At 54.1% G+C, this 230686-nt stretch carries 183 protein-coding genes, 1 other RNA gene and 1 pseudogene (2 of these 185 running past the window's edge); 91 read left to right on the top strand and 94 right to left on the bottom strand.

Features of this window, described 5'->3' with window-relative positions; all coding sequences use genetic code 11:
* On the bottom strand, positions 1-684 hold the 5' portion of the coding sequence (locus BN8_RS14420) for a helix-turn-helix domain-containing protein (RefSeq protein WP_009282639.1). The gene continues 174 nt to the left of window position 1, outside the view; only the first 684 of its 858 coding nucleotides appear in the window; it begins with the start codon at positions 682-684; the stop codon falls past the left edge of the window.
* Positions 685-848: 164 nt separating this feature from the next.
* Between BN8_RS14420 and BN8_RS14415 the strand changes: the two genes are divergently transcribed.
* Both BN8_RS14415 and BN8_RS14410 read left to right on the top strand, forming a co-directional pair.
* Entirely contained in the window at positions 849-1673 is an 825-nt protein-coding gene (locus tag BN8_RS14415) for a phytanoyl-CoA dioxygenase family protein (RefSeq protein ID WP_009282638.1), read from the top strand.
* Positions 1674-1726: 53 nt separating this feature from the next.
* Positions 1727-2614 (top strand): sugar phosphate isomerase/epimerase family protein, encoded by an 888-nt coding sequence (locus BN8_RS14410; protein WP_009282637.1) that lies wholly within the window; start codon positions 1727-1729, stop codon positions 2612-2614.
* Positions 2615-2647: 33 nt separating this feature from the next.
* On the opposite strand, the gene BN8_RS14405 is transcribed toward BN8_RS14410, so the two are convergent.
* Positions 2648-2833, bottom strand: coding sequence for a type II toxin-antitoxin system antitoxin (locus BN8_RS14405; RefSeq protein WP_009282636.1), 186 nt, complete (start codon positions 2831-2833; stop codon positions 2648-2650).
* Between the two features lie 68 nt (positions 2834-2901).
* Positions 2902-3753 carry an SPFH domain-containing protein gene (locus BN8_RS14400; RefSeq protein WP_040005816.1) on the bottom strand — a complete coding sequence of 284 codons (852 nt, stop codon included), beginning with the start codon at positions 3751-3753 and terminating at the stop codon, positions 2902-2904.
* Positions 3754-3979: 226 nt separating this feature from the next.
* On the opposite strand from BN8_RS14400, the gene BN8_RS14395 reads away from it, so the two are divergent.
* Entirely contained in the window at positions 3980-5149 is a 1170-nt protein-coding gene (locus BN8_RS14395) for an alpha/beta hydrolase family protein (RefSeq protein ID WP_009282634.1), read from the top strand.
* Here BN8_RS14395 and BN8_RS14390 read toward each other — a convergent pair.
* The 5 genes from BN8_RS14390 to BN8_RS14370 form a co-directional block, all read right to left on the bottom strand.
* Positions 5130-6374 (bottom strand): MDR family MFS transporter, encoded by a 1245-nt coding sequence (locus BN8_RS14390; protein ID WP_009282633.1) that lies wholly within the window; start codon positions 6372-6374, stop codon positions 5130-5132. The two genes, BN8_RS14395 and BN8_RS14390, sit on opposite strands and share 20 nt — an antisense overlap.
* A 99-nt stretch (positions 6375-6473) precedes the next feature.
* Positions 6474-7052: a PD-(D/E)XK nuclease family protein gene (locus tag BN8_RS14385; RefSeq protein WP_009282632.1), complete on the bottom strand. Its 579-nt coding sequence runs from the start codon at positions 7050-7052 to the stop codon at positions 6474-6476.
* A 106-nt stretch (positions 7053-7158) separates the two neighbouring features.
* A complete protein-coding gene (locus BN8_RS14380; RefSeq protein WP_009282631.1) occupies positions 7159-7602 on the bottom strand; it encodes a DMT family transporter in 444 nt (147 codons plus the stop codon).
* A 222-nt stretch (positions 7603-7824) separates the two neighbouring features.
* On the bottom strand, positions 7825-9048 hold the full coding sequence (locus tag BN8_RS14375) for a hypothetical protein (RefSeq protein ID WP_144051665.1): 1224 nt from the start codon (positions 9046-9048) through the stop codon (positions 7825-7827).
* A 207-nt stretch (positions 9049-9255) separates the two neighbouring features.
* Positions 9256-10230 (bottom strand): acyl-ACP desaturase, encoded by a 975-nt coding sequence (locus tag BN8_RS14370; protein WP_374755526.1) that lies wholly within the window; start codon positions 10228-10230, stop codon positions 9256-9258.
* Between the two features lie 233 nt (positions 10231-10463).
* On the opposite strand from BN8_RS14370, the gene BN8_RS14365 reads away from it, so the two are divergent.
* From BN8_RS14365 to BN8_RS14350, 4 genes are all read left to right on the top strand, one after another.
* Complete coding sequence (locus tag BN8_RS14365) at positions 10464-11225, top strand: lysophospholipid acyltransferase family protein (RefSeq protein ID WP_009282627.1); 762 nt, start codon at positions 10464-10466, stop codon at positions 11223-11225.
* A gap of 125 nt (positions 11226-11350) precedes the next feature.
* Entirely contained in the window at positions 11351-12247 is an 897-nt protein-coding gene (locus BN8_RS14360; RefSeq protein WP_192579050.1) for a sugar phosphate isomerase/epimerase family protein, read from the top strand.
* A gap of 4 nt (positions 12248-12251) precedes the next feature.
* A complete protein-coding gene (locus BN8_RS14355; protein ID WP_009282625.1) occupies positions 12252-14903 on the top strand; it encodes a PVC-type heme-binding CxxCH protein in 2652 nt (883 codons plus the stop codon).
* A 116-nt stretch (positions 14904-15019) separates the two neighbouring features.
* Positions 15020-15853, top strand: coding sequence for an alpha/beta hydrolase (locus BN8_RS14350; RefSeq protein ID WP_009282624.1), 834 nt, complete (start codon positions 15020-15022; stop codon positions 15851-15853).
* Between the two features lie 35 nt (positions 15854-15888).
* On the opposite strand, the gene BN8_RS14345 is transcribed toward BN8_RS14350, so the two are convergent.
* From BN8_RS14345 to BN8_RS14330, 4 genes are all read right to left on the bottom strand, one after another.
* Positions 15889-17442, bottom strand: a complete 1554-nt coding sequence (locus tag BN8_RS14345) for a tagaturonate reductase (RefSeq protein WP_009282623.1) — start codon at positions 17440-17442, stop codon at positions 15889-15891.
* Positions 17443-17475: 33 nt separating this feature from the next.
* On the bottom strand, positions 17476-18129 hold the full coding sequence (locus tag BN8_RS14340) for a bifunctional 4-hydroxy-2-oxoglutarate aldolase/2-dehydro-3-deoxy-phosphogluconate aldolase (RefSeq protein WP_009282622.1): 654 nt from the start codon (positions 18127-18129) through the stop codon (positions 17476-17478).
* A 75-nt stretch (positions 18130-18204) separates the two neighbouring features.
* Positions 18205-19197 (bottom strand): sugar kinase, encoded by a 993-nt coding sequence (locus tag BN8_RS14335; RefSeq protein ID WP_009282621.1) that lies wholly within the window; start codon positions 19195-19197, stop codon positions 18205-18207.
* Positions 19198-19293: 96 nt separating this feature from the next.
* Complete coding sequence (locus tag BN8_RS14330; protein ID WP_009282620.1) at positions 19294-20634, bottom strand: MFS transporter; 1341 nt, start codon at positions 20632-20634, stop codon at positions 19294-19296.
* A gap of 140 nt (positions 20635-20774) precedes the next feature.
* On the opposite strand from BN8_RS14330, the gene uxuA reads away from it, so the two are divergent.
* From uxuA to uxaC, 3 genes are read left to right on the top strand one after another with little or no spacing between them, the layout of a single operon-like run.
* Positions 20775-21962: a mannonate dehydratase gene (gene uxuA, locus BN8_RS14325; RefSeq protein ID WP_009282619.1), complete on the top strand. Its 1188-nt coding sequence runs from the start codon at positions 20775-20777 to the stop codon at positions 21960-21962.
* Positions 21963-22012: 50 nt separating this feature from the next.
* Positions 22013-22648 (top strand): PDDEXK family nuclease, encoded by a 636-nt coding sequence (locus BN8_RS14320; protein WP_009282618.1) that lies wholly within the window; start codon positions 22013-22015, stop codon positions 22646-22648.
* Between the two features lie 41 nt (positions 22649-22689).
* Positions 22690-24120 (top strand): glucuronate isomerase, encoded by a 1431-nt coding sequence (gene uxaC, locus BN8_RS14315; RefSeq protein ID WP_040005813.1) that lies wholly within the window; start codon positions 22690-22692, stop codon positions 24118-24120.
* A gap of 96 nt (positions 24121-24216) precedes the next feature.
* On the opposite strand, the gene BN8_RS14310 is transcribed toward uxaC, so the two are convergent.
* The 6 genes from BN8_RS14310 to BN8_RS14285 form a co-directional block, all read right to left on the bottom strand.
* On the bottom strand, positions 24217-26451 hold the full coding sequence (locus BN8_RS14310; protein WP_009282615.1) for a xanthine dehydrogenase family protein molybdopterin-binding subunit: 2235 nt from the start codon (positions 26449-26451) through the stop codon (positions 24217-24219).
* A gap of 48 nt (positions 26452-26499) precedes the next feature.
* Positions 26500-27558 carry an FAD binding domain-containing protein gene (locus tag BN8_RS14305; RefSeq protein ID WP_009282614.1) on the bottom strand — a complete coding sequence of 353 codons (1059 nt, stop codon included), beginning with the start codon at positions 27556-27558 and terminating at the stop codon, positions 26500-26502.
* A gap of 33 nt (positions 27559-27591) precedes the next feature.
* On the bottom strand, positions 27592-28110 hold the full coding sequence (locus BN8_RS14300) for a (2Fe-2S)-binding protein (protein WP_009282613.1): 519 nt from the start codon (positions 28108-28110) through the stop codon (positions 27592-27594).
* A 189-nt stretch (positions 28111-28299) separates the two neighbouring features.
* Positions 28300-29013 (bottom strand): head GIN domain-containing protein, encoded by a 714-nt coding sequence (locus BN8_RS14295; RefSeq protein WP_009282611.1) that lies wholly within the window; start codon positions 29011-29013, stop codon positions 28300-28302.
* 53 nt (positions 29014-29066) lie between these two features.
* Positions 29067-31586: a PspC domain-containing protein gene (locus tag BN8_RS14290; RefSeq protein ID WP_009282610.1), complete on the bottom strand. Its 2520-nt coding sequence runs from the start codon at positions 31584-31586 to the stop codon at positions 29067-29069.
* Between the two features lie 15 nt (positions 31587-31601).
* Positions 31602-32006, bottom strand: a complete 405-nt coding sequence (locus BN8_RS14285; protein WP_009282609.1) for a PadR family transcriptional regulator — start codon at positions 32004-32006, stop codon at positions 31602-31604.
* Between the two features lie 259 nt (positions 32007-32265).
* Here BN8_RS14285 and BN8_RS14280 point away from each other — a divergent pair, with 259 nt between their 5' ends.
* The 6 genes from BN8_RS14280 (at position 32266) to BN8_RS14255 (ending at position 41283) form a co-directional block, all read left to right on the top strand.
* Entirely contained in the window at positions 32266-33150 is an 885-nt protein-coding gene (locus BN8_RS14280) for an alpha/beta hydrolase (RefSeq protein WP_040005812.1), read from the top strand.
* 150 nt (positions 33151-33300) lie between these two features.
* The gene (locus tag BN8_RS14275; RefSeq protein WP_009282607.1) at positions 33301-34170 is read left to right on the top strand and encodes a tetratricopeptide repeat protein; all 870 of its coding nucleotides are present in this window, start codon (positions 33301-33303) and stop codon (positions 34168-34170) included.
* Positions 34171-34265: 95 nt separating this feature from the next.
* Positions 34266-35273 (top strand): bifunctional heptose 7-phosphate kinase/heptose 1-phosphate adenyltransferase, encoded by a 1008-nt coding sequence (locus BN8_RS14270; RefSeq protein WP_009282606.1) that lies wholly within the window; start codon positions 34266-34268, stop codon positions 35271-35273.
* Complete coding sequence (locus tag BN8_RS14265; protein WP_009282605.1) at positions 35270-36541, top strand: beta-1,2-mannosidase; 1272 nt, start codon at positions 35270-35272, stop codon at positions 36539-36541. The genes BN8_RS14270 and BN8_RS14265 overlap by 4 nt, the downstream gene beginning before the upstream one ends.
* An 84-nt stretch (positions 36542-36625) precedes the next feature.
* The gene (porU2, locus tag BN8_RS14260) at positions 36626-40006 is read left to right on the top strand and encodes a putative type IX secretion system sortase PorU2 (RefSeq protein ID WP_009282604.1); all 3381 of its coding nucleotides are present in this window, start codon (positions 36626-36628) and stop codon (positions 40004-40006) included.
* The gene (locus BN8_RS14255) at positions 40003-41283 is read left to right on the top strand and encodes a hypothetical protein (RefSeq protein ID WP_009282603.1); all 1281 of its coding nucleotides are present in this window, start codon (positions 40003-40005) and stop codon (positions 41281-41283) included. Before porU2 ends, BN8_RS14255 begins: the two co-directional genes overlap by 4 nt.
* Here the strand turns inward: BN8_RS14255 and BN8_RS14250 are convergent.
* Positions 41239-42408: a M50 family metallopeptidase gene (locus BN8_RS14250; protein ID WP_009282602.1), complete on the bottom strand. Its 1170-nt coding sequence runs from the start codon at positions 42406-42408 to the stop codon at positions 41239-41241. The two genes, BN8_RS14255 and BN8_RS14250, sit on opposite strands and share 45 nt — an antisense overlap.
* A 542-nt stretch (positions 42409-42950) precedes the next feature.
* On the opposite strand from BN8_RS14250, the gene BN8_RS14245 reads away from it, so the two are divergent.
* The 8 genes from BN8_RS14245 to BN8_RS14215 all read left to right on the top strand — a co-directional run bounded on the left by BN8_RS14245 (position 42951) and on the right by BN8_RS14215 (position 53295).
* A complete protein-coding gene (locus BN8_RS14245) occupies positions 42951-43799 on the top strand; it encodes a methylated-DNA--[protein]-cysteine S-methyltransferase (RefSeq protein WP_009282601.1) in 849 nt (282 codons plus the stop codon).
* A gap of 2957 nt (positions 43800-46756) precedes the next feature.
* Entirely contained in the window at positions 46757-49069 is a 2313-nt protein-coding gene (locus BN8_RS33305) for an Ig-like domain-containing protein (protein WP_192579049.1), read from the top strand.
* An 87-nt stretch (positions 49070-49156) separates the two neighbouring features.
* Positions 49157-50194: a T9SS type A sorting domain-containing protein gene (locus tag BN8_RS14235; protein ID WP_009282599.1), complete on the top strand. Its 1038-nt coding sequence runs from the start codon at positions 49157-49159 to the stop codon at positions 50192-50194.
* Between the two features lie 102 nt (positions 50195-50296).
* Complete coding sequence (locus tag BN8_RS33300) at positions 50297-50440, top strand: hypothetical protein (protein ID WP_009282598.1); 144 nt, start codon at positions 50297-50299, stop codon at positions 50438-50440.
* Positions 50441-50520: 80 nt separating this feature from the next.
* Positions 50521-50808 (top strand): PqqD family peptide modification chaperone, encoded by a 288-nt coding sequence (locus tag BN8_RS14230; RefSeq protein ID WP_009282597.1) that lies wholly within the window; start codon positions 50521-50523, stop codon positions 50806-50808.
* A complete protein-coding gene (locus BN8_RS14225; protein ID WP_051041048.1) occupies positions 50780-51217 on the top strand; it encodes a lasso peptide biosynthesis B2 protein in 438 nt (145 codons plus the stop codon). The genes BN8_RS14230 and BN8_RS14225 overlap by 29 nt, the downstream gene beginning before the upstream one ends.
* A complete protein-coding gene (locus tag BN8_RS14220) occupies positions 51208-52128 on the top strand; it encodes a phosphoenolpyruvate carboxykinase (ATP) (RefSeq protein WP_009282596.1) in 921 nt (306 codons plus the stop codon). Before BN8_RS14225 ends, BN8_RS14220 begins: the two co-directional genes overlap by 10 nt.
* Positions 52129-53295, top strand: coding sequence for a nucleotidyltransferase domain-containing protein (locus BN8_RS14215; protein WP_009282595.1), 1167 nt, complete (start codon positions 52129-52131; stop codon positions 53293-53295). It begins immediately after the preceding gene.
* A gap of 4 nt (positions 53296-53299) precedes the next feature.
* Here BN8_RS14215 and BN8_RS14210 read toward each other — a convergent pair whose 3' ends face one another.
* Entirely contained in the window at positions 53300-55258 is a 1959-nt protein-coding gene (locus BN8_RS14210; protein WP_009282594.1) for an asparagine synthase-related protein, read from the bottom strand.
* Between the two features lie 114 nt (positions 55259-55372).
* The gene (locus BN8_RS14205; protein WP_009282593.1) at positions 55373-56467 is read right to left on the bottom strand and encodes a lipase family protein; all 1095 of its coding nucleotides are present in this window, start codon (positions 56465-56467) and stop codon (positions 55373-55375) included.
* Between the two features lie 120 nt (positions 56468-56587).
* Here BN8_RS14205 and BN8_RS14200 point away from each other — a divergent pair, with 120 nt between their 5' ends.
* The 3 genes from BN8_RS14200 to BN8_RS14190 all read left to right on the top strand — a co-directional run bounded on the left by BN8_RS14200 (position 56588) and on the right by BN8_RS14190 (position 59317).
* Complete coding sequence (locus BN8_RS14200) at positions 56588-57505, top strand: helix-turn-helix domain-containing protein (RefSeq protein WP_009282592.1); 918 nt, start codon at positions 56588-56590, stop codon at positions 57503-57505.
* Between the two features lie 82 nt (positions 57506-57587).
* A complete protein-coding gene (locus tag BN8_RS14195; RefSeq protein ID WP_009282591.1) occupies positions 57588-58442 on the top strand; it encodes an oxidoreductase in 855 nt (284 codons plus the stop codon).
* A 17-nt stretch (positions 58443-58459) separates the two neighbouring features.
* Positions 58460-59317, top strand: coding sequence for an oxidoreductase (locus BN8_RS14190; RefSeq protein ID WP_009282590.1), 858 nt, complete (start codon positions 58460-58462; stop codon positions 59315-59317).
* Positions 59318-59395: 78 nt separating this feature from the next.
* Here BN8_RS14190 and topA read toward each other — a convergent pair whose 3' ends face one another.
* On the bottom strand, positions 59396-62074 hold the full coding sequence (topA, locus tag BN8_RS14185) for a type I DNA topoisomerase (protein WP_040005810.1): 2679 nt from the start codon (positions 62072-62074) through the stop codon (positions 59396-59398).
* Positions 62075-62436: 362 nt separating this feature from the next.
* Entirely contained in the window at positions 62437-62889 is a 453-nt protein-coding gene (locus BN8_RS14180; RefSeq protein WP_040005809.1) for a CHRD domain-containing protein, read from the bottom strand.
* Positions 62890-63090: 201 nt separating this feature from the next.
* Here BN8_RS14180 and BN8_RS14175 point away from each other — a divergent pair, with 201 nt between their 5' ends.
* Positions 63091-65358 carry an aconitate hydratase gene (locus BN8_RS14175; protein ID WP_009282587.1) on the top strand — a complete coding sequence of 756 codons (2268 nt, stop codon included), beginning with the start codon at positions 63091-63093 and terminating at the stop codon, positions 65356-65358.
* 121 nt (positions 65359-65479) lie between these two features.
* Here BN8_RS14175 and BN8_RS14170 read toward each other — a convergent pair whose 3' ends face one another.
* Positions 65480-65950 (bottom strand): YdeI/OmpD-associated family protein, encoded by a 471-nt coding sequence (locus BN8_RS14170; protein WP_009282586.1) that lies wholly within the window; start codon positions 65948-65950, stop codon positions 65480-65482.
* Between the two features lie 149 nt (positions 65951-66099).
* Between BN8_RS14170 and BN8_RS14165 the strand changes: the two genes are divergently transcribed.
* The 10 genes from BN8_RS14165 to BN8_RS14115 all read left to right on the top strand — a co-directional run bounded on the left by BN8_RS14165 (position 66100) and on the right by BN8_RS14115 (position 76689).
* Positions 66100-66648: a Crp/Fnr family transcriptional regulator gene (locus tag BN8_RS14165; RefSeq protein WP_202806391.1), complete on the top strand. Its 549-nt coding sequence runs from the start codon at positions 66100-66102 to the stop codon at positions 66646-66648.
* A gap of 69 nt (positions 66649-66717) precedes the next feature.
* Positions 66718-67839: an NAD-dependent epimerase/dehydratase family protein gene (locus tag BN8_RS14160; protein ID WP_009282584.1), complete on the top strand. Its 1122-nt coding sequence runs from the start codon at positions 66718-66720 to the stop codon at positions 67837-67839.
* Positions 67840-68365: 526 nt separating this feature from the next.
* Complete coding sequence (locus BN8_RS14155; protein ID WP_144051664.1) at positions 68366-68758, top strand: hypothetical protein; 393 nt, start codon at positions 68366-68368, stop codon at positions 68756-68758.
* A 140-nt stretch (positions 68759-68898) separates the two neighbouring features.
* Positions 68899-69354 (top strand): hypothetical protein, encoded by a 456-nt coding sequence (locus BN8_RS14150; protein WP_009282580.1) that lies wholly within the window; start codon positions 68899-68901, stop codon positions 69352-69354.
* 210 nt (positions 69355-69564) lie between these two features.
* The gene (locus tag BN8_RS14140) at positions 69565-70425 is read left to right on the top strand and encodes a sterol desaturase family protein (RefSeq protein ID WP_009282579.1); all 861 of its coding nucleotides are present in this window, start codon (positions 69565-69567) and stop codon (positions 70423-70425) included.
* 51 nt (positions 70426-70476) lie between these two features.
* Complete coding sequence (locus BN8_RS14135; protein WP_009282578.1) at positions 70477-72003, top strand: S41 family peptidase; 1527 nt, start codon at positions 70477-70479, stop codon at positions 72001-72003.
* A 206-nt stretch (positions 72004-72209) separates the two neighbouring features.
* On the top strand, positions 72210-73340 hold the full coding sequence (locus tag BN8_RS14130; RefSeq protein WP_009282577.1) for a sensor histidine kinase: 1131 nt from the start codon (positions 72210-72212) through the stop codon (positions 73338-73340).
* Positions 73341-73346: 6 nt separating this feature from the next.
* Positions 73347-74096 carry a LytR/AlgR family response regulator transcription factor gene (locus BN8_RS14125; RefSeq protein ID WP_009282576.1) on the top strand — a complete coding sequence of 250 codons (750 nt, stop codon included), beginning with the start codon at positions 73347-73349 and terminating at the stop codon, positions 74094-74096.
* Between the two features lie 231 nt (positions 74097-74327).
* The gene (locus tag BN8_RS14120; protein ID WP_009282575.1) at positions 74328-74729 is read left to right on the top strand and encodes a hypothetical protein; all 402 of its coding nucleotides are present in this window, start codon (positions 74328-74330) and stop codon (positions 74727-74729) included.
* Positions 74730-74829: 100 nt separating this feature from the next.
* Complete coding sequence (locus BN8_RS14115) at positions 74830-76689, top strand: outer membrane protein assembly factor BamB family protein (RefSeq protein ID WP_009282574.1); 1860 nt, start codon at positions 74830-74832, stop codon at positions 76687-76689.
* A 66-nt stretch (positions 76690-76755) separates the two neighbouring features.
* Here BN8_RS14115 and BN8_RS14110 read toward each other — a convergent pair whose 3' ends face one another.
* The 6 genes from BN8_RS14110 to BN8_RS14085 form a co-directional block, all read right to left on the bottom strand.
* Positions 76756-78951, bottom strand: coding sequence for an alpha-galactosidase (locus tag BN8_RS14110; RefSeq protein WP_009282573.1), 2196 nt, complete (start codon positions 78949-78951; stop codon positions 76756-76758).
* A gap of 114 nt (positions 78952-79065) precedes the next feature.
* Positions 79066-80496, bottom strand: a complete 1431-nt coding sequence (locus tag BN8_RS14105) for a glycoside hydrolase family 30 protein (protein WP_009282572.1) — start codon at positions 80494-80496, stop codon at positions 79066-79068.
* 112 nt (positions 80497-80608) lie between these two features.
* Positions 80609-82072 carry a RagB/SusD family nutrient uptake outer membrane protein gene (locus BN8_RS14100; protein WP_009282571.1) on the bottom strand — a complete coding sequence of 488 codons (1464 nt, stop codon included), beginning with the start codon at positions 82070-82072 and terminating at the stop codon, positions 80609-80611.
* Positions 82073-82082: 10 nt separating this feature from the next.
* On the bottom strand, positions 82083-85511 hold the full coding sequence (locus BN8_RS14095) for a TonB-dependent receptor (protein WP_009282570.1): 3429 nt from the start codon (positions 85509-85511) through the stop codon (positions 82083-82085).
* 239 nt (positions 85512-85750) lie between these two features.
* Positions 85751-86875 (bottom strand): FecR family protein, encoded by a 1125-nt coding sequence (locus BN8_RS14090; protein WP_009282569.1) that lies wholly within the window; start codon positions 86873-86875, stop codon positions 85751-85753.
* Between the two features lie 99 nt (positions 86876-86974).
* The gene (locus BN8_RS14085; RefSeq protein ID WP_009282568.1) at positions 86975-87568 is read right to left on the bottom strand and encodes an RNA polymerase sigma factor; all 594 of its coding nucleotides are present in this window, start codon (positions 87566-87568) and stop codon (positions 86975-86977) included.
* Positions 87569-87850: 282 nt separating this feature from the next.
* On the opposite strand from BN8_RS14085, the gene BN8_RS14080 reads away from it, so the two are divergent.
* The 5 genes from BN8_RS14080 to BN8_RS14060 all read left to right on the top strand — a co-directional run bounded on the left by BN8_RS14080 (position 87851) and on the right by BN8_RS14060 (position 93952).
* Complete coding sequence (locus tag BN8_RS14080; protein WP_009282567.1) at positions 87851-88237, top strand: hypothetical protein; 387 nt, start codon at positions 87851-87853, stop codon at positions 88235-88237.
* A gap of 519 nt (positions 88238-88756) precedes the next feature.
* Positions 88757-89809, top strand: coding sequence for a prolipoprotein diacylglyceryl transferase (lgt, locus tag BN8_RS14075; protein ID WP_009282566.1), 1053 nt, complete (start codon positions 88757-88759; stop codon positions 89807-89809).
* A gap of 139 nt (positions 89810-89948) precedes the next feature.
* Positions 89949-90560: a DUF6624 domain-containing protein gene (locus tag BN8_RS14070; protein WP_009282565.1), complete on the top strand. Its 612-nt coding sequence runs from the start codon at positions 89949-89951 to the stop codon at positions 90558-90560.
* A 114-nt stretch (positions 90561-90674) separates the two neighbouring features.
* Positions 90675-91556 carry a sugar phosphate isomerase/epimerase family protein gene (locus BN8_RS14065; RefSeq protein WP_009282564.1) on the top strand — a complete coding sequence of 294 codons (882 nt, stop codon included), beginning with the start codon at positions 90675-90677 and terminating at the stop codon, positions 91554-91556.
* A 230-nt stretch (positions 91557-91786) separates the two neighbouring features.
* Positions 91787-93952: a polysaccharide lyase family 8 super-sandwich domain-containing protein gene (locus BN8_RS14060; RefSeq protein ID WP_009282563.1), complete on the top strand. Its 2166-nt coding sequence runs from the start codon at positions 91787-91789 to the stop codon at positions 93950-93952.
* Between the two features lie 139 nt (positions 93953-94091).
* Here BN8_RS14060 and BN8_RS14055 read toward each other — a convergent pair whose 3' ends face one another.
* Entirely contained in the window at positions 94092-95522 is a 1431-nt protein-coding gene (locus tag BN8_RS14055) for an aldehyde dehydrogenase family protein (protein WP_009282562.1), read from the bottom strand.
* Between the two features lie 135 nt (positions 95523-95657).
* On the opposite strand from BN8_RS14055, the gene BN8_RS14050 reads away from it, so the two are divergent.
* Complete coding sequence (locus tag BN8_RS14050; RefSeq protein WP_009282561.1) at positions 95658-96875, top strand: helix-turn-helix domain-containing protein; 1218 nt, start codon at positions 95658-95660, stop codon at positions 96873-96875.
* Positions 96876-97168: 293 nt separating this feature from the next.
* Positions 97169-97678 carry a pyridoxamine 5'-phosphate oxidase family protein gene (locus tag BN8_RS14045; RefSeq protein WP_009282560.1) on the top strand — a complete coding sequence of 170 codons (510 nt, stop codon included), beginning with the start codon at positions 97169-97171 and terminating at the stop codon, positions 97676-97678.
* 177 nt (positions 97679-97855) lie between these two features.
* On the opposite strand, the gene BN8_RS14040 is transcribed toward BN8_RS14045, so the two are convergent.
* From BN8_RS14040 to BN8_RS14025, 4 genes are all read right to left on the bottom strand, one after another.
* Positions 97856-100633 carry a COR domain-containing protein gene (locus BN8_RS14040; protein WP_009282559.1) on the bottom strand — a complete coding sequence of 926 codons (2778 nt, stop codon included), beginning with the start codon at positions 100631-100633 and terminating at the stop codon, positions 97856-97858.
* A gap of 123 nt (positions 100634-100756) precedes the next feature.
* Positions 100757-102361, bottom strand: a complete 1605-nt coding sequence (locus BN8_RS14035; protein ID WP_009282558.1) for an aldehyde dehydrogenase (NADP(+)) — start codon at positions 102359-102361, stop codon at positions 100757-100759.
* 41 nt (positions 102362-102402) lie between these two features.
* Complete coding sequence (locus BN8_RS14030; protein ID WP_009282557.1) at positions 102403-103338, bottom strand: sugar phosphate isomerase/epimerase family protein; 936 nt, start codon at positions 103336-103338, stop codon at positions 102403-102405.
* A 193-nt stretch (positions 103339-103531) separates the two neighbouring features.
* Positions 103532-103897, bottom strand: a complete 366-nt coding sequence (locus BN8_RS14025; RefSeq protein WP_009282556.1) for a DUF1801 domain-containing protein — start codon at positions 103895-103897, stop codon at positions 103532-103534.
* A 73-nt stretch (positions 103898-103970) separates the two neighbouring features.
* Here BN8_RS14025 and BN8_RS14020 point away from each other — a divergent pair, with 73 nt between their 5' ends.
* Both BN8_RS14020 and BN8_RS14015 read left to right on the top strand, forming a co-directional pair.
* Positions 103971-105152: an efflux RND transporter periplasmic adaptor subunit gene (locus BN8_RS14020; protein WP_051041046.1), complete on the top strand. Its 1182-nt coding sequence runs from the start codon at positions 103971-103973 to the stop codon at positions 105150-105152.
* A 98-nt stretch (positions 105153-105250) separates the two neighbouring features.
* Complete coding sequence (locus tag BN8_RS14015; RefSeq protein WP_009282554.1) at positions 105251-108385, top strand: efflux RND transporter permease subunit; 3135 nt, start codon at positions 105251-105253, stop codon at positions 108383-108385.
* A 190-nt stretch (positions 108386-108575) separates the two neighbouring features.
* On the opposite strand, the gene BN8_RS14010 is transcribed toward BN8_RS14015, so the two are convergent.
* The 9 genes from BN8_RS14010 to BN8_RS13970 form a co-directional block, all read right to left on the bottom strand.
* Positions 108576-108989 (bottom strand): DUF3471 domain-containing protein, encoded by a 414-nt coding sequence (locus BN8_RS14010; RefSeq protein ID WP_009282553.1) that lies wholly within the window; start codon positions 108987-108989, stop codon positions 108576-108578.
* Positions 108990-109041: 52 nt separating this feature from the next.
* Positions 109042-110334 carry a sensor histidine kinase gene (locus BN8_RS14005; RefSeq protein ID WP_009282552.1) on the bottom strand — a complete coding sequence of 431 codons (1293 nt, stop codon included), beginning with the start codon at positions 110332-110334 and terminating at the stop codon, positions 109042-109044.
* A gap of 71 nt (positions 110335-110405) precedes the next feature.
* Entirely contained in the window at positions 110406-111776 is a 1371-nt protein-coding gene (locus BN8_RS14000) for a sigma-54-dependent transcriptional regulator (protein WP_009282551.1), read from the bottom strand.
* Positions 111777-111808: 32 nt separating this feature from the next.
* The gene (locus BN8_RS13995; RefSeq protein WP_009282550.1) at positions 111809-112177 is read right to left on the bottom strand and encodes a four helix bundle protein; all 369 of its coding nucleotides are present in this window, start codon (positions 112175-112177) and stop codon (positions 111809-111811) included.
* Between the two features lie 97 nt (positions 112178-112274).
* Positions 112275-113468 carry an ABC transporter permease gene (locus BN8_RS13990; protein WP_040005804.1) on the bottom strand — a complete coding sequence of 398 codons (1194 nt, stop codon included), beginning with the start codon at positions 113466-113468 and terminating at the stop codon, positions 112275-112277.
* Between the two features lie 105 nt (positions 113469-113573).
* Positions 113574-114815 carry an ABC transporter permease gene (locus BN8_RS13985; RefSeq protein WP_009282548.1) on the bottom strand — a complete coding sequence of 414 codons (1242 nt, stop codon included), beginning with the start codon at positions 114813-114815 and terminating at the stop codon, positions 113574-113576.
* 19 nt (positions 114816-114834) lie between these two features.
* Positions 114835-115599, bottom strand: a complete 765-nt coding sequence (locus tag BN8_RS13980) for an ABC transporter ATP-binding protein (protein ID WP_009282547.1) — start codon at positions 115597-115599, stop codon at positions 114835-114837.
* Positions 115600-115675: 76 nt separating this feature from the next.
* Positions 115676-117181, bottom strand: coding sequence for a TolC family protein (locus BN8_RS13975; protein ID WP_009282546.1), 1506 nt, complete (start codon positions 117179-117181; stop codon positions 115676-115678).
* Positions 117178-118434: an efflux RND transporter periplasmic adaptor subunit gene (locus BN8_RS13970; protein WP_040005803.1), complete on the bottom strand. Its 1257-nt coding sequence runs from the start codon at positions 118432-118434 to the stop codon at positions 117178-117180. Before BN8_RS13970 ends, BN8_RS13975 begins: the two co-directional genes overlap by 4 nt.
* A gap of 665 nt (positions 118435-119099) precedes the next feature.
* On the opposite strand from BN8_RS13970, the gene BN8_RS13965 reads away from it, so the two are divergent.
* The 5 genes from BN8_RS13965 to BN8_RS13945 all read left to right on the top strand — a co-directional run bounded on the left by BN8_RS13965 (position 119100) and on the right by BN8_RS13945 (position 125882).
* The gene (locus BN8_RS13965) at positions 119100-122543 is read left to right on the top strand and encodes a response regulator (protein WP_009282544.1); all 3444 of its coding nucleotides are present in this window, start codon (positions 119100-119102) and stop codon (positions 122541-122543) included.
* A 3-nt stretch (positions 122544-122546) separates the two neighbouring features.
* Positions 122547-123374 carry a CheR family methyltransferase gene (locus tag BN8_RS13960; protein WP_009282543.1) on the top strand — a complete coding sequence of 276 codons (828 nt, stop codon included), beginning with the start codon at positions 122547-122549 and terminating at the stop codon, positions 123372-123374.
* An 8-nt stretch (positions 123375-123382) separates the two neighbouring features.
* Entirely contained in the window at positions 123383-123949 is a 567-nt protein-coding gene (locus tag BN8_RS13955; RefSeq protein ID WP_009282542.1) for a chemotaxis protein CheB, read from the top strand.
* Between the two features lie 6 nt (positions 123950-123955).
* Positions 123956-125071: a sensor histidine kinase gene (locus tag BN8_RS13950; RefSeq protein WP_009282541.1), complete on the top strand. Its 1116-nt coding sequence runs from the start codon at positions 123956-123958 to the stop codon at positions 125069-125071.
* Between the two features lie 136 nt (positions 125072-125207).
* Positions 125208-125882: a GAF domain-containing protein gene (locus BN8_RS13945; RefSeq protein ID WP_009282540.1), complete on the top strand. Its 675-nt coding sequence runs from the start codon at positions 125208-125210 to the stop codon at positions 125880-125882.
* A 49-nt stretch (positions 125883-125931) separates the two neighbouring features.
* Here the strand turns inward: BN8_RS13945 and BN8_RS13940 are convergent, their stop codons facing one another.
* The gene (locus BN8_RS13940; protein WP_009282539.1) at positions 125932-127401 is read right to left on the bottom strand and encodes a Gfo/Idh/MocA family protein; all 1470 of its coding nucleotides are present in this window, start codon (positions 127399-127401) and stop codon (positions 125932-125934) included.
* Positions 127402-127595: 194 nt separating this feature from the next.
* On the opposite strand from BN8_RS13940, the gene BN8_RS13935 reads away from it, so the two are divergent.
* Positions 127596-128045 carry a response regulator gene (locus BN8_RS13935; RefSeq protein WP_009282538.1) on the top strand — a complete coding sequence of 150 codons (450 nt, stop codon included), beginning with the start codon at positions 127596-127598 and terminating at the stop codon, positions 128043-128045.
* Positions 128046-128266: 221 nt separating this feature from the next.
* Here BN8_RS13935 and BN8_RS13930 read toward each other — a convergent pair whose 3' ends face one another.
* Positions 128267-128515 carry a hypothetical protein gene (locus BN8_RS13930; RefSeq protein ID WP_009282537.1) on the bottom strand — a complete coding sequence of 83 codons (249 nt, stop codon included), beginning with the start codon at positions 128513-128515 and terminating at the stop codon, positions 128267-128269.
* Between the two features lie 218 nt (positions 128516-128733).
* Between BN8_RS13930 and BN8_RS13925 the strand changes: the two genes are divergently transcribed.
* Positions 128734-130515, top strand: a complete 1782-nt coding sequence (locus tag BN8_RS13925; RefSeq protein ID WP_009282536.1) for a thiamine pyrophosphate-requiring protein — start codon at positions 128734-128736, stop codon at positions 130513-130515.
* 105 nt (positions 130516-130620) lie between these two features.
* On the top strand, positions 130621-131265 hold the full coding sequence (locus tag BN8_RS13920) for a phosphoribosyltransferase (RefSeq protein WP_202806390.1): 645 nt from the start codon (positions 130621-130623) through the stop codon (positions 131263-131265).
* A gap of 12 nt (positions 131266-131277) precedes the next feature.
* On the opposite strand, the gene BN8_RS13915 is transcribed toward BN8_RS13920, so the two are convergent.
* From BN8_RS13915 to BN8_RS31735, 3 genes are all read right to left on the bottom strand, one after another.
* Complete coding sequence (locus tag BN8_RS13915; RefSeq protein WP_051041044.1) at positions 131278-132327, bottom strand: SDR family NAD(P)-dependent oxidoreductase; 1050 nt, start codon at positions 132325-132327, stop codon at positions 131278-131280.
* A 115-nt stretch (positions 132328-132442) separates the two neighbouring features.
* Positions 132443-132898 (bottom strand): response regulator, encoded by a 456-nt coding sequence (locus BN8_RS13910; RefSeq protein ID WP_009282533.1) that lies wholly within the window; start codon positions 132896-132898, stop codon positions 132443-132445.
* 17 nt (positions 132899-132915) lie between these two features.
* A complete protein-coding gene (locus BN8_RS31735) occupies positions 132916-137880 on the bottom strand; it encodes a chemotaxis protein CheB (protein ID WP_009282532.1) in 4965 nt (1654 codons plus the stop codon).
* A gap of 183 nt (positions 137881-138063) precedes the next feature.
* Here BN8_RS31735 and BN8_RS13900 point away from each other — a divergent pair, with 183 nt between their 5' ends.
* The 11 genes from BN8_RS13900 to BN8_RS13850 all read left to right on the top strand — a co-directional run bounded on the left by BN8_RS13900 (position 138064) and on the right by BN8_RS13850 (position 149912).
* Positions 138064-139098 (top strand): chemotaxis protein CheB, encoded by a 1035-nt coding sequence (locus BN8_RS13900; RefSeq protein WP_009282531.1) that lies wholly within the window; start codon positions 138064-138066, stop codon positions 139096-139098.
* Positions 139099-139262: 164 nt separating this feature from the next.
* Positions 139263-139562 (top strand): hypothetical protein, encoded by a 300-nt coding sequence (locus BN8_RS13895; RefSeq protein WP_009282530.1) that lies wholly within the window; start codon positions 139263-139265, stop codon positions 139560-139562.
* Between the two features lie 124 nt (positions 139563-139686).
* Positions 139687-140820: a serine hydrolase domain-containing protein gene (locus tag BN8_RS13890; RefSeq protein ID WP_144051663.1), complete on the top strand. Its 1134-nt coding sequence runs from the start codon at positions 139687-139689 to the stop codon at positions 140818-140820.
* A 15-nt stretch (positions 140821-140835) separates the two neighbouring features.
* Positions 140836-141579, top strand: coding sequence for a serine aminopeptidase domain-containing protein (locus BN8_RS13885; RefSeq protein ID WP_009282528.1), 744 nt, complete (start codon positions 140836-140838; stop codon positions 141577-141579).
* Positions 141580-141744: 165 nt separating this feature from the next.
* Entirely contained in the window at positions 141745-142701 is a 957-nt protein-coding gene (locus BN8_RS13880; protein ID WP_040005801.1) for a hypothetical protein, read from the top strand.
* 25 nt (positions 142702-142726) lie between these two features.
* Positions 142727-143734 carry a c-type cytochrome gene (locus BN8_RS13875; protein WP_009282526.1) on the top strand — a complete coding sequence of 336 codons (1008 nt, stop codon included), beginning with the start codon at positions 142727-142729 and terminating at the stop codon, positions 143732-143734.
* Between the two features lie 248 nt (positions 143735-143982).
* Entirely contained in the window at positions 143983-144966 is a 984-nt protein-coding gene (locus BN8_RS13870) for an ATP-grasp domain-containing protein (protein WP_009282525.1), read from the top strand.
* Positions 144966-145979, top strand: coding sequence for a zinc-dependent alcohol dehydrogenase family protein (locus tag BN8_RS13865; RefSeq protein ID WP_009282524.1), 1014 nt, complete (start codon positions 144966-144968; stop codon positions 145977-145979). Before BN8_RS13870 ends, BN8_RS13865 begins: the two co-directional genes overlap by 1 nt.
* A gap of 52 nt (positions 145980-146031) precedes the next feature.
* A complete protein-coding gene (locus tag BN8_RS13860; protein ID WP_009282523.1) occupies positions 146032-147063 on the top strand; it encodes an LLM class flavin-dependent oxidoreductase in 1032 nt (343 codons plus the stop codon).
* Between the two features lie 204 nt (positions 147064-147267).
* Positions 147268-149283: a tetratricopeptide repeat-containing sensor histidine kinase gene (locus BN8_RS13855; RefSeq protein WP_009282522.1), complete on the top strand. Its 2016-nt coding sequence runs from the start codon at positions 147268-147270 to the stop codon at positions 149281-149283.
* Positions 149280-149912: a response regulator gene (locus BN8_RS13850; RefSeq protein ID WP_009282521.1), complete on the top strand. Its 633-nt coding sequence runs from the start codon at positions 149280-149282 to the stop codon at positions 149910-149912. The genes BN8_RS13855 and BN8_RS13850 overlap by 4 nt, the downstream gene beginning before the upstream one ends.
* Before the next feature lie 20 nt (positions 149913-149932).
* Here the strand turns inward: BN8_RS13850 and BN8_RS13845 are convergent, their stop codons facing one another.
* The 4 genes from BN8_RS13845 to BN8_RS13830 all read right to left on the bottom strand — a co-directional run bounded on the left by BN8_RS13845 (position 149933) and on the right by BN8_RS13830 (position 156658).
* Positions 149933-151144, bottom strand: coding sequence for an enolase C-terminal domain-like protein (locus tag BN8_RS13845; protein ID WP_009282520.1), 1212 nt, complete (start codon positions 151142-151144; stop codon positions 149933-149935).
* Between the two features lie 82 nt (positions 151145-151226).
* Positions 151227-153176: a glycoside hydrolase family 2 protein gene (locus BN8_RS13840; protein WP_009282519.1), complete on the bottom strand. Its 1950-nt coding sequence runs from the start codon at positions 153174-153176 to the stop codon at positions 151227-151229.
* A gap of 110 nt (positions 153177-153286) precedes the next feature.
* Entirely contained in the window at positions 153287-155980 is a 2694-nt protein-coding gene (locus BN8_RS13835) for a TonB-dependent receptor domain-containing protein (protein WP_229367988.1), read from the bottom strand.
* Between the two features lie 177 nt (positions 155981-156157).
* Positions 156158-156658, bottom strand: coding sequence for a PPC domain-containing DNA-binding protein (locus BN8_RS13830; RefSeq protein ID WP_009282517.1), 501 nt, complete (start codon positions 156656-156658; stop codon positions 156158-156160).
* 33 nt (positions 156659-156691) lie between these two features.
* Between BN8_RS13830 and BN8_RS13825 the strand changes: the two genes are divergently transcribed.
* On the top strand, positions 156692-157735 hold the full coding sequence (locus BN8_RS13825) for a transglutaminase domain-containing protein (RefSeq protein WP_009282516.1): 1044 nt from the start codon (positions 156692-156694) through the stop codon (positions 157733-157735).
* Between the two features lie 50 nt (positions 157736-157785).
* Here the strand turns inward: BN8_RS13825 and cobT are convergent, their stop codons facing one another.
* A complete protein-coding gene (cobT, locus tag BN8_RS13820; protein ID WP_009282515.1) occupies positions 157786-158799 on the bottom strand; it encodes a nicotinate-nucleotide--dimethylbenzimidazole phosphoribosyltransferase in 1014 nt (337 codons plus the stop codon).
* Positions 158800-158872: 73 nt separating this feature from the next.
* Between cobT and BN8_RS13815 the strand changes: the two genes are divergently transcribed.
* Entirely contained in the window at positions 158873-159385 is a 513-nt protein-coding gene (locus BN8_RS13815) for a DUF421 domain-containing protein (protein WP_009282514.1), read from the top strand.
* Positions 159386-159412: 27 nt separating this feature from the next.
* On the opposite strand, the gene BN8_RS13810 is transcribed toward BN8_RS13815, so the two are convergent.
* Positions 159413-160054 carry a hypothetical protein gene (locus BN8_RS13810; RefSeq protein ID WP_009282513.1) on the bottom strand — a complete coding sequence of 214 codons (642 nt, stop codon included), beginning with the start codon at positions 160052-160054 and terminating at the stop codon, positions 159413-159415.
* A gap of 276 nt (positions 160055-160330) precedes the next feature.
* Here BN8_RS13810 and ssrA point away from each other — a divergent pair.
* Positions 160331-160704: a transfer-messenger RNA gene (ssrA, locus tag BN8_RS32165) on the top strand.
* A 57-nt stretch (positions 160705-160761) separates the two neighbouring features.
* Positions 160762-161118 carry a site-specific integrase gene (locus tag BN8_RS13800; RefSeq protein ID WP_009282512.1) on the top strand — a complete coding sequence of 119 codons (357 nt, stop codon included), beginning with the start codon at positions 160762-160764 and terminating at the stop codon, positions 161116-161118.
* Positions 161119-162370: 1252 nt separating this feature from the next.
* Here BN8_RS13800 and BN8_RS13795 read toward each other — a convergent pair.
* Both BN8_RS13795 and BN8_RS13790 read right to left on the bottom strand, forming a co-directional pair.
* The gene (locus BN8_RS13795; RefSeq protein WP_009282511.1) at positions 162371-163027 is read right to left on the bottom strand and encodes a DUF6992 family protein; all 657 of its coding nucleotides are present in this window, start codon (positions 163025-163027) and stop codon (positions 162371-162373) included.
* A gap of 36 nt (positions 163028-163063) precedes the next feature.
* Positions 163064-163756 (bottom strand): hypothetical protein, encoded by a 693-nt coding sequence (locus BN8_RS13790; protein WP_009282510.1) that lies wholly within the window; start codon positions 163754-163756, stop codon positions 163064-163066.
* Positions 163757-164529: 773 nt separating this feature from the next.
* Between BN8_RS13790 and BN8_RS13785 the strand changes: the two genes are divergently transcribed.
* Together BN8_RS13785 and hemF are read left to right on the top strand one after the other, a co-directional pair.
* The gene (locus BN8_RS13785) at positions 164530-165153 is read left to right on the top strand and encodes an RNA-binding domain-containing protein (protein ID WP_009282509.1); all 624 of its coding nucleotides are present in this window, start codon (positions 164530-164532) and stop codon (positions 165151-165153) included.
* 58 nt (positions 165154-165211) lie between these two features.
* Positions 165212-166123 carry an oxygen-dependent coproporphyrinogen oxidase gene (gene hemF / locus BN8_RS13780; protein WP_009282508.1) on the top strand — a complete coding sequence of 304 codons (912 nt, stop codon included), beginning with the start codon at positions 165212-165214 and terminating at the stop codon, positions 166121-166123.
* A gap of 13 nt (positions 166124-166136) precedes the next feature.
* On the opposite strand, the gene BN8_RS13775 is transcribed toward hemF, so the two are convergent.
* Complete coding sequence (locus BN8_RS13775; protein ID WP_009282507.1) at positions 166137-167243, bottom strand: o-succinylbenzoate synthase; 1107 nt, start codon at positions 167241-167243, stop codon at positions 166137-166139.
* Between the two features lie 95 nt (positions 167244-167338).
* Here BN8_RS13775 and lpxK point away from each other — a divergent pair, with 95 nt between their 5' ends.
* Both lpxK and BN8_RS13765 read left to right on the top strand, forming a co-directional pair.
* Entirely contained in the window at positions 167339-168394 is a 1056-nt protein-coding gene (gene lpxK, locus BN8_RS13770; RefSeq protein WP_009282506.1) for a tetraacyldisaccharide 4'-kinase, read from the top strand.
* A gap of 77 nt (positions 168395-168471) precedes the next feature.
* Positions 168472-170466 (top strand): putative porin, encoded by a 1995-nt coding sequence (locus BN8_RS13765; RefSeq protein ID WP_009282505.1) that lies wholly within the window; start codon positions 168472-168474, stop codon positions 170464-170466.
* Between the two features lie 13 nt (positions 170467-170479).
* Here BN8_RS13765 and BN8_RS13760 read toward each other — a convergent pair whose 3' ends face one another.
* A complete protein-coding gene (locus BN8_RS13760) occupies positions 170480-171718 on the bottom strand; it encodes an ABC transporter permease (RefSeq protein WP_009282504.1) in 1239 nt (412 codons plus the stop codon).
* A gap of 51 nt (positions 171719-171769) precedes the next feature.
* Positions 171770-172648, bottom strand: coding sequence for a hypothetical protein (locus BN8_RS13755; protein ID WP_009282503.1), 879 nt, complete (start codon positions 172646-172648; stop codon positions 171770-171772).
* Between the two features lie 233 nt (positions 172649-172881).
* Here BN8_RS13755 and BN8_RS13750 point away from each other — a divergent pair, with 233 nt between their 5' ends.
* Both BN8_RS13750 and BN8_RS13745 read left to right on the top strand, forming a co-directional pair.
* Positions 172882-174627 carry a GMC family oxidoreductase gene (locus tag BN8_RS13750; RefSeq protein WP_009282502.1) on the top strand — a complete coding sequence of 582 codons (1746 nt, stop codon included), beginning with the start codon at positions 172882-172884 and terminating at the stop codon, positions 174625-174627.
* Between the two features lie 105 nt (positions 174628-174732).
* Positions 174733-175371, top strand: a complete 639-nt coding sequence (locus BN8_RS13745; protein WP_009282501.1) for a gluconate 2-dehydrogenase subunit 3 family protein — start codon at positions 174733-174735, stop codon at positions 175369-175371.
* 59 nt (positions 175372-175430) lie between these two features.
* On the opposite strand, the gene BN8_RS13740 is transcribed toward BN8_RS13745, so the two are convergent.
* The 3 genes from BN8_RS13740 to yiaA form a co-directional block, all read right to left on the bottom strand.
* A complete protein-coding gene (locus BN8_RS13740) occupies positions 175431-176186 on the bottom strand; it encodes a DUF8737 domain-containing protein (protein ID WP_009282500.1) in 756 nt (251 codons plus the stop codon).
* A gap of 108 nt (positions 176187-176294) precedes the next feature.
* Positions 176295-177167, bottom strand: coding sequence for a LytR/AlgR family response regulator transcription factor (locus BN8_RS13735; RefSeq protein ID WP_144051661.1), 873 nt, complete (start codon positions 177165-177167; stop codon positions 176295-176297).
* Positions 177168-177247: 80 nt separating this feature from the next.
* Complete coding sequence (gene yiaA, locus BN8_RS13730) at positions 177248-177670, bottom strand: inner membrane protein YiaA (protein WP_009282498.1); 423 nt, start codon at positions 177668-177670, stop codon at positions 177248-177250.
* Between the two features lie 420 nt (positions 177671-178090).
* On the opposite strand from yiaA, the gene pyrG reads away from it, so the two are divergent.
* The 6 genes from pyrG to BN8_RS13700 all read left to right on the top strand — a co-directional run bounded on the left by pyrG (position 178091) and on the right by BN8_RS13700 (position 186607).
* Complete coding sequence (pyrG, locus tag BN8_RS13725; RefSeq protein ID WP_009282496.1) at positions 178091-179785, top strand: CTP synthase; 1695 nt, start codon at positions 178091-178093, stop codon at positions 179783-179785.
* Positions 179786-179939: 154 nt separating this feature from the next.
* Positions 179940-181838, top strand: a complete 1899-nt coding sequence (yidC, locus tag BN8_RS13720; RefSeq protein WP_009282495.1) for a membrane protein insertase YidC — start codon at positions 179940-179942, stop codon at positions 181836-181838.
* Positions 181839-182014: 176 nt separating this feature from the next.
* The gene (locus tag BN8_RS13715; protein WP_009282494.1) at positions 182015-183781 is read left to right on the top strand and encodes an ABC transporter substrate-binding protein; all 1767 of its coding nucleotides are present in this window, start codon (positions 182015-182017) and stop codon (positions 183779-183781) included.
* 69 nt (positions 183782-183850) lie between these two features.
* A complete protein-coding gene (gene hemL, locus BN8_RS13710) occupies positions 183851-185137 on the top strand; it encodes a glutamate-1-semialdehyde 2,1-aminomutase (protein WP_009282493.1) in 1287 nt (428 codons plus the stop codon).
* Positions 185138-185159: 22 nt separating this feature from the next.
* Positions 185160-186173, top strand: a complete 1014-nt coding sequence (locus tag BN8_RS13705; protein ID WP_009282492.1) for a glycosyltransferase family 2 protein — start codon at positions 185160-185162, stop codon at positions 186171-186173.
* 86 nt (positions 186174-186259) lie between these two features.
* Entirely contained in the window at positions 186260-186607 is a 348-nt protein-coding gene (locus BN8_RS13700) for a hypothetical protein (RefSeq protein WP_040006076.1), read from the top strand.
* 64 nt (positions 186608-186671) lie between these two features.
* Here the strand turns inward: BN8_RS13700 and BN8_RS33295 are convergent, their stop codons facing one another.
* Entirely contained in the window at positions 186672-186824 is a 153-nt protein-coding gene (locus BN8_RS33295; protein ID WP_009282490.1) for a hypothetical protein, read from the bottom strand.
* A 91-nt stretch (positions 186825-186915) separates the two neighbouring features.
* Entirely contained in the window at positions 186916-187236 is a 321-nt protein-coding gene (locus BN8_RS13695) for a heavy metal-binding domain-containing protein (RefSeq protein WP_009282489.1), read from the bottom strand.
* A gap of 351 nt (positions 187237-187587) precedes the next feature.
* On the opposite strand from BN8_RS13695, the gene BN8_RS13690 reads away from it, so the two are divergent.
* Positions 187588-188100, top strand: a complete 513-nt coding sequence (locus BN8_RS13690) for a lipocalin-like domain-containing protein (protein WP_009282488.1) — start codon at positions 187588-187590, stop codon at positions 188098-188100.
* Between the two features lie 54 nt (positions 188101-188154).
* Here the strand turns inward: BN8_RS13690 and BN8_RS13685 are convergent, their stop codons facing one another.
* From BN8_RS13685 to BN8_RS13620, 15 genes and pseudogenes are all read right to left on the bottom strand, one after another.
* Positions 188155-188847: a uracil-DNA glycosylase family protein gene (locus tag BN8_RS13685; RefSeq protein WP_009282487.1), complete on the bottom strand. Its 693-nt coding sequence runs from the start codon at positions 188845-188847 to the stop codon at positions 188155-188157.
* A gap of 133 nt (positions 188848-188980) precedes the next feature.
* Entirely contained in the window at positions 188981-189667 is a 687-nt protein-coding gene (locus tag BN8_RS13680; protein ID WP_144051660.1) for a toxin-antitoxin system YwqK family antitoxin, read from the bottom strand.
* 80 nt (positions 189668-189747) lie between these two features.
* Positions 189748-190548, bottom strand: a complete 801-nt coding sequence (locus tag BN8_RS13675; RefSeq protein ID WP_040006075.1) for a serine hydrolase — start codon at positions 190546-190548, stop codon at positions 189748-189750.
* A gap of 482 nt (positions 190549-191030) precedes the next feature.
* Positions 191031-192134 carry a vWA domain-containing protein gene (locus BN8_RS13670; RefSeq protein WP_009282484.1) on the bottom strand — a complete coding sequence of 368 codons (1104 nt, stop codon included), beginning with the start codon at positions 192132-192134 and terminating at the stop codon, positions 191031-191033.
* A 69-nt stretch (positions 192135-192203) separates the two neighbouring features.
* A pseudogene (locus tag BN8_RS13665) lies at positions 192204-192589 on the bottom strand (Uma2 family endonuclease).
* Complete coding sequence (locus BN8_RS33600; protein ID WP_009282482.1) at positions 192493-192771, bottom strand: protein of unknown function DUF820; 279 nt, start codon at positions 192769-192771, stop codon at positions 192493-192495. Before BN8_RS33600 ends, BN8_RS13665 begins: the two are co-directional and overlap by 97 nt.
* Before the next feature lie 125 nt (positions 192772-192896).
* On the bottom strand, positions 192897-193835 hold the full coding sequence (locus BN8_RS13660; protein WP_009282481.1) for an aspartate carbamoyltransferase catalytic subunit: 939 nt from the start codon (positions 193833-193835) through the stop codon (positions 192897-192899).
* A gap of 92 nt (positions 193836-193927) precedes the next feature.
* Positions 193928-195451, bottom strand: coding sequence for an alpha-amylase family glycosyl hydrolase (locus BN8_RS13655; protein WP_009282480.1), 1524 nt, complete (start codon positions 195449-195451; stop codon positions 193928-193930).
* Positions 195452-195714: 263 nt separating this feature from the next.
* The gene (locus BN8_RS13650) at positions 195715-197280 is read right to left on the bottom strand and encodes an alpha-amylase family glycosyl hydrolase (RefSeq protein WP_051041082.1); all 1566 of its coding nucleotides are present in this window, start codon (positions 197278-197280) and stop codon (positions 195715-195717) included.
* Between the two features lie 73 nt (positions 197281-197353).
* Positions 197354-198427: a SusE domain-containing protein gene (locus BN8_RS13645; RefSeq protein WP_040005797.1), complete on the bottom strand. Its 1074-nt coding sequence runs from the start codon at positions 198425-198427 to the stop codon at positions 197354-197356.
* Positions 198428-198512: 85 nt separating this feature from the next.
* Positions 198513-200090: a RagB/SusD family nutrient uptake outer membrane protein gene (locus BN8_RS13640; protein ID WP_009282475.1), complete on the bottom strand. Its 1578-nt coding sequence runs from the start codon at positions 200088-200090 to the stop codon at positions 198513-198515.
* Positions 200091-200169: 79 nt separating this feature from the next.
* A complete protein-coding gene (locus BN8_RS13635; RefSeq protein WP_009282474.1) occupies positions 200170-203202 on the bottom strand; it encodes a SusC/RagA family TonB-linked outer membrane protein in 3033 nt (1010 codons plus the stop codon).
* A 543-nt stretch (positions 203203-203745) separates the two neighbouring features.
* Positions 203746-205680: a helix-turn-helix domain-containing protein gene (locus BN8_RS13630; RefSeq protein WP_009282472.1), complete on the bottom strand. Its 1935-nt coding sequence runs from the start codon at positions 205678-205680 to the stop codon at positions 203746-203748.
* Positions 205681-205739: 59 nt separating this feature from the next.
* A complete protein-coding gene (locus tag BN8_RS13625) occupies positions 205740-208565 on the bottom strand; it encodes an alpha-amylase family glycosyl hydrolase (protein WP_009282471.1) in 2826 nt (941 codons plus the stop codon).
* Between the two features lie 96 nt (positions 208566-208661).
* The gene (locus BN8_RS13620) at positions 208662-209237 is read right to left on the bottom strand and encodes a Maf family protein (protein ID WP_009282470.1); all 576 of its coding nucleotides are present in this window, start codon (positions 209235-209237) and stop codon (positions 208662-208664) included.
* 77 nt (positions 209238-209314) lie between these two features.
* Between BN8_RS13620 and BN8_RS13615 the strand changes: the two genes are divergently transcribed.
* From BN8_RS13615 to BN8_RS13600, 4 genes are read left to right on the top strand one after another with little or no spacing between them, the layout of a single operon-like run.
* A complete protein-coding gene (locus BN8_RS13615; RefSeq protein WP_009282469.1) occupies positions 209315-209839 on the top strand; it encodes a GNAT family N-acetyltransferase in 525 nt (174 codons plus the stop codon).
* A 44-nt stretch (positions 209840-209883) separates the two neighbouring features.
* Positions 209884-211848, top strand: a complete 1965-nt coding sequence (locus BN8_RS13610) for a BamA/TamA family outer membrane protein (RefSeq protein ID WP_009282468.1) — start codon at positions 209884-209886, stop codon at positions 211846-211848.
* 56 nt (positions 211849-211904) lie between these two features.
* The gene (locus BN8_RS13605) at positions 211905-212357 is read left to right on the top strand and encodes a MarR family winged helix-turn-helix transcriptional regulator (protein WP_009282467.1); all 453 of its coding nucleotides are present in this window, start codon (positions 211905-211907) and stop codon (positions 212355-212357) included.
* Positions 212358-212410: 53 nt separating this feature from the next.
* Positions 212411-213052: a YceI family protein gene (locus BN8_RS13600; protein ID WP_009282466.1), complete on the top strand. Its 642-nt coding sequence runs from the start codon at positions 212411-212413 to the stop codon at positions 213050-213052.
* A gap of 77 nt (positions 213053-213129) precedes the next feature.
* Here BN8_RS13600 and BN8_RS13595 read toward each other — a convergent pair whose 3' ends face one another.
* From BN8_RS13595 to BN8_RS13550, 10 genes are all read right to left on the bottom strand, one after another.
* Positions 213130-213534 (bottom strand): hypothetical protein, encoded by a 405-nt coding sequence (locus BN8_RS13595; RefSeq protein ID WP_009282465.1) that lies wholly within the window; start codon positions 213532-213534, stop codon positions 213130-213132.
* A 29-nt stretch (positions 213535-213563) separates the two neighbouring features.
* On the bottom strand, positions 213564-213911 hold the full coding sequence (locus BN8_RS13590; RefSeq protein ID WP_009282464.1) for a YciI family protein: 348 nt from the start codon (positions 213909-213911) through the stop codon (positions 213564-213566).
* A gap of 10 nt (positions 213912-213921) precedes the next feature.
* A complete protein-coding gene (locus BN8_RS13585) occupies positions 213922-214281 on the bottom strand; it encodes a SnoaL-like domain-containing protein (protein WP_009282463.1) in 360 nt (119 codons plus the stop codon).
* Between the two features lie 87 nt (positions 214282-214368).
* A complete protein-coding gene (locus BN8_RS13580; RefSeq protein ID WP_009282462.1) occupies positions 214369-214938 on the bottom strand; it encodes a Crp/Fnr family transcriptional regulator in 570 nt (189 codons plus the stop codon).
* A gap of 104 nt (positions 214939-215042) precedes the next feature.
* Positions 215043-216263 carry a PQQ-dependent sugar dehydrogenase gene (locus BN8_RS13575; protein WP_009282461.1) on the bottom strand — a complete coding sequence of 407 codons (1221 nt, stop codon included), beginning with the start codon at positions 216261-216263 and terminating at the stop codon, positions 215043-215045.
* A gap of 313 nt (positions 216264-216576) precedes the next feature.
* Entirely contained in the window at positions 216577-217008 is a 432-nt protein-coding gene (locus tag BN8_RS13570; protein ID WP_009282459.1) for a hypothetical protein, read from the bottom strand.
* A gap of 103 nt (positions 217009-217111) precedes the next feature.
* A complete protein-coding gene (locus tag BN8_RS13565; protein WP_009282458.1) occupies positions 217112-218050 on the bottom strand; it encodes a sugar phosphate isomerase/epimerase family protein in 939 nt (312 codons plus the stop codon).
* Positions 218051-218260: 210 nt separating this feature from the next.
* Positions 218261-218782, bottom strand: coding sequence for a Dps family protein (locus BN8_RS13560; RefSeq protein ID WP_009282457.1), 522 nt, complete (start codon positions 218780-218782; stop codon positions 218261-218263).
* A gap of 102 nt (positions 218783-218884) precedes the next feature.
* Complete coding sequence (locus BN8_RS13555; RefSeq protein ID WP_040005796.1) at positions 218885-219973, bottom strand: ligand-binding sensor domain-containing protein; 1089 nt, start codon at positions 219971-219973, stop codon at positions 218885-218887.
* A gap of 83 nt (positions 219974-220056) precedes the next feature.
* Positions 220057-220995: a polysaccharide deacetylase family protein gene (locus tag BN8_RS13550; RefSeq protein ID WP_009282455.1), complete on the bottom strand. Its 939-nt coding sequence runs from the start codon at positions 220993-220995 to the stop codon at positions 220057-220059.
* Positions 220996-221070: 75 nt separating this feature from the next.
* Here BN8_RS13550 and BN8_RS13545 point away from each other — a divergent pair, with 75 nt between their 5' ends.
* Complete coding sequence (locus BN8_RS13545) at positions 221071-221937, top strand: glycoside hydrolase family 16 protein (RefSeq protein WP_009282454.1); 867 nt, start codon at positions 221071-221073, stop codon at positions 221935-221937.
* Positions 221938-222059: 122 nt separating this feature from the next.
* Positions 222060-222560 carry a DinB family protein gene (locus BN8_RS13540; RefSeq protein WP_009282453.1) on the top strand — a complete coding sequence of 167 codons (501 nt, stop codon included), beginning with the start codon at positions 222060-222062 and terminating at the stop codon, positions 222558-222560.
* A 20-nt stretch (positions 222561-222580) separates the two neighbouring features.
* Here the strand turns inward: BN8_RS13540 and BN8_RS13535 are convergent, their stop codons facing one another.
* A complete protein-coding gene (locus tag BN8_RS13535; protein ID WP_009282452.1) occupies positions 222581-223519 on the bottom strand; it encodes an ADP-ribosylglycohydrolase family protein in 939 nt (312 codons plus the stop codon).
* A gap of 27 nt (positions 223520-223546) precedes the next feature.
* On the bottom strand, positions 223547-227623 hold the full coding sequence (locus BN8_RS13530) for a hydantoinase B/oxoprolinase family protein (protein WP_009282451.1): 4077 nt from the start codon (positions 227621-227623) through the stop codon (positions 223547-223549).
* 120 nt (positions 227624-227743) lie between these two features.
* Here BN8_RS13530 and BN8_RS13525 point away from each other — a divergent pair, with 120 nt between their 5' ends.
* Positions 227744-228484 (top strand): SDR family NAD(P)-dependent oxidoreductase, encoded by a 741-nt coding sequence (locus BN8_RS13525; RefSeq protein ID WP_009282450.1) that lies wholly within the window; start codon positions 227744-227746, stop codon positions 228482-228484.
* 3 nt (positions 228485-228487) lie between these two features.
* Here the strand turns inward: BN8_RS13525 and BN8_RS13520 are convergent, their stop codons facing one another.
* Both BN8_RS13520 and BN8_RS13515 read right to left on the bottom strand, forming a co-directional pair.
* Positions 228488-229438 carry a hypothetical protein gene (locus BN8_RS13520; protein ID WP_009282449.1) on the bottom strand — a complete coding sequence of 317 codons (951 nt, stop codon included), beginning with the start codon at positions 229436-229438 and terminating at the stop codon, positions 228488-228490.
* A 144-nt stretch (positions 229439-229582) separates the two neighbouring features.
* The gene (locus tag BN8_RS13515) at positions 229583-230335 is read right to left on the bottom strand and encodes a DeoR/GlpR family DNA-binding transcription regulator (RefSeq protein WP_009282448.1); all 753 of its coding nucleotides are present in this window, start codon (positions 230333-230335) and stop codon (positions 229583-229585) included.
* Positions 230336-230380: 45 nt separating this feature from the next.
* On the opposite strand from BN8_RS13515, the gene nudK reads away from it, so the two are divergent.
* Positions 230381-230686, top strand: the 5' portion of a protein-coding gene (nudK, locus tag BN8_RS13510) for a GDP-mannose pyrophosphatase NudK (protein ID WP_009282447.1). The gene runs 291 nt beyond the window's last position; only the first 306 of its 597 coding nucleotides appear in the window; the start codon lies at positions 230381-230383; its stop codon lies off the right edge, out of view.

Genomic DNA, 230686 nt, shown 5'->3' with positions numbered 1-230686 from the left:
CTCGGTCAGGAATTGCACGTAGCTCTTTTTCGTGCTTTTTCGGAAATATTGACAAAAGGCTGAGACACTGCGGTGGGTCAGCGTAGCGACGTCTTCCAACCGGATCTTCTGTTGAAAGTGAGCCATGGTGTATTCCATAACCGTATGAATTTGAGCCTGGTCGGTAGTTGAATACGTCAGTACCGGCGACTGATTAATGAGCACGTAGTCGCTGGATTGGCTGATCTGATGCAGGCAATCGAGCAAAGTTGCCAGTTGCGCAAAGCCCCGCTGCTGCTCGATACTACGTAGCTGTCCGGCAATCTGCCGACGAAGCTCGCCCTGTAGGCGAAGCCCCTGCACGGAAAAATCCAGCAGGGTTCTGATGGCGTCCATCTCGGGCAATTCCAGAAATGCCTGCCCCCAGAAGTCTTTTGTAAAATGCACCACCATCGAAGCCCCGGTGGGGTGCGTGTCGGCCTTCCGAAACCAATGCGGTAAGTTTTCGCCCAGCAGGTACACATCGTCGGTGTGGTACTCAATCAGGGCGTCGCCGATGAAGGCCGTACCATAGCTCTCAGTCATCAACACCAGTTCAATTTCAATATGCTGATGCCAGGGCGTTTCAAAGTATGGGGTGCGGTACGTCCGCGCTACGAACGACGATGCATGATCCAGTGGTAGCTTCTGAATAAGGGTTTTCATGCGCTATCTTTAGTAAATAACCTCCACATGCTATAAATCGGCTAAATATAACGGATAAAGTTGCGATAAAAGTGGTGGTGCTGCTTAATCGGCGTGATTTCCTTTGTGTAGATTTTACCAGGAGTTTATTGTCTCGTTTAACGCCCGACGCGGCATCCCTTACCATGGAAAAAAACATCACGGCAGCCGAGAAAGCGGCTTATCAACAGGACGGTTATCTCATCAAACGCGGGCTTTTCAGCCAGGCGGAAATTGGTGTGTTATACGGATTAGCCACTGACGACACCGTAACGGGGCATTCGATGGACCTGACCGACACCGAAGGCCGGGCCACTAAACTGACGCTGTGGTTTACGCCCGGCGATGATTCATTCGGGCTGATGTCGCGCTCCGAGCGCCTGGTTAACGCCGTCCGGATGCTGCTGGGACCTGAAGGCGAGGTGTGTCATTTCCATTCCAAGGTGATGCAGAAAGAACCCCAAACGGGTGGCGCCTGGGAGTGGCACCAGGACTACGGCTACTGGTACAAGAACGGGTTCCTATATTCCGAAGCGATGATCTCGGTCATGGTGGCTCTGACCGAAGCGACGGTCGAAAACGGCTGTTTGCAGGTGCTGGCCGGTACGCACAAGATGCAGCGCTTTGAGCATAGCTTTGTCGGGGAGCAGCAAGGGGCCGATCATCCCTTCGTAGAGGAAGCCAGTAAGCGGAGTGAACTCGTGTACGTAACGCTTCAGCCGGGAGATGTGCTGTTCTTTCATTCAAACCTGTTGCACCGCTCGGACGCTAACCGCTCCGACAAGCCCCGCTGGTCGATCATTTCGGCGTATAACCTGAGCTACAACGTACCGTTCCGTGAGAAACACCTGTCCTGCATCACGCCGATCAAGGTTGTGCCCGACGAGGCTCTGCTGGAAAGTGGTGTGCAGAAGCTCTCGGAGGCTGACTTCCTGGCGAAAGAACAGGAGATTACGCTCAATGTTCAGTAGCACTCCTCGGAGTAAAATGCGCTGTTTGCCATGTACCCTTGACCGTATCGTTTATGATAATTCAATTTTTTTGCCCTCGCTGGGGGAGTGAAGCATTGTCCTGGCCGGTTTTCTGCCGACAGGCGAAAGCCGCCGGCTACGATGGAGTGGAGGCCGAAATTCCGTTTTTGGAAGCTGAGCGGGCCGAGATGCTGGACGCCCTGGCTGGGTCGGGCTTGTTGATGATCGGGCAGTATTACCAATCGTTTGAACGGGATTTCGACCAGCACGCCCGCCAATATGAACACTACCTTACGCACCTGGCGTCGGCCCGGCCCCTGTTCATTAACGCGCAGACGGGTAAGGATTACTTTACACCCGAACAGAATTCTATTTTGTTTGGAATAGCCGCCGATAGGGAAGCGGCCACCGGCATACCTATTTATCACGAGACACACCGCAACAAAGCCCTGTTTGCCGCCCACGTTGCCCGGCACTATTTCGATCGATTGCCCGCCCTAAAAATCACCGCCGATTTTTCACACTGGTGCTGCGTATCGGAATCGCTGCTGGAGCAGCAACCCGAAGCGGTGGCGCTGGCCTGCGAGCGGGCGTATCACATCCACTCCCGCGTAGGGCATCCGCAGGGGCCACAGGTTTCGGACCCGCGCCTGCCGGAGTGGAAACAGGCCCTCGATACGCACCTGAGCTGGTGGGATGCCATTGTGGTCCGGCGCAGGGCCGAAGGAGCCGAGCGGCTCACGATCAACACGGAGTTTGGGCCTGCTCCCTACCTGCCAACCATTCCCTTTACGAACATGCCGATCGCCAGCCAGTGGGATATCAACGTATCGATGCTGCACCTGCTGAAACAGCGCTATGCCACCGAAACCTACGTACCGACCTACAACGGAGAGGTAGATGTGGAGGATGAGCCACGGAACTTAATGGAAGAAGATTGATTTCAGAGAACCAAAACAAAGCCTACGCAGCGTCTACGACTCTGCCTGCTCGGTGTCTGTGGTGTCTCTAGGCCGTTTCTTTCGCTTTCGGAGCGCATCGTTCAGAATGTATTCAATCTGGCCGTTTACGCTCCGGAACTCTTCCTGGGCCCATTTTTCGAGTTCTTTCAACGTATCCGGATTGATCCGCAGCACGAACGCTTTCTTTTCATTCGCCATAAAATAGTCAAGGCAACATCGGCCGGTGAGTCGACTGATAACTTATCGCTGACTCACCGGCCGACCGGCTAGGTGTACAAAGACCCCGTGTTAACGACTGGACTCACTGATTTTTCGCCACAAAGGACAACCAGCAAGTTACTAACCATCGCGGCTTTTCGCTCCTCATCCAACTGCACTACGTCTTTTTCGGCCAGCCGGGCCAGCGCCATCTCGACCATCCCAACGGCCCCCTCCACGATCTGTTTCCGGGCCGACACGACGGCCGTGGCCTGCTGACGCTGCAGCATCGCTCCGGCAATTTCGGGTGCGTAGGCCAGGTGGCTGATCCGGGCTTCTACTACGTCTACCCCAGCGCGCTCCAGCCGGGCGTTCAGCTCCTGCTCCAGAAACTGGTTGATCAGGCCGGTATTGTCGCGTAGGGTAACCGTTTCGTGCTCATCTTCCATGTTGTCGTACGCGTGCGAACTGGCTAAAAACCGGACGGCCGCTTCCGACTGAATCTGCACGAACAACTGGTAATTATCCACCTCAAACAACGCCTTGGCCGTATCCGTCACCCGCCAGACCACTACGGCCGCGATCTCGATCGGGTTGCCCATCTTATCGTTCACTTTAATGGTTTGGCCGTTCAGGTTGCGGGCGCGCAGGCTGATTTTGGTTTTACTATACAACGGATTCACCCAACGCAATCCGTTTTGTTTCATCGTGCCGACATAGTCGCCAAAGAGCGTAGCGGCTATGGCTTCGTTAGGATTGATAACCGTAATGCCCATCAGGATAATGAGGGAAACGATAAGCGTAGGAACGGCCAGCCCGATGGCTCCCCTGACAAACAAAAAGGCTGACGAAATAAGCAGCATCAGGCCAATCAGTAACAGCAGGTAGCCTGATAGAGAGGTAAGTGGTTTTTCATTCATGGTGTTTTTGATATCATATTGATAGCACAATACTACTATAAGTGGCTTGATTTTCAATGGAAATCTACACGAACGGTAAGTTTGGACGAAAAGATTGAAACAGAACCGGTTGAATTGGCAGGAGCAAGGCTTCTGGGATCCCCGGCCATCAGTAAAAAGCGCGGCTGTCTTTCTTCTTGTCATGCCATTATGGCGCAGTCGCCTTTCCTAAACCAGCATTCGTTTTATGTTGACTCGTTTTCTATGGACACCCGCTTGCCTGGCTGTTTCTGTACTGGCCATTGCGCAGCCCAACCCGGAAAAGCCAGACCTGCGGCAGGGAGCTTATTACACCGAAGCGCAGGGAGCCGAAAAACTGCAGGAAACGGCCCAGACTTACCACGACCGGGCGGGTTGGGAAAAACGAGCCGCGCTGATTCGGCAGGGTATTCGCGAGGGTATGGCACTTGACGCTCAACCAGCCATGGCTCCGCTCAAACCCATTCGCCATAGCGTACGGCAGATGAACGGGTACACCGTAGAAAACGTAGCGTTTGAGAGCTTGCCCGGGTTTTTTGTGACGGGGAATCTGTACCGGCCCACCGGGACGAGGGGCAAACGGGCGGCTGTTCTGTGTACGCACGGGCACCTTTCTAGTCTGGATGCTCGCTACCGCGAGTACGTTCAGCAGCGGTGCGCTACGCTGGCCCGCATGGGAGCCATGGTGTTTACCTTCGACATGATTGGCTACGGCGATTCCAGGCAGTGCAGCCATAAACTGCCCAAAGCCCTGACCTTACAGACAATCAACAGCAGGCGGGCGCTGGATTTCCTGCTGAGTCTTCCGGAGGTCGATAGCAGCCGGGTTGGCGTAACGGGCGAATCGGGGGGAGGCACGCAGACGTTCCTGCTGACGGCCCTCGATCCGCGGGTGAAGGTTGCGGCTCCGGTCGTGATGGTATCTGCGCACTTCTTCGGCGGCTGCACCTGCGAAAGCGGTATGCCCATTCACAAACGCCCAACCCACGAAACCAGCAATGCCGAAATTGCCGCGCTGGCGGCCCCGCGGCCTTTGCTGCTGGTTTCGGATGGGAAAGACTGGACGAAGAACACCCCGCAGGTTGAGTTTCCGTACATTCAGAACGTATACCGGCTATATGGCGCATCGGAGCGGGTAGAGAATGTTCACCTGCCCGACGAAGGGCATGATTATGGACCTAACAAACGGGATGCGGCCTACCGGTTTCTGGCCAAACACCTGCAACTGGATCTGGGCCGGGTACTGAAGAACGGGCGGATTGATGAAAGCTCGAATACCATTCTGGAGCCTGCTGCGTTGCAGGTCTTTACGGCGGAGCATCCCCTACCAGCCCGGGCCGTTCAGGGCGACGAGGCTGTTATGTCGCTGCTTCGGTAGTTAAGGTGCTGATGGGCGTGGGCTGTTCAACCCGCCGACCTAGCCACCAGAAGCCGGCGGCCGCCAGTAAACCCAGGGCTGTCACGGCGAACCACAACGCGCCAAAACTGGCGTGTGTAACCACCTGCGAGCCAAAGGCCGGGGCTGCGGTTTGGGCAAAGGCCCAGCCCATGGAGTACAGCGCCAGATACTCCCCCCGGTTGACCGTACCGGCACGCTCAACAGCGAACGATAGCATAAACGGCAGGGCCAGCATCTCGCCGATGGTATTGATCACTACTGAAACGACCGCAATGCCCGGCCAGTTCGTGACGTTCAGAATGAAAAAGGAACTGGCTATGAGCGATACGCCCACGGCGATAATTGCGGATTTCTGCCGTATGCTTTGCTCCAGCCGGTAAATCAGCGCCATCTCCACGCATACGATCAGGATACCGTTGAGCGCCATCAGCAGACCGATCTGGGCTTCACTCAAACCGAGCGTCTGTTTAAAATATAGGGGTTGCTGCGAGAAGAACTGCATGAACACCAGGCCGTTGAGAGCACACAGGCAAACAAACAGCACAAATGGAACGTCGCGGTACGGCGACATGACCGGTACCGGTTCCTGGCCCGGCTGAGCCTGGGAGGTTGTTTGGGGCGGTACGGGCAGAAACCCCCACAGCACCAGGCCGGCTACGATGCATGTCAACCCGTCGGCCCAGAACAACAGGCTGTAATTGACGCTGGCCAGCAGTCCGCCCAAACCGCCACCCACGGCCCAGCCGAGGTTGATCGCCAGTCGGTTCAGCGAAAAGGCGCGGGTGCGGTTGTCGGCTTCGCTGTAGTGGGCAATGGCCGCCTGATTGGCCGGACGGAACGCATCGCCCAGCAGCGTAAATGTGAACACGCTCGCGCAGAGCCAGTAAAAATCCGTAACGAACTGAAGCCCCAGCAGGAAGACCCCACTGAACAGCAGACTGAAAAGCTGGGTATGGTAGAACCCGAACCGATCCGTCAGCCGACCGCCGAGGAAGGTACCAACAAAAGCGCCCATCCCGTAAATAGCCATGACTATACCTGTATCGGTCAGGCTGTAGTGCAGATGCTGGGTTAAGTAAAGCGTCAGAAACGGCAGCACCATCGTACCGCAGCGGTTGATGAGCATCACCCCCGCCAGCAGCCAGATCGATGGTGAAAGACCCTGGTAGGCATTCCGGTAAAGACGTAGCGTTTGTTGTACCATACCGCAAAGGTCGGGGGTTGGGCAGCAACAAAAAAGCTTCGCGGCTTCTGGACTTTCTGAACGGTATTATTTTTTGATTGCCAGCCGGGCAGCATACGTTTAGGCACCGTCGGCGAAGATTTTCTTATCGGTAATCAGAGAACGGTGCTCCTCCAGAAATGCCTTGAACAGCCGAATTTCTTCGATTTGTTTCTCGATTGGGTGGGTCAGGGCGTAGCTTTCGACGTACACATCCGTGAAGTCGGTGATGACGTACTCCATCAATTTGATGCCCCGGCGCTTAAGCGCATGGAGGTACAGATTCTGGTGGTTATGGACGTAGCGGTTGGCCTGGTACGACGCCGTCGTTTTGATGTCGACGGCCTTGAATTTACCGATCAGGTCGACGTAGCCATAAAACAATACATCGTCAATCTCCCACTGGCAGTACACCTGCGTATCAACAATCGGGCGGGGGAGCAGTTTACGCACTTTACGTAAAATCTCCGGATCGAAGCGGTCTTCGTTTTCGCCTTTAACGACCGCTTCTTCAAAGGAAATACCGCGTTCCTGCGCTTCGGTGGTGGGTGTCGGCACCCGATTAATGGTGTCGATCAATGCCTGAACGGATAAATTTCCCCCGCTGACGTAGCGCGAGAACACGTTCAGCAGCGTTGGGTAGAAGCGGTATTTGATCATGGCTTTCAGGTTCGTGGTTTGTAGTTAGTGGTTTATGGTTCGTAGTTAAACCGGGCGGAGCAACTATGAACCAAAAACCACTAACTACAAACCACGAACCAAGAACTTAGTTTCTAACCACCAGCAGCACCCCACCAATGATGAGGGCCAGGCCGAGCAACCGCCAGCCATTAACCGGATGCACCGTGAAGCCCAGCATACCGTAGTGGTCGAGGATAACGGCAGCGAGTAGCTGCCCTGCCACGCTGAGACTCACCAGGTTGGCCGTACCGATGCGCGGCACCGACACGATCACTGTCGTTACGTACACGGCACCGATGAGACCACCGGTCCATTTCCACCAGCTAACCTGACGGACGGTTTCGGGAGTTGGCAGTGGTCCGCCCGTAAGCAACTGAGTCAGTACGAGGGTCAGAAAGCCGGAACCAAAGGAGATGGCAGCCGCCAGCACCGGGTTTCCCATCATATATCGGAGATTGGCATTCACACCGGCCTGAACCGTAACGGCAATGCCGGTCAGGAAGGCAAGCAGCAAAAAGAAATACGTCATAGTCTGAGCAGAACAATCGTGCTGCAAAGGTAGGCGTCCAACGCGGTGTACCTGTGTGCTGAGGGTATCTTTTCTGGGAGAGGGTGGGTATGAACAGGTAATTACTGTAACTTCGTTTAGCGACCGAAGTAGTACAGAAAAAGTGCGGCCGAACCCAACACTGCCCGGCCGCAACCCGTCTTACTAACCTATGATACTATAGAAAACCAGTTTGTCGAAAATCTACTTATTAAGTTGTTGCTGGCTTAATAACAGGAACATTTCGGCTGCGTGCCAGGTATGCGGGAAGGCCAGCTTCTGCTTCACCAGATCGCGTTCCAGTACGGTCAGGCTGGGATAATGCGCAGCGCTGGCCTGCTGCTCCCAACTCAGTGGATAGTCGAGGCTGCCGACCATCCCCCGTTTTTCCGAAGCGCCGGACTGCCCATAAAAATTGTCTTCGGCCCAGACCAGATACGGGTAGTTTCGGCCCGTTTCATCATCAAATTTTTTGCCCGCTACGTGCTGGTCTCTGTACGCCCACCAGACCAGGGCCGAATAGGTGTCGTACTGCGCCGGGATGACATACGGATCGGGGAGGTTCAGGGCCTTCAGGCCGTATTTCAGCCACTTGGTCTGAAACACCGGATGCTCGGCATAGTCCGTCCTGCCGACGATGTGGGTGTCTTTCGTAAACCGCCTGACGGAGTCCAGTACCATAGCAACGGCCGGGTGGCTTTTGTCGGAAACGAGCGAGATCAGAAAGAGCACCTGCCCCAGGTTGTCGGCTTCGGCAATGCCGCGATTGTTACGGTCGAACGGGTCGCGAATGGCCATAATCCAGTCGCGGATCAGGGATAGATTGTCCGTTGCACGCAGCACCATCGCCATCAGCGCAGCATCGCGGAACCACGGCCGTGCGTAGACCAGAAAGTTGGGCACCGGCCGACCGTTGATTACGTTGATGAGTAGTTCCTGGTGCAGTACCCGCAGCACCGGGCCATATGCCTTGTCGGCAAAGGTCGGCAGGTTAACCCGGCTTCGGGTGCCTGGAATCAGTTTGGGGCGCTTATCGGGTTGTAAAATCCAAACCCCGTTTTCGTCCTCCCGAATCTGAATGGTCCGCGACTGAGGAGGTGTTTCGCCGGCCAGCGTCAGTTGTACCAGGTATTCTGACGGGACGATGACCTCCCGCTCGACCCGCCACTGCTCTTCAATGTTGCCCGTGAGTGCGTTCAGCAGCCGACCGTTGCGGTAGATCAGCTTGAGCCGGTCGCCCATACCAAACAGAAAGAACTTCAGATCGGGCAGATCTCGGTGGTTTGGGTGCTCCTGCCGGAGTTGCGTTAAAGTTGTTTGGTAGCGTTTGAGGGCCTCCTCCGGTTCCGGATGAAACGCCGGGGGGACGGGCTTCTGTGCATAGGCCCAGGCGGGGAGCAGCCAGAAAAGCAGGTAGCCGATGCGCACAGCGAGTTGATAGTTAGGTGATGAGTGGAGATACCACAAAAATATCCGGCAAACTAGTTTGCACAAGCGCTGAGCCGGTTAATACTTTACACGGGGCACCTGGGTGTAAAATGGCCTAAAAAACAAAAACCGCAAGCCACGTAATGACTTGCGGTGTCGTGTGCGTTTTGAAGGCTGACGAACCCGGCTGCTCTTGACAGCGATTGGTCAGGCAATCCAGGTAAATTGATAGTCTAACGCCGGCAATTTAGTCCGTTCGGCAATCCGGCGCAGGCGGTCGGGCAGGGCCATCAGGTAGTCGCGGGCACGCTGACCGGCGTCGCTCAGGTCTTCAATGTAGGCAATTTGCCATTCGGTCAGCAGCGAATCCAGAATATTGATGTAGTCATAAGTCGTATAAACGCCCAGCCGCTGGGCTGCGTCGGAGAAATGCGAGAACGTCTGCCCGATCTGAACGCCTGTTTCGCGCAGGAAGTGAGCGGGCATCACAATCTTTTTGCGCATCATATCTTCGAACGCCAGCATCATGCCCGTTGGATCGATCTCGAAAATCTGGCTGACGAAGGTTTTGTAGGCTTTCGCGTGGCGCATCTCATCGGAGGCAATCACCCCGCACATTTTGGAAAGCTGGACGTTACCCGCCTGTTTGGCCAGGGTAGCGGTCCGGCGGTGCGAAATGTTGGTTGCCAGTTCCTGAAACGAGGTATACACGAAGTTGCGGTACGGATCGCGGCCCGTCTGAATATCAAAGCCGTCGGCGATGAGATACTGCGTCGATACATCCATGGCCCGCATGTTTACCCGACCCGACAGGTACAGGTATTTGTTCAGCAGGTCGCCGTGGCGGTTTTCTTCGGCTGTCCAGTTGCGGACCCACTTCGTCCAGGCGCTGGGTGCGTGCTGATCGATGCCCGTTACGTCCATCAGCCAGGATTCGTACGTGGGCAGGGCTTCTTCCGTAATAGTATCGCCGACCAAAACGGCAATGTGATCGTACGGAAGTTCTTTGGCGCTTTCCCGGAGCATTTTAACTTCGTCCAGGAAATTTTCCTGCGTAGCATCAGGCAGCAGATCAGCCGGCTGCCAGTGCTCTTCGACCGGTTTGAGGAATTCAGCCATGATTGCATCAAGCTTTTCCTCGATGTATCGCATAACCTCCAAACGTACGTCAGATAGTACCATAATTCTTTCGAAGTGGGCGTAGTATTTTTGATAACAAGGCACAAAATACGCAATTTTAACCGACATCCACCCGAATAATAAACGACGGATCGGCGATCTGGTTTCTGTTTTTTTCGTATTTATTCCGTTTGACCCCCTCAGGTACTCTCATTTGTACCGTGAAGGTTGTATTAGATTGTTGCCGAAAGGCCATGTAAGCGGAGCATTTGCTTATTTTTGAGAAAAAATGCCGGATGAAGAAGCTGCTGGATTACGTGCTGAGTAGTTTGTACGTATTGTATTTCGGGTTGTTGTTAGTGGTCTTTCACCTGATTCAGGTCGTCTGTTTTCATGGGTTTGGTAAGCGGGCTCACAAGAAATCCGTCGATGTCTTCAATTTTTTCATCACCTATGGCTGGCTGCTGACCGGGACGCGGGTCCATTTCCGGCAGCAAACCGAGTTACCCACCGACCGGCCGATCATCTTCGTGGCCAATCACCAGAGTATGTTCGATATTCCGCCGATCATCTGGTTTCTCCGTAAATACACGCCCATTTTCATTTCAAAGATTGAGCTGGCCAGAGGTATCCCGAGCATATCCTACAACCTGCGGAAAAGCGGGGCCGCACTCATCGACCGGAAAGACGCCAAACAATCGATCGTCGAAATCAGCCGGCTGGGTAAATTGATCAAGGAGCACAATCACTCGGCCGTGATTTTCCCCGAAGGTACCCGTACGGCCAAAGGACTGATGCGACCGTTTGCGGTAGGGGGCATCGCGACCCTGCTCAAACGAGCCCCCAATGCGCTGATCGTGCCGGTGGCTATTCAGGGAACAGGCCGGTTTACACCCAAGGGGTTGTTTCCGCTCACGTCGTTTTCGTCGCTGTCGTGGACAGTGCTGCCCGGGATCGAACCGGTCGGCCAGACACCCGAGGCCGCAGTACAGCAGGCTCAGGACGCTATCCGGGCGGTTGTGGAAGGACCACAAAGTAGCCTGGCCGTTACGCAGTAACAGGACAAAAGCCTGACCGGAAAACAGGGCATGGAAACGGTTACGGGGGCCTGGGGAGCGTACCAAAGTAGAATGAAATGACCTGTGTTCTTTAAGAAGCGTATGCTATACCTTTCTTTAGTTGTATGAACCAGGAAACAAGCCGTCGCGATTTTCTGAAGACAACCGGCTTGACAATGGCGGGACTGGGGTTGATGCCGACTGCGGAAAGCCAGACCACCAAAATCCTCAACAAACCCAGGCAGGTAGAGTTGGCCATCGCCACCATTACCTGCGACGGGTTCGGCGACGAAAACTTCGAAAAAGCCTTCGCCATTATTCCCAAACTGCCGTTTAAGAACGTCGAATTCAACTGTTGGTACGGCCGTAACCTCACGCCCAATGGTATCCGGAGCATCAGGGAGCGATGCCAGCAGCACAAGTTGACGCCCATCTGCGTGCAGGGCAGCTCATTCGGGGCGTCTGGCAATGTTATCAAGGACGTAACGCATAAGCTCTGGAACATGGAAGCGGCCCGGCAACTGGGTTGCCAACGCGTGAAGTTCACCGGAGCCAAACGCGGAACAGAGGGTGGGCTGGATGCGATCATCAGTGTATTGAAAGAGCTGGCCCCGGCGGCCGAAGACATGGATATGCTGATTCTGCTGGAAAACCACGCGAACAACAACCTCGAAAACTTGGATGACTACGACCGGATTTTCAGCGCTATTGATTCGCCGAAGATTGGTATGTGTATGGACAATGCCCATTTCGACGGTGCCAACGTGGACCTGATGGCGGTAGTTGACCGGTTCCATTCGAAGATTCTGCACATCGATCTGAAAGACACCGAGCGTAAGGGCATTCACAAAGTGGTACGCTACGGTGAAGGCGTGACCGATAATGCCGGGGTGGTCGAAAAAATGCTGGCTCACGGCTATAAAGGGTACCTGCTGATTGAAATGGCACCCCCGCAGAACCCGCAGACGCTGGAACAGGATTTACAAAAGGCCTACGATCTCTTCCACAAGTACGAACGGTAGGGATATGATCACGGACAAGCTCACCCACATCAGCTTTCGTCGTTTTATTAGCTGGGTTTCCGTTGGCGTTATCAGTGCTGGTCTGCTGTTCGCTTTCCGTCAGCAACCGGTTGGCACCGACCAGCCGCGGGTGCTGGACAACCGGCTGGAGCTGACGCTGTTTGCTGAAAACCCGGACATCGTAACGCCCATCGGTATCGCCATCGACAGCCTCAACCGGATCTTCGTGCTGGAGTCGCATACGCACCTACCCCCCAAAGACTACCCCCATTCCCGCGGAGATCTCATTAAGGTGTTTGTCGACAGCAATAACGACGGGCGGCCCGATAAGACAACCGTATTTGCCGACGGCCTGACAGAAGGACTGAACCTGGCCTTTTCGCCGGAAGGGCACCTGTACGTCGTTACGTCCCGGACGGTCTGGGCTTTATACGACCGGGATGGCGATGGCGTGAGTGAAGAGCGCAAAAAAGTGCTGGACCTGGCGCAACCGGCCAGCGTCTATGCCCACGCGGCCCTGCTCGGCATTACGTTCTCACCCGATGGCTGGATGTACGTCTCGCGGGGCAACACTGGCGGACAGGCCTGGAAACTGGTCGGTACTGATGGCTCGTCGGTGAGTGGCTACGGCGATGGAGGCAACATTGTTCGGGCACGCCCCGATGGGTCCCGGCTCGAAGAAGTCGCGACCGGTTTCTGGAACCCGATGGATCTCAAGTTCGATAACAAAGGGCATCTCCTGGCGGCTGACAACGACCCCGACAGCCGGGGACCAAACCGATTAGTACACGTAGTGCCGGGTGGTGATTATGGCTATAAATCCCTGTATGGTGGTAGCGGTATTCATCCGTATTCGGCCTGGAACGGTGAACTGCCGGGTACGTTACCGTATGCTGTAGGGCTGGGTGAAGCCCCGTCCGGGTTGCAGGATGCCAGTCTGACGGCGCTCCCGTCGGATTACCAAGGGCAGATGCTGTCGTCAATCTGGGAAGAAAGCCGTATCGTTCGGATTCGGCTGGTCCCCAACGGCGTCTCGCTAACGGGTGAAGCTGAGTCCATTGTGGAAGGTGGCCCGGAATTCCGGCCGGTGGCTTTTGCGACCGATCGTACCGGAGCCGTTTATTTCACCGACTGGGTACTCCGCGAATACCCGAATCATGGCAAAGGTCGCATCTGGAAACTGTCGGCCAAATCCGGTACCACTACGTCACGACCGCGCTTGCCCAACGTAGCTACCAGTCCGACCACCACCGACAAGCCGTTAACGGAGCTGTACGCAACCACGAATGTCGACTCGATAAAAACCGCCCTGCAATCCACTGATCCGTTTCGGCAACAGGCGGCTACAATGGCCTTTGCCAATCCGGCGTTGCGTCGGGAGCTTATCGAGGCCACGAACGATGCCAGTCCTGCCGTTCGGTTGGGCACCCTGATTGCTCTGCAACGGTCGGGTCACCAACCGGTTGAACCTATTGCGCGTCGGTTACTATCCGACCCTGACAGTCGGGTACGGCAGCGGACCTTGATGTGGGTTGGTCAGTCGGGTATGGTGGCATTGAAACCCGATCTGGAGCGAGCACTAACGGCTGGACCGGTGTCGCCGGCCCTGTTCGATACGTATCTGGAAACTGTCGCGCACCTGACCCCCGCGTTTGTAACGGCCTATCGCAACCGAACCGAGCTGTATTCGAAGTCGATCAAACGGCCGCTGCCACCCCAGTTCATCGAAAATTTTATTCGGGACAAAACAAAACCGGCCGACCTGCGGGCGCTGGCCATTCGCTACCTGAAAAATCCCGTTGAGCAAGGGCCGTTGCTATTGTCGCTGCTGACGACTGAGAAAGCCACTCCGCTACGAGTGGACATAGTACGAGCATTGGCCAATGTGCCCGAACCGACCGTATCGAATCAACTGCTGCGGATTGCCACAAACCGGGCAGAGCCGGGGATGGTGCGGGCGGAAGCCCTGCTGGCCCTGGCACGCCAACCGACTGACGTATCGCCCAGCGTGCATCCCTTACTGAACGACCCGAACCCCGATGTGCAGCTCGAAGCGGTCCGCTACCTGCGTACCCGATTGTCGGGTGTCGATGCCCGCAAAGCGTTTCTGCCGCGTGTTGCATCGTTTAAAACCCATCCTGACAGTCCCGTAGCCCAGCAGCTCTCGCTGGCGGTGGCCTCCTCGGGCGGCAAGCGGCCGACATCGTTAGCCGCGTGGGAGTCAGCGCTGGCGACCGGGGGGAAGCTGGAACGGGGGCGTCGGGTGTTCTACTCGGTACAGGCTATGTGCTCGTCCTGCCACGCCATCGAGGGGCGGGGTGGTGACCTCGGACCGGACCTGAGCAATGTCGGGCGGTCGAAGTCCCGAACGCAACTGATCCAGGCCATACTGCGACCGTCGCAGGAGATTAGCCCCGAGTGGCAGGGGTGGTACATCAGGCTCAAAAATGGGGAAGAGCATCAGGGGCGACAGATCGACGTAGGCGGGAAAGAGATTGAACTGTACACACAAACCGCCGGTTTCATCACCTTCCCGATGAAGGACATTCAGGACTACGGCCTGATCAAAACCTCGCTCATGCCCGGGGGGCTGGAAACCCAGCTAACCGTCGAAGACCTCCGGGATTTGCTCGCGTTTCTGCAAGCGAAGAAGTAACTGACGTTGGGATTCATTACGTGTGCCAAGGCGCTACGGGCCGGCAGATTTAACGTTTATTAAGGGGCCGCTTTGAAACCCACGCGTTAGTTTTGGCTTTTGCAATTTCTGCTTCTATGTCAGCCAAACAACGGTGGTTTAAAGGACTATGGATAGGGTTATCCATAGTGATACTGTGCTACGTAGGCGCTTACCTGTTTCTGTATGCTGGCAAAGACCAGCAGGCAAACCGCTACCGGTCCACTCCGCTGCCGGATGATTATACATTTAGCTTTACGCAGGATTTTGACGAGGTGAGCATTCCTACCCCGCAGGCTGGCTTGTTGAATGGATTGTTGTTCAGCGTTCCGAAGTCAAAAGGAAAGTCAAAAGGAGTGGTTTGTTTCTGGAAAGGGAATGGGGGAACCTTAGCCAACTGGGGAGCGATTGCACCTACGTTCTTGCAGTACGGTTATGACGTACTCGTGGTGGATTATCGCCAGCACGGAAAAAGTAAAGGGGCCATCTCCCTGGCTAACTTTTACAGTGACGCGCAAACCGTTTACGATTCCCTGAAGCACCGTTATCAGGAAGCCAGGATTGTTGTTTGCGGTTATTCGCTGGGAGGCCGTATTGCGGCTCATCTGGCAGCTAACAATCACCCTAAGTTTACCCTGCTGATTGACCCAGCCTCCGCGGGCGGTGACTTTAGCGATCGATTTACCGACAGGCTCTATTTCCCACTGCCCTCCGTAAACGGCTTTGTGTTCCCTACCGACGAGGATGTACAGAAAGCACCGGCGTCAGTGGTTGTGATCAGCACCGATAACACGAATAGTACAGCGTATCAGTTAAAGAAGGTTCTGTCTCACAAAGACCAGTTTGTGGCCGTGCCCGGTGCAACGCACGAGACCATGCTAACCCACCCACAAACCCTGCAACTTATTAAACAATTGTTGTCAGGCTCCTGATTTTGGACCTATTTTTCTTGTGGAAAGCAACCGATTCACTGCACAGCTTTCGCCAGGGTCGGCTCAATGCCCTCTGTGAGCAGGCTGGTGAGCTGTTCGGTTACCCGGTCAACAAAGTCGGGTAACAAGCTCAGGTCAATGCCCCAAAGCTCGTCGTCGGCGCAGACAGACACGACCAACTGACGAACCGTAGCGGCATCCGTTGGGGTTACCTGCTGCCACCGGTCGTAGAAGTACTTCGCTTTTTCGTCGCGGATGGGGTAGGTGATAACGCCACCACCGGTCGCAATCTCCCCAACGTAGCGGCCGTCTTCTTCCCGCACGGCTTTCATGAACAGCAGATAGGCTGCGAAGCCCAGTGTCATGAAGGTTGGGGCGGCTTTAAACTGCTCGTAATACCGTTGCAGCGTCGCTACGTTGCGAGCCTGCATCTTGGCTGACTGTTGCAGCGAAATGTTCAGCAGCAGGTGGTCGAGGTGCGGGTTCCGGAAGCGATCCAGTACATCATAAGCAAACTGTTTGATGGCCGCCTTGTCCATGCCCGGTGTTTCGTAGGCCGGGACAGTCGGCACGATCTCCTCCAGCATCAGCCGCTCAACGAACCGGCTCATGGTTGGGTGCTGCATCTCGTCGGCCACCGTTTCCAGACCGAGCAGGTAGCCCATCGGCGTCGCAAAGGTGTGCGTACCGTTCAGTACCCGAAGTTTACGCTCGCGGTAGAATAGGATGTCTTCGTCGATGATGATGGCCGACGAAGCCGGATCGACAAACGTAAGCGTTTCCTTCACGCGCTCGTCTCCTTCAATCGCCCAGAGGTGATACGGTTCGGTCAGGGTCAGCAGATCGTCTTCGTAGCCAAGTGCCTGCTGTAGTTTCTGCTGTGCTTCGGCATCGGCGGGTCGGGTTACGATCCGGTCAACGAGCGAGTTGCAGAACCGGACGTGGAACTTCAGCCACTTGGTAAACAGCTTACCCAGCTCGTTGAACTGTGCCAGCTTCTCGACGGCTCCGCGTAGTTTCAGTCCGTTGTCGGTGACCAGTTCGGTTGGAATCACCACGAGCCCTTTGCCTTTGGCCCCGCCAACGCTCCGGAACCGTTCGTAAAGAAACGCCGTCAGCTTGCCGGGGAACGACTGGGGTGGGTGCTGAAAAATACTTTCTTCAACGTAGTCGAGACCTACCTCCGTTGTATTGGAAATGACAATCTGGAGGTTCGGGTTGCGGGCGATAGTCAGAATCTGCTGCCACTGCGTCTGGGCGGCCAGTACGCGGCTAACGGCCGAAACGATCGTGTTTTCTGCTACCTCCTGCCCCTGCTGAATCCCCCGTACAACAACCGTGTAGAGGTTATCCTGTTTGGCAAACTCGTCGGTTTGGGAGTCCGTCGATTTAACCACGACAATTGAGCCATTGAACCGGCCTTCAGCGTTGGCTTTCTGTACCAGATAATCAGGAAGTCCACGGAGCAGAACCCCGGTACCGAATTGCAGAATTTTTTCCGGGTATTCGGGAGCCGGGTGGGTAGTGCGGTTCAGTTGCGCCATAGTTGGAGTGGATGCTGTCTGCGAAGGTTGATCGGCAGGTGTCATTGTCGTGTTAAAATAGCGGTTGCCCGACGTAAACTATAATTCAGCAATTATACGAACAACGTCCCGAACTGTGTGTTCTATCTTGTCAAAATTCCGATTTACGAGTACATCTTTGGGGAAAAGATGCGACCCCATCCCTACGGCCACCACACCAGCCCCGAACCACCGCGACAGGTTTTCCTGATTTGGCTCGACGCCCCCTGTTACCATAGCACTCACCCACGGTAGCGGACCCCGCAGCGCCTTGACAAAACCAGGACCCAGCACCTCACCGGGGAACAACTTTACGATCTCAACGCCAAACTCGTAGGCCGTAGTTACTTCAGTCAACGTAGCGCAACCCGGCATATACGCTACCTTCCGGCGGTTGCAGATACGGGCTACTTCCTCGCTGAACGATGGTCCGACAATGAAATCGGCACCCATCTGGAGGTATAGCGCAGCCGTGGGTGCATCCACGATCGTGCCGGCCCCCAGCGCCAGATCCGGAAACTCGCGGGAACACAGCCGGCGCAGTTCGGCAAATGGCTCGTGGGCAAAACTGCCCCGGTTCGTGAATTCAAACGCCCGGACGCCCCCCCGGTAGCAGGCCGCCACCACTTCGGCTGCCGTTTCGGCATCGGCATGGTAGAACACCGGTACCAACGGCACCTGACGAATGGTTTGGTATACAGTCAATCGATCCATTTTTGGTTTGTGGTTTTTGGTTTGTTATTAGCTGGCCTGAACTACAACCACAAACGACAAACCATGAACTCGTTTTCACCTTTTCAATTTACCCGAACTATCTCCCCTGGCCAGGGTCTCAACTTCTTCTACGGTGGCCAGGCTGGCATCACCAGGAATGGTGTGTTTCAGTGCCGACGCAGCCGCTCCAAAATCGACCGCCCGTTGTAGGTCATCAAACGTCAACAGCCCATAAATCAGGCCAGCCATGTAGGCATCGCCCGTTCCGATCCGGTCGACAATGGGCTGAATATCGTGGGTGGGCGACTGGTACGTTTGCTGGCCGTCAAACAGCCAGGCTGATAGTCGGTTATGCGATGCACTTAACTGCTCCCGACTCGTATCCGTTACGTAGCGAACCCTCGGAAACTGCCGTTGCAGCGCCCGGGCTGCTGCTTCAATATCGGTTTCTGTAATGCCGTACAGGTGATTGAACAGCCCGGGGTTACCAAGCACCAGCGTACAGCCCTCGGTCAGGGCGGGCAGTACCTCCTGCGGCTGACGGCCATACTGCCACAGATTACTGCGGTATACGGGGTCGCCCGACACCGGAACATTCAGCCGGTTGGCCGTCTGGATGGCATTCAGCAGGCAGTCGGCAGCGCCCTGCGACAACGCCGGGGTAATGCCCGTCCAGTGGAACCAGTCTGCATCGGCCAGCACGGATTCCCAGTCGATGGTGTCCGGCCGAATCTGGGTGAATACAGAACCCGCCCGATCATAAATAATCTGGCTGGCGCGGCTACCGGCACCGGTTTCCAGGAAATAAAGTCCCAGGCGTCCGGGTGCATACTGAATGTAGTTTGTGTCGACGCCGTAACGACGCAGGTAACTGGTGGCGGTGCGGCCAAGCGGGTTGTCCGGAAAGCAGGTAACGTGTGCCGTGTGGCAACCGAACTGTGCAAGCGATACGGCTACGTTGGCTTCGGTGCCGCCAAAGTGCATCTCCAGCGTATCGGTCTGGGCGAACCGTTCAACGCCCGGCGGACTGAGTCGGAGCATAACCTCTCCGAACGTAATAATTTTCATAAACAGATGGAAAGGGAGGGGAGGAGAAAAGGAAGAGAGGGAAGGATATTGAGCAACCCTTTCCTCCCTCCGGTGCCTTTGCTTCTCTTTCTCCTTTTAAACAAACTCGTCAACCAGTTCTTCTACCCGCACGGGCTCCAGGCGCGGCAGCACCAGATGAATGATGATCAACGCGATCAGGTAAGCACAACTGGAAATGATGAACATGGGCAGATAGCCAAAATTGGTGATAATCCGGCCAGCCAGCAGGGCCAGCAAAATGCCGCCCACTGCTCCGAACATGCCACCAATTCCGGTTACGGAAGCCACGACATTCTTCGGGAACAGGTCGGACGCAAAGGTATACATATTTGCCGACCAACCCTGGTGAGCGGCCGTAGCCAGGGCAATGAGCGCAATGGCAACGGTCAGGCTGCTGGTCTGGGCGGCAAAGAATATCGGCACAACGCACAGGGCGCAAATGAGCATGGTCGTTTTACGGGCGCGGTTGGCCGTCCAGCCCCGTTCCATGAACCGGGTGCTGAGCCAGCCGAAGAATACGCTGCCCGCGTCGGAGACTACGTAAATAATCAGAAACGGAATGCCAAAGCTCTTGAGATCCAGCTTCTGATCGAGGGCGTCGTTGGAGTTGAAAAAATCGGGTAGCCACGACATGTAGAACCACCAGATGGGGTCGGCCATGAATTTGCCCACGGCGAACGCCCACGTCTGTTTATAGCCCAGCAGCCGCCCCCACGATACCTTCAGGGCCGGTTCATTTTCCTGGTCGCTGCGGATGTAGGCCAATTCTTCGGCCGACACCTGTTTGTTCCGTTCCGGTTTACTGTACGTAAACCACCAGAGAGCCAGGAGGCCAAAGCCCAGTACACCGGTTACGAAAAACGAACTTCGCCAGCCAAAATGCAGGATCAGATACGGTACGGCAATGGCCGTGAGGATGATCCCGACGTTGGCACCGGCGTTGAACAGGCCGTTAGCAAAGGAGCGTTCGCGCCGGGGAAACCACTCCGAAACGGTTTTGATCGATGAGGGGAAGTTGGCGGCTTCGCCGAGTCCCAGCAGGGTACGGGCCCACCGCAGACCGCTCATGTTCTGCACGAACGTAGTCAATACGGCCGCGATGCTCCAGATGATAATGCCCAGCGAAAAGCCGCGTCGGGTACCGATCCGATCAATCAGCCAGCCGACAATGAGGAACCCGATGGCGTAGGCAAACTTGAACGCAGCATCCACGTCGCCGTAGAGTACTTTGAAACGATCGGTCGCTTCTTTGGAAAGCGGCTGGTTGGGGGCCAGATCAAGCATTTCTTTACGAAACAACTCGTCGGTCATCGTAAACGACAACACCTGCCGATCGACGTAGTTGATGGTTGTGGCCAGAAACAGCAGCGCAACAATTCGCCAGCGAAAGCGGCCGGATGTAGTTGAGTTCTGCAAAACTGTTTGCGATTTTTTATTAGAAAGGAAGCATTGTACGCCTTTTTACTCAAAAATCGTGATTGCGTAGCTACCAGCAGGATAGTCACCATTCATCACCTTACCAACAGCCGGTCAGGCGGTACCCTGACCAGATAACTATGCTTGAGCAAACCTGGCGGTGGTTCGGTCCAACCGACCCCGTAACCCTCAGTGACGTACGACAGGCCGGAGCTACCGGCGTCGTGACGGCGCTTCACCACATTCCGAACGGCGACGTATGGCCCGTCGATGAGATCCGCGAACGCAAGGCGTATATCGAGCAGGCAGGCCTGACCTGGTCGGTGGTGGAAAGTATCCCCGTCAACGAAGCCATCAAGACCCGCAGTGGCAATTTTCAGCAGTGCATCGAGAACTATAAAGAGTCGATCGCCAACCTGGCCCAGTGCGGCATCGATACGGTCTGCTACAATTTCATGCCCGTACTCGACTGGACCCGTACGGATCTGGACTGCCCCATGCCCGACGGCTCGACCGGCCTGCGGTTCGATGCGGCTGAGTTTGCCGCGTTTGAACTGTTCGTGCTCCGGCGACCGGGGGCCGAATACCATTATACCGATGAGCAGAAACGCCGGGCGCAGCAGGTATTCGAGGCACTGGACGAAACCCAGGCCCGGCGCCTGACCCGTACGATTATCGCGGGCCTGCCCGGTTCCGAAGAAAGTTACACCGTCGAGCAGTTTCAGGATGCGCTGGATGCGTACAGGGACATCAGCGATCGGGACCTGCGGCAGAACCTGTACGCGTTTCTGCGGGAGATTGTGCCGGTCGCCGAATCGGTAGGTGTCCGGCTGTCGATTCACCCCGACGATCCCCCGTATCCGATTCTGGGGTTGCCGCGGGTGGTCAGCACCGAGGCCGATGCCCGGGCATTGCTGGCTGCTGCCGATTCGCCAGCCAACGGCCTTTGTTTCTGCACGGGTTCGTACGGTGTGCGGCCGGATAATGACCTGGTCGGGATGGTCGAACGGCTGGGCCCGAAGATCCACTTCATTCACCTGCGCAGCACCCAGCGCCATCCCGACGGTAGTTTCCACGAAGCCAACCACCTCGAAGGCGATGTCGATATGTTCGGTGTCATACGGGCGTTGTTGCAGGAGCAGAAAAGGAGGAAGGGAGAAGGGAGTAAGGAGTTGCGGATGCCGTTCAGACCGGACCACGGTCACCGGATGCTGGATGATCTGCGTTCGACGAAACGCATTAATCCCGGCTACACGGCCATCGGGCGACTGCGCGGCCTGGCAGAATTAAGGGGGTTGATGATGGGGATTGACCGGAGCGGGCTTTGAGACAGGAAGCCGGGATTATTTGTGTATCTTGCAGTCAAACGGGTTGAGCTATGGAGGTTACGGATAAACCAAAACGGCCGGCTCCTACGCCTGAACAACGGCAGCGACGTGCTGAACGTGCGAAGCTGCTCAAGTCGCTGGTCTACGAGATGTGGGACGGCAAGCCGGTCTACTACGCCGGTTATCAGGACGTACTGGGAGGCACAAAAACGGTCGAGCAATTAACGAGTTCAAGTATTTTACAAAGTTTCCTGGCGAGTCGGTTGATTATTCATTTGTCATCAATTCTTGATACAGCCGTGTATGCAGTCCTGGGAAATGAGATAGGTGTACAGTTTAAAAAAGGCGACTGGCGGGCCTGCGACGTGGCCGTTTTTGACTTAAAAACGTTGGAAGGGCAGGACGAAACAAAATATGCCTGGGTGCCGCCAAAAGTTGCTTTGGAAATTGATACCAAGGCGGACATGAGCCGCTTTGACGAACCGTTTGAGTACTATGAGCAAAAGACAAGTAAATTACTCGAATTTGGCGTTGAAAAAGTGATCTGGTTGTTTACCAAATCTAAAAAAGTCTGGATCGCGGAACCGGGAAAGGATTGGGTGATTCGGGACTGGAACCAGCCCGTAGACGTATTGCCTGATTGCCGGTTTGTGCCCGAGGAATTAATTGCTTCGTCGAAAAAATAAGGAAAGCCGGGAGAAACAGCCCGGCTTTTGCTTTTATAGGTATGGAAACAATGACCGGCCCCAAGGCTTTTCTCACCGACGACTTCCTGCTTCAGACTGAAACGGCCCGGCGGCTTTATCACGACTTCGCCCGCCCGATGCCTATTATCGATTATCACTGTCATCTGCCGCCCGATCAGATTGCAGCCGATAAACGCTTCGAGAACCTGACCCAGATCTGGCTCTACGGCGACCACTACAAGTGGCGGGCCATGCGCACCAACGGGGTGCCGGAGCCGTTCATTACCGGCGACGTGAGCGATTACGGAAAGTTTGAGAAGTGGGCCGAAACGGTGCCGTACACCATGCGAAATCCGCTTTACCACTGGACGCACATGGAGTTGAAAAATCCGTTTGGGGTGGAGGAGATTCTGAATGCCCGGACCGCCCGGACGATTTACGATACCTGCACCGAACAACTGCAAAGCCAGTTTACAACGCGGGCGTTGCTCCGGCACTTCGACGTGCGGGTGGTCTGCACTACCGACGATCCGACGGATTCACTCGACTACCACCGGGCTATCTCGGAGAGCGGATTTGGGATAAAAGTGCTGCCGACGTTCCGGCCCGACAAGGCTATGGCTGCCGAGAACCCGGCTGCATTCCGGGCCTACGTACAGAAGCTGGGCGAAACGGTTAACGTAGAAATCCGGACGCTGGCTGAGTTTCTGGATGCGCTGAAAACCCGCCATGACTACTTCGCTGAAATGGGCTGCCGGCTTTCCGACCACGGCCTGGAAACGATCTACGCGGAGCCGTATCTGGACCGCGAAATCCGGGTGACGTTCAATAACCTGATGCACCACTGGCCCGGCGATATCGACCTGCTCAGCCCGAACGACGTAGCAAAATTCAAATCATTCATGCTCCAGCAGTTTGCCGAGTGGGACTGGGAGAAAGGCTGGACGCAGCAGTTTCACCTGGGGGCGCTACGGAACAACAACCGCCGGATGCTGCGTCAACTGGGACCCGATACGGGTTGGGACAGTATTGGGGATTTCCGTCATGCGTCGGCCACGGCCAGGTTTCTCGGCGATCTGGACGACCGCGACAAGCTGGCTAAAACGATTCTGTACAACCTCAACCCCGCCGACAATGAGGTGATGGCGACCATGATCGGTAACTTCAACGACGGGTCGGTACGGGGTAAGGTGCAGTTTGGGTCGGGCTGGTGGTTTCTGGATCAGAAAGACGGCATGGAAAAGCAGATGAACGCCCTCTCGAACATGGGCCTGCTGAGCGCGTTCGTCGGGATGCTGACCGATTCGCGGAGCTTTCTCTCCTACAGCCGTCACGAGTACTTCCGGCGAATCCTGTGCAACCTGTTCGGCAATGACGTCGAGAACGGCGAACTGCCGAACGACGTCGAGTGGATTGGGCAGATCGTGCAGGATGTTTGCTATAACAACGCCGAGCGGTATTTTGGCTTTTGAAAAATGGAACGCAGATTTTTAGGATACGTATGATTGGTGGTTAAATCATAGTTCATCATAAGCATCATAGAAATCTGCGTTCCATTAACCAATAGATTACATCACCTTATCCAACTGTATCGGTAGTTCATAAATGCGTTTGCCGGTGGCGTGGAAAATCGCGTTCGCAATGGCCGCAGGCATGGCCACCAAACCGATTTCGCCTACACCCTTCACGCCGAGCGGATTTACGACGGTGTCGTTTTCCTCCACGAAAACGACATCCATTTCGTGAATATCGGCGCAGACGGGGATGTGGTATTCGGCCAGATCGTGGTTCATGAACCGACCGTAGCGGTGGTCCATCACGCTTTCTTCCTGAAGGGCATGACTAATGCCCCAGACCATCCCACCGATGATCTGACTACGGGCCGTGCGGGGGTTGATAATCCGTCCGGCCGCAACCGCCGATATGGCCCGCGTTACCTTCACCGTACCAAAGTCTTCATCGACCTGCACCTCCACGAATGCTGCCGCGTGGGCGTTTCGGGAATACTTCATGTGAGCGACTAAATTAGGAATGGATGTACCTGTTTCAGTGATGGCTCTGCCACCGTTCAGGTTAACCACTTCGAGCAGGGACACCCGGGCCGATGGGTTGCGTTTTAGCCTGATCTCACCGTTGATGAACAGTACGTCATCGAAACCGACGCCGACAAACGGGGATTTAGGTATGCGCTTGGCCATTCTGAAAAGGGTTTTGGCCAGGGTATCGCAGGCTGATTTCACCGCCGATCCGACCGTTGAGGCTGTCCAGGAACCACCTTCAATGGGAGCCGCCGGCATTGTGGTATCACCCAGTCGGAAGACGACATCGTCAATGGGCATACCGAGCGTATCGGCGGCAATCTGCGTCATGATTGTGTACGTGCCGGTGCCAATATCGGCCGTAGCGCTGCGGACCCGAAGTTTACCGTTGACGGTCAGCGTTGCTTCAGCGCGGGCAGGTACCTGAGCCGCATCCCATATCCCCGTTGCCATGCCCCAGCCGATCAGGTTGTGGTCTTTGCGCATCGATCGGGGTTCTGGGTTACGCCCGGACCAGCCGAAACGTTCGGCACCCTGCCGGAAACAGGCGCGTAATTCCTTACTGGAGAAGGGTCTGTCTTTTTCAGTCCAGTCGCGTTCGGTGTAGTTTTTGAGCCGGAATTCGAGCGGGTCCATTCCCAGTTTGTAAGCCAGTTCGTCGACGGCGCATTCGACGGCACTGAGACCCGTAACACCCCCCGGTGCCCGCATATCGAGTGGTGTGTAGATATCCAGTGATTTCAGCTTATAGCGAAGAGCACCGTTGGGGGTAGGGTATAGTTTCCCCGTCCAGTTAACGACCTCTTCGGTGTAATCTTCAAACTGCGAGGTAGCCGCCTTGGCTTCATGGATAATGGCCGTGATGGTACCATCCGCCTGCGTACCTAAGCAAACGTTCTGGACCGTAGCAGGCCGGTGGCCAAAACTCCACATCTGCTGCCGGGTAAGCGATACGCGCACCGAACGTTTGAGTTCACGGGCGGCCATCACCGCCAGAAACAACTGGTACTGCGGCCGTAAACCTGATCCGAAGGCTCCCCCTACGTAGGGCGAAACTACCCGAACCTGGTTGAACGGAATATTGAACGCCTGCGTGACGTAGAGCAGGCTGTTCGTGACACCCTGCGTTTTGTCGTAGATCGTCAGAAAGCCGTTTTTGCCGTATTCGACCGTACTGGCAAACATCTCCATCGGGTTGTGGTGCTGCATGCCGTGGATATACTGGGCCGACTGCTGGACAGGGGCTTCGGCAAATGCTTTGTCGGCATCGCCACGTGGCTTGGGTGGCAGCGGCTTCATGAGGTTCATTAAGCCCGGTTCCGGATTGCGCACCGTATCGAGGTGCTTCATCAGGTCAGTGTCGCAGGGCTCGGCCTCGTATTCGACATGAACAAGCATGGCTGCAAACCGGGCCAGTTCGAAGGTTTCGGCAACCACGAGCGCTACGGGCTGGCCGTTGTACTTGATTTTGTTGTCGTACAAGGGCCGGAACGGGGAACCCGGTGGCGAATCCTGATCTTTATAACTAATGTCAAACCAGGCCGTTCGGGGGCGGTTTTCGTGCGTAAATACCTCAATGACTCCGTTGACTGCCAGCGCCTTGCTGGTGTCAAGGAGGGTAATTCGGCCTTTGGTGATCGTACTCGACACGACCACGCCGTAGGTCAAATCCGGTACGTTGAATTCGGCTGCGTATTTTGCCTGACCGGTCACTTTCTCGTGGCCGTCGACGCGGGTGATGGGTTCTCCGATGTATTGGCTCATAAGGTAAAGAGTGAAAGAGCGAACGAGTGAAAGAGTTAGGCTTGTTGGTTATTCGCCCTTTTGCTCTTTCGCTCTTTCACTCTTTTGAGACGCTAACCCCAACGCCCGGAGGATCGCGCGTTTGGCGAGGTCAATTTTGAACGTGTTGTGCCCGTAGCCGACTGCGCCGTCGAGCAGGGCTTCGGCAACGGGCTGAAAATGATCCTTTGTAGCGGTCTTGCCGATGAGCAACTGTTCCGCTTCGGGTTTCCGCCAGGGTTTATGCGCTACCCCGCCCAGCGCCAGGCGCGCGTCGGTGATGACGTCGCCGTCCATTTCCAGCCCCACAGCCACTGATACCAAAGCAAAGGCGTAGGAGGAGCGGTCGCGTAGTTTGAGGTAAATGTGATGATCAGAAAAGCCCTGGGGTGGGAGCTCGATGGCCGTAACAAGCTCGTCCGGACGTAGCGTATGGTCGAACTGAGGTTCGCTGCCGGGGAGCCGGTGCAGGTTGCCGATGGATAGTGTACGATCGCCACTAGGCCCGGTTATATGGATGGTGGCGTCGAGCGCCGTCAGCGCTACGGCCATATCCGACGGATGCGTGGCGATGCAGTGCACCGTACCGTCCGACGCTTCGGTACCCAGAATGGCGTGGATGCGGTTATAGCCACCCAGGGCTCCGCAACCCGCTGGTCCTACACCGGCGGACTGGTCGCTATGACCCGACTGCCGTTTGTTGCAGGGCATGGCCGTATCATAAAAGTAGTAGCAACGCGTCCGCTGAAACAGGTTACCGCCGTTGGTGGCCATGTTGCGTAGCTGAGCCGAAGCCGCCGACAGGATCGCCTGCGACAGCAGCGGATACCGTTGTTCAACAAGCGGGTGGTAGGCCGTATCGGCGTTGGTGACCAATGCGCCGAGTCGTAGGCCACCGTTGTCCAATTCGTCGATGGTGTTGAGCGGCAGCCGGTTTATATCGATAAGTTGGTTTGGCTGCTCTACGTTCACCTTCATCAGATCGAGGAGGTTTGTGCCACCCGCTATGAATTTGGCTCTGGCTGGCCCAGCGAGTTCCTGAACTGCATTCTCAACGTTGGTTGGGCGGGAGTAAGAGAAAGGGTGCATGTTTTTTGGAGTTTTTGGTTATCGGTCTACTGACTACTTTGACGCATCCAGTTGCATTACCTCGCAGATCGCATCGACAATGTGCGGGTAGGCCCCGCAACGGCAGAGATTCCCGCTCATCAGTTCCCGAACATCGGCGACGGTCCGGACCTGACCCTCGTTAATCATCCCTACGGCCGAGCAAATCTGACCGGGGGTGCAGTATCCGCACTGGAAGGCGTCATGGTCAATGAATGCTTTTTGTACAGGGTGAAGCGCTCCATCCGTAGCCAGTCCTTCGATAGTTGTAATCTCGTGGTCGTCGTGCATGACAGCCAATGTCAGGCAGGCGTTGATGCGTTTGCCGTTCACCAGTACGGTGCAGGCCCCGCACTGACCGTGATCGCAGCCTTTTTTTGTGCCAGTCAGGTTGGCATACTCACGCAGGGCATCGAGCAGGGTTGTCCAGGGAGCCAGGTTAAGCTGATAGGGGGTGCCGTTGACGGTAAGCGTAATGGGCCGGGTCATTGCCGGTGCGCTTTCAACGGTCGGAGCGGGCAAGGTCGTCTGCATAATATTGGTCGTTGAGTAACTGGCTGAACCCAATATGGATGGAGTTGTTCAGGGAAGTTAGTGAACCGGCCCGTCGGCAGGCCGATGTGGTCATATATGCCGGAAGCCGCCCATGTGGGCGGCTTCCGGCCTGTCAAGTAGCATGTTGTTTACTGATCGATTTGCCTGACCATACCTGGTCGAGTAAGGTTAGCTATCCCGGCGGACCGAACTGGCACCGGACGTATTGCTGCTGATCGACGGCGCTCCTTTATACCGAACGCTGCTGGCTCCGCTGGCTTCAACGGTCAGTTCTTTGGCCGCGTTGATCTGCACACTGCTCGCTCCCGACGCATCGACCGTAGCGGTTTCCGTTTTGAGGTCATACGCCCGCAGTTTAGTAGCGCCCGACACATCGCCCTTCACTTTTTCGGCCCGGCCCTTCAGCGTTACGCTCGAAGCTCCGGATAAGTCCATCGTCAGTCGGTCGGCGTCAACGTCGATGGTTGAGGTCGATGCGCCCGAAACGCTCAGATCCAGCGCATCCTGTCTGCGAAAGCCGGTGATGGTCGACGTACTGGCCCCCGACAGGTCGGCCCCGCGCAGGGCAGGCATCACTACGTCGATGTTGACCCGCTGGCGGTTGTTCCAGCGCTTGCTGTTCCGGTACTTAACCACCAGCGTGCCGCCCGATGTGTTTGCTTCCAGGTCATCGATGTCCTGCTTGCGGCCGGAGGCTTTCACGCTGTAGCTGCTACCCTGCCGGATGCTGATAGTAAAGGCACTGCCCAGGCTCACTTTGTCGAAGTTGCTGACCGAAAAGGTTCGGGTGTCGTCTTGTGCGACGGCCGCCACGGAGGCCAGGGCCAGCAGAACGATACCGGCGAACAAGGCCAGACCGGATGCGATTGGATTGCGTTTCATACGATTGATTAGGTTTGAGTAAGGACAGAAAAAAACAGGTAATGTTGCATTCACTATTCGTACTGCTGACGGGTAACCTTGCTGGCTCCGGATGTTTCGGAATCCAGCGACTCTACCTGACCCAGTTCGGCGTTGCTCGCTCCACTGGCTTCGACTGATGCCTTGCCGACACGAAGACCCGTCGCTTCAATCTTGCTGGCTCCGCTCAGGTCGGCTTCCAGACGGTCGGCCGTACCGCGCAGCACGGCGTTGGAAGCACCCGACAAGCCGATAGTCAACGTTTTAACGTTTCCATCGAACACCGTCCGGCAGGCTCCGCTCATGTCGATGTCCAGGTTGTTCAGTGGCCCGAAATCAGCCAGGCTGGCTTTCGACGCGCCCGACATGGTCAGGGCCTCGATGTTCGGTGTGGTGATGGTCAGGCCCACGCGCTGCCGGTTTTTCCAGTTGAAAAGGCCCCGGCGGTCGATGTAAGCTTTCAGGACATTACCGTCGGTTTTCACCGTAATGTCTTCCAGGTCTTCTTCGCGGCCATCGGCTACGACCTTGTAGCGGTCGCCTTTGCGGAAGCGAACCACAAAAGCCCCCGATACGTCAACTTTTGAGAAACCGCTTACGTCGAACTGGCGGGTCTGATCGCCCAGCGAGTTGAAATCGTCGCCCAGTTCGCTTTCGATGGCTTCCTGCACATCGCTGTTAAGGTCTTCCACATCGTTGTCTTCGCTGTCGTAGCTGCGGTTCAGTTCGCGGGGGTAGTTGATGCAGACCAGCCCACTGCTCCGCGTAAACTTCCACAGACTGGAGGCCATGCGGTCGATTTCCTTTTCACCAAACTCGTTGCGGATGAACCGGGCAAAGTCGGCCGTCATACGGAACGGTTTTTCGTACGGAATCATCAGCTCCATATTCAGTTCCTGCCCCCGGAAGCGGGCTTTCGGTGCCAGGCTGATATCATTGTCAAAGCGAACCGTTGAATCCTTCGTTACGAAGGTATACTGAATCTGGCGGGCGTTAGCCTGCGCATCGGCCCGGTCGCGCCCATGTGCTTCAAACCGCTGAACCAGTTGCAGTTGCGTTCCTTCGTAGCCCAGGAGTTCAATCGACGGCCGATCGTGCGATGACCAGTCAACATCGTTGATCGCAAACGAGGGCGTAGTACCCGCTACGTTCAGGACCTTCGTTTCTTCAACCGTAGCTTCCCGGCGGAAGCTGTTGGCCAGGGGCGTTACCGTAGCCGACAGGATGATCAAACTCACAAACCAGACGGCAGCCGCGGTCAATGCCGTGCGGGTGCTAACCATCGTCCGGCGGGAGATCAGCATCAGGCCCAGCACCGCCAGCCCCAGGGCCGGGATGAATACGCTCAGAAAGGCGGACACCACCATGGGCAGCGTAATATCCTGCCGGAACAACTCAATCGGTAAATCACTGTCGCCAAGCGGCAGGCCCGCCCCAACGCCGATGACGGCACCCAGTACGGCCAGACTGGCAATCATGAACGCGAACGCAACACACAGCATAATTACCCCGGCCAGCACCCGGATCACGGCGACAATCCCGTTCAGAAAGGGGCCAAGCGCGCTACCCAATCCGCTTATGATCGTAGCGATGGCCCGGAAGGGAAACAGCAGAATACGGGTCAGGGTGCTCTCCTGAGCGGGATTCTCATTGATGTTTAATCCGCTTTTGATGGTGTGCTCAATGTTCGATAACGTAATGGGCCGTCCCTGCATCTCCATCTTTTCAGTGAGCGTATTGGCCTGGGGCGAGATAATCCAGAGAATGATGTACGCCATCAACCCCACGCCGAAGAACACAATACCCAGCACAAACAGCAACCGGATTACGCCCGTATCGACGCCAAAGTACGCGGCCAGGCCCGAGGCTACACCGCCCAGTACTTTATCTTCCGGATTCCGGAAAAACTTCTTTACCGATTTGTCGTCTTCAATCTGCGTGGTGCCGGGCAGGGCGATCCACATGGCGATGTACACCAGCAGCGTAAAGCCCGAGATGCTGGCCCCGAAGCCATCGCCGAAGGGAGGCAGCGCGAAGAAAAGCACAACGAACAGCAGCCGAATCCAGACGACATCGACGTTGAAGTAATACGCCAGCCCCGACGCTACGCCCCCGAGGGTTTTCCGGCGCAGGTCGCGGACGAGCCGGCGCGGACCAGTCTGAGTCGTTGTTGTATAGGGCGGAGGAGTGCCGCCCGGATTCTGCTTGTTGGTAAACCCTTTGGCTCCTGCTCCTTCGTTGAAGGCTGAGTTGCGGCCCCCGGACGTTACCAGCACTTCTTCTTCCTCAACGGCCTCGAAGTCGGCCACGGTACCCATAGCCGCGATCAGTTCGTTTACGTCTTCGAGGGAAACGGCCTGCTTGTCGGCGGCTTTGAGCTTGGCCAGCAGTTTTTCGGCAATTCGATTCTCGATATCTGTAACAATCTCCTGACTGTCTTCGTAGGTTGAAAAGTACTGCTGTACCGTCGACAGGTAACTTTTCAGTTTGTCGTAGCCGTCCTCTTCAATATGGAAGATGGTGCCACTTATATTGATACTGATGGTCTTTTTCATGGCGATGTGAGTAGGTTAAGCGTTGGCAGAGGAATCAGTTGGGTTATTTGGTACATCAGCGGTTACGCCATTGGCGGGTTTTCGGTGCTGTTCGGTTCGTCCGATAATGTGGTTGACCGAATCAGAGAGCTCCTGCCAGGTTTCGTTCAGCGCGTCCAGCGACGAGCGGCCGAGGTCGGTCAGGAGGTAATATTTACGCGGTGGGCCGGAGGTGGACTCCACCCATTTGTAATCTAACAGGCCGGCGTTCTTCAGCCGGGTCAACAGCGGGTAGAGGGTGCCTTCCACAACCATGATCCGGGCCGAGGTCAGCTCGTCCAGCATGTCGGAGGCATAGACCTCGCCCCGGGAGATAATGTGCAGAATGCAGAATTCCAGAATTCCCTTCCGCATTTGCACCTGGGCGTTTTCTATATTCATTGGTTTACGGAGTTTAAAGTAATCAAGTGACGGCCAATTGCCAGCGACTGATCGATTGATGTTTCAAAGGTACTGTAAGGTACTTTGCAATGCAAGGTACTTGATGAAATTTATTGATATTCACGTATGAATGGGTAAAAAATCAGGATGAATGGTAGAAATGAATGGGTATTAATTTTTATACGTAGTTCGGCGTCTGCCGTCGGACCGTATCGTATATTAAAAACCACCTGTTTACCAGATGCGATCTGATTTATCAATGCTTCGTCTTCTCCTTACCGTGTGGGTATCCGTTCAGTTGGTGTCGCAGGCACTAGGAGCCCGGGTCGATACAATCGACGTACCGAGCGCCCGCATGAACCGGACCCTGCGGGCGGCCGTGGTGCTGCCCGAACGCTACCTGAAAGCCAAAAAACGGGATACGCAGCCGTTTCCGGTGCTGTATCTGCTCCACGGCGGTACGGGTAGCTTTCGCGACTGGCTGACCAAACCGGCCGATAACCAACTGCTGCACCACCTGGCCGATCAGTACAACCTGATCATCGTTACGCCCGACGGCGATCAGACCAGCTACTATTTCGACAGTCCGCTGGTGAGCAGCAGCCAGTTCGAAACGTTCATATCACAGGAACTCATCCATAAAATTGACAATACGTACCGGACTGTCAGGGATCGGAAAGGGCGTATCATTGCGGGCCTGTCGATGGGTGGGCACGGAGCCATGTTCATTGCCAGTCGCCACCCAGACTTGTTCGCGGCTGCCGGCAGCATGAGTGGCGTCATGAATATCAACACCGCCACCTGGAAAGTTAAACCCGACTTTGCGAAATCCCGGGCCGAAAACTTCGCTAAACTGCTGGGCCCGCCCGCAGCCGGCGATGCGACTTATCCGGGTTACACGATGGTGACACTCGCCGACCGGCTGAAAAGCAACGGCCTGCCCCTGATCTTTGATATTGGCGTCGACGATTTTCTGATCGAAACCAACCGTGATCTGCATCGTCGGCTTTTGGAAAACAACACCCCACACGAGTACACCGAGCGACCCGGTGAGCATACATGGGCGTACTGGGAAAATGCCCTGCCGTATCAGGTGCTTTTCTTCAGCAGGGTCCTCAAAGCCAATAACGTAATGGTGCCGTAGACTGTAACAAAATGTACCAGATCGCCGACGGGTAACGGTCTCCATGTATCCTATGACGAACAGAAACGCAGTTTTTGGTGGTTATACCTCCAGTGGGTCTTATGTTTGTACCGGCCTGTCTGGGGTGTTGGGCCGTTGACCTCAACGATTATGCTAGAACTGCTTACGCTATCAGCCTTCATTGGGTACCTGATCTACTTGCGCTACTACGCCGACCAGCGCACGAATGCCGAAAAAGAAGCAGACCGGCTGCGGGAGGGTATTACGATGTACGAGAATCAGGAATGGGCCAAAGCCCTGACGTATTTCGACCGGGCCATCAAAACAAAACCTCAGTCGGCGGTGGCGTATCTGTACCGGGCGCGCTGCTACTGGGCGTTGGGCGATAATCAGGCTGCCATGAACGATCTGGCTGCGGGCAAAAGCTACGATGATACCGTAGCGGACCTGCACCTCGACAGCGGCCAGATTCATTACGATCAGGGAGCGTATCAGGCGGCTTTTCAGGATTTTGACAAAGCTATTTTTTTCGCGCACGGCGAAACGGCCGAACCGTATCGATGGCGGGGGCTGGCTCGCCGACAGCTTGGCGAAACAACGGAAGCCGGGCAGGACCTCGCCCGGGCCGAGCAGATCAGCCGCGACAAACAGGCCCGTACCGATGCCACTCCTGCAAAGCAGCGTGCCTTTTTTGACCGTCGGCTGGCGCTCAATGCGGGGCTGGTTGTGCTGATGAGTCTGATCCTGCTGTACATCATCAAGCAAAGCCAGGTCATTCACTGGCCTTACCTGTGGGCCGCCAGCTCGGCCGTAGGCATCGGGTTTGCCGAACCCCGCAAAGGCTGGTTGCTGGCCGTGTTGCAAACCCTGCTGATCACGATCGGCTACTACCTCGTCGTTGGTCCCAGCCCTCAGAGTACCCACCGGGAGGTAGAGTTGTTCAGCTTGTTTGGGTCCATTGGACTGACGTTCGCCGGGAGCCTCATTGGCAGCGTACTGAAGCGAGCCCAGACCGCCTGATCCCCAACTTCACCAGGCCAATAGTAAACCCCGGGCGGATTCCGCTTTTGTGGCCAGCATCCTCACCCAAGTACGGCCTGAGGGTAGCCGCTTCTATGACAAGTTCTGACATCACGGCCCTGTTCGACCGGATGACGACCCTGCACGTGGGCGTCATCGGTGACTTTGCGCTCGACCTATATTATTCGCTCGATACCAAAACTGGCGAACGATCGCTCGAAACCGGGCAGGCCGTTTTCTGGGGAAGTCGACCCAGGGCATCACTAGGCGCAGCAGGTAATGTGGTTCAGAATCTGACCGCTCTCGGGATTCGGAACATCAGCGTAGTGGGCTGCATCGGCGATGATCTGTACGGACGGGAAATGCGTTCGCTGTTCGAGCTGCAGGGGGTAAGTACGCAGCAACTGGTTGCCGTCACCGATGGCTGGGATACCTGCGTCTACACCAAGCCCATGCAGAGCGGGCGGGAATCGAACCGCATTGATTTCGGGACGCACAACCAGCTATCTGATCCGCTGTTTGCTGATCTGCTGCGCGGGCTGGAGCAGGTGCTGCCGGGGTTGGATGTACTGATCATCAATCAGCAGTTTCCCAATCCCCTGTTGACCGAAGAGCGCGTGTTGCGGCTGAATGACCTGATCAATCGATTCCCGCAGGTACGGGTAGTCGCCGACATGCGTCAGGTGGGGCGTCAGGTGCGGGGCGCAATCCTGAAAGTGAACACCGCCGAACTAGCGCGGTTTCTGGCCGTTTCGCTGCCGGGGCTGCCTGACCTGAACTGGTGCGTACAGCACGGTAATCTGCTCAGCCGACAACTGCAGGGGCCACTGCTGATTACGCGGGGCGAACAGGGCATCGTCTATCTTGACGGGCTCGATGTGTACCGGATCGATGGTTTGCCGCTGACGGGCGAACTCGATACGGTCGGAGCCGGCGATACGGTTGTGGCTGCGTTTGCCGCCAGTATCGGCACCGGAGCCGCACCCACCCAGGCACTCGAAATTGCCAATCTGGCTGCGGCCGTAACCGTCCAGAAACTGCATCAGACCGGCACCGCTACCCCAGCCGAAATCCTGACGCTTCAGCGTACTTATTCTGCATGACTACCGAACAACTACACACCTACCGGCAGGAGTTGTACCAGCACCTGACCAAAGAATTGCTGCCGTTCTGGACGGCCCGGACCGTTGACCAGACCTACGGTGGATTTATTACGCACTTTGATCAGCATGGCAACGATACGGGTGAAGACGAAAAGTCCCTCATTGCCCAGACCCGTTCCATCTACACCTATGCTTCAGCCCACCGCGCAGGCTATGGCAACGGCCAGCTGGCCAACCTGGCCCGGCACGGTGTCGACTACCTGCTGAGCCGGATGTGGGACACCGAACACGGCGGATTTTACTGGATGACCAACCGCGCCGGTAAGGTGCTGATTGACGAGAAGATCGTGTACGGTCAGAGTTTTGCCATCTACTGCCTGAGCGAGTATACCCTGGCTACGGGCGACCCTCGTGGCGCAGCATACGCCCAGCAGGTGTTCGATCTGTTGCAGAAATACGCCGTCGATTCGGCCCACGGTGGCTACTTCGAGATGTTTCACCGCGACTGGACGCTGAAGGGGCCAGGCTCAGCCGGGAGCGACCGCAAGACGCTCGATGCGCACATGCACCTGATGGAAGCCTTCACGACACTCTACGAGTGCACCCAACAGCCAATCCATCGTCGAAAGCTGCTGGAGGTAATCGACCTGCTGGTCCGTCGGATTATGCACCCGGAATATGGCACGGGGGTGCCTCAGTTCTGGGCCGATTGGCAGGTGGCTCCACAGATCAAGTTTGACATCATCTGGGGTTGGGATCGCTTTACGGAAGATGGGGTAAAACGGGCGGCTGAGGACAACACCAGCTATGGCCACAACGCCGAATTTGCCTGGCTGCTTATGCACGCCCTCGACATCCTGGAGATTCCCCAAGATACGTACCGCGAACAATTGATAAAGTCATTTGCCCATGCCATAGACTACGGTGTCGACTGGGAATTTGGCGGGATTTTCGTCGAGGGGTCACACAGCGGAGCGGTGTACGACCGCGAAAAGGAATTCTGGCAGCAGGCCGAAGTACTGATCGGGTTTCTGGATGCGTACCGACTCACCGGCGATGAACGGTACTGGGACGCCTATGCCAACGTCCACCGCTTTGTGGTCGACAAGATGATGAACCACACCGTTGGGGAATGGTGGCCGCTGATGACGCGTCAGGGCGTACCGATCTGGACCCACATGAGCCATTCCTGGAAGATCAACTACCATACCGTACGCTCGATGATCCAGTCGATTCGGCGGCTGGATCTTCTGCTGGCCGAAAGGTAATGCAATGTGTCAATTCGTTGATTAATGGTGAATTAACGTGGTCGGAATGACAATTGTGTACTTTAGCACCCATTGTCATTCCGTATGCACCGTACTTATACCGTTCTTTTTCTCCTGACTGCTTTCGTTGGCCGTCTGACGGCGCAGCCATTGCCTCCCGGCAACGTGCCCGACGCCACCCAATGGATCAACTACCAGCAGACGTACTATAAACTATCCATTGCCCGCAACGGCCTATATCGCATCACCACGGCCGATCTGCAAAAAGCGGGCGTACCAGTTACCACCATTGACCCGACCACCGTGCAGTTGTTTCACCGGGGCGTGGAACAGGCTATCTCCGTAGTTGGTGAGGCCGACAAACGCTTTGACACCACGGACTACCTGGAATTTTACGGACAAGGAAACGACGGTGCGACAGACTCTCTGCTGTATCAGCCCGGCACCCAGCCGCATCCGTACTACAGCCTCTACAGCGATACCACAGCGTATTTTCTGACCTGGCGACTCAATGGGCAACCTGGTAAGCGCATGGCGGCTTATACCGATACGACCTACGCAGGGTTGTCGCCTGAGCCGTATCATTGGGCGGAAGAACGGCGCGTGCTCACGCAAACCTACCCGGCTGGAAGCATTTACCCATTGGGGGCCGACTACAGCAACGGCGCTATCCTGACCGGTTACGACCTGGGCGAAGGCTGGACCGGCCCGGTGGTGAAAACGGGTGCGCGCTACGAGCAGGTTTTTACAATGACGAACCTGGTTACTATGCCCGGTGTGAATCCGCAGCTCAGTTTCCTGGTGGTGGGACGTAATGCCCAGTCGCATCGGGTAGCGTATGTCGCCGGAGCATCCACAACAAGCCCCCGGACGCTGGGCGAACAGGTGTTTGAGAATTACAACACTACCCACTTTGATGCTGAGTTACTACCCACTGACGTGAGTCCAGCGGGTAACGTAACGTTGAGTGCCGTGCCGACGGGGGAGGGTGACGAGTTGTCGGTGTCGTACCTGACGCTACGGTATCCGCAGCGGACGGACCTCGGCGGGGCGCTGGAAACATATCTGCACCTGCGCCCCAACATCGGTGGCCGCTCGTTTCTGGAACTGACCAATAGCAACGCGGCTACCCGACTGTTCGATATCACCGATCCGGCCAACGTAGTACGGATCGATGGGCAGATTGGCACCAATCGATGGCGGGGTGTAGTCCGTAACAGCCAGCTCACCCGAACACTGCTGGCAACGGCGCAACCTTTGGCAGTCCCGATTATTAAACCTGTTACGTTCCGGCGCATTGACCCAACGAAACACAACTTCCTGATCGTAACGCATCCGGTGCTGCGACAACCGACGGGCAATGAACCCGACCCCGTGAAGGCCTACGCCCGCTACCGGGCGTCTGACGCGGGTGGTGGTTATGATACGCTGACGGTCAACATCGACGCCCTGTTTGATCAGTTCAGCTATGGCGAACGGACCCCGCTGGCGATCCGGCGTTTTGCGGATTACATGTTACCTTCCGGCGACGCTCGGCCAAAATTTCTGTTCCTGATCGGGCAGTCGCGGGATCCGCAGGGCGTTCGTAAAAACCCGAATGCTGCCCTGCTTGATATGGTGCCCAGTGCGGGCTGGCCGGGGTCTGATCTGGCGCTGGTTGCCGGGCTGAACGGCGAGCCGGCTCACGTACCCGCTATGGCCGTTGGTCGCCTGAACGCCGGTCGATCGCAAAACGTACTTGACTATCTGGACAAGGTAACCGAACACGAAAACACGGTCGAGCCGACCCTGTGGCGAAAGGACGTACTGCACCTGAGCGGGGGCGCCAGTTCGTATGAACTACAGGCGTTTCGGTTATTTGTAGACGGCTTTAAGAACGTATTAGAAAATCAGTACGTGGGTGCCCGGGTCACTACCATTGCCAAACAGACCGATAATCCAACCGAAACAGTCGACATTGCCGGACTGGTTAACCGGGGTGTTGGCATGATTTCCATGTTCGGGCATTCAGGTCTCGATGTAGCCGACCTCGACATCGGCTTTGCCAGCAATGACCGGCTGGGGTATCGCAACAAAGGCCGGTACCCGTTTTTGCTGGCCAACGGCTGCGCGGCCGGGAATTTCTATTTTGGTCGGCCTACGTTCGGAACGGACTGGGTGCTGACTCCGGGGCGCGGGGCGATTCTGTTCATGGCGCATACGTACAACGGATTTCCGTTTGCCCTGAAAAGCTATTCCGATCAGCTATACCACTTGCTGACCGACAGTAGCTACATAGCTAAGCCTATCGGCCAACTGCAACGGGAGGCCATTCGGCGGTATCTGGCTGATGACGCATCCATCTATGCGATCACGACCGCTGAGCAGATCACGCTTCAGGGCGATCCGGCGGTGAGCGTTTTTCCATTTACTAAGCCTGATCTGGCTATTGCACCCCAGAGCATGAAACTGACCGACACTCACGGCGATTCGTTGAGAGTTCGCTCCGATTCGATAATCGTGCAAGCGGTGATCGTTAATTACGGTCGCGTAACGAATCAGCCGTTGACCATCCGGGTGCGACGATTCAGCAGAGCCGGACAACTACTCCGGGAGCAACGATTTACACGTCCGGCCCCCTTTTACGCGGATACGCTACAACTGAGGATGCCCAACGACCGGGCTACGGGCGAACAGGTCGTAGAAGTCAGGCTCGACCCCGACGACTGGATTGCTGAAGGCAGTGAAACGAACAATAAAGCGGAAGCCTCGACGGTCGGTAAGTTGACGAGTCTGCCGTTTCCTGCCGACCTGACGCCACCGCTCATTGAAGTTGCGTTCGATGGCCGACGCATTGGTGACGGTGATATTGTATCACCCCGACCCGTTATTAACGTACTGCTGCTGGACGAAAACCCACGACTGCTCCGGGCCGACACGACGGACCTGGCGCTGTACCTTCAGCGCCCCTGCGCTGCCGAACCGTGTCCTTATGAACGACTCAGCTTGCAGAGGGGGATGGTTTACTGGAAACCTGCCGGACCTGACAACGCCTTTCGACTTACCTACCAACCCGCGTTGCCGCTACCCGATGGCCGGTATACCTTCGAGGCCACTGGCTATGACCTCAGTGGGAACCGTGCAGCACCGTACCGGATTCATTTTGTGGTGAAGACCAGCCCTGAATTGGCTAATGTCAGTGTCTATCCTAATCCGTTTGTGCGGGATACCCGATTTACGTTTGTTGTGACCGGTACCGTACCACCGGCCGACCTGTTCGTTCAAATCAGCGATTTAAGCGGCCGGGTTGTCCGGACTCTGCGTTATCCGGCCCGCATCGGCCTGAATGAATGGCACTGGGATGGAACGTCGGATGCCGGTAGTGACTTGCCCGGTGGGCTGTACGTATACCGGCTTGGCGGAGAGAACGTTCCGGATAAAGCAACGGGTGTGCTTACTGAGGGCCGTTTACTCCTGAGCCGATGAACCGCGCTGCACTGTTACTTCTTGTCGGTTTCGTTAGCCTGTCGACACTGCTGGCCCTATTGATCCGGCTGAATCCCGGCTATTTAACCAGTCCTGATTCCGGGTATTATTTGCAGGCAGCAGCCAGGTTGCTGGCGGGGCAGGGATACGTCATAGCCGAGAACGGGCGACTGGTCTGGAACAGTACGTTTCCGATCGGCTATTCAGCCCTGATTGCAGCGGTCGCGGGGCTGACGGGGGTATCGGTACTCGTAGCGTCAAAACTGGTAAACGTACTGGCCATTGGCGGCATGGGTTGGTTATGGACGTATCGGCTGGGGGCCGGTCGGGCCGCTTGGGTGCTGTCGGTCTGGTGGCTGGGTCAGTTTGTACGAATTGCGAGCTATACCTGGTCGGAAACAGTGTTTTTAGTACTCCTGGCCGAATGGGTCTGGCAAGTCCACAGGCTTTTGCAACAGCCCACCGTATCACGGGGTTTACGCGTCTGCGCTGTAGCAACGGCTCTGTTCCTGATGCGCTACGTAGGCGGTTATGTCATTGGAGTAATGATTCTGATTGCGCTGTCGAACCGGCTGCTTCCTGATAAGATGCAGCGTTGGGTTGGGTTATCAGGTAAGCGAACAGCCACTACGTCCCTGTTGCTGATTTCGCTCGTTACCCTCGCCGGACTGCTGTTTTATTTCGTGCTGAACAGGCAATGGTCGGGCTCAGCGTTTGGTGGCGAGCGGTTCGTACCGACCGAGCCAGCCGGTACGTTGGCCGTGCTGCTGATCCAATCGCTGCTCAATGAAGTTCTGTTGCTACGCGACTTTGTTCCTGGTCAGGACAACACGCTGGCCTGGGTTGGTATGGTACTGCAAACGGGGTTGGTAGGAGTGGGACTGATTCAGTTTCGGCGGGTACGGGATGAGTCTACAGCCTTGTCGGAACTGAGCCGGTTATTCATCGTAATCGGTATGGTTTATCTCCTCGTTCTATTTGTATTACGAACCATCAGCCCCTTTGCCGGACCAAACCTTCGCCTGATGGCCCCCGGTACGTTTTGCCTGCTGACGGCGGGTCTGTTGTGGTGTAGCGAACAGCCCGCCGTCATTCAGCGTAGGTTGCGGCCATACTGGCTTGCAACCCTGGTTGCGTCTGGTTTGCAGCTACTGCCCCAGATAGATAGTAGCCGGAAACTACAGCAGGTCTGGGAGCAGCTAATCGCGCTACAGAGTATTCAGGGGCCGGATTCAGACAGTCAGCGGATTGACCCGTTCCTGCATCAGAACCAGTAATTTCTTATACAACTTGTCGTCGCTTTTAACCGGTTGTTCCGGTAATACCTTAAGCCCTTCCTGCACAAACTGGCGGGCCTGATCCGGTTGTCGTTCGGCCAGGGCCATAGCCGCCTGTATCAGATACAGATGGGCTGTTTTCTGTTGTCGGAAAGCCGGATTGATCCGATTCCAGGTTTGTCGGGCCGCATCGGCGTCGTTTCGGATGAACGCCTGCGCGAAAGCAAGGTCTTTCCAGATTTCATTTTTGAACGTTGTCGGTTGATCGTCGGCCAGATCGTTGGCAGCTTCAATGTGGGCAAAGGCTGCATCCCATTCACTGCGGTCGAGGTGTCGGGTATAGGCCAGCCCATGCGCGTATGAACGGAAAAAGGCTTCGGGCTCGTTGGTGAGCAGATTGATCTGATCAAGATTCAGATCGGCATAGGGTAGGCCGGACTGACTATGGGCGATCAGTTCCAGAACCGCCTGTTCGACTTCTGCGTCATGTCCTCCGCTGATTAGCCGGAAAAAACGAGCCCGGTCGGTGAAGAATGGCCCCGTGCGGCTCGGAACGGTTGTGGCCAGAAAAAGCAGTACCGAAATCAGCCCGAATATCAGTCCAAACACCAGCATCACGCGCGTCAGTGGTGAATCCAGGGCTGAACGGTTGATGACGTAGAACGAAAGTCCCAGTGACAAAGCGCCGGTTGTCAGGCTGGCCAGCGGACCAGCCGCGCAAACGGCCGCCAGTTTCTGCCGCAGGTTATTTTCCTGTCGGACCGGGACCGTACCGGCTAGTCCACCAAACATGTTTGGGTCGCGGTTTACGTACCATTCCACTCGATCGGTGATGGGATTTCGCCGAACGCCCAGAAAACCGGCCACGTACAGGTAAAACCGAAAGCCAAGCGATAAGCCGGTCAGGAGATGCGCCAGTTCGTGTATGGCAATGCCACCCCATACGCCGATTAATCCGACGATACCTTTGGCGATTCCCTCACCCGGTCCGGCAGGGGCTCCGAACAGTAATTGGGCAGTCTCTTTAGGAATGGCAGCCAGGAGCAGCCGCATGAATGCAAAACCGGCCAGACCACCCAGCAGACCGCCGACAAGAAGCGGGAGAACCTTGTTTTTGTTCTTCATAGATGTTGTGGGAATGTTTAGGTTATTCCATGCTAATTTAATCAGTCAGCGAATACCATAACCGTGTTTCTGTGATAGACGGTATTGATTGATTATCAACGTTGTTGCGAGAAGCGTTGTGCTTGATTTTATTACCGGATGTGCGTAGCCAGGTGGTTTTTCTTGATTATAGAATAAGCTCAGAACAGCTTTGATTTGTACAGACAAGGGTATCATTGAATCAATCTATATGCCATCAATAGAATTGATTTTATCGGAAACTCAGATCTTTATACTTTAGCGAACTTTTTAACCAGGACATGCTAGCCTGGATACTGTCTCAATCGGATCGTAGGGCCGCAACTGATGTAGTTTTACAGGCTGTATCAGAAGCTCACCACGAAAAATCTATAGTAATTTTTAGCTGTTTTGAATAAGGATGGAAACGTCGGGTAGTTTTGCCCGGCGTTTTTTGTGTAATGAGTGCTTAGCAACTCCGCAAGAATCGGGTTTCCTGGCCGGGCAAATCAAGGCATCTTTGTACAGGTCAAACAACGGATACGATGACAACCTCAACAACGTACACCTACCAGCAGATTGCCCACGCCATCGAACACCTGACAGCTAACTTCCGTGATCAGCCATCGCTGGCCAAACTGGCTGATCAGGTTAGCATCAGTGAGTTCCATTTTCAGCGGCTGTTTACCGAATGGGCGGGTATCAGTCCCAAAAAATTTCTGCAATACCTAACCCTCGAACACGCCAAACAACAGCTTCGAAATGGGGCACCTCTGGCCGAAGCTGCCTATGAAGCAGGCTTGTCGGGAACGGGTCGGCTGCACGACCTCTTCGTTACCATCGAGGGCGTAACCCCTGGTCAGTTCAAGCAACTGGGTACAGGACTCGTACTGACCTACGGCGTATTCGACAGCCCGTTCGGTACGTATGTGCTTGGTACCATCAACGGTAAAATCTGCCAGCTTCAGTTTGTCGACGAAGATGATGATCCGGAAGCGATCCTGACGGCCGAATGGCCCGGCGTTGAACTCCGGCACGATGCTGACTCACTGAAATTTCTATCAGATCGGATTTTCCCGACATTGGCCGAGTCAGATACCCTGATGCAGCCGTTGAGTGTTTTGGTGAAAGGGTCACCGTTCCAGTTAAAAGTATGGGAAGCGTTACTGCGCATACCGGAGGGGCGGCTGGCCAGTTATGACCAGATTGCCGGGGCGATTGGTATGCCGTCGGCTTCGCGGGCGGTAGGGACAGCCATTGGCAGCAATCCGGTGGCGTACCTGATTCCTTGCCATCGGGTGATCCGGAAGACGGGCCTGTTTGGCGGTTATCGTTGGGGCAATACCCGCAAGAATGCCCTGATTGGTTGGGAAGCCGCCCGAACCAACGTCTAAAAAAGTCCGGATAGGAACAAGACTGATTACCTGACGAGTGCCTATCCGGTTTTTATTCTCGGAAGTATGCCACTTTGTGGTAGCACACAGAAAGACATGTCATCTTATTTACTTAAAACAAGAACTGGAGCCTACGATTATAGGCTCCAGTTCTTGTTTTAAGCGGCATCAATATTGCTCAAAATAAGGAAGATAAGTTTGGACTGACTTGTAGTAGGTTGAAAATATCTTCTAAACTTGGGCGATATGCAGCAAATAAAATGCGAGGTTAATCGAGAAATAAGCTTATTGATATGTCTTTGTGCAATCAATAAAGTAACAGTTAGTGGGTTTACGAAAGCAAACGTAGTAGTTTGTTCTAAAATAAAGTAGAAAAAAAAGTTTTGATTTAGAAATCTGTAAGTATTTGTAACTCGTATATACGACGCCTGACATTTTATGCTATATAGCTATACTGATCATGTATAGTAATGAAAAAGTATGTAGCAAAATCTATACCGATTGATCAGTTGCAATGTGTTTTTGAAATGATAAAAAATAAACGAAAAGTTTTTTTTATTTTTTTCAAAAAAAAGAGGGATTAGTGAGTTTGTTTATAGATTTGGGCGACTAGATACTTAAGGTTCTGTAAAAATGGTACTTAAAAAGTATTGCTATTGGCACCCATTTTCAGCTACCTGGGTATCTCTTTGTTCATTTTATTACGTTTTAACTAATCAATTTAATCGCATGATACTATCACACTCCAAAAGGTCTCAACAGGTAAAATCCCCCTTGATGATTGATTTTTAGTCAATACCTCAGCTTCATTTCGAAGAGAAAACAACTTTTTTCAGTAAACCTTTTCTGTTATGAAAGAACCATCTACTTGCTCATTTTCAAGGTTATTATTAAAGTTCAACGTGTGGGGAACTTTCTACCTTTTATTGCTTGGCTCGTTGAGCGCCGTCGCTCAGGTTACGAGTGCTCCCTGTAACACCTTCGCCCCCCTTGTCAACCCTACTTTCGGAAACCTTACGGTTAATTCCAGCCAAAGGCCAGTAGTAGGAGGAGACGAGTTTTCGAATAAGAATAGACTTACAGATAACGATCTGACTAATGCGGCAAGCTTTGACTTTCTTGTTGGCGGGTCTGCCTGGATTGAAGTAAAAGATAATGGTGCAACTGGGCAGAATGTGTACCCTTCGGGTAGCTTTGCAGGCTTTGTCATTGACAACGATGCCATTGCATTGTTAGGTAGTAGTACCATTACCACTTATTTGGGGGACGATCAGAAAGAGGAGTTCCCGACCAATTCATTGGTGTCCATCGGAGTGGCAACCGGCCGGTCGAGAGTGGGATTTATAACATCGCAACCTTTTGATAGAGTCCGTTTTACCTTTACGGCGATCGGGGCTGGTGATATAGATGTTTACTACGCTGTTGTGCAACGGTTCTGCTCCAGTCAGAATCCGGCGCTTGCCTGTAATAACCCAACAGTTCTCAACTCACCAACCTTTCCTGTAACAGCGAACACTACGTTTAGTGGCCTTAACGTAGCGACTGTCACTGATCCTGAAGCGGCAATCAGCACAAGTACAACTGATTTTACACGAGTTACTCTGCTGGTTGGTGTTGGCGGAGCGAGTGCTACGTATTCAGTGAAAAATCAGGTATCTGATTATGATCCAGCCGCAAGCCCAACTGAAGCATACTCAGCTGGTTTTGATATTGCCAGCCCAAATCTGTTAAACGTCGGGGTTCTTACTGGTTATACTGTTGCTACCTATCTGGACGGGGTTGCAACTGGTGAAAGTGCAACCGGAAACAGCTTAATTACGGCTAATACCTCGGTTCTTTCTGGAACTGGTCGTAGGATTATTGGGCTCAAAGCGACAAAGAAGTTTGATGAAGTTCGACTTATTATTAGTGGAGCGAACGTACTGAACAATACTGATATCTATGGGGCTATTGTTGAGCGCTTCTGCCCTGGTATACCACTCGTTTGCAATACCCTGACGCCTATCAACAGACCGGTTCAACCCGTGTATGTAAACGGAGCTAATACGGGGGTAGATGGATTAGCCTGTGTAGGTTGTGGGCTCAACAATACCGAAAATGCAGTTGATACTGACCCGAACAACTTCGCGCAGATTGTATTAGCCGCCGGTGTGGCAACGAGTGCTAATTTTGCTGTCGCCAATGCGCTGGATACTTATCCGGCTTCAAGTTTTGCTGGCTTTGATATTGAGGTTGGTAATCTCCTGTCAGCAAATGTTCTAAGTAGAGCCAGAATTACTCTATTGAACAATGGGCAGGTTGTACAGGAAGTAGACAATACTACCAATTCACTGCTTATAGGCGCTACGTCATCATTGCTAAATGGTAGAAATCGGCAGATCATCGGAGTTATCGCCAATGTTCCTTACGATGAGGTTAAAATAACCTTTGATCAATTGGTAGGAGCTGATCTTGGAACGATCAATATATACGGTACAGTAGGTCAGCGTAACTGTCCTGTAACCATTGCCTGTAGCACTACTTACTCGCTAAATACTCCTACGTTCCCGGTGGTTATTAATTCACAAAGAACAGGCGTTGATGGCGTTGCCGGGGTGGCCACTACGATCCGGGATCCGTATAATGTAATTTCAGCCAGTACGACAGATTTTGCCAGAATCACTAATACTGCTGGAGTTGCAGCAAATGCGTCAATATCAGTTCTTGATGCAGTAAACACGTTCCCTTCCGGTACGTTCGCTGGGTTTACAATCAAACGGGTGACTGGACTGGTACTTGCTGATTTATTCTCACGGCTGACGGTTACTACTTATTTAGATGGTACGCCACAAGAATTCAGAACAGGAGGAGGCTTACTGGATTTGGTAATTGCTCTTTTTGGGTCTTCGACAGACTTTATCAATGTTGGTTTTACTACAACGAAACCATTTGACGAAGTACGATTAAGTGTAGCTCCATTGGTAGGCCTGGATGTACTGGGGGGAGCCATTGATGTATATGGTGCGTTTATCAACACGAATACGTCGTCAGGTGGAGGTCTTGTTTGTTTCGTAGATGCTAAACCTGATTTTAATGTTACCAACAAGAACCAGCCGGTATCAGGTAATGTGAGCACCAATGATAAAGTGGCAACTGGTACTACGTATGGTACGCCTGTATCTGTAACGCAGCCGGCCGGTGCAACGCCTGACCTGACGTTCAATTCAGACGGTACGTACACTTTCAATACGTCTACGCCTGGCGTTTACGTATACAACGTCCCGGTATGTGCCCCCGGCCAGAGCAGCAACTGCCCGCCCCAGCCGCTGACCATCACCGTGCTCGACCCCACCGTCAACACCAACCCGCCGGTGGCCAACACCGACATCGCAGCTACGGTGGGTCCCAACCCGGTTACGGTCAACGTCAAGGCCAACGATGGACCGGGCAACCCCGGTGGTACGCTGGGCACGCCCACCATCGCCACCCCACCGGCCAACGGCTCGGCGACAGTCAACGGGGATGGCAATGTAGTCTACACCCCCAATGCTGGCTTTGTGGGCACCGATCAGCTGACCTATCAGGTCTGTGAGCAGCCGGGTGGTCAGTGTGCCACGGCTACGGTGAGCATAACGGTCAAGGCTCAGGGCAGTGCCAACACCACGCTGGCGGCCGATGACTATGTGAGCACCGCACCAGGCGTAGCCGTAGCGGGTAACGTGAAGACCAACGACACCGACCCCGAGGGCAACGCTCAGACGGTGACGGCTCAGAACACGACGGTGGCAGGCAAGGGTACGCTGGTGCTGAACGCTGATGGCAGCTTCAGTTTCACTCCGGCGGCCAACTTCACGGGTCCGGTGGACTTCACCTATGTGACCTGCGACAACGGCACACCACAGGCCTGTGCCAACGGTACCCTGCATGTACTGGTCAATCCAGCTACATCGACCGCTTACCCAGACTTTGCAGTTACCAACAAGAGTCAGCCGGTATCGGGTAATGTGAGCACCAACGATAAAGTACCATCAGGTACGACCTATGGTCAGCCAGGAGCGCCGACCAGCAGTCCGAATGGCTCGACACCGAGTCTGACGGTGAATCCTGATGGCACCTATAGCTTCAGCGCCACCACGCCCGGTGTTTACGTGTACAACGTCCCGGTGTGCGCCCCCGGCCAGAGCAGCAACTGCCCGCCCCAGCCGCTGACCATCACCGTGCTCGACCCCACCGTCAACACCAACCCGCCGGTGGCCAACACCGACATCGCAGCTACGGTGGGTCCCAACCCGGTTACGGTCAACGTCAAGGCCAACGATGGACCGGGCAACCCCGGTGGTACGCTGGGTACGCCCACCATCACCACCCCACCGGCCAACGGCTCGGCGACAGTCAACGGGGATGGCAATGTAGTCTACACCCCCAATGCTGGCTTTGTGGGCACCGATCAGCTGACCTATCAGGTCTGTGAGCAGCCGGGTGGTCAGTGTGCCACGGCTACGGTGAGCATAACGGTCAAGGCTCAGGGCAGTGCCAACACCACGCTGGCGGCCGATGACTATGTGAGCACCGCACCAGGCGTAGCCGTAGCGGGTAACGTGAAGACCAACGACACCGACCCTGAGGGCAACGCTCAGACGGTGACGGCTCAGAACACGACGGTGGCAGGCAAGGGTACGCTGGTGCTGAACGCTGATGGCAGCTTCAGTTTCACTCCGGCGGCCAACTTCACGGGTCCGGTGGACTTCACCTATGTGACTTGTGACAACGGCACACCACAGGCCTGTGCCAACGGTACCCTGCATGTACTGGTAATCGACACGCCTAAGCCTGATTTAACACCTATAATCAACTTACCTGCTGGTAACTTTACGTCATCAGGTTCTGATGCTGTACGGAACTTCACGGTAAGAATATTTGAAGGTTTAGGGCAACCGACTTCCAGTGGAAACGTAGTAGTAGCTATCACTGTACCAATTGGGTATACAATAGCATACGATGCGTCGCTCACTAGTATTAATGTTTCGGGAGGAGGGACCGTTGCTGTAGATAATACTAAATGGGCTGTTTCGTCAAGTTCGCCAGATGGTTTACAAATCATCCTAACGATTAAACCAGGTCAGTTTATTCCTGGTAATGGTAGTTCTTTCCTTGGATTTACGATTACACGTGTAACGGCAAACAGTGGAAGTACGTCGAATATTACTACGAACGTGTTTGATGACCCTAATCAAACCTACGATAGTAATCCACTAAATAATATCTTTGCCAGAAACATTAATGCACTGTAAGCGTTTCAAAAGCACTAAGTACCTTTGTTAGGTACTTAGTGCTTAAGTAAGCTCAGTTTTTGATTAATTAACTAAAAGATCACAACCATGATTAAAAAACTTTTACTAGTCTTTTTAGCAGGACTGAGTAGCATAGCAACTTCATATGCTCAAGATCCTTTTGCAAGTGGAATTGTTGCAAGCCCAGCTACACTTCCGACAAGTTCTACGGGAACAATTGCTGCTACTCTCGGTAATGGTAGCTCAACTCCAATACCTCAGGCAAATAACGCTACATATACTATAAACCTACCACCAAACATTGGCGTTACAGGCAGTAGCATTAGTCCGGCAGCTCCTAACTTTACAACTACTATTTCGCCTTATAGCTCAACTACCGGAACTACTGTTACTTTGGTAAGTAATCAGGGACCTGTGCCAGGTGTTGCTAACTACACATTTACTTTGAATGTGATAGGTTTAAGACCTACAAATGGTACTCCAGCACCTTTAAGCATTAATGCTGCTTCAGATCCCCCGGTATTGACAAATAATCCAAATAACGATAATGCGAATAGCAATATATCGGTGACCGGAGCATTACCTGTTAGTTTGATTTCATTTAATGCTAAAGCCCAAGGTGACCGTACAGTAGCTTTGGAATGGGTTACCTCTTTTGAAGCTAATAATAAAGGATTTATTATTGAACGTAGTAAGGACTTGACCAGTTTTGAGCGAGTTGGCGAAGTAAGCGAAGTAGCACCGAATAGTAGTGGGAGAAAAAGCTATAGTATAATTGACAAAACACCGTTCTCCGGGACTAGTTATTATCGCCTTTCGCAGACTGATTTAAATGGTAAGACTACGGCTCTCCGTGTTGCTTCAGTTATACTGCGGGATGGAGCTTATGGTGTGTTCCCCAATCCTGTGATAGGCGACCAGGCTTTCCGCTTAAGTCTTGATGAGCCAGAGACGGCTACTATCAAGTTCTTTAACATAGACGGCCGTGCTTTGCCGCTTCAGAAAGCAGGTGTTGAATCAGGAAATCTGTTGTTGAAATCGGTAGGCAAGCTACCAACCGGCGTTTATGTCATGACGGTAGAAGAGCGCGGTCAGACCCGTAAGCATCGCGTTGTCATCGAATAGTTGTTAAACCTCGATCAGACGCTTCATGCAATACCCGGCTGACTTTGGTCACGATGATAGGGACAGCCAGAACTGATTTCAAAACATTAGCTTTCTCACACAATGAATAAGAACGTAAAGAACTCAATAAATTCTGCGCCGAAGAAGGCCTATAAATCTCCTAAGCTGAAAGTGCTGGGCAGCGTTAAAAAGCTGACCTTGAAAATCGGCTCAAATACCGACGGATTCGGTGGTACATTCCAGTAGATTCTACTGAACGCTGTAACAAAAAGCTTGATTCGGCGAATCAAGCTTTTTGTTTATTTTTATTAGTTAGTACGACATTTATGGACTTTACTGCAACGACTCGCATTAAATTAACTGGAAGCCAGTCATCGTCTGTTCTTGGTAATGAGACTATTGTTCTAAACTATGAGGTTGGAAATTACTATGAACTAAATGAGATTGGTAGTTTCATCTGGTCACTTATACAGACCAATGGAGAAATGACTGTCGGTGATATTGAAACAAAACTGCTCGACGAATTTGATGTTGAACAGGAAGTGTGTCGCGAAGAATTGACAGAGTTTTTAAATCACCTTTTGAATGAAAAGCTTATCGAAACAGTGGAATAGAGCGGTTAAATTTTGGTCATTAAGTCCGCAAGATAAATGGCTTTTAATACAAGCTTTTAGCGTACTCATTGTTTATAAGTGTTTGTTAACATTCATTCCCTTCAACCAATTTATTGGCAAAAAAGAAGTTGTTACTGCTCTACGTCCACTTCCAGAAGAAAAAATCAGAGCGACAGTATGGGCGGTAAAGGTAGTGAACGCTTACGTACCGTTGGGTTTTACGTGCCTTATACAAGCTCTTGGCACGAAATGGCTTTTAAGAGATCACCCGGATATACAGCTAAGAATTGGAGTGCAAAAAAGTGCGATTGAAGGATTTTCTGCCCACGCTTGGATTGAATACAAAGGTAAAATCATTTTAGGTGAACAGACTGGTCAAGTATTTGAGCCAATTTTAGCATGGAAGTAAGGCTCTACTTTTACAAGGCTTACGGATTAATTATCAGCTCCGAAATTCCACTTCCTCCGCTCGTCAGTATTGAGCCCACAACTGCGGATGTGTTTATCAGACGGGGTAGCATACCTGTCGGTCCTACTTTAGTAAGTACAAAAGCGTACCGTGCTGGATTAAACGCTCGTTTTGCTCAGGAGGGCACAGGGCGTCTCTTATTAGAGTGGGCGCCAATTATTTCGTTTCTCGCCATTAATGGGGAAGAGTTGATTGTGGACACCAATTATTCGGATGAGGATACAGTTGCTTTGTTTACACTTAGTGAAGCAATTGGTCTGTTACTATTCCAGAGAGGTTATTTTCTGCTACATGGAAGTGCGGTTCAGGTAAATGGGAAAGGGGTCGTATTTGTAGGAGTGCCTGGAGCTGGTAAGTCAACAACAGTCGCTGCTTTTGCTCAGAAAGAATGCAAAGTAATTAGCGATGATATGGTTTGTATACAAATTAACAAACAAGAAAAACCATCATTGATTCCAGCTTTTTCACAAATCAAAGTTTGGGAGAATAGTGTTGATGGATTGCAATTACCTAAGGAACGACTGACTAATGTTCGAGAAGGAGTTAATAAATTTTCATGGCACAATTCGGCCTTTTTTGAAGAGGATATTGTGCCTTTGGCACAAGTATTCGTGCTGATGCCATCCTCCGATTCAAATGCTGCTATTGAGCCAGTACCAATGAGTCAGGTGCCGGTAGAGTTAATTGGCTATTTTCCATTGCCTGATTCACTGCTCAATGGCTTATGGCTGAAGGAATTCTTTGAAAAAAGTGTTGCCGTGGCTCAATCGGTACCCACTGCTAAGCTGAGTAGACCACCAAATTTTTCTACGTTATACGAGTTTGTTGAGCATATTAAAACAATGACGTAGATGGAGCCTGGCAATTCGCTCGAGTTGACTTTATTACTATCGTCTTGTACACTCAATCCGACACCTGAACGAACGGGTGAACTGACTAATCTTTTGAAACAAGATGTGGATTGGAGCCGGCTATCTTTGTTGGCCGATCGGCATCGTGTAACGCCTTTTTTATACCGAGCATTTCAGGAGCTACCTGGTATTCCAAAACCATTTTTGAATGACTTACACAAAGTCTGTCAAATTTTGGCTACGGACAACATGATTAAGTTGCATGAATACAGACAGGTAGCGACGCTATTAGCTAATAATAAAATCGATCACATTGCCTACAAAGGAATTGATTTAGCTGCTAATCATTACCCGAGCAGTGCATTACGGATTTGCGGAGATATTGACATTTTAGTTAATGAGGTTGATGCGGGTAAGGCAATAAAATTGTTGCAAGAACATCACTATAAGCTTAGCCCTAAGCATCTGCGGTATTGGCAACAAGGGGAGCGAAGCTTATTGACCGATCTGTACGAAGTCAGCCTTTTTAAACCTGTTTTGGGAAATCATATTGATATTGATCTGCATTGGACAATAGTATGCTTTAATAAAGATTTCAACGCATTTCGACTCAGTGATTTTAGAACCGAGCATACACATCAGACTGAGTTAGAACTTATTTTATTGGTTATGCATCATGGCGTCTTTAATATCTGGCAGCGGATTTATTATGTAAATGACCTTTACTTTCTTCTCCAAAATAAAGTAGTTGACTGGCCGTGGCTATTGCATCGACTTCGAGCGTACGGACTGGAAAAAACTTTCCTTGTTGGGTTGCTCTGGTGTCGCCAGCTTTGGAATATACAATTGCCAACTTCCGTGCTGGAATCAATTGAGCAGCCAAGTTTAACCACACTGGCAAGAAATTATGAGAAAAATTGGGAATCCATTAATGATATTGAATTTAGTGACCTTGTTTTTAATCAGCTCAAATTTTTCCTAAAATCGCAGTCAGATCCTAAAAAAATTGTAAAGATTATTTACACGTTCTTGACCAGCCGACTATTTAGGGCCAGTACGTTCGTGGTTGGTAAACGCTTATTTTTTATACCAAAAGAACTAGGGTTTGTAACTATTTTCCTTCGAGCACTGCGATCCCTCTATCGATTTTACCCAACTCGTCATTAGTGCGCTAAAACAGTACGCCGGCTTTCAGTCGTTCTTTTGTCGGTAAAGAATTAAGCCAAAGAGCAAGGTAAATGATGCGGCTTAGCATCCAATTATAGCGAGTTTTTCGTTGCATCGGAATTCGGGAATTAAAGACAACATCTACGATTTTAGAGAATTTCTTTCGATCTATAATTTCCCAGATAGTATGGCTCGTAGAATTAAACCGTTCAAAAGTCGCTTTATAAAGCTGCTGAGCCGACAGATTGCCATACTCAACAAAATTAGCTTTGCTGAGCCGCGAGGTTATAACAGATGGTAGAATATCCTTTAGCCCGTTTCGGATTAAACCACGGCCGCGCCCTTGATCAAAGCAGACCGAAAGTGGAGTGGCAAGGCCAATTTCAATAACATTTTTGTCAAAGAAGGGAAATTGGTATTCATGACCGTAGTAAGCGCCAATGTGATTTAACTGCTCATTACAGATAATATTTGTAACATTTAAAATTTGAGCGAAAGAAACCTGATGCTCTTCTGTGAGCTTTGAGACAAATTGTTCCGTGGAGTTTTGTATTCCTGGAAATGTATGTTGCTTAAAATCTTCATTAAGCGCATTATTCAGCAACGTTCGGTTAGCTATTCGTTCTCGAATTCGTTTTACACAATACGCTAATATTGATGCTTCCGAAAGGTTAAATTGCTGTTTGTAGACTTGTAATGTGCGGAAAAAAGCGCCTAAAGGTTGGCTTCTAAATTGTTTCGTTAGGGCAGGGCCAATGATGGATAAGCAGTACGTTTCAAATTTTGCCTGGTTATCCAGCGTTCTCCAGCTACGGCTCAGGTGCGATAAATCACGTTCGGGGTAGGAAATAAACTGCTGACAGGCAAGCATCAGACGATCCAGGTCCTGGCTGTCTAGTAGTTGGTCAAAATAGTCGAAACCAGTTGTAATTACACTGTCGCCATCATGGCCTGTAAGGATACTTTCACAGCCAAGTTGTTGAGCTTCCAAAGAAACACTAAGATGGAAGCTGGAAGGAATGATAAAATGCTCAGGACGGTCAAAATAATAATTGATTTTTTCAACCGAATCCAGCACGTCAGTAACCGGATGAACAATATGGTGCAAAGGGTGATACTGATCAACGACAGCCCGCACAAAATCGGATTCATCCGTTGAAGCCAGACCAGTATCTATGTTGAACGTATGGATGGTTGATCGATGCTGGCTGCGTATATATTGAGCTACGCTACTTACAGATGAAGAATCGAGTCCGCCACTCAGATGAGCCCCGATGATGTGTCTTCCTGCCATCCGGGTCTCGATAGCAGTAAAAAAACGTTCTCTGAATACTTCAGCATAGTCATCAGGAGCTTTGAGTGAGTTGAACTGATTCAGATCTGGCTTCCAGAAAGGCTGCAGTGTTAATCGTTGAGCGCTAACCTGAAGATAGTGCCCTGGTAAAACGCTGTAAACACCTTCGTAAAACGTTTCATCATTGTAGGGCAGATAGGTAGTCATCCAGGTCAGATACTCCCTGTATTTCTGCCGATTAGGATGAATACTAACATCCTGAAGTACTAATAATGCTTTGATTTCGGATGCAAAAGCAAAAAAACAATTGGGCTTAAACACGTAGTAGAGTGGTTTAACACCCAGGATGTCTCTGGCACAGTAAAAAGTTTGGTTTGACGCATCCCATATAGAAGCGGCAAAATCGGCATTTAACAGGTCAAATGCTTGGGTGCCGTATTTATTGTAATTAGGTATGCATGGTTGATTTGATGGAAAGTCATCGATATCCGTAACGGCAATATGCGACTGACCGGTCTCTATTGTGCCATTGAAAGAAAGGAGTATTCCATTGTCTATGTGCTGGCAAGAAGGTGTTCCCCGATGTTTCAGCAATCGTTTGAGGTTATCGACATCGTCTGTTGCTACAGCTAGTTTGTCGAATCGAATAATGCCAGCGATACCGCTCATATCTTAATAGCAGGCAATAACTATGTTACCTGTCGCAATAATGATAATAAAGTAAAGTTACTCTGAGTTAAGCTTACTTTGCGCTTATCTTTCTAATCAATAAAGGGAATAGCATTACAACTTCAGTTGATTCGTGAGCATTAAATACGGCTCAAAAAAGTGGTGAATAAACACCTGTTTGGTATTATCCGGGAATTTCTGATAATAGGCTTCGTCGGGGTTGAGGACGATAAACTGTCCGGTGCGGACGTAATGGTTGCTTTTAAAATAGTCGGATGGTTTGTAGCCCGGGAGGTTCTTCTGAACGGTTTTGGACGCAAAATCACCCAGAAAGCGCTGGAACTCCTTCTGGGCTTTGCGGGTCGGCCGGTCCATCTTCTTAAACGCATAATTGAGGGCAATGCGCTGGAAAAACTTCTGCTTTTTCAGCCCGGCTGATATATCTTTAAACGGGTTGGTGGGGCTAAAGTCGTCGATGGTCTGGATGGAAAACGGCGTTTGTGGAACCCAGTCGGCCGCGTTGACGACGTTGAAGCCCCAGCCCCCCTGCGTCATGGCTTCGTAATCGTAGGCATAGTGGAGGTTTCCGGGCTTGGGGCCAGCGCTGCAATACGTTTTAATGCGTAGGCTGGCCGGTAGCCGGTTGCCCCGCAGGTAGTTCAGGTAGGAGGTGAGCAGGTACGAAAGCGCCCCGCCCTGGCTATGGCCCACAATGATGAATTCGTTGATGCCGGCTTTTGTGCAGGAGTCCATTTTAGGAAGGATGGTTTTGGATAAGTAGGCGACACCGAGGAGCCAGCCCACATGCACAGCCGCCCGCGGATTATTGGCCAGTTTGTACGAGAACGTATCATCGGGTCCCAGTTCGAGCTGGCCGGTTGCAGGTACCATCGCGGCATAAAAATTTTCCAGCCAGCTCACGGCCTTCTCAGTTGTGCCGCGCAGGCTGATAATGCCCACCTGATCGTCGCGGATCCATAGCTCCCAGCGATTATCCAGGCCGACCACCGGCGAGCGATACAGTCGGCGTGACCGCTTCGGGGCGGGTACTTTCTCTTCTTTCAGCGAATCAATCTGTCGGGACGTAACACTCAGCATTTCGAGGTACTCGGCTTTATCGAAGCCGGGTTTTAGCTTACCCGATTGGGCCGATGCGCTGGATAAGGTGACGTAGTAAAGACAAAGGGCAAGCAGCAGTACGTGTTTCATAAAGGTGAAGATCAACAGTGTATAGAGTACACAAACATACGATAAAGTAAACAAGCTTTAGCTGGCTGGCAGAAAAGCGAGTTAGTGAAAATTTTGGTTTGAATTGTGTAACTTCGGGCTATGGTACAGACAGAGACCCTCGAAGAGTTTTACAAGAAGAAATTTAACGGGGCGGAATTCCGCTGGCTGCCCGACAATACGCAGCAGGCTATCGGTCATTTCAATGTATTTCGGCTGGAAGATTGCCTCGCGCCAGATGCAGCTCCGGTTTCGTACAGTCGCCGGGATTTTTATAAGATTACCCTGATCCGGGGCCGAAACGTCTATCATTACGCCGACAAAAGCATCGAGATTGACGGAAGCACCCTGATATTCTTTAACCCACAAGTGCCGTACACCTGGCAACCCCTGTCGGACAATACGACCGGCTTTTTCTGCATATTCAAAGAGGAGTTTTTCACCCAGAAGATTAGAGGTAGCCTTAACGAACTGCCTATGTTCGCTCCCGGCGGAAAACCGGCCTATGTACTGAATGAGAAGCAGGATGATCAGGTAAGTCAACTCTTTGTCAGGATGATCGATGAAATCAATTCTGATTATCAATACAAGTATGACTTACTGCGGAACTACGTAACCGAGCTGACTCACTACGCGTTGAAGATGCAGCCCTCCGATACCCTGTACCAGCATACGGATGCCAAGTCGCGGATCACGGCCGTTTTTACGGAATTGCTGGAGCGGCAGTTCCCGATTGAATCACCTTCGCAACGGTTCAGACTACGTTCGGCGAATGACTTTGCCCAGCAACTGGCGGTGCATGTTAATCACCTGAATCGATCCATCCGGGCCACCACCGGTAAAACCACTACCGAACACATTGCCGAACGACTGGCCAGTGAAGCCAAAGCGTTATTGAAACATACGGACTGGAACATCTCCGAAATCAGCTACAGCCTTGGCTTCGACGAACCGGCTCATTTCAACCACTTCTTCAAGAAACACACCCACATAACGCCTTCTGCCTTTCGGAATGTTTGAATTTAGCAAGTATTGGTTTGGTTGAAGCAACCGCTTGCCTGGGGCGTCCATCTAATTTTGCTCTTACAAAACGAGCAGAATTATGGACAACAAACGAGTATGGTTCGTTACGGGAGCTTCCAAAGGATTGGGGCTCAGTTTGATCAAACAGGTACTGGAAGCAGGCCACTCTGTAGCCGCTACATCGCGACACAAGGAGGAACTAATACAGGCGGTCGGTACAAACACGCCAGATTTTTTGCCCCTTCAGGTTGACTTAACCAATGAGCAAAGCGTATCCCAGGCAATTCAGGCTGCTCACAACATGTTCGGACGGATTGACGTGGTGGTCAACAACGCGGGATACGGCATTGGCGGCAGCATCGAAGAGCTTACCGACCGCGAAACCCGGGATAGCTTCGACGTAAACGTCTTTGGTACGTTGAACGTCATCCGGAACGTGCTGCCTTATCTACGCACTCAACGGTCCGGGCATATCATCAATATTTCTTCCATTGCCGGCCTTTCAGCCAACACAGGATGGGCCATTTATGCCGCGACCAAATTCGCGATGGTTGGTCTGTCGGAGGTGTTGGCCGATGATGTTAAGGCCTTCGGGATTAAGGTCACCGTGGTGGCACCGGGGGCCTTCCGTACCAGCTTCCTGTCGCCGGAATCCCTGGTCATAGCCCAGAAACCCATCGATGCCTACGAAACCGTTCGTCAATCGCATGACAAGTATTTGAAAATGAACGGTAGCCAGGCCGGAGATCCTGAAAAAGCAGCGGCTACCCTGATGCAGGTGGCCAGTGAAGCGAACCCACCTTTGTATCTGCTGCTGGGCAGCGACGCATACCGGCGCGCAATGCGTAAGGTTGATGAACTCAGCCAGGTGTTTCAAGCCCAGGAAGAACTAGCCAAATCAACAGATTTTGACCAACAATCATCTCTCATCTAACTAAAAAAACTATTATCATGAGCACGCAAAAAGTCTGGTTCGTTACGGGCGCTTCCAAAGGCCTCGGCCTTTCACTAGTTAAGCAGTTAATTGACAAGGGCTACCGCGTAGCCGCTACGTCGCGGAATGCAGATGACCTGCGCCGGGCCGTTCCGGCCGATAGCGCGCAGCTTCTGCCCTTACAGGTCGATCTGAAAACCGAAGCCAGTGTTAGGGAGGCCATCCAGGCTACCGTTCAGCACTTTGGTCGGATCGATGTGGTAGTGAATAATGCGGGATATGGCATGGCTGGCAGTATCGAAGAGCTAACCGATCAGGAAGCCCGCGAGAATTTTGACATCAATGTGTTCGGTACGCTGAACGTTATCCGGAGCGTAATGCCTCAGTTGCGCAGTCAGCAGGCCGGACACATCATTAACATTGCGTCCATTGGTGGCTTCTTTGGCAGCTTCCCAGGCTTTGGAATCTATTGCGCAACCAAGTTCGCCGTCGAGGGTTTGTCGGAGTCGCTGGCGGCTGAGGTTAAGCCATTCGGGGTTAACGTCACGGTGGTTGAGCCGGGTTACTTCCGGACCGAGTTTCTGACGACTGGCTCGCTGGCGGTACCTGCTAACCCCATCAACGCCTACGAATCGGTGCGGGCCACGCAACAGGCCCATCAGTTTGAGATTAACGGGAATCAGCCCGGCGATCCGGAGAAAGCAGTGGCAGCCCTGATTCAACTGGCGGCTGAGCCCAATCCACCCCTTCACCTGTTCCTGGGTCAGGATGCCTATGATCTGGCTTATGTTAAGATTAAGGCCATGCAGGACGACCTGGAAACCTGGAAGCACGTAACGGTGGCGACCGGATTCGACAGCGAGGTGGCAGCCTAGCTCAGGCGAAAGCCATTAAAACCAAAAGCGCCGATCAGCAGATTGATCGGCGCTTTTGGTTTGTCTATGAGAACCGGACTACTTCTTTTTGGCCGATGTGGTCGTCGTTGCCTTTTTAGCCGTAGTAGTACGGGTAGCCGTTGCTTTCTTCGTTGTCGCTTTGGCTTTCGTTGCCGTCTTTTTCGCCGGCGCTTTGTCTTCGCCTTCGTTGTCAAGACCCGCCAGCTTCAGGCAGTCTTCCAGTGTCAGGGAAGCCGGATCGGTCTCTTTCGGGATTCGGACGTTGCGCTTGCCGACGGCCAGATACGGTCCATACATGCCATTGACCACTTTGATCTCCGGCCGCTCCGGAAACTCCTTGATGTATTTATTGCTCTCAGCCTGCCGCTTCTGCTGAATCAGTTCGATGGCCCGGTCGAGCGTCAGACCCGCCAGCGATTCGTTTTTCGGAATCGAAATGTACTTGTCTTCGAACTTGACATACGGCCCAAAGCGTCCCTTACCAGTCGTTACGGGTTTGCCTTCAAACTCACCTAACGTATCGGTTGCCGACTCAGCCCGCTTCTGCTGGATAAGCTCAATGGCCCGCTCCGGCGTGACGGTATACGGATCATCGAACTGGGTCAGTGATACGTATTTGTCATCGTGCTTGACGTACGGTCCGAATTTGCCGATACCGATTACCATCGGTTTGTCTTCAAAGAAACCAACTTCGCGTGGCAGAGCAAACAGACTCAGGGCTTCGTCCAGCGTAATGGTTTCGATCAACTGGCCATTACGCAGGTTAGCATACTGCGGCTTTTCATCGTCCGTTGCTTCGCCAATCTGCACGTAAGCACCAAACTTACCCAGCCGGGCCGATACTTTCTTGCCCGTACGTGGGTCAGTGCCGAGTTCGCGGGCACCGGTCTTGAACGATACCACCGACGATCCCTGAATTTCCTCGACGTTCTTGTGGAAATCGCCGTAGAAGCTTTGCAGCATGTTCTGCCAGTTACGCCGACCGCTGGCGATTTCATCAAAATCTTTCTCGACCGTCGCCGTGAACTTGTAATCCACGATGTCAGGGAAGTATTCGACCAGGAAATCGTTTACAACGATACCCGTATTAGTCGGGAAGAGCTTCGCTTTTTCGGAACCGAAGGTTTCTTTGCCGCTCGTTTCGCGAATCTGGTTCTGTTGCAGCGTAAACTCCTTGTACGTCCGCTCCTGACCGGGCCGGTCTTCTTTGATAACGTACCCCCGGTTGATGATCGTCGAAATGGTCGGTGCGTAGGTCGATGGCCGGCCGATGCCCATTTCTTCGAGTTTCTTTACCAGCGAGGCTTCGGCGTAGCGTGGCTGCGGACGGGTAAATTTCTCCGTAGCTTTCATCTGGCCCAGGTTCAGCGCCTGCCCGATCGTCAGCGGAGGCAGCATCCCCCTGGCGTCTTCGTCGTCCTCGTCGTCTTTCGATTCAAGGTAGACACGCAGGAAACCGTCGAACTTAATCACCTCCCCCTGCGCAACAAGCTCATTCGGAAAGTTTGTGGTTTGTGATTTGTCGTTTGTTGTTTCAACAAAAGGGCTATCATCCAGACTGGCCTGAACGGTCGTTGTCTGCCCACCGGCAAACCGAATCCCGATTGTTACGGTAGTACGTTCCAGTTGGGCGTCGGCCATCTGTGAGGCAATGGCCCGCTTCCAGATCAGTTCGTACAGCCGCTTTTCGTCTTTGTTGGCACCGGCATTACGGTCGTTAAAATTAGTCGGGCGGATGGCTTCGTGGGCTTCCTGCGCCGACTCATTCTTCGTCTTGAACTGCCGGGTCTGCACGTATTTGGGACCGAACTCGGTTTCGATTTCCGCTTTTGCCTTTCCAATCGCTTCCTGCGAGAGGTTAGTCGAGTCGGTCCGCATGTACGAAATCTTACCGGCTTCGTAGAGGGCCTGCGCCAGCCGCATCGTCCGGTCAACCGCGAAGCTCAGTTTGCGGGAGGCTTCCTGCTGTAGGGTAGAGGTCGTAAAGGGCGGAGCGGGTGATTTCTTGGCGGGTTTAGTTTCGAGATTTTTAATCGTAAACGTAGCCCCGATGCAGGCTTGCAGGAACGTGCGGGCTTCGCCGGGCGTCGCAAAATTCTTCGGCAGTTCGGCGTTCAGGACCTTGTTGCCGTCGACAATGAACTGGGCCGTAACCTTAAACGACGATTTGGACTGGTGTTTGTCGATTTCGCGTTCGCGCTCCACGACCAGCCGCAGGGCGACGGATTGCACCCGGCCGGCCGACAAACCCTGGCTGCCGCCTTTGATCTTCCGCCAGAGAACCGGCGACAGTTCATAACCCACCAGCCGGTCGAGGACGCGCCGGGCCTGCTGGGCGTTCACCAGATCAATGTCGATGGTCCGGGGCGACTGAATCGCGTTCAGAATGGCATTCTTGGTAATCTCGCGAAAAACGATCCGTTTGGTGTTTTCGCGCAGGCCAAGGGCTTCTTTCAGGTGCCACGAGATGGCTTCCCCTTCGCGGTCGTCGTCCGTGGCCAGCCAAACCTCTTCGGCCGACCTGGCTAATGATTTTAGTTCGCTGACGAGTTTGCGTTTGTCGGGTGAAACCTCGTACGACGGTTGAAAGCCATTCGTTACGTCCACGGCCAGCCCATCTTTCGGCAGATCGCGCACGTGCCCGAAACTGGACTTGACCGTAAAGTCTTTACCCAGATAGCCTTCAATGGTTTTCGCCTTCGCCGGCGACTCCACTATGACTAAGTTTTTTGACATAAAATGGTGTTCAGGTTGATAAGAACCACACAGCCTATCCTCCACAATCGCGCCGGGTCGGGCCAAAGATAGGCGCAAAACCATTGACAAATGCAAATCGCCAATGATTGGATTACGCAACGAAAGTTGAGGATTGGTAGCAGTAAGGTAACAAATTGTTACAAGGCAACGTTCGGAAAAAGTTGCTAAAAACCGCGATATTTTAGGGGTAAATCACGTCAAATCAGCCCGAATGCCTGCGTTTTGCCGATCTGATGAACCTCGAAAAAAAATAGGCCGACTGGGTGTTGATTACACAAAAATAAAGATCCGGTCCTGCTGGCCGGATCTTTATCGAAATTATTCGCAACCGGTTGAATCGGTTACTGGAGCTTGATATCGCCCCGAATCTCACCACCCGGAAAGCGGGATGTGTGCAGATTTGCGTAGTACTGTCCGGCCTTCATGGCGGAGATCTGATCCTGCGATAGCGCCGTGGTTGAGGCAATAATCGGCGAGGTCAGGCTGGGGAACGGAATGTCGACAGGTCCCGTGCCATTGGCATTGTTAATCCGGTGCAGGTGCCCCTGGGTTGGCGTCAGGCCCTGGTACGTCACGGTGTAGTTCAGTACGCCCGTCACTTCGTTCAGAATGCCATTGAACGTACCGGTAGCGGTAGAGGTGTTAGACGTAGGTTTTTCACTGAACCCGTCGAGCCGGGCAGTCAGGCGCGTTGCCTGGCCACCTACCAGTGGGTTCTCCTCGTCCTTGCACGATGTAAGCGTTACGGTTACGGCCATCAGGGCCACCATTGACCTTAGTAGTGTTTTGTTCATATTTCTGCTATTTTTTATCAGTGTTAGCATACTTGTCCGCCAAAATTAGGCGATTTGGCGAAATGAAAGACTAACCTAGGTAATATTTCCAAAACGATAGATAATCTCCTAATTTTGGCCCCGAACCATGAATCCATTCTGCCGATTCGTTGGTTATTCAGATAGAGTCTTCTTTTTAGTAACCTGTTATTTCTATTTGCTATGGCTTTTGACTTTGACATGATTCAGCGCGTATACGCCAACCTCGGCGAACGCGTTGAAGCAGCCCGGCAGGTAGTGGGACGCCCGCTGACCTTGTCGGAAAAGATTTTATATGCTCACCTGTCAGCCGGTACGCCCTCCCGGGCGTATGAGCGGGGTAAAGCATACGTTGACTTTGCTCCCGACCGCGTAGCGATGCAGGACGCCACGGCTCAGATGGCCCTGCTGCAATTCATGCAGGCCGGCCGGCCGAAAGTAGCCGTTCCCTCAACGGTGCACTGCGACCACCTGATTCAGGCGGAAGTTGGTGCCGAGCAGGATCTGGATACGGCCAAGAATAAAAACCGGGAGGTCTACGATTTTCTGGCCTCTGTTTCGAATAAATACGGTATTGGTTTCTGGAAGCCCGGTGCCGGCATTATCCACCAGGTTGTGATTGAGAATTACGCCTTTCCGGGCGGAATGATGATCGGGACAGACTCTCACACACCGAACGCCGGTGGTCTGAGCATGATCGCGATTGGTGTCGGCGGAGCTGACGCCTGCGACGTCATGGCGGGCCTGCCGTGGGAGTTGAAAATGCCGAAACTGATCGGGGTGAAACTGACCGGTAAGCTCAGCGGCTGGGCGTCGGCCAAAGACGTGATCCTGCGCGTGGCCGGTATCCTGACCGTAAAAGGCGGAACGGGCGCGATCGTGGAATACTTCGGCGAGGGTGCCGAAAGCTTGTCAGCTACTGGTAAGGGTACAATCTGCAACATGGGCGCTGAAATCGGCGCAACAACGTCCATCTTCGCCTACGACGAGCGGATGGCCGCTTACCTGCGGGCGACGAACCGGGCAGACATCGCCGATGCGGCCGAAGCCGTGAAGCAGCACCTGCGCTCGGATGATGAAGTATATGCTGATCCGGCTACGTACTACGATCAACTGATCGAAATCAACCTGAGCGAACTGGAGCCGCACATCAACGGGCCGTTCACGCCGGACCTGGCGTGGCCGCTGTCGAACTTCGCCAAAGCGGTGAAAGAAAATGGCTGGCCCGAAAAGCTGGAGGTCGGTCTGATCGGCTCCTGCACGAACTCATCGTACGAAGACCTGACCCGTTCGGCATCCGTAGCGGAGCAGGCGGTGAGCAAAAACCTGAAAGTGAAGTCGGAGTTCACCGTAACGCCCGGTTCTGAACTGGTACGGTTCACGGCGGAGCGCGATGGCCTGCTGAATACGTTCGAAAACATGGGTGGGGTTGTGCTGGCTAACGCCTGCGGCCCCTGCATCGGGCAGTGGGCGCGTCATATGGACGATCCCAGCCGGAAAAACTCGATCATCACATCGTTCAACCGGAACTTCGCCAAGCGGAACGACGGAAACGCCAGCACGCACGCGTTCGTGGCCTCGCCCGAAATCGTGACGGCCTTTGCCATTGCCGGTGACCTGACGTTCAACCCGATGACCGATACGCTGACCAACGAAAACGGGGAGCAGGTGAAGCTCGACGAACCGCAGGGTATCGAACAACCGGTGAAAGGCTACGCCGTGGAAGATGCCGGCTACCAGGCTCCGGCCGAAGATGGTAGTGGTGTACAGGTACTTGTAAGCCCAACCTCCGACCGTCTGCAACTGCTGGAGCCGTTCCCAGCCTGGGAAGGTACCGACCTGAAAGGCCTGAAACTGCTGATCAAGGCGAAAGGTAAGTGTACGACCGACCACATCTCGATGGCGGGTCCGTGGCTGAAATACCGCGGTCACCTCGATAACATCTCGAACAACATGCTGATTGGTGCGGTGAACTACTTCAACGAGAAAACCAACAGCGTGAAGAATCAATTGACCGGCGAATACGGCGAAGTACCGGCCGTGCAGCGGGCTTATAAAGCCGCAGGTATCGGTTCGGTGGTGGTTGGCGACGAAAACTACGGCGAAGGTTCATCCCGCGAGCACGCAGCGATGGAGCCGCGCTTCCTGGGCGTTCGGGCCATTCTGGTACGGTCATTCGCCCGTATTCACGAAACCAACCTGAAGAAGCAGGGTATGCTGGCGCTGACGTTTGCTAACCCGGCTGACTACGATAAGATTCAGGAAGACGATACGATCGACATCGAAGGCCTGACCGAGTTTGCGCCGGGTCGCCCGCTGGAGATTGTGCTGCATCATGCCGACGGGACAACGGATGAGTTCCTGGCGAACCATACCTACAACGAAGGCCAGATTGAGTGGTTCAAGGCGGGTGCCGCATTGAACCTGATCCGCCAGAAGACAAATGCGTAAGTAGGGTGAACGGCTAGTCTGTCTGGCCGATACATAATGAAACCCGGTCGCCGAAAGGTGGCCGGGTTTTGTTTTTGGGACTGGATTTTCCGTCGTGAATCCTGACCGGCGGCTGAGTACGTCAACGCTTTTTCGTCTTCTGGTCGTTGAGAAAGCTCATGATCTTCTGCACTTGTTTGTCGATGTCCCTAACGCCTTTTATGGAATAAATCAGGCTTCGTTTCTTGCCGTCCGTCAACGTATCAAACGTCTGTTTTGCGTCGTCGTCCTGGTCAAGCAGCACCTGTAGCACCTCGGGCATATCGATGCCCAATGGATTTGGGTCTTCGAAAATCTCAAAAACCACCGTATCGCCCAGCTTTTTACCTGTTTTCTTTAGCTGCTGCGTCGCAATGATGATGTAAAAATTACCATCGCCGAGGTGGTTCAGTCCGCAGGGAAATGACACAAGCTGGTCAATCACGCAGATCAGCCGGGTTGCCCGCTGCTTCTCGAATTGATTGACAACGTCGGCAGCAACAACAAGGTGGTAGTAGCCACCCTGTCGTTTATCGAGCTGTCGGATGGGCTGTTCAAAGGAGAAACGGGGCATGGTGAACGTAATAATGTGGCTAAGTTACGTAAGCTTTGGATACGTACCAGTGGCACCTTAATTGGGAAAAGTAGCCGTATGTAGTATCTTTCCCCACAAACGCAGGTTTGGAGCAATCGATGCAGACGCATGACAAGTTACTGGACGTAATGAACAGATTGGTGTCGCTGACCGAGTCAGATAAAGACCTCGTTCGGACATCATTTAAGCCTATTTCGGGCGAAAAACAGAGCCGACTTGTCGAGGTTGGGCAGATACCCCGGTGTCTCTATTTTATCAATCAGGGCTATGTGCGTGTTTTTGCGCTGGAAGACGGCGAGGAGATGACCAGCCACCTGAATTGCCCGCCCGGGTTTATTACAGCGTTCAGCAGTTTCATCCGGCAGGTGCCGTCGGAAGACTGTGTCGAATGCCTGACCCATGCTGACCTGCTGGCCATCACCCGGGACAGCCTGCATCAGCTTTATGCGCTCAGCCCCCGGTTAACCGAATTCGGGCGAATTATCTTCGAGCAGTCGGTGGCTTACAACGAGCAACGTATTAAAGAGTTGAAAAGCCTGACCGCTGAGCAGCGGTATCTGAAACTTTTGCACGAGCACCCCGACATTATTCAGAACGTACCCCTGCAATACATCGCATCGTTCATTGGTATCAAGCCAGAATCGCTCAGTCGCATTCGCCGACAGATCATTTCCTAACCTATGTCAAGAGAAGTGAGCTGAGCTGTTGGGAGTTTTGTAGCGTCATCAAACAAAACGATACGCACAATGAACGCACAACACACTTCGACGCTGGGCGGCACTCCGCTGGGCGGCACACCGCAAAGTACACGACTATCACTCGTCACGGGGGCCAATGGACACCTCGGCAACAATCTGGTTCGGCATCTGCTGGCACACGGAGAGCGTGTTCGGGCTTCCGTCCGGAATACACGTAACCGCGCCCCTTTCGCCGGGCTCAACTGCGAAGTTGTAGCCGCTGACATTACCGATAAAGCGTCACTACTACGGGCTATGGAGGGTGTCGATACGCTTTACGCCGTCGGGGCGGCTTTCAAGCTGTGGGCCAAAGACGAAGAAAAGGAAATTTACGAGGTAAACATGCAGGGCACCCGGAACATCTTCGAAGCGGCAGCGGAAAAGGGCGTTAAAAAAGTAGTTTATGTCAGTTCCATTGCCGCGTTGAACTACACGACCCTGCCCACCAGCGAAAGCTACGGGTTCAACCCTGACCGACGCAATGTGTATTACAAATCGAAAAACGATGCGGAGCAACTGGCGTTTGAACTGGCTAAGCAGTACGGGCTAGCGATGGTAAGTGTGCTACCGTCGGCCATGATCGGTGGCGAAGCGTTTGCATTGAATGAGTCCTATAACATCCTGAAAGCCGTTTACGACAGGCAGGTTCCGATCGAGACATCGTTCACCATTAACTGGGTGGATGTGAAAGACGTAGCGGCTGGTTGCTATGCAGCCGCCCAGCGGGGTATCAGCGGTCGGCGCTATATTCTGGCTAATGAGAAAAGTATGACGTTACGCGAAACGACTGCGTTAACGAAGGGGTTGTTTCCTGAATTGGGGCTGAAAATGCCGCCTAAAGTTCCTAAAGCGTTACTGTACACGATGGCGTTTCTGATGGAGCAGAGTAGCCGTTTCACTGGTAAAGCTCCGCTGTTACGTACGAGTCTGGTGTCGATGCTGTATGGGGTTCCGCAGGATTTTGACATCAGTCAGGCGCGACATGAGCTGGGTTTTTCACCAAAACTACCCGCTGAGGCTGTGCGTGATGCCCTGTTTTACCTGCGGGCGAATTACGCCCGTCTATCCGGCTTACCAGGTAACCAATCGGCAACACCGAGACTTGCTGTGCCAAACCTGCTGACTACGTAGCGGCTTTGTATACGACCTGGGCTATCAGACGCTGGATGGTAGGCGTTTTGAGTTGATCCGCTCTTATCCAATTTAGCGTCTGATAGCCTACGTCTAAAGGCAGATTGCCCCATTTTTCAATTGGCAACGGCTTCCCTGACTGGAGAGATAGTTAGTAATCCGCGAAACCTGTACTAAAGAATCGCGGTTATAAGCGACAATTCTTGCGAATGCCAACTTGCGGAGCTCCCACCGCCTGATTGCCTTCGGAGTAGCTGTTTTACTATTATCTCTTTGTGCCAGACTACCTGGACAAATACCTACCGCACGTACTGAGTGAAACGGCTCAATACGACGCTGCTGATGGAAGTCAGCGCCTGAGAATCATACGCTGGTAGCCCGCAACGGGAAATCGTGGAGCGCGGATTAATTGAGTTACAATATAAGGTTCGTTCTGACCTTGACTGCTGCCCCGGTGAAACGTACCGGCTGCACATTCCAACGGTTGGTCCGCTTCATGGGTCATGGCGTTATTCCAAATGTAGCCATGAAACCGAAACCCGTTGCCCTGCTGCTGATCGTCTATTGTGCTTTTATCGTCGGCTGTTCGTCACGTACTGAGGTTTTACCGGCCGATACGTGGTCGGAGGGTTGTGTCGAGTTAGCGCCTTACCAAAATGGCTACCGGCTGAATGGAATGTGCTGTTCGTATATCCTGATGCCTACGCTGCGTATTGACCGGAACCAGACCTTCACCGTCAAAGCGAGCTACTATACCTTCAACGGCGCGGGATTTATTGACATTCCCACCAACGTACGGGGGGAGTTGTCGCCGAACCGGCGTACCCTGACCCTGCGCTACACGGTGAACGGGTCTACAACGACGCATACACTCGAACCCGGTCGTGCCCGGATGTACTGCCTATGTGGGTGCGATTGAGAGGAGTCTTCTGGAACCGGAGGAACCAGCGCATATCTACCTTTCCTACTTTGAGAGGTTGTATGATAGATTTTGTAGATCAATCCGGGTAACTGTTGCGCTTATTTAGTTTCTTGGAAATCATCACTGACTCAACGGGTATGTACAGGTTCAGGCATCGGTGTGGTTTTTTCTATATCCTATTGATCTGGGCGGGTTTAGCAGGTTGCACGCTCGATGATGAACTCCCCACGTGTGTTCCGGTCGAGCAGGTTTCGGCGCAAAATAGCTGTTACGACCCTAACCGCGGCCTAACGTTGGTTGCGTCCGGCGAAACCTCTGTGCCGGACCCCAGTCAGTTTACCTGGTCGGTTTTTACCCAGCCGGATACGTCGATGAACAGCAACCTGGCAGCCCTCCCGGAGAAGATACTGGTCGGGACCGAAACGGTTGTTGTACCGGACTCAATCCTGAAAGACTCGCCGAAAATTATTGTCAAGGTGGTGACCAACTGCGGAGGTCGGGAGCTAAATTCCATGTATTTTAGCTTTGTTCGGCGACAGGGGCCGGATTCAGCCTGCCTGGTCTGGCAGCGGCAGAATGGCGAAAGTCGGTAGCAACCCTTTGGAACTAGTTCCTGTCATTCCAGAATAACCGGGCATTCGGCTCTGAGCGCTTTATCACAACCTACGAAAGAAACAGATACCAACCTTCTGATCTCAGCCAGAAGACAATTCAATAATCGGTGAACCCATATAATCACCTTTTGACACAAGACGTTATATTTGTAATAGTATAAGAACAAATAGTCTGTTTCAAAGAAGAGCATGGAGCGTTTGGTTAATTACTTTGAGCACATTCCGTCGTCGCACCGGAGCCTGATTCTGGTGGGGGGGATTACGATTTTCTGGCTCATCGAAAGCGCCGTCCCCTTGTTTCGCTTCCGTTACAAAAAGTGGCACCACGCCGGCATCAACATTTTCTTTACGCTGACAACCATCGTCGTCAACTTTGTGCTGGCGTTTATCCTGCTCCAGACCAGCGACTGGACCGTGCGGAACGGTGTCGGTCTGCTGCAATGGGCGCAACTGCCGCTGTGGGCCGAAGCGATCGTGGGCCTGCTGGTGCTGGACCTGATTGGGGCCTGGTTGCCGCACTGGACGGAGCACAAGGTCAGGTTCCTGTGGCGTTTCCACCTGATTCACCATACCGATACGTACGTGGACACGACCACGGCCAACCGCCACCACCCTGGCGAGAGCGTGATCCGGTTCGTGTTCACGACCCTGGCCGTATTCGTGACGGGGGCTCCCATGTGGCTGGTGTTTCTGTACCAGTCGCTGTCGGTAGTTTTGTCACAGTTTAACCACGCGAATATTGAACTGCCGCGCTGGCTTGATCGGGTGCTCGGCCTGGTGATCGTAACGCCGAACATGCACCATGTGCACCACCACTACGTGCTGCCGGTAACGAATACCAACTACGGCAATATTTTTCCATATTGGGACCGGCTGTTCGGTACGTACCACGAAATGCCCGGCTCAGCCATCAGATACGGCATCGATACGCACCCCGAACCACATGAACATTCACATATCGGCGGGTTACTAAAGATTCCGTTCCAGACATATCGGCCACCGGTAGGGGAGCCGCAGCAAAAAGAGAACGTTAACGTACCGGCAGCCTGAGTTGCCGGGATATAAAACCGGCCGGGTGTTCGGTCGGCACAGGTGTTTGTTGTGAAGCGATACGTCTATCTCCTTGTATTCCTGCTGACCAGTAACCAACTGGCTGCTCAATTCCTGAAAGGGTACAATCCAAACCGGAAAATTTCGGTCAAGGATTTGCGGGAAGATTTCAGGCTTATGCGGTCCGCGCTGGAAGAACTGCATCCGAGCCTGTACTGGTACACGCCCAGGGACTCCATGAACGCAGCGTTCAACCAAACGCTGGCGTCGCTTAATCAGCCGCTGACCGAGCAGGAGTTCATCAACCGGCTGTACCCGCTCATTTGCCGCATCCGCTGTGGGCATACCCAACTGGAACACAGCGAAGACTATAAATCGGCCAGCAGCCGCCCCCGGCTGGTTCATCTGCCGTTTGATGTGTTCGTGCGCAAAGGCCGTGCCTGGATTGTGGCCAATACGTCGACGGATTCGACGCTGGCTGTCGGCTCACAATTGCTGGCAATCAATAGCGTTCCCATTGCCGAGATCATCAAAACCGGATTGAATACGTGGAACGGCGACGGCCATAACCAGACCTGGAAAGAGTTCTTCCTGAACGAGTACGACTTCTTTGAGGATGTTTGCTGGTGGGTTTACCGCTGGCCGGGGCCGTATACGCTTAGTGTGCTGGCCCCCGACGGTACACGCCGGACGCTGACCGTTGCGGCAAAGCCTAAGTCCGAAGAACCCAAAAAACCGGACGAACCAGCGCGTAAACTTACCGACGAGGAAGAAAAAGCACTGGCCCGCGAAAAAGAAGAGGCCCATAAACGGAGTTATCTGAACCTGCAGTTGCTTAACGATTCGCTATCGGCTGTATTGACGGTCAACGCGCTGGAATACAACGACGAGGAATATTATCGCGAAGCGTTCCGGACGCTGACCCGCAAGAACATTAAAAACCTGATTCTTGACGTTCGGCGGAACCACGGCGGTGACGTACGGATCATCAATAACCTGCTGTCGTACCTGGCCGATACGTCGTATGTGTTTCTTCAGCGCGTAATTGCCAAGGTACCGAATCCCGGCAAAAACCGTTTCGACGATCACTTCGACTCCGACCTGACCCGGAGCTACTTCGCTACGTTTGGTCCCAGTCGCCGGATCGGCCAGTGGTATTACTTCGACTTTCGGAAAGAAGTCGGCCGCATTACGGGCTACCAGCGCGTAGCCCGGCACGACCGGTTCCGGGGTAAGCTGTACGTCCTGATTGATGGCGGTACGTTCTCGAACGGGGCTAACTTTGCGGCTGCGTTGCGGGTGGCCCGCCCGCGTACGGTGTTCATCGGTCGCGAAACGGGCGGCACGGAATTGGGCTGCGGAGGAGGAACAAACCAGAAACTTACCTTGCCCAACTCCAACATTGTGCTTCAGTTTCCGTGGATGCGGCTGGTTACCCCCTCGCGAAATCCGGTCGATGGCCACGGCGTCATGCCCGATTTTCCGGTTGAATACACGCCGGACGCCATCGCCCACCATCAGGACCTGGACCTGGAAAAAGCCCTGTTGCTGATCGAGCGGGAAACCAGTTTGCGGTGATGTTTACAACGCCAGTTTTGCGCGGTCAGGTTTAGAACCTGACTACACCACGGCTTGGAGCAGACGGTAAGCATTCGGCCCTAAGGCACGGAAGCTAAACCCGGGAAATCGCCTGGGCGGCCCGGCTCATCGACACATTCGGGCGTTTAGTCGCTCTTTTGCTAAATCAACGGCAGTAACCTGCTCTGGAAGCGTTAGATTAGAGTATGACTGTTCCGCACTCATTCCGGTTGCCCCGCACGGGCCGACGGCTGCTGCTCCTGCTGTTCTGGGTGGCCTTCGTCGTCCTGCCTTTTTTTGTGGGTAATCGACCCCCTGAGCCAATCACGAAATTACCGGTCTACTCTCCGGCTTATCCGGTCCTGTTTAATCTCCTGACGGTCGGGCTGTTTTACCTCAACGTGTACGTGTTCATTCCCCGCATCCTCGACAAGCGTGGCATGCGGGATTACCTGCTCGTTGTGGTTGGCTGTCTGGTGCTGATGGTCGGCCTTTCGTTTGGGTTTCAACTGCTCCGGTATGGACTTATGCAGATTCATTACCGGATGATGCTGGCGTCGATCATCCCGGCTATGTTCGTGCTGTCAATCAGTACGACCTACAAAGTGCTGAACGATTATCACCGGCGGCAGCAGGATCAGAAAGAGCAGGAAAACGAGCGGCTGAAGTCGGAACTGGCGTTTCTGCGGTCGCAGATCAGCCCGCATTTTTTGTTCAACATCCTGAACAGCATCGTGTCGCTGGCGCGGCTACGGCCCGAATCCGTTGAGCCCGTCACGATTCAACTGGCGGGGCTGATGCGGTACATGCTCTACGACGCCGACGGAGAACGGGTACCCATCGAGCGTGAAGTCAGTTACCTCGAAGATTTTATCAACCTCGAAAAGCTCCGGCTGGGGCATAAAGTACAGGTGCAGTACCAGGTCGAAGGGCTAAATCCGGCCATGGGGATTGAACCGATGCTGTTGATTCCGTTCGTCGAAAATGCATTCAAACACGGGACGGGGCGGCACATCCACGCAGCCGGTTCTCCCGCCGTGGTCGAAATCCGGCTGCGGATGATGGGCACGATGCTGTGGTTCAACGTCCGGAACAAGGTGGCCGATTCGCCGGTTGCTGATTTCCCCGAACTCGTTGCAACCACTCCTACGCGGCAAAATCGCTCCCGACGGTCGTCGGCAGTGGCCGAAGCGCCCACGGGTGGAACACTGGTCGGGTCGGGGATTGGCCTGAAAAATGTACAGCGCCGATTGAAATTACTGTACCCCGACCATTACCTCGAAACCAGCCGGGCCGGTGGCTGGTATGAAGTCTCCCTACTGCTTAAATTACGCTGAGTCTCCATGAAACCCATTCGCTGCATTGCCGTTGATGACGAACCCCTGGCTCTGGCCCTGCTGGCCGACAACATCCGGAAAGTGCCCGGGCTGGAACTGGTCCGTACCTGCGACGATGCCTTCGACGCGCTCGAAACACTCCAGCAGGAAGCTGATACCGGAACGCCGGTTGATCTGATGTTCCTCGACGTACAGATGCCGGGGCTGACCGGTACCCAACTGCTGGAGGGGCTAACGCACCGGCCGCTGGTCATTCTGGTTACGGCCTACGAGCAATATGCCCTGACCGGTTACGACCTGAACGTACTGGATTATCTGCTCAAGCCCGTTGCGTTTACGCGGTTTATCCAGGCGGTTCAGAAAGCCCGGCAGGCCCTGAATCAGCCCGAAACCCCGGCTCCGGTTAGTACATCGGCTGCGCCCTCCTCTGACGATTTTTTCGTGAACGCCGATTATTCGCTGGTAAGGGTGCAGGTCGACACGGTTCGCTACGTTGAGGGGCTGAAAGACTACGTCAAGATTTACACCACCAGTCAGGTTCGCCCGATCCTGACCCGCATGACGCTTAAAGCGATGGAGGAGCGATTGCCCGCACCCCGGTTCATGCGCATCCATCGCTCGTTCATTGTCGACTGCAACCGGATTGAGGTCATTCGCAAGCAGCAGGTCGTCGTGGGCGGAACGGCCATTCCAGTCAGTGATCAGTACGCTCCGCTACTGTTCGACGCGCTCCGGCTGTCGGGGCGACCGCTGTAAAGCACCAGCCCGTAAATTGTATAATTACCCCAAACCCCTGAAGGGGCTTAGCTCCGCTCAGGCCAGGATTCTGGAGATAGCAGCGCTAAGCCCCTTCAGAGGTTTGGGGTAATATTTTAGTTTGATGTAGCCTTAACAAATTCGTAACAACAGTCCATTAGGGTATTTTCAGACTTGTCCGTCAGGCTATGGGAAGGTCGTTAGGAGAGTCCTGCCTGACCCCATCACGTAATGGACAAGGAAACGCTACTGGCGCTGCTGACCAACTACCACAATGGTCAGGCCACCGACGAGGAACGGGCGCAGGTTGAGGCCTGGTACAACGCCCTGAATGTACCAGTTGAGCCGACACTCTCGGAGACTGAAAAGCGGGCACTGCTGACCAAGAACTGGCATCGGCTGGAACCGCAGACTACGCTCGAAACCACGATTCGGCGGTTACCCATGCGTTTCTACCGGGGGCTGGTTGCCGTAGGCTTATTGAGCTATTTCATCTGGCTTGGCTGGAACCTTGTCATCCACGAACTCAACAAAGCAGAACGCCGGGTCACGCAACCCGAAAAAGGCAAGATGCTGAACAGCGTGAATCGATCAGGGCAAAAGTTGAGGGTAAGGCCAAGTAAAAAGATTTAACTCTTTTTACCGCAAAGACGCAAAGAAAAACGCCAAGAGCACAACGTATATTAGCGCACTTTGCGATTCCTCTGCGTCTTTGCGGTAAAACAAAAACATAATGATTCGACTGATTGCCTTATTACTGAGTGTGTCGGTGAGCGCCTGGGCGCAGCCCATTCGCTTCGCTTTTGTGACAGATACCCACGTAGGAGCGCCCGAAACGGCCGCCGAAGACCTGCAACGAACGGTCAACGACATTAATGCCCAATCCGACATTGACTTTGTTGTATTTACCGGCGACGTTACGGATTTTGGCACGGAAGAAGAGTTTATGACGGCCAGACGCATCATCGACGGTTTGACTAAGAAATGGTACATCTTTCCCGGCAATCACGATACGAAATGGTCGGAGAACGGCTGCAATAGTTTTCGTAAAATCTTCGGTGCTGAGCGCTTTTCGTTTGACGTTGGTAAATACCGCTTCATTGGCTGCGGCAGTGGCCCGAACATGCGGATGTCGCCGGGCCTGGCGGCTCGGGAAGACGTACTATGGCTACGGGCGGAGGCCGAGAAGCTGAAAGGTACCGACCGGCCGGTAATCTTTATGAATCATTACCCGCTCGACCCGGCCCTGGCGAACTGGTATCTGCTGATCGATGAGCTGAAAAAGACAAACGTACAGGCGGCTCTTTGCGGGCACGGTCACGCCAACAAAGAACTGGATTTTGAAGGAATACCGGGCACGATGGGCCGTTCCAATCTCCGGGCGAAGGAGTCGGTCGGTGCTTACAACATCGTCACGATGCGGAACGACAGCATGTACTTCGCCGTGCGGACGCCAACGGTAGGGGAGACCCTCGGTCAGACGGCGGTCCCCTGGCGAACGATCGTGCTGGAGAATCACCAGTTCAGTAAAAGCAAACAGCACTATGAACGCCCGTCGTACGCAGTAAACCAGCAATACAGTACCGTCAGGGCCGTCTGGGAAAAGCAGGACAGCAGCGACGTCGGCGCGGGCGTAGTGGTTGATGGGGACCTGGCCATTTACCCAAATACCAACGGGCAGATCGTGGCCCTGTCGGTAGCCGATGGCAACGTACGGTGGCGGTTCGCGACGAACGGTAAAGTGTATTCAACACCTGCCATTCAAAAAGATCGCGTTGTGGTCGCATCGACAGACGGTGTTATTTACTGTCTGGACAAACGTACGGGTAGTCTGCTTTGGAAAGTTGAAACGGGTAAGCCCATCGTGGCCTGCCCACTCATCGACGGTAAGGTGGTGTATATCGGCAGTTCGGAGGGCAAATTCCGGGCGCTATCGCTCAAAAACGGCGCTGAACGTTGGTCATTTACCAGCGTAAACGGCTTCGTGGAGTCGGTGCCGGTGGCTGACAAACGAACGGTGTATTTTGGGTCCTGGGGATCGACTTTGTACGCTTTGAACAAGAAAAACGGTCTGCCTGTCTGGACGTGGACAAACGGTAAAAGCCGCAACTACTCTCCGGCGGCTACGGTGCCGGTGCTCACGAATGGCCGTATCCTTATCCAGACCCCCGACCGGACCGTAACGGCCATTGATGCCAAAACCGGTAAGGAAATCTGGAAGTCGAACCAGCACAAAGGCTTTGAAGCCAGCGGCCTCTCGCCCGACCAGTCGTTGTTCTACGTCAAGTGCATGAACGACACGCTCTGGGCCATGTCGACGCGTTCGGATAGTGCGCAACCCGAGTGGTTTGTCAATTGCAACTACGGCTACGAGATCAGCCCGTCGCCCATTACCGAGCGCGACGGCTTCATCTACGTACCCACTGACGATGGGGTACTTTACGCCGTAGACCGGCAGGCGAAGCAGGTAGCCTGGGCGCACAAACTCTCGAACGCCATGCTGAATCGAGTCTGGCCGCTGGGCAAGGGCGAGGTGCTGGTCACGACGATGGATGGTAAAGTGGCCCGGCTGCGGTATCAACCAAAGCCGTGAGTTTTGAACTACCCCAAACCCCGGCAACGGCCGACCGCTTCAGGGGTTTGGGGTAATACGTTAATTTTACTTGGCTTCGGTCACCTCCAGGACCACACTCGTCCGGTTGGCGTCTGCGTTCGGGTTGAAGCCGACTGTCATCAGGTAGTTGCCCGAAAAAGTGGTTGAAGTGTCATTGATGAATGATTTCGTGCCGGGATAGACGTTCAACTCACGGATGGTGTAGTTCTTAGCCGGATCGAGGCCCTTCAGGCGGATGGGGGCCTGGCTGCCCGCCCGGTAGCGACTGCTTGTCAGGTAGGTGAACCAGATCGCCCGGTCCCGTGCCTCACTTACGTACATCAGTGATGCTACGTCGCCGGAATAGGGCGAGGCCAGTCGGTAGAGATCGCCCTGCCAGATCACCTCTTTGACGCGCTCGTACGTTTTCAGCGCTTCCTGGCTGAATTGTAACTCTTTCTCGTCCAGCTTGCTGACCACGATGTCGTACCCGAGTTTTCCCATCATCGCTACGTCGGTGCGGAACTTGATGGGTTGCTTGCCCCAGTCCGTGACGTGGTTGCAGGTGGCAATAGCGGGGAAGAAATTCGAGTAATTCCACTGGATGAAGATGCGCTCCAGGCCGTCGGTGTTGTCGCTGGGCCAGAACTCGGTAAAGTACCGCAGCGCCCCGTAGTCGACCCGACCACCACCACCGGAGCACAACATCATCGGCAGTTTCGGATATTTGACCCGCAGCCGATCCAGCACGGTATACAGCCCCTGCACGTACTCAACATACAGATGCGAGGGGTTGGGATTAGTAGCCGAAAAGGCGTTATAAATGACGGCGTTGCAGTCCCATTTGATATAGCCTAGGGTCGGATTCTTCGTCATCATATCGTCCACGATGCCGTATACAAAATCCTGAACCTTGGGGTTGCTGAGGTCGAGGACCAGTTGATTCCGGAAGTAATACTCCTGACGGTTGGGGAGTTTGAGTACCCAGTCCGGATGTTTTTCGTACAGCTCACTTTTCGGGCTGACCATCTCCGGCTCCAGCCAGATTCCGAATTTGATTCCGGTGCTTTCGGCTTGGTTGACCAGATAGCCAAGGCCATGCGGCAGCTTTTTGACGTTCTCCTGCCAGTCGCCCAGCCCGGCGCGGTCGTCGTTACGCGGATACTTGTTGCCGAACCAGCCGTCATCGAGCAGAAACAGGTCAACGCCCAGCTTCCTGCCGTCTTTAAACAGCGCGGTCAGTTTTTCCTCGTTGAAGTCGAAGTACGTCGCTTCCCAGTTGTTCAGGAGCGTCAGGCGGTTGCCCTGCCCCTGCGGAATCCGAAATTTGCGGGCCCAGCGGTGCAGGCTGCGGCTGGCCGTGCCTTTGCCCGTGGCGGAGTACGTAAACAGGAACGCCGGGGTTGTAAATTCTTTACCGGGGGCCAGGGTGTAGGCCGATGCATACGGGTTGATACCAGCCATCAGGCGGAGGTTATGCAGCGGGTCCACCTCAAACGCGATCTGGTAATTTCCCGACCAGGCCAGCGTACCGGCCAGCACTTCGCCCTGATCTTCCTGGGCGGGCTGGTTCAGAGCCACAAGAAACGAGGGCGGCTGGAACAGATCAGCGCGGGTCCCTAGCTTCGTATCCAGCACCTTAAGGCCTTCGGTCAGCGGTACTTCCGATGGGTTCATTTCCCGGGCCCAGTCGCCGTGGAAGTGCGTCAGGTAGTAGTTTTGAGCGGGGATGTAAAGGTTGGCCGACGCGTATTTGTGCAGGGTTACGTTCTTTTTCTCCGTGTGCCGGATCGTGCTCCACTGTTCAATGACGTCGTCGTCCTGATATGTTTTGTAATACAGGGTCACGTCAAACGGATACTGCGGGTCTTTCAGATATACTGTGGTTAGCACCACACCGTCACCGGCCGATTTGCTCTCGTGCCGGACGTAGCGGAGATCCAGCGACGGGTTGCCGTCGGCGTGGGTGACCTGAATGGCGGGCTCCAGCAGGTTGCGGCTCCCGGCCGGGGTATAGACTGAATTATACAGACCGGTATAATCCTCCCCGCGTTTGCTGTTGCCCGGAATGCGGGCGTATTCATCCGGTCGCGTGAGCCGCTGGCCCAGGTGAACGATGGTCGGGTTCTGGTCTTTGTCGACCCGGATGACCAGCGCGGTTCGGCGGGTTTCGATGGCGATGTGCCGATCACCGGGGGCGCTCATGGCGGTTAGGATAGAGAAGCAGGAAAGGGTCAGGAACAGCGAAAAAAGCCGAATCATAAGCGGGTTACGTTTCAGGAAAACAGCAGCCGGTGTAAGGAACCGAATGCTGCACGAATCATTCGTTCGAATGACCTGCGAAAATAGTGAATCGCCGGGTTTTCGTCGACCCGCTTACCAGACATACGTACCCACCGAGCCTTGGGGCAACGTAGCGGTGGCTGTTTTTCCCTGATACTGAATGGTAAACGTCTGCGAAGCGTTGCCGTTGTTGAACACAATCAGCGCGGTACCTCCGTCCGGGGTTTTGAAGGCAACATTAGGCAGCATTTCGGACGTATTGGATGCAATCCGAACGGAACCGGGCCGCACGAATTTAGACGCCACGGCTACGTTGTAGTAAGCCGGATTGCGCGTAACGGTGTTGCCGTCGATGGTAATGGCGCCCAGGCACTGCGTACAGCCGCCCTCCGTATGCGGTTTCTGGTTTGGATCGGCCGCCAAGTTCCACTCCAGCACAGTACGCGCCCAGTTGCGGGTAGCGCCAATGATCAGCGTCTTCACGTGCCACGCCAGATCGCCTTTCAGGTTGCCGGGGGCGCCAATCCACTGCTCGGTGAAGTACAGATGCTTGTCCGGGTACGCGTCGTGTACCTTGCTCAGGGCTTCGATCGGTCCTGCATACAGGTGAAAGGCTGAACCGTCGACGTATTTCCTGGCTTCCGGATCGTTCAGAATCGTGATGGGGTAGTCAGGGCGGTCGGCGTTGTGGTCGTACAGGACGATCTTGGTGTCAATATTCGCCTGTTGAAACGCCGGACCCAGGCTTTTTTTGATGAACGTAGCCTGATCTTCGGGCAGCATGAGCAGGCTGGGATTGTTGCCCGGATGCAGCGGCTCGTTCTGAATCGTGATGGCATCAATCGGGATGCCCTCGGCTTTCATGCCCTGAATGTACTTCACAAAATACTGCGCGTACGTATCGAAATATTCCGGTTTCAGGCTGCCGCCCTTCGAGTTGTTGTTCGTCTTCATCCAGGTTGGGGGCGACCAGGGCGAACCCAGAATTTTGATGGTTGGGTTAATCGCCAGAATCTGCTTCAAAACTGGAATCAGGTGCTTGCGATCCGGCTCGAGTGAAAACTTTTCCAGCTTCACATCGGTCTGGCCGTCGGGGAGGTCGTCGTACGAAAACACCCGGTCGTCGAGGTCCGACGCGCCGATGCTGACCCGCAGGTAACTAACCCCAATGCCATTGCCTTCGGTCGAAAACAGTTCCTTCAGTAACGCAGCTTTGGCCTTCAGCTCCATCTGGTCGATGAGCATGGCGCTGCCGCCGGTCAGCGTGTAACCGAAGCCATCAATGGTCTGGTACGTTTTTGACGGATCGATAGTAATGGTCGGATGCTGGCTGGTCGCCTTGTCGAAGGTGAGTGTACCCGGTTGTTTCACGAAGAGTGCTGAGCCGTCGGGGTTGGTCAGCCAGACCTCGACGCCTTTCGCTGACGAACGTTGGCTGACGGTGGATCGCTGACAGCCGGTTCCGAGCCCCAGCAGGGCAGCCAGTCCCAGCGTAACGCTATGTTTAGTGAAGGTAGTGAGCATAATTGAAAGAGAGTTGACGATCAAGGTTTACGCTTAAGGTTTGACGTTACCCGGCGCACTTGTCCAGGTGCTACCCTCAAACCTTAAACGTAAACCTCGAACGGTAAGCTGCTTAATATCCCGGATTCTGCTGAATCAACGGGTTGTTGTTGATCTCACTTTGTGGAATCGGGAACAGCAGATAGTTCACATCCCGCGAGCCCCGTACCTGCTGAATAATATCCAGCGCCGTCACCCGGTGGGTTGCGCCCGCATCGGCCTGTGTTTGCCGGGCGTAGCGTAGCAGATCGAACCAGCGTTCGCCTTCAAAGGCCAGTTCCAGCCGTCGTTGGCGATCCACTTCGTCGCGGAAAGCCTGCTTCGTGCTCAGGTTGGCCAGGGTCAGGGCCGGTAAGCCCGCCCGGGTACGTACCGCATTCAGTCGCGTCAAAGCCTCCTGGTTCGGACCATTTTGCTCGTTCGACGCTTCGGCGAACATCAGCATGACATCGGCCAGCCGCAGAACGTAGTAGTTGTCGGGGCTGTTGAAGGCGTTCGGGTTGCTCCGCCACTTGTACACGAACGGGCCGTTGTCGTTGGCGTTGCCCGACCGGGCCATCACAAAGCTGGCGTGGTTGCGACCGGCCTGTGTGACTTCGCCCGTGAACTTCCAGCGCAGGTCATTCAGCGTATCGGCATACTGAATCAGCTCCGGTGTCGGGATGTTGAACTTTGGAAACGAATACGTAGCCGGGGGCGAGGGCAGCAGCAGGTCAGGCAGAATGAACCCACCATCGGCGTTGCCGGCAAACTGCACTTCAACAATCGATTCGGGGTTGTTGTCCGGCGGGAACAGCGCGTTGAAGCTCGGCGACAACTGGTACAGGCCACTCGAGATCACCTTGTTGGCGGCCGTAGCGGCATCTGCCCACTGGCGCTGCGTCAGCAGTACCCGCGCCTGCAGGGCGTTCACGGCCGTTTTGATGATGCGCGTCCGGTTGGCGCTGACGCTGCCAAACGTAGTAGCCGTCAGTTGTTCGGCCTGCTGCAAATCCGTGTTGATCTGCGCGTACACCTGCTCGGCCGTCGAACGAGCCAGGGCTACCGCGCCCGGATCGCCCGATTCGGTCGGTTCCAGCCTCAGGGGAACACCGCCGTACATCCGGACCAGGTTGAAATAATGCAGCGCCCGCAGGAACCGCGCTTCGCCCAGAATCTGGTTCCGGCGGGTTTCGTTCATCGCAATACCGGGTACGTATTTCAGGACGGCGTTGGCCCGGTTGATACCGATATACGACTGCTGAAACGTATTGTTCATCTGGCCGGTCTGGGGTGTCCAGATCAGGCGTTCGAGGGCGTTTACGTCGCCGTTGGTGCTCGTTACGTTATCCGACGGCATTTCGCCCACTACGTTCAGATCCTGGCCATACAGACCCGTCTGTTGCAGGGCGTCGTAGGCCGCCGTCAAACCGGCTTCGGCATCGTCGGCGTTGGCAAAGAAGTTCTCCGGTGTAATGCTGGGCAAGGGCTGTTTGTCCAGCACTTCGCAGCCCGCCAGGAACAATAAAGATGAAAAAACTATGATAAGGCGTTTCATGAAGCTTCAGTTAAAAAGTGACGTTAAGACCAGCCGTGTACGTACGAGCCTGCGGGTATACCCCGTAGTCCCGACCAAAGCCAACCGATGAGAACGGGTCGGCGCTCACCTCCGGATCGTAGCCACTGTAGTTGGTAAACGTGAGCAGATTCTGACCGGTCAGGTACACCCGAACGCCACTGATTTTAGCCCGCTGCAGGAACGTGTTGGGCAGATTGTAGGCGATGGTCAGGTTTTTCAGGCGCGTGTACGTACCATCTTCCACGAACCGGGTCGAGAACCGGTTGTTCTGGTTGGGGTCGTAGCGTACCGCCCGCGGCACCGTCGTATTCGTGTTTGTGGGCGTCCAGCGATTCAGCACGGCCGTGGTCTGGTTGAGCGGGTCCGACATACCTTCGATCGTTTGCCGGTTCTGGTTGTAGATGTCGTTGCCGTAGCTACCCTGGAAGAAGATGCTCAGCTCGAACCCTTTGTACGACAGGTTGTTGGTGAAGCCCGCGATGAACTTGGGATTCGGGTTGCCGATGATCGTCCGGTCGTTGGCGTCAATCCGGCCGTCGTTGTTCAGGTCGACGAAGCGAATATCGCCCGGTTTAGGCTGGCCCGGCTGGGTTGCCGCCTGCGCAATCTCGTCCGCCGACTGGAAGATGCCCTGCACGACGTAGCCATAGAATGCCCCCAGCGGAGCGCCTTTCTGCGTCACGGTATAGTTGCCAATGATGACCCGGTCTACCTCCTGGCCCTGCTCATTCCGAAGCGTACCGATGTCGACCACTTTGTTGCGGTTCAGCGTAAAGTTAAAATTGCTCGACCAGGTAAACCCACTGTTTTCGTTCTGAATGTTCGTGCTATTCAGGCCGATCTCAAGCCCTTTGTTCTGCACCGTACCGATGTTCTGCACCGTTTGCGGATTCAGCGCCCCGGCGTTATACGGCAGTGGTACGCTGGTCAGCAGGTTCCTGGTCTGCTTGATGTACGCATCGAGGGTGAGCGTCAGCCGATCCTTGAAAAATCCGGCGTCTACCCCGGCGTTGTATTGGTACGTCGTTTCCCAGCTCAGGTTGGTGTTGCCAATCCGGTCGGGCGCAATCCCACCCGCAATACCGCTGGTTCCGGCGTAGTTGTAGCCCGAACCGTACGTACTGAACCGGTCGTATGCGCCAATTTCCTGGTTGCCATTTGCCCCAAAACTGGCCCGGATTTTCAGGTCGTTCAGCGCAATGTCTTTCGGGAAGAAGGCTTCGCGCGATGCACGCCAGCCCAGTGAGATAGCCGGGAAATAGCCAAAGCGGTTGCCCGGCGCAAACCGGCTCGATCCGTCGGCCCGCAGGCTCAACGTGGCTAGGTAGCGCTCATCGTAGTTGTAAATGGCCCGCGCAAACAAGCTGAACAGGCCCCATTGATCCTGGTAGCTCGACGGCCGGGTAAACTGCGTACCTGCCGACAGATACGGCACAGCGTTCGACGGGAAGCCCGTGACCGATGCGCCGGACGTAAACCGATCCGACGACTGCACCGACTGGCCGGCCAGCAGGGTCAGGTTGTGGCGGTCGCCCAGGTTAGCGTCGTAGGTCAGCGTGTTTTCCCACAGCCAGATAATCTGCTGGTTCGTACCCGTCCGGGCGCTGCCCCGGGTGGCCGGGCTGGCGTTCTGCGTGCCAGGGTAGTTGCGCGTAATAAACTCATTTTCGATCTGAGAACGGAAGTCCAGACCCAGCGAGCTTTTGAACGTCAGGTTCTTCAGAATGTCGAACTCACCGTAGGCATTGCCGATCACCTGGTAGATGACCGCGTTGTTGCGGGTTTCGAGCAGGTTGCCAACCGGGTTGTCGAACTGCTGGAACGGGTTGATGCTGTAGTTTCCGTCGGCGTTCCGGATCGGAATGGTTGGAATCTGCGCCAGGGCGCCAAGCACCGTACCGGAGTTACCGGCGCCGAGTTCGCTTCGTACGCTACCGTTCGTGTTGGTACGGCTCAGGTTCAGGCTGGTTCCCATGCGGAAGCGGGTGCTCATCTGCTGGTCCAGGTTCAGCTTGAAACTGTACCGGTCGAACCCCGAGTTGAGGGCGATACCATCCTGTTTGAAGTAGCCGCCCGATACGTAGTACTTCGTCTTGTCGGTGCCGCCACTCAGGCTGATCTGGTAGTTCCGGATAGCCGCCTGGCGATAGACCGCATCCTGCCAGTCGGTGTTGTACGGCAGTGAATCCAGGTTCGTGAAAGCCGGTGGGTTTCCGGCGGCTGCCTGGGCATCGTTGAAGTACTCGGCAAACTGGCGTGAGTTCAGCAGCGGGATTTTCCGGCGCAGTTGCTGAATACCGTAGTACGCGTTGAAGTTGACCTGTGCTTTGCCGGTTTTGCCCCGTTTGGTCGTAATGACAACCACCCCGTTGGAGGCCCGCAGGCCATAGATGGCGGCTGCGGCACCATCTTTCAGGACGTCGATGGATTCTATATCATTGGGATTCAACGTATTGAGCGGGTTCGGGCGCTGGTTACCCACGCCAAGTTCGCGGTCGTAGGTTGGCAGTACCGGCACCCCGTCAATTACGTACAGGGGCGAGTTGGTCAGGCTAACCGAGTTGTTCCCCCGAATCCGCACGTTGATACCGGCACCCGGCGCACCCGTCGGCGAGGTTACCTGAATACCGGGAGCCTGGCCTTGCAGCGCCTGATCGAAACCTGATACCGGCTGACGTTCGATGGACTTGCTGTTCACGGACGTAACGGCCGTGGTCAGTTCCTGCCGACGCTGCGTACCGTAACCAACCACGACGACTTCCGACAGGGCCCGTACGTCGGTGGCCAGTGTTACGTTGAGCGTTGTCTGGTTGTTTACCGGCACTTCCTTACTCTGAAAACCCACGAAGCTGAAAACCAGCACCGCGTTGTTGTCCGGCACATTCAGCGTAAAGTTTCCGCTGGCGTCGGTCACCGTTCCGGTGGAGGTGCCTTTGATAACCACGCTCACGCCGGGCAGCTCTTCGCCTGCATCACTGGTGACTTTTCCGGTGATGGGAAGAACGGCCCGTTCGGCGTTTGGGCCTGTGGCTTCCGAACGGGTTGGGGCTGTAGCGACAGCACGTTTCAGGATGATCTGTTCGCTCGATACTTCGTAGTTGATCTGGAGCGGCTTCAGCAGTTTGTCGAGCACCGCAGCCAGCGGTTGGTTCTGGAGAGACAGACTGACGCGCCGGTCGGCCCGGATCAGTTCCGAACTGTATAGGAAGCGAACCTGCGCCGTTTTCTCAATTTGTTCCAGCACGCTCTCAACGCTCTGGTTCGAGCACGTCAGGTTAATTCGTCGGTTGAGTAATTCCTGGCCTCGTCCGTCGTGAGCCAGCGTAACGCCCGCAAAGGCAACCGCCAGCACGACCTGAAATAGACTAATTTGCATGATTCTGACGATTTGCTCACGCAACTGTCGTGGGTTTTTCATATTTTTTGACGCTTATTGTTAGTTCTTGGGAATTGGCAAAAAGCTCCGTGTGCCCCGTGGGGCCGATGTTTGGCGACATCGTACGGAATGTGTGAGGTCGTCGGTGTTGGCGCACCGGCGACTTCTTTGTGTTGGCGAAGATGGTTTATGTCATAGGCGATTTCGGGTATTTGGTGTATAGTTTCAGTTGTACTAAAAGGGGGTAAGCCGTTGGTTCATAGCAGTAAACCGAAAACGGGTCATTGTGAACTGCACCCCCGGCTTGTAATTATGATCTGGCCGTCTACCTCTTCGTAGCTGGATTCCGTACCGGCGCAAATCCATTCCAGTTTCTTGTACAGGGATTCGTTGTCGAACCGGGCCGTCAGCGTGCAATGAGCCATCAGGGCCTCGTCGAACACAATGTCCACGCCGTAGGCCCGCTCCAGGGCCGCAAAGACCTCGGCAATGGGCGTCTGGCGGAACACAAGCGACGTTTTCTGGATCGCTGGGGCATCCACGCGCTGGGGTTCGGCTACCAGCGAACGAACCAGGCGCTGCTCCGACCGCATGAGCGTAGCCTGTTGATTAGGCGTCAGGATGATACCACCCAATTCCCGCGTGTGGATTTTTGTGGTAGCCTGCTTGTCGGCCCGCGCAAACACAGACACCTTGCCTGTCCGGACGGATACCCGAACGTGCTGATCCTGCTCGTAGGCCCTGACGAAAAAGCTGGTGCCCAGTACTTTGGTTACCAGTTCGTTGGCATACACCAGAAACGGTCGGGCCGGGTTCTTTCTGACCTGAAAAAAAGCCTGACCCGTCAGGTACACCTCGCGGGTGGAATCGGAAAACTGCTTCGGAAAGCTCAGGCGGCTGTTGGCGTACAGAACCGCAATGCTGCCGTCGGCGAGCGCTATTCTTCTGGGCGAGCGGCCGTCGTTAGTCACCTCGACCAGCGGCTGGGAAGCCTCTTCAACCAGATGGGCATACGTAGTCGGCGTGCTGGACGAAGGCTGTGCCTGATACCGGTATACCCAGAAGAGACCCAGGAGCAACGCTACGGATGCGGCCAGGTAGTACCAGGTTGGAGCAAGTTGCCGAACAACCGGGAGAGGGCGAATGTCGGCGGTCTGTTCGAGCTGGGCCTGCCGGACAAGCTGCGCTACTTTCTGGTCAATGTGTTCGTCAGAAAGCTGGGGCAGGTTGCCCTTGATGTCGAGTAGTTGCTGCCGGGCCTGATTTACAACAGCCGCTTTTTCGGGGTGATCGGCCAGCCACTGCTGCCAGAAGCCCTCGTCCTGCGGCAAGGGATGAAACACCCACCGTCGGAAGGCTACGTCTTCCAGGAAGTCCTCAAACTCGAAGAATTGATAATCTTTCATCGAAAAAGGCAGTTATGTGCCCTGTTACAATGGATTATCCGGTTTCCTGAGCGGTATACTTAGTTTTTTTGAGAAAAATTTTTGGGGTGACCGTAACAGTCAGAAAAACAGCGCATGAACCAAAAGGAGCAGGTAGGTCCAGTGCTCGCGAAGCCGTTTGAGGGAGTTCTGAAGCAGATTGGCCACCGATTGTGCGTTGATCCCCATTGTCTGGGCAATCTGCTCGTAGGTGAAGTTTTCGTAGTACCGGAGGTAAAGCGCTTCCTGCTGCCGTTTCGATAAATCGGCCACTTTCGTTTTCAACTGACTTGTCAGCATATGCCAGTTTTCTTCCCGGATGATCTGCGTTTCAGCGTTGCTGTCTTCGCCCACGTCGAGCCAACTGCTCAGACTTTCGCTGATGGGCTGGGAGCGCTGGTGGAGTTTGATGAGGTGATGACGTAGCGTTTTCAGCAGGTAAAATTTGACGAAGAAGGTATCGCTCAGGTGTTCGCGCTGTGTCCACAGCTTTAGAAAAACGTCCTGGATGGCATCTTCAATCAACGCGGTATCCTTGGTAAACCTGGTGGCGTAGTTGAACAAGGTCCGGTAGTATTTCTTGGCTAATTGGCCAAGTGCAGTCGTGTCCCCATCCCGAAATCGCTGCCATAAGTCATGGTCATCATCTGGAAAAGTAGGGGGTGCAACAGACATGAAATCGGGTAATCTTAACTAGTTAACGTGGGTTTCTATTCTGACTGAACAATTTTTCGCCGAAAAAGTGTACGTAAGGCATAAAGATTTGTAAATAGTTGACCTGAATAGGATTAGCCGGACCGGCTGCGAAGCTGAGAGTAGAAAGGCTCAGGAGGTTACTCCGGTCCGGCGAGTTTGGTACGATTATTTCTGTACGATCCGGTAACGTTGGCCAGTGCCGGAACGTATACCAGCCAATAAAACCGTTTTAGAACTACCTACCTTCGATACAGATTGACTATGAAAAAGATACTAAGCCTGTTTGTTGTGGGCCTGCTCTGTTCAAGTTTTATCCTGTCCACGGCACCGGACGCCGGGCGCAGGCAGACGTACTATTATTTTGGTTGTGCCATGGAGCAGCCCGCAAAGGGCCAACCGTCCAGACGACTGCAACTGCTGTACACGGATCTGTACAGTACGACCGGCGGAGAAGGTGACCTGAAGCGATTAACCGCGCTGTTTGCCGGTCACGTCAACAAGGTCTGCGCATCCGGCAGCGGTTGTATGAGCGAGTTAAAAACGTATACGGATGCAAAGGAGGCCGAAGAAAAGCAATCTGAAATCGTGTCCCGATTCGAGCGGACCGGTAAGTACGACGTGAAGCGAATAGAGTACAATTTTAAGTAACTGTGTCGGGCCGATCAACGGCCCGATTTGTTTTATAGCCCACTAAACAGTTTACATAGCTGGTAAACTAGCGTTCCCTAAAAACGAAACAAGTACGTTGGAACTGAAGTAGAGATCTGGTTACTTTAGGTGCCGGAGAAGCCTATCTATATGGGTTGGGAGAGCCAAATAACTAGTGTTGCATTTAGGCCTGTCTACTTGTAAAGCGGACAGCCCAACCGCCACCGAGTTCGCGGGTGAACAAACTCAGAAGAACTATTAATTTGTTCTTTGTTGCTTGACTATCAGTTATTTGTAGTTAAGCGGTACACCAAGGTCAAGTGTGTAAAGGTATCGAGTACGTTCGTTTGTTTTATCTTGCTTACCTACCATCAACCCCTGGGGGTTAGGTGACCAATAAAATGGGAACGAAAGGAGGGGGAACTTCGACAGACTGTACCAACCGCCCCGGTTTGGTAGGCTACGGGATTTGCATTCAGCATAGATAACGCACAACAAAATAGTAGTCAAGCAAGAGCGATGAGTCTATATATTGTTTGGGATGTTAGTCCAGAAATTTTTCACATTGGTTCCTGGCCGGTACGCTGGTATGGTCTATTGTTCGCAATGGGCTTTCTTATTGGCGTCCAGATAATGACCTACATATTTCGAATAGAAAAAAAACCACAAGCTGATCTTGATCCGTTGTTGATGACATTGGTGATTTCAACCCTATTAGGGGCAAGGTTAGGGCATTTTCTTTTTTACGAGCCTGGCATGTTTCTCCAAAACCCATTACACATAATAACTCCTCCTTTTGCTGGCCTTGCCAGTCATGGAGGTGTACTTGGTGTAATTATTGGGTTATGGATTTATTCGCAACGAGCATCCAGCAAGACAACTGGTCAAACGTTTTTATGGCTCATTGACCGCGTTTGTATTCCAGCTACCCTTGCCGGAGCATTCATCAGGTTTGGCAACCTGATGAACTCCGAGATTTTTGGTAAGCCTACTGACGTACCCTGGGCGTTTATATTTGTTCGTGACCATGAATTTAGCCAAGTACCCCGCCATCCAACCCAGTTGTACGAATCTTTATCGTACCTGATCGTATTCGCTTTACTGTTCTGGTACTGGAAAACATATCGAAAGCGATCAGTACCGGGGATGATGTTAGGCATATCTTTAGTCTGGGTATTTGGATTAAGGTTCGTCTGGGAATTCTTCAAAGAAAATCAGGTTGGTTTCGAAGATAGTATGAGCTTCAACATGGGCCAGATCTTAAGTATACCTGCAGTTTTAGTTGGCTTATTTCTGGTGCTTAGAAATTTTGTCAGACCCACTTCACTTGTTCCGGTGGCCCTAGTAATCCAATCAGCAAGCCTTTGTTATCGTTGCGAGCATACATCATCAGTAGTCGATTCGAGAAAGGATCATCAGTTAAGTAGGTCCACTGACTGCGGTAGACCAACTGCTAACACGCAGGCTTCTGGATTCGAAAGTGCATTGTTGCCGCTCAGTGCGGGGGCGCTTATCTGCGACAGTAAGCCCGTCGTGAAGGAGTGTTCTCAACCCAACCCGCTAAATGTGTAAAAGCAGGAGGTATTGCTGGCCAGGGTATCAACACTCAGGGGCATTTGTTGAACCGGTCATAAAGAGCTAAATCACGGCGACCAATTCCACGTGTAGTCAGGCCGTTCCGCTGTCAACGTATCTATTCACTTCTGGTTTGATGCTGTATCCTGACATTGCCCAAACGTTAATCGCGTGCCGTAAGCACGACCTTGACGTTAGACAGCGGCTTATTGACGAAGGCGACTTGTTCGGGGGCTATAATCCAGAGATGGAAAAAGTCCACCTCGAAAACGCCCGACGACTTCAGGAGATAATCGCTGAAATTGGCTGGCCGACACAGGAGCAAGTTGGCGAGGAGGCCAGTCAGGCGGCCTGGTTGATTGTTCAGCATGCGATCAGCTTGCCTGCATTCATGAAAAGCTGTCTGGCGTTGATGAAAGAGCACGAAAAAGCCGGGACTATTGACCCAGTCAACGTAGCTTTTCTGTCAGACCGGATTGCTATGTTCGAGAATCGCCCGCAGTCGTACGGAACTCAGTTTGTGGACGATGACCAGGGCCAGCTTGTTCCTTACGCGCTCGACGCTTCGATCGATCAGGTGAACCAACGTCGTCAGCAATTGGGGCTGAACACCATCGAGGAGCGATTAACGGAACTAACCGCTCAGATGCGGGTCGAGCAGGAAAAACAACGAACGGCAGCCGAGAGGCAGGTAGCGCAGAATGAGTACGATACGTGGCGCCGAAAAGTTGGGTGGCTTTCTACGTAGCTACCGTTGGCGTTGCTTTACCCGATAGGTAGTAAACCCCGCCAGGGGGCTTTTTACGTAAAGCCGCTACGTGTTCAGGGTTTCGGCCATCGTCACTTCCCCAGTCTGCTCACTATGGTTGCTATGGATAGGAACACATTTCTTAAGGAACTGGCGCTGCTGACCGGAGCTTCTTTCCTGTCGGGGCCGACATTTGCTGCTGAACCAGGCCTGAAGAAGTCAGCCATCAAACTGGGACTTGTTACGTACCTATGGGGCAAAGACTGGGACCTGCCCACGCTGCTGAAAAATTGTGCGGATACCGGTATGCAGGGTGTTGAACTCCGGGTAGATCATGCGCATAACGTAACGCCTGAACTGACGGCGACCCAACGCCGGGAGGTCAGACAGCGATTTGCCGACAGCCCCGTTAAACTGGTGGGCTTCGGTACCAATCAGCAGTTCGATTTTATTGAGCAGGAGCGGGTTAAAGCCTCTATTGAGCGGACAAAGGCATTTATCCGGTTAAGCGCCGATGTAGGTGGGTCGGGCGTGAAAGTGAAGCCCAACGCCTTGCATAAGGAAGTTCCGGTGGAGAAAACGCTGACCCAGATCGGCGAATCGCTGAACGAACTGGCCCGGTACGGTGCTGAACTCGGCCAGCAGATCAGGCTGGAAGTACACGGCGAAGAAACCCAGGAGCTGCCTATTACGAAGCGGATTATGGACATAGCTTCTCATCCGAATGCTACGATCTGCTGGAACTGCAATCCCCAGGACCTGAACGGGAAAGGATTTGCCTATAATTTTAATCTGGTCAAAGACCGGTTCGGTGCCACCTGCCACGTACGTGAACTCGATCGGACCGACTACCCGTATACCGAACTACTGACCAATCTGGTCAACATGAATTATACCGGCTGGGTCCTGCTGGAATGCCATACCAACCCGCCCGATAAAGTAGCCTCTATGAAGGCGCAGCGCGCTGTTTTTGACCGGATGATCAGCAAGGTATAAAAACCTCAACCCCTCACACTTGAGTGAGCTTGGTCAGATACCATTCGGGGTAGATGGTGGTTCAACGCCTTTTCTGGAATGAGAGTCGTATACGGCTTGTTGGTCTGGATTCAGGCCCGCTAAAGGTGGCTTAGGCCACTTTTTGTTTTTATTGACCTCTCTGCAACCGATAGAAAACGCGTCAAATCAGCTTTAGCCGGTAACTAACCCCTAGATTTACCTTACTCTCCATGAAATCCATTCATCGTTGGCTCTTATCGCTGTCGGTTGCTCTCCTGTTTGTCTCCGGCTGCCTTGCCCAGAACGATCTCAAGCTCATTAAAGAACGTATTGTGGCTGACCTGATGGCCGGAAAAATTGTCGACAGCCAGGTGGAGAGCATAATGGCCAGGATGAACGACGATGGCAGCTTTCGGGGGATCAACTACGAAGATTTGAGCCGAACGGCTGGCTTTCCGCATGGCGGGCACACCCGTGATCTGGTGTATCTGGCTAAAGCCTACAAAAACAAGACCTCGAAATACTACCGAAACAAGCCACTAAAAGACGCAATCAGCAGGGGGCTGGCATTCTGGGTTAAGCATGACTTTGTGGGCGACAACTGGCACGACAATCAGATTACAACCCCCACGAACCTGGGTAATCTGATGCTGGTGATCGGCGACGAGTTGCCAAAGGAACTTGTGACTAAAGCACAGCCCATGATTGGCCGGGCCAACATGAACGCGTCGGGTGCCCGACCCAGCGGTGACCGCATCGTGATTGCCGGGATTCTGGCCAAAAACCTGCTCTCCCTGAATGATTATCAGGAGTTCGACAAGATTGTTAAAATCATTGAAGGAGAGATGAAATTCGCGACCGGCGAACGGGGGCTACAGCACGATTACAGCTTTCACCACCGGGTCGACCGGGTCAACAACACCTCGTCTTATGGTTACGGAAAATACGCCAATGCCTATGGCGACTGGTCGTACTACGTAGCCGGTACCAAATACGCCTTTGCCAAAGAGAAGATAAACCAACTCGTTGACTACTACCTTGACGGTATCTACAAACAGATGGTGTACGGCGTCTACGAGGACATCAGCGTCAAGAATCGCAGTATTTCGGGCAAGGCTACCTTCCACCCGCAGAGCACACTCGAAATTGAACGGGTGCTGGTCAGTACGGACTACCGCAAAGCCGAACTGGAAGAAATTATCCGGCTGCGTAAGGGAGAGGCTAAGCCGTCGTCATCCTTCGCGAAATTCTTCTGGCAAACCGAGCATTTTGTGTTCCAGCGCCCGAATTTCTACACTACGGTACGGATGTTTTCGACCCGTAACCGCAACATGGAAGAACCCTACAACGGGCCGGGTAAACTGACCCACCACCGCGCCGACGGTACGAACTACTTAATGCTGAAAGGCGACGAATACCACAACATCTGGGCGGTGTACAACTGGCAAAAGATTTCGGGGACAACCATCATGCAGAAGCCCGAGCTGCCTGCGCCTGACCAGATTCAGAAAGAAGGATTGACGGATTTTGTGGGTGCGGTAACGGACGGCTTATTAGGCGCTGTTGTCTTCGATTTCAAGAGCCCGCACGATGGGGTGGAAGCCAAGAAAGCGTGGTTCTTTTTTGACAAAGAGTATGTTTGTCTGGGCACCGATATTACGGCAAAGCAGGCGTTGCCGGTCGTTACCACCGTCAATCAGGTGCTGATGCGGAGTGACGTGCGCATGATGCGGGACGGTACGGTCCAACCTGTACCGAAAGGCAGCCGAACCCTCGATAAAGTGAAATGGGTTCACCACGATAGGGTAGGCTATATCTTCCCGCAACTGGCCACCGTTGGCCTGTCTAATCAGACCGAAACGGGCCGCTGGTCGGACATTACCGACCAGAAAAACATCAGTAAGGAGCTGGTCAAAGAAGACGTGTTTGCGTTGTGGTTCGACCACGGCAGCAAACCGGTCGACGCTTCCTACCAGTACATTGTCGTACCCGCTGTGTCGGAGGAGCAATTAGCCCAGACCGCCGGCACGAATCGCTCCATCGAGATACTTGCCAATACCCGTGAACTACAGGGGGTGAAACATGGCCAGTCGGGAGTTACGCAGGTAGCTTTTTATAAAGCAGGAACCGTCGATATCGAGAAAGGTATAAAAGTCGGTCTGGACAGTCAGGGTATGGCCATGCTGAAAATGCAGGGCGGCCGACTGAAGGAACTGACTGTTGCCGACCCGTCCAGAAAGCTGAACCGGATGGTGCTGTCGGTGACCGGTCTGTATAATGTCAAAGGCGAAAACTACCGTACGCTGGTCGATGCCGAGCAAAACACCACCCTGTTCATTGTGGATTTACCGCAGGGCGTCTATACTGGCAAAAGCGTTTCACTACGTATTGACTGATGGGCGCTGCTTTGCTTCCGGTGTGTAGGTCCAGTAGGCCTTGACCACCGGGAGCAGAGCGTCAATACTCCGTTCGTATACTCGTTACAAACGTACCTAACGTATCAATTCATCAACCCCTGCTGCCGATGGTGGTGAACTACACGTATTTTGTCAGCCAGCCGATCAGCTTCCTGACCTTATCGGTGTAGGGTGGGTACAGGAATCGGGTTGTTCCGAACTCGCGTTGCATAACGCCCCGCTGGTTCGAAAACTCCTGAAAGCTGAAGAATCCGTTTGATTTGCCCAGGCCGCTGTTGTTGACTCCCCCGAACGGTAACTCCACGTTCCCGAACTGGAGCATCGTATCGTTAATGACCGTATCGCCGGCCGAGGTCTGGTCCAGTACGTACTGAATATTCCGACGGTTGCGGCTGTGCATGTACAGGGCCAGCGGTTTTTCACGGGTATTGACCACGCGCAGCGCGTCGTCCAGATTCGCATACGTCAGCACGGGCAGCACCGGACCGAATATCTCTTCCTGCATGATCCGCATGTCATCCGATACGCCCTCCACTACGGTAGGCTCGATGAAATTGTCGGCTTCGTTCATCCGGCCGCCAACCGTAACGGTCGCGCCTTTCTGAATGGCTTCGTCCAGCAGGTCGCGGATGCGCTGAAAATGCCTGCGGTTAACGATCCGGGCGTAGCTGTCCGATGCTTCGACGGGTTGTCCGTTCGGGCGGTACATGGCCTCAACGGCTTGTTGGAAGGCGTTCATGAACGGCTCCTTGACCGACTCCTGTACGAGCAGGTAGTCTGGGGCGATGCAGGTCTGGCCGTTGTTGATGTACTTGCCCCACGCCAGTTGCCCGGCCGCCTGATTGAGGTCGGCCGTTTCGTCGACGATAGCGGGCGATTTGCCGCCCAGTTCGAGCGTGACTGAGGCCAGATGTTTAGCCGCAGCCGCCATCACAATCCGCCCAACGGCCGGGCTCCCCGTAAAGAAGATGTGGTTGAACGGCAGGTCGAGCAGGGCCTGGGCTACGTCGGCGTCACCTTCAACCAGAGCCACTTCCTCGGCAGGAAACAAGTCGCCGACCATTCGGTTGAGCAACGCGGCCGTGTGAGGTGTCATCTCCGACGGTTTCAGCATCACGACGTTCCCGGCCGCGATGGCCGACACCAGCGGGCGGACAACCAGCGAGAAGGGATAATTCCACGGTGCCAGGATCAGTACGTTGCCCTTTGGCTCGTGCCGGATGTGGCTTTTGGTGCCAATCAGACTAACGGGCGTGGGCACACGCTGCGGTTTCATCCACTGCTTCAGGTGCTTGACCGTGTGCCTGATCTCGCTGATTACGGCATACAGTTCCGCCAGGGTTACCTCGGCCGCCGGCTTCCGGAAATCGTCGTACATCGCCTTCTGGATATCGGCTTCGTGGTTGGTAATCCAGCGCTGAATTCGTCGGATGCGCTCGATCCGCTGGTCGGCGCTAGTCAGGGCCTGCTGGCGAGCGTGTCGTCGCTGTTTGTCAAACGTAATTTGAAGCGAATTGCGGAGATTGGTTTCCGTAAGCAGCGTAGTCATAGGTTCGGTAGGCTGGAGTGAGTTTCCTGCAAATCAATACATTAAAAATACAACTGAACTGGTCTATTTGTTACGGTTGGCATTTAAAAACGGAAACGTATATCTTAGCTAAAATTTAACATTAACCCCGACCGGATGTCGCTCGTCAGTGAAAATATCCGATACCTGCGCAAACTCAACGGGTTAACGCAGGAACAGTTTGCCAGGAAAATAAACATCAAACGCTCATTGTTAGGGGCTTACGAAGAAGCCCGCGCCAATCCGAACCAGCAGAACATGCAGGCTATTGCCAAGGCGTTTAACACGACGGTTGAGTTGCTGACCCGGCAGGATTTACGGAAACTTCGCGAGACGCCCAACCTGAGCATCCCCCTCGGTCAACCTGCCCGGTCGTCGGAGCCCCGCTACGAAAAATCGACAGAGCAGGCCGGTATCCATCCCGATCTGTCCGATATGTTCGCGCAGCCGGAGCCAGTTCCGGGCCCTGAGCCGCAGCCGCTGTCGAATCTGCTGAACAAATATTACCGGGGGCCGGAAGAAAACCGTTCGGCCGAACGCACTACGTCGCCCCTGGTGCCTCCGGTCATTACGCCCCCCGTCCGGCCGACAGAAAACCGGCAGCCTTCCCCCGCTACCGTTCCGTTTACGCCACCCGCTCCCCGGCGGACAACGGGAATCCGGTTGCTGTCTCAGCCCATGACGTTTCGTCGTGTGCAGGCCAATGCACCCGGTCATGCGCCCGTCGACCGGCTCTTTGGTACGCCCGCGTCCAGTCCGGCAACTTCCCGTCCCGCGTATGCTGCGCCGGATTCATTAAGTTTCAATAACGTATCCGACGGGAACGTAACGTCTCGACCCAGTGCAGGCTCGCAGAACGCCCAGGCAAACATTCCGGTCGTGATGCTGTCGCAGTTTGGCGATTATACGCAGCGGTTCCAGCAAGCGGATTTTGTCGGTCAACTGCCTATGATGCACCTGCCGACTTTGCCCGAAGGCCAGTATCGCGCTTTTGAAGCGGATGCCGATTTTGCCTACCCCGGTGCCTTGCTGGTGGGGCAGTTTGTTCGCAACTGGTTCGATATTGTCGACGGACGGCTCTACGTCCTCCTCATTCAGGGAGCCCGCCCGGAGGTATGTTGCCGTCGGGTATTCAGCCAGGTGAAGGTTAAAGGAACCCTGCTGCTGACCGCCGACAAAGCCAGCGTGCCCAGCCGCGAAATTGCCCTGAAAGATGTGCTGGAAGTCTGGGAGGTGAAAGCCTTCGTGAGCCAGCAACTGCCGCTGCCCGCCCCCAACACCGACCGCTTGAAACAACTGGCCGAGGAATTGCGGTTTGAGGTGGAGCGACTGTAAACGTCCTACCCGAACCGGTTCCTGACCCGGCCGGCGAGGTTTCTTAAAGCCCCGCTGGCTGACGCCTTGAGCCTGCTTTCCCCTTTCCTGATTCCATAGTTACGGAACAAAATACTTGTTCAGAAACACCCCTGGTTTACTGGCTAATCGCTGGTTGAACGTATCCTTCTCTCTGAACCGTCCGGTTGCTACGGATTGGCGGACCGTTGCCTCATTATCAAAATTGAAGGCTAAACTTCGTAAACTCCATCAATGATATATAGTTAAGGAAGTGCACCCAATCAACAGCACGAATGCAAACACAAACGTTGCAGCCCCTGGAGCTTCATAAGTTGAAGGAAGAAATCAAGGATATCAGAACGGCCATGCTGACGACGCAGCGCGAGGATGGCGAATTTCATAGCCGGCCGATGGCGACGCACGATGTAGATGATGACGGTTCCATGTGGTTTTTTACGTACAAGAATTCAAACAAGGTACGTGAAATCCAGCAGAACGATCGGGTGAGTCTGGGTTTTGTGGATACGGGAGACGAGACCTACGTAGCGATTTCAGGCAACGCCGAGGTCGTTGATGATCGGCAGAAGATTGAGGAGTTGTGGAACGATGTTCTGAAGACCTGGTTCCCGGATGGAAAAGACGACCCGAACATTACGTTGCTCAAGGTAACGACGCATTCGGGCGAATATTGGGACCGGCCGGGTGGTAAAATGATGCAGTTGTTCGAAATGGCCAAGGGTGCACTGACGGGCCAGCCGGATACGTCGGGCCGGGATGAGAAGTTTGGCGAAGAACCCAGATAAAGACAGTTTTATGTAGTGACTTTTTGTACCTTCCTCTATGTTTAACCGAGCTTTAGTGGCGGGGTAAAACCCAAGACCAAAGCTTTTTTATTGGTCATTTCCCAATCTACATTCCGCCAGATATGGGGTGAATTTGACGTAGAAAAGGAATTTGATTCATCCTCCTTTTTAAACAAACTAGTTTTGTCCTTTTCTCATTTGCTTGACAACCTTTTCTATTCCTTCTGATACGTTTCGCCAAGCCGCATCTTTACTGGTCCATTCCATAACTGCCTTGCCGTCTTTCGGTAAGGCCTGAATTGTTGAGAAGGGAGCACTCCGCCAGTTCACGTCGCGGACAATGATTGGAATAACACGCGCCTGCCCGTTCTGATGGCGTTCCAGTGCCCGGTCCATTTCTTTCTCGTAGCAGTAGTCAGAAGCAATAAAATCAGCGCTTACCAAGAGTAAGATGATGTCGGCTCGCTCCAGGTTTTCATCAATCTTAGCCTTCCAGTCGTCGCCAGCGTCAATATCGCGGTCGTTCCAGCTATCGATCAAGCGTTGACGTTGCAAAAGTTTGAGGTGAGTTTCCAGCTCATTTCGTAAAGTTTCGTCTTTATGCGAATAGCTGTAAAAGATACGGATGCTTTCAGTTTTGCTTTCCATTTTCTTTTTGGTTGAACGGGTTCCTTCCAGATCTACTCCGTTTAAGAGGTCATTCACATTAATGTCAATGATGTCGTCGCCTTCAACTTCTGTGTACGTAAGGAGTTTCTTTTCTTCTAGCACCTGTAGCTTTTTATACGGAATGACTAAAGCTGGCCGATCCGGGACGGGAATCATCTCCTGCGGTTGCAAATTACGGATGTCACCATGAATCCGGTCAAAATCAGAACGGATGATAGCCAGTAACCGACGACGGCTCTGCATCGGTCCGTCAACCGAAATCAAAACTTTCTTATCCTGTATATCTGCCTTAACTAAAGCACGATTTTTTTCAAATTCTAAAATTACGCCGGTTCGCCAACGAGGTAAACCAGTGCTCAGACTATGTGTTCGGACGATAAAGCGGGGTAATAATCCTTCCGGAATGATTATATAATGGTATTGAAAATTTAAGCAGGATTTTGGTTCAAATTCCTCGGCTTCCTGAGCTTCGTTTTTCTCTAACAGTTCAGGAATCAGGTATTTGTTATCGTCTTCCGGAAAGCGAAAGCATAATTCAAACTTTCGCATCAGATCCAACAGGAAGCGGTGCATATGAAATGGATACTCATTTCTGTCTAAAATCTGAGCAATAAGGTTTAAGCTTAGTTCTCCTTTTTGCTTATCTACCTGCTCCGAGTTTAGAATCTTGTAAATACCGTTGGTTACCCAGTGCGGGTTTAAGACGTGCGTATCCTGCAGGCGCGGGTCGTCTTTGTAGTTTAAGGCAATACCCAGACTATGTAAGTAGAAAGCCAGTGATTCCTGAGCCGCTGGGTCTTGTTCTCCCAACATTTCGCATTCTGCCCGGTATTCGTCGAAACTCAGGTAGTTTTTCCATTGGCTGGACAGCCGGTCTTTGATTTGAAACCAACTGGCTGGAAAAGCATCCCGCAGGTGTTCCAACTGATCGGTTTCCCGTTCAATGACCTTCTTCAATTCATCAATTCCGGTAGCATACTTACAATCAGTTTTTACAAAACCACGAATGTGCGGATATTTTTGCTGCAAGCCGCGTCGATTAACATCGAAAGGATGTTCTTTGATCTTGTTCAGTACGACAACAACAGGCGAATTATCACTGAAGCTGTCAATCAGTTTCAACCAATATTCGGCCTCGGCTTCTTCATTACCCTGTCGTCCGTTAAGAACCAGTACATACAAACTACGCTGGGTTAAAAAAAACTGGTGCGTAGCGTGCATAATCTCCTGGCCACCAAAATCCCAAATATTTAAACGAACTGCTTCATGACCATGCAGCATTAAGTCCCACTTCGTGATACTGATTCCTTCAGTTTTTTCTTCTCCCTGGTTGAATTGATTGTAAACCAGCCGATTCACTAGGGAGGTTTTACCAACTTCACCGCGGCCTACTAAAATTAATTTAGCTTCATTTAAAGGACGGCGGTCCTCCAGTAATCGAAAATAATAGTCTAAGATCCTATCAGAATCAAATCTATCCTCTATTACTTCCGGCGGTATACCGAGATCTGTGTTGCCTCGCAAATCTAACAACCTTAATAAGGTGAGATGTTGTAATGACTTAGGCAAGACCGTCAACTCATTGGTATGGAGGGATAACTCCCTCAGTTGGGTAAGCTGACCAATGGACTCGGGCAAGGTCGTCAACTCATTGTTACGGAGGTCTAACTCTGTCAATTGGGTAAGCTGGCCGATGGACTCAGGTAAATCCGTCAACTGATTGTTGGGGAGGTCTAACTCTGTCAGTTGGGTCAGTTGGCCGATGGACTCAGGTAAATCCGTCAACTGATTGTTGGAGAGGTCTAGCCTGGTTAGTTGTGTAAGCTGGCCGATGGACTCAGGCAAGACCGTCAACTGATTGGTATGGAGGTCTAACCTAGTTAGTTGATTAAGTTGACCAATAGACTCGGGCAAGACTGTCAACTGATTGGTGGAGAGGTCTAACTCCGTCAGTTGGGTAAGCTGGCTGATGGACTCGGGCAAGACTGCCAACTGATTGTCATGGAGGGATAAACTGGTCAATTGGGTAAGCTGGCTGATGGACTCGGGCAAGACTGCTAACTGATTGTCATGGAGGGATAACCTGGTCAATTGGGTAAGCTGGCCGATAGACTCGGGCAAGATTGTCAACTGATTGTCATAGAGGTATAACCTGGTCAATTGGGTAAGCTGGCCGATGGACTCGGGCAACGAGGAGAGATTTAGTCCGGACAAGTCTAATATCTCAGATAACTTGCTACGAGTATTTTTGATACGCCTTAACGCTTCGCGCATGCTATCTTCCATAAGGTGTGGTTCGACTTTTAAGATTCTTTACTCATTCGGTTCTTCTATTCCTAAAACCAAAACTCCCAAAGCTTGTAAGTTCATCAGCTTTGGGAGTTTTGGTTTTGTTCATGCTACAGTTTGTTAAACTTCCCTCTTCGTCATTTCCCCATCTACATTTCGCCAGATGCCGAGCGGGTTGGCGTTCTGCAGGGCAGCGGGTAGCAGCGCATCCGGGAAGCTCTGGTACGATACGGGGCGTACAAACCGTAGAATAGCCGCCGTGCCGACCGAGGTGGTGCGGCTGTCGGTGGTGGCGGGGAATGGTCCGCCGTGGGTCATCGCTTCACAGACCTCAACTCCTGTTGGATACCCACCAAACAGCACCCGGCCTGCTTTTTCCTGGAGAAGCGCTACCCAGTCGAACGCCGATTGCTGTAGTTCGTCTTCGGTCGCGTATAACGTAGCGGTCAATTGACCCTCCAGTGAGTTCAGGCTGTCTGCCAGTTCTTCTTCCGTATTGCACACAACTACCAGCGAACTCGGGCCAAATACTTCTTCGGCCAGGGCTTCATTGCTCAGAAACAACGGAGCGGTCGTACTTAGCAGGGCCGGGCGGCCTTCCGTGCGGCTGGCTTCGGCCGGGACCTCGCCTTCGGCTACCAGATGTACGCCGGGCAGTACGTGCAGTTGCTGAATGCTTTTTTCGTAAGCCTGCCGGATGCGGCTGTTCAGCATGGTCGCCGGTGACGTAGCCCGAACTTCCTGCGCGACCGTTTCCATAAACGATTCGGTCTGGGGGGAGTCAAGCAGAAACACCAGCCCCGGATTCGTGCAGAACTGCCCAACGCCCAGCGTAACGGAGGCCGCCAGTCCCTTGGCTACTTTTTCGAAGTTTTCGCGGATGGCACCGGGGAAAACGACCACCGGGTTCACGGCGCTCATCTCGGCGTAGACGGGAATGGGTTCCGGCCGGGACTGTGCTACCCTGAGCAGGGCCAGGCCGCCCCCTCGTGAACCGGTAAACCCAACGGCTTTCACGGCCGGATGAGCCACCAGACTCTGCGCTACCTCGTTATCGGCGTGCAGCAGGGAGAAAACACCCTCCGGCATACCGGTTTTCTGCGCAGCCGTTACGATCGCGCGGCCTACCAGTGATGACGTACCGGGGTGCGATGGGTGAGCTTTCACGATCACCGGACAGCCAGCCGCCAGCGCTGAGGCCGTATCGCCCCCGCCTACGGAAAAAGCCAGCGGGAAATTACTGGCCCCGAACACGACCACCGGGCCGAGCGCGACCAGCATCCGGCGAATGTCGGGGCGGGGCAGGGGCTGGCGGTCAGGCATGGCGGGATTGATGCGGGCGTCGACCCACGATCCTTCGCGAACGAGCCGGGCAAACAGCCGGAGCTGGCCCGTGGTGCGGCCCCGCTCGCCGGTGATCCGTCCCTTGGGCAGGCCGCTTTCCAGCACCGCCCGTTCAATCAGCTCGTCGCCGAGGGCCTCGATTTCGTCAGCGATGGCTTCCAGAAAACCAGCCCGTTCGGTTGGTGTCAGCTTGGAATAGGCCGCAAACGCATCGGCCGCTTTTTGAATGGCCAGATCAGCCTGTGCGGCCGATACGTTCGTAAATTCGTCGGAAAGGCGGTCGTCCTGCGCCGGAGCATAGGCGTAAAATACGTCCCCGTCGCCCGGTACTTCGTCGGTACCAATAAAATTAACCCCCAGTGAGCGCTCTGTAGCTTGCATACGGTTATTAAAAAGTTTCTTGAGCTTGAGTCAAAGGTACGTTATACCAGTGGTCCGACGCGTTCCAATAGCTCTTTTGTTTTCTTAATGCCGGCGTATTCGTCCAGTTTTTCGCCTTCGTATTCAATACCGGCGATGCCCCGGAAGCCGCTGTCTTTAACAATCTTGAGGATGCGGTTGTAGTCCGTTTCAATGCAGTTGCCATTGGCGTCAAACTCGTGGGTTTTGGCGCTGACGCCCTTGGCAAACGGCATCATCTCGGCTACGCCTTTGTACCGGTCGTATTCTTCCGTGCATTTGCCGCCCCATTCGGTGCCGTCGCTGCGTTTGATGCAGAAGTTACCGAAGTCGGGCAGGGTACCGACGTTTTTCATGTTCACCTGCTTCATCACCCCCGATAGCCACTGGCCGTTGGACGAATACCCGCCGTGGTTCTCAACGATTATATTGATGTTCATCGGTTTGGCAAATTCGCCCAGTTTACCCAGGCCTTCAACGGCGGCTTTGGCTACGTCTTCGGCCGTTCCGCGTCCGAACGAGTTGACCCGAATGGTTTTGCAGCCGAGGTATTTAGCACACTCCACCCACTTCTTGTGTTTCTCGACGGCTTCGTTGCGCTTGGCCGCATCGGTTTCGGCCAGCCCGCCTTCGCCATCGATCATGATGAGGTGGTTCGTAACCCCGTTATCCTTGCAGCGTTTCAGAAGGTCATTCAGGTAGGCCGTGTCTTTGGCTTTGTCCATGAAAAACTGGTTGACGTACTCGACAATGCTGATGCCGAATTCATTTTTCGCAACCGCCGGGAAGTCGAGGTTAGTGAGCTTGCCCGCCCGGATGGATTTGTGCAGCGACCACTCGGCCAGCGAAATATCGAAGAACATTTTTTTTGCGGTCGGTTCGGCAAAAACCGTGGGCAGCGCGGCCATACCGGCCAGCGCGCCGGTGGCCTGTTTCAGAAAAGATCGACGGTCCGTCATTGTAATGTATCAATTTTAGATTTTAACGGGAAAAGATTGAAAATGGCTGCTTTTACCGATGTATGTACACGCATAAATCCGGTTAAAGTGCTAAGTTCGCTTTTTACGTGTCGTAAGTACTGCGCACGAACGGGTCTGACGGCACGTCTGACCCGGTTTGTTGAAGCTGGATGGTTATCGGTCAGACGTACCATCAGGCCTTGCGGGGTTGCGTTTCGTTCAGCAGTAAGGCTTCGTGCAGATACGTTAGAACGAGTTCTTCGTCGGCAGCGGTAAGAAACCGGACCACGAGCGACTTAACCGTTTTCCGGCCCCGATCCTCGAGTCGGCCGGTTTCGTCGGTCAGTTCCATGCCCCGCAGGAAAGCTACGTCTATAGATTCATCGTTACGCAGAACGTTTAAATAACAGACAAATTGATTTCGATAGGTATAAAAAGGCACGTTCCAGCTTATTTTCTCGGTAATGCCCGGAGCCGCGTTCAGAATCAACTGACGCAGCCGACGAAGCAGCACCTGACAGGAAGGAAGTTGGTTTTCTATGTAATCGTCGACCGTCATAATCCGTGTTGTTCGATAACAAAAGACAGTTTTACCCCGTTAAAAAACAAGTTGACGTTTTAAAACGCATACCGTGAAAAGATGGATTGCAGTCGGCCTCGTCGTAGTAGTAGTCGGCGGGATTTTTGTGTACAATACGTATTTCAGACCGGGTGCCCGTTCAGGCGAAAGACCGGCAGAAACAACCGCAGCCAATGGTAATAAAGCCGGTGGTGCCGCGGCAGCCGGCGGTGGTGGCGGAGCCGGTCGGGGCGGTGGCGGCCCGACAACTGTCAACGGGTTCATCGTCGTTGCGCAAAGTTTGAAAGAAGAGGTAGTGTCCAGCGGTACGCTGCTTCCCAATGAACAGGTGGATGTTTACCCCGAAATTTCGGCCCGGATCACGCAATTGAACATTCAGGAAGGCCAGCCCGTAGCCAAAGGAGCGCTGCTGGTTAAATTATTTGATGCCGATCTGCGGGCGCAACTGGAAAAGCTGCGGGCGCAGGAAGAGAACGCCCGCCGGACCGAAGAACGGAACAAGCAGTTGCTGGAGCGGGGCGGTATCAGCCAGCAGGAATACGATATCGTCACGACAAATTTGCGGAGTACCCGGGCCGACATCGATCTGGTGAAAGCCAATTTGCAGCGTACGGAAATTCGGGCTCCCTTTTCGGGGGTGATCGGGTTGCGTAACGTCAGCCAGGGGGCCTTTGTGACGCCGAATACACTCATTGCCCGGCTGCAACAGATTTCTTCTTTGAAACTTGATTTTTCGATTCCCGAGCGGTACAGTTCGTCTGTGCAGCCAGGAAGTGCGGTTTCGTTTCTCATCGACGGTTCCAACCAGCCGGGGCAGGGTGCCGTCTACGCCATTGAACCGGGCGTCGAGCAGGAGACCCGCAACCTTCGTATTCGGGCGCGCGTAAATAATACGTCGGCCCGGCTTCGACCCGGAACGTTTGCCCGGGTAACGCTCGTTATCCAGAATGAACGGAGTCTGGTCGTACCGACGCAGGCCGTTATCCCACAAACACGTACCCGCCAGGTTATTGTTATCAAGAACGGCAAAGCTGAGTTCCGCGACGTACAAACCGGATTACGGACGGCCAGCGCCATTCAGATTCTGTCGGGTGTTCAGGCCGGCGATACGGTGGCTACCACCGGTCTGTTGTTCCTGAAGCCGGATGCCCCCGTGAAGGTAGCGCGGGTAATAACGCTGACGGGGGCTAATGCGAGTGCCAGTGCAAACACGAATAAAGTAGCAAGCCGGTAGGGTACGGACCCGTGCGCGCCGACTCGTCTATATAACCTAAATATGATTATTGTAAACGGAAAACTGTTAGTCGATAATCGTAACCAAAAAATCATTGTATGAGTCTCCCCGAATTGAGCCTTAACCGTCCCGTGCTCGCCATGGTGATGTCGATCATCATCGTGCTGTTCGGGATCATCGGCTTTACGTTCCTTGGTGTTCGGGAATACCCTGCCATTGACCCACCGATCATTACGGTGCGGACAAACTACACCGGTGCGAACCCCGACATTGTGGAGTCGCAGATCACCGAGCCCATCGAGAAGTCGTTGAACAGTATCGAGGGTATTCGGACGATTTCGTCGAACAGTGCGCTGGGTGCCAGCACAATCACGGTTGAGTTTGAACTGGGTGCGGACCTGGAGCGGGCTGCCAATGACGTGCGCGATAAGGTATCGCAGGCGCAGCGGCAGTTACCGCAGGACATCGACGCGCCCCCGGTGGTGACCAAAGCCGACGCCAACTCGGACCCAATCATTTTCATGACGGTGCAGAGTACGACGCGCAACCCGACGCAGTTGTCGGATTACGCCGAGAACGTACTGCAGGAACGACTCCAGACCATCCCCGGTGTTAGCCAGGCCACCATCTACGGCCTCAAACGCCAGGCCATGCGGCTCTGGATTGACCCAATCAAACTGTCGGCCTACCGCCTGACAACCCAGGATATTCAGAGCGCGTTGACGGCACAGAACGTCGAGCTGCCGGGCGGTAAGGTGTATGGAAACAGCACCGAACTGACGGTGAAAGCCGTAGGTCGACTGCTTTCCGAAGATGATTTTAATAACCTGATTCTTCGGCAGACCAACGACCAGATCGTCCGATTTAAGGACATCGGTCGGGTCGAACTGGGTGCCGAAAACGAAGAAACGCAGTCGAAGCAAAACGGGGCGCAGGGCGTGATTCTGGTGCTGGTGCCACAGCCGGGTGCTAACTACGTCACCATTGCCGACGAGTTCTATAAACGCTTCGACCAGCTCAAAAAAGACCTGCCGGATGATATCATCGTGACGGTGGGTATAGACCGGAGTACGTTCATCCGGCGTGCTATCGAAGAGGTGGGCGAAACGCTCATCATCTCGTTTGTGCTGGTAGTACTGGTCATTTACCTGTTCTTCCGCGACTGGCTGATTGCCTTCCGACCGCTGATCGATATTCCTGTATCGCTGATCGGCGCGTTCTTCATCATGTACGTCGCCGACTTTAGTATCAACGTCCTCACGCTGCTCGGGATCGTGCTGGCAACGGGTCTGGTGGTGGACGACGGTATCGTGGTAACGGAAAACATCTTCAAGAAGATCGAGCAGGGCATGGACACCAAGCAGGCGGCCAAGGAAGGCTCGAATGAGATCTTCTTCGCCGTACTGGCTACGTCGATTACGCTGGCGATTGTATTCCTGCCGATCATCTTCCTGCAGGGCTTTGTTGGTCGGCTGTTCCGGGAGTTCGGGATTGTGGTGGCCGGAGCCGTATTGATTTCGGCCTTCGTGTCCCTGACTCTGACGCCGGTGCTCAGTGTGAAACTGACCAGCAAGGATCATGGCCGGGGTTCGTGGTTCTATCGAAAAACGGAGCCGTTCTTCCAGTGGCTCGACCGGACGTATCGTAACTCGCTGGAGCGGTTCATGCGAAAGCGTCGGTGGGCGTTTGGTATGATTGTCGGGTGTCTGGCTATCATCTTCGGGCTGGGCTCAACACTGAAGTCAGAACTGGCTCCGCTCGAAGACCGCGGTCGGACCCGGATTCCGATTACGGCCCCCGAAGGAACCAGTTTTGAAGCTACGGCCAATATAACCGATCGGGTGAGTCAGTTCGTGCTGGATTCAGTGCCCGAAAGTCGACTGACATTCAGCGTTGTTGCACCGGGTTTCTCGGGAGCAGGAGCCGTTAACTCCAGCTTTGTCATCGTTAACATGGTCGATCCTTCCGAACGCCAACGGTCGCAGCAGGAAATTGTCGATTTCCTGAATAAGGGCCTCCGTCGGTTCAGCGAAGCGCGGATGTTCGCGACTCAGGAAGAAACCATTCAGGTAGGACGCCGGGGTGGTGGCCTGCCGGTGCAGTTCGTGATTCAGAACCTGAATTTTGAAAAACTGCGGGAGAAACTGCCGGTATTTCTGGAAGAAGTACAGAAAGATCCGACCTTCCAGAACTCCGACGTTGACCTGAAATTCAATAAGCCTGAACTGAACATCAGCATCGACCGCGAGAAAGCAACCAGCCTTGGTATTTCGGTGCAGGACGTAGCGCAGACACTCCAGTTGGCGCTCAGTAACCGGCGACTGGCCTACTTCCTGATGAACGGAAAGCAGTATCAGGTAATTGGTCAGGTTGATCGGGCCGACCGCGACGAACCCGTTGATCTGGCATCGTTCTACATCCGCAGCAATTCGGGTCAGTTAATCCAGTTAGATAACCTGGTGAAGTTTGAGGAAGTGAGTAGCCCTCCGCAGGTATACCACTACAACCGCTTTAAGTCCGCGACCGTATCGGCTGGCCTGGCACCGGGTAAAACCATCGGCGACGGCGTAGCGGCCATGAATGCGATTGCTGCCCGGACGCTCGACGAAACGTTCCAGACGGCGCTGTCGGGTTCTTCGCGCGATTACGCCGAAAGCTCATCGAACACGCTGTTTGCCTTTGGTCTGGCCCTGATTCTGGTGTACCTGATTCTGGCGGCCCAGTTCGATTCGTTTGTCGATCCGTTCATCATCATGATGACCGTACCGCTGGCTCTGGCCGGTGCCGTATTGTCGTTGTGGCTGTTTGGGCAGACGCTGAACATCTTCAGCCAGATCGGTATCATCATGCTGGTCGGTCTGGTAACGAAAAACGGTATTCTGATTGTAGAATTTGCCAATGAGCAGCGGCTGGAAGGAAAGAACAAGATGGAAGCTGCGCTGGAATCGGCGGCCATGCGTTTACGGCCCATCCTGATGACAACGCTCGTGGCTGCGTTTGGTGCACTTCCGTTGGCACTCGCTCTGGGCTCGGCGGCCAAGAGCCGGATTCCACTGGGTATCGTGATCGTGGGGGGGCTGTTGTTCTCGCTGATACTGACGCTCTACGTTGTTCCGGTTATTTACACGTATTTGAGTCGCCGGAAAGATGTGGAGCAGCGTCCGTTGCCGCAGCCTGACGGCCGCCCGACGGGTGATTCCCACAAGCCGGAAGAAATGGAGGTAAAACTGTAAGGTTGCCGATTATAAATACACAGGCGGCCCGGAGCAATCCGGGCCGCCTTTTTCATGAGTAATAGTTGGTGCGTAACAGATCGGGAAAGGTTGACTACTCTCTGAGTCGTTTAGTAAAGCAGAAAGGGAAACAGGAATTGATACATCAATGAATTTTTTCTCACCGACTGTTGGTGAGGGAGAAAGTACGTCAGGGTTTATCTTTCGTTGCTGTGCCTTCCTGGCCCATCAGCTTAAGGACCAGGCTCGTCACCGCCTTCGACGTAGCATCCCGGTTAAAGACGATAATGGAACCATACGAACTGGTCGATTTATACGTATCGGGCTCGGCCTGCTTCAGGAGTTTGTTGCTGCCATAGCTGTCGGCTTCGCCATACAGTTCGCCGTCTTTTACGGTCACCGTATATTTCTGAAGTTGGCCACCACTGGGGAAGCTGTACGTTCCGGCGTATTCCTGAAGGTCATTAGCCAATGGTTTGGCCGGGTTGTCGATGCGCCTGTACGTGGTTCGGCTTTGAAGTTGGTCTGCAGATACCTGGGCTGATGCGTAGCCAGACAACGTCAGGCAGGCGATCAGGAGTAGAAGAGAAGGCAGTGTTTTCATGGGAAGAGATGTTTGCTGTTCTAAACTTAGCGATTTTGTAGATATTCCTGCCTCAACCAGGGTGATGAATAATCACGAATTCCGTCCAGCCTTCGGCGTTCGTTTTTAGTGAAAACGTAAATCCGTGATTCATTAGAATATCGCGGGTCAGAGTCAGGCCGATACCCTGACCATCGGGCTTCGTACTGAAAAACGGGTTGAACAGATTCGCGGCAATCTCGTCGGGGATGGGGGTGCCATTGTCGCGGACAGTAAGCAGGTGTTCGTTAACCACCACCTCAACCGCCTGACCTGCCCGGCTGGCTTCGATGGCGTTTTTGATAACGTTGACCAGCACCTGTTCAAACTGACCCGTATCAATCGCCCGGACAACAGGTGCCTGGAACGGCAGGCACGCCAACGTAACGCCCCTGGCTTCGGCCTGGGGTTGCATCAACTGCGTTACGTCCCGGGCCAGTTCGTTCAGGTCGGCAGGTTGCTTGTGCGGCTGCGGCAGCCGAACAACATCGGCAAACCGGCGCATGAAGTAGTTGAGCCGGTTGTTACGTTCGATGGCTACCCGCAGGGCGTGCCTGAGGTCGTTTTCCTCGGGTCGGTCCATGGTCGACTGCGTTACGTCTAGGATGGAGTTTACCGCCCCGATGGAGTTGTTGACCTCGTGTGCCATCATCCGGATTACCTTGCCGTAGGCTTTCTTTTCCGTGTCCAGGATCTCACCCGTCAATTCCTCAATCATCAGAAACGAGCGCCGGAATCCCCGGTCCATGAGGAATGATTTCTGGATTTTGTACGTCTCGATTCCGTTGGTTTTAATGGTGCGCGCTTCGCCGTCTTCAAGGTCGATTAGTGACGACAGAATTGGGTGGTCAACATCGGCCAGGGTGCGCTGTTCCAATTGCTCCAGCGAGAGTTGGAGCAGTCGGCTGGCCCGGGGATTGATGGTCGCGATACGGTCGTCAAAGTCGAAAATCAGGATGGCGATGGGAGCGGCATCGATCAACTTTTCGAGGAAAAACTGCTGTTCCATTTGTTTCGTCCGTTCGGTCCGTAGCTGGTCGATCATCAGGTTATACACGTCGATCAACTGATCGATTTCGGGGTTGCCAGTCGATACGAACTTGATGGTGAAATCTTTGTCTTTAATGGCTTCAATACCTGACGCGATGAAATCGGAGGGTCGGCGGAATTCACGGTATAATTGAATCGCGATAACGGTCGATACAAGGACCAGCACCTCGGCCGCAATGAACAGTACTTTGTTGTCCTGTAGCAGTCGAAATGTCAGGTAGATGATAACCGCATGAACGGCAAGAATATAAAGGGCGAAGCGGGTACGGAAGCTCATAAATGATGACACCACGGGTTACGCCAAATACAGAAAAAGCTGCGAAAATTGGGATAATCTATGGCCATAAGTCATTCGTCAGTAGTGTACGGAATGCCAAATTTCTCTAATCGCCGGTAAAGGGCAAAACGCGTGATGCCGAGCGCCCGGGCAACCTTTGAGACACGGTTTTGGTGGAACTCCATCGCCCGGCGAATCATCTGGTATTCCATTTCCTCCAGTGTCATGGTTCCTACGGGAGGCAGTGAGCTTGGGGCCGAGGGCGTGGGGCCTGGGGTTAGGTGTTTCTCAAAATCAGCAATAGCTAATTCATCATTGATCGACAGCAGAACGGCCCGCTCGACGATGTTTTTCAACTGGCGGATGTTGCCGGGCAGCGACAAATTTTTGAGCCAGTTCAGGGCCGCCGGACTGACGCGCAGGTCGGGGCGACCGTAGATCGTTTTCAGGTTGTTGACAAAGAACTGCACCAGGGTTGGGATATCGTTCGGGCGTTCGCGCAGGGCCGGTAGTTTAACCGTAATGAGGTTGATACGGTAAAACAAATCTTCCCGAAACGTCCCTTTCGCCACCATATCTTCCAGGTTGCGGTTGGTCGCGCAGATCACCCGCACGTCGACGGTCTTGCTTTTGCTGCTGCCCAGCGGTTCAAACGTCCGATCCTGCAACACCCGCAGGAGCTTGACCTGGCTCGATGCGTCCAGATCCCCGATTTCGTCCAGGAAAATGCTACCCTTGTTGGCCAGTTCAAACCGCCCGATCCGGTCCGATTTGGCGTCGGTGAAAGCACCGCGTACGTGGCCGAACAGCTCACTTTCGAAAAGGGTCGATGAAATGCCTCCCAGGTTGACTTTGACAAACGGCTGGCGTTTCCGTCGGCTGTTCTGGTGAACGGCTTCGGCAATCAACTCCTTGCCCGTACCGCTTTCGCCGGTAATCAATACCGGCGCATCCGTGGCAGCCACGCGGCCAATGGTGGACAGAATGTCCAGTAATTTAGGGTCTTCGCCGACGATGTGGTCAAACTGATATTGCTGGTCGAGCCTTTGGCGGTTGGGCGATGCCGGTTTGGTCTGGGCCAGGTTCAGCGCCGTACGGGCTGACTGCAACAGGTGGTCGTTTTGCCAGGGCTTCGTAATAAAATCTTTGGCACCGGCCCTCATGCCTTCGACGGCGAGTTCGATGCTGCCCCAACCCGTAATCAAAATAACCGGTACGTTAGGAACGCGCTCCCGAATCTCGCGCAGCAGCCGCAGGCCATCGTTGCCGGACGTATCGACGGAGAAGTTCATGTCCAGCAGGATTAGCTCGGGTATCTCGTCGGCCAGTACCTCGCGGGTTTCAAACGGTCCATCGGCAACGCGCACCGTGAATCCTTCCTTCCGAAACAGGAGGGAAAGCGAGGTTTGAACCGCTATGTCGTCGTCGATGATGAGGAGCATGGGGCTTGGGGCAAAGGGCGTAGGGCTTGGGGTTAAGCTGGTGGTAGGAGAGACTTTTGGAAATTGGTAATCTTGCGGCTTATCTCGTCTAAGCGGCCAAATAGTATCCGTTTTAATTCTTCTTCAATATGACCTCTACGCTCTAACACAATAATGATGTTGGCACATTCGTAACAGGACCGACGCGCAAAATTTAAGAACTGGCTGAATTCTTTCTTCGACACAGAACCTGACCCTTCGGCAATATTATTGGAGATGCTCAAGCCGGCACCGCGGAGTTGCTCTGCAAAACGATACAGCTTTTTCTGTTCTAAGGTGTCCGCAATGTCAAATAACTCATCGCCTATCTGAATGCCGATCTGCCAAATTTCCAGGTTCTCAAAACGGAAGCCTCTTATCATGACTCTTGAATGTTACGGTGTAAGCAACAAAACTACCAGTTTGCACTTAGCCCGCAACCTTTTACCCCAAACCCCATGCCCCAAGCCCCATACCAACCTACTCCTCATGCAGGGCGATAGCCGGCTGGACTTCGGCGGCCTGGCGGCTGGGGAAGAGGGCACAGAGGGTAACAATCAGGTAGATGACTACGATGGATACAACGATGGCGGTTACGTACACACCCGATTCAAGGTCAAACACGTTCATGAGCGGAAACTGCACGGCAAACAGCAGGCCGATCAGCAGGCCAAACGTAGCCAGTACCCAGATTTCGCCGACGAACTGCTTCGAAATACCGTTGCCGGTAGCGCCTAAAGCCCGCCGTAAACCAATCTCCGACCGGCGTTTGGTAATGCTGACGTTCAGGACGCCGAACAGGCCGAGTGCTACGTTGATGAGCAGGAAACCACTAATGATCAGGAAGATGGTGACCGGTACGAGCGTGATGTTGTGCGTTGACTGTCGCTGGTTTTCCATGTACGACACTTCAAGGGTCCAGTCCTTCGTCAGCATACCGAGGTCTTTGGTTAGCCGGGCTTCAAAGGAAGCGTCGGTGCCGGGTTTAACCTTCAACAGAACTGTCCGGTTGTACGCCCGGGCTTCGCCTTTGTTGAGCTGAAACAGTCCCGGTGCATTGGTCATGTACTCGCCCTGCGTTTTGAAATTGCCGATAACGCCGATAACCGTGAAGTAATCTTCTTTCTTGTGCTTATCGCCGGGGCCGCCGAACGTGATCTGCTTGCCGAGCGGAGATTCATCCCCAAACAGCGCTTCTTTAAGCGGTGTATTGATGACCATCGTCCGGACATCGGCCGACTCGTCGGATTTATTGAACCAGCGCCCTTCCAGCACCGGTACGTTCAGCGTTTTGGTCATGTCAAGGTCCGAGCGGTAATGGTTCGACAGTATGCTGGCATTGCCGTGCGATACGTTACCATTGGACATGTTCATGGAATACGGGGCATTGCTGCCAAACAACGTAGCCGACTCTACCTGCGGATACGTCAGAATGCGTTCTTTAACCCGCTGCATGACATCCCCAACGGTTGAGTCCGGCTGATCGCGGGCGTTGAAGTTCAGCGTCCAGACATTTTGATAGTCAAAGCCAATCGGCTCCTGGTAGTTGCGCAGGTTGAAAATAATGAGGCTGGTTACGCCGAAGAGGACCAGAAACGAAGCCAGAATCTCCACAATCAGGAGCATGTGGGTCCGCTTCTTGTTCCACATTAATTTGAATAAATGAGGTAGCATGGTTGTAAAAAGCGAAAGAGTGAATGAGCGAAAGAGTGAATGAGTGGCGGAAAGCCTGGGAGTTAGAGAGCGAATCGCTCTTTCATTCATTCACTCTTTCGCTCTTTAAGATTTTAACGCGTCTGCAATATTGAGTTTCGCCATACGCATCGCCGGAGCCACCCCCGACAGAAACCCGAAGACGAGGCACACCAGTATGCTGATGGCAAAGACCGATAGATTGAGGGTCAGGTCGGCTTTGGCAATCCAGCCGCTGTTGTTGATCAGGCTGATGATGATCGCCGAAAATACCAGCGCAATGGTGCCACCAATGAACGTAATGAACAAATTTTCAATGATGAACTGCCAGACCAAGGTTTTGGCGGGAGCCCCGAAAGCTTTCCGAATACCAATCTCGGAAGCCCGCTCCATGATACGGCTTACGTTGAGGTTGACCAAGTTGATGGCCGGCAGGCTCATAAACAGTAGCATAAACAGCGCGACAACAGAGTAGAAAATGCTGCTGGCCGGGCGTTGAAAGAACGTATGCAGCCAGGCTTCCAGGTACGTATCGGCGCTGGTCTCGAGTATGGCAAAGCGAAAACCGTTTGAATCGCCGGGCAGAGGAATGCGGCTGATGGCCTGGTCATATTCGGATTTTATAGCCGACATATCCGACTTCTGGCGAGCCAGGATCAACGCTGCGTAGCTCCCCATAAAGCCTTTGCTTTTGCCGTCGCGGTTGCTGGCCGTAACGGGAAGATACACATCACTGGCCGTCATAGGCCGTGTTACCGGCGCACCGCGCACCACCCCAATCACCCGGAATGTCCGGTTGTCGATCTCGATGGGTTTACCCACCACGGACTCATCGCTGTTGTCAAAGTATTGCCGCTTCAGTTCATCCGTGATGACGACTACGTTGTCGCCATTTGCCAGGTTATCCTGGTTATACGGCTTCCCTTCGAGAAAGTCGAAATCAGTTACCTCCCAGAATTCCGCGTTTGTGTGTTTTAGCTTTAGTTCGATCCGCTTGCCATTGACGTAGGCATTGGCAAAATCGAACAGGGTAGCGACCGCTACTTTCTCGGGTGTTTTCAATGACGAAATGTAGCGTTGGGTAAACTCATAACTCATGGGGCCGACGGTCTGCGATTGCCGGAGCGAGTCCCGGAGAGCTACCTTCTGCACGTACAGTATCCGATCCCGCTTGTTTTCGGGGTAATGGCTGCCCACCAGATGGTCGATAAAGGATGTCAGCACCATCAGCACCGTCAGTGTCAGGCTGATGCCGAAGAGCGTAATGAAGGTGTAGAACGGATGCCGGAGCAACACCTTCCAGGCAATTTTTATGTAGTTCGTTAGCATGGGGCTGGGGGCTGGGGGCTTAGGGGTTAAGGAGCTGGGAAGTAGGGTTGTGGGTAAAGTGACCGGGATTGTCCCCAGGCCCTGCGCCCCCGGCTCTTAGCACCGAGTCACCTACCTGTGTGCCGTCGAAGAGCCGGATAAGCCGGTCTGTTTTCTTAGCCATCGACTCGTCGTGCGTTACCATGATGATCGTTGCGCCGTCGTTGTTCAGACCCTGTAGAATACTCATGATTTCATTGCCCATCACGCTGTCGAGGTTACCGGTCGGTTCGTCGGCGAGGATGATTTCGGGGTTGCCAACGATGGCGCGGGCAATGGCAACGCGTTGTTTCTGCCCACCCGATAACTGTCGCGGAAAGTGCTTCGTGCGGTTGCTCAGACCAACTTTTTCCAGGGCTTCTTTCGCATGGTCCAGCCGCGATTTCCCACTGGCTGAACCTCCGTTCCGGGAACGGTACAACAGCGGAATCTCGACGTTGTCCAGCACCGACAAGTCGTTGATAAGGTGAAAGCTCTGGAAAATCAAGCCAATCTTCTGGTTACGTAGCGCGGCCAGTTCCTTATCGCGGTACGATTTCACCAGTTGCCCATCAATCGCGACATTGCCCTTCGAGGGTTCGTCGAGCAGGCCCATGATGTTCAGGAGCGTACTCTTGCCGCAACCCGACGGGCCCATGATCGACACGAACTCGCCTTTGCGAATATTGATGTTAATGTTGTTGAGCGCCAGTGTTTCGATGCTGCTGGTGCGGTACACTTTCTCGATGTTTTGTAGGGTGATCATGGTTTTTGGGGCTTGGGGCGAAGGGCTTGGGGCGTCGGGTTTGGGGTAATTTTAACCCCTTGCCCCAGGCCCTTCGCTATTGAATCTTCTGGTTTGTTTCAAAATTATACAGGGTCAACAGACGGAGCGTGTAATACGCCTGCCAGTAGTCACGAAGGGCAACCACGGCGTCGCGTCGGGCGCGGTCTTTTTCCTGCGTCGCAATGCCCAGGTCTGTTACACTCAGGTCGCCGAGAATAAAGCGGTTCTGGGCGATCTGGTAGCGGTTCTGGGCGATCTGGTCAGCTTCGGCGGTCAGTTTCACCTGTTTCTGTAGCATCTGAAGCAGCGTAACCTGCGTAAAAACCTGCTGCTCCAGGGTTAGCTTGTCCTGCTCGACCGACTGCTGTGTCAGTTGCTGGTTGGCTTTCGCCGTTTCGGTGCGGGCCTGCGCCCGGCCCCAGGTCATGATGGGGACCGAAAAACGTACTTCCAATATCTCGCTGTCCTGCGGCCGGACGTACACATCGCCAATCCGGGCGCCCCGGTTCGACAGACCAAACGACGCCTGCATCGAGGCATTCAGGCCGTTTTCTTTACGGGCCTTATCGACCTCGCGTTCAGCTTCCAGGAGTCGGCGCCGGAAGCCGATGGATGCGGCCCGGTTGGCAAAGGCTTCGTCGATGGCCCGGCGGATGTCGACGGTAAACGGGATAATCTGGTTAGGAAGAGCCAGTTCCACGCGGCTGTCGTTGCGATAGCCGATATACGTTTTCAGTTTTAGCGAGGCAACCTCCGCCGTCTGCTCTGCCGACGCCAGGTCTTTGCGGGCGGTCAGTACGCTCAATTCCAGTTGAAGCAGGTCATTCTGGGAAATGCGTCCCAGTTCCAGTTTTTTCCGGGCAATTTTGTACAGCGTATCATTGTTCATCAGGTTCTTCTCCGCAATCTGGAGATTAACCTGAGCCACAAGCAGGTCGAAGTAAAACATTGTCGCATTAAGCGAGACCTCTTCGCGTGATTCGATCAGTTGCTGATTGCTTTCCTGATACTTCAGCGGCTCAATCCGGCGCTCCCACCGCATGGGGTTGAAGCGAAACAGGGGTTGAATGAGACCAATGCTGAATGGAACACCGTTGTACAACGTCTGGTTTTCGAGGAAATTATCAAACCGTTTGATCTCCTTCTGGATGAAGATGCTGCCGCCGGTCATGGCGATGTTCTGGCTCAGCGACAGGTTCAGGGCCGAGTTATTGAGCGATACCGGCTGGTAGGCAATGGTACCGTCGGGCTGGATAACCTCAACAAACGAACGCGTAAAGCCGGGCAACGTACCATCAAGACTCAACTGGGGTTTGTAGTCGGCCAGAAAAGAGCGGTATTTCCAGTAATTGGTGCGCTGGGTAGTCACAGCCTGTTTGGCGGCCACCGACTGAGCCTGCGCGATTGATACGACATCCTCCAGTGTCAGGCGCTGAGTCTGAGCGACGGTTATGTGCGTAGTGATGCAGAACAGCGGCAGCAGTCTAGCCAGTCTGGTTCGTTCCAGCAGGAATTTAATTAGTTTATCCACTATCAGGAAGGGTGAGAAAAATGGTTTCATCGGTCGGTCGGTGTAATCGTCAGCGTTTCGGAGTTTTCGTACTGGCTGAGGTCCGTTATGATCACCTGCTCGCCTGGCTGGATACCGCTCCTGATTTCGACCCAGTCGAAGTTCGTCAGGCCAATCTCGACGTCCCGGCGTTCGGCCACGCCCTTGTTCAGCACATACACGTACTGCCGACGTTTGCCCTTGAAGGCTGGCCCGTTGGCCACCCGCACGGCTTTCCCAACCCGGGTAGTGACAATAAAAACTTCTACTTTCATGTTGGGACGGAGCGACGTATGGCGGTTGTCGTCGAGTTGAATGGCAAACTGCACTACGTTATTCTGGACCGATGGCTTCACCTGGGTAATCGTACCCCGCAGGCTGGTTTCGTTGATTTTTACAATGACCGGGAGGCCCACTTTGACCTGATCGGCGTACATATCAGAGCAGGAACCATCGATCCGGAAGCTGCCGAGATCGGCAAGCTTAGCCAGCAGATCACCCGTATTGACGGCCGCACCAATGCGGTCGTTGACCCACGTGAGCACCCCCGGCCGGTCGGCAAGGATATCGGCCTGCCGAAGTTTCTGTTCCAGTTCCTGGAGGTTTTTGGCTTCAATCTGTGCCTGTAGTTCCGACTCTTTCAGGCTGGCTCCCATCGACTGACGGCTGTAGGTCAGGTCGTTTTCCAGCTGTTTCTTTTCAAGTTCAGCGATACGGAGTTCGTTTTCGGCTTTTGTTACGTCTTCCTGCGTGCTGCCGCCTGCTTTCAGGAGTCGGCGGGTATCCTCTACGTTGGCCCGGAGCCGGTTGATGTTGAGCGATTTAATTTTGTCTTTTATGTCGGCGTCGTAAAATTCCTTGTTGAGCCGCAGGCGAAGCTGCTCGATGCCGTTGCGCTTCAGGGCAAGTTTGTCTTTCAGGCGTTCGAGTTCGATGAGGGATAACGACTTGTCAAGTTCCATGATCGGCTGACCTGGTTTGACGCGGGTACCTGGCGTCAGAAGCACCCGTTGCACACTGGCCTGAATTGGGCTTACGATCACCTGCTCGAATGCCGGAATCACTTCCCCAGTCGCATTCAGCGTATTTTCGACGGGGCCGATCTGGGCAACGGTCGTCCGGATTTTTGAGGCTTCGACGGAGGTGCTGAGGTAAGTTCGGAGTAAGGCCAGCACCGCTACCACACCGACGATGCCCAGCGTGACGATGACGATACTTTTGGTTCGTTTCTGACGGGTGATTTCCGGCGCAAGCTCTCTATCCATTAGTCGATTCGTTTGCATATAAGAAGCCAAATGATGTGCCAATAGGTACAGAATTGGTAATCAGTTGGTTGGGTTGGTGAGGGACTAAAAAAAGTGTGCGAAATCGCACAGGTTGTCTAAAATCGCACGGACGTTACCCCTGTTTTAGCGGGTAAACAGGTAGAGACCCGGCATGTATGGTAGCCTGATTTTCGTGTTGGGAGTGCGGCTGCCAGAATAGTACTGTTGAAAGCGAGCTGATCGTAAAGGGCCCGGATGTTGATGGATTGTCCCGGCGGAAGGGCGTAATCAGGAGCCAGAATTAAGGGAATAGGTCAAAGATTGATATGATACAAATGGATAATTTAGGAAACTTATAATGTACTTTACTTTGATAATTATTTCATATATTGGTCTGTAACGAAACAGGTTGTCTTGAAATCTAAAAAAGACAGTTTTAAACAAAGAGATGCGTTACTAATGGCAATCTATTCGTCTATAGGAAGATTACCAATATAAATCTGATACGTTCAAAGCTACGTACGAACAATTAGTGATGCAAGTCCGGCTTACTGATACATGAATGCAGGTCTGAAGGCGGTTTTATATAATAACTGCCTGAAGTAAATGAGCTAAACGTAATCGTATGTTAATATTGTAACCTTATTTGCTGTAACTTTCCTTTAATGAAACTTTCTTTGTTAAACCGCCTGTACCTTGGTTTTTCGATTGCCATTTTCCTGGTCATTCTGATGGGGGTACTGGCGTTGCAAACATTCCAAAATCAATCTGCTGAAGCCGAACGTGTACGACATACGTACCAGGTGTTGAACCAGGCGGAGAACATTCAGAAACTGCTTGTCGACATGGAGACTGGTCGGCGTGGGTTCCGGCCTACGAACGACAGAAAGTTTCTGGAGCCCTATAATGTGGGCTTGCTTAAAATCGAACCGGCCATCATCGCCCTTAAAGAACTCACCAACGACAATTCAGATCAGCAACGGCGCATAGAACAGGCGGAACTGCACATTGAAGACCTGCTTCAGTTCTGGAAAGGCCTGGGCGAAGATGCCAGTGGATATACCCCGGCAACCATCAGCGCGATCATGACCCAGGAAAAGGTTCGGATGGATCGTATCCGGATCGAGATCGACGAAATTTTACGCATTGAAAAGGCGCTGCTTGCCCACCGGGAGCGCGACAACGCCGAGGCCATTGGAAGAGCCAGTATAGGGCTGATTGCCAGTATTTTACTGATCCTGCTGATTGTAGTTACGTTAATCTATTTTATTCTCAAGGAATTCAAAAGCCGTCGCCGGGCCGAAACATCGCTCTACCAGAATTATAAGCAGCTTGAAGAACTCAACCAGGCCACAACCGAGAAGAACTGGCTGCTTATGGGGATTTCGTCTATCAATGATACGTTGCAGGGTATCAATGAAATAGACTCGTTGACGCAACAGATTTTAAACGCGATTATCGACTACCTGGATCTACCCGCCGGAGCATTTTACTGTTACAACGAAGGGCAACATCAGCTCCAGCTTAATGCATCCGTGGCTTTGCCGGCGAGTGCTCCACAGCAGTACCAGTTGCGGGAAGGATTGATCGGGCGGGCTGCCGACGGTCGGAACCTCCTGGTTGTTAACGACGTACCGACGGAGTTCTGGTCGGTTGAGTCAGGAACCGGTCAGGGCCTGCCGAAGCAACTGGTTTTTATGCCTCTCTGGTATAATAAGGAACTGAAAGGCGTGCTGGAACTGGCGTCGTTTAGTCCAATGAGTGACGAGCAACTGGCACTTCTGCGGGCGGTCGCTAACAACATTGCCGTAGCGGTGAATGCTGCCGACGACCGCCGACGCGTGATGCACCTGCTCAAACAGGTTCAGGATCAGAAAGAGGAACTGGAAAATCAGCAGGAAGAACTCCGCCAGTCGAACGAAGAGCTTACCCGCCAGGCCAGCATCCTGCAGTCATCAGAAGAAGAACTGAAAGTGCAGGAAGAAGAACTGCGCCAGATCAATGCCGAACTCGAGGAGCGGAACGAAGCCGTTGAGGTTGCCCGCAAAGCCCTCTCCATGAAAGCTAAAGAACTGGAGGTGACCGGCAAATACAAGTCGGAGTTTCTGGCGAACATGTCGCACGAACTACGTACTCCACTTAACAGCGTCCTGATTCTGGCAAAACTCCTGTCGGAAAACAAAAACGGTAACCTCACGGATAAACAGACTGAATACGCCAACACCATCTACAAATCGGGCACAAACCTGCTTGAGCTGATCAACGATATTCTGGATCTGTCGAAGATCGAAGCCGGTAAGATTGACATCAATATTGAAGAAGTGCCGGTACAGTCGATCATCCGCGACCTGAGTCAGATGTTCAGCGTAGTGGCCGAAGAAAAAGGCGTTCAGTTTGTAAAACAGACGGAACCGTCGGTGCCGTCAGCCATCCGGACGGATAAGCAGCGGCTGGAACAGGTGATCCGGAACCTGTTGTCCAACGCATTTAAGTTCACCCCCCGCGACGGGTCCATAACCTTGTCGTTTGCTACGGCCCCGGCGCACCAGCTATTCGGTTCGGAATCGCTCAGTAATGCCAAGCAGGTGCTGGCCATTTCGGTAACGGACACCGGCATTGGGATTCCGCCAGAGAAGCAGCAGATTATTTTTGAAGCGTTTCAACAGGCCGATGGCTCTACCAGTCGCAAATACGGCGGTACGGGGTTGGGATTATCGATCAGTAAGGAACTGGTTCGGCGGCTCGGTGGCGAAATGGGCCTGACCAGTGAGGTAGGGAAGGGGAGTACGTTTACGATCTACCTGCCGGTCGATGCGCCTGTACAGACCACTGCGCCGGTTGTAAGCAGCGAAGATCCGGTGCTGGAACCAATTACGCCAATAAAACTGGTTGAACAAATAGCGTTGTCCGACGATCGCTACACCCTGTCGCCCGACGACAAAGTGATGCTTATTATTGAGGATGATCCGCTATTTGCCGGGGTCGTGCAGAACTTCGCCCGCGAGAATAAATACAAGACTATTGTTGCGCTGCAGGGCGACGAAGGACTGCGGTATGCGCGGCAGTTCAAGCCGTCGGCGATCATTCTCGATATGGGGCTCCCGGTCATCAGTGGCTGGGATCTGCTCAAGATTATGAAAAGCGACGAGACCCTGAAAAACATCCCGGTGCATGTTGTTTCGGCTTCTGACGACAACCGACTGATCAACAGCGATGCCCTCGCCTACGTGCGCAAGCCAGTAAGCAAGGAGGATCTGGAAAGGGTGTTCTCGCAGTTTAGGTCGCAGTTCAACGTCGGCATGAAAAAGGTGCTGGTGTTGTCGTCGAACGCGCTCCAGGGCGATTCGCTCCGGCAGTTGATCGATGAACGTCACATGGATGTTGAGTTCGACTATGCCCGAACCAGCGACGAAGCCCTGCAAAAAATCAGCGGCCATACCTACGACGCCGTTATTGCTGACATCGGGCAGGATCTGGAACGGGGTATTCCTGAACTCGAAGCGCTACAGCAGGCGCTGGTTCAGACCGGCATACAACTGATTGTTTATCTGGACAAAGACCTCACAGCGGCCACCGAACGACAACTGGCCAGAATTTCGCCGGTGGTGATCCGCGACTCGTCGCAGTCGAAGAACCGGCTGATTGATGAACTGGAACTGTTTTTGTACAAGGTTCAGGAAGCCGAGCGTTCTCCGTTGCCCAAACAGGTTGCCGTCAGTACGTCGGATGGGATGCTGAAAGGGCGTAAAGTGCTCCTGGTCGACGATGATATGCGTAATGTGTTCGCGCTGAGCACACTGCTGGAAGAATATGACATGGACGTATTGACGGCCGGTGACGGAAAAGAGGCTCTGGAGCTGCTCGATGAGCAACCCGGTGTTGACATCGTGTTGATGGACATTATGATGCCCGAAATGGACGGATACGAGGCCACGCGTCGAATCCGGGCCAACCAGCGGTTTCAAAAGCTTCCCGTAATTGCCCTGACGGCCAAGGCCATGACCGGCGACCGCGAGAAATGCATCGAAGCCGGTGCGTCTGACTATATCACTAAACCCGTTAACAACACGCAGTTAATCTCGTTGATGCGGGTTTGGTTATCCCAGTAGTGTATGATGAACCTGACTCAGATCACCAACGGCGAAATTGACGAACTCATATCATTGATCCGGCATAATTACGGATACGACTTCGGCGATTATGCCCGCGCATCGTTCCAACGACGGGTACTACGTTGCATGGACCAGGCTGGCATCCGGTCATTCTTTGATCTGAAATATGAGCTGACCAACGACCAGACCTTCTTCAACTGGTTTCTGCAAAACCTGACCGTGAACGTCACGGAAATGTTCCGGGACCCGATGTTTTACAAAAGCCTGCGCACAACAATTATCCCCATACTGGCTTCGTACCCAACCATCAAAATCTGGCACGCGGGCTGCGCTACGGGCGAGGAAGTGCTCTCGATGGCGATTCTGCTGCAGGAGGCCGGCTTGCTCGAGCGGAGTCGGCTGTATGGTACGGATCTGAATCCGGCCAACCTCGAACGCGCCCGTCAGGGAATCGTACCGATGCAGTACATGAAGGATTATACTTATAACTACATTCAGTCGGGTGGGAAGAATGACTTTTCTACCTATTACACCGCTCGCTACGATCACGCTATTTTTAATAAGGAACTGCGCCGGAACATCGTGTTTTCACAGCACAATCTGGTGACCGATCAGGTATTCAATGAGTTTCAACTGGTCTGCTGCCGAAACGTACTCATTTATTTTAACCGGCAGCTACAGAACCAGGTGTGCCGCCTGCTGACCGATAGCCTGGCTCCGCTGGGGTACCTCGCCATTGGCATGAAGGAATCGCTGATCTTTACGGACGTTCGCCAGCAGTTCGATGTTACAGACTCAGTCTGCCGTATCTACCGGCGTAAAACCTAAGGAAAACGATGGCCCCATTCGACATTATCGCCATTGGTGGGTCGGCAGGAAGTATCCCCATCGTTTCTGAACTGCTGGAAGCGCTACCAAGCACTTTTCAGTACGCCGTCATCATCGTCCTGCATCGGCTCAGGAATGTATATAGCGAAATGAATCGGGTGCTGACCACATCCGACAAAGGTACCTACGTACATGAACCGGACGATAAGGAAGTGATTCAGCCAAACAGCATCTACCTGGCTCCTCAGAACTATCACCTGCTGATCGAGGCTGATCGGTGCTTCAGCCTGGATTATTCAGAACTGGTCAACTACAGCCGGCCGTCAATCGACGTTACGTTCGAGAGCCTGGCCAGTGTGTATGGAAGCCGGGTACTGGCGGTGCTGCTCAGTGGGGCCAACGACGACGGCGCGCTGGGCATGGAAGCGATTCTGTCGAATGGGGGACAGGCCATTGTGCAGGACCCTGCCACGGCCGCCTACGCGGCTATGCCCCGGGCGGCTCTTGAGCGTAATCCAACGGCGTTAGTGCTGTCTCCCGACGGCATCATTAAATTTTTGTCTATTACTACCTGAAGATATATGAATGTAACAAAAAATTCCGACGAGTTCACGATTCTGCTGGTCGATGACCGGGAGGAAAATCTGCTGTCGCTGGAAGAAATGCTGGCCCGGGAAGGACGAACGTTCATCAAGGTCACTTCGGGCAATGAAGCCCTGCGCCATGCCCTCCGCAACGATCAGATCGGACTGATCATGCTGGATGTGCAGATGCCCGAGATGGATGGTTTTGAGGTAGCCCAGCTACTGAAGTCGAATCCCAAAACCAAAGATATATCCATCATTTTCGTGACGGCGATCAGCCGCGATGAGCAGTATGTACTCAAAGGGTTTGAACAGGGAGCCGTCGATTATTTGCAGAAGCCGCTGGATATCAACGTCACTAAAGCTAAAGTTAACGTATTTGAACAACTTTACTTCTATCAGCGGAATTTAAAGAAAACCGCAGCCGAACTCGAAGCGATTAACAAACAGCTCGAAAAGTTCGTCTACATCGTGGCCCACGATCTGAAGTCGCCCCTGACGGGACTGATTGCAGCCTTGTCGCTGATGGAAATGATCAACGACAGCCGCCCGATTGAACAGGACGAGGTGACCGAATACATTGACAGCGCGAAAGAAGCCGCCCATCACCTGTCCAATATGATTACCTCGCTGCTTGATTATTCACGCAAGAGTCTCACGCAGCAAACGATGGAAGAGGTCGATGTGTACGAACTGGTCAGTCAGATAGCCACCCTGCTTTTCCCGCCCAGGCACATCGAAATCCGGGTTCATAAACCCATGCCGGTGCTCAAAACCCGCAAACTGAAACTACAGCAGGTGTTTCAGAACCTGATCAGTAATGCCATTAAGTACAACGACAAGGAACAGGGGCTGATTGAGATCGGCTGCATCGAACGAACTGACCGTACCGAGTTTTACGTCCGCGACAACGGCCCGGGTATTTCCGACGAAGAAAAGGAGTCAATTTTTCAGTTGTTCTGGGCGGGCGACTCTTCAACGACTACTAAGGAAAGCAGCACGGGTGTTGGGTTAAACCTGCTTAAAATGCTGGTTGAAGAACAGGGCGGCAAAATTTGGGCTGAATCGAAACCCGGCGAAGGCAGTACGTTTTTCTTTGAGTGGCTTCCATAACCCACCCTAACCCCAATCCAGTTATCTTAAAAATCCATTGGTTTAATATCTAATTAATCAGCTATTAATGGGATGTTAACGAAATTAGCGGCACCGGCACTTACTTTTATACATTCATAATACGAGTAAATAAAATATGATAAAGCCATCAATACCCGCTAACGAAATGGCCCGTCGTCAGGCAGTTTCTGAATATGACCTGATAGACACATTGCCTGAGGAGGAGTATGATGCGATTACCCGAGTAGCCACTGAAATATGCCGTACGCCCATTTCGCTCATCACCATCATCGGCGACGATCGGGCTTGGCTGAAATCCCGGCAGCGGCTGAATGCACAGGAAGCCCCCCGCGACATTGTTTTCTGCTCGTATGCCATCAATGATCCTGATACGATCATGGTAGTTAACGATACCCGGGAAGATGTTCGCTTTAAAGATAACCCGTTGGTAGTTGACGGACCAAAAATAGCGTTTTATGCCGGAGTGCCCCTGGTAAACCCGGAGGGCTATGCGCTCGGTACAATCTGCGTACTGGACCACCGGCCACGGCAATTGACCGATAGCCAGTTGCTGTCCCTGAAAGCGCTGGGCAAGTGGGTCATGACCAGTTTTGAGCTGCGGAAAACCCGCATCGAACTGGCCAGTTGGCGTAAAAGTCTTCAGCAGGTGCGATACACCACCCTCGTGACTACGCCCACCCGCCCGGAAACAGCCCTGGATGCTACGGGCGTAGTCCAACAGGCAAAGGCGTTACAGACTGCCCTGAATGCGTGGCTGTCAGCCAACAACGAAGCGGGCACCGACCAGTAGAGGGAAGCCCTGTTACTAATCGATGCCCGTTGCAGTGAATTTGTGCTGATTACGCCAGTTTCCAGCCGTCGCGGTAGTTGCGCGAAACAAACTGGTTAGCTTCGTCGAAGTTGGTGATCTTCATGTTCTTACCATCCCAGGTCAGTTTTTTACGACCCGGATAGTTGAAGCCCCGACCGTCGGCTTTAGGCGTCCGTAGCGTATAGCTGCGGATAGCGAGGTTGCCCATAAGCACTGACTCCGTCAGCGGACCGGCAAAGTCGAACGACGATGTCAGCGCTTTATGCTCTTTGCTATTGAAGCCGGCCTTGCAGGCTTCGGTCCACAGCACCTGGTGACCGTTCTCGGGAATGGATTTGCCGTCGGCGCTCTTCGGTTTGGGAGCGGCTTCCATCTTCTCGCCACTCTTGGTGTACAGTTTCGGGTCGTCGCCGTACATGCCGCAGGCAATAAGTCCCTTGTCGCCGACCAGGAATACGCCGTTCTCGCCGTTTTCCGGGAAGGGTTCGCCAGCCGGCAGCATCTCCGGCCGGAAAGGACGCAGACCACCGTCGAGCCAGACCATCTTAACGGCCGATTTATTCTTGGCAGACGCCGGGAACTGCAGTTCAACATGCGACGACGGCGGGCAGCCTTCCGGAATGTACTCGGGCGTCCAGTCTTTTAGGAACACCTGACCAATGCTGGTTTCAACTTCTGTCGGATAGCCCAGGCCCAGTACGCGGAACGGTACGTCCATGATGTGGCAGCCGATGTCGCCCAGCGCCCCGGCCCCGAAGTTCCACCAGCCGCGCCATTTGAAGGGGTGGTAGGCTGGCGTGTAGCCAACTTTCTGAGCGGGTCCGAGCCACAGATCCCAGTCTAGTTCAGATGGAACCTCGCCGGCTGCTTGCGGCACCGGAATTCCCTGCGGCCACACGGGGCGGTTGGTCCAGAGGTAGACCGTGTGTACGTTGCCGACGAGTCCCTTGTCGAACCAGTCGACCATCTGCTTCTGCTGCGGATTGGAGGAACCCTGGTTGCCCATCTGCGTCACGACCTTGTATTTGCGGGCAGCTTCGGTCAGCATCCGGGCTTCATATATATTATGCGTTAGCGGTTTCTGCACGTATACGTGCTTGCCGCGCTGCATGGCCGCCATGGCCACAACCGCGTGGGTATGGTCGGCGGTCGATACCGTTACGGCGTCGATGCTTTTACCCTCCTTGTCGAGCATTTCCCGAAAATCCTTATAGCGCTTGGCGTTCGGATGCTTCGAGAAATTTTCTTTAACCCGGGGCAGGCTCCAGTCAACATCGCAGAGGGCTACCATGTTGTTTGCTCCATTGTTATACGCATTATTGGTATCACTGAATCCTTTCCCCCCAATGCCGACACCAGCGATATTCAGTTTGTCGCTCGGGGCGATATAACCTTTCCCCAGCACGTGACGGGGAACAATAAAGAAGCTGCCCGCGGCCAAAGCCCCCGTTTGTATGAACTGACGCCGGGAGGTAGTTGATTTTTCACTGTTTTGCATGTAGCGGAGCTATTAGAGTTAGAACGTTTACTGAAAAGAAAGCTAAGTCGGCGGTAAATATACCCGGCTTTAGTCGACAAATTAACGGGGCCCAGCAGTAATTGACCTATAGTTTTAATTTGCTTTTAACTTACTTTTTAGTTAGTCTTCATCTGCCACTAGTTAGTTTGTTCAAACTACTCAGATTAGATATTATGAACGGGCATGAACACTCGATTTTTTTAGTAGATGATGATGAAGATGACTGCTTACTGATCAGGGATGCATTTCTGGAAATACACACTGGTACTAAACTAGTACTTTTTGCCACGGGGCAGGATCTGATCGACCACCTGACCACCCTATCCGAAGATGAATTACCATCGCTTATTCTGCTGGACCTGAATATGCCGATGATGAATGGCTATGAAGTATTGCAAACCCTCCGGGCGAATGAACTGCTTCAATGTATTCCGGTGCTGATCTTATCGGGGGGCAGCTACAAAAATGCTATCAAAGAGTGTTACCGATTGGGAGCGAACGCCTTTATGAGCAAACCAAGTTCGTTTGCCGAACTCATCGGAATACTGGCCGAAACCCACGCATACTGGCTGAAAACCGTCAGAATACCGAGTACTGTCGGGACGGCCCCCGACCTCCGCTGAGCCGGACGTAGTGTCTGAATGATAAATCCCACAAAGGCCACCGCCCGGTAGCTCTCGTGGGATTTTGGTTTTGTAAGTAGTTCGCCAGCCCGAATGTCGACTCCGTACTTTGGGGCAGCGTTTCGTATTCGGCTTAAATTACATCGACCCCGCTGGCATCTTCTACATCGTTAGCCATGCGCGTTGAGGTGCTGACAACCACCGTCCTGGAGCAAGATTTGCTAAGGTGCTGTTCGCATGCTTTCGTTGCCTAGCTGACCCCGGTTACTGTCTTCTTCGGCAAAGCCTGCTTCGCCCGGAGCACCGTCGCCGGTTGTACCGCCTTCATCGCTCAGGCCTGACGTACCCGTATCATCCAGTTCGCTCAGGCCACTACCGGTCGTGACACCACTATCGGCAGCACTGTTGTTGTCCGCCGGCGATCCGCCATCCGCATCTTCGTTCGGGAAAAATACGATTTGCTTGTTCATCACTGTACGTGTTGTTCCTGCATACGTAACTGCCGGTCAAGCCGATAGGTTTAACTGGGGCCGGATGCCAAGGGAACGGGTTGCAAGGTGGGTTGTCCCTCATTTTAATCGGGTACAGGATGGATGTTGGACTAGTATACAAACAAAGTAGGGTATGCCGGGTTGTGTCCTCATGAACCAACTGGCCGAGACTGTTCGCCAGCAAACCTTCCTGTATCATGCAGCAAAACGTAAGTGACTTCATCGTCAAACGCCTGTCGGCCTGGGGTGTAAAGCGTCTGTTCGGGTATCCCGGCGACGGTATCAATGGGCTGCTGGGGGCGCTGAACCGGGCTGGAGGAGAGCCAGCGTTTGTGCAGACCCGCCACGAAGAAATGGCGGCCTTTATGGCATCGGCCCACGCTAAATTTACCGGTGAGGTCGGCGTTTGTCTGGCAACCTCGGGACCCGGTGCGATCCACCTGCTAAATGGCCTCTACGATGCCCGCACGGATCATCAGCCCGTAGTAGCGATTGTAGGGCAAAAGGCCCGGACGGGTCTGGGCGGCCACAACCAGCAGGAAGTTGATCTGGTATCACTGTTCAAGGATGTAGCCGGCGAGTATGTGCAGATGGCTACGGTACCGGCGCAGATCCGGCACCTGATCGACCGGGCGTTCCGGATTGCACTGTCGCAGCGAACCGTTACGTGCGTTATCATTCCCAACGACCTTCAGACACTGGACTACGAAGAGCCACCGCGTGAGCACGATACGATCCATTCCGGTGCGGGTTACACGGCACCCCGGATTTTGCCGCGTGACGAGGAACTCCAGCGAGCCGCCGACGTATTGAACGCTGGCCAGAAAGTAGCCATGCTGATTGGTTCCGGAGCACAGGGGGCGGTTCATGAGGTGATCGAGGTAGCCGAGCGGCTCGGAGCCGGGGTTGCGAAAGCGTTTCTGGGCAAGGCCGTTCTGCCCGATGACCTGCCGTTTGTAACGGGCGCGATTGGCCTGTTCGGTACGAATGCGTCGCACCGAATGATGCAGGAATGCGATACGTTGCTGATGGTCGGCTCCAGTTTTCCGTATGCGGAGTTTCTGCCCAAAGAAGGTCAGGCTCGTGGCGTACAGATTGACGTCGACGGGCGTATGCTGAGCATTCGCTACCCGATGGAGGTGAACCTGGTCGGCGATAGTGCCGAAACGTTACGGGCGCTGCTGCCCCTGTTGCAGCCAAAAGAAGACAGGTCATTCCGGCAGATGATCGAGCAGGAAATCCGGCAGTGGCACGGGCTGCTTCACGAACGGGCACTGGAAGCGGGTGAACCGGTTAATCCCCGGCTGGTGTTCGCCGAATTGTCGCCCCGGTTACCCGATGCCTGTATCCTGACGGCCGACTCTGGTTCTTCGTCGAGCTGGGTCGCCCAATACATTCAGATTCGTCCGGGGATGCGGTTTTCGGTGTCGGGTAGCCTGGCGTCGATGGGGTGTGCGGTGCCTTACGCAATCGCGGCCAAATTTGCGCATGCCGACCGGGTGGTAATTGCCTGCGCGGGCGACGGGGCCATGCAGATGAACGGATTGAGCGAGTTGCTCACTATCCAGAAATACTGGCGGCAGTGGGCCAACCCGCAACTGATCGTGCTGGTTCTGAACAACAGGGACCTGAATTTTGTAACTTGGGAACAGCGGCTGATGCTGGGCGATCCGCGCTACGTAGCTTCGCAGCAACTGCCGGAACTGAACTACGCTGCCTTCGCGGAGTCGCTGGGATTAGAAGGAATTCGGGTGGAACGACCGGAGGACGTAGCCGGCGCCTGGGAGCGGGCACTGGCGGCCGATCGGCCCGTTGTGCTCGACGTACTGACCGATCCGGAGGTGATTGCGTTTACGCCCGAAGTGGCCATGAAGTACGCGCAGCAACTGGCCGGAGCCATCAGGCAGGGCGATAAAGCTGCTGAAGAGCATCTGGAAGAGCCTCTGCGCACGGCCGTGCTCGAAAGCGAACCGTCGTAAATGGGTTGACGGTGGCGACAGAACGGCATATGTGAAACACAGAGTAGTTACGGCTGTTCAGTAACCACCGTCCTATCTGTGAAATCGTCCAGCACCCCTCTTTTTTTGAATCGATACGATGCCGGTCAGCAACTGGCCGAACAGCTCACGGCCTACGCAGATCGTGACGACGTGCTGGTAATGGCGTTGCCACGGGGCGGGGTCCCGGTTGGGTACGAAGTAGCGCAGTGGCTTCACGTTCCTCTCGATGTGTTTCTGGTACGCAAGCTGGGTGTACCCGGCCAGGAGGAACTGGCCATGGGGGCCATAGCGGCTGCCGGAGCTGCTACCAAACCGATCCGGGTGCTGAACCGGGATGTCATACGGTCGCATACGATCACGACCGACGTTCTCGAGACCGTAACAAAACGGGAGTTGCGCGAACTGGAACGGCGGGACCAACTCTACCGGGGCGGCCGTGCCGTGCCGACGGTTGCCAGCCGCGTGGTCATTCTGGTAGATGATGGACTGGCTACCGGCGCAACCATGCGGGCAGCCATTGCGGCTTTACGCGTACTGAAACCCGCTGAGATTGTGATTGCCGTACCGGTAGCCGTTGGTGACGTGTGTACCGCATTGACGCTTGTGGTCGATTCGGTCGTTTGTATCGCTACCCCCGAACCATTCTACGGTGTTGGGCTTTGGTACACCGATTTTAGCCAGACTACCGACGATGAAGTACGGAGTTTGCTGGCTGCCAGTAGCTGTTAAAACCAGATGCCCTTACGTGTTCAACTGGTTGTTGGCTTCGGCAGCTTTATCTGTAGTGGCGGTCAGGAAATTGTCGCTCAGTTTCGATTCGCTGTCTTTGCCCTGAACCCGTTCCTGGCCGCTACTGCCTGGGTCGGGTAGCAGGTTGTTAACTACGCTGAGCAGTTCCGACGTCAGGCCGGGGGCAATGCCCTGAACGGCCGTCATTAGTTTGGCCGGCAGCGACACAATCAGTTCTGCTTTGCCGTAGCGGGCGGCTTCAATGATTTCGTGGGCGCAGCGTTCGGCACTTACCGACAGGAACGGCATCGAATCGCCGATTTTGAACCAGGCATACTCTTTCTCGTTCTGGCCTTTGAACCAGGCGTTGCGGGGGCTGCCCGTCCGGATGAGACCGGGGCAGACCGTCGTGACGTAAACCCCGTCTTTCAGCACTTCGGCATGGAGTCCTTCCGAGTAACCGACCAGCGAAAACTTGCTGGCTACGTAGGGGAGGAGGTGCGGTACGGCCACCTTCCCGCCAAACGAGGCAATGTTCACAATCCGGCCCGACTGCCGCTCCCGCATAGCCGGCAATACTTCGCTGATGGTATTAAAGGCCGACCAGAAATTGGCTTCCATAACCTCGCGGAAGTCGGCTTCGGTAGCGTTCTCGTAGGGTGTCACTACGATGGTGCCGGCGTTGTTGACCAGCACATCGATGGGGCCGAACTGCCGCCGGACCGCCTGGATGAAGTCGGCAACCTGGCTGCGGTCGGTAACGTCGCAGGGAAAGGTGAAAATAAAGTTGCCGTATTGACGCAGATCGGCTTCGGCCTGCCCGAGTTCAGCCTCGTCGCGGGCGCAGATGGCTACTTTGGCCCCTTCCTGCGCAAACTGGCGGGCCAGCACGAGACCCAGTCCCCGCGAACCGCCGGTGACTACGACCGTTTGTCCGCGAAAATCAGTTTTACGACGTTGGCTGATCAGGGCCTGGACGGCCATTACTGCGCCGATCCCTCCGGCGATCCCCCATAGCAGGGTCGACAGCCCGAAGCCGCCGTTCTGATTCGATGAACTCATGGTTGTATGCACTGGTTGCGTGCAGAATCAACCGGTCGGCGGGGCGGAATGTTGCCCGGTATGCCGGAGAAATGAGTGAATGGCGTTACGTGTGAAGTATGGACACAAACACCTTTCAGTCGTCCGGCAGGCGATTCATATCCAGCCAGTACTGGCAGATTGAACGCATGGTCTGAAGGAGCTGCTCGGGGTTAGTGGGTTTGGGAATAAAGGAGTTAGCGCCTGCTTCGTAGCATAACTCCAGTTCATGCGATACAGAGGAGTTTGTCATCATCACCACCGGCACAGACTGCCACCGGTGCTGACTGGAAAGGACCGGACCATCGAAGGTGGGGCCACTCGCCGGGTGTTTCAATTGGAGCAGGGTATCATAGCCACCCAGCCGTGGCATATTCAGATCCAGCAGGATCAGGTTGGGGCGAACGGTGTCGGCGGCAACCTGCTGGAGCAACGCTTGCCCGCTATCTAAAAATTGAACTGAATAATGTGGCAGGAACTGACTGAAGACCCGCTGGAGTAAAAAACGGTAGTCGGCATCATCATCAACGATATACAGAAAAGGCACTTTCATAAATTAGGCTCAACCCATTAGGATAAACTGCCGACCGACGGGCCGGGTATGTCAATCTGAAACCGTGTTCCGGTCTCTTCTTCGCTCTGTATGGTGATTCTGGCACCCAACAGCCTGCTTAATTGCTTTACAATAAACAAGCCAATTCCTTCACCTGACTTATCTCTTGCGCCCGTGGTAGCTTCCTGCAATGGGGTAGCCTGCTGATCTGTCAACTGCTCGATAACTGCCGCCGGAAGGCCGGGACCCGTATCCTGGATGATAAATGACCAGCTTCCCTGCTGTTCACCGGTTTGCCAGAAAAGGGACACTTCGCCCGCTGAGGTATGGTTGATGGCGTTCAGAAGCAGATTCTGTGCAATACGCTGCACCTTCACTTCATCACTCTCTACCCGCAACTCGTCTGGCCCGTCGATGGTTAGCGTCAACTGTTTTTCGTTAGCAATCGGTCTCAGGCTTTCGCTCAGTTCCCGCAACAGTTGGGCCGCGTCGAACGACGTGATGTGTACTTCTTCCAGACCCGCTTCCAGCCGGGAGTAGTCCAGCAAATGGGAGAGCATCTGCGTGACCTGCCGGACGTTGCGCTGGAGCATGCTCAGCATCTGATTCCGCTCCTCATCGCTGTTCATGAGGTTGAGCAGCATGGCCGCCCCGGAGATTACCCCGAAACTGCCCCGCAGGTCGTGTGAGGTCTGCCTCAGAAATTCGCCCCGCTGCCGAATCTGCTGCCGGATGGCATCCATTTCCTGGACCAGTACGTTCGAATCTTTTAACTGACTCATCAGCTGCTCCTGTTGCTGTTCGGCCTGTTTGAGCGAAGTGATGTCAAGCCCCGACAGCACAATGCCAGTGTCTTCTTTTGAAATTGATATGCCCGTCCAGCGGCCTTCGTGAGTACCCTGGTTGTAGCGTTCAAGGTACATCGGCTGTTCGGTAGTCAGTACGGTCAGCAGGTTATTGAACGTATCCGTTTCCCACAAAGCATCGGTCAATTCACTGATCGGTTTTCCAATGAGGTCGGCGATGGGCAGTCCCACCATGTCGGCAAATTTTTGATTACACACCAGTAGCCGGAAGTCAATGACTTGCCCCTGATCGTCGAACACAGCCTTTGTAAAGGCAATGGACGCGGGCGAATTGTTCAGAACGGCCTGCAAGTGCTCGGCAACCTGCCGGATTTTGTCTTCGGCCTGCTGCATGTCGGTGATGTCGACGTCGATGCCGAGTACCCGTGCCCGGCCATTGCCGGCAATATTGGCTTTAATGCGAAACGTCTTGATGTGTTCTGCGCCTTTGATCCGAAGAACGTCGTTTAAGGTGCCTTCGCCTTCTTTGATAAAATCAATGATACGGTGCGCTACGGGCTCGTCGTCCGGGATGACGTATTCCAGATACGTTTCGGGCACCACCTCCGTGCCCGGGGGCATGTCGAACAGCCGGTACATACCTTCCGACCAGGTGAAGTTGCCTGTTGCCCGGTCGTAGTCCCAGCTACCCATCCTGGCCAGTTCTTCGGCGTGCTGCATCAGGGTGAAGTTCTTCATGATCTCCTGTTCAGCGCGCTTGCTGTTCGTGATGTCCTGCGAGATAACCACCAGGCCGTCACCCAGCTTCACGGCCGCATAGTGGCACCAGCGGTCCTGGTTCTCCTGGGTAGTATGCACTTCAAAGTCGGCCAGAGTGCCGGTTTCCAATACGTCGCCGAAACGTCTGAACAGACCTGTTTCGCGGGCATCGGGGAACAGCTCGGCGTAGCGTTTTCCGGTAATATCGGTCTGGTTGGCATACTGACCCGTTACGCCCGAAGCCAGTACAATGTCAAAGTCGTCCAGTTGGCCGTTGTCCAGACGAACGGGTTTCAGGAAGCTAATCGCGACGGGCGTAATGTCAAAGACCGATTGCAGCAGGTCATTACTTTCCTGTAGCTCGGCGGTTCGCTGCTGCACCCGTTGTTCCAGTTCGGAGTTCAGTTCTTTCTGTAGGTGAATATCGACCGCCGTGCCGATGAAACCCATAAAGCTGCCGTCGGTATTGAAGGTCGGCTGGGCGTTTTCCAGCATCCATCGGTACGCACCATCGTGCTGGCGCAGGCGGTAGTTAGCCTGCGAAGCCTGACGGTCATGAAACCGGGCTTCCCGTATTGTGGTATACCCATCCTGGTCATCGGGGTGCAGACCCTGCTCCCAGCCCTGTTGCAGTACGTCATCCAGCGAACGCCCCGTATAGCCCAGCCACGCCTTGTTGACGTAGGTGTACCTGCCGTTCGTATCGGCCACCCAGATGAGCGTCGGCGCATTGTCGGTGATGTTCCGGAACCAGGCTTCGCGCTCTTCGAGCAGGCGCCGGGCCTGGCGTTGCTCGGTTACGTCGTCGATGGCCAGCAGAATGGCCGCCTGTTGGCGAACAACGCGCCGGGCGTTCAGCGACAGGGTTTTATCGCCGATCTCCGGAAAGGAGTACGTCAGTTCGAAAGACTGAAACTGTGCATCGTTCTCGACCACCTTCTTCAGCAGTTCGCGGAGTTGCAGAATGTCCCACTGGCGACCGCCCAGTTCGTAGATGAGTCGGCCTTCGGTTTCGTCCTCGTTCACTTTGAACAGCCGGTAAAACGCCTTGTTGGCGCTCTTGATGCGCAGGTCTTCGTCCAGCACGAGTGTCGCTTCGCGGATGGTACCAAATATGGCTTCGGAGAAATCGTTGGCTTCGGCCAACTGGTCGTTCCGCACCTGTAGCTCCTGGTTGATGGTCAGCAGCTCTTCATTGGTCGACTCGATCTCTTCCTTGCTGGTCTCGAGTTCTTCGTTGATGCTTTGCAGTTCTTCGTTGCTGCTGATGATCTCCTCGTTGGCCGACTGAAGCTCCTCGTTGGAGGCTTCCTGTTCTTCAATGATCGACCGCATATCCTCCCGCAGGATGGCCAGTTCTTCTTCCAGTTGTTTGATCCGGCGGTTACGGCTGTCGGAGAGATCCATTGCGGAGGGAACCGAAGGCGTTATCTCTTCGAATAGAATAAGAAATAACTGGTCTTCGGTTTGGGTATTAAGCGGCACGGCCTCAATGGCCACGTAGTGCGTCTTGTCTTTTATCTTGACCTCCAGCCCCGTTTTCTGTACCGGCTGCCCGGATTTTCGGGCTTTGAAGACGCTGTTGCGCAGCTCGAATACCAGCGAGGGCCGGGCCATTTTCAACAGGTTCAGGCTGGCCCGACCGGGGGCGGGTTCCAGAAACAGGCTGGTTGAGCCGCGGAACTGGAGAATGTCGAGATCCTGATTCACCACCACGCTGGCCGGTACGTACTGCTGGAGCAGTATACCGTCTACAATCTGCTCCAGATCGCCGGTGGGTACGCTGCCCGCCGGCTGCGCGGGTTTTCGTAGTCCTTCTGCCGGGATGACCTCCGACTGGCTACTATCGCTTGTGCCGTCTATGGACGAACGCGGGCTCATTTCGAAGACCGCCCGGCTGGCCACATCGTTCCGACGGGTATAAATTTTGTAATTCTTTTCGAGCTGAACGAACAGGGTCCCGGAGGCCCCTACAGTTTCAGATTTGCCCAGCACCAGGTAGCCGCTGGGGTTAAGGCCGTAGTGGAAGGTAGCAATCGCTTTCTGCTGGAATACATTGTCGAGGTAGATCAGCAGGTTACGGCAACTGACCAGGTCGAGCCGCGAAAACGGCGGGTCTTTCAGCAGGTTGTGGGGCGCGAACACGCACAGGTCCCGTACGTTCCGGTTGATGCGGTAATGATCGTCGACTTTGGTGAAGAAGCGCTGGAGTCGCCGGGGCGATACGTCCATCACCTCGCCCCGGGTGTAGCTGCCCTGCCGGGCTTTGGCAATCGCGCCTTCGCTCAGATCGGTGGCGAAAATCTGAATGGTACGGTTGGTGCCCTGTTCGCCGAGAACTTCCAGCAGCAGCATGGCCAGCGAATAGGCCTCCTGACCCGTTGAGCAGGCCGGTACCCAGATCCGGATGGACTCGCGCGGGGCTTTTTCCTTGATAAGCCGCGGAAACAGCACTTTGCCCAGGTAGTCCATCAGATCGTCGTCCCGGAAAAACGTCGTTACGTTGATGAGCAGGTCGTTGTACAGCAGCCTGATCTCATCGACGTGCTGCTTCAGGTACTGCGCGTAATCTTTCAGGGATTCGAGCTTGAAGAGCAGCATGCGCCGAATGATCCGGCGCCGGACCGTGGTTATTTTGTAGTGATTGAAGTCCACACCGATGGCCCTCCGCAGAATCTGAATGATGGCTTTGATGTCTTCATCAGACGTAGTCGGGCCAACGGAAGCTATGTCTTCCTGCTCGATCTTATCGGGCATCGACGAGTCAATCCCCAGATCGGTTTCGGGGGGCACCCGCTGCTGAAAAATCTGCGGGTGCCGGCTCAGGCGTTCCAGTTCCTTTGCGATTTCGGCCGGTGAGAGAATCATGTCGACCACCCCCTCGGCAATGGCCGATTTGGGCATGCTCTGAAACTGGGCGGATTCGTCCTGAGCGAACGTGACGCCACCGGCCACCTTGATGGCCCGCAGTCCCAGCGTACCGTCGGTAGCGGTTCCCGACAGAACAACTGCTATTGAACCATCTTTCTGCCGTTCGGCCAGCGAAATAAAAAACTGGTCGATAGGCATGTGCAGAAAGGACTTGTTCCGACGGGGGCTGAGCGTCAGCACGCCGTCGATAATTTCCATGTCCTGGTTGGGTGGAATTACATAAACATGGTTCGGCTCAATGCGTAGATGTTCTTCCGCTCTCAGGACAGGCATTGTGGTGGCCCGGCCGAGAATGCTGGCTAACTGGCTGTCGTAGTCAGGGTCGAGGTGCTGAATATAAACGTAGGCCAGACCCGTTGTGGGCGACAGATTTCGTAATAAATCCGAAACGGCTTCGATGCCACCGGCTGAAGCGCCAATGGCGACTACAGGTACAGCGTTGACACCAGAAGGCTGGTTATCAGCAGAGGAAGGGTCTTGGGCCATTGTTTCAATTACTTTTGCTATAAACTAATCGTCGGTTCACTTGTTGAGAACTTATTTCTCAACAAGTGAACCGACGATGGGAAGTCGTCATAAAGATCGTACCTTTTGGGAGATTCAGGTATAAAACTACGTAAAATAGCACGAAACGCTTACCCTGATTTTACCAGGTGAACCCTTACAATTATGGCAAAACGTGATATTGTGGTGATAGGCGCATCGGCGGGTGGTGTAGTGGCGCTGAAGGAACTGGTGGGGTCGTTGCCTGCCGACTTTTCGGCGTCAATATTTATTGTTCAGCACCTGGCTCCTTACTCAAATAGCCTGTTGCCTAAAATTCTTAGCCATGTGGGGCCACTTAAGGCGGTTCATCCGGTTGATGATGAAGAGATCAGACCGGGCTGCATTTATGTAGCTCCCCCGGATCATCATCTGCTCATCGAAGATCACCGCGTACTGGTGAAGAAGGGCCCCAAGGAAAACCGGTTCCGGCCGTCGATCGACGCCTTGTTCCGGTCGGCGGCCTACACCTTCGGGCCGCGGGTGATTGGGGTCGTGCTGACCGGCCTGCTCAACGACGGTACGTCGGGGATGTGGACGGTCAAGCGGCTTGGCGGGGTAAGTATCGTTCAGCAACCCGGCGATGCTGAATTTCCCAGTATGCCGGAGAGCGTTCTGGAATACGTGGAAGTGGAGCATGTCGTGCCGCTGTCGGGAATAGGGCCCTTGCTATATCGGCTAACGCAGCAGGAGGCACCCAGCGTACCGGAACTGTCGGCCGAGGAGCGAAACCGGATTCATACAGAAATTGACATTGCCGCCCAGGACAACGGCTTCGACATGGGGATAATTGACAAGGGGGAGTTGACGCCATTGACCTGCCCCGAATGCCACGGGGCGCTTGTGCGCTTCAAAGAGGGTAAGTTGATCCGGTATCGGTGTCATACCGGGCATGCCTATACGGCCAGTGCGTTGCTGTCGGAGGTAACACAATCGGTTGAGGAAACGCTCTGGAGTAGTATTCGGGGGCTGGAAGAAACGGTGATGTTGCTGGAGCAGTCGGCCAGTGCCTTTGCCGAAGCGGGTGAAATGGAACCGGCCGGCCAGTTTGCGGATAAAGCCAGGGAAGTCAGGGAACGATCGCACAGGATTCGGGAGTTAATCTTTGAGCAGGAACAGATCAGCGAAGACAAGCGCTTCAACGACAACGGAGAAAACTAGACGGACGGGGCTGGTCGTTGCTCCGGTAGAGTAATGACAGCTCAGGGGCGCAGAACCGGCCGACAGACGTATCTATGTTCGGTACAGAGCCGGTTTTTACGACAAACATATAACTTGAAATCAGAACGATTAAGGTAACAAATGACTTAAAATGACCGTATCCGATGAAATCAAGCCGAGAATTGACCTGTTTAGGAGCACGTATCAAGCTGCTGAAACGCCAACTGACGGAATGGAACGAACTGCTGGTTCAGCAGCGGGAAGTTCGTCGGTTAATTCATAAACAAGTGGATAGCCAGACCCCCGTTCATTTTGATACGATGACGGACAAACTGGCTTATATGACTAGTCATGCGGTTCGTTTAGTTGAACTGGGGGTGCGGCAGGCCGATGCCCGCCAGCAGATGAAAGCCCGCCATCAGCAGGAAGAAACCGATCTGGAGCAGCAAATCAATATGCTTTGATCCGTGTTCGGGCGACCCTGAAATCCCATCAGCCGCACCCGGAGTCGCTATCCTTCAGTGCAATAGCTTGGAGAACGCGGTCAATTTGTTCAACTTTGGGCTAATTCTGCCAACGCTGTCTACCATGCCCAGGCTCTTCGTGTTTCTCTACGTTTTATTGATTTCCCCGGCCTTCGGTCAGCCGCGTCCGGCCGGTGATCCGCTACGTGATAAGGCCTACCGGACGGCTATTCAGCGGGCCGGACGGTACGTTGATTCCCTGCGATTGAAACAGGACATTCCGGGCGTATCGGTATGCGTCGGTACGAAAGACAAAATGCTCTGGGCCGAGGGGTTTGGCTATGCCGATCTGGAAACCCGGCTGCCGGTGACGACCCAGACGAAGTTCCGCATCGGGTCGGTATCCAAATCGCTGACCTCGCTGGCAGTCGGGAAGCTGGTCGAGGACGGAAAGCTGGACCTCGACGCGCCCGTGCAGCAGTACGTTCCGGGCTTTCCGCAGAAGAAATACCCCTTCACGAGCCGACAACTGGCGACGCATACGGCCGGTATCCGGCACTATGGCCTGAACGACGGCCTGAATTGCCTGAAACGGTACCGAAGTGTGCAGGAAGGGCTCGTCATTTTCAAGGATGACAGTCTGCTCTTCAAACCCGGAACGGCCTACACCTATTCGACCTACGGCTACAATCTGCTGAGCGCGGTCATTGAAGGAGCCGGTCGGACCGACTACCTCACGTACATGCAGCAAACCGTTTTTACGCCCCTGGGTCTGACCGGAACGGGGGCCGACTATAGCGACAGCATCGTCGTGAATCGCGTACGGTTCTACGAACATCAGAACGGGCGGCTGGTCAACGCCAACCAGGTCGACAACAGCTACAAGTGGGCGGGCGGTGGCCTGCTGTCCACACCGGCTGATCTGGTGCGGGTGGGGCAGGCGTTGCTGAAAGGTAGCCTGCTGAAGCCCCAGACGGTCGCGCTGCTGTTTACGCCCCATCGGCTGCTGAATGGAACGAATACCAACTACGGTTTCGGCTGGCGCACGGGTACGGATAGCAAAGGCCGGAACGTTGTGCACCACGGCGGCACCATCGACGGCGGACGGACCTTTCTGCTGCTTTATCCCGACGACGATCTGATCGTTGCGGTCACCGCCAACATGAGTGGGGTTTCCATCAATCTGCCGGAGATGGAAACCATCGCTACGTACTTTCTGGGGGCAAACCGGGTTAGTGTCAAGGCGCCAACACGATAACTCTCCCGCCTTTGTATGCGTGCTGCTTTGTTAGTTTTGCTCGTGGGCTGTCTGTTTTATTCCTGCCCGCTGTCTGGTCAGACCACGGGCGGTAGCGTCCGACTCGATACGCTGACCCTGTTCGATACGGCCCGCAGCCGCCCCATTCCGGTAACGTTGTACGAACCGGCCGCAGCCGCGCCGGGACCCCGCAAACTGGCTATTCTCAGTCACGGCTACGGCGGTACCAACAACGCCTATTCGTTCATTGCCCATACCCTGGTTGCGCACGGCTACGTAGTGGCCAGCATTCAGCATGAACTGCCGACCGACGAACCGATGCCGACAACGGGTGTGCCGTACGTCGTTCGGATGCCGCACTGGCAGCGTGGCGTACAGAACATGCGGTACGTTGTGCAGGCACTGAAACACCGGAGACCCCGCCTGGACGTGGGACAGTTGCTGTTGGTCGGGCACTCGAACGGGGGCGATATGAGTGCGCTCTATGCCCGGCAATTCCCCGGCGACGTAGCGAACCTCATTACCCTGGATAATCGCCGGATGCCCCTGCCGCGTACCCGGCGGCCGCGCGTTTTGTCGCTCCGGTCGAGCGATCAGCCGGCCGACGAGGGCGTATTGCCAACTCCTGCCGAACAGCAGACCCTGGGCATCCGGATTGTTGTCTTACCGAATACCCGCCACAATGACATGTGGGACGGGGCATCCGATCAGCAAAAGGCGGAGATAAACCGCTACATCAAGGCGTTTCTGGTTCCGTAGCTGGTTAGGCAGTACCGTTTCAGGCAACACATCTACCGTTTGATTAATACCTTTTGCCAGTTCACCCATTTATAAGGAATATATGGGTAAATGATCGTTACTTTTGCCTTGTTGGGTAATGTAAAGATCTCATCAACAGGTTGTAACTGCCCACGCCTTCCTCTCATGAAAAAGCTTCTTTACCTGGGTTTGTTCAGCACGGCGGTTGGTCTGCTGGCGGCCCGCACGACCGATGTCCTGACCGATACGGGCGTGACGATGGAGAACATCCGCAACGATGCTCTCGCTAATCTCACTGCCGAGCAGTGGTTCTCCTTTAACAGCACCAGCGCCATGCGCAAAATGGCGAAGCGTATCCCGGAAGGGTCCCGGGCGACGGCCGTGCGGGCGCTGGGCAGCATGGTACGGACCTACGTGGAGTCCAATGATTTCAAAACCCACTATCTCGACTGGCTGAAGGGCCAGTACCGGGTCGATGAGCGCTACAGTGACGAGGCCATTTCGCAACAGGAGAAGAACCTGAACGCCGTCGACGGTGTAGTGGCCGAGCAACTGAACATGATGGAGCAGGCCTATGCGCAGATGGACCCGGCCATGTTGCAGATGGCCATTCGGATGCAGCTACAGGGACGTGAAAGCGACCTTGCCTCGATGGATGCCGAGCAGCGGGCCCGCGAGTCGAAGGAGATTGCGGAGGTTAAAAAAATGCTGACCACTACGGAAGGTAAACCTGCCGAGTTCAAGAAGCAGTTCATGGCCTACAACGCCCGGAAGATGAAGCAGGAGGTGGCCCGCAACGTAGGCGAGGAGAAGCAGAACCTGGCCGAAAACAAACAGCGGAACGGCGACTACCGCAAGCAGAAAGCGGAGTTTGACGCCCACGCCGACTACCGCCCGCTGCTGCGCCAGCGCCTGAAAGACTTCATTGCCTTGTGCAGCGACGTGAATTTTGACGCCAAAGTAACGACCCAGGGCTACCGCCGGGAATTCGTCGACGCAGCCTATACCAGCAAGCCCGCAGAATGGAAGTTCCTGTACCGGCTGGGCAAAGAGCCCGTTATGGAAGCCCGGTCGTTTGCCCGCAACTGGCTGGCTGATCTGGAAAAAGGAAACAAGCAATAACCAAACCCCAAACCTGTTAAACCGTATGAAAAAAGTAGTACGCATCATTGGCATTGTTCTGGCCGTTGTGCTGGTTGGTATCGGCGGAGTGCTGGCTTATGTCAAACTCGGCCTGCCGGACGTAGGAGATGCCCCCGACCTGAAAGTGGAAGCTACGGCCGCTCAGATCGAGCGGGGCCGGTATCTGGCCAACCACGTCAACGTGTGTATGGACTGCCACAGCACCCGCGACTGGACCCGGTTTGGCGGACCGCCGATGGCCGGTACGCTCGGCAAGGGGGGCGACCGCTTCGGGCCGGAGATGGGTTTTCCGGGTACGTTCTACGCGCGTAACATCACGCCCGCCGGTATTGGTCAATGGACAGACGGCGAAATCTTCCGGGCTATTACGTCCGGCGTGAACCGCGACAATAAGCCAATCTTCCCGGTAATGCCGCACCCGAACTACGGCCACATGGACCAGGAGGACGTAAAAGCCATCGTGGCCTACGTGCGTTCGCTACAGCCCATCGTCAACGATGTGCCCGTTTCAGAAGCCGACTTCCCGATGAACTTTATCCTGAATACAATTCCGCAGAAGCCTGATTTCCAGAAGCGCCCCGACACAACGGCTGCGCTGGAGTACGGTAAGTACGTGGTGAACGCAGCGTCCTGCGGAGAATGCCACACGAACATGGTGCAGGGCAAGCCGGTTGAGGGCATGGAGTTTGCCGGTGGCCGCGAATTTGGCATGCCGGGGGCGATGGTCCGTTCGGCTAATATTACGCCGGACAACGAAACGGGTATCGGCACATGGACGAAAGAAGCCTTCATTGCCCGCTTCAAAACCCACGACCCGGCTCATGGCTACGTGCCGCCTGTGGTGAAGCCCGGTGAGAAGCAGTCGATCATGCCCTGGTCGATGTACGCCGGGATGACCGAAACCGACCTGGGAGCCATCTACACGTACCTGAAAACGATGAAGCCCATTCGAAACAAAGTCGTTACGTTCGAAGCAACGGCTTCTGCCAAGGAGCCGCTGGCCGCTAAATAAGTCAGGACCATCACGTTATTTCGAAGCAAACCCCACCGTGATTTGTACCACCGGTGGGGTTTTGCGTTTACAACGCATTCCGTGGAACCCGCCGGATCAATTTGCTGTATAACTTGCAGGCTAATTAAATTCAGACGCTACGGATAAACTGAGCAGACAGAGCAATAGACAGCTTTGGCCGGGTGCACCAGAAAGCACTACGCTGGGCATTGACTACTCAGGATTTCTGTGGTTAAAACGTTTTCATCATGCCAGACTCCACTAAGCCGATTGGCATCTATTACGAGCACCCCGAGTGGTTCAAACCGCTGTTTGCCGAACTCGAACGCCGAGCCATTCCATACGTTAAAATCGACGCGGCTCATCACCAGTTCGATCCGGCCGAAACCGAAAGTCCGTACGCGCTGGTCGTGAATCGCATGAGTTCGTCGGCCTACCTGCGCGGCAACGGCCAGGGGATATTCCACACGAACGGCTACCTGACGCACCTGGAGCGCATTGGTGTTCGGGTGATCAACGGGACCGTTGCTACGTCGATTGAAACCAACAAAGCCCGACAACTGTCGCTGCTGGCGTCGCTGGGCCTGAAGTTTCCCAAAACGCGGGTGGTTAACCACGTATCGCGGGTGACGGCCGCGGCCCATGAACTCCGCTTCCCGATTGTCGTGAAGGTAAACATCGGCGGGGCCGGGGCCGGTATCGTCCGCTTCGATACGTCGGAAGGGCTGATCAACGCCGTAGCGCAGGGCAGCATTGACCTGGGAATCGACCAGACCGCCCTGGTGCAGGAGTACGTGCAGCCACGCGGGGGGCATATCGTGCGGGTCGAAACGCTGAACGGCAAATTCCTGTATGCCATGAAAGTGTTCACGACCGGTCAGAGCTTCAACCTGTGCCCGGCCGAAATCTGCGCCATTCCAGAAGAGCCCCGGGCTGGATTGCCGCAGGCTGAGTTCTGCCTGACGGAAGCCCCGAAAAAAGGCATTCAGGTGGAAGCCTACACACCGCCCGCCGAAATTATTGCCGACGTAGAACGTATCGCTAAAGCCGCGCAGATCGACGTGGGTGGGGTTGAGTACCTGATTGACGACCAGACCGGCGAAGTACTCTTCTACGACATCAACGCCCTGTCGAACTTCGTAGCAGACGCCGTGAACGTAGTGGGTTTTGATCCCTACGCCCGCTTCGTCGATTACCTGGAACAGCAGTTGGAACCCGTTAGCGCGCTGTAATGAAGGCGGTTGAAATTGGCGACGGGTACGGCATTGACGCCCTGCGTTTCGTGCAGCGGGAACCAGTCGCTCTTGGCCCTACCCAGGTGCTGATTCGCGTAAAGGCTGTATCGCTGAATTACCGGGATCTGCTGGTAGTCAACGGCATTGATCGCTGGCGACCGCCGGTAGGCCGCATCCCCGTTTCGGATGGCGTGGGCGACGTGGTGGAGCGGGGCCCGGCCGTACGTTCGCTTGTTGTCGGCGACCGGGTAGCCGGGTTGTTTCTACCCAACTGGCACAGTGGGAAGCTGACCCCGGCTAAACTGCAACGCTCACTGGGTGGAGCCGCCTACGATGGGATGCTGAGCGAATACGTAGTGCTCGATGAGCAGGATGTCATTCGGGTGCCTGCCTCCCTGAGCTACGAAGAAGCGGCTACCTTACCCTGCGCGGCCTTGACGGCCTGGCACGGACTGATCGAAGAAGGACGTGTGAAAACCGGCGATACCGTACTGATTCAGGGAACGGGTGGCGTATCGCTGTTTTCGCTTCAGTTTGCCCTGCTGTCGGGTACCAGCGTCATCGTCCTGTCGAGCAGTGACGAGAAACTGGAGCGCGTGGGGCAACTTGGCGTGCAGCACCGCATCAACTACGCAACAACCCGGGATTGGGTAAAACCGGTGCTGGACATCACGGATGGCAAAGGCGTCGATCATGTGGTGGAGGTGGTAGGTGCCGATAACATCAACCAATCCATCGAAGCCGTTGCCATATCGGGTACGATCTCCGTGATCGGGCTGATTGGTGGCCTGAAAGCTGAAATCAACACCGAAAAGATTATGTCGAAGCAGATTCGGTTGCAGGGGATCGAGGTGGGGTCGACGGAGATGTTCGCCAGCATGAACCAGGCCATCGAAACGAACGCGCTACGTCCGATTGTCGACAAGGTGTTTGCGTTCGACCAGGCCAAAGAAGCACTACGCTACCTCGATGCCGGTCGGCATTTCGGCAAGGTGGTCATTACCATTTAATGAGTACAACAACACGATGGGGTAGAGGCCCCTGTCTTACTGAATAGAACCTATGAAATTTGGTTATTGGATGCCCGTGTTTGGTGGCTGGCTTCGTAACGTCGCCGATGAGAACATGCGGGCCGACTGGAGCTACGTCAAAAACCTGGCGCAGCGTAGTGAAGAGTGGGGCTATGACCTAACGCTCATCGCCGAACTGAACCTGAACGACATCAAAGGCGAGGAAGCGCCCTCGCTGGATGCGTGGTCGACGGCGGCTGCGCTGGCGGCCGTGACTGACCGGATCGAGCTGATGGTGGCCGTTCGCCCGACGTTCCATTCGCCCGCGCTGCTGGCCAAGCAGGCATCAAACATCGACCATATCAGCGGTGGTCGGCTGACCTTGAACGTCGTGTCGTCGTGGTGGCAGGACGAAGCCCGCAAGTACGGCGTTCATTTCGAGCAGCACGACGACCGCTACGCCCGTACCGGCGAGTGGCTGCACGTTGTTGATAATCTCTGGAAGCAGGATCATTTTTCGTTCGAAGGCAAATACTACCGGGTGGAGGACTCGGTGCTGCAACCCAAACCCCTGTCCCGGCCGCGGCCATTCATTTACGCGGGCGGTGAGTCCGAAGCAGCCAAAAATTTGATCGCCAGTCAGTGTGACGGCTACGTCATGCACGGCGACGAGCCTGAAGCCATCGGTCGGCGAATCAATGATCTCCGCGAACGGCGTGCGCGGCTACGGCCGGACCTGCCGCCGATGAAATTTGGCGTGGCGGCCTATGCCATCGTTCGAAACTCGGAGCAGGAAGTAAAAGCCGAAATTGCCCGGATCACGGACGTAAACGGCTTTGCGGCCGGCTATAAGAACTACCAGCAATGGCTGGCCGGTACGCAGCTCGAAAAGCAGGTGTCGCTGGAAGATTATTCGGTATCGAACCGGGGGCTGCGGTCGGGCCTGACCGGAACGCCCGGTCAGGTGGCTGAGCGCGTAGCGGCTTTTGAAGCGGTTGGCGTCGATTTTCTGCTGATGCAGTGCAGCCCCCAACTCGAAGAAATGGAGCGCTTTTCGGAGTCGGTGATCAGAGTGCTGGCGTAGGCTATTCTTATTTTGCCTTGGCGAACCGCCCCGGGAGGTCACCTACTTCCGGGGCGGTTCGCCGTTTGTGGGTATTTCCTGACGTGAGTCCTGCCTTGTGGTAAGGCACAAAACGCTTCCGGCTCAGTTAATGCCATCCGTACGATTTCCACAGGTCTGATTATATTTGTTAAGGTGAGCATTTGCCGCTTGCCCACCGATGATATGGTAGTACGACTACGTAGGAAGATGTGGGAACGGCTGATCACGCTAGTGGGCTTGTTGGTGGTGCTGACCAGCCACGGTCAGACGCCGTCGACGTATCCAAACGATACCAGCTACGTTTCTTCGCTGCTTAAAAAAGGCGAGCAGCTCGAAAACCAGAATGCGGAGGAGGCTTTGATTTATTACCGCCGGGCCCATAGCCTGTCGCAGAAGATCCGATACACGAAAGGGTATTTTGAAAGCATGCGGCTGCTCACCTTCACGCTAAACAACGTAGGTCGGTACGACGAGGCCCGAAGCATTGCACAGACAGCCCTGCAAATTGCGCAGCGGGACACCTCGAAACGAAACATTGGTCTAAGCCATTTTGCCCTGGCCGTTACGGCCTGGATCAGTGGCGACTGGAAAGAGGCCGTGCACCAGTACCACCGGGCCGCGCACTACATGCGGCTGATCAACCACCTCGTGAATCAGTCGGTAGTTTATGGTAACCTGGCCAATATTTACGAACAGCAGGGCATGTATAAGCAGGCACTACTGTACTACAACAAAGCCCTGGCGATCAACCTCAAAAACCCGAACGACCCCAGAAGCATCGCCATCGGTTATTTCGGCATGGCAAATATCTACTCACGGGTGGATAGTGTGCAACTGGCCAAAGCGTACTATCTCAAAACCAAACGGCTGATCGATCCTAACGACCGCGACTTTCTCATTAATCTTTACAATAACGTCGGGCACCTGTACGAGCAACTTCAGCAGTATGATTCGACGCTGTATTACTACCGGCAGGCACTTCAGTTAAGTCGGGACGTGAGAAACCCGCGCCACGAATTACACATACTGATGGCGATGGCGCAGACAAACATCCTGATGGATAAATACCGGGCCGCCAAGCCTCTGCTGGACGAAGCCAACCAGATTGCCCGGCGTGAAAAGGCGGGCCTGCCCGAAATGAGGAACATCTACCGGGTGTATGCCCTGCTCAACGAGGGGCTGCATGATTATAAGGCATCGCTCGACTGGTACAATAAATACATCGGGGCGCGGGATTCGCTGGAGAGCGTAGAGACGAAAGAACTGCTCCAGAGCTACGAGGAAAAAATCCGGAAGGCGGAAGCGCAGCAGAAACTGACCGAAAAGCAGCGGGAAATCGAACGGCTTGAAAGCGAGCGGAAACGGCAGTTGTTGTGGCTCTGGCTGGCCGGTATCTCCGTGCTGGCTGTAGTCGGGCTGGCCGTGGTCGGGCTGTTGTATTTTCGCCAGCGGCAACGGGCTAAGGACAACGCGCTTGTGGCCATGCAACGGGAGCAGGAACTGGTTGCCATGCAGGCCGAACTGCAGGGACAACAAAAAGAGCGGCTGCGCATTTCCAAAGAGATGCACGATGACCTGGGCGGGTCGCTGACCGCCATCGGTCTGCTCAGCGAGGTACTCAAAACCCGCATGGGAACCAGCACCGCCCCCGAGGTCGTGAAAATCTCGGATATATCGGCGGATATGGTGACGACCATGAACGAGATCATCTGGTCGCTGAACACAAAGAACGACAGTCTCAACGGCCTGATTGCCTACGTCCGTTCCTACGCCGGTGAGTTCATTGAAACAACCTCCCTGACGCTGAAAACGGAGGTCGGCGAGGCATCTGCCGACATCATCATCCGGGGAGCCGATCGGCGCAACATCTTCCTGACGGTGAAAGAAGCCCTGAACAACGTCGTGAAGCACGCCCAGGCTACGCAGGTTACGCTCCGCATCGACCCCCGTCCTACGGAACTGGTCATTGAGGTATGCGACAATGGGCGGGGGTTTGTGCCGCAGGAGAAACATAAACTCCGTAATGGGCTGACGAACATGAGTAATCGGATGAGCGAATCGGGCGGAAGCTGCACTATAACCTCATCAGACGGCACGTCCGTAACGATCACGTATCCGTACGGAACCGGCGGTATGACGAAAAATACTACAAATGAAGTATGGCCTAAACCCGAAATTTCCCCCAGTATTGCGGTATGAATACCATTACCGTTGCCATCGTTGAAGACAAGGACGAAATCCGGCAGTCGCTGAGCATTCTGATCGGCGGGGCGGATGGATTTGTGTGCCGGGCGGCTTATGCCACGGCGGAGGATGCGCTGGTGGACCTGCCCGGGCATCCGGTGGATATTGTACTGATGGATATTGGCCTGCCGGGGATGAACGGAATCGACTGCGTCCGCCAGCTCAAGCCTCTCTGCCCCCGGACCCAGTTCATGATGTGTACGGCCTACGATGAAGACGAGCTGGTGTTCGAAGCGCTCAAAGCGGGGGCTAACTCGTACATCTTGAAACGGAGCGCCCCCCACAAACTGCTGGAAGCCATCAGCGAACTGCACCAGGGCGGTTCACCGATGAGCAGCACCATTGCCCGCAAGATTGTCGGCTCGTTTTACCAGGCACCCGTCAAATCCAGCGAACTGGACGTACTGACCTCCCGCGAACGCGAAATCCTCGACCGCCTGTCGAAGGGCTACAGCCACAAGGAAGTGGCCGATGAACTGTTCATCAGCCCAACCACCGTGCGGAAGCACATCTTCAACATCTACGAAAAGCTCCAGGTCCATTCTAAAGTCGAGGCCGTCAACAAGTACCTCGGCCGGAAATAGGTCAGAACAGAAACGGGTGGTCAAGCGGTTTTGAGTAGTTTCATACCAAATCCGGGTGCGGGCGAGGGGACAATCTGCCCACCAACGATTTTGTAATCGCCGAAGTCAATATCATCGCTGGTGCAGGGAACGCCCTCAATGGTGACGGTGTTGCCCAGCGCCCCGGTCAGGTGAGCGATGTAGTTGGTTTTCAATACCTCCCCGAACGCATGTGGCGACGCCTGAATACCCATTTTTTTCAGCTCCGGCATCAACTTCCGCCAGGGCGTGAAGCCATAGCCCATGATGTCGGTAATGTGCACATCAATCAGTTTTTGCTCGCACAGTTCGCGCAGCAAGGTCTGATCGGGGTCGTATTCGCCGTCGGCCAAGAGGGTTTTGGGTTTATTAACGCGGGTCCAGGCGCGTAGTTTCCGGTAGTCGGCTACCGTTTCGGCGAAGGGTTCCTCCATCCAGAACAGCGGAATATCACCGATGCCTTTGAGGTAGGCAATGGTGCTGTCGACGGTATAGCCGTCGTTGGCATCGACCAGAATCTCGCAGTCGGGGAAGGTTTTGGCAACTAGTTTCGTCACATCAATGTCGCGTTGCAAACCTGCCTCTTTGGGCATCCACATATTGCCGCGCCCAATTTTGAGCTTAAACTGCCGGTAGCCCAGTTTGTAGTCGCTGGCGCAGTTTTCCAGAATGTTGTCCATCCCGTTTGCCAGCGTCTGTACCGGTCCGGCTTTGGGGTCAAGCTCATCGAAGTAAATCATCCCGCTGTAACTCTTGGTCAGCATAGGATTTTGCTGACCGAGTAGCTGATACACGGGCTGGTTTAGAATGACGCCTGCCAGATCGTGCAGTGGTACGTCAAAGGCCAGTGCTCTGGGGTCTGTAACGCCCATGTCCGGCCGGAAGAGGTCGGCAACCCGCTTGCCTTTCACGTAGGTAATCAGCTCGTCGCTGCGCCGACCGTTGGGCAGTCCCCAGCCTTTCGCGCCCTGATCGGTCGTGAGCGTACAGACCGTGACCTTGGGGCCGTACCCGTGAATATCGCGCCGGGCATTTTTGCCGACAAACCGTGGCCATTTCAACTGGGCTTCAGTGTACCGGACATCAGCGATGCGGTGTTTCATCAGGTCGTCGAACCCCGCGAAATAAAGGGTTCGAGCAGCGGCTGTCTGGCCCAGCGTAAAAGCAGAAGCGGTAGCACCGGTCAGTTGGTGGAGAAAATGCCTGCGGTTCATATACGAAACGGGTTAGGGGAAACGAATGTGGCGGCAAATGGGCGTAGGTATTTCTGATCCTACGCCCGTTTGCCGGATCAGCTTACTTCTTGAATAAAGGCGCGTGGATCTTACGTAGCGTTTCGACGGGAATTTTGATCACCTCCCGATCGTAGGTCAGCAGGCCGTTTACTTCGCCCTCTACGTCGGTCGTTTGGGTGTAGACAGCCGCCGAAAGTGCCTGATTCTGGTAGTAGTCAACGATCTTGGCGTATTTTTTCTGATACGCTTTCAGTACCTCATCTGCCGATTGATACGTCTGGTAGCCCCAGTTGCGCATTTCCGGGTTCCAGAGGTGCCCCTGTACCGGCCAGCCAATGCCGCCAAATTCGCCAATCACCACCACACGGTCCGTTTTCGGAGCCGGGGCTCGTGGCTCGGGTTCATAAGTGTGAATATCGTAGAAATCGCCCGCGCCCCGGTCGTTCCAGCCACTAACGGCGTTGACGACCCGGCTCGGATCGAGGCCCTTCACCCAGGCGGCAAGCCGCTCGTTTTCGTACTGGCCCCAGCCTTCGTTATGCACCACCCACGTTACAATGCTGGGATGGTTGTGCAGTTGGTTCATCATCCGGCGAAGTTCCAGCTCAAACTGCTCTTTGCCTTTCGATCGACGTAGCGGCTCGGCCACATCCCCCGGCGATTCGTTCTGCCCTTCCAGAAAACCCGACGGCATATCCTGCCACACCAGTATGCCCAGTTTGTCGCACAGGTAGTAGTATCGGGCCGGCTCCACTTTGATGTGTTTGCGGAGCATGTTGAAGCCTGATTTTTTCAGGAAGTCGATCTCGAAGCTCATGGCTTCGTCGGACGGTGGGGTCAGCAGACTGCCCGGCCACCAGCCCTGATCGAGCGGCCCGTTCTGGAACACGAACTCGTTGTTCAGCAGAAGCACCGGCTGATTGGTCGAAGCATCAGGCCGCCGACCAATGGTAATTTTGCGCATGGCGAAATAGCTCGTTACCGCATCTGCCGGGCTACCCGTTACGGTCGCGCTGGCGTAGGCGGTTTGCTCAGCGGGTGCTCCGCGCCGGGGACGCTGGTTGTTGGCTACACCCTCGAACGGGTCGTTGACCGTCACCACTTCTGCGCGTAGGTTGTAAAGAAACGGGCGGTCGGGGGACCAGAGTTTGGGCGTGCGGATGGGCAGGTATGCCACCCGGCCGGCCCGCACGAGCGTGGTTGCAATGGTTTGGTTACCGTCCAGCGCCGTCAGCCGAATGGCGGTTGTGCGGTTGTTGGCCGGTTTGTCCAGCAGCACCTCAACCCGTACGCGGCCTGAATCGACCTCCGGCGTTACGCGCACTTCGTCAATGTACGTCTGTTTGGGCACCGGCTCCATCCAGACCGTTTGCCAGATGCCCGACACCGGTGTGTACCAGATACCGTTGGGGTTCAGCAGTTGCTTGCCCCGGGGCTGTTCGCCGGTCGAGGTTGGGTCTGTTACGCCCAGCAGTACCTGATTCTGGCCATCTTTCAGGTAATCCGTCACGTCGAAGGAGAACGCATCCGACCCGCCCGTGTGCGATCCGACCAGCCCGCCGTTTATCCATAGGCTGCACTCGTAATCGACGGCTCCGAAATGCAGTAACACCCGCTGCCCGTTCCACTCGCGGGGGACCGTTACGTTCCGGCGATACCACAGCCGCTGGTCGGGCGTGAGGGGTTTGTTGACTTTCGATACCGTCGATTCGACACAGAACGGTACCAGAATCTGCCCGCCGAAGGTCGTTGGGGCAGGGGCAGTTTTGGGCGTAATGGCATACTCCCACAGACCGTTCAGGTTTTGCCACTGTTGACGTACCAACTGCGGGCGGGGATACTCACGCCAGGCATTCTCGGCTGTGAGCTGCTTTTCCCAGCGGCTCATAATTGGAGCCGCACGGGGTACGTTGGTGGGAGCGGGCGTCTGCGCAAGAGCAGCGCCCAGTGAACCCATGATCAGGCAAGCGCCGGACCCGGCCCGAAGTAATCCAGAGAACAGGTTAGTCATGAACGTAGTAAAACCAGAAAAGGAAGTGTTTGCACCTGCCTACTGATTACCCGTCGACGACGTTAAAGCGACACCTGGCGACGAAAAGGTGTCGTCTGTGCACCTATTCGCTAAAATTCATCATCGCCATTATCCTGATCGTCCCGGCGTTCGTCGCGGTCGCGTTCCCGGTCGCGGGTAGCCTGCCGGCTGAGTCGGTAGCTAAAGCCAATGAAGGCGATGCGGCTTTCACGTTTGGCTACGGTGTTCGAAATGAAGTTAGGTCCGAACGTATCAATACTGAACCGGAGCGTATTGAATATGTCGCTGACGCGGAAGTTGATGGAGCCCCGCCCTTTGAGAACATTCTGCTTCATGCCGAAGTCCACGTTGAAGAAGCCGTTGATGGTGCCCTGCGCTACGATGAACGGCGACCGGTAGTTGACTGTCACCTGCATGTCGGTGCCTTTCCAGGGGCTAATGGTCGAGTTGAGTCGGGCAGTCCAGCTCTGGTTGCTCCGATTCAGCCCTTCCGGTACGCCCGGCCCCGGCTGAATGTTGGATCGGAAAAACGAGAACGTACCGTTGGCTTTCCACCATTTCAGGATGTCCTGACTCAGCACAACCTCGACGCCGTAATTCTGCGAGCGGTTGAGGTTCAGGAACGTCTGTTCCGTAACGCCGTCGGGCCGCAGGGTCTGGAAGCGCGTCACGTCGTTGGTCGACCGACGGAAAAACAGCGACGACGTCAGCGAGGTCGTTTTGCCGTACCAGAGGTGGCTAACCTCAAACGAATTGATCAGTTCGGGGTTCAGGAACGGGTTCCCGAAGCGGATGTTCAGCGGGTCACTCAGATCGATAAACGGGTTCAGCGACCGCTGCGATGGCCGGTTGATACGTCGGCTGTAGTTGACCTGCATTTTCTGCTCTTTGCTGATGTTGTAGTTCAGGAAGGCGCTCGGAAACAGATAGATGTAGTCGCGCGTATTGCGCTGCGATGTCGTGCGCTGGTCGGTGACGATGTTGGTATATTCCGTCCGCAGACCCACCTGGTAGCTGAACGTTTTAAACTCATCCCCAAAGTTTACGTAGGCTGCGCTGGTACGTTCGTCGTAGATGAAGTTGTTGCTGATATTGGTGTTCAGCACCGGAAAACCGTAGAGGTAATCAATGAAAACGTAGTCGGCGTTCTGGTAGCGATTGGTTTGTTTCAGACCAGCTTCAAAGCGTTTCTTCCCCCCGAATGGCTCCACGAAATCCAGTTGCAGCACCGACACCCGGTTGTTCTCATCGTTGGTGCTCTCCTGGCGACCAGCCCGCAGGTTGGGCGTAATCAGATACGCCGGCAGATCGGTCGAGAGCTGGTAGTCCGTGTATTCGATGCTATTGTTGGTCGAGAGCGTCGCGTCGAAATTAAGTTTCCGGCCGGGTTTCTCAAACGTACGGGCGTAGCCGAACACGTAGTCGAAGCCACGCTCGGGCTCCCGCTCTTCGGTCAGCCGCAGAATCTGCCCCAGCAGCGCCCGATCGCCGTCGAGCGTGTTGATCGTTTCCGAACTGACGTCCCGGTCGTACTGCGGTCGGTACAGTACCGAAGCCGTGATGTTGTCGCGTTTGGTCAACGCATAGTCGAAACCAAGCCGCAGGTTGTTGTTAACCCCCGACCGGAAGCCATCGTTACGCTGCAACAGAAAACTGGTCGAGTCATTCTCGAACAGGTTTTGCCGGTCGGAGTTCCGGTAGCTGAACCGGCGCTCGTCGCGGAAGTTGTAGCTACCGAACAGATTGAGGTTTTTGACCCGGTAATTCAGGTTGATTGAGGTATTGTACTTATCGCGGGTGCCGACGTTGACCTGAACGTTGCCGTTGAATCCCTGGGCCTGCTGCTTTTTCAGGATGATGTTGATGATACCGGCCGCCCCGTCGGCATCGTAGCGCGACGAGGGATTGGTGATGAGTTCGACCCGTTCGATGTTGCTGGCCGGAATCTGCTCCAGTACGGCCTGTCGGTCGAGACCCGTCAGACCCGATGGTTTACCGTCGACAAGAATAATCACGTTGCTGCTTCCCCGCAGACTCAGTACCCCGTCGGCATCGATCGTAACCGACGGAACATTCTGAAGAATATCGGTAGCGGTGCCGCCCAGCGCCGTCGGCAACTGGTCGACGTTGACGATCTTGCGGTCGAGCGAATAATCGATCAGTTGCTTTTGCCCCTGCACCACCACTTCTTCCAGTTGGCGGGCCGTTTCGTTCAGCCGGACACTCCCCAGGCTGACCGTCGGCTGCTGGGTCGTTATGGTTATGTTGGGTACGGTCCTGGCCGCGTAGCCGAGCGACTGCACCAGGATGTAGTAATTACCAGGAGGGAGGTTGTCGATGACGAACTGGCCTTTCTCGTCGCTCAGTCCTCCGCCAGCCGAACTGGAATCCGTTGCGCTGAACAAGCCGATACTGGCAAATTCGACGGGGCGGTTCTGGCCGTTCTGCGCAACCACCAACTGCCCCCGAACGGTACCGACGCGGGCACCGGCGGCAGGTAACTCAGGATCGGTAGGTTGCTGGGGTTGGGTCTGTGGAACAACTGGCGTCTGGGCCGGCTGAGCCGATTGCGGGGTTCGCATGGGGTCCAGCGGATCGGCTGAGTTGAACTGCGTCGTGTCGGGCCGGGTAGGCGGGGGCGTAGCAGACCGGCTCGTATCCGACGTGACCGGCGTAGCCTGGCGAACCGAATCGGCGGTTGCCTGACCGGGCTGCTGCGCGTAAACCTGACTGCCGACGAGTAAAAATGTACTGAGTACTGCTCCCTGTTGTAAACTGTTCATCCTCATACTATTTATTGAACCCCTATCTAAATAGGACAATTTTGAGGGAGAAATGTTTACAAAGCCGGCTTATATTGTCTTCTTCCCTGTTTAGTTAACCCTGAGATTATGTAGTATTTTCTAGGTGCCGGGTGGCGTCAGGTTCATACTATTCAGAACCACCAATGCCCGAACGCTTCACTTCTTTTTTCGCTTCCTTACTACGAGTTCTTTGTACCCAAAGGTGGGGTCGGGCTCCCGGACATACACAAGCTCCGGCATAAACCCGATCACGAGTTCGGCCGTGGTGTAAATCCGGCAGCCATCGAGCAGGTGGCCGCCCAGGGTCCGGCCGGTTGAATCGGAGACGGACAGGTGCAGGTGGCTGCCGTTTGTAGAGAGCGTGCCAACGAGCGAAACGATTTCGAAATGCCCGTGCCAGACGCTCGATCCTTCCTGATTGGCCAGCCGCAGCGTTACGTCAGTCAGGCTCCCGACGCAGGTAACCACGGCGCCTGCTTCGATGCGCTGCCGCCGGACAATGCCTTCGAGTTCCTGTTTCAGGTCCTGCCCGGGTCGAAGTCGAAACGAGTAGGTTTGCATGGGCGACTGAGCGCTGGTGGGTGGCGAAAATTGGGCGTTAACGTCGGACATAAACAGGAGATAACTGGCCAGAATCAGCAATAAAATACGAGTCATTTTTGTTATCTGGTTGTGAGACCGAATAGCGGAATGCGAAACTATATAATCCGGCCGTTGATGGCCCTGTTTATCTTCTTTTTTAGCACTGCGTTTACGTTCCCCATCCCGGCCGGATCGATTGGCTACGGTATGCTCGCCGGTGGGGCTCGGGATTGGGAAATTCCCCGCCCGTCGAAATTTGTTGAGATCGACTACAGCACCATCGACAGCTACGCCAAAAGCGCACCGGAGTCGGCGGCCCGTAACCTGAACACCCTGAGCGATTACCTGACGGCCCCGGCCCGCAGCGAACTGGCCAAGGCCCGCTCGGTTTACGCCTGGATTACATCGCACGTAAAGTACGACATGAGCACATTCAGCGGACGGACGTATTCATCGGAGGTTGATTACGCCAGTAAAGTGCTGCGTACACGCCGGACGGTCTGCACAGGCTTTTCGCTGCTGTACAAGCACCTGCTGAAGCGGGCCGGTATCGAGGCCGTAACCATCAAAGGGTACGCCCGCACGAATGATAACGAAGCTGGGCAGCCCATTCAGCGGGTCGATCACGAGTGGAATGCGGTGAAACTCGACGGCGACTGGTACCTGCTTGATCTGGCTTGGGCGCAAACGACCGCCTGCAACGGCGAACCCAACGATTTCTATTTCCTGACGGAGCCGTCGGCGTTCATCGCGAACCACTTCCCGACCGATCCGCGCTGGCAACTGCTTAGTCCGGCACTCCGCAAGGCCCAGTTCGACCAGTTTCCGAAGGTATACGATGCGTATTTCCGGCTGGGTTTCGACCGGAATTTTCCGAAGGCGGGGCTGATCCGCACCGGCGACGCCCTGACACTTACCCTGCACAACGACTCGGACGTGGAGTTTATGTGCTCCGTCGGGCGACCCGGCAACGGCCAGTTGACGAACGTACCCGTCACCGTCCGGCAGTCGGACGATACCTACCAGTTGACGACCAGCGTACCGAGATCCGGAAACTGGACGCTCTATCTGTTTGCCAAGCCGAAAAGTGCCAAACGCGAACGGTTGAAGTCGTACGAAGGCATTGCATCGTTCACGGTAGTGAAAGGCTAACCAACGATACCTGAACACGTAGCCCCGCCCTGACCAGCGGGGCTTTTTTGTTACAGCACGTCCATCGACGCCATCTCGTTGAGCATCCCAACGGCAGCCTGCACGATCGGGTAGGCCAGCGCACAGCCCGTTCCTTCGCCCAGGCGCATGCCCAGATTCAGCAGCGGCTCCACCCCCAGGTGTTCGAGCATCAGCCGGTGGCCGGCTTCGTTGGACAAGTGGCAGAAGATGCAGTTGGCCAGCACGGTCGGCTTCAGCGCCTGCGCGACCAGTAGCGCCGACGTTGCCACGAATCCATCGACCAGGATGACCATACTGTTTTCGGCCGCCTGTAGCATACCGCCCGCCATGGCTGCAATTTCCAGCCCACCCATCGCACTCAGTACGTCGAGCGGGTCGCTGAAATGCGCGTGGGTGTCGGCAACGGCCTGCAAAACGCTCCGTTTGTGAGCCAGCCCGGCGTCGTCCAGACCCGTACCGCGACCCACGCACTGGTCGAGGGGCAGGCCCGTCAGCCGGTGCATGAGCAGACTGGCGGGGGACGTGTTGCCGATGCCCATCTCGCCGAAACCGACTACGTTGCAGCCCCGGTATTGCACCCCGTTCACCAGCGTCCGACCCGCATCCATGGCCGCTTCGCACTCGTCGCGGGTCATGGCCGGTTCATGCCGCATGTTCCGCGTGCCGGGTCGTATTTTAAATTTCACGAATTCGGGCGTATTCTCCGCAAATGTACCGGCAACACCCACATCGCAGACCAGCAGTTTCAGATTGTTCTGGCGGCAGAATACGTTGATGGCTGCTCCACCCGCAATGAAATTCTGCACCATACCGTAGGTGATGTCGGCGGGGTAGGCACTGACGCCCTCAGCCGCCAGACCATGATCGCCGGCGAAAACGAGAATATGCGGATTCTGAAGCGTTGGGGTTTCGGTTTGCTGAATCAGGGCCAGTTGCAGGGCCAGGTCTTCCAGTCGGCCCAGCGCCCCGAGGGGCTTCGTTTTCTGATCGATGCGCTGACGAACAACGGCATCGAGTGAGTGGCCTGTGGGTAGGTTAGTCATTGTACAATAGAAAAACAGAACCGCAAAAGTCGGAATTGGTTGTCAATCCGTCATCATCACCGGGAAACACATTATGAAAACCCTCCTTCTGGCCGACATCGATTGGGAAAAGATGTTCGTGCCGTCCAATTCTATTCTTGAAATTATTATTCGTGGTACCATTACGTATTGGGCTATCTTCCTGGCGATCCGATTTTTTCGGCGTGGAACCGGTCAGCTAAGCATCAGTGATCTGTTGCTGGTTATCCTCATCGCCGATGCCGCCCAGAACTCCATGGCGGGTGAGTACCACTCCATAACCGAAGGCATCGCGCTGGTCGGTACGTTGCTGTTCTGGGATTTCGCCATCGACTGGCTGGGCTACCGTTCCGTTTTCTTCGCCAAACTCGCACAACCCGATACGGTAGTGCTGGTTAAAGACGGTATCATGCAGCGGAAAAACATGAAAACCCAGCTTATTTCGGAAGATGAACTCATGCAGTTTCTGCGGCTGAACGGCGTCGAGTCGCTGGAAGACGTGAAACAGTGCAACCTGGAAGGGGGCGGTAATATCAGCGTAATCAAACAGAAGCGGGATGATTCATGACGTCAGTGCGCAGTCAGTCAGCCGGCTTTAGTTGGCAGAATAGTGCTGTAGGTACGCGATCAGCCGTTCGAAATGCAGTTGTTCGTAGGGGTTCTGTGTCTGGCGAATCAGCAGATGCCGGTAGCTGTCGATCAGGCCGTCGAAATGCGGATTGTGGTTGAGCTTCGCCACGATTAGTCCCTTGTAGCAGCGGTGCGCCTGGTTATACACGTAAGGACTCGGCTGGTTCGGCTGATCGTTCAGCAACTGATCGAGGGTGGCCAGCGAGCTGGCTTCGTTGAGGAACGTAAAGCCTTTGGTCAGGAAGAACTGCTGGATTTGTTCGCAGGTATCGGCCAGTTCGTCGGGCGTGTGAATCTTGTACCGAAAATAGCGCAGACCGCCGAATTTGCCAATGGAGATGATGATCGTATTGGCGTCCGGGCGGTAGTCGAATACGTTGTTCAGAAACTGCTGGGCAATCTGTTCCACCTGTTCGCTACGGCAGCCGAAGTTGACCTCCAGCATGGTTTCGTCGCCGTAGAACGAAGGCGACAGAATGACGTTCTGGAACCCTGTCGGGAGCGTACGGCGATACTGCTTTCGGCTGACCAGCAGATCGAAGTGATGCTCGGCGAAGAACGGGGTCAGGTGCCGGTAGAGGTCTGTTTCAAATGGCGTAATGAGCATGTGGAATCCCGGGCCGACTGAGGCTCAGAATACCCGCATAACAAATCAGAATCAAATAAGTTTATTTTGGGCGGCCACAAGCTAGTCAGCGGACACCTGGGCACTTTGTCGGGGCTTTAACATTGACTATCAGTTGCTAGTGGCTGGTATAACGTGGCAGGTCTGTTTGTTCCGGCGTATAACGTTCAACGTCGGAAATCGAACGAAAACGCGTATATTTGCGTTCTATTTCTACACGCAGCACTACGGCGATCATCGCTACGGTGATGTTAATCTGGGGACGACCGGAATTGACAGCTTGCTGAGGTCGCGTGTAAGCATGCCGGGAGTTGACGGAATTTCCCGACCCGAACAAATCGTCAAAACAATAACTGGCGAGTATAACTACGCCATGGCTGCCTAATCCGGAGGATTAAGCACTAGCCATCGTCTCCCCGGCCTACGTGCTGCTGGCTGGATCAGGGGGCGTCGACTCGCAGCGCTGGCCCGGATAATGGTGTTAACAACGGGCGAGACAAAAGCACCTACGGATGAGGCTCGGTCTGACGCGCACCTGGCCGATTCCCGACAATCCCAAGCGCATCTAAGCATGTAGAAAGCACGACGGGTTCCTTGACTGGACGAGAGTTCGAATCTCTCCGTCTCCACCCAAAAAAATCCCGTAAGTCATTGACTTACGGGATTTTTTTGTGGCAATTTCTACAGCAATGGCAAAAGAGTTGCCCCTGGAGCAACTAATACAGCAACAAGGCATACGGAATTATCCTGGCCACTACTACGTCTTCTCGGCTGGTGGCACACCTGGCCCGACTATGGTAGGGGATAAGTACTTCTATCGGCGTCACGTGAAGGTGCTGGAAAAGTTGAACCTGGTCGGCTCGGGCCATGATATATACAGTTGGAAGCACACGGGAGCGGTCGCCTTTTGGAATGCTACCAAGGACATTGAGCTGATTCGGACGCAAGCTCGGCATTCAGACATTAAGCAGACTATTGAGTATCTGCGTGACTTAGGTGTTCGGCTCAGTGATGACGACAAGATTCATAAGTTTCCCAAGTTTTAATTTTTTAAACTTAGATTGACTAGTATTACGTTCGTATTCTGAACATACAGGGTTTGTAGGGTAGGGAAGTGTAAATTATATTAGCGATTAGTTAACATAGCTGTAGATTATACAACAGAACTGTGGCAAGAATATATGAAGTGTTGTTAGAGCTAGTAGTGATTCTCGGAACCATATATGTGTTTCTCTACGACTATATGCCTCCCAGGACTCCTCGTAAAGTAGCCTCTACGATCAGTGGCTTGAAAATACCTACTAATGCTGAAGTGCTATACTTTGAAGAGCATTGGAGCTTCAGTGACGGATATGCACAGGTCGCCCTTAAACTTCCTCCAGAAAGCAGTTGGCTAGTGGATAGCCAAACCAAACAAATGGGCTACCAACCACTAAAGCCCAATATGATAAAGATTTCAGCTACTAGATGTTTCACTATATCACCTACTTACTCGACTTATAGGTATGAGCAAAAAGAACATTATGGTGATTACTCTGTGGTTGTCTGGGATCATCAGAGCCGTATTTTACTAACCCATGTTTTATACCAATAAGGTTAAAGCTTAACATAATACTTACTTATGCAACTAAGGAGAATGAGTCGGTCATTTTATAAGTATTTCTTTCTACTTCTATTTCTAGTTTTTACAATAATATGGGCTCGAGTGGGACAACCACTACCATCGTTCCTGGGAATGATTTTAACGATTTTTGGGGCAATACTTTCTGGACCTTTGCTAATATGGTACAGTTTACATGTATACATTCTTACCAAAGTTGAAGGTAAACGAGAACTTTCCTTGTTAGCCTTAACAATTGGTCTTACTTGGATTATATATTTAATTTATACAATAGCCAATAGCCCCGACTGATAGTAGACAATTACAAAAATCTCATAACATACTATCAGCTATTCAACGCCCCTCGGAATAGTCACACGTTCCGAGGGGCGTTGGCTTATTAACCGGCGTTGTCTTTATTCGTGATTACACCCGCCACAGCATGCATTCAGCGGGAACCATATTCTGGCTTGCACTCAGTACCGCTTTCATCGAGCCGACAAGGTAATTACTGCCTTTGATGTGTACTTTCCTCCGGAAAGAGAATAGAGCCAGATCAGCGGCCGTCAGGTCAACTACTTTTTGTTACCGAAAACGTATTTCCCTTGAAAGCTTCAAACAACCGGTGGTGTTCAATATCCTTGAACGGTTAAACTTCAATACTGAAAGCTCTGTCGTAAACCTGGCTGGCATGCTGGTCAGGAGCTGATTGACGTTTTCTGGGGGCGTAAGGCATTTTTACCTTGCTCTTCATCAGAGCCTGCCGGGTACGGCTGGGAGTCGTACAACCTGCACAGCTTTTTCAGTCGTCTGAGGCTGATGGCAAGCGAGGTAGCATCCAGGCTCAGCAACGTAACGCCCTGAAGTATGATTGCCTGACCGAACCCCTGCAGCATCGCCTGATGATCCACCAGCCCGGCACCCCGCTGTTTCAGCCAGAATCCCGTAGCGAGGTAGAGCAGATCAAGGCCAAGATTGATGCGCAGAAACCGCCGGAATTTTCGCTCCTGTTGCATCGCTGTCGGCCCGGCCACGAAAGGGCTCTGTTGCCGCGTCTGGTGCCAGAACACACCGGCAACGAGCAGGTTGATGCTTCCCCAGGCGGCATTCATGTGGTGGAAGTGGTGCCACTGGCCCTCGGAAAAGAACATGCTCGTTCCTTCAACGACTACGTTCGCAATGGCCCAGCCGGCTAATACCCGGGCGTGAATCAATTGGTGACGCCGTAGCTGCGACGGACCATTGGGTTGCGTACCGACTCCATCGGTACGGGTTGTGTTCAACGTATCGGTTGTCAACTGACCGAAGGTAGGTACAGCCAGCAGCCAGAGCATGAATAGCTTCGGGTAGCGCATGGGGGCAAAGCGGTGGGGAAAAGTGATGCCTGGCCGTTAGCGACGAATAAACCCGCCGGCTCCTATGGTCAGGGTAACGAAATAGCCGTTTGTTGCGTAGCGGGGCTCTTCCCGGGCCATGCCTCCATCATCGCCCTGCCAGTTCGAGACGAGTGGGCTCAGTTGATACCCCAGCCGCAGGCCAATCAGTACCCCACCGTAGCGCTCCCGGTCGTCGCTGTCGACGCGGACGGCCAGCCAGTCAATTCCGAGGCCGAGATGAACGTTGACGTTGGTTAGCATGACAGTTCGCTCATTGAGGTGTTCGCCCGTAGGTGCTTGTTCGTACTGGGTCAGGCCAATGGCTGAAAAGCCCGCACCAAGCGTAGGATACAGCCAGAAGCGGGGCTGATCGAGAATGATACGTCCTGCCTGCAGAAAACCACCACCGCTGAACGGTTCGGCGTGAATTGTGTTCAGAGCAAGCGTTCGGCGGGCCATGCCGTAGCCACCTCCCCCAATGAGGTATTTGTTCAGCCGGGCGTAGCCTTCACCGCCAATACACACAAAACTAGTGCCCAGTGGGGCAAGCGTAGGCGGGGTGAATGGGGCCAGTACCCGGCTTACCTGGTGCAGGTTCGCGTACCCGATCCGGAAGGAACCCGCTCCGCCGTAAGTTGTGGTCGTCTGGCCGTAGCTTAACGGCAGCCAGAACAGAAGAAGTACGCAGCACATTGCGGTCGTTTTCATACGATGGAAGGGTGTTGGTGACTGTGCGTAAAATTCCCACCAATTGACCACGCCCACCGTGAAATCGGTCAGGCTATTTAATGATTTACGGAAGCTGGTCGGTTGACGAACGTCAGCTCCGGCTTGATTGCTGTGCGTTATTAGTTATAAATACTAGTAGTTTGCTAGACAAAAAGCCCCGAAATCATCGACTTCGGGGCTTGTCAAATCGCTATCTGTTCAGTAGTGACGACCTCGGCAAAGTTGCCGGGCATCAGCCAATTTTAATGAATCCTCTGTTGCACGCATAACAATGATAACCACGGGTAGGTACGAAGAAGAACAGGCTCTTAATCCAGGCTGGCCGGCGCGAACGCTCAACTGTATGGGTTTGCTTACAGGACGGACAACGACGAGCTAGGGTAAATTGGCGAATGGACATACCAATCATAAGGAAGCTGCTCACCAGCAGACTGCTTACAAGATAGGGAGTCATAAAACTTAGTAGATTTTAGCAAGAGACAGTGAGTGAATACGTCTTGAAAGTAAGTATTTTTTCTTATTTGGTTTGTTAAATATTTTAATCGGCAATTTAAAGTATTGATAAGTAGAATTTTGGTAACATAAGTTAATTTTTGTAGGTTAAAATCGATGATTTAATGGGTCTTAAAAAGTGAGTAAGACTTTCGATGGCAGGGATAGAATTTGGGCATTTCAAGCAAGGAAATAGCGTAAACAGCATCTAAACCCATTGCTTGGTATAACTTTCGGGAAAGAGATGGCGTTATCATCACATGCCCTATAACCTTACTGAGCTGATTGAGCAGGGCGAAGGCACCCGGCTGGAATTTAAAAGCGCTATTTCAACGGCGCACCGTATCGCCCGTACCGTAACGGCCTTTGCCAACACGGCCGGTGGCACCCTGATCGTGGGCGTAACCGACGATGGCAAAATAGCCGGTGTGGACTCTGAACTGCATGAGATACGGAAAATCGAGCAGGCTACCGACTTTTTTGTCGAGCCGGCCATACTAATCAGCTACGAGACCATGCGCATCGATGGTCGCCTGGTCTTACTCATCGACGTACCCGAAAGTACGGACAAACCGCACTACGCCGTCGATGAACAGGGTAACCGGACCATTTATGTGCGCAACAAAGACAAATCGGTACCGACCAATAAGCTGATTATAGCACAGGAATCCGCAGATAACCAGTTGCTTCAGTCACCGGTGGTGCGCACACTGATCCAGTTTCTGCGTAAGAACGACAGCATTACGGCCGCGCGGATGGCGCAACTGGTGAACATCTCCGACCAGCGGGCCACGAAGCTCCTCCGTCAGCTTACAGAACAGGGGTTGCTGCTGATGGTCGATCACCCGCGGCCGGTCCGGTACTCACTGAAATTGTCGGAATAGTCGCAGATTGCCCGGTTCTTGCGACCTTTGCGGAATCTGTGCGATTTCTGCGTAAACCATGACCTCAACAACAACTGCCAGTAAAGAGACCATCACCTCATTTTTTACCGACCTGCAGGACCGTATCTGCGCAGCCCTCGAAGCGGCCGACGGCACCGGTACGTTCCGCGAAGACCACTGGAAACGGCCGGGTGGGGGAGGTGGCCGTTCCCGAATTATGGCCGATGGGGCTGTGATTGAAAAAGGGGGCGTTGGTTTTTCGGCCGTATATGGCGAGGCCACCGATGCTACGCTACGTACCCTTAATCTAAACGAACCCGCCAGCTTCTACGCCACCGGCGTGTCGATCGTGCTGCATCCGCGAAATCCGATGGTGCCGATCATCCACATGAACGTTCGGTATTTTGAGATGAGCACGGGCCACAACTGGTTCGGTGGCGGTATCGATTTGACACCCCACTACGTCGTGGTCGATGATGCCCGTTGGTTTCACCAGCAGCTCAAAGCCGCCTGCGACCGTCACGATCCGGCTTACTACGGTCGCTTCAAGCCGTGGGCCGACGAGTACTTCTTTATACCGCACCGCAACGAAACACGTGGTATTGGCGGTATCTTTTTCGACTACCTCAAACCCACCGACGCGACCCACAAAGACGCGCTGTTTGCCTTTGTGCAGGACGTAGGCAACGCTTTTGCACCGATCTACACGCACTTCATGCAGCAGAATCGCGACCTTCCTTTTGGTGAACGCGAGAAACAATGGCAACTACTGCGCCGGGGTCGCTACGTCGAGTTTAACCTTGTCTGGGATCGGGGCACAAAATTTGGGCTGGAAACCAACGGACGTACCGAATCGATTCTGATGAGTATGCCCCCACAAGCCAATTGGGTGTATGATTTCCGGCCCGAACCGGGCAGCCGCGAGGAGCAGACGCTTCAATGGCTCCGGAAGGGGGTGGACTGGGTGTAAACAATTTCGTAGTTTACCGTGATTGCACACTACGCAGGTCCAGGGAAGTAACGTCCCACGGCTGGGCTGGGTTGTAGCGCAGTTCGCCGTTTTCAACCGTAAGCGGGCTGTCGAAGTTGTTGTAGTAAAGCTGACCCGTACCGAGTCCCTGGGGTAGCAGGTTTTTGAACTGGGCGGTGTATTGGGCAATAGCGTTCAGGCCGATGTTCGATTCGAGCGCCGAGGTGATCCACCAGCCCATACCCAGTCGACCGGCCAGTTCAATCCACTCGTCGCAGTGGCGCAGGCCGCCCAGCAGCGTTGGTTTCAGAATGATGAACTGGGGCTGAATTTTCTTCAGCAGCCGGAATTTATCCACGTATTCCGAGTGGCCGATCAACTCTTCGTCGAGGGCAATCGGCAGGGGGGTATGCTGGCACAGGTCAGCCATCTGATCAGACTGCCCGGCTTGAATGGGCTGCTCGATGGAATGCAGGCCGTAGGTAGCCAGGCGCTCCAGCTTGGCCATGGCTTCGTTGGGCCGGAAGGCTCCGTTGGCGTCGACCCGTAGCGTGATCTGTTCCGGTGTAAACCGGTCGCGGATCATAGCCAGCAAATCACATTCCTGTTCAAAGTCGAGCGCCCCAATCTTTAGTTTAAGCGTTGTAAAGCCGGCCTGGATTTTCTCTTCAATCTGCTGGCGCATGAAGGCAGGACTGCCCATCCAGATCAGCCCATTTATCGGAATTGACCGATGCCCCTGCACAAAGTCGCCGTCGCGGATGATACGCTGCCCACCGGTCAGGTAGTCCAGCATAGCCGTTTCGAAACCGAACAGAATACTCGGAAATTGCTGACTGATTAACTGGTTGAGGATGATTGGCAGGTTCCAACTGAAAAGCTGAAGATCAAGCTGGTTAAAATACTGGCAATACTGGTGCAGTTGCTTCTCAAAATCAGGCCGGTCGTCGTAGCTCAACCCTTTCAGGGGCCCGCATTCACCGTAACCAACTATGGCTGGGTCCGCGTCATCGCAAAGCCGGATAATGTACGAATCCTTCTGCGTAAGGGTGCCGCGTGACGTACCCGCTTCAAAGCGAAAATGCAGCGTGTATTTTACATAGTCAGCTTTTAGGCTCATTGTGGCGGGCAGTGTCAGACGGTGTTCGCAACCCTAAAAGTACTACTTTTGAGTGCTCAAAAAAGTCAATGTTACGAAATTATTAGCGAAAGCACTTGGCCCTTACTCAACTACTTCTACCATTCAGTAGAGTATATAGCTTTATTACGGATGTTCGTAATAAATTGTATGACAAAGGATTAAAAAAAAATTATCGGCCCAATGTGCTGGTTGTAGGCGTTGGAAACCTCACCGTTGGCGGAACTGGCAAAACACCCATGGTCGAGTATTTGATTAAACGGTTGTTGTCTTCTCCCGATCCAACGCCCGTTCTGGCTACCCTGAGCCGTGGCTATGGCCGCCGAACGACAGGCTTTCGGATCGCCACCGATGCCGACACGGCCGACACCATCGGTGACGAACCCCTGCAAATTTACCGGAAATTCGGTCGTCCGATGCCCCAACGCGTTCGCGTGTGCGTTGGTGAACGCCGGGCCGATGCCATGCGTGAACTGCTCAAACGCCACCCCGATACGTCGGCCATCCTGCTCGATGATGCGTTTCAACACCGGGCCGTTCGGCCGCACGTAAACCTGCTGCTGACCGACTATAACCGACCGTTTTACGGCGACCACCCATTTCCGGCGGGACGCCTGCGTGAAGGGCGGCACGGGGCAAATCGTGCCGATGCAGTCATCGTTACCAAGTGCCCGAATGATCTGTCGGCCGACGAACGGCTGCAAATCCAAACGGATGTCGGTCGGTATGCCCCCGCGGTACCCGTTTATTTTGCCGGGTTGTCGTACAGCCGTCCGGTATCGTTCAGTACGCACCAGTCGACCGATTCGCTACGTGGGGTGGTGCTGGTGTCGGGGCTGGCCAGTGCCGGTCCGCTGGAGCAGTATGTCCGGCAGACGTTCGACCTGGTCAAACACCACCGGTTTGCCGATCACCACGCCTATACCCGGGCGGAGCTGGATCGGATCATGAACGATCTCCCGACCGGGACCGCCCTGCTGACTACTGAGAAAGACTGGGTGAAGCTTGATGCGCTCCTGACACCGGATGAGCTCAGGCAGTGGCCGTTGTTTTACCTGCCCGTTGCTGTTACGTTCCTGGGTGATGAACTGCCTGATCGGTTTCTGCGGTTGCCGACGAACGAAGCTGCGTAGATGCACCGGCCTGAGCCGGATTCTTAAAAATCCTTAAGCGAACCAGCATCCGGCGTTTTTGCGCTACTTTTGTGTGAATGAATAAGTATGTTCTGATTGTTGTTTGCTGCCTGATGATCGTCGGTTCGGCTGTAGGGCAGCAGCTTCCCGGTGGTATACGGGTGCCGGGCGGGTTTCCGGGTTCTTTTGGCGGGCAACCGTCCGGCCCGAACAGCAGTACGTATTCCAGCCCCAGCGGCATCGACGATTCAACGAAGGTTATTTATGGACCACGGACAACCCGCTACGTTCTTGAGAGTGATATTCTGAACAACCGCCGACGACTCTATACGACCGATACCCTGCTCGACGGTGTAGACCGGTATACCTACGTGCAGCGAAGCCGGTACCTCTTTCAGGACCTGGGTAATCTGGGTACGCCCATCCGGCCAATCTTCCCGTCGGAACCACCGCAGATCGGCGCACAGACCGGCTACTACGTGTTCGAGCCGTTTCAGTACCAGACCATGCAGGTGAAGTATTACGATACCAAGTCGCCCTTCACCGATATGTACCTGGTGCTGGGGGGGCGCAATCAGAACATCCTGCGCTTTGATTTTGCCCAGAACATTACCCCCCGCTGGAACGTGGGGTTTGCCGTGCAGCGATTCACCTCGCAGAAGCAATTTGGTACGCGTGGTTCCAACGATCCCAACAAGTTGCTGGCGCAGAACTGGGGCTTTCTGGCGCATACGAACTACCGCTCCAAGAACAAAAAATACACGTTGCTCCTGCATTTCATCAACATGAACCATAGTATTGATGAGCAGGGGGGCGTGTTGCCCGGCCTCAGAATTGAAACCGGGGCGGAGCGCGACACGGTGGAGGTTCCGTACGACTATACCGGCAACTCGCGGCTGGTTTTTGCCAATGGCCGCGAACTGCGCAACGACTGGCACCTGTACCAGCAGTTTGTGCTCGATCAGGGTTTTCAGATTTATCACCGACTGGACTATAAACGCCAGAAGAACTACTATCAGGACGATACACTCCGTGTGAATCAGGAGCCACGGCAGGGCTACCCGGGTTTTTACCCGGACATCCTTACCGATTCGTCGCGTATCGAACAGGACAACCGATTTCGGGCCGTTGATAACCAGTTTGGGCTAAAGGGTGTTTTTCGGAATTTCAACTACCGGGCCTACGCCCGGCAGCGAATCTACGGGCAATACGGTCGGTACAACATCAACGCGGCCCGCAACAACTACGGTGAATACGAAACCCGCGACAACGAATTCTACGTTGGTGGCTGGCTGGGCTATTATTTCCCGGACAGTCTGTCCCGCATCACGGCTGAGGCTGAGTATCTGATCGGGGGTGGTTTCCGGCTGCAGGGACAGTTCGAAAGTAAATGGCTGACGGGCGGCTACACGGCCATGCTCGCATCGCCGACACTGCTACAGCAGCGGTTTCAGAGCAACATCTTTTTCTGGAACAACCGGTTCCGACTGCGGGGTATCAACCACGCCTATGGTACGCTGAACCTGCCGCTCGGCAAACTGAAGCTTCAGCCGGGGCTGGATTACCAACTACTGAGCAATTACATCTATTTCAACGAACAGGCCGTGCCGCAGCAGGCATCCGGCGCGTTCAGCGTGCTGCGGGTGGGGCTGGGCTATCAGTACACGGCCAGGAAGTTCCAGGCGCTGGGGCAGGCATACTATTCGCTGGTGTCGCGGTCGGACATCCTCCGGCTTCCTCCGCTGTTCGTGACGGCGCGGTTCCAGTACGAGTTTCTGTACGCCAAAGTGCTCTACGTCCAGACGGGCGTGGAACTGAGTTATAAGTCCAGCTATTTTGCTGATGCCTACATGCCCGTTACGCAGCAGTTTTACCTGCAAAATCGCCAGCAGGTCGAAGGCTATGTGGTGGCCGATGTATTTGCCAACCTCCGAGTTAACCGCACGCGGCTGTTCGTAAAGCTGTCGCACGCCAACCAGGGGTTGCTCCGGCCTGGTTACTACGTTGCCCCGGATTTTCTGGGCATGCGCCGAGCGTTCGCGTTTGGCGTAGACTGGTACCTGTTCGATTAGCAAATGATGCTGATTACTCCCTCCGCATCGCTTCGACCGGGTCTAAGCGGGCAGCTCTCAGGGCTGGGTAAGTGCCGAAAACAATGCCTACCACAATGGCAACAACCGAGATAATCACGAACGTATTAAGGGTATACGCAGCCTGAAACGGTACTTTTGTGATTGCTTTGATGATTGGAATAAAAACGAGGGTGGCGAGCATACCCAACACCAGTCCCAGAAAACTACCAAACAGCGAAACGGTGATCGATTCGGCCAGAAACTGATACAGAATATCCCGTTTCTTGGCACCCATCGCTTTTCGCACACCAATTTCGACGGTGCGCTCGGTCACCGAAATAAGCAGCACATTCATGACGCCGATACCGCCTACCAGTACAGATATGCCGACAATCAGACCCATCACCACCCGAAACACGAGAAAGCCCTGGGCTGCCTGCTCCACCCGCAACTCGTTCGTGTCGACCTTAAAGTCAGTTGAGCGGGTTTTGAATTGTTGTTTCAGCCATTGCTCAATATGGGTTTTGAGCCCTGGTACGGCCGTGACCTCATTCGCTTCGATTAGGCCAAAGGGTGGATTTTCGTCAATTTCTTCCGCTGAAAACAACGTAATGGGCATGAAGACCTCGGCTACCTTCGGATCTGGTTGCTGGGACTCCAGAACGCCCACGATTGTCAGCGTTTTATCCGCAAACGTCAGGGTTTTGCCCAGTAAGGCCTTTGGCGACTGACCACCCAGCATCTGTTTGGCAAAATTCTGGTTGACAAACGCTACCCTGCTGGCGGCTGCCACATCGGCTTCGGAGACGTAGCGACCGTAGGCTATTTTGGTACGGGTCGGATAGGGCGACGATATACCGTTAATACGTGCCCCTACCGGTTGCTTATGACCCGTTAACTGAACCAGATGAGACTGGCTCAACCGCAGCGAACTTTGCGTCGGCGAGGGAAACGATGCCCTGAGCTGCTTGAAGCGATTGTAGTCCAGATAGGCGTAGTTGTCTTTTTTGACCCATACGTTATTGGTCTGCTGATAGGCTTCCGTCCGGACAATGAGTGATTTCAGATCGGTCGTGTTGGTAATCTGCTCCTGTGCGTACTTTTCCATGCCGTCAATCAACGACAAAATCGCCACCAGGGCCGCAACACCGATCACAATCCCGAGTACCGACAGCAGGGTATGAAACAGCCGGGCACGAATGTTTTGCTGAGCCAGCGAAAACGAGATAAAGACGTTCTTTCGGGATACCATATAGGTTGAGGATTGAAAGCAACTCTACCACCGCCGGCAATTTACGGACAGTTATCGGATGTACACCTGTCGCCAGTTGCTGACCTGATACGTCAGCATCACTTTTTTTGTCCCAATGCGTTTAATCACCTGCCGCACGGCTGATACGTTCACATAGGTTTTTTGTTTATAAACGTCCATTTTGAAGTAATCAACGATATGCTTAAGCGGTGCGCCGGGCAGTTTAATTTCGTTATTGATGGCCTTCACCCGAAACTGAGTTTTAGAATTGTTAATAAAAGGAATATCCCGTTGGCGAGTTGGTTCGTCGGGATTTAAGAACATAACCTCAACGACCAGGCTATCCTGCGGAACGGTTTCGGCGATCCGGAAGGTGTTGTCGCCGGTCAGACGAATGGTATCCGGTGCCGAAACGACATTGACGAACTTCGGCAACGCGCTCATCTCAAACTGATAGCCCTGCTTTTTCTGCTGATCGGCAAAGGTCCAGACCAGGCGTCGCGATGCGGAGTTCACCCGGCCAATCCGGTCCCAGAGTGAAGCCGGTTTCGACTTGGTACTATCGCAGTCGTTATGGCTGAAGGTACACATATACCGACCATTTACGCGGCTGTCGTATATGCCTTCTCTACCCTGGATACGAGCCATATAAAACCCTCTACTCAATGTAAAAACAAAGCCATTGTCGGTGAGCGGATAGTTTTCCTCCAGGTGCAGGTGGGTCATAATCTGCCAGCCAGTTGAATTAAGCTGGAGATTGCCCGGCTCATCCGTCGAGTCAGCTTTGACGACGGTAGTCGGAATGGTCTGCGGTGTAGTAGGCGCTGGGTTGGGAGGAAAGGGGCGGAAGCCGGAATCCACTGTGGGTTGGCAACCGGTCAGTAAGCCCAGGCCGATCAGGACAGCGGCATAATAAAAAGCAGGTTTCATAACGAAGGAATAGGTTCAGGCATCAATAGTAAATAACGCAACAGAATATGTCAACAAGTGACTGTAAACAAATCGTAAATAAACCAGGCTGTCCTGAAAAGTATATTGGCTAAGACTGGCCCTTTACTGAATAAGTAGACGCAGAAAGCCCTCTATTCGGCTGATTGTAGTATTTTTACAATATTTTCCTGCGTGTCATTTTCCTGATTTACTCACAAACCTCACTCGTTTGCATGAATCCATTTCAAATTAAGAAGGCTCCAACTCAATACGACGTCGCCATCGTTGGATCGGGTGCCGGGGGTGGTATGGCTGCTTATACCCTGGCTAAAGCCGGTGCCAAAGTGGTATTGCTGGAAGCCGGTGGCTACTTCGATCCTGCTGACCCTAAGTATATTACCCAGTTGAAATGGCCGTATGAGTCACCACGTCGGGGGGCAGGTACCACCCGGCCGTTCGGTGATTTCGACGCAGCCTGGGGTGGCTGGGAAATTGAAGGCGAGCCGTATACGACCGTTCGGGGTACCGAGTTTCACTGGTTTCGGTCGCGGATGCTGGGTGGACGTACGAACCACTGGGGACGGATTTCACTCCGTTTTGGCCCCGACGATTTCCGGCGGAAAAGCATGACGGGTGTGGGTGAAGACTGGCCCATCGGTTACGACGACATCAAGCCCTTCTACGATCGGGTGGACAAACTCATCGGTGTTTTTGGCTCGATCGAGAACATGCCCACCGAACCCGACGGTATCTTTCTGCCGCCCCCCAAGCCACGCCTGCACGAACTAATGATCAGGAAAGCGGCCCGTGGTATCGGTATTCCGGTGATTCCCTCGCGGCTATCAATCCTGACCAAGCCCATCAATAATGAGCGCGGGGCCTGCTTCTATTGCAGCCAGTGTGGTCGGGCCTGCCAGGCCTACGCCGACTTCTCGTCGTCGTCGGTGCTGGTGAAGCCTGCCCTCAAAACCGGTAACGTAACGCTCATCAACGGAGCCATGGTCCGCGAAGTGCTGACCGACCCGCAAACGGGGCTGGCTACGGGCGTTAGCTACGTCGATACGCTGAGCCTCCAGGAGAAATCGGTGATGGCGAAACGGGTGGTACTGGCCGCCAGTGCCGGCGAAACGGCGCGGTTGCTGCTTAATTCGAAATCAGCGCGCTTTCCAACGGGGCTGGCCAATTCCAGCGGGGTCGTGGGTAAATACATCAATGACTCAACCGGAGCGTCGCGGTCGGCGTTTGTACCGGCCCTGATGGACCGCAAGCGGTATAATGAGGACGGTGTCGGCGGTATGCACGTGTTCACGCCCTGGTGGCTTGATAACAAAAAACTGGATTTCCCGCGTGGCTACCATATCGAGTATTGGGGCGGTATGGGTATGCCGGCCTACGGCTTCGGCTGGGGCATCGAGGGTCTGAACGGTAAGATACCGGCCCGCGATGGCAAGATGAAACCCGCTGGTGGCTACGGTGCCGGGCTGAAAGATGACTTCCGTCGGTTCTACGGCGCCTACGTCGGTATGGCCGGTCGGGGCGAGCCGGTGCCGATGGAAAGTAATTACTGCGAAATTGACCCGAACGTCGTGGATAAGTACGGTATCCCCGTGCTTCGGTTCAACTACAAATGGTCGGACTATGAGGTAAAGCAGGCCAAGCACATGCAGGATACGTTTGAGGAGATCATCCACGCGATGGGCGGCATGCCGCTTGGACCGAAGCCCGGGCCGGAGTCCAGCTACGGTCTGGAAGCACCCGGTAAGATTATCCACGAAGTCGGAACGGCCCGGATGGGTAACGATCCTAAATCGTCGGCGCTGAACAAGTTTCAGCAGGCTCATGATGTCAAGAACCTGTTTGTGGTTGATGCTGCCGCGTTCCCATCGCAGGGTGACAAAAACGTTACGTGGACAATCCTGGCCGCATCCATGCGCACGTCAGAATACCTGATCGATCAAGTTAAACAGAACAATATTTAACTCTGCGAACTTTGCGCATCCTTAGCGTCCTTTGCGTTTAAACAGGTTTCCTTAAACGCAAAGGACGCTAAGGATGCGCAGGGGACGCTAAGAAAACATACGTCTATGAAACGCAGAGACATACTCAAGAGCATTCCGGCAACCGTGTTCGGTGCGTCGGTACTGCCCGCCGAAGCAGCCGTTCCAGCTCCGCCCGATGTCAAACCTGTCAAAGTGCCGGGTGGTCGGCAGAAGTTTGAAGCCGAACGCGATGCTAAGCTGAATGCCGAAAAGTTTTTTACACCTCACGAACTCCAGACCGTCACGGTGCTGTCGGACATCATCATCCCGGCCGACGAGCGGTCGGGTAGTGCGTCGCAGGCAGGCGTACCGGCTTTTATCGAGTTCATGATGAAAGATCAGCCGCGTAACCAAACGCCCATGCGCGGGGGCATCCGGTGGCTCGACAACGTATGCACGAAACGCTACGGGAAGCCATTCGTGCAGTGTACTAAAGCGCAGCAGATCGAAATCGTTGACCAGATTGCCTATCCTGAAAAAGTTAAACCGGATATGGCGCAGGGAGCCGCGTTCTTCAGCCTGATGCGCAACTTTACGGCTACGGGCTTTTTCACCAGTCAGATCGGTATCAAAGACCTGGGCTATGTCGGTAATGTCCCGAATCAGTGGGACGGCGTTCCGGCCGATGTATTGAAACAATACAACCTGGCCTACGAAGAACGCGAACTGACGCAGGGTAAATAGATAGTTTTAAAGCTGAAGCGGCCTCAACACCATGATGAGGCCGCTTTTTTTATGCGCATTCAGCTGGAGTGTCGAATGGCGGGTTGATAATGAGCTGTCTGTTTCGTCCGGAACAGCAGTTGGCGAATGGCAACCAGGTGGCTGAAAAGCGCGACAGGTACCACAAAGCCCGGTAGCCAAACGAAGGGAAAGCGTAGTACACCAACGTTAGGCTGATCAAACGCAAATTGCTGGAAAGGCGACGGTCCTGAGAGCACGGCGTTGATGACAATATTGAGTAGCAAGACCAGTCCGAACAGGTTCCATACCAACAACGCTCGGTTGGTCATGCTGTGGCGGTGAAACGCGAGGTAACCAACCAATGGAGCTGTCAGGCCGACCAGAATGTCAAAATTTCGGCCTTCAAAGGTCATCAGATCCGGTATTTGCCGGTAGGTGAACAGGCCGTACAGCAGGAGCTCAACGGCCAGCCGGTTACTGTGCAGGTACGTCAGTGTCGTCAGTGGCAAGCGGTCTAACCACTGGCGGGTACGTGAAAAACTGAACAGAGTAACGATAAGTCCCAACGGCGGTAGGACAAGCAGGACAAAGCGGGGCGGGGTGGCCGACGTTTCAAGGAAGACGCCACGGTAGGCCAGTCCGCCGGTTAGGAGGAGCCAGCCCAACATACCGGTCAGGGCGTACCAGGCAGTCGGGAGGCTGGTTTGCCAAATGGCTGTGAAGAGCAGAACGACCGTAAACAATACGATAAATACAAAACCGGCCGCCAGCCAGTTAGGTAATTCAGTGGCGAGATAAGCGAGGTTGGGTTGCATATATGTCTGCTGGTTGATTGACAGCCGCAAAGTAAAAGGCCGTAGACAGGCTGTAGGAGCAACCGGCGAGTGCTGATGATGAGTGGTAACAAATTTTCCGATGAATGGTCAGGTCAACGATCCATGCTGAAACCACTTTTTGAATTCGGGGCTTCGGTACCGGCTCACTGTAACCGTTTCGAGTGGGGTGTTTTTGTGCAGAGACGGAGCCAGTGTAACCGCTAATTTTCGATTCGGTTCGTCGGCCACCGACCGAATGGCATACAGACTGACAATGAACTGGCGACTAAGCTGAAAAAACTGATGAGCGGGCAAGCGTTCATCCAGTTTGGCAAACGATGAATAGGTAGTTGGTACCTGTTGGCCGTCGGTTTTGACCAGAAGTACCATGCCGGCTGTTGAGTAAAAGTAGGCTATTTCGGATGGTAGCAGGCGAAGTTTTCGGGTTCCCGTATCGATCAGAATCAGGTCCGATGGCTTCATGGGTTTTGGTGTCAGGCTTACCTGAGGAGCTTGTCTGGCGATTGCCTGTTGTTTCTCCCAACGGATTGTCTGTAGCAGATACAACCCAACGTAAGCGCCGTTGGCGAGGGTGGCAATAGTAGCACAAACCACACTACCGGAAAGCAACTGGTCTACCGATGGCCACTCTCCGCCGTAAAGCCGGATGGCTAACGGAAATACGAGGCTAAACGCAAGCATCGTCAGCAGACCGCCGTACAAAATCTGACGTAGAATTCGACCAGAAGGATTTCGGTAAAAAGGAAAGCGCTGGTCCAGCCACCGAAAAACGGCCAGATTGACTTCCCAGCAACTCAGCATAACAGTTGCTACGGTCAGGAAATAGAGCCAGGGGAATTGATAGACAGGGTGCCAAGGGAACCGTCGGTAAAATACGATGTGGGACGCTACCAGGGCAGCCGTTGGTACGGCCACGAGCCGGGCAATCAGGTTCTGACGAAAAGTTAAAGGGGCGGCCATGCGGACCATACGACAGCAGATCGGGGTACTTCTCCCCGAAACTCCGAAATTAATCCGGCATGGCCAATAGATCGCTCTGGTCAGGCGTTGCGATCAGCGAATTGATTATCCCGTTTCTCAACCACCTGGCTGTCGCGTGTGTTTTTCTGAACGGCAATAGCGGCAAACAGGCTAAGCGTGAACGACATGGCGTAGAAGCCTTTTTCGCTCAGGCTCAACGTAGCGTTCCACAGACCGACGGTCAGCAGCAGAATAGCCAGAATAACGGAAATCCAGCTAATGCCGTAGTACACGTTCGTAACCGGAATGCCTTCCAGCCGGTCGCGGACACTTTTCTGTACCGACACCGCCGAAAACAGGCCATACATGAGGATGGTGAAATAATACCCTTTTTCGTTTAGCGCCATCTGGGCATTCCACAGACCAATGTTATAGGCCAGCATACCCGCTAACAGCGCTACCCAGGAGGCAGCAATAAACGCACTGGATGGTTGTTGATTCATTGAATTTGTTGTTTTTGGTTAGAATAATGAATGAGTGAGGTTATGTTACAATTATCTGACAGACAACCGTTTGTCGATGCAATTCTTTCATCTATTTTGCCAAAAAACAACTTTTCACCGTACCGATTTATTCATCGGTTAAACCAACCCTCTTTGATTGCTGCTAATGACTGGTTATACCGTTGCGCGGTCGCTCATGGGCGTGTAACGATTGGGCAAACATCACCGATACGTCTGCATCCCATCCATCGTTCGTTTACTGTTCCGGAACTTCAGTAACGGCCGGAAAGACGTTTTGGGTAGCCAACTGACAGCCAACTGCTTACCCGAAACCGTAAACTTTTTCCTTTCGCCCGGCTTCTTTTCCTCCTGAATCCTTCGTACCTTTATATCCCGTAACGACCAAAGCAGGTATCAGTCATGGCGGCTACGGGCACCAAATCAGCAAAATACATTTTCGTTACCGGCGGGGTAACTTCATCACTTGGCAAGGGCATTATTGCTTCTTCCTTGGCCAAATTGCTTCAATCACGGGGTTTATCGGTTACGATTCAAAAATTCGATCCGTACATCAATATTGATCCGGGTACGCTGAACCCTTACGAACACGGCGAATGCTACGTCACAGACGACGGAGCCGAAACAGACCTGGATCTCGGGCATTATGAGCGCTTTCTGAACCGCCCGACATCGCAGGCAAACAACATCACAACGGGCCGCATTTACAACAACGTTATCACCCGCGAACGCCGGGGCGATTTTCTGGGTAAAACCGTACAGGTTGTACCTCATATCACCGACGAAATCAAGCGCAACATCCGGTTGCTGGGCGATACCGGCGAATACGACGTGGTCATTACCGAAATTGGGGGGTGTGTGGGCGATATTGAGTCGCTGCCGTTCATCGAAGCCGTTCGACAGCTTAAGTTCGAACTGGGCGAAAACGATACGCTTGTCATTCACCTGACTCTGGTACCGTATCTGCAATCGGCCGGGGAGTTGAAAACAAAACCAACGCAGCACTCCGTGCGGATGCTGCTCGAAACGGGCGTTCAGCCGGATATCATTGTGTGCCGGACCGAACACCCGCTGCCGATGGACATTCGCCGGAAAATCGCGCTGTTCTGTAACGTACAGGTCAACTCGGTTATCGAAGCCATCGACGCCGAGACGATCTACGACGTACCGCTGCTGATGCGCAAGGAAAAGCTGGATCAGCGGGCGCTGTACATGCTCGATCTGTACAACGACCAGGACGCCGATCTGGATGCCTGGAAGGATTTCCTTGGGCGGCTCAAGAACCCGGCCGATACGATTAAAATCGGGCTGGTCGGTAAGTACGTAGAGCTGAAGGATGCGTACAAATCCATTGCCGAAGCGTTCATTCACGCGGGCGCTCAGAACGAATGCAAGGTGCAACTGGAGTGGATTCAGTCGGAAACGCTGGTTGATGAACACCACTGTGCTGATGTGCTGCGTCATCTGGACGGGGTGCTGGTGGCACCGGGTTTTGGCGAGCGCGGGATCGAAGGAAAGATCAACGCCGTTCGGTACGTTCGTGAACACAATATCCCGTTTTTGGGCATTTGTCTGGGTATGCAGATGGCCGTAATCGAATACGCCCGGAACGTAATGGGACTGGAAGGGGCTCATTCGACCGAAATGGAACCGCACACGAGCCACCCGGTCATCAATATGATGGAAGAGCAAAAGAAGGTGACCGACAAGGGCGGTACCATGCGGCTGGGGGCCTATCCGTGTAAGATCAAGCGGGATTCGCTGGCGCACCGGATTTATGGCAAGATCCAGATCAGCGAACGCCACCGCCACCGCTATGAATTCAACAGCGACTTCATCGATCAGTTTGAGCGGGCCGGTATGCGCCCGACGGGTATCAACCCCGAAACCGGACTGGTTGAGATCGTGGAGCTGGCCAACCACCCCTGGTTCGTGGGCGTGCAATTCCACCCGGAACTGAAAAGTACGGTCATGAATCCGCATCCGCTGTTCGTGAGTTTTGTACGGGCTGCTCTGACCTACGCCCAGCAAAAACGGTCGTCCGAAACAGCCTCGTCCGTCGATGCCGAAGTCTCCGTTCCAGCAGCGGTTGATTAAGCCGGTCGAATGGCGTAATTTTGCGGACTAATTTTATGGGTTTTCGGTTTATAGGTTACAGTTCTCTCGTTCAGGTGGTCGCTGGTCAAGACTCCGTGACCCACCTGCCAACAGAAAGCTGTAACCTGAAAGCCGAATACCGAAAACCAAACAAATGGATCGTAATCAACTAATTGGCATTGTCCTGATTCTGGCGATGCTCGTCGGGTATCAACTTCTGGTGCCGAAACCAGAGCCGGAAAAGGCCCCGACGCAACAAACGCAGCCGACAAAGCCAACGGCAACGACGGGCAATGCGGCCGCGACGGCAACCGCTGGAACAACCCAATCGACACTCGATTCGTCGGCCCTCCGTGCCCGCTTCGGCGATTTTGCCCAGTCGGCCCTTGGGCAGGAGCGTGATATCGTTGTTGAGAATAAGGACATGCGCGTTACCTTCAGTACAAGAGGTGGCCGGGTAAAAGAGGTAATACTTAAGAATTACAAAACCTACGACCAGAAACCACTGGTGCTGATTGACCCCCAGAGCAGCCAGACGGCGCTCGAACTCCCAACCAATCGGGGACTGGTGGATCTGCATAAATTATATTACCAGACGAATGCCCAGGGAGGCACCGTAAGCGGACAGGGTCAGCAAATCAACTTTCGGGTAGAAATAGCGCCCGGTCAGGCCGTTGAACAGACGTACACAGTACCGGCCGAAGGCTATGTGATCAACTATAACCTGCGTCTGAACGGATTGGACAACACCGTTGGTCGGGGGGATATCCGGTTCTTCTGGCAGGATAAGATGCGGCAGTACGAAAACGACCTGTCGAACAACCGCCGGGCGGCCACGATCGATTATTTCACCCAGGACGAAAACTTTGACAAGCTTCGCGAGAGCGAAAGCAGCGAGGAGGCAACGCTGGAAGAACCCGTCAAGTGGTTCGCCATCAAGCACAAGTATTTTCTATCGGGATTTGTAGCGGAGAATAATCCGTTGCAGAAGCCTACGTTCAAGGCGCTGGTCGATCCGGCTGATTCCAGTACGGTTAAAACGGCCATTGCCGACGTACAGATTCCGCTGGCCGACGTCCGGAGCGGCAAAGGGCAGTATAAATTCTACTACGGCCCGAACGACTTTCAACTGCTGGGCGACGTAGCGCCGGAGTTTGACCAGAATGTATACCTGGGCTACTCCATTCTGAAGCCGATCAACAAGTACTTCTTCGTGCCAGTGTTCAACCTGCTCGAGAAATTTGTGTCGAACTACGGTCTGCTGATTATCCTGCTCGTGGTATTTGTGAAGACGGTGCTGACCCCGCTGACGTACCGCTCGTACGTGAGTATGGCCAAGATGCGGGTGCTGCAACCTGAACTGAACGAAATCCGGGAGAAGGTTGGCGACGATATGACCAAGATGCAGTCGGAGCAGATGAAGCTCTACCAGCAGGTGGGCGTCAGTCCGCTGAGCGGCTGTATCCCGGTGCTGGCTACCATGCCGATTCTGTTCGCCCTGTTCATGCTGTTCCCGAACCTGATCGAACTGCGGCAGAAACCTTTCCTCTGGGCCGATGACCTCTCGACCTACGATGCGTTCATTAAATTCCCGGTGAACATTCCGTTCGTGGGTAGCCACCTGAGTCTGTTTACGGTCCTGATGACGGCTTCATCGATTGCCTATGCCTGGTATAACAACCAGACAACACCCACGCAGCCGGGACCCGTCAACATGAAGGCCCTGAGCTACATTTTCCCGCTGATGTTCATGTTCGTCCTGAACTCGTATCCGGCCGGTCTGACGTTCTACTACTTCGTGTCAAACATTGTCACCATTACGCAGCAGCAACTGATCCGTCGGTTTGTGGATGAGGACAAGATCAAAGCAGTGCTGGACGAAAACCGTCGGAAGAACGCATCCGGCGAAGGAAAAAAGCCAGGTGGTTTCCAGGCTATGCTGCAACGTCAGCTCCAGGCCGCGGAAGAAGCCCGCAAACAAGCTGAAGAAGCAAAGCGCGGTCGGAATAACGGTACGTCAGGGACTGGGCAGCGGCCTAAGCAGAAAAAATAAGTGTATGCTGGTCTGCCAATCGGTCTGACGGAACGTCTGACCGTAGCTATGGACACCACCGGTCAGACGTACTGTCAGGCCGATTGGTCGGTTTCGGGTGATATCAGGCCTACCAAACGCTTAACAAAAGCAACGCTACAGCGTTGCTTTTGTGCATTAAATCCGATATTAGGAAAATGAACAATAGACTTTATTGGCTTAGTTGGTTGGCCGTTGGCTTGTTAAGCATCGCCATGGCGAAGGCCCAGGTGCCGGCTGATCTGGAGCGACGGTACAAAGCGGCCATTCGGTTGGTGCAGACGGCCAATTACGAGCGGGCGAAAACGGAGTTCAACGCCATTATCCAGCGGGGGGGGAGCCTGTCGCCGTACGCTCATTATTACTACGCCCTGGCAGCCTACAAGCAGAAAAACTTTACGCAGGCCCGGCTGATGCTCCGGCAGTTGATGGACCGCTTTCCCGACTGGCAGAAGATGGACGATGCCCGGTATCTTTTTGCGGCTGTCTGCATGGAAATGGGGCAGTATGAAGATGCACTGACGGCCATTGAACGGATCGGCGATCCGGCACTACGTCCCGAAATTGATAAGCTGGAGCGTCATTTTCTGTATCGAGTTCAGGACCTGAACCGATTGAAACTCATGCAGAAAGAGTTTCCGGACAATCGTAATCTGGGCCTGGCGCTGATCGATCTGATTCAACGTTCGTCGAGCGACAAAGACGATCTGGTGTTGTCGGACCGGCTCACGAATCGCTTCGGCCTGCCAACAAACACGCCCGATCGGCCGGGTACTACTACGACGGCATCAACGCAATCAGCCCCCGCTCCGGGAGCTACCAGCGGCCGCCCTTCCTCTACGACCAACGTAACGTCCCGGCCCGACCGTAGTCGTCCGAAAGGGTATTACAACGTAGCGGTTATGTTTCCGTTTCGTCTGAACGAATTTGATGCCCAGAAACGGGCCCGTTCCAACCAATACGTGTTTGATCTTTACAACGGGATCAAAATGGCGAAGGAGAAGCTCAAGGAAGAGGGCATTATTATCAATTTGTTCGCTTATGACGTCGAGAACGATCCTGAACGTACTCAGGCGCTGGTGAATAGCCCGGCTTTTGCCCAGACAGATCTGATTATTGGACCTCTCTACGCCGAACCGAACCGGATTGCTTTGTCGTTTGCCGGTCAGAATAATGTTTTGCTGATCAACCCGATCGCGACCAGCTCTGAACTGGTGGCGGGCCAGCCAATGGCGTATCTGGCGCAGCCGTCAGTGAGCAGGCAGGCCGAAAAAGCCGTTGAGTTTGTTCGGTCTTTGTCGGCCGTTCGGCGACCGGCGATTTACTACGGGGCATCCCGACGGGATTCACTGCTGACTGCGGCCTACGTCGAGCAGTTACGTAAGCAGGGCGTTCAGCCGCTTGAAGTGAAAAAACTGACCGGAACCGCTCAGACTATAGCCGATGGGATGAAAATCTCCGAAACCAACGTCCCGGGTCACGTCTTTCTGTCCAGCAGTAACGAGGACGACGGAAGCCGGTTGATCGATGCCCTGGGTCGTCGGCGGATCAATGTGCCGGTTATTGCCACGTCCAGCGCCTTTGATTTCTATAAAAATTCGGTTTCTACATTCGCACGTCGGGAACTCTATCTGCTGTTCCCCGACTATGTGGATCAGACCCGGCCGATCGTTGCTGATTTTCAGGAGCAATACCTTGCTCAGCGAAAGATCATTCCTTCGGTTTTTGCCAGCCAGGGCTACGATATGATGCTGTTCTTCGGTCGGCAAATGGCTAAAAACGGTACAATTTTCCGTAACCGGTCAGCGCTACGCTCCGATACCGACGATTATGTACTGTCGGGCTTCGACTATACTCAAAACAACGAAAATCAGGTCGTCCCCATCGTAAAATGGGATGGCGGCCGGTTTGTAAAAGTTAATTAAAGAAAGGGTGTGTGAGCGAACGAGAGATTCTTTCCTGAAACTGACTCGCTCATTCACGCTTTATCTACTATGACAACAAGCGAACAGTTATTCAAACAGGCAAAACAGGTAATTCCGGGTGGGGTCAACTCACCGGTACGAGCGTTTCGGGCCGTGGGCGGGAGTCCGGTGTTCATTAAGTCGGCGAAAGGACCGTATGTATTCGATGAGGACGGCAACCAGTACATTGAACTTATCAACTCGTGGGGGCCTATGATTCTCGGCCACGCGTTCGAACCGGTTGAAAAAGCGGTTCGGGATGCCATTCAGCACTCTTTTTCGTTCGGAGCGCCAACGCGCAAAGAGGTCGAAATGGCCGAACTGATTATCGACATGGTGCCATCAGTGGAGAAGGTTCGTATGGTGAACTCGGGTACCGAGGCTACCATGGCGGCTATTCGGGTGGCACGGGGCTTTACCGGACGCGATAAGATTATCAAATTTGAAGGGTGCTACCACGGTCATGGCGACTCGTTCCTGATCGCGGCCGGTAGCGGGGCTGTTACGATGGGCACCCCTGATAGTCCGGGTGTGACGAAGGCAACAGCGCTCGATACGCTGACCGCTCCGTATAATAACCTGCAGGCCGTTGAAATGCTCATCGACAACAACGCCAACCAGATTGCGGCCATCATTCTTGAGCCGGTGGTGGGCAACATGGGCTGTGTCTTGCCGGAGCCTGGTTTCCTGGAAGGCATCCGGAATCTGTGCGATCAGCATGGAATTATCCTGATTTTCGACGAAGTAATGACCGGCTTTAGGCTGGCTAAAGGTGGAGCACAGGAGCGATTCGGTATTACACCCGATCTGACTACGATGGGGAAGATCATTGGTGGCGGTATGCCGGTGGGTGCCTACGGTGGCCGCGCCGACATCATGAATGTAGTATCACCGGCCGGACCGGTTTATCAGGCCGGTACGTTGTCGGGCAACCCGATCGCCATGTCGGCGGGACTGGCTATGCTACGTTACCTCAACGAACATCCGGAGGTGTACACGCGGCTCGAAGAAATTGGTGGAAAACTGGCCGAGGGGTTCCGGGCGGGACTGGTCAAGGCGGGGCTGAACTACACCATCAACCAGATTGGATCGATGTTCACGCTGTTTATGACCGACCGGTCCGTATCGAACTTTGCGGATGCCAAGTCGTGCGATCTGCCGCTGTTCGGGCGGTATTTCCACGCCATGCTGAAGCGGGGCGTATACCTGGCACCGTCGCAGTTTGAGAGCCTGTTCGTGTCGGTAGCGCTGACCGACGATCTGATCGAGCAGGTGATCCAGGCAAATGAAGAAAGTTTAAGGGAAGCTATTCAATAGACCCGCATCTGCTGCGTTATCCGTGTCCTATCAGTTTTCCATTATCATCCCCGTCTACAACCGTCCCGACGAACTGGCTGAACTCCTCGAAAGCCTCACGGCACAGACGTACACCCAGTTCGAGGTGCTGGTTATTGAGGACGGTTCCACGATTAAAGCCGATACGGTTGCCGCAACGTACCAAAACCGGTTGACTATCCGGTATTTTTTTAAACCGAACGCCGGGCAGGGGTTTGCCCGGAACTACGGTTTTGAACGGGCGCGGGGGGACTACTTCGTTATTTTCGATTCCGACGCGCTCGTTCCTCCCCATTACTTCGAGGTTGTTAATAAGCGACTTGACACCGCCTGGCTCGATGCGTACGGTGGCCCCGATGCCGCGCATCCTGGTTTTACCCCTATTCAGAAAGCCATCAGCTACTCCATGACGTCGCCGTTTACGACGGGCGGCATTCGCGGAAGCAAGAAAAATCTGGGCGGTACGTATCATCCCCGTAGCTTCAACATGGGGCTATCGCGGAAGGTTTGGGAAACGATTGGCGGATACCGCATCAGCCGAATGGGTGAAGACATTGAGTTTGCCATTCGTATCATCGAAAACGGTTTTAAAACGGGGCTGATCCCCGACGCGTTCATCTACCACAAACGTCGGACATCGTTCGGGCAGTTTTTTCGGCAACTCCGTTTTTTTGGGCGGGCGCGTATCAATATATCCCGCTTTTACCCAAAGGAGTTGAAGCTGGTACATACATTCCCGGCGCTGTTTACGCTTTTTGTCATGGCTGTTCCCGTATGGGCATTACTGAGCCCTCCGCTATTGTGGCTGTCGGTTGGCCTCCTGATGTTGTTTTCAATCCTGATATTTATCGATGCTGCTCGCATGGAAGGCAGTATGAAAGTGGGATTACTGAGCGTACAGGCTGCTTTTGTGCAGTTGATAGGCTACGGAGTGGGGTTCCTTAGTGAGGGCTGGAAACGGCTTCGGGAACCGAAGGACTTTCGCGAGACGGGATCGACCATCGAGTATCCGTCGTAGCAATGTTAAGAAATTGTTAAGCGAATGTTAACAAACTCAAATGGGTTAACGTTATGAATTCAATTCCTCGAAGTAATAGCGATAGCATGGCTAATTATACAAAACCACCCGGCCGCCGGTTAATAAAACGGATGAGCACGCGCACCAAATGGCTTATTCTGGCTCCGGTTAGTCTGGCACTGATTGGGGCTGGGTTATGCGTATTTAGTGAAGCGGGGCAGGCGAAACATACCGGTCAGCCGTTTCGACAGTGGTTTCTATGGGGGACTTATGGTTTGATTCTCATCAACGGCGGTCTGGCGTTGTTTGGGCAGGCAGTGCGGTACCGGGTGCAACTGGATTACCGCCGGTTTGTGCGTCGGCAACTCAAAAAGCAGGAACGTCAGTTCGTGTCTAAAAAACGGAAAACCCCACCGACTAAGGGTGGGGTATAAATACCAGTGGCCAATCCGCAGCGGGGTCAGTTCGCTTGCAGCGAATTTACAATTTACCTATCGCTTAGGCTTGTTTCTCGGCGAATGAAGCTTTGATAGCCTCTACGTCTACGTTCTTGACGATTGGCTTGCTCAGCAGCTGCTTGATGCGCTGCGTAGCGTTATTCGCACGGGCGCGATTCTTGCGACCCTTCCGTTTCAGTTCCGTTACTCCCATATCAATTTGATGCTAACAATTTTCTGATTGAAGGCGCAAAATTACGATTATTTACGACAGGATTGTAGCGCCGGTCCGTTTTTTTATAGCGTTATTCCATCACAACCGCCGTACCGTTGCAACTGACCATCAGCATAGTGCCGTTGCCGCCAATGGTCTGATAGTCGAGGTCGACCCCGATAATGCCATTAGCGCCAAGCCGCTGCGCCTGGTCGATCATTTCCTTGATCGCAATGCTCTTGGCTTCACGAAGCCCCTGCTCATACGCCCCCGATCGGCCCCCGACGACGTCGCGAATACCGGCAAAGAAATCCTTTACCAGATTGGCACCAATAATGGCCTCCCCGTTGACAAGGCCAATGTATTTTGAAATGCGTTTCCCTTCAATAGTTGAGGTAGTTGTAATGAGCATGTTGGTGTTCGTAGCAATTTGTGAGCTCCTGAAGAAAACAGACACATAAACGTTTCGCAAAGAACGCAGAGTTTTTCTTTTTCCCAAAGCCCCGATAGGGCTCCTTATCCGCCTAAACACGGAAATGAGTGGTAGAAGGGCGTAGTATATCGCCGTTGGCCGACCGGAAGCGTACCGCTGATAGGCATAAAGTGATAGTCTTTACGCATGATGATCTATCAATTCAAAGCGTATATCTGACAGTTCAGCAAGCAGTTCTTACTGTTCGTACGGTAGATGGCGGGCCGTTCCTGAACCTGTCTCTACTTTTGTGCCGTATCTCATCATTCACAATTACTTTTTTAACGTTCAATGAAACTAATGAACCCGGCCCGGCTGCTGACATGGGCTCTCGTAATGGCAATGCCCCTGTGGTTTGCAAGCTGTAAGAATGACAATGGTGGTACCGAACCGGTGAAGCCAAATTCGGTGGAGGGAAGCTGGAAAATCTCCGGCATGAAGCTTTCCGATGGTAAACAGACCGAAGATTACCTGGACCTGATCAAAACGATTCCTGGTGGTGCCGAACTCGTTGCCTGCCTGACGGACATCAAAATTACGTTCAACGGTAACGGTAAGATCACGGGTACTACGTCGCCCAAGTGCCAGTCGGAGGATGCCGAGGATTTTAACCCGGCCGCCAACAACGCACAATGGAAAGTGAATGGCAATAAGATTACGGTTACGGACGACGATGGCCCGGAAACGTACGATCTGAGCGTTGACGGCAACACGATGCAGTGGAGCTCGCCCATCGAAGAAGACCTCGACGGCGATGGCGTCAACGAGAAATTTACAATGACAATTGAGTTTAAGCGCGCGTAAGTAGCTGAATTATGGAAAAACAAAGACAGCCTCATTGTGGGGCTGTCTTTGTTTTTAAGCAAGACAGTCGGCCAGCGTACGGATGTAGCGGTCGATGTAAGCCGCAGTTTCCTTACTGCGGTACTGCAAAATATAACGAGGATGATCGAGCGTAACGATCCGGCCGAAGAAGCCTTGCTGGTCGTTGAGTCGGCGCAGGTACGTTTCGTTTTTACGACCCAGACAAACGGCCACGTGCCGGGCGGCCCCAAAGGTAAGCTGCGTACGTACGGTGTCGGTAATGGCGGGCCAGAGAGTTTCAGTCGTCTGCCGATCGTCGTAAAAGTTGTAATTTTTGGGGGCACCGTTGTCGCCCTTCTTAACCAGCGCCAGCGGAAACAGCGACGTCAGGAAAAATTGCCCGTAAAAGGCTTCGGCACCGCCAAACGCTTCGACGATCTGGTAAATGAACCGACTCGACAACTCGGGTGTTGGCGGCAGACTGTTCGGAATGCCGCAGTATCGGTCGAGGTTCTGGGGTGTGGTAAACGAAATGCCCGTTACGCCCGCACCGAACCGGCCGGGATTAATACCCAGTACGTAGACGCGCGGAGTCGTGTCGCTGTAGAATTTGGTGAAGAACTCCCGCACAATACGTTGCACTTCCGGTTCCTGATACGGGTTCATGACACCAATGCCGGGTGGCAGGCCGGCTGGAGCTTCCAGCGAGGAGTAATACGAAATGGCCTTATCGGCGAAGGTTGTCATCGGTACAGTCAGTAATCACGCATGCGGTAGTCTGGGGCAGACCGCTGGATGGTAAAGGGTCTGATTGGATACTGAGCGGCCACGGTCTGTCCCTGGTAAAGCGAAAGTTAAGCAACTCGGTCATTTGTTTTCATTATCGCACAATCGTTGAACTCACCGCAACGCCATGCAAAATGATTGGCTCCAGGGTGTAGATACACGTAACGGACTGTCCCTGATAAACGGCGGGTACCCATTCAACCTCGTTTAAGGCAAGCTGAACCGCCCCCCGAGATAACGTAGTGAATTCTTTATCCTGAACTGAAGGTATAATTCGATAGTGGGCACCGCTGGGCGAAACGGTGGCTGCAATTCGAAAAGAGGCTTCCAGAGTGCCCGCTTTCATCAGATTGAGGGGGAGTCTGGATTCGCGCATCAAAATGCCCAAAACCTGCTGACTGCTGGCCAGATAAAGGGGCGGCTGCTCAAGCTCAACTGCTGCAAGAGAGTCAGCTTGTTGGATCAGCCCGACGGAACTCGGATTTTTGCGGGTGTTGACTATGACTTTTTTGGCGGTGTAATCATGCACGAGTTCTTCCTTACCGTTTGCCAGGAACTTCCATTGGCCAACCCGCTGGTTGTTCTCGTACTGACCTTCTTCGAGCAGTACGTTGCCTTCCCGAAAGTACTTCTTGTAAGGCCCCGACCGAACAGCTTTGTTATCGGCCAGTACGCTGTATTCTTCTGTCAGATAGCGACTTTTTTCTTTAACTGTTTTCAGTGACTGAGCAAACCCCGGCGCAGCCAGAAGCAGCATGAGAAGCAGCAAGACGTGTTTCACAACGAAGAAGTTGGAGGGTTGAGATTACCACAATGCTATAAATTTTTGGGTGTAGTAAGAAACATTAAGCGCTAAAAAAGTTACCCTTTATAATGGTTGTAACACATCAGGGCAATCTCACTGATAATGCGCTCTGCCTCAGCAGTTGATACACCCTGGACCAGTACCGACAGCACAAAGGGCTGAGGAGCATAGATAATACCTACATCGCCCCGGACGTAGCTAAGGATACCGGTCTTGTGCGCTACAACTACGGTGTTGGGCAACAAACGGGGGATCGTCTGTCGGTTTTCGTTCTGCTTAAGAATGTCGAGCATCTGGTCGCAGAGGGCGGGCGTCGCAATTTGGTGTTGGTAGATTTTTGTCAGCAGTTGGTTCATCTCCCGCGCCGTAACGTAATTCTCGCGCCCCTGCCGAACCGCTGCAGTATCCATCATTACGCGGTTGAGCTGGGTTTTTGCCAGACCCAGCGACCGAATCCGTTGATTAATGGCGTTCATGCCCAGTTCGTTGATCAGGATGTTCGTGGCCGTATTGTCGCTGTGGATCATCATGAGCCGGATAATGTCGCGGTAGGCGATGCGGCTGCGGTGCGAGTAGGTTTTAAGAATGCCGTCACCGCCCGTTTTTTCGGAGTCCGTCAGGATATGGATCTCGTCGGGATCGAGCTGGCCGGCCTTGATGCGCTCCATGGCTTCGATCAGGATGGGAAGCTTGATGAGGCTGGCCGATGGAACGCGTTCATCGGCCTGGTGGTGGAAGGAACGGGTACTATCGGCCAGCGACTCGACGGCTACGCTGACTTGAGCATTGGTCGGTAATCGGCGCAAGTAAGCGGTTAGGGAGTCCGTAAGCGACTGGCCGGTTGTTTGAGTGATCATGACAAACAATAAAAGCAACGTGGCGAACAGCGTTCCGACTTTGACGGGCCTGGTTCGTGCTGTGTCAACCCCGACCGTATTCAGACGCGGGTTTGAGAACCCGCACTCATCAGTTTTGAGAAACCGACACCACGTCGACTGCACTGAACGACGTTTGGGAAGCAAAAACAAAGTCGGAACCTGAGCCCCGACTTTGTTTTTGACCTTAAAATGCATTTTCACTACAAAAAAATTTAGCTTAAGCCCATACCGCCCTTGCAGTACATGCAGTTGACACAGAATTAAGAATACTTAATAATCTGTTCGGTACTTGAAAATTATTCTGTTCAGCAGTTGTTAAGTTATTCATTTTCTTTTCGCTTTTAATTGGACGGTTCTGAGTAAAAAGGACAAGAAAAGTGAACGCTGAAATTCTCCCAAGCAGGAATACAATTTGTTGCGGTGTATCTATGGGACTCTCAAATATGAGCTTAAGCTTTGATTTACTTAATATTTTTCCGGCGGTTGCGCTGGAAGTCCTCGAACATCATGTTGCCTAAGCCCTGCAGGCCGCTGTAGTAGGCCCGGCCGTTGTTGACCTTCGTGAACTCCTGTACGAATTGTTTCAGGTATGGATCGCTGGCAATCATGAACGTAGTGATCGGAATATCCAGCCGACGGCATTGCGCAGCCAGGGTCAGGGTTTTGCTGACCACCTTGCGGTCGAGACCGAAGCTGTTTTTATAGTACTTGATCCCTTCCTTCAGGCAGGTCGGCTTGCCGTCGGTGATCATGAAGATCTGCTTGTTCTTGTTCTTCCGCCGACGAAGCAGGTCCATCGCCAGTTCCAGACCGGCCACCGTATTGGTGTGGTACGGACCAACTTCCAGATACGGCAAATCCTTGGCCTGAATCTGCCAGGCGTCGTTACCAAAAACAACGATATCGAGCGTGTCTTTCGGGTATTTCAGCTTAACAAGTTCCACCAGCGCCAGGGCTACCTTTTTAGCGGGCGTAATGCGGTCCTCGCCGTACAGAATCATCGAGTGGCTGATGTCGATCATCAACACCGTCGAGGTCTGCGTTTTCTGCTCTTTCTCGGTCACCTCCAGATCGCGTTCCATGAGTGTGAACTCCTCAACGCCACTGTTAATCTGAGCGTTCCGGATGGATTCGGTCATGGAAATCTGTTCGAGCGTATCGCCAAACTGGTACGTCCGAAGGTCGCTGCTCAGTTCGTCGCCGGTACCGGTGTAAGGGGTGTTGTGGTTACCGCCCGACTTCGAGCGTTTGAGTTTACCAAAAATCTCTTCGAGCGCCGACCGGCGGATGGTTTGCTCGCTTTTGGGCGTCATCACGATACGGCCCTGTTCGTTATCTTCGGTCAGATAGCCTTTTTCTTTGAGGTCGTCGAAGAAGTTGCCCATACCGTACTGATCGTCGGTGAGGCCGTATTGCCGGTCGAGCTGGTTCATCCAGGCCATTGCCTGTTCGACGTCGCCCGACGTTAGCAGTAGCAATTGCTGGAAGATGTTGAGCAGTTGGTCAAACTTGCCGCCTTCCTTCTGCTCAGGGGGTATGAATTCGGAAAACTGAAAGCCTTTCATGGAGTATGTCGTAAACGGGTCGATACGTAGCTAACAGTACGGTTCGCGGATTTGTTCGCCTTGACTGCACTACAGATTTACCTGCATGGTTAGGTCCGGAAGCACATCTTCGCCGGAGAGCGTAACGGTCGACCCTTCTTTGATTTCGATAGAACCGTTCCGACGATAGATGAATACCTGTTTGCCGATGCGGTCGATCAGCCAGCCTAAGCGGCAGCCGTTATCGCGGTACTCTTCCATCTTATCTTTCAGGGCCTTCAGTTCGTCACTGCTGGAACGGATTTCAACCACAAAGTCGGGGCAAATTTCTGCCGGTCCTGTTCAGATAAGGCATCCCACCGATCTTTGGTGATCCAGGCTACGTCCGGCGAGCGAACCGCCGAATTGGGCAGTTTAAAGCCAGTGCATGAGTCAAATACGTACCCAAGTTTGGTATTGCGATTCCAAGTCCAGATTTCGCCAGATAAATCGGCATTATAACATCCTGTTTCCGTTCCGGTGGGGGCATAAGAATGATGTTTCCGTTGGCATCCCGCTCCAGCTTCGTCGTTTCGTTTGCCTGACACAACTCGAAAAAGAAATCGTCGTCAAATTCCCGATACCGGGGCGGGTGCAGCGTGCGAAGTTCCAGATCCATGGCCAATCCTGCGTTTGACCAAATATAACGAAAATCCGGGTGTAATTGAGCAGAGCTTGTCTGGATGTGGTGTCAGGTTCCGAACCTGACACCACATCCAGACAAGCTCTCTTCAGGGGTATTACCTACAACTGCGCCAGCAGGTACAGCACCGCCATCCGCACGGCTACACCGTTCTCGACCTGATCCAGAATGATAGAATGCGTTGAATCGGCCGCGTCGGACGTTAACTCAACGCCCCGGTTGATGGGGCCGGGGTGCATCAGAACGATTGGCCGGTCGAGGTCGTCGAGCATCTGCTTGGAGATACCGTAGTACAGCGAGTACTCGCGCAGGGAAGGGAAATATTTGATCTGCTGCCGTTCGAGCTGGATGCGCAGTACGTTCGCTACGTCGCACCAGGCCAGGGCTTCGCGGACGTTGTGGCCAACCTTAACGCCAAGCGAGTTGATGTACTTAGGAATGAGCGTCGTAGGACCGCAGACCATCACCTCCGCGCCCTGTTTCTGCAAGCAGAAGATGTTCGACAAAGCCACCCGTGAATGCGTAATGTCGCCGATTATAGCCACTCGCTTGCCTGCTACGTCGCCGAGTTTTTCGCGGATTGAAAAAGAGTCCAGCAGCGCCTGAGTCGGGTGCTCATGGGTACCGTCGCCGGCATTAACGACGTTCGCTTTGATGCGGCTCGACAGGTAGTGCGGGGCACCGGGGCTACTGTGCCGCATCACCACCATGTCGACCTTCATGGCCAGGATGTTGTTGACCGTATCGAGCAGGGTTTCGCCTTTTTTGACCGAACTGCCGGATGCCGAAAAATTGACTACATCGGCGGAAAGACGCTTTTCGGCCAACTCGAAAGACAGGCGGGTACGGGTCGAGTTTTCAAAAAAAACGTTGGCGATGGTGATGTCGCGGAGCGACGGCACCTTCTTGATCGGTCGGTTGATGACGTCTTTGAACTCTTTCGCTGTCTCCAGAATGAGTTGGATATCAGCTTCGGTTAGATCTTTAATGCCTAGTAAATGGCGGACACTGAGGGCGGTTCGACGGGTCGATTGGGCCATGGGAGCGAGTCGGACAAAATTGGGCAAAGATAATGCGACGACTCGCTGTTTTTTACCAGCGGGCGAATTAATTCGCCCGCTGGAGGAAACAATCAGTCCAGCACGACGCAGCCATAAGCCGGTACGGTTACACGATCACCGGCGAGTTCGGTGCCGTGAACAGTCTGGAAAACAAGTCGTTTCATCCAAACTTCGTCTGGTGAAAAAACGACTTCCACCGGCTGGCCCGTCAGGTTGTGGACGACCAGTACGCGCTGCTGGCCCGACGAACGTACGAAGGCGACAACCTGCGGCTGACGAATGCCGGTCAGCTCCAGCCGACTCAGGTTATCGTTCAGCACCGGATGGCTGTTGCGGAACTGAATCAGGTGTTTATAATGGTTGTAGAGCGAATTCGGGTCGGCCTGCTGCAGGGCCAGCGGCTGAACGGTCCGGCTGCTGGTGTACTTACCCCGACGCCAGCGGGTTCGTTGCCGGTCTTTATCGCGGGTATTCCACAGGAATGGTTCGCGGATGTACTCGTCTGGTTTCAGGCCGAGCATGCCAATCTCCTCGCCGTAGTACAGATACGGCAGGCCGGGCAGGGTCAGCAGGAGCGAAGCCGCCACTTTCAGGTGATTCAGATTTCCCTTCAGCAGACTACCTATGCGGTTTTGATCATGATTGGAGAGGATCAGGGCATCAATAAACCGCGGATTGACCTTTTCGTACGCACTATGGGACGTGTGCAACAGGGTAAGCAGATCTTCCGTGTCGGATTCCCCGCGTACGATCTCCTCGATAGCGAGCCGCAGGTCAAAATTGAAGTTGGCTTTCAGTCCTCTGAAGTAAGGCGCGATCCGGTCCGGCCGGGTCCAGACTTCCCCGACGGCGTAAGCGCCGGGCTTCGCGGCTTCGACTACCTGGCCAAATTCCTCCCAGAACTCGTGGTTTTTTGGTTCTTCGGCTTCCCGGTACAGGTGCCGGGCCGCATCGAGCCGGAAGCCATCGATACCTACGTCGTTGAGCCAGAAACGCACGATATTAAAGACTTCTTCGCGAACGGGCCGGTGGTCGAAGTTGAGGTCGGGCATGCCACTCCAGAACATACCGTAGTATTTCTCGGGCGAAGGGTCGCCGGGCGCTTTATGCCACGGATTTCGCTCGGCCGAGTCGGCGGTAATGTCGCGGGTGGCCAGCCTACGGGCTTTGATTTGGGCGGGCGTCAGCCATTTGTAAAAGTGTCGGTACGGATTGTCCGGCCCTTTGGCGGCTTCCTGAAACCACCGGTGCCGGATGCTGGTGTGGTGAATCACCAGATCCAGAATAACCGCAATATCGCGTTTGTGGGCTTCGGCCAGCAATCGTTTGAAGTCAGCCATCGTGCCGTATTCAGGATCAATGGCGTAATAGTCCGTGATGTCGTACTTGTGGTAAGTCGGTGACGGATTAATGGGCATCAGCCAGATGGCCGATACGCCCAAATCTTTCAGGTAGTCGAGGTTGTTTGTCACCCCGTTGAGGTCGCCAATACCGTCGCCGTTGGAGTCGGCAAACGAGCGTACAAAAATCTCGTAGTGAACGCCCGTCTGGCCGGTACCTGCATGCTCGACGGGTTTTGTTGATTCAGGTTGCATGAATGAGATGTATTATTTTTCAACTCTGTACGGGCAAATTGAGTTCGTTGGTCAGGCAGGTGCCAATGTTGGTGCTACTATCAATAGCGCCATAGGTGCAGCCTGTAAAAAGAAACAAGTGCATAAAAATAGCTAACCCCATCGGGGCGGCCTACAATGATTAGGCCGCCCCGATGGGGTTAGCTATTTTTATTGGGTAACTTAATCCCTATTAATAGTTCTAATTTTCTTTGGCGTGTTACACCCAACCCCCTGCTACGTTACTACTCCAGAACCGCACAGCCATAAGCTGGTACGCTTAGCGTTGACTTTTTGAGCGATGCACCCGTCGTTGTCTGGAAAATAACCCGGCGGAACGCCTGCTCGTTTGGCGTCAGGGCTACGTCCAGCGGCTTGCCGGTCAGGTTTTGCACCACCAGTACGGATTTGTTGCCGGATTGACGAACAAAGGCCACAACGCCCGTCTGCTGAATGCCGGTCTGTACCAACTGGCTCAGGTTATCGTTCAACACCGGATGACTGTTGCGGAAGCGAATCAGCCGTTTGTAGTGGTTGTAGAGTGAATTCGGATCGGCCTGCTGACGAGCCAGCGGTGCCACGGTCGAGTCGGTCGTGAACCGTGGCTTCATCCAGCGCGTCCGCTGCTTGTCCTGGCTACGTTCAGTCCACAGGAATGGCTCCCGAATGGTTTCGTCGGGTTTGCGACCGAGCATACCCAGTTCTTCACCGTAGTAAATGTATGGGTTGCCGGGCAAGGTCAGCAGGAGCGAGGCCGCTACCTTCTCGTGGTTCAGATTACCCTTTAGGACGCTGCCGATGCGGTTTTGATCGTGGTTGGTCAGCATCGTGGCGTCGATGAACTGTGGATTGGCGTTGGCAAAAATAGCCCGGTTGCGAGCCAGCATGGCCACAACACCCACCGTGTCAGCTTCCTGGGCGGCAAGCTTCTGCAACGCAAAACTCAGGTCGAAGTTGAAGTTCGCCGTTAAGCCTTTAAAATACGGAGCAATCTTTTCAGCCGTTGTCCAGACTTCGCCGACCGTGTACACATTCGGTTTTGCGGACGCCATTTCGCGGCCAAATTCCTGCCAGAACGCGTGATTTTTGGGCTCCTCCTGATCGGGGTAGATGTGCCGGGCAGCATCCAGCCGGAAGCCGTCAACGCCCACGTCCGACAGCCAGAATTTGCCGGCTTTGTAGATTTCCTGACGAAGAGCCGGCTCGTCGTAGTTCAAGTCCGGCATACCCCGCCAGAACATGCCGTAGTATTTAGCCGGATCGTTGGCGTTCGCTACGTGCCAGGGGCTACGCTCACCCGAATCGGCGGTGGCTTCACGCGTGGCCAGATTCAGCGAATCGATCTGGCGTTGGGTCATCCAGACGTACCAGTTGCGGTGGGCCGCCGTTGGGCTGGACGCTGCCTCCGTGAACCACGGGTGCTGGTTGCTGCTGTGGTTGATCACAAAATCAATGATGACCTTGATGTTCCGCTTGTGGGCTTCGGCCAGCAGGCGTTTGAAGTCGGCCATCGTACCGTATTCCTTGTCGATACCGTAGTAGTCTGTTACGTCATACTTGTGGTAGGTCGGTGAGGGGTTGATGGGCATCAACCACAGGGCCGATACGCCCAGGTCTTTTAGGTAGTCGAGCCGGGAGGTAACGCCGTTCAGATCGCCGATACCGTCGCCGTTGGAGTCGGCGAACGATCGGACGAAGATTTCGTAATGTACACCCGTGCGGCCGGTAGCGGATACAGACGGTTTGGTCACCTGTGCCGAAGCGCCTGACGCCAGCAGGCACCACAACAGAAAAATTCGGATATAAGTCATAGAGAAAAAGGCATAAAAAATCGGCATAGCGAAAGCAGAATGTCCTTAGCTATGCCGATAAAAGTAAAGCCAGTTACTGCTTTTTGAGTGTATACGTGTAGTTGCCGGCCTGGCTGAGATCCAGCGTAATCAGGTACTTGCCGGCTGTTGTCACCTTCAGGTTATCGCCACCGTAGTCGAGGGTGCCGTCGGCAGTCTTGCCGTTTTTAGTATCACCGTCGCCAAAGTTAATATCCCAGGCATCGTTGGCGCGGAACTTGAGCTCGTCGGCTTTCAGGTCGAGCGTAGCCTGCCAGGTACCGGTGGCAGCATCGTAGGTCAGGGGCGTACTGGCGTCCCAGCCCTTAGGCGTTGCCGCACCGATTACTCCCCAGCTCGTTTTGGTAGCGCTCCAGGTCAACGCGTTCAGGTCGGCTTTGAGCAGGAAATAGCCTGTTTCGCTTACTTTCAGGTCAGAACCTTTGGCTTTCAGCTTACCGGCACCAGCATCGCCGTAGTCGTTATCCCAGTTGGGTGCAGGCGTGAACTTGAAGGGTGAGGCTTTCTGAAAATAGACGTAACCCTCGTAAACGCCATCGCTTTTCACCGACGCAATTTTAGGCGCTTTATCCGGTGCCCAGCCCTGGTAGTCGCCCGGCACCCACAGCGATGGGTACTCAAGTACCACCCGATAGGGCGTACCGGTCAGCGACGTGACATTGGAAAATACAGATGGCAGCGGATTACCGGCAGGGCGCTCGGTGAACGTAGCCAGATCCGATTTTACCCGAACGTCTACAGCGCTGGCCGTTCCCGGCGTTAAGCCGAGTTTGATCAGCGTGGCGTTCAGGTCGGCCACCGTCGGGGTGTATTTCAGGGCATTACCCACGGATACGTTTACCGGCGTTTTAAAGTCATTGCCTTTCTTGTCGAATTGAACGGTGTAGGTAACAGCCGCGTTTGGGTAACCGAACGAAGCCGCCGGCCAGGAGAAGGCCATCGCTTCTTTGGCCGCGTTATCGCTGGTGAGCGTAACGGTCGTAGCGCTGGCCGTCAGGGCGAGGTTGCCTTCCGGCTGAAGAACCAGGCGCTCCTCGTCTTTTTCGCAGGCACTCAGGGTGACCAGAGCCAGGCCTACGAGCAAGGATTTCTGAAAGAATGATTTCATATAGCGTTTATGTCGTATGCGTTTTAAGCGGTCTGTTGTCCCCCTGTCAGGCTTGTGCGTCGACATGACAGGGGGCAGGCCCGGATTAATACCCTTCGTTCTGCGTAAGTGTCGGGTTCGCGATCCGATCAGAAGCCGGAATCGGAAACAGGTTGCGGAAGTTCTCCACGGCGCGACCTTCCTTCACGCCCCCTTTCCAGGGCCACAGGTACGTAGCCGTCGTGAACCGTCCGTAGCGGATGAGGTCGGTCCGGCGATGGCCTTCCCAATACAGCTCACGGGCGCGTTCGGCCAGGATAAAGTCGGCGTTGATCGACGTAACCGGAGAGGCTTTGGCCCGTTGGCGCAGGTCATTGACCAGTTTCAGGGCCGTGGCCTGATCGCCACCCGAACCGCCACGAACAACGGCTTCAGCATACATCAGGTACACATCGGCCAGCCGGAAGAGCGGAAAATCGGTGTCGGGAAACGTTTCGTCGACGCCAATCTTCCCCGTTGACGTAATGTTCTTGTACTTGGTGATGGCGTAACCATCGGTGAACGTCGAGATGTCGTTGATCTCCAGGTTCTGGCCGTTGGTGAAGAACATCGCCCGCGTGTCAGCCTTACCCGTCGGGTCGGCAAACTGGTTCACCAGGGCTTTTGTGGTACGTAGTCCAGCCCAGCCGCTGTTGATGCCGAAATCCTTCGGTTGCATCTTGTCGCCACCCACGGCCGCGTGGATCAGGAACGTCATGCCGCCGAACGTTTTAGTACGGGCACCGTCGAACGTAACCGGCATGATGATCTCTTTCGAGTTCTGATTATCGGCCAGGAACAGCTTACTGTAATCGGCATCCAGCGTGTAGGCGTTCGACTGAATCACTTTGTTGCTGTACGTAATAACATCGTTCCAGCGGGCAGTGCCGGTGTACACCTGCGCGTTCAGGTACAAGCGTGCCAGCAGCGTCCAGGCGGCCGCCTTATCGGCCCGGCCGTATTCAGCCGCGCGGGGATTGGCCAGCTCGGTTTCGATGGCTTTCAGCTCGCTTTCAATGTAGGCAAACAAGTCCGCACGGCTAATCTGCTTCGGCAGAAACGAACCCACCGCATCAGCTTCTGTCACAAACGGTACGTTGCCGAACATATCCAGGGCGTGGGAATAAGCCAGCGCCCGCAGGAAACGGGCTTCGGCCCGGAACGTTTTCGCGTCGGTAGCGGCCTGACCTGTGATGCCGCGCTCGGCAAGTTTCGCATCCGTCGTTTCCCGGATAAACTCGTTGCTCAGGGAAACGAGGTAGTAAATCCGGTTGTACATGGCCGTAATGAACTCGTTGCCGGAGGACCAGGTCATGTTGTGGTAGTCTTTCACGGAACCGTCGTTCCAGCCGATCACGGCTTCGTCGGTAGTCAGTTCCTGAGCCATCCAGTACTGACGGAGGTAGTTGGAGAACCCCTCGTCAATACCCCCGATGTCGGGTTTACCGGCGGGACCTGCCTGTCCGCTCACGGCCAGCACGGCGTAGAGCTTGGCCAGCACCTGTTTGTAATTGGCCGGATCCTGATAAACCGAGGCCGACGTTACGTCGTATTCCGGCTGGCGATCCAGGTCGTTGACGCAGGCCGTTACGGTCAGGGCCAGCGCCAGCGATCCGATTTTAGCGATTTGTTTTATGGCGTTCATTTCGTTTGCAATTCGTTTGAGGGTCGATCCGCGTCACCGTGGTTTCAGGCCACGCGAATCAGACGCTATGTTGGCTGGCTTAAAAACCTACGTTTACACCGACTGAGAAAATGCGGGGCCGCGGATAGAAGTTGTTATCAACGCCACCGGCAATTTCCGGATCGAGACCTGTGTACTTCGTAATCGTGAATACGTTCTGGGCCGTAGCCGACAGCCGCAGGTTCGTCTTGTTACCGGCTACGCTGAACAGACTGCCGAAGTTGTAACCCAGGTTGAAATTGTCCATGCGCAGGAACGAGCCGTTCTCCAGGTAATAGTCCGAGAAAAACTGGGGACGGGTGAAGCCCGTTTCCAGCAGGTTCGGCGAACCGTTGGCCAGGAAGTTCAGCGAATTCGTCAGGCTCTGGTAGGTACCCAGCGACGACTTGACGTTGTTGTACACGTAGTTGCCGAGGTTGCTGCGCAGCACGAAACCGGCCGTCAGGTTGCGGTACGTCAACTGCGTCGTGAAACCCAGGAACACTTTCGGGTTCGCCGACTGATAGCGGTACCGGTCGTCGAGCGTCACCTTGCCGTCGCCGTTGATGTCCTGATACAGCCCTTCGAGGGGTTTGCCGGTCTGGTCATACACCTGCTTTAGTACGTAGTACGAGTTGGTGGGGAAACCGACCGTCTGAATCTGGATGGTATTGCCCGTCGCCCCGCCGATGCCACCCACCGGAATACCCGGATCGTTCGGCGTCGGTACTTTCGTCAGGTTCGTGATCTTGTTCTCGTTGTACGTTACGTTGAAACCCAGGTCCAGGTTCAGGCCTTCGCGCTGAATCGGCGTGCCGTTGATGGCGAACTCAATCCCCTTGTTTTCCAGGTTACCGACGTTCGTCAGAATCTGGTTCGTCAGGTTTGAGCCGGCCGGCACCGGAATCACGCTCAACAGGTCTTTGGTTTTCTTCTGGTACACATCAATGCTACCCGACAGGCGACCGTTCAGGAAGGCGTAGTCGATACCGGCGTTGATGGCCGATGTTTCTTCCCACTTGATGTTGGCGTCGTAGCCCTCAGCCCGCAGCGTACGGTAGAATGCGTCGCCAAACTGGTACTGTGCCGTAGGATCGCTGATGGTGTAGCGGGCCAGATACGGGTAGTCGCTCAACGTAGAGGGCAAATCCTGCTGACCCGTTACGCCATAACCCGCCCGGAATTTCAGGGACGACAGCGCCTTCACGTCTTTCAGGAACGATTCTTCCTTTACATTCCAGGCGAACGCCAGCGAGGGGAACGTACCCCAGCGGTTGTCGGGGCTGAAACGCGACGTAGCATCGCGACGGATGGTGGCCGTCAGCACGTAGCGGTCCTTGAACGTATAGTTGGCCCGGCCGAAGAACGCCAGCAGCGTGTACTGCGTCTTAAACGGAATACCCGCCGGGGCGTACTCGTTGCCGTTGGCAAAGCGATCGGGATAGCTGGGTTGCTCGCGAATGAAATCCTGGTACGAATAACCGGCCGTCAGATCAACGCGGCTGGCGATGCTCTTCAGCTCTTTCACGTAGTTCAGATAAAACTCCAGCGTCTTGTTGTTCCGCTTCTGCGAGTAGATGTTGTTAACCCCGCTGGCTTCGTTCGACCCGCCCCGGTAAAACTGCGATGCCGCCGTAGCCGGAACGAAGATGGTACCGTCGCTTGATGATACGTCGTAGCCGAGGTTCAGGTTTGCCCGCAGTTCGGGCAGGAAATGGAATTTGTAATCAAACACTACATTACCGAAGCTCCGTTTGACGGTACTCTCGTCGAAGCGCTGCTCCAGCAGACCCAGCGGGTTGCGGGTAGCCTGGGTGTTCGGGCGGCCGGTTGCCGCATCGAGCCATTCGAAATAACCGCCGTAGGCCTCGCGGTTGCTGTAGACCGGCTGCGTGGGGTCGAAGGCAATAGCGGCCCCAATAGCCCCCTGATCGGCAAAGCGGTTGTCGATGATTGACCCTTTCAGGTTGATGTCAACTTTCAGGTGATTCTTGAAGAACGTGGGCGTCAGGCCAATGGCACCCGAATACCGTTTGAAGTTCGACGTTTTCAGCACGCCGTTCTGATCGAGGAAACCGGCCGATACACGGAACGGGATGTTTTTGGTTGATCCTGTTACGCTCAGGTTGATGTCCGGGCTGGTGGCGGTGCGATAAATCTGCTCCTGCCAGTTGGTGTTGGCCGTACCGAGCAGCGCTTTCTGCGCGTCCGTAGCGCCAATCTGGTTGTTGACGATGTCGCGGTATTGGTCGCCCGTCAGCACTGGTATGAGCTTTGAATTGGTTGAAACGGAACCTAATGCGCTCAGATTTACGTGCAATTGGTCGCCCTGGCGGCCTTTTTTGGTGGTAATCAGAATAACACCGTTGGCGGCACGAGCCCCATAGATAGCGGCTGCTGAGGCATCTTTCAGTACGGTAAAGGTTTCAATATCCTGCGGGTTGATGAAGCTGAGTGGATTGGAGGCCCCCGAAATGCCATTGTTATCAACCGGTACGCCGTCGATCACGTACAGCGGATCGTTGCTGGCGTTCAGCGACGAGCCACCCCGAATCCGGATCTGGCTGCCACCACCCGGCTGACCATTAGGGGGCGTAATCTGCACACCGGCCAGTTTACCCTGGATCAACTGCTCAGGGTTGACGATGTTCCCCTTCTGGAAATCTTCGGTCGAGATTGATGCAATAGAGCCCGTTACGTCCTGCCGACGCTGCGATCCATAACCAACCACGACTACTTCCTGAAGTGACTTCGAATCGTCGAGCAACGTAATGTCGAGGGTAGTGCGGTTGCCGACGGCTACTTCCTGCGGGGTCTTACCGATAAAGCTGAAGACCAGCGTGGCAGCAGGGGGGACGTTAGTCAGGCGATACGTACCATCTACATTGGACTGGGTACCCCGATTGGTGCCCTTCACCTGAACCGTTACACCGGGTAAGGGTGTACCGTCGGTTTCTTTCACGACGCCCGAAATGGTAACGTCCTGTGCCCAGGCTGTCAGGCTTAGAAACAGCGCGAACACAAAAGCAGCCGGTCGGAAAAAACCATAAACGGTCTTGCCCGGTCGGGATGCTTTTAGGGATGGTTTCTTCATGAGTTTGGTTAGAAAATTGATTTAATCAGTAAGTTGAGTTGAATCAGACAGTTAAGCCAGTCAACTATTTCTGACAAAAGTACCAGGTTGCGGAACGCCGGTCGTCCCACTTTGCCCCCGGAGTGGAGATGGGCCCCGATTGTTAATTTTTGTTAAAATAAGCCTTGAGTATCAATGTAGTACGTCGGTAACTTATGGTGCCATTTTCACAAAATGGCACCATAAGTCATTGAAAAAGCTAAAAAATTAATGGTTTTGTACGCGAATGACGGGCGGGTTGGGGCTGGTCGCGGCCGACTGGGATACTACGTTGAAATTGCCTTTCGTATCATAACCCCAAACCCTGAAGGGGCTTAGCGTTGCTTAACTCGACCTCTGAGATTAGCAGCGCTAAGCCCCTTCAGGGGTTGGGGTACAAAACAGAGTACCAGTGTGAAACCGGTATGAATGTTGTGCTCTTTTAATCTTGTAACGGACAACCTGCTGGCCGGCCGGTCAGGTTTGAGAACCTGACCTCACACATGGCCTCGATGAACGGAAACCCTACTCGCGCACGTAGTTGAAGTATTCGCTGGGGGTCTGCTGCGTAAGCTTCTTGAAGGCCCGGTTGAAGGCCGTTTTGGAATTAAATCCCACCTCGAAGGCCAGACTCAACAGTGTGTAGTTGCGGAAGCGCGGATCGTCCATTCGCTTCTTCAGTTCCTCCACCCGGTAGTAGTTAATGAAGTCGAAGAAGTTTTTTTCGAAGCCGTCGTTGATCACCCTTGACAGCACGTGCGGCTGAAGCTTCAGCTTTGTGGCCAGTTCGTGAATCGTCAGGTTCGGGTTCGTGTACGGCTTGTGCCGCTTCATATACGCTTCGACCTGTTCCTTCAGCGGCTGAATGTCTTCATCGGGAACCGGCTCTGGGGGAGCCAGCGGGGTGGAAGCGGGCTTTTCGGGAATCTCAGCCACTGGTTGAACCGGCGCTGGAACGACCGGCAGCGGCTCCGCCTGCTCAAACAACCCGATCGGTAGCGGCTCCGGCAGTTTGAAAATCTCCGGCTGGTGAATAGCGACATAGCCCAGGAAGTACGTAATGGTCGAGAAAACCAGCCAGATGGCATCTACATTCCGCTCGGCAATGGACAGCACGTCGAAGTCAACGACCCGGCTAAAGCCCACAATGACGTACATAAACGCCCACAGGGTTAGACAAATGGCCTGGATATTCAGCACGCTGGCGAGGTATTGCAGATTCTGCTCGTAGGAATAGCTCGTCTGGTACTGTTCTTTATAGGCCCGAATCAGCTTCCGGCACATAAGCCAGTAGCGAAGATTAAAGAGCAGCGCCAGGAAACCAAAGCCCAGAAAGAGCGCCTGAAGGTCCCAGGACTGGTTTACTACCTTGAGCTGAAACACCTTGCTCTCCATCAGGAAATAAGGCAGATATGCCAGCAGTTGTATGATGGCCGGCAAATAATGATACTGCCAGCCCCGTGCGGGACGATCCTGATTGAACAGTAGCTTACGGATGTAAAAGTAAAACAGGGGGGCATAGGTGAACCAGATAAAATCCGGCACCAGCAACAGTTTGGTATAAGACTGCGCTACGTCGCGGAAACCACTGATCACCCGAACGCCCATCAGGACCGACGTAATGCCCAGCAGCAACACCAGCCGGCGATTGGCCTGCCAGTTGTAATTCTGAATTGTTGGGATGGCGACAAGCAGGAGCAGTCCCTGGAAGCAGGAAAACAGCATCAGCAGGTCGTAGATCGAGTAGAAGTTGAACGTACCTGTCAGATCTTCCCAACTGATGATGCGTACATCAATCGGCTGTTCGTTGGCGATGTCTTTACGGTACACGACCCGATTCGGTCGGGCTTTACCTACTTCGCGTCCTTCGACCGAATTCCAGTTACCCCGCGTGAACTTATACTCAAGCCGGTCAGCGTTGGAATAGACCGTAACGGCATAGGTACCATCAGGCTGTTTCTGCAACCGATAGTCCGGATTGCCGGGGTTCCAGTTGGTGAAATTGCCAGTAATAAACAGTTGTGCGTCGTGGGGGGTGTTGGTCGGCACATCCGTCACGACGAACCGGTAGCCCAGTTGCTGTTCCCAGCCGGCAATTGTGGTCCGGATCCGCTTCGGGTCGACGCCCGGTGTGTTGCTCAATCTCGCCCGGTCGTATACCCGGTTGGCTATTTTACCACCTCTGCTGTCGCCTTCGCCCAGCGCCCAGCTTCCCTGCGTGAACTTGTATTCAAAATGCATGAGGGAGTCAGGCAAATTAACCACAAAGGAGCCGTTGGGCTGCTTCTGTAGCTTATACCTGGCATCGCCGGGGTCCCAGTTGTTGAATTCTCCCGCTATATACAGTCCTTTACCCGCCGGCGTAAGCGGAGGGGTGTGGGTGACTTCCACCCGTATCTGGGCCTGGCTTGTCAGCGCAGCCAACACCCAAAAGAGAACCGTATTGAAAAAAATCTTCATTCCGCAATAACGTTGGTGCGCTTGGGGCAGGTCAGCCGAACCTCACACCACAAGCGGCACTATAATTTTACTAATTTTCTGATAATCTGTCGGTCACCCTGCTGGATGCGCAGAAAATAAAGCCCCGTCGGCAACGTATCGATCGTGAGCGTTTGGTGCCATTGACTCCCCGCTTTGATTGCCTGCCACGAGCGAAGTAAACGCCCCCCTGTATCGGTCAGCTTCAGATCGACGGCCCCGCGATAGCCGTTGGTCAGGCTAACCGCTACTTCGGTCTGGACCGGATTTGGGCCAATCGTAAGGGCATCGACCGGTTCAGCTTCGACGCCGGTAATGGTCAGGAAATTGAGCGTATAAGGAACCAGATTCGGTTTGGCGGCTGCGGTTCTGGTCGTGTTGAATACATGAAACTCGCCCGGTTGCAGCACCAGTTGGGCGTTCTGGCCAATACCCTTCACCTCCTGTCCCGAAAAATGATCGTACCACGTTCCTGATCCCAGCAGCCCCGCTTCCACCGTTTGTGGTACAACGTCAAAATTGCCAATGATATACGCTGTTCCAGCAGAACTCCGCAAGGTCAGGCGCTTCACCGGCCCATCGAACGAAACCGAATAGTCCTCGGTTGAGAACACCGGCTGGGTCTGTTTAAGTTTGATCAGTTCGCTATAAACGTCGAATAATTTTAACCGGTCCGGGTCGCGCAGGTACTCCCAGCGCACGGGTTTCGCGCCGGTCCGGCCGTTCTCGTCGATGGATACGTCGTAGCCCAGTTCGCCAAACTGCCAGATGAGTTTGGGGCCCGGCACCGGCAGGAAAAAGGCCGCGGCCAGCTTGGCCCGGTCGAGGGCGGTCGGCAGATTTTTTGTGTTGTACGACCCTTGGGCGCGGCCGTTCTGCCGTACATCGAACAGCAGGCGCTCTTCGTCGTGGCTTTCCATATAACCCACTACGTTCGGTTTCTGCCAGTTGCGGGCTTTAAACGAAATGCCCGAAAAGTCGCTGCCGGCCGTAACGCCTTTGGCGGCATTGCGGTACTGTCCGTTGTGATTGCCCCAGAAGAGCATGCCGTAGTCGGCCAGTTCTTTCTCCTCCTGGTTATCAGCGAAGTGTTCAAGAATGATGTAGGCCGTGGGGTCGTAGGAGCGGATCTGGTCGTAAATCCGTTTCCAGATGGCTACCCGGCTGGCGTCGTAGGCGCTCCAGGCTCCCACATCGCTACCCGTGTTTTTCTGCGTAAAGCCTTTGGAGAGGTCGAAGCGGAAACCGTCAAATTTGTATTCCTGTAACCAGTAGCGGCACACCCGATCGACCAGGGCTTTGGTATCGGTACTTTCGTGGTTGAAGTCGAAAAACACGCTGAACGGGTGCGTAGCCTGTTGATTGAAATACGGGTTGTCGGCCGAGGGCTGCGTACCGTCCCAGTACATTTTCACGTACGGAAATTCGTAGTCGGCCTGGTTCAGCACCATGTCGAGTACGACGGCGATACCCTGTTTGTGAGCCGCGTCGATGAACCGTTTCAGGTCATTTTTTGTGCCGTAGGCCTTGTCGGGAGCGAAATAGAAGATCGGGTTGTAACCCCAGGAGTCGTTACCCGAAAACTCCATAATCGGCATCAGCTCAATGGTATTAATGCCCAGGCGTTTCAGATACGGCAGACTGTCGGTGAGCGTCTGGTAGTTGCGGTTTTGCACAAAATCACGCACCAGCAGTTCGTACACCACCAGGCTTTTCGGATCGGGGCGCTGAAAAGTCGTGGTCTGGAAGGCATAGGGCGTTTGGGCGGGTTGCAGCACCGAAACCGTATTGCCCACGGCCCGCTCGGGAAAAGGTTTCAGGTTGGGATACGTAGTCGCCGGAATGAACTTGTCGTTGTTGCGGTCCAGAATCTTGTCGGAGTAGGGGTCGGCCACGCCGATGGTACCGTCGACCAGGTACTGATACGCCACTTCCTGGCCGGGTGTCAGGTTAATCAGTTCCAGCCAGTACCGGTTGCCGTCGGGTGTCCGGTTCATCAGGTACTGGGGCGCAGTCGTCCAGTTGTTGAACTCACCGAGGAGGTACACGAAGTTCTTCTTTGGCGCGTACAAGACCAGCGTAGCGCGGTTGTCGGCGCTGTAGTTGATACCATCCCGCAGACCATTCGGCAGGGCTACGACGGGCGGCTCCGGCCTAACCGTAAAGTAGAATGTGTCGGCGGCCGTCTGGCCCGTAGGAGAAGTTGTAGTCTGAGCACGGCAGATCACGGTACGTTTCACCCCCGTCTGTGTGCCGGTGTTGATGGTGGCGCGGAGCGTATCCCGGTCTAAGGCCGACGCAACGGACTGGCCATCCAGTAAAACGGATAATGAGGCCCGCTGGGATGCCGTAAACCGAACGGGCAGCGACGTATTGGCGGCAATGAAAAAGTCCTTGCTTGCAGGTTCCAGGCGCGAGAGGCTGAGCCGACCGTCGTAAATCCGTACGAATAGATCCTCCGTCTGCGCTTTGCCGTCGCCACTTTTCAGCAGCACACCCAGTCGGCGGATGGGCGTCCCGGACGGCACTCCGAAGTACGTCCGGGGAGTAAGTTTGATCTGCCACTTGTTGTTGCCCAGCGAGGTCATTTTGCCGGGCGCGAAGGGTTTGGCAAAATCAGTCTGCCCGGCCGGCTGAAACTCGAACGCGTTGCCGGTTTCGGTGCTGCCTGCCCCCGACCAGAGGTACACATCGTCGGTTTTCCCCAGCAGCCCCCTGGCGCGGCCGTCTTTGGCCTGAGAAACGTCAAAAATCAAGGTTACTTCCGCGTCGGCGGTCGGGAAAGCAGGTTGAGTCGTAACGGCCTGACCAACAGCCGACAAGGCCGGAATAAGGAAAAAGAAGGCAATAACGTATAAAAAGCGCATAGTCTGTTGTGAAAATAGTGCTAAATATACGCTTTTTTGTAATATACAGCCGCCTGGTTACGACCCTGCCTGATGGCAATTTTCGAGCTGCCCGGACTAAAGAGCGTACCGCTTCAGGACCTGATACACCCGGTGCGTGGGCAGACCCATAACGGTATAAAACGAGCCTTCGAGCCGCGAAATGCCCACGAGCCCGACAAAGTCCTGCGCCCCGTAGGACCCGGCTTTATCGAATGGACGGCACACACGGATGTAGTAATCAATTTCGGCATCGGTCAGGTCGGCAAACCAAACAGTCGTTTCATCCGTAAAGGATAGCATTGCATCCGGGGCCAGCAGGCAGACACCCGTCCGGACGCGGTGCGACCGCCCCGCGAGGCTCCGTAGCATCCGGTAGGCATCGTCAGCATCGGCGGGTTTATTCAGAATCTGGTTATCCAGAATGACCACCGTATCGGCGCAAAGAACGAGTCGGTCGCCCAGATCAGCCCGAAACTGGTCGGCTTTCTGGCGGGCCAGGTACTCGGCTACGTCCTCGACGGGCATATCGGCGGGAAAAAACTCATCGGTGGGTCTGGTTTCGATGGTGAACGAAAATCCGGTGTCGGTGAGGAGTTGTTTGCGCCGGGGTGACCCCGACGCCAGTACCAGCGGGTAACGTAATGAAAACATAGCGTATGGAAGCGAGACGCAAAAATAGCGCAGATGCCGGTTTTTAAGTTATATTAGTGAGTTACTGACCACTGCCTATGAACATACGACTGGCTGAACTGACTGATGCTCCCCAGCTTACCGACCTGGCGGTCCAAACCATGCGCGAAGCGTTTGGGCCACCGCATAACCCGGCCGAACTGGTGGACGAATACATCGCTCAGGCGCTTACCTTACCCATTGTCGAACACGAGTTACAGGACCCCAGGGCTACATTCCTCCTGGCCGAAGCGGATAATGAGTTGATGGGTTACGCCAAACTGCGTCGCCACGCGCCCCCGCGTCAGATGCCGCAATCCTATCGGCAGTGCAACCCACTCGAAATTCAGCGCATCTATCTGCTTCAGGCCCATGTTGGGCAGGGGCGGGGGCAGGCGCTCATGCAGCACTGCCTGAAAACTGCCCGGGCGCAGGCCTGCGGGGTGGTATGGCTGGGCGTATGGGAGCGTAATGAGCGCGCCCTGTCGTTCTATAAAAAAATAGGGTTTGAGCGGTTTGGTTTCCACTATTTTCAGTTTGGTTCCGAGCGCCAGCGGGACTATTGGATGTTGAAAGAGTTGTAACTAAACCATTTGCTATTCTAGCTGTCGAATTGTCTGTGATTCCGTTGACACTACACCGCTTCATTCGTCCACTGCGCTGGCTCCCAGTGTGGCTGTTCGTGGTGTGTGCAGTTACCACGGGCGTGTGGGCGCAGCAGGACACATCCGCAACGCAGCTAAATCAGCAGAAAGGAGCTACCGATTCGCTGGCTACCCCGCTCTCGACGGCTGTGGCCGATAGCGTATTGATGCAGCGGGACAGTATTTTTTACTCGCGCCTGAAACAGCGCATGTACAAATTTCGGCTGACCCGCCAGCTCTACGACGCCCTGTTCCGCGATGTCTATAACAGCCGCATCAAAACGGGTGAGGTAAATCAGATTGAAGTGAATCCGTTCCTTCCGTACGAAGGGCGTATCATCGGCGATATCTACTTCAGACGGCTCAACGTGTTTGGTCAATCGGTCTACGACACGCTACGCAAAACAAACAACTGGGTCGAACGAGTTGGTAACAGCCTGCACACAAATACCCGCGAGGGCGTTATCCGCCGGTCATACCTGCTGTTCAAGGAAGGCGACACCGTCGACCCGACCGTACTGCGCGACAACGAACGGCTACTGCGGAACACGGCGATCTTCCACGACGCCCGGATTCTGGTGGTGCCCCGCGACGGGAGCCGGCAGTTCGTCGATGTATACGTAATTACGCAGGATGTCTGGTCGCTGCAACCTAATGGTAGTGTGGGCGGGCTGGATCGGTTCAGTGTCGGGTTTGAGCAGCGAAATTTCCGGGGACTGGGGCACCAGCTATTCAGTCAGGTTGCGTACAACGGTCGGGACCCGCGGCAGAAACTCGAATACCAGGGGCGTTATACCGTCCCGTTCATCGGTAAGACTTTCCTGACGGCACAGGCCGATTTCATCTACCTGCGCGACCGTAAGCAGGCATCGGCCCGACTTTTCAGGCCTTTTCTGACGCCCGATACCAAATACGCCGGTTCGCTCGAGTTGAGTCATTTCCGCATCAACAACCGGGTTTTCGATCGCAACGACAGCATTCAGCTTGTGCCGCTGTCGTACACGTACAGTGATATATGGATCGGCCGATCGTTTCGGATGTTCTACAGCCGCCGGAATACCGAGGAGAAAGGCCGGGCACGGTTGATTGTGGCCCTGCGAAAGACCAATTATGACTACAATCAACGCCCGACCGTAACGGCCGATACCAACCAACTGTACCAGGATAGCCGGACCACGCTGGTAAGCGTTGGGTTTTCGCTCCGCAAATACGTCCGCGACGTACTGATTTATGGTTTTGGCCGCACCGAAGACGTACCGGTGGGGGGGCTGGTTTCGATTGTGGGGGGCGTAGATAATGCTGAACTGGGTAGACGGATGTACACCGGTCTGAATTTTTCGTACGGACGGTACTTTAAAAACGTTGGGTACCTCTACGCCCTGACGAGTCTGGGGGGATTCAGTCGTACGACAGGCCTTGAACAGGGAATTCTGTCGCTGGAGTCAAATTATTTCAGTCCACTGCACATGAGCCCGATGGGTAATATGCGCCATTTCGTCAATGCCCGCTTTACCAGAGGCATCAACCGGTTTTCCGACGAATTCATATCGCTGAGTGGCGGTACCTCAACTGGTACGTATATTGATGGAATCGGGATTAACAGCGATTTTCTGCGTGGAACAAAACGAATATTGCTGAATTACGAGAACATTGTCTTTTCAAGACTGAATTTTCTTGGTTTTCGGGTGGCATTTATCACCTTTGCCAACGTAGGTTTAATTTCGTTCAAAAATCAATCAATGTTTCGAGGACCTTTTTATCAGGGATATGGGATTGGTTTCCGACTGCGGAACGAGAACCTGACGTTCAACAGTTTCCAGATTCGGTTGTCTTATTTCCCGAACATTCCAAACAACCGGCAGGAATTCCGATATGCGTTTGAAGGGATTCCGGCTCTCCGCTTCCGCGACTTTGATATCGCAGCGCCCCAGATTATTCCATACCGCTGAAACTTTTTTTGTATATAATGTTGTTACATCAAATGTAATAACATTATATTTGCGGCATGTCTATTGAAACAGATATCAAACAACCAACGTTCCGTAACCCATACCATCGGTTGATCGTCAACCTGATGTTTACGAGTAACTGGGTTGCGAATGCGCAGATGCACTTACTAAAACCCTATGACCTGACGTTGCAGCAGTATAACGTGTTGCGTATCCTGCGCGGTCAGTATCCGAATCCGGTTAAAGTAAGTGATATAACGGAGCGTATGCTCGATAAAATGTCGAATGCATCGCGTCTGGTGGATAAACTGGTTTTGAAAAAACTGGTGCAGCGTACGGAGTGTCCGAGCGACCGCCGGGCCGTTGATGTGGTCATTACCAGCAAGGGGCTTGATCTGCTCAAAAAGCTGGATGTGGTGCAGGCTGATTATGAGGTTGAACTGAACAACAAGCTGACCGATGAGGAAGCTTTACAACTTAGCCAGTTGCTCGATCGGCTAAGACGATAATTGCAATTTTTAATTTTACTGAATACAACTCATTTCCAAACACAAGTAGTCCTATGAAAACACGTCAATTTTTAGCTAGCCTGGCCGCAGTTGTGCTGGTGGCAGGTGCATCGGCTTTTGTTGCCCCGGGCAAAAAAGAAGCCACCTACAAACTGGATACCCAGAAAAGCGTACTGAAGTGGAACGGTAAGAAAGTAACGGGTGAGCACTACGGTACGGTAAAAATCCAGGACGGTTCACTGATGCTCGATGGTAGCAAGCTGACCGGTGGTTCGTTCACGATCGACATGAACAGCATTACGTCTACGGACCTGACTGATGCCGGTTACAACGCCAAGTTCATCGGCCACATGAAGTCGGAAGATTTCTTCAATACAGCCAAGTTCCCAACGTCAACGTTCAAAATCACGAAAGTAACGCCGGGTAAAGCCGCTGGTGAATACACTGTGACGGGCGATATGACCATCAAAGGCATTACCAACGCTGTAACCTTCCCCGCTACGGTGAAGGCAAACGGTAACACGGTAGCCGTTACGGGTAAAGCTACGCTCGACCGCACGAAGTATGACATCCGCTACGGTTCGAAGTCGTTCTTTGAAAACATCGGCGATAAGGCGATCTACGACGATTTCACGGTTGAAATCAATGCGGTAGCCAGCAAAGACGGCGCTGCCACAGCGTCAAAGGCGAAATAAGGCTTTTCCGTATCCCACCTATGATGCCCCGACACCCAACGGTGTCGGGGTTTTTTGTTTGTACGTGCCGCCGGATATTACTGGTGAACAGCGGGTTTGGCAGAGACCACAAACGGCAGCCAGTTGTCGCGGGCGAAGGCTCCGGCGTACATCAGGGTAGCACCCAGCATGTTGAGCCCCCGGAAAATGTTCTGAAAATCCTGTTGGTTCGTACTGGCATCGGGTACGTGTACCAGCAGGATAACCAGCACCAGATAGAGTGCGAAGAGCAGGGCCGCCAGCTTGTCGAACCGACCTACCAGCCCGCTGATGATAAAAGCCAGAATGCAGAGGCCCGTGACGTAGTTCCAGACGTAAGGGAACGGCAGGTAGGACGGTACAAATTCCTTAACGCCGAAATCGGCCAGGGCGAAATGTAGAAAAACGTAGAGGGTCAGCGACAGCAGAAAGAGCCATCGCCCCAGACTAATGATCTTGCTCATAGTTGTTTACAGAGATTGGGTGAATGATATTATAGTTCAAACGGCAGGATAGACCGGATTTCAACGCTCCCATGCGGGTACTTCAGAATCGGGCAGGTCTGGCCAAACGCGATGACTTCGTCCAGGCTGTCGGCTTTGCAGATGAGGTAGCCCGCTACTACTTCGCCGGCCTGCCGATGCGGACCGTTGGTGGTGCCGCTGTTGCTGATAAGCACCCCGGCATAGTCGATCGGCTTCGACGATACCAGTTTTCCCTGCTGGGCGATGTTGCCCATCCATTGCTGCCAATGGGGCATATCATCCTGCATATCCTGGGGTGTGGAAAGGTACTGCCCGTCGCCACTGAGGTTGCGGAATAAAAGCATGTACTCGGTCATATCGGTAGTGTTAGCTGGTGGCGTAGTGATGCCGTTGGTGAATTACCTTGCCGTCTTTCCAGCGCTGGACCGTGAATTGTGTGTACCGGCGTTTACCCCAGTCTTTGTGGGTGAAGTCATAGAGCCATTCGCTGACAGAAATATTGTCGGCAACCAGGACATTTTTTAGCTCAGCCGTATGCGGCTGGTCGGCCACGGAAGCGAGAAAATTGGCCATGGCATCGCGTTCGGCCGACAGGCCCACCATCGGTGGCTGTTCGTTCTCATAATTAAGCAGCGATTCGTCGTAGAACCGGTCGAACGCTTCCGGATAGCGGTACTGGGCCACTAGTTCGTTGAGGGCAGCCACTTGTTCGCGTACATTCTGCATAGTGTTGCTTGTTGTTGATTTATAGCGAATTACTTATGCAAAAGTGCGCGATTGACAGCCGCCGAACATTGACAATTGTCAAGGTTTTCAGAGCCGGGCTTTGAGCCGGCTGTAGGTTTCGGGGGAGATGCCGAGGTAGGAGGCCACGAGCTTGCTCGACAGCCGGGCAAGAAGTTTGGGCTGGTATTCTTTAATCCATTGCATGCGTTCGAGGGCATCCATCGCTACGAACGTATTGAGCCGGAAAACCGAATTGACATACGACTGCTCCACGATTTGCCGGTAAATTTGCTCGAAGGGTGGGACCGTCTGGACCATTTTCTGAAAACTGTCGAAGCCGATGGCCATCAACTGGCCAGGCTCAACAACGCGGATGTTTTCCCGGGCGGGTGCCTGGTTACCAAAGCTGTATAACTCAGAAACCCAATTGTTTTCAACGACAATGTCGCGGGTACTTTCGTCGCCGTTGCGGTCATAGACGAAGACCTGTACGCAGCCCTTTATGATAAAATAGCAATATCGGCAAACATCACCTTCGCGGACCAATAGCTGATTCCGCCGGGTTTTAAGCGGGACGAAGTGGCTTAATACCTCACCCAATTGTGCATCATCGGCCCCGATCCGGTCGCGGATGTATTGTTCCAGGGAAGCCTGCATGATCTGGATAAGAAATAGGTACGTTGGGTTGTGAATTACAAAAAAGGTCTGCCCACCGGCAGACCTTAGCAATATACAGAAGATGAGGTTAATACGGATGTAATCTAACCTCCATGACTTACGCGGTAGATAACGCCGTTGTTATCGTCGGTGAACAGGAGCGATCCATCGGTATGAACAGCAATACCGACCGGTCGGCCAAACTGCGAGCGGTTGTTATCAATCAGGAAACCTGTTACGAAGTCATCGAAGCGGGTAGGCTGGCCGTTTTCGAAATGCAGCCGCACAACTTTATAACCCGACGGGACGCTCCGGTTCCACGAACCGCGCATGGTTACAAAGGCGTCGTTCCGATACTCAGCCGGAAACTTGGTGCCGTTATAGAAAACCATGCCCAGCGGGGCGCTGTGGGCCTGGTACGTGAGCAGGGGCAGGGTCGTTTTCTGAAGATACTGCTGATACGTCGTGTCGCCTTTTGGCCGGTCGGCGGGGTTGTATTTACCTTCTCCGTAGATATACGGCCAGCCGTAGTCGGCTCCCTGAACCAGTTTGTTTACTTCTTCCTTCTGTTCTTCATCGCCCAGCCAGTCGATGCCGTGGTCCAGACCAAACAGTTCTTTGGTGGTAGGGTGCCAGCCGAATCCGATGGTATTGCGCAGACCCTTGGCGAAGATTTTCCGGCCAGATCCATCCGGGTTAGCCCGCAGAACAGTTGCGTTCTCGGGGTTTGTCTCGGCGCAGGCGTTGCAGGTACTACCTACCGTGATGTACATCATACCGTCTGGTCCGAAGGCGATGGTGCGGTTGGCATGCTGACCGCCATCGGGCAGATCATTGATCAATTGCTGCGGCTGTCCGAGCGTACCGTCGGTATTGATAGGAGCGGAGTATACTTCTTTTACCGTCGCGATGTATAGCTTCCCGGCGTATACGGCCAGCCCGTGGGCCTGTTTCAGGTTCGCAACGGTGGTTTTGCTGTCGGGAAGTCCGTCGTTGTTCGAGTCGCGGAGCAGCGTGACGGTACCGGCTTCCCGATCCGAAAAGTACACATGACCAGCCGGACTGACGGCGAGCATCCGGGGTTTTCCTAATTCACCGGCATATTTAGTGATAGTGAAACCCGCCGGTGCTTTCAGTTGCCGGATGTTTGCGTCGGTAGCATCCACGAGGGCCGGCCGAAACACATAGCCCTGCACCTGGGCGGTTGTGGGCTGATCGTTCGTTTCCGGAATCATTTCCTTGAAGATGTTTTCGGCATCGGAACAGGCCACGACAAGGCCCAGGCCAGCCGCTGCGCCCAGTGACCATTTAAGTATAGTTTTCATAACGTTGTTAGAAGGAGTAACGTAAACTATTGTATTAACAACAATTATACCCTATAGTTTTAATAGTTTTTGGACGGCCGAAATGGGCAGAAATCGTGAATTATAGTCTGTTTATGAGGCCAGTTTACTGATTGCCCGCATTACATTGGTTACCCGCTGCTCAACGGACGTATCCTCCCGAATTTGTATCACCGGGCAGGTAAGCTGCTGAAGCCAGTGTCGTTCCCAACGTAGTGACGCCAGAACCGGACGCACCGAAAATGTGAAGTTTCATGGGTATTTTCGTCCCGGAAGAAGCTACTTCTGTCGGCAGTTAGTTGAAGCGAACCGACTGTAGTATTTTAAGGATGGTTTCTTCATCCATCACGTCGCGGCCAAAAATGGTCAGCCGATTAGACGTATCTTTCTGAATGTACACGCCGATGATACCCCGGCCTTTTTGGCGCGGGCGGACAAGCAGGGCCGGTCGGCCGTCGACAGTGGTCTGCGTACGTTCGTGAGTTGCGGCCGTTTCCTGATTGAACCGGTACGAATACCAGCCATAATCGTAGGATAACGTAGTGACGCCATCGGTCAGTCGGCCTACCTGTGAGTCAAAACCTACGTCGTCGACGGACCACCACCCACCGGGCGTAGATACCTGAAACGTTCGCAGGTCAAGCGTTTTAGGAAGCGTTGTGTTGGGGACTTCACAACCCAGAACGCCTAACAAAAGCAGAAAGGTCAGCTTGCGAAACGTCCGCATACCATTGTCGTTTACTACAGGACCTTTTTGACTACTCAACCGTTGGAACTGCTTACGTTTCTGGCCTATAACTCCTGAAAACGAACGGTATATTACGTATCAATCAGCCGATCAATGCCGCAAATACATCCCTGGCCGACGCCAGATCCTGTTTACTGGCTTCAACTGGTCCCATTGTGTTAGGTGATCCCTTTTCCAGACACTGTTCCAGCACCAGCAGGGGTCGAACGCCCTGTGCTTTAAGCTCAGCGGTCAGTCGGCGGTAGTCGATGTCGCCGTCGCCGAACGTTTCGGTCCAGATACCGTTCTGCGACTGCCGGATGTGAACTTCGGCGATACGTTTGCCATAGAGCTTCACGACGTCGAAGAGCGCAACCTGCGAATTGCCCGACCCGCGGTAAACCCAGTGTGCATCCAGGCAGAGTGATACGTTTTTGGGGTCAGTGCCCAGCAGCATGTGGTGAAACTCGCGGGCAGCCTGCCGATGTTCGGGTGCGTGGGTGTGGTAGGCCAGAGTCATGCTACGTTTGCGGAGCTCGGCACCCAGGCGATCCAGATTGTTGGCCTGTTCGATCAGATCGGCGTCGCTCTTGTCGTCATTTGTGCCCCATTTAATGGGGTTAGGATTGGTCACAACAAGGCGCGTACCGAGGTCTTTCGCGGCATCGGCAATCGCCAGCGCGGCTTTAATCGACTGCTGCGCTTCGTCGGCCCGGTGCAAACTGCTGTTAACGTAGATCGAGGGCATGGACAAACCGTATTTTTTCAGCAGCGGAGCGAGCGTTCGTACCTCGTCCACATTGCCGAGTCCCGGTTCATAGGCCGTCAGCCCTGTTTTGGCAAACTCCGCCATCGACGCGTCTGGGTCAGCCATCCATTTTTTGCCCTGTCGTTCGTAAAATGTGTGCCAGGTGTACGAGTTGCAGGAAATGGGCATCGGGGCCGTAGTGGAGCGGGCCGTCACGACCGGCATTTCGCTGAGGAAGGCCGCACCGGTCAGGCTGGTGGTTGCACCCAGAAACCGACGTCGAGAGAAGTTCATAGCGGTAAAGGTTTAGGAAGGTCTGACGTACCGTCAGACCAGAACAAAGTTAATCAAAGGTCTGACGGTACGTCTGACCGACCGGCAATGATTTCGAAAAGCGGTAAGAGCCGCCTATAATGTTAGCCGACAATCAGGGTAAAAACAAACAAAACGCGGCCGCGCCAACCGGCACGACCGCGTTTTGTAAGAGTACGTTGATCGGATGAACTACGACAGGTATTTCCGCAGCATCCAGGCCATTTTTTCGTGGGCTTCCATCAGGCCCGTCAGGAAGTCGGCAGTGCCGGCGTCGTTAATCTCTTCGCAGGTGTCGACATCGCCCCGCAGTTCGCGAACTACCTGTTCGTGGTCGGTCAGCAACCGCTCAAACATGTCGCGGGTTTTCACTTCACCACTTTGATCTTCTTCCAGGCTCGTTCCTCCGATAAAGTCGGCCATGGTCGAGAAGGGCTTGCCACCCAGCGTCCGGATGCGCTCGGCCACTTCGTCGATCATTTCTTCGAGCGCCTTGTATTGCTCTTCGAAAAACTCGTGGTATTCCTTAAAGCTCGGTCCCGCCACGTTCCAGTGGTACTTGCGGGTTTTGATGTACAATACGTGAAGATCCGACAGGTAGGCATTGAGGAGTTCGTTATCCTTTTTGAGGACCTTCTGATCAAGGCCGATGTTCGGTTGAATGTTTTTTACCGCTTTGTCCTGCGTTTCGGGTTTGTTCAAATCAGTTGTCATAAGCCGAGTGAGAAAATTCTTTTTGAAATAACCCGATTAACCGAAAATTGTTGGCAGTCGGCGTTCGAACGCCATTGAGTCAGTCGTTTTCTATGCGGCTTTTCATCGAACCAGGGTTAAACCGGCTTTGTCGTACAGACCAATGCCGTCGTGTTCGGTAAGAAATACCAGTGTTCCGGAATTGGTGAACTGCATTTTCAGGACGTTCATAGCCGGTCCCACGGCGTTTTTTTGTCCAGCGGTCCATGTCAGCGTCGGTTTGACAAGGTTTTGCCAGTTCTCAATCGTAGAAAGGTCTTTGGTCAGATCGCCCTGGAAGATGCCGTTCTGGGAGTAGAAGTACAGGTGATTGTTAGTAGGGTTAATCGCTACGGGTCCAATGTATTCACCGTTCGTTAATTGTGAGCGATTGGAGGAGATTTTCTTCCAGTACGAATCGCTTTTGAGCAGAATACCTCCATCAACCTTATTGAATTGTAATAAGCCGCCACGGGCTGTAAAATGACTCATCCCAGCCGACACAAACACAGATGTATCGTCTTCGCAGATTGATTGTATGCAATTCAACTCGATTTTGAAATCAGCAAGTTGAGGGCGGATAAATTTTAACTGCTTCGTGTCGAAGATAAATAAATCACCACCCCATTCGCCGTAGGCAAAACCGACCCACAGATTATCCCGGCGGTCCATGAAAAACGTAGGTTTCTCAAACCAGCCGTTTTTATACCGTATTTGATGATTCAGGTAAAAAGACGTATCCGGGAAAAATGTTGTCTGGGTGTTCGGGTCAACGATCCCTTTGTTAGTAAGCAGAAAACACCGGTTCTGGCGGTTGAACGTAACACCAAACAGCTTATGTGGCGAGGTCGCTACCAACTGCCAGTTCTTTTTAGCAGGGTTGTACCGACGGATACGCTGCTGATCGTCGGTTACGATCAGCGCCCCGGCCTGATCGAGGGTTAGTGATTGTAGCGCGCTTTCCTGTTCATCGATAATTTCCTCCGCAAGCGTCTGGCGGGTTTTGGGGTCCAGCTGCTGAATGGACCCGTTGCTGGTTAAGATCCAAATTCTGTTTTTGTCGATACAGAAGTCCTTAATTGTCGACGTACTTTGCCCGAAACTGGTGTGTACAGCTAGACAGACAACGAGAAAAACAAGCAGTTGACATTGGGCAGTCAGGAAGCGTTTCATACTAAATGTGCGTTGTGAAGAGGATGCATTAATGTACGAAATTGCATGTCTTCCAACGTGAAATCGGCAAAAAAAGACCGCCGTCATCGGCCGGTTGCCAACGTATTGATCACTTCGGGAACTTCGGGTTCGCCTTTGAAGAAGCTGCCCTTTTTGCCCTGAGTCAGCGCCCAGCGGTGGAGCCACGAAATACCGGCCTTGCCGACGTATTTGTCCGTTGAGCGGTAGGCCGGGTCTTGCAGAGCCTGTTCCAGCGGTATGAAGCTATACCCGTCGGCGGCTAAACGGGTCAGCAGTTCGCCGAGGTAAACGGAATTGATGGTGTTGGCGTGCATCAGCAGAATGTGCGGAATGGGCCGACTAAACAGCGAGTCGGCCTGAGCTTCGTAATAGTGAATACAGTCCAGCATGTACGATACGTACTGGTTGCCAACAGACGCGGCCAGGGTTGCGTTGTGCTGCAATAAGGCCCGATCATAGGCCGCCGAGAACAGGTAATCGCCATTATCGACCGAAACTGGCGCTTCCTGATACCCCCGGCTGCTCAGAAATTGACTCAGCGAATCGCATTTGCCCGGTGTGTTACCCCGGTGCAGGAACGGATGTCGGAAGTAACGTAGCGACTGACCGCGTTGCTGAAGCAGGGGTTTCAGTAGCGTTTCTCCGCCCAGCACATCCTGCTGATAAACCGGCGCTGATACGTTGTTGTAGTCTTTGTGAGCGAACGTATGATTACCAAGCTCCATACCCGCATCCAGCCAGCGGTTCAGCAGCCTGATCTGCCCGGAATCAACGCGGGATTCGGTCAGGAGCAGATTGCCAATCACGAACCCGATGGCCGGAACCCGGTGGTGCGTAAGGTGGCTGAGCAGGCGCTGGGTCAGGGTGTCCCGACCACCGGCTGTTTGATAAACCCGGGATACTGTTGGTAGATCATCGACGGTAATACAGATTTGTTTCTGGGCTGAAACGGACTGAGCAAGACTGGCTGCTGCAACTAAGAAGACGACAAATCGAAGCATAGGGGGTAACTAATTGACCAAATTGGATAGGTAAACGTAGTTCAGTTCTTTTACGCAAGCAAACAAATCGCAAGTATGAATCGATTCGTACCCCTTTTAGGACTCTCCGCCATTGGCTTAGGCCTGATGTCTGCACCAGAATCATTTCCAGTGACAACTTCCCGGCAGGTCGCACCGTCGGATACGGTCTGGAAGCTGGTCTGGGCCGATGAATTCAACGTAGATGGTCCGCCAGACCCTGCGAACTGGACGTTCGAAAAGGGGTTTGTCCGGAACCACGAACGCCAGTGGTACCAGCCCGACAACGCCCGTTGCCGGAATGGTATGCTGGTGATCGAAGGCCGTCGGGAGAGCCGCCCGAATCCTGACTACCAGGCGGGCAGCACAAACTGGAAAACCGGGCGATCAACCATTGAATACACTTCTTCGAGCCTGAAAACTGCCGGTCTGCATAGCTGGCAATACGGTCGCTTCGAAATGCGGGGACGTATCGATACCCGGCCGGGACTATGGCCTGCGTTCTGGACGCTGGGCGTAGCGGGCGAATGGCCATCCAACGGCGAGATTGACATCATGGAGTACTATCGTAACATGCTGCTGGCCAACATAGCGTGGGGCACAAATAAACGATATACGGCCAAGTGGCGAACAACAACCAGAGCCATTGAGTCATTCAACGACCCTGCCTGGTCGAAGAAATTTCACGTCTGGCGTATGGACTGGGATCAGACCGCGATCAGCCTATACGTGGATGATCTGTTACTGAACCGGGTTGAGCTAACCGAAACCATCAACGGCGACGGCACGAACGTCAATCCGTTTCACCAGCCGCACTACCTGCTTTTGAATCTGGCCATCGGTGGCGACAACGGCGGAGACCCCACGGCCACTACGTTCCCGAGCCGCTTCGAGGTGGATTACGTCCGGGTGTACCAGCGGTAAGTACGTGGGGCAGCGTAGCGGGGATACCAGATCTTGACCTCTTTGGTTAACAAAAGAGAGGATATAGGCAAACAAAAGGGCCTTGGAGCGAGTCAAAAGCTGAAACTACAATCCGGGATTTCATGGCTCAACCCACGCAACAGTCTGTCGGAGAAACCGCGCTCCGTAACCAACTGGTTAAACTTCTGACCCGCTCCGAGGCCCATCAGTCACTGGAGGATGCGCTACGGGATCTGCCGCCAACGCTGCGGGGTGTTGTGCCGGACAAGCTGCCATATAGCATCTGGCAACTGGTCGATCACATCCGCGTTACGCAGCACGACATCCTGGAGTTTTCCCGCGATCCGGCTTATCAGTCACCGCCCTGGCCGGAGGGCTACTGGCCTAAGGAAGTGGCTCCGGCCGACGACGCTGCCTGGGACGACACCCTCACCCGCATCCGCCAGGACCGGGATGCATTCATTGGCTTACTTCAGGACCCTCAACACGATTTATACGAACCCTTCCCGCACGGCGACGGACAAAATTTGCTCCGCGAAGCCCTGCTCATCGCCGACCATACGGCTTACCACGTCGGTGAGATCATCGTCGTCCGGCGGTTGCTGGGAGCCTGGGAGAGCTGAACGGTTTGAGCAGTAGTTTACTACATATACCGCTGGGCAAAACGCTCGGCCAGCTTCCCGATCGCTTCCCGTTTGGCGAGGTCATGAATCCAGTGGGTTGGAATGGCCCCGTAGCCGTATGCCAGCCCGGCCAACCCGCCCGTGACCGTTCCGGTGGTGTCGGTGTCCTCGCCCAGATTCACCGCTTTTAATACCGCTTCGTCAAACGATTGGGTAGTCAATAGGCACCAAAGACCACTCTCCAGCGTATCCAGTACGTAGCCGGAACTGCGGATATCCTGCTCGCTGACACTGGACAGATCGGCTTTCAGGATTCGGTCAAACAACTGGATTTCGGCCGGTGAGAACGAGTTTTCGGCAATGAAGTCGTTAACACGGGTCTGCATTCGAGCATAGGCGACCGGAATGTCAGCGTCGACCAGCAGTTGAATGGCCAGTTCGACGTAAACAAAGCAGGCCATCACCGAACGGAAGTGACCGTGCGTGATAGCCGAAAGGTCTTTGACCGTATCAAATCGGGCACGCATCGACGGCTCGTTACGTAGGTAAAACGCGATGGGTAAAATCCGCATGAGCGAGCCGTTCCCATTGTCGTGCTCCAGAAATCCACCTGATAAGGCCGGGCTGGCTCCATTAATGACTCGTGTAAGCGCTGCTCGTGTTGCACCGCCAATATCAAACACCTCATCATGGGCACCCCAGTAGCCTTGCTGGTACCAGCGAACGAACTGGTTAGCAACGTCTACTACGTCAAAACCGTGGCAGAGGCTCTCGGCCGTGCAGAAAAAGAGCGAACTATCATCTGAAAAAGTACCCGGTGGCTGATGCCAGACGCCGTATCCTCTGTAATCAATAACCGGGTTTCGGCTCAGGGCTGCTCTTGACATAAACTCAACCGGTACGCCCAGCGCGTCGCCGACGGCCGCCCCAAAAAAAGCGGCTTTCACTTGATCAATCATGGGCCTAACATACAACGAAACGGGAAACTAGCCAACCCCACCGCCCCCCGGTGTTTCGATCCGGATTCGGTCGCCGGTTTGCATCGCCCGCGAAAAAATGCCGGGTAAGTCGTCTACGGTGCCATCCGCATGAAGCAGGGTCTGTCGGCCCGGCTTCCCCGAATCGCCACCGTTGAGCCCATAAGGCGCCACGATCCGGTGCTGACTCAGGAGCGTTGCCTGCACCGGTTCCAGAAACTCAATCTCCCGGATAATTCCATCGCCACCGCGCCAACGGCCGGCTCCTCCAGAGCCTTCTCGGATGCTGAACTGGTGGAGCCGGACAGGGTAGCGCCGTTCGAGTTCTTCGGGGTCCGTGAGTTTCGTATTGGTCATGTGCTGATGCACTGCCGAACGGCCGTCGGCCCCCACCGTGGCACCCGCGCCACCCCCGATGGTTTCGTAATAGCCAAATGCATCGGTGCCGAATAGGAAATTGTTCATCGTTCCCTGGCTACAGGCGGCTAATCCCAGGGCTTTCAGGAGCGTGTCAACCAGGCGTTGGCTGACCTCTGTGTTACCGCCCACTACGGCCGGGCAGGTGTGGCCGTCTTCGGAAAAGACTGGATTGAGAAAAGAGGATTCGGGCAGGATCAATCGAACGGGTTCCATCAGGCCTTCGTTCAGCGGGATGCTTCCCGATGCCGACGGATCAGCCGAATCCGCTTCAATCCAGAGCCGCAACACGTAGAGCACGGCACTGTGCAGAACGGATACGTTAGCGTTGAGATTGTTGGGATGAACCGGCGAAGTACCCGTAAAATCGACTGTTAACGTCTGCTGGTCAAGCGTTAGCTGAACGACAATCCGGTGGCCGTCGTCGAGGGCTTCTTCAGCCTGCACCAGCGTCACCATCGTCTGACCGGAGGTCTGATGGTCGTTATCAGTTTGATCTTCAGGTGGTATGTTGATAGCTTGTTGGGGGACGTACCGCGTCAGACCTCCGGTCAGGCGCTGGTGGATAGCCTGGGCCGCCGATTGCTTCAGTTGCTGCATATAATGCTGAACTGCCGGTGACCCATGCTGACGAACCAGTTGTTTCAGAGCCTGTTCGCCCGCTCGTAGGGAAGCCAGAGCCGCTTCGATGTCGGCCCGGTTTTCGGCCAGGGCGCGGGTCGGGTAGGGGCCGTCAGTGAACCGCGTGGCCAGACCATCGGGGCCATCCCAGCGAAATACGCCGTTTTTTACGACGTACTGCGGCTCCAGCACAACGCCTTCCTCGGCCAGATTAGTGGCATCGGGCGGCATGGAACCGGGCACTCGACCGCCAATTTCGGCGTGGTGCGCCCGGTTGATTACGTAGCCAACTAATTCATCCTCGTCGGAGAAGACCCCGCTCAGCAACGTAACGTCGGGTAGGTGCGAGCCACCGTATTTAGGGTGGTTGGTAATGACTACATCGCCGGGGCCGATTGAGAGTTTCTCGAGTACCAGCCGGGCGCATACCCCCAGGCTGCCCAGATGAACGGGAATGTGCGGGGCGTTGGCAACCAGTTGAGCATTCTGATCCAGCAGGGCGCAGGAGAAGTCGAGCCGTTCTTTGACATTGGTCGAAAAGGCGGTGCGCTGAAGCTGAGCGCCCATTTCTTCGGCAATGGCCATAAACCGCCGGGCAAATAATTCGGTTTGTGCTACGTCATTGAGTTCAGGTTCAGTCGGCTCGTCTACATCGGCGATGTAGTCGACCACCGCGTTCTGGTCGGCCTGAACGATCAGACGCCAGCCTGCTTCGATGAAAGCCGAAGAGGTTCGGTTGAGCAGCAGCGCCGGTCCGCGAAACGTATCGCCTTCCTGTAATTCGGTCCAGTCGTAGGCGGGGTACGGGCCGGCCTGGAAGGCAGGAACGACGTGGCGATGCAGGGTGGGTGGCTGGCTAATGGCCGTCTGCTCGGTCTGAGTGCTGGCCAGTACCCGAATGCTCTCTACCTCAATAGAGCGACCTTCGGGGTAGTGGCCATAAAGATGCTGGTAGTGCGACTGAAACCGTTCCGTTAGCGGGCCATTTAAATGGCCCGCTAACGGAACAGGAAGCGAGGTTTCCTGGCCTTTCAGACGCATGTAGAGCACAACAGACTGTACGTCGATCGGCTGGTCTGTCCCTACATCGGCCGTTAGTTCGTCCTTAGCCTGAGTCGCCAGCGCCAGGATCAGGTCTGGCAATATGGGTTCTACTTCGGTCAGTGGCAGCAACACCGATCGCGACGCCATGCGCTCAATACGTGCCTGCCCCATGCCATAGGCACTGAGCAGCCCGCCGTCAAACGGCAAGACCAACTGCTCAATACCAAGCAGCCGGGCAACCGAGCATCCATGCAGGCCGCCCGCACCACCGAATACCAGCAGGGCATAGTCCCTCGGGTCGAAGCCGCGTTGTACGGAAATCTTGCGAATGGCCCCGGCCATCGCTTCGTCGGCGATACGTTCAAAGCCGCGCAGGACCGTCAGCCGGTCGGTGTCGCCGATCTGGTCGAGGATCTGTTGCAGGGCGGCTTCCGCTTTATCGGGGAACACCGGAATCCCGAATTGGGCCGGGTGCAACTTGCCCAGCAGCAGGTTAACATCGGTAATGGTCAGCAGCAATGGCTGGCCGGGAGCACCGGCTCCGTAGCAGGCCGGACCGGGAGTCGCTCCCGCGCTGTGCGGACCAACCCGCAACTGACCATCGAACCAGCAGATGGAACCGCCCCCGGCCGCTACGGTTTCGATGGCGAGCGATGGTAGTTGCAGGTCAAACTGGCCGATTTTAGTAGAAAATCGGTAATCCAGCCCATTCTGGATTCGGGCAACGTCAGTGCTTGTACCGCCCATATCGAGGGTTAACACACCCATCTGAACCTCGTTCTGGCGTGGCACACGTTGTTGGGAATTTCTAAGAGGGAGTTTAGCCCAAACGCTTGCCGAGCCGATAATCCCCCCGGCCGGACCGCTTAACAGGCTATCTTTCGGTCGAAACAACTCCGCTTTCACCAATCCCCCCGCGCTGGTCATGACCCGGACCGGATGGTCCGGGACTGGATGGTCCCAGATGGAAGGGTTCCCGCTTAATTGCGCCTGAATATTGGTCAGGTAGGTTTTTAACACCGGTGTCAGGTAGGCATCGACTACAGCCGTTTGGGTGCGGGAAACGTACTGCGGAGCGGTTGATACGTCCGTCGACAGCGTAATGGTGTCAAATCCCGCAGCCGTCAGTGCATCGCGGAGCTGGTGTTCATGAGTTGGATTACGGTACGCGTTCAGCAGGGAGATCGCTACGGCATCGGGGCGCTGCTGTTGAAGCTGCTCAATAAGCTGCCGGATGGTATCAGCCGAAATGGGTGTCAGAGGTTGTCCGTCGGCAGTCAGGCGCTCGTCTACTTCCAGCACGTTTTCGTACAGCACTTCGGCGGGGGGAATGGCCAGTTGGAACAGATTCGGCCGTTGTTGCGTGCCTATTGTCAGTAAGTCCCGGAATCCTTTCGTCACTAGCAGTGCCACACGTCCGCCTTTGCGTTCGAGCAGGGCGTTGGTCCCCTTGGTCGTACCCAGCCGCATCTCCAGGGGCGGGAATGGCTGGCCCAGGGGTGTCTGGGTGAGCAGGCGGGCGGCCAGTACGGGGGCTTCTTCGCCCGTAAACAACTCGACGGTTAGCGGTAAATCCGTTTTTTCAGCGTGCAGACGAACCGATGCGTCGGACCGTTGCCCACTGGCCGTATCAGCAAGCTGAAGCAGACCATCGGTTGTCAGCGAATGAACCGTAAATTCATCGCCGGTCTCGACTACACGCAACCGATAACCGTCGAAGATGGGTGCCTTGATCCAGGGCGCTTCGAGCCTGAGCGATTGTGTCAGCATGTCGTCGGGTGAGTCGGTCAGACGTTCCGTCAGACCGTCGGAGACCGGCCTGGGCTCATTGTGTGACTCGGTCTGACGGAACGTCTGACCGCTGGTTGTTAGTATTGAGCCTGCAACCAAACGTCCTCGCAGTTGGCTGCTGCTGAGTACTTTGGTGCGATGTAAAATGCCGGTTGGGTCAAGCGCAAGGCCGTCGGTGAAGGTGCCGCCGGTATCAATCCAGATTTGCCACATACGGTGGAGATCAGTCAATAATTGTCAGGCTGATTAATTGCTAAAAATGGCCAAAGTACGTAAACTTAATAGCCGAAAACAGGATTGAGCGAGATTTCACGAACTCATTACCAAAAATAGATGGATGCAACTAACAAACGGGTCGCCCTGGTCACCGGCGTTGGCCGGCCCGAAGGGATTGGGTTTGCTGTATGCCAACAACTGGCCAGTCAGGGCATTATCACCCTGTTGACAGCCCGGCGCCCGGAAGCCGCCGAAACGCTGGCCAACCGCTTGCAGGACGAAGGAGTGGACGTTCGGCCGTATGTCCTTGACGTAGCACAGCCCGAAAGCATCCGGCAACTTGTCGAGCATATTCAGCAGGATATTGGTCGGCTCGACATTCTTATCAACAACGCGGCCGGTACGTCGGCCTACGGCGAACAGGCTGCTACGGCCGACCTGGATCAGGCTCATGCGGTGATGGAAACCACGCTCTTTGGGGCATGGCGGCTCATTCAGGCATTGCTGCCGCTGCTTCGGCAGAGCCCGGCCGGCCGGATTGTCAACGTTTCCAGCGGGGCCGGTTCGCACGGCGACCCCATGTTTGGCCTGTCGACCAGCAACCAGATGGGAACGAGCTACGCCGTATCGAAAGCCGCGCTGAACGCCCTGACTTCGAAGCTGGCGCTGGAAGAAAAAGAAGGTAACGTATTAATCAATGCCGTATGCCCCGGTTTCACGGCGACCTTCGAAGGGGGAGAAGCTATGGGCGCTCAACCCGTGGCGGATGGGGCCGCCGGTATCGTCTGGGCAGCCCTGCTCGACAACGACGGCCCCACGGGAAAGTTTTTCCGGAATAAGAAAGAACTTGCCTGGTAGTAATTAGTCAACGTCAATAAGCACCCCACCGCCGGGTATGTCGAAAATTGGCTGATTTACCTGGCGGTTCCGGCAGACCTGCAACGCTTTGCGGGCCTGTTCGAGCGCGGCTGTAGCCGCGGGTAGCTCGGCCTGCTGTTCCCGGATCATGGCAATGATACCGGACTTTTGCGGACCGGCGGCATTCCGAAGTTCTTCCTGGAGCGAACGAATTTGATTGCGTATGCTTTCAATGGTAACCAGCGCCCCATTGACCGCGTTCACCTCCGACTGACAGGGGTCAACAGGAACCGGCTTCACGGCCATATTACCCATGATTTCGTATTGTTCGCTGCCCGATTGGTTGCTGAACGCCAGCGTGAACGCTCTGGTAGAAGCTGTTTGTCCAACCGAGCCGAGATTCTCGGTATCGCTGCCAACCACGTCGTCCAGATTCAGCGTACCGAGCTTAACCCGCAGTTTCTGGCTGGTCGTTAAACCACCCTTTATAGCCTCTTCCACGCCCTCTTTTACCTGCTTTTCGATTTTTGCCCGGACAGCAGCTTCGGCCGTGGGGTCACCCTGCGCAGCTCGTAACTCCAGCAGGTTGGCTATTACAGCCTCCTTGAGGCCACTCGAAAAAGCTTTAAAACCGGCCCGCATGGCCGCTTCCGGTGTTTCGTCGTTCTCCCACAGAACGACTGACAGAATCAGGAGAAAGCGCTGCGGGTTTTCGGCAAAGCGAACCCGTAAGGTTCGGACCGAGGCCGGAATGTCGACGGTTTCGCCGGCCCGCATGTTGTTGCGGATCACTACGCGGGCATTGCCCAGGACCAGATCGGCGATATTCACGTTGCCGTTGTTGGTGTCAATCCAGATCAGTACGGGCCAGATAAACGGCTCAGAATGACCGCTGCCGTCGCTTTCTTTGATGCACCGCAGGCGCTCCAGGGTAACAATTGCATCAGTTGCCATAGTGATAACAAGATAAGAGTTCAGGAATAGACAAGCCGGATAGTTTCGGCGCTAATGCCGTCCGGGTATTCGCTAATCTCTACTATCTGACTGGGAAACCATTGAACCTTTGAGTGAACGGATGATCAGCTAACTGTTTCTTATTCAGTTGATCAGCATAATCCCCGCTTTACGATAGGACTCCACGATTTCGTTGCTGGCTTCTTGGTCGGTGATCAAGACGTCAAACAGGCTCAGCGGGGCGAACTGAAAGTATTTGTCCCGTTCAAGTTTCGATGAATCGCAGAGAAGATACACGCTGTCGGCGTGGGCGGCCATGGTCGTGGCCGTGCTGGCTTCTTTTTCGCTGTGGGCGCTCAGCCCGTTTTTGAGTGAAATACCATCTACACCAATAAACGCTTTGTTTGCCCGGTATCTGGCCAGGTGCTCCTCGACCATCAGTCCGTGAATAGCCTGGCGTTCCTTATCTACTTCGCCACCCGCCAGATTAACCGATACGTCCGACGACAGAAGCTCAGCTACCACCGGCAGCGAGTTGGTCACGACGGTGATACGTTTGTTCCGGATAAATTGACACAGCCGGAATACCGTACTGCCGCAATCCATGAAGATTACGTCGCCTTCCTGAATCTGCTGGGCGGCCAACTGGCAGATGTGATCCTTTCGTTCGGCATTGACGGCCGTTTTGTTGGCAAACCGGAAGTCATCGGTCGCTAAACTGACCTTCATGGCACCCCCCCGCGTTCGGTACAGCAGCCCCGCGGCCGACAGTTGCGTCAGGTCACGCCGAACGGTCATCTCCGACGTTTGCAGCAATTGAGCCAGTTCCTGAACGTCCACCGATCCTTTCTGCTCGACCGTTTGCAAAATAAGCCGTTTCCGATTTTGATAATTCATACCCAGTGATCACATTTGCACAGTAATGAACAAAAATAAACAGCAATGAACATTTTACAAAACGAACGAGTGAAGATTCTCGATGAAAGACTGCTGTCTGATAATTGGTATATTCTGAAGAAGTTCACGTTCAGCTACCAGCGGAAAGACGGGCAGTGGGAAACCCAATCACGGGAAGCCTATGATCGAGGCAACGGTGCAACCATCCTTCTGCACAACCCCGAGGCCGATACGGTGATCCTGACCCGGCAGTTTCGGTTGCCGACCTACGTCAACGGCAACCCAACCGGTATGCTGATCGAAGCCTGCGCGGGTCTGCTTGACAATGATCAGCCCGACGATGCCATCCGG

It is taken from the genome of Fibrisoma limi BUZ 3 (genome assembly GCF_000296815.2).
Lineage (GTDB): Bacteria > Bacteroidota > Bacteroidia > Cytophagales > Spirosomataceae > Fibrisoma > Fibrisoma limi.
Note: the sequence above shows the minus strand (reverse complement) of the source record. Positions and strands in the feature narration are given on the sequence as shown.

What these genes read in the sequence shown, in the direction of transcription:
- BN8_RS14415 (WP_009282638.1), top strand. Translation starts at nt 849, where the DNA reads ATGGAAAAAAACATCACGGCAGCCGAGAAAGCGGCTTATCAACAGGAC.
- BN8_RS14410 (WP_009282637.1), top strand. Translation starts at nt 1,727, where the DNA reads ATGATAATTCAATTTTTTTGCCCTCGCTGGGGGAGTGAAGCATTGTCC.
- BN8_RS14405 (WP_009282636.1), bottom strand. Translation starts at nt 2,833, where the DNA reads ATGGCGAATGAAAAGAAAGCGTTCGTGCTGCGGATCAATCCGGATACG.
- BN8_RS14400 (WP_040005816.1), bottom strand. Translation starts at nt 3,753, where the DNA reads ATGAATGAAAAACCACTTACCTCTCTATCAGGCTACCTGCTGTTACTG.
- BN8_RS14395 (WP_009282634.1), top strand. Translation starts at nt 3,980, where the DNA reads ATGTTGACTCGTTTTCTATGGACACCCGCTTGCCTGGCTGTTTCTGTA.
- BN8_RS14390 (WP_009282633.1), bottom strand. Translation starts at nt 6,374, where the DNA reads ATGGTACAACAAACGCTACGTCTTTACCGGAATGCCTACCAGGGTCTT.
- BN8_RS14385 (WP_009282632.1), bottom strand. Translation starts at nt 7,052, where the DNA reads ATGATCAAATACCGCTTCTACCCAACGCTGCTGAACGTGTTCTCGCGC.
- BN8_RS14380 (WP_009282631.1), bottom strand. Translation starts at nt 7,602, where the DNA reads ATGACGTATTTCTTTTTGCTGCTTGCCTTCCTGACCGGCATTGCCGTT.
- BN8_RS14370 (WP_374755526.1), bottom strand. Translation starts at nt 10,230, where the DNA reads ATGGTACTATCTGACGTACGTTTGGAGGTTATGCGATACATCGAGGAA.
- BN8_RS14365 (WP_009282627.1), top strand. Translation starts at nt 10,464, where the DNA reads ATGAAGAAGCTGCTGGATTACGTGCTGAGTAGTTTGTACGTATTGTAT.
- BN8_RS14360 (WP_192579050.1), top strand. Translation starts at nt 11,351, where the DNA reads ATGAACCAGGAAACAAGCCGTCGCGATTTTCTGAAGACAACCGGCTTG.
- BN8_RS14355 (WP_009282625.1), top strand. Translation starts at nt 12,252, where the DNA reads ATGATCACGGACAAGCTCACCCACATCAGCTTTCGTCGTTTTATTAGC.
- BN8_RS14350 (WP_009282624.1), top strand. Translation starts at nt 15,020, where the DNA reads ATGTCAGCCAAACAACGGTGGTTTAAAGGACTATGGATAGGGTTATCC.
- BN8_RS14345 (WP_009282623.1), bottom strand. Translation starts at nt 17,442, where the DNA reads ATGACACCTGCCGATCAACCTTCGCAGACAGCATCCACTCCAACTATG.
- BN8_RS14340 (WP_009282622.1), bottom strand. Translation starts at nt 18,129, where the DNA reads ATGGATCGATTGACTGTATACCAAACCATTCGTCAGGTGCCGTTGGTA.
- BN8_RS14335 (WP_009282621.1), bottom strand. Translation starts at nt 19,197, where the DNA reads ATGAAAATTATTACGTTCGGAGAGGTTATGCTCCGACTCAGTCCGCCG.
- uxuA (WP_009282619.1), top strand. Translation starts at nt 20,775, where the DNA reads ATGCTTGAGCAAACCTGGCGGTGGTTCGGTCCAACCGACCCCGTAACC.
- BN8_RS14320 (WP_009282618.1), top strand. Translation starts at nt 22,013, where the DNA reads ATGGAGGTTACGGATAAACCAAAACGGCCGGCTCCTACGCCTGAACAA.
- uxaC (WP_040005813.1), top strand. Translation starts at nt 22,690, where the DNA reads ATGGAAACAATGACCGGCCCCAAGGCTTTTCTCACCGACGACTTCCTG.
- BN8_RS14310 (WP_009282615.1), bottom strand. Translation starts at nt 26,451, where the DNA reads ATGAGCCAATACATCGGAGAACCCATCACCCGCGTCGACGGCCACGAG.
- BN8_RS14305 (WP_009282614.1), bottom strand. Translation starts at nt 27,558, where the DNA reads ATGCACCCTTTCTCTTACTCCCGCCCAACCAACGTTGAGAATGCAGTT.
- BN8_RS14300 (WP_009282613.1), bottom strand. Translation starts at nt 28,110, where the DNA reads ATGCAGACGACCTTGCCCGCTCCGACCGTTGAAAGCGCACCGGCAATG.
- BN8_RS14295 (WP_009282611.1), bottom strand. Translation starts at nt 29,013, where the DNA reads ATGAAACGCAATCCAATCGCATCCGGTCTGGCCTTGTTCGCCGGTATC.
- BN8_RS14290 (WP_009282610.1), bottom strand. Translation starts at nt 31,586, where the DNA reads ATGAAAAAGACCATCAGTATCAATATAAGTGGCACCATCTTCCATATT.
- BN8_RS14285 (WP_009282609.1), bottom strand. Translation starts at nt 32,006, where the DNA reads ATGAATATAGAAAACGCCCAGGTGCAAATGCGGAAGGGAATTCTGGAA.
- BN8_RS14280 (WP_040005812.1), top strand. Translation starts at nt 32,266, where the DNA reads ATGCTTCGTCTTCTCCTTACCGTGTGGGTATCCGTTCAGTTGGTGTCG.
- BN8_RS14275 (WP_009282607.1), top strand. Translation starts at nt 33,301, where the DNA reads ATGCTAGAACTGCTTACGCTATCAGCCTTCATTGGGTACCTGATCTAC.
- BN8_RS14270 (WP_009282606.1), top strand. Translation starts at nt 34,266, where the DNA reads ATGACAAGTTCTGACATCACGGCCCTGTTCGACCGGATGACGACCCTG.
- BN8_RS14265 (WP_009282605.1), top strand. Translation starts at nt 35,270, where the DNA reads ATGACTACCGAACAACTACACACCTACCGGCAGGAGTTGTACCAGCAC.
- porU2 (WP_009282604.1), top strand. Translation starts at nt 36,626, where the DNA reads ATGCACCGTACTTATACCGTTCTTTTTCTCCTGACTGCTTTCGTTGGC.
- BN8_RS14255 (WP_009282603.1), top strand. Translation starts at nt 40,003, where the DNA reads ATGAACCGCGCTGCACTGTTACTTCTTGTCGGTTTCGTTAGCCTGTCG.
- BN8_RS14250 (WP_009282602.1), bottom strand. Translation starts at nt 42,408, where the DNA reads ATGAAGAACAAAAACAAGGTTCTCCCGCTTCTTGTCGGCGGTCTGCTG.
- BN8_RS14245 (WP_009282601.1), top strand. Translation starts at nt 42,951, where the DNA reads ATGACAACCTCAACAACGTACACCTACCAGCAGATTGCCCACGCCATC.
- BN8_RS14235 (WP_009282599.1), top strand. Translation starts at nt 49,157, where the DNA reads ATGATTAAAAAACTTTTACTAGTCTTTTTAGCAGGACTGAGTAGCATA.
- BN8_RS33300 (WP_009282598.1), top strand. Translation starts at nt 50,297, where the DNA reads ATGAATAAGAACGTAAAGAACTCAATAAATTCTGCGCCGAAGAAGGCC.
- BN8_RS14230 (WP_009282597.1), top strand. Translation starts at nt 50,521, where the DNA reads ATGGACTTTACTGCAACGACTCGCATTAAATTAACTGGAAGCCAGTCA.
- BN8_RS14225 (WP_051041048.1), top strand. Translation starts at nt 50,780, where the DNA reads ATGAAAAGCTTATCGAAACAGTGGAATAGAGCGGTTAAATTTTGGTCA.
- BN8_RS14220 (WP_009282596.1), top strand. Translation starts at nt 51,208, where the DNA reads ATGGAAGTAAGGCTCTACTTTTACAAGGCTTACGGATTAATTATCAGC.
- BN8_RS14215 (WP_009282595.1), top strand. Translation starts at nt 52,129, where the DNA reads ATGGAGCCTGGCAATTCGCTCGAGTTGACTTTATTACTATCGTCTTGT.
- BN8_RS14210 (WP_009282594.1), bottom strand. Translation starts at nt 55,258, where the DNA reads ATGAGCGGTATCGCTGGCATTATTCGATTCGACAAACTAGCTGTAGCA.
- BN8_RS14205 (WP_009282593.1), bottom strand. Translation starts at nt 56,467, where the DNA reads ATGAAACACGTACTGCTGCTTGCCCTTTGTCTTTACTACGTCACCTTA.
- BN8_RS14200 (WP_009282592.1), top strand. Translation starts at nt 56,588, where the DNA reads ATGGTACAGACAGAGACCCTCGAAGAGTTTTACAAGAAGAAATTTAAC.
- BN8_RS14195 (WP_009282591.1), top strand. Translation starts at nt 57,588, where the DNA reads ATGGACAACAAACGAGTATGGTTCGTTACGGGAGCTTCCAAAGGATTG.
- BN8_RS14190 (WP_009282590.1), top strand. Translation starts at nt 58,460, where the DNA reads ATGAGCACGCAAAAAGTCTGGTTCGTTACGGGCGCTTCCAAAGGCCTC.
- topA (WP_040005810.1), bottom strand. Translation starts at nt 62,074, where the DNA reads ATGTCAAAAAACTTAGTCATAGTGGAGTCGCCGGCGAAGGCGAAAACC.
- BN8_RS14180 (WP_040005809.1), bottom strand. Translation starts at nt 62,889, where the DNA reads ATGAACAAAACACTACTAAGGTCAATGGTGGCCCTGATGGCCGTAACC.
- BN8_RS14175 (WP_009282587.1), top strand. Translation starts at nt 63,091, where the DNA reads ATGGCTTTTGACTTTGACATGATTCAGCGCGTATACGCCAACCTCGGC.
- BN8_RS14170 (WP_009282586.1), bottom strand. Translation starts at nt 65,950, where the DNA reads ATGCCCCGTTTCTCCTTTGAACAGCCCATCCGACAGCTCGATAAACGA.
- BN8_RS14165 (WP_202806391.1), top strand. Translation starts at nt 66,100, where the DNA reads ATGAACAGATTGGTGTCGCTGACCGAGTCAGATAAAGACCTCGTTCGG.
- BN8_RS14160 (WP_009282584.1), top strand. Translation starts at nt 66,718, where the DNA reads ATGAACGCACAACACACTTCGACGCTGGGCGGCACTCCGCTGGGCGGC.
- BN8_RS14155 (WP_144051664.1), top strand. Translation starts at nt 68,366, where the DNA reads ATGAAACCGAAACCCGTTGCCCTGCTGCTGATCGTCTATTGTGCTTTT.
- BN8_RS14150 (WP_009282580.1), top strand. Translation starts at nt 68,899, where the DNA reads ATGTACAGGTTCAGGCATCGGTGTGGTTTTTTCTATATCCTATTGATC.
- BN8_RS14140 (WP_009282579.1), top strand. Translation starts at nt 69,565, where the DNA reads ATGGAGCGTTTGGTTAATTACTTTGAGCACATTCCGTCGTCGCACCGG.
- BN8_RS14130 (WP_009282577.1), top strand. Translation starts at nt 72,210, where the DNA reads ATGACTGTTCCGCACTCATTCCGGTTGCCCCGCACGGGCCGACGGCTG.
- BN8_RS14125 (WP_009282576.1), top strand. Translation starts at nt 73,347, where the DNA reads ATGAAACCCATTCGCTGCATTGCCGTTGATGACGAACCCCTGGCTCTG.
- BN8_RS14120 (WP_009282575.1), top strand. Translation starts at nt 74,328, where the DNA reads ATGGACAAGGAAACGCTACTGGCGCTGCTGACCAACTACCACAATGGT.
- BN8_RS14115 (WP_009282574.1), top strand. Translation starts at nt 74,830, where the DNA reads ATGATTCGACTGATTGCCTTATTACTGAGTGTGTCGGTGAGCGCCTGG.
- BN8_RS14110 (WP_009282573.1), bottom strand. Translation starts at nt 78,951, where the DNA reads ATGATTCGGCTTTTTTCGCTGTTCCTGACCCTTTCCTGCTTCTCTATC.
- BN8_RS14105 (WP_009282572.1), bottom strand. Translation starts at nt 80,496, where the DNA reads ATGCTCACTACCTTCACTAAACATAGCGTTACGCTGGGACTGGCTGCC.
- BN8_RS14100 (WP_009282571.1), bottom strand. Translation starts at nt 82,072, where the DNA reads ATGAAACGCCTTATCATAGTTTTTTCATCTTTATTGTTCCTGGCGGGC.
- BN8_RS14095 (WP_009282570.1), bottom strand. Translation starts at nt 85,511, where the DNA reads ATGAAAAACCCACGACAGTTGCGTGAGCAAATCGTCAGAATCATGCAA.
- BN8_RS14090 (WP_009282569.1), bottom strand. Translation starts at nt 86,875, where the DNA reads ATGAAAGATTATCAATTCTTCGAGTTTGAGGACTTCCTGGAAGACGTA.
- BN8_RS14085 (WP_009282568.1), bottom strand. Translation starts at nt 87,568, where the DNA reads ATGTCTGTTGCACCCCCTACTTTTCCAGATGATGACCATGACTTATGG.
- BN8_RS14080 (WP_009282567.1), top strand. Translation starts at nt 87,851, where the DNA reads ATGAAAAAGATACTAAGCCTGTTTGTTGTGGGCCTGCTCTGTTCAAGT.
- lgt (WP_009282566.1), top strand. Translation starts at nt 88,757, where the DNA reads ATGAGTCTATATATTGTTTGGGATGTTAGTCCAGAAATTTTTCACATT.
- BN8_RS14070 (WP_009282565.1), top strand. Translation starts at nt 89,949, where the DNA reads ATGCTGTATCCTGACATTGCCCAAACGTTAATCGCGTGCCGTAAGCAC.
- BN8_RS14065 (WP_009282564.1), top strand. Translation starts at nt 90,675, where the DNA reads ATGGTTGCTATGGATAGGAACACATTTCTTAAGGAACTGGCGCTGCTG.
- BN8_RS14060 (WP_009282563.1), top strand. Translation starts at nt 91,787, where the DNA reads ATGAAATCCATTCATCGTTGGCTCTTATCGCTGTCGGTTGCTCTCCTG.
- BN8_RS14055 (WP_009282562.1), bottom strand. Translation starts at nt 95,522, where the DNA reads ATGACTACGCTGCTTACGGAAACCAATCTCCGCAATTCGCTTCAAATT.
- BN8_RS14050 (WP_009282561.1), top strand. Translation starts at nt 95,658, where the DNA reads ATGTCGCTCGTCAGTGAAAATATCCGATACCTGCGCAAACTCAACGGG.
- BN8_RS14045 (WP_009282560.1), top strand. Translation starts at nt 97,169, where the DNA reads ATGCAAACACAAACGTTGCAGCCCCTGGAGCTTCATAAGTTGAAGGAA.
- BN8_RS14040 (WP_009282559.1), bottom strand. Translation starts at nt 100,633, where the DNA reads ATGGAAGATAGCATGCGCGAAGCGTTAAGGCGTATCAAAAATACTCGT.
- BN8_RS14035 (WP_009282558.1), bottom strand. Translation starts at nt 102,361, where the DNA reads ATGCAAGCTACAGAGCGCTCACTGGGGGTTAATTTTATTGGTACCGAC.
- BN8_RS14030 (WP_009282557.1), bottom strand. Translation starts at nt 103,338, where the DNA reads ATGACGGACCGTCGATCTTTTCTGAAACAGGCCACCGGCGCGCTGGCC.
- BN8_RS14025 (WP_009282556.1), bottom strand. Translation starts at nt 103,897, where the DNA reads ATGACGGTCGACGATTACATAGAAAACCAACTTCCTTCCTGTCAGGTG.
- BN8_RS14015 (WP_009282554.1), top strand. Translation starts at nt 105,251, where the DNA reads ATGAGTCTCCCCGAATTGAGCCTTAACCGTCCCGTGCTCGCCATGGTG.
- BN8_RS14010 (WP_009282553.1), bottom strand. Translation starts at nt 108,989, where the DNA reads ATGAAAACACTGCCTTCTCTTCTACTCCTGATCGCCTGCCTGACGTTG.
- BN8_RS14005 (WP_009282552.1), bottom strand. Translation starts at nt 110,334, where the DNA reads ATGAGCTTCCGTACCCGCTTCGCCCTTTATATTCTTGCCGTTCATGCG.
- BN8_RS14000 (WP_009282551.1), bottom strand. Translation starts at nt 111,776, where the DNA reads ATGCTCCTCATCATCGACGACGACATAGCGGTTCAAACCTCGCTTTCC.
- BN8_RS13995 (WP_009282550.1), bottom strand. Translation starts at nt 112,177, where the DNA reads ATGATAAGAGGCTTCCGTTTTGAGAACCTGGAAATTTGGCAGATCGGC.
- BN8_RS13990 (WP_040005804.1), bottom strand. Translation starts at nt 113,468, where the DNA reads ATGCTACCTCATTTATTCAAATTAATGTGGAACAAGAAGCGGACCCAC.
- BN8_RS13985 (WP_009282548.1), bottom strand. Translation starts at nt 114,815, where the DNA reads ATGCTAACGAACTACATAAAAATTGCCTGGAAGGTGTTGCTCCGGCAT.
- BN8_RS13980 (WP_009282547.1), bottom strand. Translation starts at nt 115,599, where the DNA reads ATGATCACCCTACAAAACATCGAGAAAGTGTACCGCACCAGCAGCATC.
- BN8_RS13975 (WP_009282546.1), bottom strand. Translation starts at nt 117,181, where the DNA reads ATGAAACCATTTTTCTCACCCTTCCTGATAGTGGATAAACTAATTAAA.
- BN8_RS13970 (WP_040005803.1), bottom strand. Translation starts at nt 118,434, where the DNA reads ATGGATAGAGAGCTTGCGCCGGAAATCACCCGTCAGAAACGAACCAAA.
- BN8_RS13965 (WP_009282544.1), top strand. Translation starts at nt 119,100, where the DNA reads ATGAAACTTTCTTTGTTAAACCGCCTGTACCTTGGTTTTTCGATTGCC.
- BN8_RS13960 (WP_009282543.1), top strand. Translation starts at nt 122,547, where the DNA reads ATGATGAACCTGACTCAGATCACCAACGGCGAAATTGACGAACTCATA.
- BN8_RS13955 (WP_009282542.1), top strand. Translation starts at nt 123,383, where the DNA reads ATGGCCCCATTCGACATTATCGCCATTGGTGGGTCGGCAGGAAGTATC.
- BN8_RS13950 (WP_009282541.1), top strand. Translation starts at nt 123,956, where the DNA reads ATGAATGTAACAAAAAATTCCGACGAGTTCACGATTCTGCTGGTCGAT.
- BN8_RS13945 (WP_009282540.1), top strand. Translation starts at nt 125,208, where the DNA reads ATGATAAAGCCATCAATACCCGCTAACGAAATGGCCCGTCGTCAGGCA.
- BN8_RS13940 (WP_009282539.1), bottom strand. Translation starts at nt 127,401, where the DNA reads ATGCAAAACAGTGAAAAATCAACTACCTCCCGGCGTCAGTTCATACAA.
- BN8_RS13935 (WP_009282538.1), top strand. Translation starts at nt 127,596, where the DNA reads ATGAACGGGCATGAACACTCGATTTTTTTAGTAGATGATGATGAAGAT.
- BN8_RS13930 (WP_009282537.1), bottom strand. Translation starts at nt 128,515, where the DNA reads ATGAACAAGCAAATCGTATTTTTCCCGAACGAAGATGCGGATGGCGGA.
- BN8_RS13925 (WP_009282536.1), top strand. Translation starts at nt 128,734, where the DNA reads ATGCAGCAAAACGTAAGTGACTTCATCGTCAAACGCCTGTCGGCCTGG.
- BN8_RS13915 (WP_051041044.1), bottom strand. Translation starts at nt 132,327, where the DNA reads ATGAGTTCATCGAATCAGAACGGCGGCTTCGGGCTGTCGACCCTGCTA.
- BN8_RS13910 (WP_009282533.1), bottom strand. Translation starts at nt 132,898, where the DNA reads ATGAAAGTGCCTTTTCTGTATATCGTTGATGATGATGCCGACTACCGT.
- BN8_RS31735 (WP_009282532.1), bottom strand. Translation starts at nt 137,880, where the DNA reads ATGGCCCAAGACCCTTCCTCTGCTGATAACCAGCCTTCTGGTGTCAAC.
- BN8_RS13900 (WP_009282531.1), top strand. Translation starts at nt 138,064, where the DNA reads ATGGCAAAACGTGATATTGTGGTGATAGGCGCATCGGCGGGTGGTGTA.
- BN8_RS13895 (WP_009282530.1), top strand. Translation starts at nt 139,263, where the DNA reads ATGAAATCAAGCCGAGAATTGACCTGTTTAGGAGCACGTATCAAGCTG.
- BN8_RS13890 (WP_144051663.1), top strand. Translation starts at nt 139,687, where the DNA reads ATGCCCAGGCTCTTCGTGTTTCTCTACGTTTTATTGATTTCCCCGGCC.
- BN8_RS13885 (WP_009282528.1), top strand. Translation starts at nt 140,836, where the DNA reads ATGCGTGCTGCTTTGTTAGTTTTGCTCGTGGGCTGTCTGTTTTATTCC.
- BN8_RS13880 (WP_040005801.1), top strand. Translation starts at nt 141,745, where the DNA reads ATGAAAAAGCTTCTTTACCTGGGTTTGTTCAGCACGGCGGTTGGTCTG.
- BN8_RS13875 (WP_009282526.1), top strand. Translation starts at nt 142,727, where the DNA reads ATGAAAAAAGTAGTACGCATCATTGGCATTGTTCTGGCCGTTGTGCTG.
- BN8_RS13870 (WP_009282525.1), top strand. Translation starts at nt 143,983, where the DNA reads ATGCCAGACTCCACTAAGCCGATTGGCATCTATTACGAGCACCCCGAG.
- BN8_RS13865 (WP_009282524.1), top strand. Translation starts at nt 144,966, where the DNA reads ATGAAGGCGGTTGAAATTGGCGACGGGTACGGCATTGACGCCCTGCGT.
- BN8_RS13860 (WP_009282523.1), top strand. Translation starts at nt 146,032, where the DNA reads ATGAAATTTGGTTATTGGATGCCCGTGTTTGGTGGCTGGCTTCGTAAC.
- BN8_RS13855 (WP_009282522.1), top strand. Translation starts at nt 147,268, where the DNA reads ATGGTAGTACGACTACGTAGGAAGATGTGGGAACGGCTGATCACGCTA.
- BN8_RS13850 (WP_009282521.1), top strand. Translation starts at nt 149,280, where the DNA reads ATGAATACCATTACCGTTGCCATCGTTGAAGACAAGGACGAAATCCGG.
- BN8_RS13845 (WP_009282520.1), bottom strand. Translation starts at nt 151,144, where the DNA reads ATGAACCGCAGGCATTTTCTCCACCAACTGACCGGTGCTACCGCTTCT.
- BN8_RS13840 (WP_009282519.1), bottom strand. Translation starts at nt 153,176, where the DNA reads ATGACTAACCTGTTCTCTGGATTACTTCGGGCCGGGTCCGGCGCTTGC.
- BN8_RS13835 (WP_229367988.1), bottom strand. Translation starts at nt 155,980, where the DNA reads ATGAACAGTTTACAACAGGGAGCAGTACTCAGTACATTTTTACTCGTC.
- BN8_RS13830 (WP_009282517.1), bottom strand. Translation starts at nt 156,658, where the DNA reads ATGACTCGTATTTTATTGCTGATTCTGGCCAGTTATCTCCTGTTTATG.
- BN8_RS13825 (WP_009282516.1), top strand. Translation starts at nt 156,692, where the DNA reads ATGCGAAACTATATAATCCGGCCGTTGATGGCCCTGTTTATCTTCTTT.
- cobT (WP_009282515.1), bottom strand. Translation starts at nt 158,799, where the DNA reads ATGACTAACCTACCCACAGGCCACTCACTCGATGCCGTTGTTCGTCAG.
- BN8_RS13815 (WP_009282514.1), top strand. Translation starts at nt 158,873, where the DNA reads ATGAAAACCCTCCTTCTGGCCGACATCGATTGGGAAAAGATGTTCGTG.
- BN8_RS13810 (WP_009282513.1), bottom strand. Translation starts at nt 160,054, where the DNA reads ATGCTCATTACGCCATTTGAAACAGACCTCTACCGGCACCTGACCCCG.
- BN8_RS13800 (WP_009282512.1), top strand. Translation starts at nt 160,762, where the DNA reads ATGGCAAAAGAGTTGCCCCTGGAGCAACTAATACAGCAACAAGGCATA.
- BN8_RS13795 (WP_009282511.1), bottom strand. Translation starts at nt 163,027, where the DNA reads ATGCGCTACCCGAAGCTATTCATGCTCTGGCTGCTGGCTGTACCTACC.
- BN8_RS13790 (WP_009282510.1), bottom strand. Translation starts at nt 163,756, where the DNA reads ATGAAAACGACCGCAATGTGCTGCGTACTTCTTCTGTTCTGGCTGCCG.
- BN8_RS13785 (WP_009282509.1), top strand. Translation starts at nt 164,530, where the DNA reads ATGCCCTATAACCTTACTGAGCTGATTGAGCAGGGCGAAGGCACCCGG.
- hemF (WP_009282508.1), top strand. Translation starts at nt 165,212, where the DNA reads ATGACCTCAACAACAACTGCCAGTAAAGAGACCATCACCTCATTTTTT.
- BN8_RS13775 (WP_009282507.1), bottom strand. Translation starts at nt 167,243, where the DNA reads ATGAGCCTAAAAGCTGACTATGTAAAATACACGCTGCATTTTCGCTTT.
- BN8_RS13765 (WP_009282505.1), top strand. Translation starts at nt 168,472, where the DNA reads ATGAATAAGTATGTTCTGATTGTTGTTTGCTGCCTGATGATCGTCGGT.
- BN8_RS13760 (WP_009282504.1), bottom strand. Translation starts at nt 171,718, where the DNA reads ATGGTATCCCGAAAGAACGTCTTTATCTCGTTTTCGCTGGCTCAGCAA.
- BN8_RS13755 (WP_009282503.1), bottom strand. Translation starts at nt 172,648, where the DNA reads ATGAAACCTGCTTTTTATTATGCCGCTGTCCTGATCGGCCTGGGCTTA.
- BN8_RS13750 (WP_009282502.1), top strand. Translation starts at nt 172,882, where the DNA reads ATGAATCCATTTCAAATTAAGAAGGCTCCAACTCAATACGACGTCGCC.
- BN8_RS13745 (WP_009282501.1), top strand. Translation starts at nt 174,733, where the DNA reads ATGAAACGCAGAGACATACTCAAGAGCATTCCGGCAACCGTGTTCGGT.
- BN8_RS13740 (WP_009282500.1), bottom strand. Translation starts at nt 176,186, where the DNA reads ATGCAACCCAACCTCGCTTATCTCGCCACTGAATTACCTAACTGGCTG.
- BN8_RS13735 (WP_144051661.1), bottom strand. Translation starts at nt 177,167, where the DNA reads ATGGCCGCCCCTTTAACTTTTCGTCAGAACCTGATTGCCCGGCTCGTG.
- yiaA (WP_009282498.1), bottom strand. Translation starts at nt 177,670, where the DNA reads ATGAATCAACAACCATCCAGTGCGTTTATTGCTGCCTCCTGGGTAGCG.
- pyrG (WP_009282496.1), top strand. Translation starts at nt 178,091, where the DNA reads ATGGCGGCTACGGGCACCAAATCAGCAAAATACATTTTCGTTACCGGC.
- yidC (WP_009282495.1), top strand. Translation starts at nt 179,940, where the DNA reads ATGGATCGTAATCAACTAATTGGCATTGTCCTGATTCTGGCGATGCTC.
- BN8_RS13715 (WP_009282494.1), top strand. Translation starts at nt 182,015, where the DNA reads ATGAACAATAGACTTTATTGGCTTAGTTGGTTGGCCGTTGGCTTGTTA.
- hemL (WP_009282493.1), top strand. Translation starts at nt 183,851, where the DNA reads ATGACAACAAGCGAACAGTTATTCAAACAGGCAAAACAGGTAATTCCG.
- BN8_RS13700 (WP_040006076.1), top strand. Translation starts at nt 186,260, where the DNA reads ATGGCTAATTATACAAAACCACCCGGCCGCCGGTTAATAAAACGGATG.
- BN8_RS33295 (WP_009282490.1), bottom strand. Translation starts at nt 186,824, where the DNA reads ATGGGAGTAACGGAACTGAAACGGAAGGGTCGCAAGAATCGCGCCCGT.
- BN8_RS13695 (WP_009282489.1), bottom strand. Translation starts at nt 187,236, where the DNA reads ATGCTCATTACAACTACCTCAACTATTGAAGGGAAACGCATTTCAAAA.
- BN8_RS13690 (WP_009282488.1), top strand. Translation starts at nt 187,588, where the DNA reads ATGAAACTAATGAACCCGGCCCGGCTGCTGACATGGGCTCTCGTAATG.
- BN8_RS13685 (WP_009282487.1), bottom strand. Translation starts at nt 188,847, where the DNA reads ATGACAACCTTCGCCGATAAGGCCATTTCGTATTACTCCTCGCTGGAA.
- BN8_RS13675 (WP_040006075.1), bottom strand. Translation starts at nt 190,548, where the DNA reads ATGATCACTCAAACAACCGGCCAGTCGCTTACGGACTCCCTAACCGCT.
- BN8_RS13670 (WP_009282484.1), bottom strand. Translation starts at nt 192,134, where the DNA reads ATGAAAGGCTTTCAGTTTTCCGAATTCATACCCCCTGAGCAGAAGGAA.
- BN8_RS33600 (WP_009282482.1), bottom strand. Translation starts at nt 192,771, where the DNA reads ATGGATCTGGAACTTCGCACGCTGCACCCGCCCCGGTATCGGGAATTT.
- BN8_RS13660 (WP_009282481.1), bottom strand. Translation starts at nt 193,835, where the DNA reads ATGGCCCAATCGACCCGTCGAACCGCCCTCAGTGTCCGCCATTTACTA.
- BN8_RS13655 (WP_009282480.1), bottom strand. Translation starts at nt 195,451, where the DNA reads ATGCAACCTGAATCAACAAAACCCGTCGAGCATGCAGGTACCGGCCAG.
- BN8_RS13650 (WP_051041082.1), bottom strand. Translation starts at nt 197,280, where the DNA reads ATGACTTATATCCGAATTTTTCTGTTGTGGTGCCTGCTGGCGTCAGGC.
- BN8_RS13645 (WP_040005797.1), bottom strand. Translation starts at nt 198,427, where the DNA reads ATGAAATCATTCTTTCAGAAATCCTTGCTCGTAGGCCTGGCTCTGGTC.
- BN8_RS13640 (WP_009282475.1), bottom strand. Translation starts at nt 200,090, where the DNA reads ATGAACGCCATAAAACAAATCGCTAAAATCGGATCGCTGGCGCTGGCC.
- BN8_RS13635 (WP_009282474.1), bottom strand. Translation starts at nt 203,202, where the DNA reads ATGAAGAAACCATCCCTAAAAGCATCCCGACCGGGCAAGACCGTTTAT.
- BN8_RS13630 (WP_009282472.1), bottom strand. Translation starts at nt 205,680, where the DNA reads ATGAAGATTTTTTTCAATACGGTTCTCTTTTGGGTGTTGGCTGCGCTG.
- BN8_RS13625 (WP_009282471.1), bottom strand. Translation starts at nt 208,565, where the DNA reads ATGCGCTTTTTATACGTTATTGCCTTCTTTTTCCTTATTCCGGCCTTG.
- BN8_RS13620 (WP_009282470.1), bottom strand. Translation starts at nt 209,237, where the DNA reads ATGTTTTCATTACGTTACCCGCTGGTACTGGCGTCGGGGTCACCCCGG.
- BN8_RS13615 (WP_009282469.1), top strand. Translation starts at nt 209,315, where the DNA reads ATGAACATACGACTGGCTGAACTGACTGATGCTCCCCAGCTTACCGAC.
- BN8_RS13605 (WP_009282467.1), top strand. Translation starts at nt 211,905, where the DNA reads ATGTCTATTGAAACAGATATCAAACAACCAACGTTCCGTAACCCATAC.
- BN8_RS13600 (WP_009282466.1), top strand. Translation starts at nt 212,411, where the DNA reads ATGAAAACACGTCAATTTTTAGCTAGCCTGGCCGCAGTTGTGCTGGTG.
- BN8_RS13595 (WP_009282465.1), bottom strand. Translation starts at nt 213,534, where the DNA reads ATGAGCAAGATCATTAGTCTGGGGCGATGGCTCTTTCTGCTGTCGCTG.
- BN8_RS13590 (WP_009282464.1), bottom strand. Translation starts at nt 213,911, where the DNA reads ATGACCGAGTACATGCTTTTATTCCGCAACCTCAGTGGCGACGGGCAG.
- BN8_RS13585 (WP_009282463.1), bottom strand. Translation starts at nt 214,281, where the DNA reads ATGCAGAATGTACGCGAACAAGTGGCTGCCCTCAACGAACTAGTGGCC.
- BN8_RS13580 (WP_009282462.1), bottom strand. Translation starts at nt 214,938, where the DNA reads ATGCAGGCTTCCCTGGAACAATACATCCGCGACCGGATCGGGGCCGAT.
- BN8_RS13575 (WP_009282461.1), bottom strand. Translation starts at nt 216,263, where the DNA reads ATGAAAACTATACTTAAATGGTCACTGGGCGCAGCGGCTGGCCTGGGC.
- BN8_RS13570 (WP_009282459.1), bottom strand. Translation starts at nt 217,008, where the DNA reads ATGCGGACGTTTCGCAAGCTGACCTTTCTGCTTTTGTTAGGCGTTCTG.
- BN8_RS13565 (WP_009282458.1), bottom strand. Translation starts at nt 218,050, where the DNA reads ATGAACTTCTCTCGACGTCGGTTTCTGGGTGCAACCACCAGCCTGACC.
- BN8_RS13560 (WP_009282457.1), bottom strand. Translation starts at nt 218,782, where the DNA reads ATGACAACTGATTTGAACAAACCCGAAACGCAGGACAAAGCGGTAAAA.
- BN8_RS13555 (WP_040005796.1), bottom strand. Translation starts at nt 219,973, where the DNA reads ATGAAACGCTTCCTGACTGCCCAATGTCAACTGCTTGTTTTTCTCGTT.
- BN8_RS13550 (WP_009282455.1), bottom strand. Translation starts at nt 220,995, where the DNA reads ATGCTTCGATTTGTCGTCTTCTTAGTTGCAGCAGCCAGTCTTGCTCAG.
- BN8_RS13545 (WP_009282454.1), top strand. Translation starts at nt 221,071, where the DNA reads ATGAATCGATTCGTACCCCTTTTAGGACTCTCCGCCATTGGCTTAGGC.
- BN8_RS13540 (WP_009282453.1), top strand. Translation starts at nt 222,060, where the DNA reads ATGGCTCAACCCACGCAACAGTCTGTCGGAGAAACCGCGCTCCGTAAC.
- BN8_RS13535 (WP_009282452.1), bottom strand. Translation starts at nt 223,519, where the DNA reads ATGATTGATCAAGTGAAAGCCGCTTTTTTTGGGGCGGCCGTCGGCGAC.
- BN8_RS13530 (WP_009282451.1), bottom strand. Translation starts at nt 227,623, where the DNA reads ATGTGGCAAATCTGGATTGATACCGGCGGCACCTTCACCGACGGCCTT.
- BN8_RS13525 (WP_009282450.1), top strand. Translation starts at nt 227,744, where the DNA reads ATGGATGCAACTAACAAACGGGTCGCCCTGGTCACCGGCGTTGGCCGG.
- BN8_RS13520 (WP_009282449.1), bottom strand. Translation starts at nt 229,438, where the DNA reads ATGGCAACTGATGCAATTGTTACCCTGGAGCGCCTGCGGTGCATCAAA.
- BN8_RS13515 (WP_009282448.1), bottom strand. Translation starts at nt 230,335, where the DNA reads ATGAATTATCAAAATCGGAAACGGCTTATTTTGCAAACGGTCGAGCAG.